At 71.1% G+C, this 220,029-nt stretch carries 224 protein-coding genes, 4 tRNA genes and 2 pseudogenes (1 of these 230 only partly in view); 94 read left to right on the top strand and 136 right to left on the bottom strand.

Translation table 11 applies throughout. The features are described 5' to 3' along the window. The first annotated feature begins 25 nt into the window (after positions 1 to 25). Positions 26 to 700 carry a BON domain-containing protein gene (locus I4Q55_RS00005; RefSeq protein WP_206783924.1) on the top strand — a complete coding sequence of 225 codons (675 nt, stop codon included), beginning with the start codon at positions 26 to 28 and terminating at the stop codon, positions 698 to 700. 86 nt (positions 701 to 786) lie between these two features. Here the strand turns inward: I4Q55_RS00005 and I4Q55_RS00010 are convergent, their stop codons facing one another. Next, positions 787 to 954: a hypothetical protein gene (locus tag I4Q55_RS00010; RefSeq protein ID WP_206783925.1), complete on the bottom strand. Its 168-nt coding sequence runs from the start codon at positions 952 to 954 to the stop codon at positions 787 to 789. 17 nt (positions 955 to 971) lie between these two features. Between I4Q55_RS00010 and I4Q55_RS00015 the strand changes: the two genes are divergently transcribed. After that, a complete protein-coding gene (locus I4Q55_RS00015; RefSeq protein WP_206783926.1) occupies positions 972 to 1,607 on the top strand; it encodes a hypothetical protein in 636 nt (211 codons plus the stop codon). Between the two features lie 22 nt (positions 1,608 to 1,629). Here the strand turns inward: I4Q55_RS00015 and I4Q55_RS00020 are convergent, their stop codons facing one another. The 4 genes from I4Q55_RS00020 to I4Q55_RS00035 all read right to left on the bottom strand — a co-directional run bounded on the left by I4Q55_RS00020 (position 1,630) and on the right by I4Q55_RS00035 (position 4,998). Continuing rightward, on the bottom strand, positions 1,630 to 2,286 hold the full coding sequence (locus tag I4Q55_RS00020) for a phosphoribosyltransferase (protein WP_206783927.1): 657 nt from the start codon (positions 2,284 to 2,286) through the stop codon (positions 1,630 to 1,632). Between the two features lie 132 nt (positions 2,287 to 2,418). Further along, positions 2,419 to 3,540 carry a GAF domain-containing protein gene (locus I4Q55_RS50885; RefSeq protein ID WP_374194432.1) on the bottom strand — a complete coding sequence of 374 codons (1,122 nt, stop codon included), beginning with the start codon at positions 3,538 to 3,540 and terminating at the stop codon, positions 2,419 to 2,421. Then, entirely contained in the window at positions 3,533 to 3,979 is a 447-nt protein-coding gene (locus tag I4Q55_RS00030; RefSeq protein WP_206783928.1) for a DUF5994 family protein, read from the bottom strand. The genes I4Q55_RS50885 and I4Q55_RS00030 overlap by 8 nt, the downstream gene beginning before the upstream one ends. Then, positions 3,976 to 4,998, bottom strand: coding sequence for an acyl-CoA desaturase (locus I4Q55_RS00035; RefSeq protein ID WP_206783929.1), 1,023 nt, complete (start codon positions 4,996 to 4,998; stop codon positions 3,976 to 3,978). The genes I4Q55_RS00030 and I4Q55_RS00035 overlap by 4 nt, the downstream gene beginning before the upstream one ends. Before the next feature lie 250 nt (positions 4,999 to 5,248). Between I4Q55_RS00035 and I4Q55_RS00040 the strand changes: the two are divergent. Next, positions 5,249 to 5,673: pseudogene (locus tag I4Q55_RS00040) on the top strand (DUF6292 family protein). A gap of 134 nt (positions 5,674 to 5,807) precedes the next feature. Here the strand turns inward: I4Q55_RS00040 and I4Q55_RS00045 are convergent. The 3 genes from I4Q55_RS00045 to I4Q55_RS00055 are packed head-to-tail and all read right to left on the bottom strand — an operon-like array spanning position 5,808 to position 7,616. After that, on the bottom strand, positions 5,808 to 6,206 hold the full coding sequence (locus I4Q55_RS00045; protein WP_206783930.1) for an arsenate reductase ArsC: 399 nt from the start codon (positions 6,204 to 6,206) through the stop codon (positions 5,808 to 5,810). Beyond that, positions 6,190 to 7,257, bottom strand: a complete 1,068-nt coding sequence (arsB, locus tag I4Q55_RS00050; RefSeq protein WP_206783931.1) for an ACR3 family arsenite efflux transporter — start codon at positions 7,255 to 7,257, stop codon at positions 6,190 to 6,192. The genes I4Q55_RS00045 and arsB overlap by 17 nt, the downstream gene beginning before the upstream one ends. After that, entirely contained in the window at positions 7,254 to 7,616 is a 363-nt protein-coding gene (locus tag I4Q55_RS00055) for a metalloregulator ArsR/SmtB family transcription factor (protein ID WP_206783932.1), read from the bottom strand. Before I4Q55_RS00055 ends, arsB begins: the two co-directional genes overlap by 4 nt. Before the next feature lie 80 nt (positions 7,617 to 7,696). Here I4Q55_RS00055 and I4Q55_RS00060 point away from each other — a divergent pair, with 80 nt between their 5' ends. Continuing rightward, on the top strand, positions 7,697 to 8,158 hold the full coding sequence (locus I4Q55_RS00060; RefSeq protein WP_206783933.1) for an ArsI/CadI family heavy metal resistance metalloenzyme: 462 nt from the start codon (positions 7,697 to 7,699) through the stop codon (positions 8,156 to 8,158). A 43-nt stretch (positions 8,159 to 8,201) separates the two neighbouring features. Here the strand turns inward: I4Q55_RS00060 and I4Q55_RS50480 are convergent, their stop codons facing one another. Beyond that, on the bottom strand, positions 8,202 to 9,413 hold the full coding sequence (locus tag I4Q55_RS50480) for a GNAT family N-acetyltransferase (RefSeq protein ID WP_307793085.1): 1,212 nt from the start codon (positions 9,411 to 9,413) through the stop codon (positions 8,202 to 8,204). Then, positions 9,410 to 9,742, bottom strand: a complete 333-nt coding sequence (locus tag I4Q55_RS00075) for a helix-turn-helix transcriptional regulator (protein WP_206783934.1) — start codon at positions 9,740 to 9,742, stop codon at positions 9,410 to 9,412. The genes I4Q55_RS50480 and I4Q55_RS00075 overlap by 4 nt, the downstream gene beginning before the upstream one ends. 694 nt (positions 9,743 to 10,436) lie before the next feature. Here I4Q55_RS00075 and I4Q55_RS00080 point away from each other — a divergent pair. After that, positions 10,437 to 11,477 carry a site-specific integrase gene (locus I4Q55_RS00080; RefSeq protein ID WP_206783935.1) on the top strand — a complete coding sequence of 347 codons (1,041 nt, stop codon included), beginning with the start codon at positions 10,437 to 10,439 and terminating at the stop codon, positions 11,475 to 11,477. Positions 11,478 to 11,772: 295 nt separating this feature from the next. Here I4Q55_RS00080 and I4Q55_RS00085 read toward each other — a convergent pair. Then, a tRNA-Lys gene (locus tag I4Q55_RS00085) sits at positions 11,773 to 11,848 on the bottom strand. A 111-nt stretch (positions 11,849 to 11,959) separates the two neighbouring features. Between I4Q55_RS00085 and I4Q55_RS00090 the strand changes: the two genes are divergently transcribed. Beyond that, on the top strand, positions 11,960 to 12,496 hold the full coding sequence (locus tag I4Q55_RS00090) for an AAA family ATPase (RefSeq protein WP_206783936.1): 537 nt from the start codon (positions 11,960 to 11,962) through the stop codon (positions 12,494 to 12,496). 63 nt (positions 12,497 to 12,559) lie between these two features. Here I4Q55_RS00090 and I4Q55_RS00095 read toward each other — a convergent pair whose 3' ends face one another. Further along, positions 12,560 to 13,408 carry a DUF11 domain-containing protein gene (locus I4Q55_RS00095; protein WP_206783937.1) on the bottom strand — a complete coding sequence of 283 codons (849 nt, stop codon included), beginning with the start codon at positions 13,406 to 13,408 and terminating at the stop codon, positions 12,560 to 12,562. Positions 13,409 to 13,619: 211 nt separating this feature from the next. Here I4Q55_RS00095 and I4Q55_RS00100 point away from each other — a divergent pair, with 211 nt between their 5' ends. The 3 genes from I4Q55_RS00100 to I4Q55_RS00110 all read left to right on the top strand — a co-directional run bounded on the left by I4Q55_RS00100 (position 13,620) and on the right by I4Q55_RS00110 (position 17,012). Next, positions 13,620 to 14,162: a DinB family protein gene (locus tag I4Q55_RS00100; RefSeq protein ID WP_206783938.1), complete on the top strand. Its 543-nt coding sequence runs from the start codon at positions 13,620 to 13,622 to the stop codon at positions 14,160 to 14,162. A 280-nt stretch (positions 14,163 to 14,442) separates the two neighbouring features. Continuing rightward, positions 14,443 to 15,891, top strand: coding sequence for an adenylosuccinate lyase family protein (locus tag I4Q55_RS00105; protein WP_206783939.1), 1,449 nt, complete (start codon positions 14,443 to 14,445; stop codon positions 15,889 to 15,891). Between the two features lie 101 nt (positions 15,892 to 15,992). Further along, entirely contained in the window at positions 15,993 to 17,012 is a 1,020-nt protein-coding gene (locus I4Q55_RS00110) for an SCO0930 family lipoprotein (protein ID WP_206783940.1), read from the top strand. 75 nt (positions 17,013 to 17,087) lie between these two features. Here I4Q55_RS00110 and I4Q55_RS00115 read toward each other — a convergent pair whose 3' ends face one another. After that, on the bottom strand, positions 17,088 to 17,675 hold the full coding sequence (locus tag I4Q55_RS00115) for a DUF4383 domain-containing protein (protein ID WP_242545083.1): 588 nt from the start codon (positions 17,673 to 17,675) through the stop codon (positions 17,088 to 17,090). 190 nt (positions 17,676 to 17,865) lie between these two features. Here I4Q55_RS00115 and I4Q55_RS00120 point away from each other — a divergent pair, with 190 nt between their 5' ends. After that, positions 17,866 to 18,747: a hypothetical protein gene (locus tag I4Q55_RS00120; protein ID WP_206783941.1), complete on the top strand. Its 882-nt coding sequence runs from the start codon at positions 17,866 to 17,868 to the stop codon at positions 18,745 to 18,747. A 5-nt stretch (positions 18,748 to 18,752) separates the two neighbouring features. Here the strand turns inward: I4Q55_RS00120 and I4Q55_RS00125 are convergent, their stop codons facing one another. Next, a complete protein-coding gene (locus I4Q55_RS00125; protein ID WP_206783942.1) occupies positions 18,753 to 19,961 on the bottom strand; it encodes an esterase family protein in 1,209 nt (402 codons plus the stop codon). A gap of 106 nt (positions 19,962 to 20,067) precedes the next feature. Continuing rightward, positions 20,068 to 21,063 (bottom strand): alpha/beta hydrolase, encoded by a 996-nt coding sequence (locus I4Q55_RS00130; protein WP_242545084.1) that lies wholly within the window; start codon positions 21,061 to 21,063, stop codon positions 20,068 to 20,070. A gap of 155 nt (positions 21,064 to 21,218) precedes the next feature. On the opposite strand from I4Q55_RS00130, the gene I4Q55_RS00135 reads away from it, so the two are divergent. Continuing rightward, complete coding sequence (locus I4Q55_RS00135; RefSeq protein ID WP_206783943.1) at positions 21,219 to 21,668, top strand: MarR family winged helix-turn-helix transcriptional regulator; 450 nt, start codon at positions 21,219 to 21,221, stop codon at positions 21,666 to 21,668. 37 nt (positions 21,669 to 21,705) lie between these two features. After that, the gene (locus I4Q55_RS00140) at positions 21,706 to 22,548 is read left to right on the top strand and encodes an SAM-dependent methyltransferase (protein ID WP_206783944.1); all 843 of its coding nucleotides are present in this window, start codon (positions 21,706 to 21,708) and stop codon (positions 22,546 to 22,548) included. Here I4Q55_RS00140 and I4Q55_RS00145 read toward each other — a convergent pair. Next, positions 22,545 to 23,483, bottom strand: a complete 939-nt coding sequence (locus tag I4Q55_RS00145) for a patatin family protein (RefSeq protein ID WP_242545085.1) — start codon at positions 23,481 to 23,483, stop codon at positions 22,545 to 22,547. The two genes, I4Q55_RS00140 and I4Q55_RS00145, sit on opposite strands and share 4 nt — an antisense overlap. A gap of 104 nt (positions 23,484 to 23,587) precedes the next feature. On the opposite strand from I4Q55_RS00145, the gene I4Q55_RS00150 reads away from it, so the two are divergent. The 3 genes from I4Q55_RS00150 to I4Q55_RS00160 are packed head-to-tail and all read left to right on the top strand — an operon-like array spanning position 23,588 to position 27,146. After that, positions 23,588 to 24,133 carry a PadR family transcriptional regulator gene (locus I4Q55_RS00150; RefSeq protein WP_206783946.1) on the top strand — a complete coding sequence of 182 codons (546 nt, stop codon included), beginning with the start codon at positions 23,588 to 23,590 and terminating at the stop codon, positions 24,131 to 24,133. Beyond that, complete coding sequence (locus I4Q55_RS00155) at positions 24,130 to 26,142, top strand: FAD-dependent oxidoreductase (protein WP_206783947.1); 2,013 nt, start codon at positions 24,130 to 24,132, stop codon at positions 26,140 to 26,142. Before I4Q55_RS00150 ends, I4Q55_RS00155 begins: the two co-directional genes overlap by 4 nt. Before the next feature lie 50 nt (positions 26,143 to 26,192). Beyond that, positions 26,193 to 27,146 (top strand): prephenate dehydrogenase, encoded by a 954-nt coding sequence (locus tag I4Q55_RS00160; protein WP_206784509.1) that lies wholly within the window; start codon positions 26,193 to 26,195, stop codon positions 27,144 to 27,146. Here the strand turns inward: I4Q55_RS00160 and I4Q55_RS00165 are convergent, their stop codons facing one another. Beyond that, positions 27,147 to 27,356, bottom strand: a complete 210-nt coding sequence (locus I4Q55_RS00165) for an antitoxin (RefSeq protein ID WP_206783948.1) — start codon at positions 27,354 to 27,356, stop codon at positions 27,147 to 27,149. A 23-nt stretch (positions 27,357 to 27,379) separates the two neighbouring features. Beyond that, positions 27,380 to 29,347, bottom strand: a complete 1,968-nt coding sequence (locus I4Q55_RS00170; protein ID WP_206783949.1) for an FUSC family protein — start codon at positions 29,345 to 29,347, stop codon at positions 27,380 to 27,382. Between the two features lie 68 nt (positions 29,348 to 29,415). On the opposite strand from I4Q55_RS00170, the gene I4Q55_RS00175 reads away from it, so the two are divergent. Together I4Q55_RS00175 and I4Q55_RS00180 are read left to right on the top strand one after the other, a co-directional pair. After that, a complete protein-coding gene (locus I4Q55_RS00175; protein ID WP_206783950.1) occupies positions 29,416 to 29,865 on the top strand; it encodes an SRPBCC family protein in 450 nt (149 codons plus the stop codon). 107 nt (positions 29,866 to 29,972) lie between these two features. Beyond that, positions 29,973 to 30,740, top strand: coding sequence for a polysaccharide deacetylase family protein (locus tag I4Q55_RS00180; RefSeq protein ID WP_206783951.1), 768 nt, complete (start codon positions 29,973 to 29,975; stop codon positions 30,738 to 30,740). Here I4Q55_RS00180 and I4Q55_RS00185 read toward each other — a convergent pair. From I4Q55_RS00185 to I4Q55_RS00200, 4 genes are all read right to left on the bottom strand, one after another. Then, positions 30,737 to 31,216: a carboxypeptidase regulatory-like domain-containing protein gene (locus tag I4Q55_RS00185; RefSeq protein ID WP_206783952.1), complete on the bottom strand. Its 480-nt coding sequence runs from the start codon at positions 31,214 to 31,216 to the stop codon at positions 30,737 to 30,739. The two genes, I4Q55_RS00180 and I4Q55_RS00185, sit on opposite strands and share 4 nt — an antisense overlap. After that, positions 31,213 to 31,818 carry an RNA polymerase sigma factor gene (locus I4Q55_RS00190; protein WP_206783953.1) on the bottom strand — a complete coding sequence of 202 codons (606 nt, stop codon included), beginning with the start codon at positions 31,816 to 31,818 and terminating at the stop codon, positions 31,213 to 31,215. The genes I4Q55_RS00185 and I4Q55_RS00190 overlap by 4 nt, the downstream gene beginning before the upstream one ends. A gap of 417 nt (positions 31,819 to 32,235) precedes the next feature. Continuing rightward, positions 32,236 to 32,901: an SGNH/GDSL hydrolase family protein gene (locus I4Q55_RS00195; RefSeq protein WP_206783954.1), complete on the bottom strand. Its 666-nt coding sequence runs from the start codon at positions 32,899 to 32,901 to the stop codon at positions 32,236 to 32,238. A gap of 63 nt (positions 32,902 to 32,964) precedes the next feature. Then, on the bottom strand, positions 32,965 to 33,576 hold the full coding sequence (locus tag I4Q55_RS00200; RefSeq protein ID WP_206783955.1) for an NAD(P)-dependent oxidoreductase: 612 nt from the start codon (positions 33,574 to 33,576) through the stop codon (positions 32,965 to 32,967). Between the two features lie 80 nt (positions 33,577 to 33,656). On the opposite strand from I4Q55_RS00200, the gene I4Q55_RS00205 reads away from it, so the two are divergent. After that, positions 33,657 to 34,220 (top strand): TetR/AcrR family transcriptional regulator, encoded by a 564-nt coding sequence (locus I4Q55_RS00205; RefSeq protein WP_206783956.1) that lies wholly within the window; start codon positions 33,657 to 33,659, stop codon positions 34,218 to 34,220. Here the strand turns inward: I4Q55_RS00205 and I4Q55_RS00210 are convergent. Continuing rightward, the gene (locus I4Q55_RS00210) at positions 34,217 to 34,705 is read right to left on the bottom strand and encodes a GbsR/MarR family transcriptional regulator (protein WP_206783957.1); all 489 of its coding nucleotides are present in this window, start codon (positions 34,703 to 34,705) and stop codon (positions 34,217 to 34,219) included. The two genes, I4Q55_RS00205 and I4Q55_RS00210, sit on opposite strands and share 4 nt — an antisense overlap. 93 nt (positions 34,706 to 34,798) lie before the next feature. On the opposite strand from I4Q55_RS00210, the gene I4Q55_RS00215 reads away from it, so the two are divergent. After that, positions 34,799 to 35,695: an ABC transporter ATP-binding protein gene (locus I4Q55_RS00215; protein ID WP_206783958.1), complete on the top strand. Its 897-nt coding sequence runs from the start codon at positions 34,799 to 34,801 to the stop codon at positions 35,693 to 35,695. Next, positions 35,692 to 37,329: an ABC transporter permease gene (locus tag I4Q55_RS00220; protein ID WP_206783959.1), complete on the top strand. Its 1,638-nt coding sequence runs from the start codon at positions 35,692 to 35,694 to the stop codon at positions 37,327 to 37,329. Before I4Q55_RS00215 ends, I4Q55_RS00220 begins: the two co-directional genes overlap by 4 nt. Here I4Q55_RS00220 and I4Q55_RS00225 read toward each other — a convergent pair. Next, positions 37,326 to 37,805: a hypothetical protein gene (locus I4Q55_RS00225; protein WP_206783960.1), complete on the bottom strand. Its 480-nt coding sequence runs from the start codon at positions 37,803 to 37,805 to the stop codon at positions 37,326 to 37,328. The two genes, I4Q55_RS00220 and I4Q55_RS00225, sit on opposite strands and share 4 nt — an antisense overlap. A gap of 58 nt (positions 37,806 to 37,863) precedes the next feature. On the opposite strand from I4Q55_RS00225, the gene I4Q55_RS00230 reads away from it, so the two are divergent. Together I4Q55_RS00230 and I4Q55_RS00235 are read left to right on the top strand one after the other, a co-directional pair. Further along, positions 37,864 to 38,208, top strand: coding sequence for a hypothetical protein (locus I4Q55_RS00230; RefSeq protein WP_307793086.1), 345 nt, complete (start codon positions 37,864 to 37,866; stop codon positions 38,206 to 38,208). A gap of 84 nt (positions 38,209 to 38,292) precedes the next feature. After that, complete coding sequence (locus tag I4Q55_RS00235) at positions 38,293 to 39,519, top strand: MFS transporter (protein WP_206783961.1); 1,227 nt, start codon at positions 38,293 to 38,295, stop codon at positions 39,517 to 39,519. Here I4Q55_RS00235 and I4Q55_RS00240 read toward each other — a convergent pair. From I4Q55_RS00240 to I4Q55_RS00255, 4 genes are all read right to left on the bottom strand, one after another. Next, positions 39,461 to 40,033 carry a TetR/AcrR family transcriptional regulator gene (locus I4Q55_RS00240; protein WP_206783962.1) on the bottom strand — a complete coding sequence of 191 codons (573 nt, stop codon included), beginning with the start codon at positions 40,031 to 40,033 and terminating at the stop codon, positions 39,461 to 39,463. The genes I4Q55_RS00235 and I4Q55_RS00240 overlap by 59 nt on opposite strands. A 158-nt stretch (positions 40,034 to 40,191) precedes the next feature. Beyond that, positions 40,192 to 40,980, bottom strand: coding sequence for a metal-dependent hydrolase (locus I4Q55_RS00245; protein WP_206783963.1), 789 nt, complete (start codon positions 40,978 to 40,980; stop codon positions 40,192 to 40,194). Positions 40,981 to 41,038: 58 nt separating this feature from the next. Next, positions 41,039 to 41,392: an STAS domain-containing protein gene (locus I4Q55_RS00250; protein ID WP_206783964.1), complete on the bottom strand. Its 354-nt coding sequence runs from the start codon at positions 41,390 to 41,392 to the stop codon at positions 41,039 to 41,041. Positions 41,393 to 41,610: 218 nt separating this feature from the next. Continuing rightward, on the bottom strand, positions 41,611 to 41,919 hold the full coding sequence (locus I4Q55_RS00255; protein WP_072475046.1) for a WhiB family transcriptional regulator: 309 nt from the start codon (positions 41,917 to 41,919) through the stop codon (positions 41,611 to 41,613). 165 nt (positions 41,920 to 42,084) lie between these two features. Between I4Q55_RS00255 and I4Q55_RS00260 the strand changes: the two genes are divergently transcribed. The 3 genes from I4Q55_RS00260 (at position 42,085) to I4Q55_RS00270 (ending at position 43,759) form a co-directional block, all read left to right on the top strand. Next, positions 42,085 to 42,501 carry an anti-sigma factor gene (locus tag I4Q55_RS00260; RefSeq protein ID WP_191312550.1) on the top strand — a complete coding sequence of 139 codons (417 nt, stop codon included), beginning with the start codon at positions 42,085 to 42,087 and terminating at the stop codon, positions 42,499 to 42,501. After that, entirely contained in the window at positions 42,498 to 43,277 is a 780-nt protein-coding gene (locus I4Q55_RS00265) for a SigB/SigF/SigG family RNA polymerase sigma factor (RefSeq protein ID WP_206783965.1), read from the top strand. The genes I4Q55_RS00260 and I4Q55_RS00265 overlap by 4 nt, the downstream gene beginning before the upstream one ends. A 62-nt stretch (positions 43,278 to 43,339) precedes the next feature. Continuing rightward, positions 43,340 to 43,759 carry an ATP-binding protein gene (locus I4Q55_RS00270; protein ID WP_206783966.1) on the top strand — a complete coding sequence of 140 codons (420 nt, stop codon included), beginning with the start codon at positions 43,340 to 43,342 and terminating at the stop codon, positions 43,757 to 43,759. Here the strand turns inward: I4Q55_RS00270 and I4Q55_RS00275 are convergent, their stop codons facing one another. Beyond that, positions 43,760 to 44,239 (bottom strand): MarR family winged helix-turn-helix transcriptional regulator, encoded by a 480-nt coding sequence (locus I4Q55_RS00275; protein WP_374194439.1) that lies wholly within the window; start codon positions 44,237 to 44,239, stop codon positions 43,760 to 43,762. It lies immediately after the preceding gene. A 48-nt stretch (positions 44,240 to 44,287) separates the two neighbouring features. On the opposite strand from I4Q55_RS00275, the gene I4Q55_RS00280 reads away from it, so the two are divergent. Together I4Q55_RS00280 and I4Q55_RS00285 are read left to right on the top strand one after the other, a co-directional pair. Then, complete coding sequence (locus tag I4Q55_RS00280) at positions 44,288 to 45,265, top strand: aldo/keto reductase (RefSeq protein WP_206783968.1); 978 nt, start codon at positions 44,288 to 44,290, stop codon at positions 45,263 to 45,265. A gap of 18 nt (positions 45,266 to 45,283) precedes the next feature. Beyond that, on the top strand, positions 45,284 to 45,922 hold the full coding sequence (locus I4Q55_RS00285) for a nitroreductase family protein (protein ID WP_206783969.1): 639 nt from the start codon (positions 45,284 to 45,286) through the stop codon (positions 45,920 to 45,922). 7 nt (positions 45,923 to 45,929) lie between these two features. Here I4Q55_RS00285 and I4Q55_RS00290 read toward each other — a convergent pair whose 3' ends face one another. Together I4Q55_RS00290 and I4Q55_RS00295 are read right to left on the bottom strand one after the other, a co-directional pair. Continuing rightward, positions 45,930 to 46,568 (bottom strand): alpha/beta fold hydrolase, encoded by a 639-nt coding sequence (locus I4Q55_RS00290; protein WP_206783970.1) that lies wholly within the window; start codon positions 46,566 to 46,568, stop codon positions 45,930 to 45,932. A 10-nt stretch (positions 46,569 to 46,578) separates the two neighbouring features. Further along, the gene (locus I4Q55_RS00295; RefSeq protein WP_206783971.1) at positions 46,579 to 47,253 is read right to left on the bottom strand and encodes an HNH endonuclease family protein; all 675 of its coding nucleotides are present in this window, start codon (positions 47,251 to 47,253) and stop codon (positions 46,579 to 46,581) included. A gap of 178 nt (positions 47,254 to 47,431) precedes the next feature. Here I4Q55_RS00295 and I4Q55_RS00300 point away from each other — a divergent pair, with 178 nt between their 5' ends. Beyond that, positions 47,432 to 48,466 (top strand): tetratricopeptide repeat protein, encoded by a 1,035-nt coding sequence (locus I4Q55_RS00300; RefSeq protein WP_206783972.1) that lies wholly within the window; start codon positions 47,432 to 47,434, stop codon positions 48,464 to 48,466. A gap of 99 nt (positions 48,467 to 48,565) precedes the next feature. Continuing rightward, positions 48,566 to 49,033 (top strand): hydrogenase maturation protease, encoded by a 468-nt coding sequence (locus I4Q55_RS00305; protein ID WP_206783973.1) that lies wholly within the window; start codon positions 48,566 to 48,568, stop codon positions 49,031 to 49,033. On the opposite strand, the gene I4Q55_RS00310 is transcribed toward I4Q55_RS00305, so the two are convergent. Further along, entirely contained in the window at positions 49,011 to 49,916 is a 906-nt protein-coding gene (locus tag I4Q55_RS00310; protein WP_206783974.1) for a LysR family transcriptional regulator, read from the bottom strand. The two genes, I4Q55_RS00305 and I4Q55_RS00310, sit on opposite strands and share 23 nt — an antisense overlap. A gap of 86 nt (positions 49,917 to 50,002) precedes the next feature. On the opposite strand from I4Q55_RS00310, the gene I4Q55_RS00315 reads away from it, so the two are divergent. Then, positions 50,003 to 51,304, top strand: a complete 1,302-nt coding sequence (locus I4Q55_RS00315; protein WP_206783975.1) for an aspartate aminotransferase family protein — start codon at positions 50,003 to 50,005, stop codon at positions 51,302 to 51,304. 108 nt (positions 51,305 to 51,412) lie between these two features. Here I4Q55_RS00315 and I4Q55_RS00320 read toward each other — a convergent pair whose 3' ends face one another. The 7 genes from I4Q55_RS00320 to I4Q55_RS00350 all read right to left on the bottom strand — a co-directional run bounded on the left by I4Q55_RS00320 (position 51,413) and on the right by I4Q55_RS00350 (position 59,511). After that, complete coding sequence (locus tag I4Q55_RS00320) at positions 51,413 to 52,762, bottom strand: cellulose binding domain-containing protein (protein ID WP_206783976.1); 1,350 nt, start codon at positions 52,760 to 52,762, stop codon at positions 51,413 to 51,415. After that, positions 52,759 to 54,372 (bottom strand): glycosyl hydrolase family 18 protein, encoded by a 1,614-nt coding sequence (locus I4Q55_RS00325; RefSeq protein WP_206783977.1) that lies wholly within the window; start codon positions 54,370 to 54,372, stop codon positions 52,759 to 52,761. The genes I4Q55_RS00320 and I4Q55_RS00325 overlap by 4 nt, the downstream gene beginning before the upstream one ends. 421 nt (positions 54,373 to 54,793) lie before the next feature. After that, positions 54,794 to 54,867 (bottom strand) — tRNA-Arg (locus tag I4Q55_RS00330). Between the two features lie 41 nt (positions 54,868 to 54,908). Continuing rightward, positions 54,909 to 54,998: transfer RNA gene (locus tag I4Q55_RS00335), tRNA-Ser, on the bottom strand. A 65-nt stretch (positions 54,999 to 55,063) separates the two neighbouring features. Next, positions 55,064 to 56,779, bottom strand: a complete 1,716-nt coding sequence (locus I4Q55_RS00340; protein WP_206783978.1) for a phosphatidylglycerol lysyltransferase domain-containing protein — start codon at positions 56,777 to 56,779, stop codon at positions 55,064 to 55,066. Positions 56,780 to 56,816: 37 nt separating this feature from the next. Further along, positions 56,817 to 58,796, bottom strand: coding sequence for an acetoacetate--CoA ligase (locus tag I4Q55_RS00345; protein ID WP_206783979.1), 1,980 nt, complete (start codon positions 58,794 to 58,796; stop codon positions 56,817 to 56,819). A gap of 85 nt (positions 58,797 to 58,881) precedes the next feature. Beyond that, positions 58,882 to 59,511, bottom strand: a complete 630-nt coding sequence (locus I4Q55_RS00350) for a dienelactone hydrolase family protein (RefSeq protein WP_206783980.1) — start codon at positions 59,509 to 59,511, stop codon at positions 58,882 to 58,884. Between the two features lie 146 nt (positions 59,512 to 59,657). Here I4Q55_RS00350 and hisC point away from each other — a divergent pair, with 146 nt between their 5' ends. Continuing rightward, positions 59,658 to 60,734 (top strand): histidinol-phosphate transaminase, encoded by a 1,077-nt coding sequence (gene hisC / locus I4Q55_RS00355; RefSeq protein ID WP_206783981.1) that lies wholly within the window; start codon positions 59,658 to 59,660, stop codon positions 60,732 to 60,734. Between the two features lie 70 nt (positions 60,735 to 60,804). Here the strand turns inward: hisC and I4Q55_RS00360 are convergent, their stop codons facing one another. After that, positions 60,805 to 61,578 carry a sulfite exporter TauE/SafE family protein gene (locus I4Q55_RS00360; protein ID WP_206783982.1) on the bottom strand — a complete coding sequence of 258 codons (774 nt, stop codon included), beginning with the start codon at positions 61,576 to 61,578 and terminating at the stop codon, positions 60,805 to 60,807. Positions 61,579 to 61,721: 143 nt separating this feature from the next. Here I4Q55_RS00360 and I4Q55_RS00365 point away from each other — a divergent pair, with 143 nt between their 5' ends. Next, complete coding sequence (locus I4Q55_RS00365) at positions 61,722 to 62,255, top strand: RNA polymerase sigma factor (protein WP_206783983.1); 534 nt, start codon at positions 61,722 to 61,724, stop codon at positions 62,253 to 62,255. Beyond that, entirely contained in the window at positions 62,255 to 63,055 is an 801-nt protein-coding gene (locus tag I4Q55_RS00370) for a hypothetical protein (RefSeq protein WP_206783984.1), read from the top strand. The genes I4Q55_RS00365 and I4Q55_RS00370 overlap by 1 nt, the downstream gene beginning before the upstream one ends. Positions 63,056 to 63,089: 34 nt before the next feature. On the opposite strand, the gene I4Q55_RS00375 is transcribed toward I4Q55_RS00370, so the two are convergent. Both I4Q55_RS00375 and I4Q55_RS00380 read right to left on the bottom strand, forming a co-directional pair. Continuing rightward, positions 63,090 to 63,443, bottom strand: coding sequence for a VOC family protein (locus I4Q55_RS00375; protein WP_206783985.1), 354 nt, complete (start codon positions 63,441 to 63,443; stop codon positions 63,090 to 63,092). Further along, a complete protein-coding gene (locus tag I4Q55_RS00380; RefSeq protein ID WP_206783986.1) occupies positions 63,440 to 64,063 on the bottom strand; it encodes a GNAT family N-acetyltransferase in 624 nt (207 codons plus the stop codon). The genes I4Q55_RS00375 and I4Q55_RS00380 overlap by 4 nt, the downstream gene beginning before the upstream one ends. A 43-nt stretch (positions 64,064 to 64,106) precedes the next feature. Here I4Q55_RS00380 and I4Q55_RS00385 point away from each other — a divergent pair, with 43 nt between their 5' ends. The 3 genes from I4Q55_RS00385 to I4Q55_RS00395 are packed head-to-tail and all read left to right on the top strand — an operon-like array spanning position 64,107 to position 67,193. Then, the gene (locus tag I4Q55_RS00385) at positions 64,107 to 64,796 is read left to right on the top strand and encodes a FadR/GntR family transcriptional regulator (protein ID WP_206783987.1); all 690 of its coding nucleotides are present in this window, start codon (positions 64,107 to 64,109) and stop codon (positions 64,794 to 64,796) included. A gap of 36 nt (positions 64,797 to 64,832) precedes the next feature. Continuing rightward, entirely contained in the window at positions 64,833 to 65,645 is an 813-nt protein-coding gene (locus tag I4Q55_RS00390; protein WP_206783988.1) for a class I SAM-dependent methyltransferase, read from the top strand. 54 nt (positions 65,646 to 65,699) lie between these two features. Continuing rightward, complete coding sequence (locus tag I4Q55_RS00395; RefSeq protein WP_206783989.1) at positions 65,700 to 67,193, top strand: adenylate/guanylate cyclase domain-containing protein; 1,494 nt, start codon at positions 65,700 to 65,702, stop codon at positions 67,191 to 67,193. On the opposite strand, the gene I4Q55_RS00400 is transcribed toward I4Q55_RS00395, so the two are convergent. Beyond that, the gene (locus I4Q55_RS00400) at positions 67,181 to 68,170 is read right to left on the bottom strand and encodes a beta-ketoacyl-ACP synthase III (RefSeq protein ID WP_206783990.1); all 990 of its coding nucleotides are present in this window, start codon (positions 68,168 to 68,170) and stop codon (positions 67,181 to 67,183) included. The two genes, I4Q55_RS00395 and I4Q55_RS00400, sit on opposite strands and share 13 nt — an antisense overlap. 201 nt (positions 68,171 to 68,371) lie before the next feature. On the opposite strand from I4Q55_RS00400, the gene I4Q55_RS00405 reads away from it, so the two are divergent. The 3 genes from I4Q55_RS00405 (at position 68,372) to I4Q55_RS00415 (ending at position 70,726) form a co-directional block, all read left to right on the top strand. Next, positions 68,372 to 68,845 (top strand): Lrp/AsnC family transcriptional regulator, encoded by a 474-nt coding sequence (locus I4Q55_RS00405; RefSeq protein WP_206783991.1) that lies wholly within the window; start codon positions 68,372 to 68,374, stop codon positions 68,843 to 68,845. A 20-nt stretch (positions 68,846 to 68,865) separates the two neighbouring features. Then, on the top strand, positions 68,866 to 70,167 hold the full coding sequence (locus I4Q55_RS00410; RefSeq protein ID WP_206783992.1) for an MFS transporter: 1,302 nt from the start codon (positions 68,866 to 68,868) through the stop codon (positions 70,165 to 70,167). Positions 70,168 to 70,321: 154 nt separating this feature from the next. After that, the gene (locus tag I4Q55_RS00415; RefSeq protein WP_086846218.1) at positions 70,322 to 70,726 is read left to right on the top strand and encodes an SsgA family sporulation/cell division regulator; all 405 of its coding nucleotides are present in this window, start codon (positions 70,322 to 70,324) and stop codon (positions 70,724 to 70,726) included. 107 nt (positions 70,727 to 70,833) lie between these two features. Here I4Q55_RS00415 and I4Q55_RS50890 read toward each other — a convergent pair. Then, a pseudogene (locus tag I4Q55_RS50890) lies at positions 70,834 to 71,925 on the bottom strand (S1 family peptidase); the annotation flags it as partial. A gap of 447 nt (positions 71,926 to 72,372) precedes the next feature. On the opposite strand from I4Q55_RS50890, the gene I4Q55_RS00425 reads away from it, so the two are divergent. Together I4Q55_RS00425 and I4Q55_RS00430 are read left to right on the top strand one after the other, a co-directional pair. Next, the gene (locus I4Q55_RS00425; protein WP_206783993.1) at positions 72,373 to 75,282 is read left to right on the top strand and encodes an AAA family ATPase; all 2,910 of its coding nucleotides are present in this window, start codon (positions 72,373 to 72,375) and stop codon (positions 75,280 to 75,282) included. A 197-nt stretch (positions 75,283 to 75,479) separates the two neighbouring features. Further along, positions 75,480 to 76,088 (top strand): DUF1345 domain-containing protein, encoded by a 609-nt coding sequence (locus I4Q55_RS00430; protein ID WP_206784511.1) that lies wholly within the window; start codon positions 75,480 to 75,482, stop codon positions 76,086 to 76,088. Position 76,089: 1 nt separating this feature from the next. Here the strand turns inward: I4Q55_RS00430 and I4Q55_RS00435 are convergent, their stop codons facing one another. The 4 genes from I4Q55_RS00435 to I4Q55_RS00450 all read right to left on the bottom strand — a co-directional run bounded on the left by I4Q55_RS00435 (position 76,090) and on the right by I4Q55_RS00450 (position 79,717). After that, positions 76,090 to 76,782, bottom strand: a complete 693-nt coding sequence (locus I4Q55_RS00435) for a G1 family glutamic endopeptidase (protein ID WP_206783994.1) — start codon at positions 76,780 to 76,782, stop codon at positions 76,090 to 76,092. A 194-nt stretch (positions 76,783 to 76,976) separates the two neighbouring features. Beyond that, on the bottom strand, positions 76,977 to 78,032 hold the full coding sequence (locus I4Q55_RS00440; protein ID WP_206783995.1) for an ABC transporter substrate-binding protein: 1,056 nt from the start codon (positions 78,030 to 78,032) through the stop codon (positions 76,977 to 76,979). 1 nt (position 78,033) lies between these two features. Further along, on the bottom strand, positions 78,034 to 78,921 hold the full coding sequence (locus tag I4Q55_RS00445) for an ABC transporter permease (protein ID WP_176173622.1): 888 nt from the start codon (positions 78,919 to 78,921) through the stop codon (positions 78,034 to 78,036). Further along, complete coding sequence (locus I4Q55_RS00450) at positions 78,911 to 79,717, bottom strand: ABC transporter ATP-binding protein (RefSeq protein WP_206783996.1); 807 nt, start codon at positions 79,715 to 79,717, stop codon at positions 78,911 to 78,913. The genes I4Q55_RS00445 and I4Q55_RS00450 overlap by 11 nt, the downstream gene beginning before the upstream one ends. 192 nt (positions 79,718 to 79,909) lie before the next feature. Between I4Q55_RS00450 and I4Q55_RS00455 the strand changes: the two genes are divergently transcribed. Together I4Q55_RS00455 and I4Q55_RS00460 are read left to right on the top strand one after the other, a co-directional pair. Further along, positions 79,910 to 81,493, top strand: coding sequence for a sensor histidine kinase (locus I4Q55_RS00455; RefSeq protein ID WP_206784512.1), 1,584 nt, complete (start codon positions 79,910 to 79,912; stop codon positions 81,491 to 81,493). Then, a complete protein-coding gene (locus I4Q55_RS00460; RefSeq protein WP_206783997.1) occupies positions 81,490 to 82,149 on the top strand; it encodes a response regulator in 660 nt (219 codons plus the stop codon). Before I4Q55_RS00455 ends, I4Q55_RS00460 begins: the two co-directional genes overlap by 4 nt. 1 nt (position 82,150) lies before the next feature. Here I4Q55_RS00460 and I4Q55_RS00465 read toward each other — a convergent pair whose 3' ends face one another. Beyond that, positions 82,151 to 82,777: a hypothetical protein gene (locus I4Q55_RS00465; protein ID WP_206783998.1), complete on the bottom strand. Its 627-nt coding sequence runs from the start codon at positions 82,775 to 82,777 to the stop codon at positions 82,151 to 82,153. Positions 82,778 to 82,896: 119 nt separating this feature from the next. Beyond that, positions 82,897 to 83,706, bottom strand: coding sequence for an SDR family oxidoreductase (locus I4Q55_RS00470; RefSeq protein WP_206783999.1), 810 nt, complete (start codon positions 83,704 to 83,706; stop codon positions 82,897 to 82,899). A 144-nt stretch (positions 83,707 to 83,850) separates the two neighbouring features. Between I4Q55_RS00470 and I4Q55_RS00475 the strand changes: the two genes are divergently transcribed. Together I4Q55_RS00475 and I4Q55_RS00480 are read left to right on the top strand one after the other, a co-directional pair. Beyond that, positions 83,851 to 84,651, top strand: a complete 801-nt coding sequence (locus tag I4Q55_RS00475; RefSeq protein WP_206784000.1) for a serine protease — start codon at positions 83,851 to 83,853, stop codon at positions 84,649 to 84,651. Positions 84,652 to 84,669: 18 nt separating this feature from the next. Next, complete coding sequence (locus I4Q55_RS00480) at positions 84,670 to 84,894, top strand: RNA-binding S4 domain-containing protein (protein WP_206784001.1); 225 nt, start codon at positions 84,670 to 84,672, stop codon at positions 84,892 to 84,894. A gap of 350 nt (positions 84,895 to 85,244) precedes the next feature. Here I4Q55_RS00480 and I4Q55_RS00485 read toward each other — a convergent pair whose 3' ends face one another. Continuing rightward, on the bottom strand, positions 85,245 to 86,186 hold the full coding sequence (locus tag I4Q55_RS00485) for an Ldh family oxidoreductase (protein ID WP_307793087.1): 942 nt from the start codon (positions 86,184 to 86,186) through the stop codon (positions 85,245 to 85,247). Positions 86,187 to 86,287: 101 nt separating this feature from the next. Between I4Q55_RS00485 and I4Q55_RS00490 the strand changes: the two genes are divergently transcribed. Continuing rightward, a complete protein-coding gene (locus I4Q55_RS00490) occupies positions 86,288 to 86,569 on the top strand; it encodes a DUF2277 domain-containing protein (RefSeq protein ID WP_206784003.1) in 282 nt (93 codons plus the stop codon). Between the two features lie 40 nt (positions 86,570 to 86,609). Further along, complete coding sequence (locus I4Q55_RS00495; RefSeq protein ID WP_206784004.1) at positions 86,610 to 87,449, top strand: patatin-like phospholipase family protein; 840 nt, start codon at positions 86,610 to 86,612, stop codon at positions 87,447 to 87,449. On the opposite strand, the gene I4Q55_RS00500 is transcribed toward I4Q55_RS00495, so the two are convergent. Next, a complete protein-coding gene (locus I4Q55_RS00500) occupies positions 87,430 to 87,915 on the bottom strand; it encodes a hypothetical protein (RefSeq protein ID WP_206784005.1) in 486 nt (161 codons plus the stop codon). The two genes, I4Q55_RS00495 and I4Q55_RS00500, sit on opposite strands and share 20 nt — an antisense overlap. 64 nt (positions 87,916 to 87,979) lie before the next feature. Between I4Q55_RS00500 and I4Q55_RS00505 the strand changes: the two genes are divergently transcribed. Then, positions 87,980 to 88,066 (top strand) — tRNA-Ser (locus I4Q55_RS00505). 33 nt (positions 88,067 to 88,099) lie between these two features. Here the strand turns inward: I4Q55_RS00505 and I4Q55_RS00510 are convergent. After that, positions 88,100 to 88,573, bottom strand: coding sequence for a MarR family winged helix-turn-helix transcriptional regulator (locus I4Q55_RS00510; RefSeq protein ID WP_206784006.1), 474 nt, complete (start codon positions 88,571 to 88,573; stop codon positions 88,100 to 88,102). A gap of 599 nt (positions 88,574 to 89,172) precedes the next feature. Between I4Q55_RS00510 and I4Q55_RS00515 the strand changes: the two genes are divergently transcribed. Continuing rightward, positions 89,173 to 90,102: a neutral zinc metallopeptidase gene (locus I4Q55_RS00515; RefSeq protein WP_206784007.1), complete on the top strand. Its 930-nt coding sequence runs from the start codon at positions 89,173 to 89,175 to the stop codon at positions 90,100 to 90,102. A 123-nt stretch (positions 90,103 to 90,225) separates the two neighbouring features. Here the strand turns inward: I4Q55_RS00515 and I4Q55_RS00520 are convergent, their stop codons facing one another. Beyond that, on the bottom strand, positions 90,226 to 91,761 hold the full coding sequence (locus I4Q55_RS00520; RefSeq protein WP_206784008.1) for a M28 family metallopeptidase: 1,536 nt from the start codon (positions 91,759 to 91,761) through the stop codon (positions 90,226 to 90,228). 81 nt (positions 91,762 to 91,842) lie between these two features. On the opposite strand from I4Q55_RS00520, the gene I4Q55_RS00525 reads away from it, so the two are divergent. Beyond that, entirely contained in the window at positions 91,843 to 92,820 is a 978-nt protein-coding gene (locus I4Q55_RS00525) for an NAD(P)H-quinone oxidoreductase (protein WP_206784009.1), read from the top strand. Here the strand turns inward: I4Q55_RS00525 and I4Q55_RS00530 are convergent. Next, positions 92,817 to 94,016, bottom strand: a complete 1,200-nt coding sequence (locus tag I4Q55_RS00530; RefSeq protein WP_206784010.1) for a cysteine desulfurase-like protein — start codon at positions 94,014 to 94,016, stop codon at positions 92,817 to 92,819. The two genes, I4Q55_RS00525 and I4Q55_RS00530, sit on opposite strands and share 4 nt — an antisense overlap. A gap of 134 nt (positions 94,017 to 94,150) precedes the next feature. On the opposite strand from I4Q55_RS00530, the gene I4Q55_RS00535 reads away from it, so the two are divergent. Next, complete coding sequence (locus I4Q55_RS00535) at positions 94,151 to 94,717, top strand: bacterial proteasome activator family protein (protein WP_206784011.1); 567 nt, start codon at positions 94,151 to 94,153, stop codon at positions 94,715 to 94,717. Between the two features lie 50 nt (positions 94,718 to 94,767). Here the strand turns inward: I4Q55_RS00535 and I4Q55_RS00540 are convergent, their stop codons facing one another. Genes I4Q55_RS00540 through I4Q55_RS00550 form a run of 3 tightly spaced genes read right to left on the bottom strand, consistent with a single transcriptional unit; the run spans position 94,768 to position 97,573 of the window. Next, the gene (locus I4Q55_RS00540) at positions 94,768 to 96,402 is read right to left on the bottom strand and encodes a hypothetical protein (protein WP_206784012.1); all 1,635 of its coding nucleotides are present in this window, start codon (positions 96,400 to 96,402) and stop codon (positions 94,768 to 94,770) included. 26 nt (positions 96,403 to 96,428) lie between these two features. Next, positions 96,429 to 96,884 (bottom strand): hypothetical protein, encoded by a 456-nt coding sequence (locus tag I4Q55_RS00545; protein WP_206784013.1) that lies wholly within the window; start codon positions 96,882 to 96,884, stop codon positions 96,429 to 96,431. Next, positions 96,881 to 97,573, bottom strand: coding sequence for a hypothetical protein (locus tag I4Q55_RS00550; protein WP_206784014.1), 693 nt, complete (start codon positions 97,571 to 97,573; stop codon positions 96,881 to 96,883). The genes I4Q55_RS00545 and I4Q55_RS00550 overlap by 4 nt, the downstream gene beginning before the upstream one ends. Before the next feature lie 101 nt (positions 97,574 to 97,674). Here I4Q55_RS00550 and I4Q55_RS00555 point away from each other — a divergent pair, with 101 nt between their 5' ends. Next, complete coding sequence (locus I4Q55_RS00555) at positions 97,675 to 98,349, top strand: cytidylyltransferase domain-containing protein (protein WP_206784015.1); 675 nt, start codon at positions 97,675 to 97,677, stop codon at positions 98,347 to 98,349. Here the strand turns inward: I4Q55_RS00555 and neuC are convergent. Both neuC and I4Q55_RS00565 read right to left on the bottom strand, forming a co-directional pair. Continuing rightward, positions 98,346 to 99,476, bottom strand: a complete 1,131-nt coding sequence (gene neuC, locus I4Q55_RS00560) for a UDP-N-acetylglucosamine 2-epimerase (protein WP_206784016.1) — start codon at positions 99,474 to 99,476, stop codon at positions 98,346 to 98,348. The genes I4Q55_RS00555 and neuC overlap by 4 nt on opposite strands. Then, positions 99,469 to 100,494, bottom strand: a complete 1,026-nt coding sequence (locus I4Q55_RS00565; protein ID WP_091305323.1) for an N-acetylneuraminate synthase family protein — start codon at positions 100,492 to 100,494, stop codon at positions 99,469 to 99,471. The genes neuC and I4Q55_RS00565 overlap by 8 nt, the downstream gene beginning before the upstream one ends. 121 nt (positions 100,495 to 100,615) lie before the next feature. On the opposite strand from I4Q55_RS00565, the gene I4Q55_RS00570 reads away from it, so the two are divergent. The 3 genes from I4Q55_RS00570 to I4Q55_RS00580 are packed head-to-tail and all read left to right on the top strand — an operon-like array spanning position 100,616 to position 103,299. Further along, complete coding sequence (locus tag I4Q55_RS00570; protein ID WP_206784017.1) at positions 100,616 to 101,569, top strand: ABC transporter permease; 954 nt, start codon at positions 100,616 to 100,618, stop codon at positions 101,567 to 101,569. A gap of 6 nt (positions 101,570 to 101,575) precedes the next feature. Beyond that, a complete protein-coding gene (locus I4Q55_RS00575) occupies positions 101,576 to 102,391 on the top strand; it encodes an ABC transporter ATP-binding protein (RefSeq protein ID WP_206784018.1) in 816 nt (271 codons plus the stop codon). Next, positions 102,391 to 103,299, top strand: a complete 909-nt coding sequence (locus I4Q55_RS00580; protein WP_206784019.1) for a glycosyltransferase — start codon at positions 102,391 to 102,393, stop codon at positions 103,297 to 103,299. Before I4Q55_RS00575 ends, I4Q55_RS00580 begins: the two co-directional genes overlap by 1 nt. 35 nt (positions 103,300 to 103,334) lie before the next feature. Here the strand turns inward: I4Q55_RS00580 and I4Q55_RS00585 are convergent, their stop codons facing one another. The 4 genes from I4Q55_RS00585 to I4Q55_RS00600 all read right to left on the bottom strand — a co-directional run bounded on the left by I4Q55_RS00585 (position 103,335) and on the right by I4Q55_RS00600 (position 106,729). Continuing rightward, complete coding sequence (locus I4Q55_RS00585; RefSeq protein WP_206784020.1) at positions 103,335 to 104,798, bottom strand: hypothetical protein; 1,464 nt, start codon at positions 104,796 to 104,798, stop codon at positions 103,335 to 103,337. Positions 104,799 to 104,812: 14 nt separating this feature from the next. Further along, complete coding sequence (locus I4Q55_RS00590; RefSeq protein WP_206784021.1) at positions 104,813 to 105,382, bottom strand: DUF3558 domain-containing protein; 570 nt, start codon at positions 105,380 to 105,382, stop codon at positions 104,813 to 104,815. Positions 105,383 to 105,388: 6 nt separating this feature from the next. Continuing rightward, positions 105,389 to 105,835 carry a hypothetical protein gene (locus I4Q55_RS00595; protein ID WP_206784022.1) on the bottom strand — a complete coding sequence of 149 codons (447 nt, stop codon included), beginning with the start codon at positions 105,833 to 105,835 and terminating at the stop codon, positions 105,389 to 105,391. 129 nt (positions 105,836 to 105,964) lie between these two features. Beyond that, positions 105,965 to 106,729 carry an ESX secretion-associated protein EspG gene (locus I4Q55_RS00600; RefSeq protein ID WP_206784023.1) on the bottom strand — a complete coding sequence of 255 codons (765 nt, stop codon included), beginning with the start codon at positions 106,727 to 106,729 and terminating at the stop codon, positions 105,965 to 105,967. 118 nt (positions 106,730 to 106,847) lie between these two features. On the opposite strand from I4Q55_RS00600, the gene I4Q55_RS00605 reads away from it, so the two are divergent. Further along, positions 106,848 to 107,093 carry a hypothetical protein gene (locus tag I4Q55_RS00605; protein WP_206784024.1) on the top strand — a complete coding sequence of 82 codons (246 nt, stop codon included), beginning with the start codon at positions 106,848 to 106,850 and terminating at the stop codon, positions 107,091 to 107,093. Positions 107,094 to 107,159: 66 nt separating this feature from the next. Here the strand turns inward: I4Q55_RS00605 and I4Q55_RS00610 are convergent, their stop codons facing one another. After that, positions 107,160 to 109,079: a glycosyltransferase gene (locus I4Q55_RS00610; RefSeq protein ID WP_206784025.1), complete on the bottom strand. Its 1,920-nt coding sequence runs from the start codon at positions 109,077 to 109,079 to the stop codon at positions 107,160 to 107,162. A gap of 7 nt (positions 109,080 to 109,086) precedes the next feature. Continuing rightward, entirely contained in the window at positions 109,087 to 109,554 is a 468-nt protein-coding gene (locus I4Q55_RS00615) for a GtrA family protein (RefSeq protein WP_206784026.1), read from the bottom strand. 161 nt (positions 109,555 to 109,715) lie between these two features. Here I4Q55_RS00615 and I4Q55_RS00620 point away from each other — a divergent pair, with 161 nt between their 5' ends. Together I4Q55_RS00620 and I4Q55_RS00625 are read left to right on the top strand one after the other, a co-directional pair. Further along, positions 109,716 to 111,050 carry an FAD-binding oxidoreductase gene (locus tag I4Q55_RS00620; RefSeq protein WP_206784027.1) on the top strand — a complete coding sequence of 445 codons (1,335 nt, stop codon included), beginning with the start codon at positions 109,716 to 109,718 and terminating at the stop codon, positions 111,048 to 111,050. Continuing rightward, complete coding sequence (locus I4Q55_RS00625) at positions 111,047 to 111,802, top strand: decaprenylphospho-beta-D-erythro-pentofuranosid-2-ulose 2-reductase (protein WP_206784028.1); 756 nt, start codon at positions 111,047 to 111,049, stop codon at positions 111,800 to 111,802. Before I4Q55_RS00620 ends, I4Q55_RS00625 begins: the two co-directional genes overlap by 4 nt. Before the next feature lie 10 nt (positions 111,803 to 111,812). On the opposite strand, the gene I4Q55_RS00630 is transcribed toward I4Q55_RS00625, so the two are convergent. The 5 genes from I4Q55_RS00630 to glf all read right to left on the bottom strand — a co-directional run bounded on the left by I4Q55_RS00630 (position 111,813) and on the right by glf (position 116,875). Next, positions 111,813 to 113,330 (bottom strand): hypothetical protein, encoded by a 1,518-nt coding sequence (locus tag I4Q55_RS00630; RefSeq protein ID WP_206784029.1) that lies wholly within the window; start codon positions 113,328 to 113,330, stop codon positions 111,813 to 111,815. Between the two features lie 75 nt (positions 113,331 to 113,405). Continuing rightward, entirely contained in the window at positions 113,406 to 114,077 is a 672-nt protein-coding gene (locus tag I4Q55_RS00635) for a hypothetical protein (RefSeq protein ID WP_206784030.1), read from the bottom strand. Positions 114,078 to 114,184: 107 nt separating this feature from the next. After that, positions 114,185 to 115,144 carry a decaprenyl-phosphate phosphoribosyltransferase gene (locus I4Q55_RS00640; protein ID WP_206784031.1) on the bottom strand — a complete coding sequence of 320 codons (960 nt, stop codon included), beginning with the start codon at positions 115,142 to 115,144 and terminating at the stop codon, positions 114,185 to 114,187. Continuing rightward, positions 115,141 to 115,659: a phosphatase PAP2 family protein gene (locus I4Q55_RS00645; RefSeq protein WP_206784032.1), complete on the bottom strand. Its 519-nt coding sequence runs from the start codon at positions 115,657 to 115,659 to the stop codon at positions 115,141 to 115,143. The genes I4Q55_RS00640 and I4Q55_RS00645 overlap by 4 nt, the downstream gene beginning before the upstream one ends. Beyond that, positions 115,652 to 116,875, bottom strand: coding sequence for a UDP-galactopyranose mutase (gene glf / locus I4Q55_RS00650; protein WP_206784033.1), 1,224 nt, complete (start codon positions 116,873 to 116,875; stop codon positions 115,652 to 115,654). Before glf ends, I4Q55_RS00645 begins: the two co-directional genes overlap by 8 nt. A gap of 79 nt (positions 116,876 to 116,954) precedes the next feature. On the opposite strand from glf, the gene I4Q55_RS00655 reads away from it, so the two are divergent. Then, complete coding sequence (locus tag I4Q55_RS00655; protein ID WP_206784034.1) at positions 116,955 to 118,961, top strand: DUF6541 family protein; 2,007 nt, start codon at positions 116,955 to 116,957, stop codon at positions 118,959 to 118,961. Positions 118,962 to 119,097: 136 nt separating this feature from the next. On the opposite strand, the gene I4Q55_RS00660 is transcribed toward I4Q55_RS00655, so the two are convergent. Then, positions 119,098 to 119,979, bottom strand: coding sequence for an LLM class flavin-dependent oxidoreductase (locus I4Q55_RS00660; protein WP_206784035.1), 882 nt, complete (start codon positions 119,977 to 119,979; stop codon positions 119,098 to 119,100). Between the two features lie 96 nt (positions 119,980 to 120,075). On the opposite strand from I4Q55_RS00660, the gene I4Q55_RS00665 reads away from it, so the two are divergent. Next, the gene (locus tag I4Q55_RS00665) at positions 120,076 to 120,876 is read left to right on the top strand and encodes an HAD family hydrolase (RefSeq protein WP_206784513.1); all 801 of its coding nucleotides are present in this window, start codon (positions 120,076 to 120,078) and stop codon (positions 120,874 to 120,876) included. Here the strand turns inward: I4Q55_RS00665 and I4Q55_RS00670 are convergent. The 5 genes from I4Q55_RS00670 to I4Q55_RS00690 all read right to left on the bottom strand — a co-directional run bounded on the left by I4Q55_RS00670 (position 120,873) and on the right by I4Q55_RS00690 (position 126,105). Continuing rightward, entirely contained in the window at positions 120,873 to 121,421 is a 549-nt protein-coding gene (locus I4Q55_RS00670; protein ID WP_206784036.1) for an SRPBCC domain-containing protein, read from the bottom strand. The two genes, I4Q55_RS00665 and I4Q55_RS00670, sit on opposite strands and share 4 nt — an antisense overlap. Continuing rightward, entirely contained in the window at positions 121,418 to 122,041 is a 624-nt protein-coding gene (locus tag I4Q55_RS00675; protein ID WP_206784037.1) for a TetR/AcrR family transcriptional regulator, read from the bottom strand. Before I4Q55_RS00675 ends, I4Q55_RS00670 begins: the two co-directional genes overlap by 4 nt. Positions 122,042 to 122,125: 84 nt before the next feature. Next, a complete protein-coding gene (locus I4Q55_RS00680; protein ID WP_206784038.1) occupies positions 122,126 to 122,854 on the bottom strand; it encodes a 1-acyl-sn-glycerol-3-phosphate acyltransferase in 729 nt (242 codons plus the stop codon). A gap of 9 nt (positions 122,855 to 122,863) precedes the next feature. Beyond that, positions 122,864 to 124,303, bottom strand: coding sequence for a hypothetical protein (locus I4Q55_RS00685; protein WP_206784039.1), 1,440 nt, complete (start codon positions 124,301 to 124,303; stop codon positions 122,864 to 122,866). Further along, positions 124,300 to 126,105, bottom strand: coding sequence for a hypothetical protein (locus I4Q55_RS00690; RefSeq protein ID WP_206784040.1), 1,806 nt, complete (start codon positions 126,103 to 126,105; stop codon positions 124,300 to 124,302). Before I4Q55_RS00690 ends, I4Q55_RS00685 begins: the two co-directional genes overlap by 4 nt. Before the next feature lie 269 nt (positions 126,106 to 126,374). Here I4Q55_RS00690 and I4Q55_RS00695 point away from each other — a divergent pair, with 269 nt between their 5' ends. Next, positions 126,375 to 128,261, top strand: coding sequence for a DUF6541 family protein (locus tag I4Q55_RS00695; RefSeq protein ID WP_206784041.1), 1,887 nt, complete (start codon positions 126,375 to 126,377; stop codon positions 128,259 to 128,261). Between the two features lie 55 nt (positions 128,262 to 128,316). Here I4Q55_RS00695 and I4Q55_RS00700 read toward each other — a convergent pair whose 3' ends face one another. From I4Q55_RS00700 to I4Q55_RS00730, 7 genes are read right to left on the bottom strand one after another with little or no spacing between them, the layout of a single operon-like run. Next, entirely contained in the window at positions 128,317 to 129,282 is a 966-nt protein-coding gene (locus I4Q55_RS00700; RefSeq protein WP_206784042.1) for a lysylphosphatidylglycerol synthase transmembrane domain-containing protein, read from the bottom strand. A gap of 12 nt (positions 129,283 to 129,294) precedes the next feature. Beyond that, entirely contained in the window at positions 129,295 to 130,539 is a 1,245-nt protein-coding gene (locus tag I4Q55_RS00705) for an acyl-CoA reductase (protein ID WP_206784043.1), read from the bottom strand. Next, positions 130,536 to 131,588, bottom strand: a complete 1,053-nt coding sequence (locus I4Q55_RS00710) for an acyl-protein synthetase (protein WP_206784044.1) — start codon at positions 131,586 to 131,588, stop codon at positions 130,536 to 130,538. The genes I4Q55_RS00705 and I4Q55_RS00710 overlap by 4 nt, the downstream gene beginning before the upstream one ends. After that, the gene (locus I4Q55_RS00715) at positions 131,585 to 132,979 is read right to left on the bottom strand and encodes an AMP-binding protein (RefSeq protein WP_206784045.1); all 1,395 of its coding nucleotides are present in this window, start codon (positions 132,977 to 132,979) and stop codon (positions 131,585 to 131,587) included. Before I4Q55_RS00715 ends, I4Q55_RS00710 begins: the two co-directional genes overlap by 4 nt. Next, entirely contained in the window at positions 132,976 to 133,704 is a 729-nt protein-coding gene (locus I4Q55_RS00720; protein ID WP_206784046.1) for an SDR family NAD(P)-dependent oxidoreductase, read from the bottom strand. The genes I4Q55_RS00715 and I4Q55_RS00720 overlap by 4 nt, the downstream gene beginning before the upstream one ends. Continuing rightward, a complete protein-coding gene (locus I4Q55_RS00725) occupies positions 133,697 to 133,942 on the bottom strand; it encodes an acyl carrier protein (protein WP_206784047.1) in 246 nt (81 codons plus the stop codon). The genes I4Q55_RS00720 and I4Q55_RS00725 overlap by 8 nt, the downstream gene beginning before the upstream one ends. Before the next feature lie 10 nt (positions 133,943 to 133,952). Then, positions 133,953 to 134,672 carry a UDP-N-acetylglucosamine acyltransferase gene (locus I4Q55_RS00730; protein WP_206784048.1) on the bottom strand — a complete coding sequence of 240 codons (720 nt, stop codon included), beginning with the start codon at positions 134,670 to 134,672 and terminating at the stop codon, positions 133,953 to 133,955. 149 nt (positions 134,673 to 134,821) lie between these two features. Between I4Q55_RS00730 and I4Q55_RS00735 the strand changes: the two genes are divergently transcribed. Both I4Q55_RS00735 and I4Q55_RS00740 read left to right on the top strand, forming a co-directional pair. Beyond that, a complete protein-coding gene (locus tag I4Q55_RS00735) occupies positions 134,822 to 135,928 on the top strand; it encodes a DegT/DnrJ/EryC1/StrS aminotransferase family protein (protein WP_206784049.1) in 1,107 nt (368 codons plus the stop codon). Next, positions 135,925 to 136,881: a Gfo/Idh/MocA family protein gene (locus I4Q55_RS00740; RefSeq protein ID WP_206784050.1), complete on the top strand. Its 957-nt coding sequence runs from the start codon at positions 135,925 to 135,927 to the stop codon at positions 136,879 to 136,881. The genes I4Q55_RS00735 and I4Q55_RS00740 overlap by 4 nt, the downstream gene beginning before the upstream one ends. Here I4Q55_RS00740 and I4Q55_RS00745 read toward each other — a convergent pair. From I4Q55_RS00745 to I4Q55_RS00755, 3 genes are read right to left on the bottom strand one after another with little or no spacing between them, the layout of a single operon-like run. Next, complete coding sequence (locus I4Q55_RS00745) at positions 136,878 to 138,269, bottom strand: M20/M25/M40 family metallo-hydrolase (RefSeq protein ID WP_206784051.1); 1,392 nt, start codon at positions 138,267 to 138,269, stop codon at positions 136,878 to 136,880. The two genes, I4Q55_RS00740 and I4Q55_RS00745, sit on opposite strands and share 4 nt — an antisense overlap. A 40-nt stretch (positions 138,270 to 138,309) precedes the next feature. After that, positions 138,310 to 139,014, bottom strand: coding sequence for a hypothetical protein (locus I4Q55_RS00750; RefSeq protein WP_206784052.1), 705 nt, complete (start codon positions 139,012 to 139,014; stop codon positions 138,310 to 138,312). Further along, positions 139,011 to 139,520, bottom strand: a complete 510-nt coding sequence (locus I4Q55_RS00755) for a SigE family RNA polymerase sigma factor (RefSeq protein ID WP_206784053.1) — start codon at positions 139,518 to 139,520, stop codon at positions 139,011 to 139,013. Before I4Q55_RS00755 ends, I4Q55_RS00750 begins: the two co-directional genes overlap by 4 nt. A 141-nt stretch (positions 139,521 to 139,661) precedes the next feature. Here I4Q55_RS00755 and I4Q55_RS00760 point away from each other — a divergent pair, with 141 nt between their 5' ends. Next, complete coding sequence (locus tag I4Q55_RS00760) at positions 139,662 to 140,207, top strand: hypothetical protein (protein WP_206784054.1); 546 nt, start codon at positions 139,662 to 139,664, stop codon at positions 140,205 to 140,207. 159 nt (positions 140,208 to 140,366) lie between these two features. Here the strand turns inward: I4Q55_RS00760 and I4Q55_RS00765 are convergent, their stop codons facing one another. The 4 genes from I4Q55_RS00765 to I4Q55_RS00780 are packed head-to-tail and all read right to left on the bottom strand — an operon-like array spanning position 140,367 to position 144,295. After that, positions 140,367 to 140,993 (bottom strand): DapH/DapD/GlmU-related protein, encoded by a 627-nt coding sequence (locus I4Q55_RS00765; protein WP_206784055.1) that lies wholly within the window; start codon positions 140,991 to 140,993, stop codon positions 140,367 to 140,369. Beyond that, the gene (locus tag I4Q55_RS00770; protein WP_206784514.1) at positions 140,980 to 142,176 is read right to left on the bottom strand and encodes a glycosyltransferase family 4 protein; all 1,197 of its coding nucleotides are present in this window, start codon (positions 142,174 to 142,176) and stop codon (positions 140,980 to 140,982) included. Before I4Q55_RS00770 ends, I4Q55_RS00765 begins: the two co-directional genes overlap by 14 nt. A gap of 32 nt (positions 142,177 to 142,208) precedes the next feature. Then, a complete protein-coding gene (locus I4Q55_RS00775) occupies positions 142,209 to 143,138 on the bottom strand; it encodes an NAD-dependent epimerase/dehydratase family protein (protein WP_206784056.1) in 930 nt (309 codons plus the stop codon). Between the two features lie 23 nt (positions 143,139 to 143,161). Continuing rightward, positions 143,162 to 144,295 carry a DegT/DnrJ/EryC1/StrS aminotransferase family protein gene (locus I4Q55_RS00780; RefSeq protein WP_206784057.1) on the bottom strand — a complete coding sequence of 378 codons (1,134 nt, stop codon included), beginning with the start codon at positions 144,293 to 144,295 and terminating at the stop codon, positions 143,162 to 143,164. Between the two features lie 126 nt (positions 144,296 to 144,421). Between I4Q55_RS00780 and I4Q55_RS00785 the strand changes: the two genes are divergently transcribed. Then, the gene (locus tag I4Q55_RS00785; RefSeq protein ID WP_206784058.1) at positions 144,422 to 147,508 is read left to right on the top strand and encodes a BTAD domain-containing putative transcriptional regulator; all 3,087 of its coding nucleotides are present in this window, start codon (positions 144,422 to 144,424) and stop codon (positions 147,506 to 147,508) included. On the opposite strand, the gene I4Q55_RS00790 is transcribed toward I4Q55_RS00785, so the two are convergent. Beyond that, positions 147,489 to 147,974, bottom strand: a complete 486-nt coding sequence (locus I4Q55_RS00790) for a nuclear transport factor 2 family protein (protein ID WP_206784059.1) — start codon at positions 147,972 to 147,974, stop codon at positions 147,489 to 147,491. The two genes, I4Q55_RS00785 and I4Q55_RS00790, sit on opposite strands and share 20 nt — an antisense overlap. After that, positions 147,971 to 148,579 carry a TetR/AcrR family transcriptional regulator gene (locus tag I4Q55_RS00795; protein ID WP_206784060.1) on the bottom strand — a complete coding sequence of 203 codons (609 nt, stop codon included), beginning with the start codon at positions 148,577 to 148,579 and terminating at the stop codon, positions 147,971 to 147,973. Before I4Q55_RS00795 ends, I4Q55_RS00790 begins: the two co-directional genes overlap by 4 nt. A 79-nt stretch (positions 148,580 to 148,658) precedes the next feature. On the opposite strand from I4Q55_RS00795, the gene lhgO reads away from it, so the two are divergent. Further along, on the top strand, positions 148,659 to 149,846 hold the full coding sequence (gene lhgO / locus I4Q55_RS00800; RefSeq protein ID WP_206784061.1) for an L-2-hydroxyglutarate oxidase: 1,188 nt from the start codon (positions 148,659 to 148,661) through the stop codon (positions 149,844 to 149,846). Here the strand turns inward: lhgO and I4Q55_RS00805 are convergent. Next, the gene (locus tag I4Q55_RS00805; RefSeq protein WP_206784062.1) at positions 149,843 to 150,844 is read right to left on the bottom strand and encodes a DUF3558 family protein; all 1,002 of its coding nucleotides are present in this window, start codon (positions 150,842 to 150,844) and stop codon (positions 149,843 to 149,845) included. The two genes, lhgO and I4Q55_RS00805, sit on opposite strands and share 4 nt — an antisense overlap. 66 nt (positions 150,845 to 150,910) lie before the next feature. After that, the gene (gene serS / locus I4Q55_RS00810; RefSeq protein WP_206784063.1) at positions 150,911 to 152,170 is read right to left on the bottom strand and encodes a serine--tRNA ligase; all 1,260 of its coding nucleotides are present in this window, start codon (positions 152,168 to 152,170) and stop codon (positions 150,911 to 150,913) included. Positions 152,171 to 152,288: 118 nt separating this feature from the next. Here serS and I4Q55_RS00815 point away from each other — a divergent pair, with 118 nt between their 5' ends. Next, positions 152,289 to 153,581, top strand: coding sequence for an aspartate aminotransferase family protein (locus tag I4Q55_RS00815; RefSeq protein WP_206784064.1), 1,293 nt, complete (start codon positions 152,289 to 152,291; stop codon positions 153,579 to 153,581). A 252-nt stretch (positions 153,582 to 153,833) separates the two neighbouring features. Here I4Q55_RS00815 and I4Q55_RS00820 read toward each other — a convergent pair whose 3' ends face one another. The 5 genes from I4Q55_RS00820 to I4Q55_RS00840 all read right to left on the bottom strand — a co-directional run bounded on the left by I4Q55_RS00820 (position 153,834) and on the right by I4Q55_RS00840 (position 157,588). After that, complete coding sequence (locus I4Q55_RS00820) at positions 153,834 to 154,292, bottom strand: DUF5980 family protein (RefSeq protein WP_242545156.1); 459 nt, start codon at positions 154,290 to 154,292, stop codon at positions 153,834 to 153,836. A gap of 110 nt (positions 154,293 to 154,402) precedes the next feature. Further along, a complete protein-coding gene (locus I4Q55_RS00825; protein ID WP_206784066.1) occupies positions 154,403 to 155,308 on the bottom strand; it encodes a haloalkane dehalogenase in 906 nt (301 codons plus the stop codon). A 23-nt stretch (positions 155,309 to 155,331) separates the two neighbouring features. Beyond that, positions 155,332 to 155,784: a DUF350 domain-containing protein gene (locus I4Q55_RS00830; protein WP_091305217.1), complete on the bottom strand. Its 453-nt coding sequence runs from the start codon at positions 155,782 to 155,784 to the stop codon at positions 155,332 to 155,334. A gap of 37 nt (positions 155,785 to 155,821) precedes the next feature. Then, a complete protein-coding gene (locus I4Q55_RS00835; RefSeq protein WP_206784067.1) occupies positions 155,822 to 156,988 on the bottom strand; it encodes a glutathionylspermidine synthase family protein in 1,167 nt (388 codons plus the stop codon). Beyond that, positions 156,989 to 157,588 (bottom strand): hypothetical protein, encoded by a 600-nt coding sequence (locus tag I4Q55_RS00840; protein WP_242545093.1) that lies wholly within the window; start codon positions 157,586 to 157,588, stop codon positions 156,989 to 156,991. It abuts the gene before it with no gap. A gap of 94 nt (positions 157,589 to 157,682) precedes the next feature. On the opposite strand from I4Q55_RS00840, the gene I4Q55_RS00845 reads away from it, so the two are divergent. The 4 genes from I4Q55_RS00845 to I4Q55_RS00860 all read left to right on the top strand — a co-directional run bounded on the left by I4Q55_RS00845 (position 157,683) and on the right by I4Q55_RS00860 (position 160,901). After that, on the top strand, positions 157,683 to 158,708 hold the full coding sequence (locus tag I4Q55_RS00845) for a septum formation family protein (RefSeq protein WP_206784068.1): 1,026 nt from the start codon (positions 157,683 to 157,685) through the stop codon (positions 158,706 to 158,708). Beyond that, a complete protein-coding gene (locus tag I4Q55_RS00850; RefSeq protein ID WP_020642760.1) occupies positions 158,708 to 159,058 on the top strand; it encodes a metallopeptidase family protein in 351 nt (116 codons plus the stop codon). Before I4Q55_RS00845 ends, I4Q55_RS00850 begins: the two co-directional genes overlap by 1 nt. Positions 159,059 to 159,137: 79 nt before the next feature. After that, positions 159,138 to 160,385: an MFS transporter gene (locus tag I4Q55_RS00855; RefSeq protein ID WP_206784069.1), complete on the top strand. Its 1,248-nt coding sequence runs from the start codon at positions 159,138 to 159,140 to the stop codon at positions 160,383 to 160,385. 39 nt (positions 160,386 to 160,424) lie between these two features. Then, on the top strand, positions 160,425 to 160,901 hold the full coding sequence (locus I4Q55_RS00860) for a hypothetical protein (RefSeq protein WP_206784070.1): 477 nt from the start codon (positions 160,425 to 160,427) through the stop codon (positions 160,899 to 160,901). On the opposite strand, the gene I4Q55_RS00865 is transcribed toward I4Q55_RS00860, so the two are convergent. The 3 genes from I4Q55_RS00865 to pheA all read right to left on the bottom strand — a co-directional run bounded on the left by I4Q55_RS00865 (position 160,898) and on the right by pheA (position 163,174). Beyond that, entirely contained in the window at positions 160,898 to 161,533 is a 636-nt protein-coding gene (locus I4Q55_RS00865; protein ID WP_206784516.1) for a DUF4232 domain-containing protein, read from the bottom strand. The two genes, I4Q55_RS00860 and I4Q55_RS00865, sit on opposite strands and share 4 nt — an antisense overlap. 118 nt (positions 161,534 to 161,651) lie before the next feature. Continuing rightward, on the bottom strand, positions 161,652 to 162,269 hold the full coding sequence (locus I4Q55_RS00870) for a histidine phosphatase family protein (protein ID WP_206784071.1): 618 nt from the start codon (positions 162,267 to 162,269) through the stop codon (positions 161,652 to 161,654). After that, the gene (pheA, locus tag I4Q55_RS00875; protein WP_206784072.1) at positions 162,266 to 163,174 is read right to left on the bottom strand and encodes a prephenate dehydratase; all 909 of its coding nucleotides are present in this window, start codon (positions 163,172 to 163,174) and stop codon (positions 162,266 to 162,268) included. The genes I4Q55_RS00870 and pheA overlap by 4 nt, the downstream gene beginning before the upstream one ends. 98 nt (positions 163,175 to 163,272) lie before the next feature. On the opposite strand from pheA, the gene I4Q55_RS00880 reads away from it, so the two are divergent. The 3 genes from I4Q55_RS00880 to I4Q55_RS00890 all read left to right on the top strand — a co-directional run bounded on the left by I4Q55_RS00880 (position 163,273) and on the right by I4Q55_RS00890 (position 165,315). Beyond that, a complete protein-coding gene (locus tag I4Q55_RS00880; RefSeq protein WP_206784073.1) occupies positions 163,273 to 163,893 on the top strand; it encodes a macro domain-containing protein in 621 nt (206 codons plus the stop codon). A 114-nt stretch (positions 163,894 to 164,007) separates the two neighbouring features. Then, positions 164,008 to 164,940 carry a type I pantothenate kinase gene (gene coaA / locus I4Q55_RS00885; protein ID WP_206784074.1) on the top strand — a complete coding sequence of 311 codons (933 nt, stop codon included), beginning with the start codon at positions 164,008 to 164,010 and terminating at the stop codon, positions 164,938 to 164,940. A gap of 219 nt (positions 164,941 to 165,159) precedes the next feature. Continuing rightward, the gene (locus tag I4Q55_RS00890) at positions 165,160 to 165,315 is read left to right on the top strand and encodes a hypothetical protein (RefSeq protein WP_206784075.1); all 156 of its coding nucleotides are present in this window, start codon (positions 165,160 to 165,162) and stop codon (positions 165,313 to 165,315) included. 3 nt (positions 165,316 to 165,318) lie between these two features. On the opposite strand, the gene I4Q55_RS00895 is transcribed toward I4Q55_RS00890, so the two are convergent. The 3 genes from I4Q55_RS00895 to I4Q55_RS00905 form a co-directional block, all read right to left on the bottom strand. Continuing rightward, positions 165,319 to 166,827, bottom strand: a complete 1,509-nt coding sequence (locus I4Q55_RS00895; protein WP_206784076.1) for a hypothetical protein — start codon at positions 166,825 to 166,827, stop codon at positions 165,319 to 165,321. Positions 166,828 to 166,992: 165 nt separating this feature from the next. Beyond that, positions 166,993 to 168,309 (bottom strand): hypothetical protein, encoded by a 1,317-nt coding sequence (locus I4Q55_RS00900; protein ID WP_374194433.1) that lies wholly within the window; start codon positions 168,307 to 168,309, stop codon positions 166,993 to 166,995. Between the two features lie 88 nt (positions 168,310 to 168,397). Then, positions 168,398 to 169,318, bottom strand: coding sequence for a nitrate- and nitrite sensing domain-containing protein (locus tag I4Q55_RS00905; protein WP_206784077.1), 921 nt, complete (start codon positions 169,316 to 169,318; stop codon positions 168,398 to 168,400). Between the two features lie 135 nt (positions 169,319 to 169,453). Here I4Q55_RS00905 and I4Q55_RS00910 point away from each other — a divergent pair, with 135 nt between their 5' ends. Beyond that, positions 169,454 to 169,771 carry a nucleotide pyrophosphohydrolase gene (locus tag I4Q55_RS00910; protein WP_206784078.1) on the top strand — a complete coding sequence of 106 codons (318 nt, stop codon included), beginning with the start codon at positions 169,454 to 169,456 and terminating at the stop codon, positions 169,769 to 169,771. Here I4Q55_RS00910 and I4Q55_RS00915 read toward each other — a convergent pair. The 3 genes from I4Q55_RS00915 to I4Q55_RS00925 are packed head-to-tail and all read right to left on the bottom strand — an operon-like array spanning position 169,768 to position 170,880. Further along, positions 169,768 to 170,103, bottom strand: a complete 336-nt coding sequence (locus I4Q55_RS00915; RefSeq protein ID WP_206784079.1) for a DUF3024 domain-containing protein — start codon at positions 170,101 to 170,103, stop codon at positions 169,768 to 169,770. The two genes, I4Q55_RS00910 and I4Q55_RS00915, sit on opposite strands and share 4 nt — an antisense overlap. A 22-nt stretch (positions 170,104 to 170,125) precedes the next feature. Then, positions 170,126 to 170,677 carry an AAA family ATPase gene (locus I4Q55_RS00920; protein WP_206784080.1) on the bottom strand — a complete coding sequence of 184 codons (552 nt, stop codon included), beginning with the start codon at positions 170,675 to 170,677 and terminating at the stop codon, positions 170,126 to 170,128. Then, a complete protein-coding gene (locus I4Q55_RS00925; RefSeq protein ID WP_206784081.1) occupies positions 170,665 to 170,880 on the bottom strand; it encodes a hypothetical protein in 216 nt (71 codons plus the stop codon). The genes I4Q55_RS00920 and I4Q55_RS00925 overlap by 13 nt, the downstream gene beginning before the upstream one ends. Before the next feature lie 6 nt (positions 170,881 to 170,886). On the opposite strand from I4Q55_RS00925, the gene I4Q55_RS00930 reads away from it, so the two are divergent. The 5 genes from I4Q55_RS00930 to I4Q55_RS00950 all read left to right on the top strand — a co-directional run bounded on the left by I4Q55_RS00930 (position 170,887) and on the right by I4Q55_RS00950 (position 177,552). Next, a complete protein-coding gene (locus I4Q55_RS00930; protein WP_206784082.1) occupies positions 170,887 to 171,453 on the top strand; it encodes a Crp/Fnr family transcriptional regulator in 567 nt (188 codons plus the stop codon). 102 nt (positions 171,454 to 171,555) lie between these two features. Then, positions 171,556 to 172,299, top strand: coding sequence for a hypothetical protein (locus tag I4Q55_RS00935; protein ID WP_206784083.1), 744 nt, complete (start codon positions 171,556 to 171,558; stop codon positions 172,297 to 172,299). Continuing rightward, a complete protein-coding gene (locus I4Q55_RS00940; protein ID WP_206784084.1) occupies positions 172,296 to 174,284 on the top strand; it encodes a hypothetical protein in 1,989 nt (662 codons plus the stop codon). Before I4Q55_RS00935 ends, I4Q55_RS00940 begins: the two co-directional genes overlap by 4 nt. Next, positions 174,277 to 175,242: a hypothetical protein gene (locus tag I4Q55_RS00945; protein WP_206784085.1), complete on the top strand. Its 966-nt coding sequence runs from the start codon at positions 174,277 to 174,279 to the stop codon at positions 175,240 to 175,242. Before I4Q55_RS00940 ends, I4Q55_RS00945 begins: the two co-directional genes overlap by 8 nt. Before the next feature lie 36 nt (positions 175,243 to 175,278). Then, a complete protein-coding gene (locus I4Q55_RS00950) occupies positions 175,279 to 177,552 on the top strand; it encodes a helicase-associated domain-containing protein (protein ID WP_206784086.1) in 2,274 nt (757 codons plus the stop codon). Here I4Q55_RS00950 and I4Q55_RS00955 read toward each other — a convergent pair. Next, positions 177,522 to 178,172: a class F sortase gene (locus I4Q55_RS00955; protein WP_206784087.1), complete on the bottom strand. Its 651-nt coding sequence runs from the start codon at positions 178,170 to 178,172 to the stop codon at positions 177,522 to 177,524. The two genes, I4Q55_RS00950 and I4Q55_RS00955, sit on opposite strands and share 31 nt — an antisense overlap. After that, positions 178,169 to 178,633: an excalibur calcium-binding domain-containing protein gene (locus I4Q55_RS00960; RefSeq protein WP_206784088.1), complete on the bottom strand. Its 465-nt coding sequence runs from the start codon at positions 178,631 to 178,633 to the stop codon at positions 178,169 to 178,171. The genes I4Q55_RS00955 and I4Q55_RS00960 overlap by 4 nt, the downstream gene beginning before the upstream one ends. Positions 178,634 to 178,918: 285 nt before the next feature. Between I4Q55_RS00960 and I4Q55_RS00965 the strand changes: the two genes are divergently transcribed. Next, positions 178,919 to 179,545 (top strand): response regulator transcription factor, encoded by a 627-nt coding sequence (locus I4Q55_RS00965; protein ID WP_043788689.1) that lies wholly within the window; start codon positions 178,919 to 178,921, stop codon positions 179,543 to 179,545. 189 nt (positions 179,546 to 179,734) lie between these two features. On the opposite strand, the gene I4Q55_RS00970 is transcribed toward I4Q55_RS00965, so the two are convergent. From I4Q55_RS00970 to I4Q55_RS00990, 5 genes are all read right to left on the bottom strand, one after another. Beyond that, positions 179,735 to 181,138 carry a histidine kinase gene (locus I4Q55_RS00970; RefSeq protein ID WP_206784089.1) on the bottom strand — a complete coding sequence of 468 codons (1,404 nt, stop codon included), beginning with the start codon at positions 181,136 to 181,138 and terminating at the stop codon, positions 179,735 to 179,737. A 59-nt stretch (positions 181,139 to 181,197) separates the two neighbouring features. After that, positions 181,198 to 184,413 carry a thiol reductant ABC exporter subunit CydD gene (cydD, locus tag I4Q55_RS00975; protein ID WP_242545095.1) on the bottom strand — a complete coding sequence of 1,072 codons (3,216 nt, stop codon included), beginning with the start codon at positions 184,411 to 184,413 and terminating at the stop codon, positions 181,198 to 181,200. Then, on the bottom strand, positions 184,410 to 185,417 hold the full coding sequence (gene cydB / locus I4Q55_RS00980) for a cytochrome d ubiquinol oxidase subunit II (protein ID WP_206784090.1): 1,008 nt from the start codon (positions 185,415 to 185,417) through the stop codon (positions 184,410 to 184,412). The genes cydD and cydB overlap by 4 nt, the downstream gene beginning before the upstream one ends. Positions 185,418 to 185,979: 562 nt before the next feature. Beyond that, positions 185,980 to 187,455: a cytochrome ubiquinol oxidase subunit I gene (locus I4Q55_RS00985; protein ID WP_206784091.1), complete on the bottom strand. Its 1,476-nt coding sequence runs from the start codon at positions 187,453 to 187,455 to the stop codon at positions 185,980 to 185,982. A 71-nt stretch (positions 187,456 to 187,526) separates the two neighbouring features. Then, positions 187,527 to 188,486, bottom strand: coding sequence for a S41 family peptidase (locus tag I4Q55_RS00990; RefSeq protein ID WP_206784092.1), 960 nt, complete (start codon positions 188,484 to 188,486; stop codon positions 187,527 to 187,529). 186 nt (positions 188,487 to 188,672) lie between these two features. Here I4Q55_RS00990 and I4Q55_RS00995 point away from each other — a divergent pair, with 186 nt between their 5' ends. Together I4Q55_RS00995 and I4Q55_RS01000 are read left to right on the top strand one after the other, a co-directional pair. Then, on the top strand, positions 188,673 to 189,260 hold the full coding sequence (locus tag I4Q55_RS00995) for a TMEM165/GDT1 family protein (RefSeq protein ID WP_206784519.1): 588 nt from the start codon (positions 188,673 to 188,675) through the stop codon (positions 189,258 to 189,260). Between the two features lie 56 nt (positions 189,261 to 189,316). Further along, positions 189,317 to 189,955, top strand: a complete 639-nt coding sequence (locus I4Q55_RS01000; RefSeq protein ID WP_206784093.1) for a DUF998 domain-containing protein — start codon at positions 189,317 to 189,319, stop codon at positions 189,953 to 189,955. Here the strand turns inward: I4Q55_RS01000 and I4Q55_RS01005 are convergent. Both I4Q55_RS01005 and I4Q55_RS01010 read right to left on the bottom strand, forming a co-directional pair. After that, positions 189,952 to 190,593 (bottom strand): IclR family transcriptional regulator, encoded by a 642-nt coding sequence (locus I4Q55_RS01005; RefSeq protein ID WP_206784094.1) that lies wholly within the window; start codon positions 190,591 to 190,593, stop codon positions 189,952 to 189,954. The two genes, I4Q55_RS01000 and I4Q55_RS01005, sit on opposite strands and share 4 nt — an antisense overlap. Next, positions 190,590 to 191,444, bottom strand: coding sequence for a hypothetical protein (locus tag I4Q55_RS01010; RefSeq protein WP_307793099.1), 855 nt, complete (start codon positions 191,442 to 191,444; stop codon positions 190,590 to 190,592). The genes I4Q55_RS01005 and I4Q55_RS01010 overlap by 4 nt, the downstream gene beginning before the upstream one ends. Positions 191,445 to 191,529: 85 nt before the next feature. Between I4Q55_RS01010 and I4Q55_RS01015 the strand changes: the two genes are divergently transcribed. Then, a complete protein-coding gene (locus I4Q55_RS01015) occupies positions 191,530 to 192,702 on the top strand; it encodes a homogentisate 1,2-dioxygenase (RefSeq protein ID WP_206784095.1) in 1,173 nt (390 codons plus the stop codon). A gap of 51 nt (positions 192,703 to 192,753) precedes the next feature. Here the strand turns inward: I4Q55_RS01015 and I4Q55_RS01020 are convergent, their stop codons facing one another. Next, a complete protein-coding gene (locus I4Q55_RS01020) occupies positions 192,754 to 193,116 on the bottom strand; it encodes a hypothetical protein (protein WP_206784096.1) in 363 nt (120 codons plus the stop codon). A 266-nt stretch (positions 193,117 to 193,382) separates the two neighbouring features. Between I4Q55_RS01020 and I4Q55_RS01025 the strand changes: the two genes are divergently transcribed. Genes I4Q55_RS01025 through I4Q55_RS01035 form a run of 3 tightly spaced genes read left to right on the top strand, consistent with a single transcriptional unit; the run spans position 193,383 to position 197,432 of the window. Continuing rightward, positions 193,383 to 194,855, top strand: a complete 1,473-nt coding sequence (locus I4Q55_RS01025; RefSeq protein ID WP_206784097.1) for an ATP-binding protein — start codon at positions 193,383 to 193,385, stop codon at positions 194,853 to 194,855. Between the two features lie 31 nt (positions 194,856 to 194,886). Then, positions 194,887 to 196,695 (top strand): substrate-binding and VWA domain-containing protein, encoded by a 1,809-nt coding sequence (locus I4Q55_RS01030; protein WP_206784098.1) that lies wholly within the window; start codon positions 194,887 to 194,889, stop codon positions 196,693 to 196,695. Next, on the top strand, positions 196,695 to 197,432 hold the full coding sequence (locus I4Q55_RS01035) for a hypothetical protein (protein ID WP_206784099.1): 738 nt from the start codon (positions 196,695 to 196,697) through the stop codon (positions 197,430 to 197,432). The genes I4Q55_RS01030 and I4Q55_RS01035 overlap by 1 nt, the downstream gene beginning before the upstream one ends. On the opposite strand, the gene I4Q55_RS01040 is transcribed toward I4Q55_RS01035, so the two are convergent. After that, positions 197,429 to 198,325, bottom strand: coding sequence for a LysR family transcriptional regulator (locus I4Q55_RS01040; protein WP_206784100.1), 897 nt, complete (start codon positions 198,323 to 198,325; stop codon positions 197,429 to 197,431). The two genes, I4Q55_RS01035 and I4Q55_RS01040, sit on opposite strands and share 4 nt — an antisense overlap. Positions 198,326 to 198,418: 93 nt before the next feature. Here I4Q55_RS01040 and I4Q55_RS01045 point away from each other — a divergent pair, with 93 nt between their 5' ends. Beyond that, the gene (locus I4Q55_RS01045) at positions 198,419 to 199,660 is read left to right on the top strand and encodes an MFS transporter (protein WP_206784101.1); all 1,242 of its coding nucleotides are present in this window, start codon (positions 198,419 to 198,421) and stop codon (positions 199,658 to 199,660) included. On the opposite strand, the gene I4Q55_RS01050 is transcribed toward I4Q55_RS01045, so the two are convergent. Continuing rightward, the gene (locus tag I4Q55_RS01050) at positions 199,627 to 200,652 is read right to left on the bottom strand and encodes a hypothetical protein (RefSeq protein ID WP_206784102.1); all 1,026 of its coding nucleotides are present in this window, start codon (positions 200,650 to 200,652) and stop codon (positions 199,627 to 199,629) included. The two genes, I4Q55_RS01045 and I4Q55_RS01050, sit on opposite strands and share 34 nt — an antisense overlap. A gap of 151 nt (positions 200,653 to 200,803) precedes the next feature. Between I4Q55_RS01050 and I4Q55_RS01055 the strand changes: the two genes are divergently transcribed. After that, complete coding sequence (locus I4Q55_RS01055) at positions 200,804 to 201,598, top strand: DUF2470 domain-containing protein (RefSeq protein WP_206784103.1); 795 nt, start codon at positions 200,804 to 200,806, stop codon at positions 201,596 to 201,598. On the opposite strand, the gene I4Q55_RS01060 is transcribed toward I4Q55_RS01055, so the two are convergent. Beyond that, positions 201,590 to 202,051 carry a PPOX class F420-dependent oxidoreductase gene (locus I4Q55_RS01060; RefSeq protein WP_091305184.1) on the bottom strand — a complete coding sequence of 154 codons (462 nt, stop codon included), beginning with the start codon at positions 202,049 to 202,051 and terminating at the stop codon, positions 201,590 to 201,592. The two genes, I4Q55_RS01055 and I4Q55_RS01060, sit on opposite strands and share 9 nt — an antisense overlap. Positions 202,052 to 202,073: 22 nt before the next feature. Between I4Q55_RS01060 and I4Q55_RS01065 the strand changes: the two genes are divergently transcribed. The 3 genes from I4Q55_RS01065 to I4Q55_RS01075 all read left to right on the top strand — a co-directional run bounded on the left by I4Q55_RS01065 (position 202,074) and on the right by I4Q55_RS01075 (position 204,816). Next, positions 202,074 to 202,886 carry a CPBP family intramembrane glutamic endopeptidase gene (locus I4Q55_RS01065; RefSeq protein ID WP_206784104.1) on the top strand — a complete coding sequence of 271 codons (813 nt, stop codon included), beginning with the start codon at positions 202,074 to 202,076 and terminating at the stop codon, positions 202,884 to 202,886. A 40-nt stretch (positions 202,887 to 202,926) separates the two neighbouring features. After that, a complete protein-coding gene (locus I4Q55_RS01070; protein WP_206784521.1) occupies positions 202,927 to 204,111 on the top strand; it encodes an arginine deiminase in 1,185 nt (394 codons plus the stop codon). A gap of 150 nt (positions 204,112 to 204,261) precedes the next feature. After that, positions 204,262 to 204,816 carry a ferritin gene (locus tag I4Q55_RS01075; RefSeq protein WP_206784105.1) on the top strand — a complete coding sequence of 185 codons (555 nt, stop codon included), beginning with the start codon at positions 204,262 to 204,264 and terminating at the stop codon, positions 204,814 to 204,816. A 66-nt stretch (positions 204,817 to 204,882) separates the two neighbouring features. Here I4Q55_RS01075 and I4Q55_RS01080 read toward each other — a convergent pair whose 3' ends face one another. The 4 genes from I4Q55_RS01080 to I4Q55_RS01095 form a co-directional block, all read right to left on the bottom strand. Beyond that, on the bottom strand, positions 204,883 to 205,704 hold the full coding sequence (locus I4Q55_RS01080) for a hypothetical protein (RefSeq protein ID WP_206784106.1): 822 nt from the start codon (positions 205,702 to 205,704) through the stop codon (positions 204,883 to 204,885). After that, the gene (locus I4Q55_RS01085) at positions 205,701 to 206,213 is read right to left on the bottom strand and encodes a SigE family RNA polymerase sigma factor (RefSeq protein WP_206784107.1); all 513 of its coding nucleotides are present in this window, start codon (positions 206,211 to 206,213) and stop codon (positions 205,701 to 205,703) included. The genes I4Q55_RS01080 and I4Q55_RS01085 overlap by 4 nt, the downstream gene beginning before the upstream one ends. 210 nt (positions 206,214 to 206,423) lie before the next feature. Then, the gene (locus I4Q55_RS01090; protein ID WP_206784108.1) at positions 206,424 to 206,777 is read right to left on the bottom strand and encodes a DUF952 domain-containing protein; all 354 of its coding nucleotides are present in this window, start codon (positions 206,775 to 206,777) and stop codon (positions 206,424 to 206,426) included. A gap of 126 nt (positions 206,778 to 206,903) precedes the next feature. Continuing rightward, positions 206,904 to 207,785 (bottom strand): DUF5926 family protein, encoded by an 882-nt coding sequence (locus I4Q55_RS01095; RefSeq protein ID WP_206784109.1) that lies wholly within the window; start codon positions 207,783 to 207,785, stop codon positions 206,904 to 206,906. Positions 207,786 to 207,838: 53 nt separating this feature from the next. On the opposite strand from I4Q55_RS01095, the gene I4Q55_RS01100 reads away from it, so the two are divergent. After that, positions 207,839 to 209,005, top strand: a complete 1,167-nt coding sequence (locus I4Q55_RS01100) for a cytochrome P450 (RefSeq protein ID WP_206784110.1) — start codon at positions 207,839 to 207,841, stop codon at positions 209,003 to 209,005. Positions 209,006 to 209,182: 177 nt separating this feature from the next. Here the strand turns inward: I4Q55_RS01100 and mca are convergent, their stop codons facing one another. Together mca and I4Q55_RS01110 are read right to left on the bottom strand one after the other, a co-directional pair. Beyond that, positions 209,183 to 210,022, bottom strand: a complete 840-nt coding sequence (gene mca, locus I4Q55_RS01105) for a mycothiol conjugate amidase Mca (RefSeq protein ID WP_206784111.1) — start codon at positions 210,020 to 210,022, stop codon at positions 209,183 to 209,185. After that, positions 210,019 to 211,368, bottom strand: a complete 1,350-nt coding sequence (locus tag I4Q55_RS01110) for a DHA2 family efflux MFS transporter permease subunit (protein ID WP_242545097.1) — start codon at positions 211,366 to 211,368, stop codon at positions 210,019 to 210,021. Before I4Q55_RS01110 ends, mca begins: the two co-directional genes overlap by 4 nt. A gap of 97 nt (positions 211,369 to 211,465) precedes the next feature. Here I4Q55_RS01110 and I4Q55_RS01115 point away from each other — a divergent pair, with 97 nt between their 5' ends. Then, positions 211,466 to 212,056: a TetR/AcrR family transcriptional regulator gene (locus tag I4Q55_RS01115; protein WP_206784113.1), complete on the top strand. Its 591-nt coding sequence runs from the start codon at positions 211,466 to 211,468 to the stop codon at positions 212,054 to 212,056. On the opposite strand, the gene I4Q55_RS01120 is transcribed toward I4Q55_RS01115, so the two are convergent. The 8 genes from I4Q55_RS01120 to I4Q55_RS01155 form a co-directional block, all read right to left on the bottom strand. Then, positions 212,053 to 213,090: a DUF4328 domain-containing protein gene (locus I4Q55_RS01120; RefSeq protein WP_206784114.1), complete on the bottom strand. Its 1,038-nt coding sequence runs from the start codon at positions 213,088 to 213,090 to the stop codon at positions 212,053 to 212,055. The two genes, I4Q55_RS01115 and I4Q55_RS01120, sit on opposite strands and share 4 nt — an antisense overlap. Before the next feature lie 2 nt (positions 213,091 to 213,092). Next, positions 213,093 to 213,452, bottom strand: a complete 360-nt coding sequence (locus I4Q55_RS01125) for a rhodanese-like domain-containing protein (protein WP_086847539.1) — start codon at positions 213,450 to 213,452, stop codon at positions 213,093 to 213,095. A gap of 144 nt (positions 213,453 to 213,596) precedes the next feature. Continuing rightward, on the bottom strand, positions 213,597 to 215,387 hold the full coding sequence (locus I4Q55_RS01130) for a cation acetate symporter (RefSeq protein WP_206784115.1): 1,791 nt from the start codon (positions 215,385 to 215,387) through the stop codon (positions 213,597 to 213,599). A gap of 30 nt (positions 215,388 to 215,417) precedes the next feature. Beyond that, positions 215,418 to 215,948, bottom strand: coding sequence for a hypothetical protein (locus I4Q55_RS01135; RefSeq protein WP_206784116.1), 531 nt, complete (start codon positions 215,946 to 215,948; stop codon positions 215,418 to 215,420). A gap of 13 nt (positions 215,949 to 215,961) precedes the next feature. Next, entirely contained in the window at positions 215,962 to 216,795 is an 834-nt protein-coding gene (locus tag I4Q55_RS01140) for a LytTR family DNA-binding domain-containing protein (protein ID WP_206784117.1), read from the bottom strand. 82 nt (positions 216,796 to 216,877) lie between these two features. Continuing rightward, positions 216,878 to 218,260, bottom strand: coding sequence for a glycoside hydrolase family 16 protein (locus I4Q55_RS01145; RefSeq protein WP_206784118.1), 1,383 nt, complete (start codon positions 218,258 to 218,260; stop codon positions 216,878 to 216,880). Between the two features lie 145 nt (positions 218,261 to 218,405). Beyond that, on the bottom strand, positions 218,406 to 219,251 hold the full coding sequence (locus tag I4Q55_RS01150) for a S49 family peptidase (protein ID WP_206784119.1): 846 nt from the start codon (positions 219,249 to 219,251) through the stop codon (positions 218,406 to 218,408). A gap of 80 nt (positions 219,252 to 219,331) precedes the next feature. Next, positions 219,332 to 220,029: the 3' portion of a histidine kinase gene (locus tag I4Q55_RS01155; protein WP_206784120.1), read on the bottom strand. 619 nt of this gene lie beyond the right edge of the window; only the last 698 of its 1,317 coding nucleotides appear in the window; the start codon falls outside the window, past its right edge; the stop codon is at positions 219,332 to 219,334.

Consider the following 220,029-nt stretch of genomic DNA (forward strand, 5'->3'; position numbering starts at 1 on the left):
GGCGCGGGCGGACCACCCTGGAGGAATGACACAGATCCAGCACCGGCCCGACCACCACCTCAAGACGGCCGTCACCGACGAACTCGCCTGGACTCCCAGTGTCAACGCCGAAGCAATCGCCGTGAGCATCGACGGCGGTGCCGCGACGCTCGCCGGGCACGTCGGCACCTACCCCGAGAAGGAAGCGGCCCTGCGCGCCGCGACCCGCGTCTACGGCGTGACCACGACCGTGGACCGGATCCTCGTCCGGCACGGCCACGCGGTTCCGGCCGACGTCGATCTCGCCCGGGAAGCCATGGCCGTGTTCGACCGCCGCACGGTTCTCGTGCCCAAGAACTCGGTGCAGGTCGACGTGCGCGACCAGGTGATCACGCTACGCGGCTCGGTGGACTGGCACCACGAGCGCGAAGCCGCCCGCCGGGCCGTTGCCGCGCTCCCCGGCGTCAGCGGCGTGCGGAACCTGATCACGCTGCGGCCCGCACCGGGGGTCACCGCGGCCGAGACCAAAGCGCAGATCCTCGCGGCTCTGGCCCGGCACGCGCCGGGGTTCGCGCAGCACGTCGAGGTCGCCGTCGACGACGGCCAGGTCACCCTGACCGGCGCCGTCCTCACCCCGGCCGAACGCCGTTCGGCCGAGCAGACCGCGTGGTTCGCCTCCGGCGTGACCGCGGTCGACAACCAGGTGAAGCTCTCCGGCTGAGCCCTCGCCCGCCGGCCGGCCCCCGGAACTCCGCAGTGTCCTGTGCGAAAAGGACAGGGCACTGTGGACCCGGTTGACGGGTAGGCTCAGTCCGTTTCACGCCCCGGTGGCATGGCGGCCAGGCGGGCGTGCAGGCGTTCCCGGACCTCGTCCGGCGTGTAGGCCCGCCGCCGTCGCTCCTGGCGCGCGATCACCACCCCGGTCGCGGCGACCCCAACAAGCCCGGCCAGTCCCAGTGTCTTCCACCAGCGCATGGGCCTAGGCTACTGCCGTGCCGGGGACCGAGCTCGATCTCGACGAAGCCGTGGCCGTGACGCGCACGGGCGACCTGTGGCTGTTCCGGGGCCGGTCCGCGGCCGACCGCACGATCCGCGTCGTCACGAACAGCCCGGTCAACCACGTCGGCATGGCCGTGGTGATCGAAGACCTCCCGCCGCTGATGTGGCACGCGGAGCTGGGCCGCTCGCTGCCGGACGTGTGGTCGGGTACCCACCACCGAGGCGCCCAGTTGCACGACCTGCGCCAAGCCGTGCTCGTCTGGGCCGAGCGGTACCACCAGCGGGTCTGGCTGCGCCAGCTCGACCACCCGATCACCGGTGAGATGGAGGACGCCGCCCTGCGCACGATCGCGCGGCTCGACGGCACACCGTTCCCCTCCACCGCACGCCTCGCGTCCCGCTGGCTCGGCGGACGGCTACCGTCCCGGAAACGGAACGCCCGGGACACCGGCCTCGAGTCCGGCTACTGCGCCGAGATCGTCGCGCTGACCTACGAAGCCATGGGCCTGCTGCCACCGGGCCGCCGACCGAACTGGTACGACCCGGGCCGCTTCTGGAGCGGCGACCACCTCGACCTGACCAATGGCGCCACCCTGGGTCACGAAATCGCCGTGCTCCTGCCGGGCTGAACTTGCTTGTCCACGGTGGACGTCAGCGCGGAACCTCGGTCGGCCGGCGGGGTTCGCGGTGCAGCAGTTCCAGCGCGTCGGTGTCGGCGACCGCCGGGAACTTCCGGTAGCTGTTGCCGACCGCGTGCAGCCAGGGCAGCGGGCGCAGGCAGACGAACTGGTCGACCTCGCGGGCGAGCCGGTCGAGGACGGGTGCCTGGGCGACCGGGACGGCCAGCACGATCCGGCGCACCTGGCGGGCGCGCAGGACGCGGATGGCTGTGTGCGCGGTCGTGCCGGTGGCGGCGCCGTCGTCGGCGAGCACGACCGTGCGGCCGGCGATCGGCACCGGCGCGACGTCTCGCCGGTAGACGGCGACCTGCCGGGCCAAGCCGCGCCGTGCTCCATCGGCGAGCCTGGTGAGCCCGTCCGCCGAGATGTCGAACCGGCGGATCGCGCCGTGGTCCCAGACGACCAGCCCGCCCTCACCGACGGCACCGAGCAGCACCGGCGGCGGTCCGGCGGCCTCGATCCGGGAGGTGAGCAGGATGTCCAGCGGCGCCCCGAGGACGTCGGCGATCTCGGCGGCGACCACGAGCCCGCCCTCGGACAGGCCGAGGACCACGGCGCGGTCGCCGCGCAGCTGGCGCAGGCGGAGGGCCAGTCGCTCGCCCGCCTCCCGGCGATCACGGAACCGCATGGGCACTCCTGGGAGTCGAAGCCGCTCGGCCGTCTCCCAGCATGACCGCACCACATCCGCGGGCGTGAGGGCCGTTGGTCACCACAAGCGGACCGTTCGGCACCTTTCGTGCGTCAGTCCACAAAGGATTGCTCAGTGCGGGTGGCGCACCGTCGACGAGGCCAGCACGCCCGCCGGGGTGAGGTTCCGGTCGGCCAGAGCGCGGGCCACGTCGCCGAGCCGGAGGTTGTTGCGGCGGGCGTAGGCGCGCAAGGCCGCGAACGCCGCGTCCATGCTCAACTGCCCGCTGACGGCCAGCATGAAGGCAGCCGACGATTCAGGAGAGGGTGGGCATGCCCGACCGTGAACGACAGGTGACCCGGGCCTTCGTGGCGCTGGCGGACACGCTGGTCGATGACTACGATGTCGCCGACCTGCTGCACACGCTGGTGGAGCAGTGCGTGCAACTGCTCGACGTCGCGGCGGCCGGGCTGACGCTGGCCGACGAGCGAGGCGGCCTGCAGGTGCTGGCGTCTTCCAGGGTGTCCCCTGCCGGAACTCCTCGTCCAATCGCAGCCGCCCGGCGACGATGTCGGCCGCGACGTCCAGCAGGGGACGTCCGTGACCGAACGCGTAGGCCCGCAGCCGGGCCAGCGCGGCCGGGGCGGGCAGGTTCAGGTGCGCGATCAGCATCCCGGTGGCCTGGTGCACCTCCCGGAACCGCATCGCCGTGCCCGCCATCCACCGCCCGTCGCCGTCGAGCCAGCGATCGCCCCCGTCCCGCAGCCCCGACAGGGCGAGCGCCGCGATGTCGGCCACCTGCAACGCCGTCGACAGTTCGGCGGCGCCGAGCGAGCCCGGCGTCGAGCGGTAGGTGTCGAGGGTCGCCACCCACACCGCCCCGATCTGGAGCGGGACGGTGAACAACGCGGCCACCGGCTGCGCCGTGGCCTCGGCAGCGAACACCGGCCACGACGGCGGCGGCCCGGCGGCCAGATCCGGCACCAGGACCGGCCCGCCCACGGCCGGGGCCTCGAAACACGGTCCTTCACCAAGGGAAACCTGCAGCTCCGCCAGCGCGGCGCTCACCGCGTCACTGGCGTAGACGATCTCGCGGAGCCCGGCGCCCGCCACCACCGACACCGCCGCGCCATCCACCGGCAGCAGGCGCACACACTCCCGGCACACCCGGCCCACGACGTCGACCCCGCTGCCGGTCCCGTCCTCGCCCAGCGCGGCCAGCACGCTCGCGCGCAGGACCTCGACCTCAGCCACCGCGGACGGAGCGGGATCCTCGCGGCGACCCGCTGCGCGCGGCGAGGATGTCCTCGGCACTGGCCGTGCCGTCGGGGTCCGCGGCCGTCCGCAGGGCGGCGGTGGCGGCGTCGCGCGCGGTGTCCGGCGCCACAACGAGCAGAATCAGGCGCCGCTGCTGCGTGCCGATGAGCGCGAGGGTGTCCGCCTGCATGGAGTGGAACCCTTCCAACCGGACGAGGCGGCCGTCCACCACGAGCTTGCGGTGGGCGATCTCCCAGCCGTCGCCCAGCGGGTAGCTGATCCGCTCGACCTCGCCCACCCGGTCACGCACCGCCGCGAAAACGTCGGGGAACTCGACGCCGGCGTCACGGGAGCGTGGCCACCACGCTCCGTCGACACACCCACCGCCGGCAGCCGGTTTCAGCTGCAGGCGGACCTCGTCACGTGCGGCGGTCATGACCGGCTCCCGTGCTGCCGGTCCGGGGTCTCGGTGAGCAGGCCGCGCTCCAGCTTGCCGAACCCGCGGGGTGCCGCGGAGTATCCCGGGTTGAGCTTGCGAGCCAGTCGTTCGGGCTTCGGCCAGCGGACGTCGGTGGCCCAGCCGAGCTTTTCGAACAGCCAGATCAGGCGCGCGGACATGTCGAGCTGGCCGCGGCGGACGCCGTGGCGGGCGCCGGTGGGGTCGGCGTGGTGGGAGTTGTGCCAGGACTCGCCCATGGAGGCGATGGCCAGCGGCCAGAAGTTCGCGGACTTGTCGCGAGCGGCGTAGGGCCGCTCACCGATCATGTGGCACAGCGAGTTCACCGACCAGGTGACGTGGTGCAGCACGGCCACCCGGACCAGGCTGGCCCAGAAGAACGCGGTCAGCGCGCCCCACCAGGACATCGTCACCAGCCCGCCGATCAGCGCGGGGCTGAGCAGGGTGACCACGGTCAGCGCGGGGAACCAGCGGTCGATCCGGGCGATGTCGCGGTCGGCGAGCAGGTCGGGAGCGAAGCGCTGCGCGTTGGTCTTCTCCCGGTCGAACAGCCAGCCCATGTGGGCGTGCCAGAACCCCTTGGCGAGCGCGGCGGCGGAAGTGCCGTAGCGCCACGGGGAGTGCGGGTCGCCGTCGCGGTCGGCGAAGGCGTGGTGGCGGCGGTGGTCGGCGACCCAGCCGATCACCGGGCCCTGCATGGCCATGCTGCCGGTGACGGCGAGCGCGATCCGCAGGCCACGGTGGGCCTTGAACGCGCCGTGAGTGAAGTAGCGGTGGAACCCGATGGTGACCCCGAGGCCGGTCAGGAAGTAGAACCCGACGGCCAGGCTGATGTCGGTCCAGCCGAGGCCCCAGCCCCACGCGAAGGGCACCGCGGCGGCCAGCGCCAGCAGCGGCACGACCGCGAACAGCTTGACGAGGAAGGTTTCGGTGCCCGATTTTTCGCCCGCCAGCATCGGTTCCGCGGCCTGGGGTGGACGTTGCAGTGTTTGTGTCATGTCGATCGCTCTTTCCGTGACGTACCTGTCCGCCAGGGTCTGGGGCGATCAAGTTCCGGGTACCCGCTGACGGCGGTCTGAACCCGGGGGATGGTGGAGGCTGCCGAGATGTCCTCGCCGCTGCTGGGCGGAAGAGAGCGTGCAACCACTTGTTACAACGAACGAGCCGTCGGAATGGTTCCCGTCCGGGTGACTCTTCGGCCGCCGACCCGTCCGACACGCCGCCGAGAGGTCCTCTAGCGTGGCGGACATGGAACACGCCGAACCCGACACCCGAACCCTCGAGCGCGCTCTCGGCGAGTACGTGCGGGCGGTGGCGGCCGCGGTCGGTGTCCCGCACGAGAGCACCACGGTCGAAGTCAGCGACACGGCCACCGCCTACCTCGGCCTGCCGCGGCGGGGCCCGGCCGGCCCGACCACGACGTCATGCTGGTGTGGAACGAACGGCGGGGGTGGTCGCTCGCGGTGGAAACCGATCCCACCGCGGCCCCGATCGTCCTCGCGCACCACGGCGACGACGTCGTGCCCGCCCCGGCCGCGGTGGCGCGGTTCGTCGCCGACACCGCGGCCGGGCGTCCCATGGGTCAGACGCCGGCCGGCCCGGCGACCACCGCGACGCGCAGGTCACTGGCCGAGCGGCTGAAGCCCTACCTCCGCGACACCCCGGGCGGCTGACCGAGTTCCGGACGTTCGGCTTCCGATGGCCAGGTACGCGAGCCCGCACGGCGGTATGTTCAGGAAGAAGAGGTAAGACAGCACGCCCCAGACGGTGCTTTCGGGTGGCGCATCAGATCGTAAGTACCGCGGGCTCAACGGAGTTCGGCGAGCAGTCCCCGCACCCGCCGATCGATCTCGTCCCTGATCGGCCGGACGTCCTCGACACCCTTGCCTGCGGGGTCCTCGAGCTGCCAATCCAGGTACCGCTTGCCCGGGAAGACCGGGCAAGCGTCGCCGCAGCCCATCGTGATCACGACGTCGGCGGCTTCCACCGCGTCGGTCGTCAGCTTTTTCGGGACCTCGCGGGACAGGTCGAGCCCGATCTCGGCCATCGCCTCACGCACGGCGGGGTTGATGCTGTCGGCGGGCGCGGAGCCTGCCGAGCGGACGTCGACCGCGCCGTCGGCGTGGTGGGCGAGCAGCGCGGCGGCCATCTGGGAGCGGCCGGCGTTGTGCACGCAGACGAAGAGGACTTCAGGTTTGCGAGTCACGGATACTCCTGGTGAAGCGGCGCCGCAGCGCGAGGGAGACGTACACGAGGGCGACGAGCACGGGAACTTCGATCAGCGGGCCGACGACACCCGCGAGCGCCTGCCCGCTCGCGGCTCCGAAGGTCGCGATGGCCACGGCGATGGCGAGTTCGAAGTTGTTGCCCGCGGCGGTGAACGCCAGCGTGGTCGTTCGCTCGTAGCTCAGCCCCACGGCTTTGCCGAGCGCGTAGGACCCGGCCCACATCAGTCCGAAGTAGACCAGCAGCGGAACCGCGATGCGCGCGACGTCCAGCGGACGGCCGGTGATCTGGTCGCCCTGCAAGGCGAAGAGGATCACGATGGTGAACAGCAGCCCGTACAGCGCGACGGGCCCGACCTTCGGCAGGAAACTCGTCTCGTACCAATCGCGGCCCTTCGCGCGTTCGCCGAAGCGACGGCTCAGGTAGCCGGCGACCAGCGGGACACCGAGGAAGATCAGCACGCTCTTGGCGATCTGCCACCCGGACACGGCGAGGTCGGCCTGCAGGAGACCGAGCCAGCCCGGCAGGACCGCGAGGTAGAACCAGCCGAGCAGCCCGAACGCGATCACCTGGAACACCGAGTTCAGCGCGACGAGCACGGCGGCGGCCTCCCGGTCGCCGCAGGCGAGGTCGTTCCAGATGATCACCATGGCGATGCAGCGGGCGAGGCCGACGATGATCAGCCCGGTCCGGTACTCCGGCAGGTCCGGCAGCAGCAGCCAGGCCAGCGCGAACATCAACGCCGGACCGATCAGCCAGTTCAGCACCAGCGACGGCCACAGCAGCCGCCGATCACGGGTGACCGTGCCGAGCCGGTCGTAGCGGACCTTCGCCAGCACCGGGTACATCATCACCAGCAGCCCGAGGGCGATCGGTAAGGAGATGCCGTCGATCTGCACCGCGGACAGCGCGGTGTTCAGGCCGGGCACCCAGCGCCCGGCCAGCAGCCCGGCAACCATCGCGGCCGCGATCCAGACCGGCAGGAACTTGTCCAGGGTGGACAGCCGTGGCGGCGTCTCGGTCGTGGTCACGCGGTGACCGCGTCGCCCGTGGTCGTGAGTACCGCTGACAGCCGCGCCAGCACCTCGGGGTGTACGCGGTAGTAGATCCAGGTGCCGCGCCGGTCGCCGGTGATCAGCCCGGATTCGCGCAGCACCTTCAGGTGGTGGGAGATGGTCGGGCCGGTCAGGTCGAAGGCGTCGGTCAGGTCGCAGACGCACGCCTCGCCCCCGGCGTGGGAGGCGATCAGCGAGAGCAACCGCAGCCGGACGGGGTCGGCCATCGCCTTGAACAACTTGGACAGCTCAACGGCCTGATCCTCGTCCAGCGGTTCGCGGGCGAGCGGGGAGCAGCACGCGTCCATCGCGACGACCGGCAGCTGTTTCGACATGCGTCTATCTTGACAGCCTCCTAAGCAGCGAGCAAGCTGAGGCTCACTGATTAGATGAACATCTATTCAAGGAGGATCCGATGTCACGGGTACAGCTGGCCCTGCGAGTCGGGGACCTGGCCGGGTCGATCGATTTCTACTCGAAGCTGTTCGGCGCCGAGCCGGCGAAGCTTCGGCCGGGCTATGCGAACTTCGCGATCGAGGAGCCCGCGCTGAAGCTGGTGCTCCTGGAGGGCGAGCCGGGCCAGGAGACGGTGATGGACCACCTCGGCGTCGAGGTCGAATCGACTGACCAGGTCAACGCGGCGACCCAGCGGCTGACCGGCGAGGGGCTCGAGACGCTGACCGAGGACGACACCACGTGCTGCTACGCGGTGCAGGACAAGGTGTGGGTGCACGGGCCCGGCAAGGAGCCGTGGGAGGTCTACACGGTGAAGGGCGATTCGGCGACATTCAGCGCGGCACCAGTCCCTCCGGCGGCGTGCTGCACACCGGACGCCGAGATCGACGCTACGGCAAAGCCGGAGGGCTGCTGCAGCTGACGGCGCGGAGCCGGTGCGCAATCGAGGGGTGCACCGGCTCCGCTCAGCTGCCGATCCGCGAGCTGCGGCGTTCGATCATGACGACGTCCCGCCAGACACCGTGGCGCCGGCCGACGCGTTCGCGGACGCCGATCTCCCGAAACCCGGCGCGGCGGTGCAGTTCCCGGCTGGCGGCGTTCTCGGGAAACACGCCACTCTGGATCGTCCAGATGCCCGCGTTCTCGGTCGAGGCGATCAGCGCGGCCAGCAGTGCCTGCCCAACCCCGCGGCCCTGCGCCTCCGGGTCCACGTAGACGCTGTGCTCGACGACCCCGGCGTACACGCACCGCGAGGACACTGCGGAGACCGCGGCCCAGCCGATGACCCGCCCGGTCGGGTCGAGGGCGACCAGCCGGTGTTCCGGAAGGTGGGCGGCGTCCCAGGCCTCCCAGGTGGGCGCGGTGGTCTCGAAGCTCGCCTGGCCGGTGTCCAACCCGGCCTGGTAGATCGCCAGCACCTGGTCCGCGTGCTCGGCCGTCATCGTGACGACCTCGACCGGCTTGGTGGCACGGATGATCGCGGAGTGGAGCTTGTCGCCAGCCTCGTGAGTGACCTGGACATCGACGCCGACGAGCCCCGCGTCGTGCAGGAGCGCCCGGTAGCGGTCGGCGGTGAGCGCGCCGCCGAGGCACTCGACCGCACCGGCACGGGCCGCGCGTTCGGCGTCGGTGAGGCTGTCGTCAGCGAGGATGTCGGCGACGCCGAGACGGCCGCCAGGCCGCAGGACACGGGCGATCTCGCCGAACACAGCCGGCTTGTCCAACGACAGGGCGATGACGCAGTTGGAGATGACGACGTCGACCGAGGCGTCCGGCAGCGGGATCTGTTCGATGGTGCCGTTGAGGAACTCGGCGTTGGTCACCCCGGCCTGCTCGGCGTGCCGACGGGCAAGGGTGAGCATGTCGTCGGTCATGTCCAGGCCGATCGCCCGCCCGTCCGGCCCGACGCGGCGGGCGGAGAGCAGGACGTCCAGCCCGCCACCGGAGCCGAGGTCGAGCACGGTCTCGCCGGGCTTGAGCTCGGCGACGGCGAGCGGGTTGCCGCAACCCAGGCTGGTCGCGGTCACCTCGACCGGAAGCTCCGCACCGACGTAATGCACGGCGCCCAGCCGCTCGGCATCCCCTTCGCCGGCCAGTAGACCTGTTCCCTCCCCGGCCAGGGCCCGCCGGGCGGCGTTGGCGTAGCGGTCGTGGACGGCGCCGCAGTCGGGGTTCATCGGGCCTCCTCGTCGATCGTCTCGGCGAACGACCGGACCCCGCGTCCCATGACGACGTCCGCAGCGCTAGGGAAGCAGGACACGCACTCTTCGTTGACCTGGTAGAGCCGGGCGGTCCCCCGCGGCTCGACCAGCACAAACCCGGTTTCGGCGAGGACCTTCAGGTGCGCGGAGACGGTCGACTGCCCGACGCTGACCTGCTCAACGATCTCCCCCACCGTCATCGGCGTACCGGTCTCGGCGAGCAGGTTAAGGATCTGCACCCGCGTCGGGTCCGCAAGCGTCCGGAACCAACCGGCGTAGGTCTGGGCAGTGTCCCGATCCAACACAGCCACTCCTTCCATCGTAAATCGACGATAGACGATGAATGGAGGCTGTGAAAGCGAAGGTTGGGCACTGCTTCGCGCAGCATCTCGAGGTGATCGGAGACGCCCGACTCCGAGACGGCGGCGAACGCCGCAAGGCGCGGTGGCGCGGCTCCGACGACCCTGTGTCACTTCGCCCGCGGAACAGGACGCTTCGAACAGTTCACTCGCCTTCACGCCGGCCTGAACCGCCGTTCCGGCCAGCTCCGCGATCTCGTCCGCCGTCGAACGCCGGCCGCCGAACTCAACCAGGGTCCCTCGAGCACGTGCATAAACGACAAGCCAGAGGCCATGATCCGTCGGGCCGCCATCGGCCTCTCGATTCGTCGCCACCCGGGGCCCCCGCTCCGTTCCTGTGCACGAGGATGGCCGAGCCGGGTTCTATTGATATTTCGAAAGGGTCGACGTGGATTCGTTGGCGGGCGTGTTCAAACGGTGCGGGTGCCGGAGCCGGGAAACCGGACGACCATTGGGCGCGGCATGTCCCGATGTGGCACAGGAAGGACATGGGACTTGGTATTACCGCCTCGAGGTGGCACCCTGGCCGGACGGTCGGCGACGGCAGCTACGGCGCGGCGGATTCGCCACCGCGGAAGCCGCACACAGCGAACGAGACCAGTTCGGCGCAACCGGTAGGCCCGGGCCAGCGGACGCGACGGTGACCACGGAACAATGGCTGCGCCTGTGGCTGGCAACCCTCGTCCACCTCAGGGGTACCACCTTGTGCTCCTACCGCGCCAATGTCGAAACCTATCTCATCCCATCGCTGGGCGGCGTCCTGGTGCGAGAGCTCACCGCGGGCCGGATCCAGGCGATGCTGGCCGACCTCATCCGCAACGGCGGCGTGTCCGGCCAACCACTACGGCCGGGCACGCTGCGGCACGTCCACGCGACATTGCGGGCGGCGCTGAACTCCGCTGTGCGGCACGGCCTCCTCCCTGCCAATCCAGCCTGGCGCGTCCACGTGCCCTCCGGCAGGCGCCCGCACGCAGTCGTCTGGACCACACCTCGGATCGCGCAATGGCAGGCCACCGGAAAACGACCACCGGTCGCAGTCTGGACCGCCGGCCAAACCCGCACATTCCTCGACCACATCCGCGACCACCCGCTCTACCCGCTGTTTCACCTCATCGCACTGTTCGGGCTCCGCCGCGGCGAAGCCGCCGGATTGAGATGGTGCGACATCGACCTCGAACACGGCCTGTTGACCATCTCCCGCCAAATCCGCCAATACGGCCGACACCTCGAAATCGGCAAACCGAAAAGCGAAGCCAGCAACCGCGTCATCAGTCTCGACGGCGCGACCATCGCCCTGCTCCGCCAATACCGGGAATACACCGCCGGAGACGTCGACCCCGCATCGGAAGAGTTCATCTTCACGACCCGGTCCGGTGGCCTGCTCACCCCGCAACATCTGACCCACCTATTTCGCGCCCTGAACGACGAATCCGGCCTGCCACCGATCCGGTTGCACGACCTACGGCACGGCGCCGGCAGCCTTTCCCTCGCCGCCGGAAACGACCTCAAAACCGTGCAAGCCATGCTGGGGCACTCCAGCATCGTCCTGACCGCCGACACCTACGTCAGCGTCCTACCCGACCTGGCCTGCCGCGCAGCCGAAGCCACCATCCACCACGTCCTCGCCGCCGCGAAAGTCACCGGCGCGCGGCTACGCGGCACCACCGCCGCAGCGGCTTAGTCCGCTGGTCACTGCCCACTACGCGGCTACCCGCCCACAACGACTCCACCCCGGGTAGTCCGCAGCAACCCGCGAAAGGACGGCCACCGCCTCGGCGAAGGACAGGTCAGCCGAGACCTGCCCTGGCTGCGACCTGCCCGAAAACCGATTCCCACCCCGCTGCAACACCACTTCAGCGCCGCCACAGCGGCCCCGAGCCCATCACGGGCTTACCGGGAGCCCACCCATGATCACAATCAAGGCTTGCAAGATCCACAAACAAGAACATCCCCGCTGGTCAGCGGGGATGTCGATGTGGTGGGCCGCCTGGGGCTCGAACCCAGAACCTACGGATTAAAAGTCCGCAGCTCTACCAATTGAGCTAACGGCCCGTGCCCCCAGTTTAGCCAGGTACCGGTCGGGCGCTTGCACACCGGGTCCGGCTGGCGCTCACGTGCTGGCCGAGACTGGCTTCCCGCAGGCAGGCTGGCCATGATGCTCCCATGCCAGGTTCACTGCTGATCCTCACCGGGCCGCCCGGCGCCGGGAAGTCCAGCGTTGCGCGGGTGATCGCCGAAGGTGCGTCGCGGCCGGCCGTGCACCTGCACACCGACAGCTTCTACGCCTGGATCCGGACCGGGCTCGTGCCGCCCTACCTGCCCGAGGCCGACCGGCAGAACAACGTCGTGCTCGGGGTGATCGCCGAGGCCGCCTGTGGCTATGCCCGCGGGGACTATGACGTCGTGCTCGACGGTGTTGTCGGTCCGTGGGCGCTCGAGCCGTTCCGGGACGCCGCGAAGCGGGACGGTCTGGACCTCTACTACGTCGTGCTCCGGCCGAGCCTCGACGTCACCCTCGCGCGGGGGACCGCCCGCGGCTCGGCGGAACTCACCGAGGTGGAACCGCTGAAGAACATGCACGCCGCGTTCGGGGAGCTCGGCGAACTGGAACGCCACGTCGTGGACACGACCGCCCAGTCCCTCGACGAGACCGCCGACGCGGTCCGGCGCCACGCGCGCTCGGCGGCGTTCGCGCTCTGATCCCTCTATGGACGAACGCGGACGAACGCGCGGGGCCCGGGCTGAGCCCCGCGCGTCATGCCGTCAGCACTGCACGAACAAGCCCGTGTAAGCAGTGCACTTCTTCGACGCCTTGTCGTTGGCCGCCTCGGGGTCGGCCGGTGTGCTCGCCGACCGCTGTGCCGTCGCCGTGAAGGCGCCCCAGGCGAAGAAGCCGCCTTCCGAGGTGAACTTCGCCGTGGCCGACGTGCCCGGGGCCAGGGTGCCGATCGCGCAGTTCAGGGTTGCGCCCGAGCGGGTGCAGCCCGTCGTCGAGACGATCGTGCGGCCCGAGCCCGCGTTGGCCGTCACGCGGATGCCCGTCGCGGTGGCCGGGCCGGTGTTCGACACCTTGATCACGTAGTCGACGCGGGCGACCAGGCCGGCGCGCGGGGTTGCGGTCAGCGCGACCTTGACGTCGGCCTCGTCCGGCGGGGCGATCGTCACGACCGGGCCGTCTTCGACGGCGAACGCGTAGTTGTCGCCGGCGAACTGGTGCTGGAGCGTGAACTGGCCGGGTGCGACGTCGTCCTTGACGCGCAGGGTGAACTTCACCGTCCGGCTCTCGCCCGCGCCCAGGTCGCCGACGCCGCCCCGGAAGCTGCTGAGGTACGGCGCGCACGGCGCGATCGCCCCGGTGCAGGAGACCAGGTCCACCACCTCGGCGATCGGCTTCTCCTTCACGTAGAGCGCCGCCTTCGCGCCCGTGACCGTGAAGTCCGTCGGGTTGGTCAGGTGCTCGGTGACCGTGAACGTCGTGCCCGCGCGCACGGTCGTCGCGCCGACGTCGATCGTGCTCGCCGGCGTGGCCGCGGACGCGACGGTGGGGGCTACGCACAGGGCCGCGGCCGTCAGCGCGGCCAGCACGGCGGTTCTTCGTCCGGTTCGCTGCATATTCGTGATCTCCTGGTTCGAACCGAGGGGTGCCGCTCCGACCGGTGAAACTGGGCGCGCGCAGCAGGGTGACGAAGATCAGATCGCCGTTCCCCCGGATTCGTTACCGGGTTCGCCAAACCGTGCCTGAACTGGGCTTTCACCCCAGTTGCCCGGTCACCGACCGCGGCATCGCCCCGAAATTGTCAGACCCCTGTGGCACGCTCCGCACATGACCGAACACACCCTCCAGGCGGCGCCTCCGCCCCGCCTGACCAGCCCCAGAACCGACCCGGCGCCGGTCGCCGGCGAGCACCAGGCGCTCACCGAAAGCCTCGACTACTACCGGCGCACCTTCGAGCTGAAGTGCGCCGGCCTGGACCCGGCACAGCTGTCCGAACGCTCGGTACCACCGTCCACATTGACCCTGCACGGACTGCTGCGGCACCTCACCGGCTGCGAACGCTGGTGGTTCCGGACGCAGTTCGCGGGCGAGGACGTCCCGATCCTCTACTACTCCGACGACGACCCGGAGCAGGACTTCACGGACCTGGACGGCGACGTCGACGAGGCGTTCTCGTTGTGGCGCGCGGAATGCGAGCGCGCACGCGAGATCATCGCGGCCGGCTCACTCGAGCGAACCGGGATCCGCCGCAGCACCGGCGAACCGTTCACCCTGCGCTGGCTGATGCTGCGGATGATCGGCGAGTACGCACGCCACATCGGCCACGCCGACCTGATCCGGGAGCGGATCGACGGCGCGACCGGCGAATGACCGCTCAGGCGGCTGCCGTGCGGCGGCGACCGCAGCGTCAGAGAAAGGAGACGTATTCGGACTGGTGATCACCGAGTGACCGCGGCAGTTCGGCGCTGGTGGCGCCCTCCGGCAGCGGCAGCGCGAGCAGCGCGATGGCGACGACGGCGTCCGGCCTGCGACCAGCTCGGCGGCGAACCGGCAGTGTCCTCGGCGGACGGGGCGCTGGTCGTGGCGGGTGAGCGTGGCGGACCCGGTCGTGCGGCCGTCGGCGAGGGCGGTCGCGTGCGATGCTGACGCCATGACCGTCGACCCCGATTCCGGACTCCTGTCCCCGGTGCGGGCCGGTACGCCGGCCGAAGCGTCGACCGGAGACGAGGCCTGGCTGCGCGCGATGCTCGACGCCGAGGCTGCGCTCGCGCGGGCGCAGGCGCGGCTCGGGACGGTGCCGCCGGAGGCCGCGGAGGCGATCACGGCAGCCGCCGGGAGTGCGCGGATCGACGTCGTCGAGCTGGCGCGCGGGGCGCGGGCGACCGCGAACCCGGTCGTCGGCCTGGTGAAGGCGCTGACGTCGGCCGTCGGCGAGCTCGCGCCCGGTGCCGCCGAGTACGTCCACCGCGGCTCGACCAGCCAGGACATCTTCGACACCGCGATGATGCTGGTCGCCGACCGGACGTTGCGGCCGCTCGCGGCCGACCTCGACGCGACGGCCGAGGCGCTGGCCGGGCTGGCCCGCGCGCACCGGGACACGACCATGGCCGGCCGGACGCTGACGGCGCACGCGGTGCCGACGACGTTCGGGCTCAAGGCCGCGGGCTGGCGGCAGCTGGTGCTGGACGCGGCCGTCCGCATCCGTGGGGTGCTCGACGGCGGGCTGCCGGTCTCGCTGGGCGGCGCGGCCGGGACGCTGGCTGCGTACCTCGAGTACGCGAGCCTGGCCGGCGAGGCGAGCGGGGGCGGGGGCGGGGGCGGGGGCGGGGGCGGGGGCGACTATGCCGAACGGCTGACCGCGGCGTTCGCCGAGGAGACCGGGCTGGCCGTGGCCGCGCTGCCGTGGCACTCGCTGCGGACGCCGGTCGCCGACCTCGCCGGCGCGCTGGCGTTCACCGCCGGGGCGCTGGGGAAGCTGGCCGTCGACGTCGCGACGCTCAGCCGGACCGAGCTGGGCGAGGTCGCCGAGCCCGCCGCCGATGGGCGGGGCGGTTCCTCGGCGATGCCGCACAAACGCAACCCGGTGCTGGCGACGCTGATCCGCTCGGCCGCGCTGCAGGTGCCGGTGCTGGCCGCGGGGGTCACGCAGTCGATGCTCGCCGAGGACGAACGGTCGGCGGGGGTCTGGCACGCCGAGTGGCAGCTGGTCCGCGAGTGCCTCCGGCTGACCGGCGGCGCCGCGCACACGGCCGCCGAGCTGGCGCGCGGGCTCACCGCGGAGCCCGGGCGGATGCGGGCGAACGCGGCGTCGACGCACGGGCTGATCGTCTCGGAACGGCTCTCCGCCGTGCTCGCGCCGCTGCTCGGCAAGGCGAAGGCGAAGGAGCTGCTGGGCGAGGCGTCCCGGCGGGCGGTGCGCGAGGACCGGCCGCTGCGGGACGTGCTGGCCGAGCTGCCGGCCGTCACCGGCGTGCTGACGCCGGCCGCGCTGGACGAGCTGCTCGACCCCGCCGGGTACACCGGTGCGGCGGGTGCGCTGGTCGACCGTGTCCTCGGTGGCGGCGGCGCGGGTGTGCGGGAGCCGAGGCGTTCGGAGTAGCGGAAAATTCTTTGAACCGCCTCCGCCGGGGGTCCGTGTAGTGGGTATCAGGCAGCCGCACCGAGCGGCGGGAAACCCCAACGGACACAAGGAGAACTTCCATGCTTCGCACGCGCATCGCCGTCTCCGTCGCCGCGGCGGCAGCCGGGCTGGCAGTGCTCACCGCTTGCTCGGGTGTCGAGACTGCCCAGCCCGTTGTCGCTCCTGCGGCGGCCGGCGGCACCGGGGGCGGCCAGGCCCTCAACGGCGCCAACAACGGCCAGGTCGGCAACGCCGCTCCGGCTTCGAACGAAACCAAACTGGTCGTCGCCGATGTGGCCGAGGTCGGGCAGGTGCTCACCGACCAGAACGGCATGACCCTCTACCGCTTCGACAAGGACACCGCGAAGCCGCCGAAGTCCAACTGCGACGGTGACTGCGCCAAGGCCTGGCCGCCGATGCTGGCCACCGGGGACGTCCAAGTTCAAGGCGTCGACAAGAGCATGGTCGGGAAGGTGACCCGCACCGACGGGACCGAGCAGGTCACCGTCGGCGGGTGGGCGCTCTACCGCTACGCCAAGGACACCAAGCCCGGCGACGCGACCGGCCAGGGCGTCGGTGGCGCCTGGTACGCGGCGAACGCCAACGGCGGGAAGGCCGGGCAGGCCGCCGCGGCGGGTGAGTCCGAAGCCGGTGCCGTCAAGCTCAGCGCCAGCAAGATCGACGGCCTCGGCGACGCGATCGTCGACCAGAACGGGATGACGCTCTACCTGTTCCAGAAGGACACCAAGAAGAAGACCTCCGCCTGCAACGGCGACTGCGCCAAGACCTGGCCGCCGGTGCTCTCCAACGGCAAGGTCGAACTGCAGGGCATCGACTCGAAGCTGCTCGGCAGCATCAAGCGCCAGGACGGCAGCGAGCAGGTCACCATCGGCGGCTGGCCCGTCTACACCTTCTCGAAGGACACCAAGCCGGGCGACGCGAACGGTCAGGGCGTGAACGGCACCTGGTTCGTCATCGAGCCCGCCGGCTGCAAGGTCGGCAGCAACCCGGCGACCGCCCTCGGCCAGCAGCAGCAGCAGGCTCCGGCCGGCAGCGGTGCGGCGTCCAACGATTCCGGTGCCGGTGGCACCACCTACTGAACACCCCGAACGTGCTGGTGGGCGAGGCCCGGCGGACGCTCTTCGCGAGCGGCCTCCGGGCCTCGCCCGTTGTGGTCACGACGCGGGAACGCCCCGCCCTTTGTGGTCACGGCGCAGGAACGACCGGCGGCGCGGTTCCTCGGTGACCCCGTCGGTGCGGTCGATGACCTCGGTGCGCTGCTCGGCGACGACCGGCTCTTCCTCGTCCTCGGGCAGCAGGATGGTGCGGCGGGCCGGCAGCACCGCGATCAGCAGGCCGAGCGCGGCGACGCCGAGGTGCAGCCACGTGTCGGCGGGCCCGAGGTCCATCGGGTTGCCGGCGGTGGCGAACGGGTTGGTGGCGATGAGGCCGTCGATCATCAGGCCCCACACGAACAGCAGGCCGTAGCCGATGAACAGCAGCCAGCCGAACGTCCGCGCGCGGCCCGAGCCGAACGCCAGCAGCAGGCCGACCACGCCGGTCACGACGCGGACCAGGCTCATGAGCGGGTTGGCGGAGAACCGCCAGAAGCCGGTCTCGTGGTGGCCGGCGAAGTTGCCGAAGCCCGTCCTTGAAAAACCGATGATGCCGACGACGAGGAACGCGATCCCGGCCAGTCCGGCCAGCACCTGCGCCGGCTGCAGGCCGCGTACCCGGATGCGGGCGCCTTTCGCGTGAACCATGACTCCAGTCCTTCCCAGCGGGTGGTGACGACCGTCACCGCGCTGGAGTACCCCGCGACCACGGGGAGCGAAACGAAGGCGCTTGCCCGCAGGGCCCCGGTGCGTTCCCGGATCGGGGCCGCTTCGAGACCTATCCCACAAACTGACCCGTTCGGGCGAACAGCGCGCGGCCTTCCCGGCAATCCGGAGCATGCGCAAGCTGAGCGGCATCTTCCTGGTGGGGCTGTGCCTGGGGGCGATCGGCGCGGTGGTGGTGACGGCGAGTCACGGCGACGCCGCGGCAACCCAGCCGATCGCGGTCACCGAGATCGCGACGACGACGTCCGCGACGCCGGCTCCGGCACCCAAGACCGAGCCGCCGGCGACGTCCGCCACGCCGACGCCGTCGGTCAAAGCGGAGCCGGTCGAGGTGGACGCCGGGAAGCTGGACGAGATCATGCGCGACGGCACCGCCAGTGCCGTCGTCTTCGACCGGGACAGCGGCAAGGCGACCGTCTCGGTGCGCGCGGACCGCGCCTACACCTCCGCGTCGATCGTGAAGCTGCTGATTGCGCTTTCCGCACTCGAACAGGGCGGTCCCGCGGCGGATGTGCAGCGGATGCTGTCCCGCAGCGACGACGACCTCGCGAGCCGGTTCTGGTCGTCCTACGGCGGGCCGGCGATCGTCACGCGCTGGGCCAGGAAGCTGGGCCTCACCGGCACCCGGCCGCCCGAGGACGCCGGCCGCTGGGGCGACACGCGCATCACCGCGGCGGACGTCGTGAAGATCTACCGGTACCTGCTGGACCGCAAGTCCACGACGATCCTGAACGCCCTTCGCGACGCGACCGAGCGCGGGTCCGACGGCTTCCGGCAGTACTTCGGCATCCCGGACGCCGCCAAGGGGCGGGAGTGGCTGGTGAAGCAGGGCTGGTCGTGCTGCCGGCCGACGCGGATGCTGCACACGTCGGGTGTGGTCGGCAGCACCATCGTGGTGGTGCTGTCCGAACACCCCGCCAAGGTGGATTACGCGACCGGGTCGAAGCGGGTCACGGAGATCGTCTCGACGCTGCTGGGCGAAGGCGGGCGCTGAGCCGGCTACTGGTCGGTGTCCGTCAGCCCGCCGACCGCGCCCGTCCGGGGCAGCGGCCACGGCTGCACCCCGCCGGTGGTGTCGACCTTCCGGCCCGCCGGGGCCGGCGGCGTCGTGTGGGCGCCGATCCAGGTGAGGATGTCGGGGATCTGGGACTTGAAGGTGTTCATGTTGTGGCCCGCGTCCGGGACCTGCCACGACTGGAACCGGACCGGCGACCGGACGCCGGCGCGGATCAGCTCGGCCGCCGCGCTCTCGAACTTCTCCTTCTCGCCCCAGATGGCCAGGATGTCCACCGGGGACGGGTGGAGGCGGACCGTGATGCCGACGTTGTTGGCGTCGTCGACGTCCTGGCGGCCCTTGTAGAGGTTCTCGGTTTCGGCGTCCATCTGCGCGCGGTCGTAGCCGCTGACGCTCACCGCCTGGCCGTACCACTGGGGGTGGCGGGTCACGAGGTTCATCGCGCAGTAGCCGCCGGACGACCAGCCGGCGAACGTCCAGGCCTTGCGGTCCGCCGACACGCCCAGCTTCTCCAGAGCCCACTCGCGCAGGTCCGCCGTCAGGTACGTGTCGTTCGCGGTGCCGTTGACCTCGTCGACGCACTCGGTGTCGTGGCCGATCTTCGGGACGCCCGTCGGGTCCGGCATGAGCACGACGACCGGGGGCAGCGCGTGCCTGGCGATCGCCGCGTCGAGCTGTTCGGGGAGCTTGTACCCGTCGGTGACGACCTCGGGCCCGGACGGGTAGTTCGGGATCCACTCGATCGCCGGGAACTTCAGGCCCTGGTAGCTCGCTTCGAAGTACTGCGGCGGGAGGTACACCGTCACGTCCCGGGTGAGCTTGGTGCGCCGGCCCGTCACCTTCATGTGGACGACGGTTCCCTTGCCCTCCTTGGCGCGCGCCACGCCGACGTCGCGGACGAGGTCGAGGTTCTCGCCGTTCCGGCTCGTCTCGGCGTCGATGGTGTCGGCCGCGTACACGCCGGTGCCGAGCAGCGAGCCGACCGTCGGGAAGAAGCCGCCGATCATGTTGCCGGTCAGGCCGGTGGTGACGACGATGCCGACGACCGCGCAGAGGATCGTGGCGGTGCGCCCCACGAGCTTGCGCTTCCACCGCTCCCAGAACAGCGGAACGGCGATGATCGCGAGCAGGGTCACCGCGATCACGATGATCATCGTGATCGGCGAGTCGAGCCGGATTCGGCTGAGGTGCATGGCAACGGTCCTTCCGGGCGGGCAGCGAATGCGCTCCCCGACCCCCCGGGACTCGCGTACTTATCACGTTTGACCCGGCTTGCACGTTGCGGACCTGTGAGTTGGCTCATAGGTCCGCAACGTGCGGCACACTCAGCGTTTTCTCAGCTATTTCGCGAGTGCCCGCGACAGCACCGTGACGGCCGGCGGCTTCGGCGGCGTGCGTCTCGCGGAGGGCGTTCACCATCACGAAGTCGTGGATGATCCCCTGGTACCGGACGGCGGTGACGGGAACGCCGGCCTGACGCAGTTTCGCCGCGTACGCCTCACCTTCGTCGCGGAGCACGTCGGCTTCGCCGGTGATCACCAGGGCCGGCGGCAGCCCGGCGAGCTCGTCGAGCGACGCGCGCAGCGGCGACGCCGTGATTTCCGCGCGCTGGGCGGGATCCGTCGTGTACTGGTCCCAGAACCACTTCATGCCTTCGCGGCCGAGGAAATAGCCCTCGGCGAACTTCAGGTACGACTCGGTGTCGAAGTTCGCGTCGGTCACCGGGTAGAAGAGCACCTGCTGCTTGAAGGTGACGTCGCCGCGCTGCTTGGCCAGGATGGTCAGCGCCGCGGTCATGTTCCCGCCGACGGAGTCACCGGCGATCGCGATGCGCGCGGTGTCGAGCCCCTTCTCGGCGCCGTGCTGGGCAACCCACTTCGCCACGGCGTAGTTCTCTTCGATGGCGATCGGGTAGCGCGCCTCGGGCGAACGGCTGTATTCGGGGAAGACGACGGCGGCGCCGACGCCGGCCGCCAGTTCGCGGACCAGCCGCTCGTGGGTGTGGAAGTCGCCGAACACCCAGCCGGCGCCGTGGATGTAGACGATCACCGGCAGCGGACCCTCGACACCGGCGGGGCGGACGATTCGCGTCTCGACGTCGCCGTTCGGGCCGCCCGGGACGGTCAGCACCTCGATCTCGGCCGGCGCCATGGCGACCTCGCCGTCCTGGACGCCGTCGACGGCCTTGCGCCCCTCCTCCGGCGGCAGCTGGAACAGGTACGGCGGCTGGTCGGTGGCCTCCGCGAACGCCTGCGCGGCCGGTTCGAGGGCCAGGTTGTGCGGGTTGGCGGTCATCTCGTCCTCCTCGGGGGTGGAAGCTGATGTCACGAAGGTAGCTCGCAATTCAGTTGTGCGCAACTAATTTGAGCCCAATGAGATGCAGGGCACTTAAGTTGCCGTCAAGCACGATGTCGAGGACGATCGACGGGTACGACAGAAGGAGGCCGCCCATGGCATCGCTGCGGCTGGACGACCAGCTCTGCTTCGGGCTGTACTCGGCGTCGCGCGCGGTGACGTCGCTGTACCGGGTCGTCCTGGAGGACCTCGACCTGACCTACCCCCAGTACCTCGTCATGCTGGCGCTCTGGGAGCGGGACCACCGCCTGGTCAAGGAGCTCGGCACCGAGCTGAACCTCGATTCGGGCACGCTCTCGCCGCTGCTCAAGCGGCTGCAGACCGCGGGCCTGGTGGTCCGGAACCGGCAGGCCGACGACGAGCGCTCGGTCCGCGTCAGCCTGAGCGAGAGCGGGAAGGCGCTGCACGAGAAGGCGCGAGACATCCCGGACGTGATCGGCGCGGCGATGAACCTGGACGAAGCCGGGCTCGCCCGGATGCGCGCCGAGCTGGACCGGTTGACGGAGTCGGTCAACCGCTATCGGGAGGCGTTGTCGCCGTCGTGATCGTGCCCGTGGCAGCATGGGCCGCGAAGGGATGGTCATGATCAACCACGACGACGCGCTGAAGGCCGTCGAAAGCAGCCTCGACCGGCCGTCGGCCGCGCGGATCTACGACTACTTCATCGGCGGCAACACCCACTACGCGATCGACCGCGACTTCGCCGAAAAGGTCCGCGCCCGGCTGCCGCTCATCGGCGAGTACTGCCTGACGAGCCGGCAGTTCCTCGGCCGCGCCATCCGGCAGTGCGTCCGCGAAGGCATCCGGCAGTTCGTCGACGTCGGCTCCGGTTTGCCCACGGCGGGCAACGTGCACGAGGTCGCCGACGAGGCCGGCCCCGAACTGGACACGCGAGTGCTCTACATCGACAACGAGCCGATCGCGCTGGCCCACTCGACGTTGCTGCTCGCCGACACCGCCGACCCCGAGCGCCACCACGCCATCGCCGCGGACTTCCTGCAGCCGGACGACCTCTGGGAGCGGGTGAAGGCGTCGGAGATCATCGACGTGCGCCAGCCGATCGCCCTGGTGATCAACGCGGTCATGCACTTCGTCAAGGACGAGCAGAACCCGGACCGGCTGCTCGAGTTCTACCGCTCCCGGCTCGCCCCCGGGTCGCTGCTGGTGCTGTCGCAGATGACCAACGAGAACCCGGTGAACGACGACGAGCGGCAGGCGCTGCTCGACCTGCTCGAGTACTACGAGACCACGACGAACCCGGGATTCCTGCGGACGATGGCCGAGTTCGAACGCTTCTTCGGCGGCTGGCCGATGCTGGAGCCGGGACTCGTCTACGCCCCGGCGTGGCACCCGGACGAGCACACCGTGTTCGCCGGCTCGCCGTCGGAGTCACGCGTGATCGGCGGCATCGCGCGCAAGCCCTAAGACGCTTCGCGCAGGCTGTCCAGCACGTCGAGGACAGCTCCTTTGCCCAGGTCGACGGCTTTGCGCAGCACGTCGGGGTCGCGCTCCAGCACGGCCACGTCCGGCGCGCCCGCCGGTGGGCGGATGCTCAGGATCCGCGGGTCGGCCGCCAGGGTTTCTTCGTCCTCGACGTCCCGGCGGTAGGTGTCCTGCCAGGCCGGGATCGCGCCGGGTGCCTGACGACGGAGGAACCGCGGCACGACGACGTCGTGCACGCGCGGCGGCGGCAGCGGCAGCTCGTCGGCGCGGCGGGTGCGCAGCACGAGGACGTCGGTCGCGCCCTGGGCCAGCGCGGTGCGGTACGGGATCGGCTCGGCCACGCCGGCGTCGACGAACCGGCGGCCGGCCATCGGGATCGGCGGGCCGGCCAGCACCGGCATGCAGGACGACGCCGCGAGCGCGACCTTGATCGCGTCGACGTCGCCGAGGAAGGGGTGCAGGTCGGTTGACTCGCCGGTGTCGGCGTCGGTGGCCAGCGGGTGGAAGGTGACCGGGTTGGCGAGGATCGCCGGGAAGTCCATCGGTTCCAGGACCGAGTAGACCTGGTGGACGAGGTATTCGAGGTCGATCACCGCGCGGCCGCGCAAGGTGTGCAGCGGGTTGATGATCCGGCGCATGACGACCGGGTTCCACCACGTGCGGACGCCGGTCGAGGAGCGGCCGCAGAGCAGCCAGGCGCCGTTCAGCGCGCCGGCCGACGAGCCGTAGACGGCGTCGAACGCTCGCGTGACGCCGAGTTCGTCGAGGGCCAGGACCATGCCGCTGGAGTAGGTGCCGCGGCTGCTGCCGCCCTCGATGGCGAGCGCGAGGCGACGGCCGTCGGTGCGTTCTCCCGGGACACTGCCCGCCGCCATCCGTTCGGAGATCAGTTCGAGTACCGGGTGCACTCCTCCCATCCTGGTCTTTTCCGGGGTGAAGTCGACCCGATTTATCCCACCCGGGCGGGTGAAGTGATGCGCGCCTCGTTGCACTGCAACTCGTTGCATAGGACCCTGCCAGCATGGCACTGGAGCACGCGATCCTCGTTTCGCTGTCCGAGCGCGCGGGTTCGGGCTACGAGCTCACGCGGCGCTTCGAGAAGTCGATCGGGCTCTTCTGGAGCGCCACCCACCAGCAGATCTACCGCGTGCTGAAGCGGATGGAAGAGGCCGGCTGGGTGGCCGTCGACGTCGTCGCGCAGTCGGGACGGCCGGACAAGAAGGTCTACACCGTCAGCGACACCGGCCACGCCGAGCTCGTGCGCTGGCTGGCCGAGCCCAATCAGGCCGCCGGGCCGGTCGAGCTGGCCGTCAAGATCCGGGGCGCCACCTTCGGCGACCCGGCGAAGGTCGCCGAGGAAATCGGCCGGCACCGCGCGAAGCACGCCGAACGCCTCGACGTCTACCGCCAGATCGAGAAGCGCGACTTCCCCGCGCCGGCCGCGCTGACCGGCCGGAACCTGCACCAGTACCTGGTCCTGCGCGGCGGCATCCGCGCCGAAGAGGGCCAGGTCGAGTGGTTCGACGAAGTCCTGGCCGCCCTCCCCCACCCGAAGGACGCCCGATGAGCCCGTACCCGCACCTGCTGTCGCCGCTCGACCTCGGCTTCACGACCCTGCGCAACCGCGTCCTGATGGGCTCGATGCACACCGGCCTCGAAGACAAGGCCGCGCACTTCCCCGCGCTGGCCGAGTACTACGCCGAGCGCGCCCGCGGCGGCGCCGGGCTGATCGTCACCGGCGGCTTCGCGCCGAACCGCACCGGCTGGCTGCTGCCGCTGGCCTCGAAGCTGACGACGTCCGCCGAAGCGAAGGCGCACCGGCAGCTCACCGCGCCGGTGCACGACGCCGGCGGCAAGATCGCGCTGCAGGTCCTGCACGCGGGCCGGTACGCCTACCACCCGCTCAGCGTGTCGGCGTCGGGCATCAAGGCGCCGATCAACCCGTTCCGGCCGCGCGCGCTGACCGGCTACGGCGTCCGCAAGCAGATCGACGCCTTCGCGAACTGCGCCGCTCTCGCGCGCGAAGCGGGTTACGACGGCGTCGAGATCATGGGCTCCGAGGGATACCTGATCAACCAGTTCCTCGCCGAGCGCACCAACAAGCGCACCGACGCCTGGGGCGGCACGCCGGAGAAGCGGCGCCGGTTCGCCGTCGAGATCGTCAAGCGCACCAGGGAAAAGGCCGGCGACGACTTCATCGTCATCTACCGGCTTTCGATGCTCGACCTCGTCCAGGGCGGCCAGCGCTGGGACGACGTCGTCGCGCTCGCCCAGGAGGTCGAGGCCGCCGGCGCCACGATCATCAACACCGGCATCGGCTGGCACGAGGCCCGGGTGCCGACGATCGTGACGTCGGTGCCGCGCGCCGCGTTCACCTGGGTCACCGGGAAGCTCAAGCCGCACGTGGGCATCCCGGTCGTCACCTCGAACCGGATCAACATGCCGCAGGTCGCCGAGGAGGCCCTGAGCAGCGGCGACGCCGACCTCGTGTCGATGGCGCGGCCGTTCCTCGCCGACCCCGAGTGGATCCGGAAGGCCGAGAGCGGCCGCGAGGACGAGATCAACACCTGCATCGCGTGCAACCAGGCCTGCCTGGACCACGCTTTCCAGCGCAAGCTCGTGTCCTGCATGGTCAACCCGCGCGCGGGCCACGAAACGACGTTGACGCTGGCGCCCACCCGGCGGGCCAAGCACATCGCGGTCGTCGGCGCCGGTCCCGCGGGCCTCGCCGCCGCGACCGCGCTGGCCGACCGCGGACACAGCGTCGAGCTGTTCGAAGCCGACGACGAGATCGGCGGCCAGTTCGGCATCGCGCGGAAGATCCCCGGCAAGGAGGAGTTCGCCGAGACCATCCGCTACTACCGGCGGCGGATCGAAGTGACCGGCGTGAAACTGCACCTCGGGAAGCGCGTGGCCGCGGCCGAACTGACCGGCTTCGACGAGGTCGTGCTGGCCACCGGCGTCGCGCCGCGCGTGCCGTCGCTGCCCGGGATCGGCCACCCGAAGGTGCTGTCCTATGTGGACGTCGTGAAGCACGGCAAGCCGGTCGGCGCGCGGGTCGCGGTGATCGGGGCCGGCGGCATCGGCGTCGACGTCAGCGAGTTCCTCACGCACACCACGTCCCCGGCGCTCGACCGCGAGACCTGGCTGGCCGAATGGGGTGTCACCGACCCCGAACAGGCCGCGGGCGGGCTCGGCACGCCGCGGCCGGAGCCGTCACCGCGGCAGGTGTTCCTGTTGCAGCGCAAGAAGTCCGGGATCGGCGCCGGGCTCGGGAAGACGTCCGGCTGGGTGCACCGGGCCGCGCTCAAGGCCAAGCGCGTCGAGCAGCTCCCCGGCGTCACCTACGAGCGGATCGACGACGCCGGCCTGCACATCACCGTCGACGGCGTGCCCCGGCTCCTCGACGTCGACACGGTCGTCGTCTGCGCGGGGCAGGAGCCGGTGCGGGACCTCGCCGACGACCTCCGGGCGGCCGGGCTGCCGGTGCACCTGATCGGCGGTGCCGACGTCGCCGCCGAGCTCGACGCGAAGCGCGCGATCGACCAGGGGACGCGGCTCGCGGCCGCGCTGTAGCCCGAAGCGGGCTCGGCACTGGCAGGATGGGCCCCGTGCGAGACGTATGCGTGATCGGGCTCGGGCTGATCGGCGGATCACTGCTGCGCGCGGCGGCCGCCAGCGGCCGCACCGCGTGGGGTGCCGCCGTTTCCGAAGTGGACGCCGACGCGGCGAGCAGAGCGGGCTTCGACGTCACGACGGACGTCGAAGCGGCCCTGCACCGGGCCGCGGCCGAGGACGCCATGGTCGTGCTCGCCGTGCCGCTCCCGGCCGTGGAAGACCTGCTGCGCCTGGTCAACCAGCACGCGTCGCACTGCCTGCTCACCGACGTGACCAGCGTGAAAGCGCCGGTACTGGACGCGGTCCGCCGCCGCGTGCCCTACACGCGGTACGTCGGCGGGCACCCGATGGCGGGGACGTCGAAGTCGGGCTGGCTGGCCGGGGACGCGTCGCTGTTCCAGGGCGCCGCGTGGGTGGTCGCCGTCGAGGAGGACACCGACCTCGAAGCCTGGGCCGAGGTGGCGAAGCTCGTGCTGGACATCGGGGCGCACGTCGTCCCGCTACCCGCGGAGTCGCACGACGAGGCCGTCGCCCGGATTTCGCACCTGCCGCACCTGCTGGCGGCGATCCTGGCCACCATCGGTGCCGAGGGCGGCCCGCTGGCGATGTCGCTGGCCGCCGGGTCCTACCGCGACGGGACGCGCGTCGCGGGCTCGAACCCGCAGCTCGTGCGCGCGATGACCGAAGGCAACCGGGACGCGCTGCTGCCGATCGTCGACGAGGCACTCGGCCGGCTCGGCGCCGCGCGCGGCTCGCTCGCGTCGACCGGCGGGCTCGCGGCCACCATCAACGCGGGCTACGAAGGCGCGCAAGCGCTGACGGCCAGCCTGGACGTCGAACGCGCCGGGGTGCGGATCAGCCTCACCGCGCCGGACGCGCGGCAAGGCCTGATCGCACTGGGCGAGCGCGGCGGCCGGATCACCGGCCTGGCGGACGGGATCGCGACCGGCGAAGTGCAGTGACTACTGCGCCGGCGGGTTGTCCGGCGTGGTGTCGAACTTGTTGAGGAAGTCCTTCGCCTTCTCGACGCCGCCGTCGATCTGGCTGTCGTGGCCCGCGAACTTCGACTTCGCGAAGTCGGCGGCCTTGTCGAGGCCTTCCTCGATCTTGTCGTTGTGCTCGCGCAGGGCCTCTTCGGCCTTGCCCTTCAACGCTTCGAAGTCGATTCCCATGGGTGCATTGAACCGCACGATCCTCACGTGCGCCTGTGGTAGGGCAGGAACCGCCGGACGAGCCGCAGGGGTGCGCGTTCCACCAGGTCAGGGCCGCGGACGGCGTCGAACGCCGACTCCAGCTGGTCGACCACGCCGGACAGCTGCTCCGCGTCCGGCAGCGGCATCGACCGCGGCTCCCGCTGCTCCCGGACGGCCGACGCGAGTTCGCCCAGCGCGGCCGTGAGCAGCTCGACGTCGGCCGGGTCCGGCGGCGGCACGCCCCGCCCGATCGTCACGCCGACCTCGGTGACGGCGTCCGCGACGCGCTCCTGCGCGGCGATCACCGGCCACCACGCCACCGCCTGGCGGCCGTTCGCGGACGGCTCGACGACGGCCTGCTGGAACGCCGTCCGCAGGTCGGCCAGGGCCCGGTACGCCCCGCGCCGTGCCCGCGAGCGCGCCAGCCGCGCCTCGCCCGACGTGGCCTCGACCAGCGCGTGGGAGACGTACTTCGCGACGGCGTCCAGCCCGTCGGCCAGCCGCCCGCCGACCTGCGGGCGCCGGCTGCCCGGCCACAGCAGGTAGCCGAAGACGAGCACGATCACGCAGCCCAGCACGGTGTCGACCAGCCGCGCCAGCACCACGCTCCAGTTCCCGGTGTGGGCCAGGCCCATCTGCAGGATGATCAACGGCGTCACGAAGGCGCTCTGGATGCCGTAGTTGCGCACTTTCCCCACCGCGATGCCGCCGGCGAAGACCGCGCTGAGCGCCACCAGCACCCACCCCTGAGCGCCGAGGCCGAGCACGGCGGCGCCGATCCCGACGCCGATGACCGTGCCGATGCCGCGCAGCACCGCGCGGCCGAACACGGACCCGAAGTCGGGCTTGAGCACGATCCCGACGGTCAGGGTGATCCAGTACGACCGCTCCAGCGGCACGAGCAGGCCGACGACCTCGGCGATCGCGACGCACAACGTCAGCCGCAGCGCGGCGATCCAGGTCAGCGGGCCGGACGCGAGCGAGCCCGCCCACTCCCGCAGGCGGCGGTACCACGGCGTCGGCTCCCGGCGCTTGCGGTCGTCGCCCTTGCCGATCCGGACGAGACCCGCGTAGAGCGCGGCGAGGACCGGGTCTGGGTCGCCCGGCGGCACCGGCGGCGGGGGCGGCAGCGGCTGGCCGGCCAGCACCGCCGCGGAGAGCGCGACGAAGTGGTCGATGACCTCCTGCGCCGGACGGCGGCCCGCGTTGACCATCGCCACCGACGCCTCGACGGCGGGCGTCGTCGCCGAGAGCAGGTTGAGCAGCTGCCGGTAGGCGGCGTCTCGGCCGGACAGCCACGAACGCGCGGTCAGCAGCTGGTCGTAGGCGGTGTTCATCGCCGTGGTCAGCCGGTGGCGGGCCACCCGCGAGACGGCTTCGTCGGTCGCCGAGAGCATCGCGGCCAGCTCGACGTAGACGTGCGCGACGGCGGTGCGTTCGGGGCTGGTCGCGCGGACGGTCCAGGTGACGAGCGCGACCAGGAAGCTCCAGGCGGCGCCGAGGCAGAAGTACCCGAACAGGACCTCGACGCGGACGCCGGTCGCGTGCTGCCCGGTGGCGAGCACGCCGAACACGAGCATCTGCAGCCCGGCGACCGAGGCGTTGCTGCCGGCCGCGCTGATCACCGCCGACACCGCGGCGATCAGGACGACCGCGGGCACGGACAGCGCCGGCGTGCCGCCGGTGAGCAGCCCGACGAGGTAGCCGGCGGTCGCGGCGAGCGTCGCCCCGCCGAGCCGCCGGGCGCGGTAGCTGTAGGGCCCGGCCGATTCGGACAGCACGGCGGGCAGCGCGCCGGTCGAGATGAGCGCGCCGACGGCGATGTCACCCGCCGCGTAGGCGATCGCGAGCGGCACGGCCAGCGCGACCACGGCCCGGGCGACCATGTTCCACGGCACCGGTACCGGCGAGCTGCGCAGGAGCTGCACCAGCCAGTGCGGCGCGGCGAGGTCGGGGCGCGGCGTGCTCACCCCCTCATCTTGACCTACGCCCCCGGACGCGATTAATTATCAGTCCGTCAACAACGCGGGAGGTTCGAGTGGGCCGCAAGTACTCGTACGAGGTCAACCGCACGAGCACCGCGCCGCCGGAGGTGCTGTTCGCGCTCGAAGCGGACGGCCCGCGCTGGGCGGAGTGGGGAAAGCCACTGATCGTCCAGGCCCGCTGGGCGCGCCGGGGCGCCACCGAGCCGGACGGCGTCGGCGCCGTCCGCGAGGTCGGCCTGTGGCCGGTGCTGATCCGCGAGGAGACGCTCGAGTACGAGCCCGGCCGCAAGCACGTCTACGGCTTCGCCACCGGCAAGCCGCTCAAGGACTACCGCGCCGAGGTGCTCTTCACGCCGGCTCCCGGTGGCGGCACGCACCTGCGATGGACGGGCACGTTCACCGAGCCGGTTCGCGGGAGCGGCCCGGCACTGGCCGCGACGCTCCGGGTCGTGATCCGGCTAATCTCCGGCATGCTGGTCAAGGCGGCCGAAACCGGGCGCTGACCTGCGTGCGCCGGGCCACAGAAGATCGTCCGGCGCAACTTCCCCCAACTCCTCGACGTCACTCTTTCGGGTGGTCTTCGTGATCACCGCGAGAGAGGGGACGCGGGATGAAGCGAGTGGTGGCGGGGTTGGCCGTGGCCGTGTTGGCGCTCACGGCCTGTTCGACGGGCGGACCGGACGAGCCCGGGCCCGGCACGAGCCAGCCGAACCCGGCACCCCAGGGCGGGAGTCCCGGCGTGAAGACGTCCGGGCCGTACCCGTTCGGCACGGTCCAGCAGAAGGCGCCGCCGATCGAGAACGGCCAGGTCCCGCTCATCCGCCGGATCACCACGGACAAGCCGTACGTGTTCCTCACCATGGACGACGGCGCGGTGCAGGACCCCGACGCGCTCAAGCTGATGCAGCAGAACGGCACCCACCCGGTGCTGTTCCTGAACCAGAAGTACGTGAAGGGCCACGAGGCCTACTTCAAGCAGATCCTCGACGCGACGGGCGCGACGCTCGGCGACCACACGGTGAACCACCCGAACCTCAAGGGCAAGCCGTACGAGTTCCAGCGCAAGGAGATCTGCGACGACGCCGACGACTTCCAGAAGAGCCTCGGCATCCGCCCGTCGCTGTTCCGGCCGCCGTTCGGCAACTACGACCAGAACACGTTGAAAGCGGCGGCCGCCTGCGGGATGCGCGCCTCGGTGCTGTGGACGGCCGCGGTCAACGACGGGCACGTCCAGTTCCAGGTGGGCGACAAGCTCCGGCCGGGCGACATCGTGCTGATGCACTTCCGGAAGACGTTCAAAGAGGACTACACGGCGTTCGTGGAGCAGGCCAAGAAGGACGGGCTGATTCCCGTCCCCCTGGCCGACTTCCTGGGTTAGAGCACGACCGTCGGCGTCACGACGGTCCGGCGGCACGACACGTCGCCGAGGTGCACGAGGATCTGCGTCGTCCCGCGCGGCACGTTGTCGAGCACGAACCGGCCGCCTTCGTCGGCCGTCGTCGACGACGTGCCGTGCTCGGCGACGCGGACCTCGACGCCGTACTGGCCCGCCGGGACCAGCCAGCCGTCGATGCGGTGCAGCTTGCCCATCTTGGTCAGGTTGATCATCACCGTCAGGTCGCTGACGGTGAACGTGATCGTGCCGGTGCCGCCGCCGCGGACGCCGGCGAGGTTGTCCACCCGCTCCCACCGGGCGACCTCGACGTCGAGGTCCTCGAGGGCGAGCGCGAACTGGACCCGCTGCACCAGGTCACCCGGTGGCGGATCCAGCTCGTCGAGGAAGCGGCCGATATCGGCCAGCAGCACGTCGTCACCGAAGGAGGCTTGGCCCCCCGGCGCCCCGAGGTCGTTCATCGGCTTCCCCCTTCACTGGCGAGGAGATCGCGCATCTGGTCGAGGCAGCGACCCCTGGTCGGGCCGACACTGCCGCGCGGCATGCGCAGCGCCTCGGCGACGAGCTGGTACTCCGCGCGACCGGCGAGCACGGTCAGCCGGAGCAGTTCCTGACAGCGGTGGGGCAGCCGGACGAAGGCGCGCCAGACCCGGCGGTCGCGGTCGGCGCGGACGGCTTCGTCTTCGGGTGCCGGTTGGGTGCTCGGCATGGCTTCGGCGACTTCGTCGCTCAGCGGCACCGGCTGCACGCGGCGGCCGAACGGGTGGGTGGCCTCGCGGCGGGTGGTGGTGATCAGCCAGGCGGCGAGGGCCTTGGGGTCGCGCAGCTTGCCGAGCTGGCTGAAGAGCGCGAGCCACACGGTCTGGACGACGTCTTCGGCGACCGCGCGGTCGAGGCCGTTGGCCCGGGCGACGTGCCAGACGAGCGGGGTCAGCTCTTCGACGAGGCGGGCCATCGCCCGGCGGTCGCCGTCTCTGGCGGCCTGCATGCACGCAGCGTGCAGCTCGGCGCCGGACAGGCCCTCCCAAGGCGGATCTACCTCTGTGGTTTGCACGTCGGTCACCGTATCTGCCCCTCTTCGGAAGAGTCTTCGAGTCGGCAATGGCAGTATCGCGGTTCCTTCGGGGGGAAGGAGCGTGCAGGTGGATCTCGGATACATCAGTCACTTACTTCGTCGGTCGTGCACTACCGGTCAAATGGTGGCTCAAGGGAGGTACCGGCCGGCGCGCGTGGCACGCACCGACCGGTACTCCCCTCCCTCAAGGACCCGCTCCCCAACGGGCCCTCGCCGGATGTCCCCTCCCCCGAAGGGCACCCGGCCGACGGTGTCCGGAAGCCCCCTCGGCTCCCGGCCACCGCGTTCACTCCGAACGCGACACCCCCTGTCGTGTTCCTCCGTGCTTGGCTGCTCCACAGGACGCAGTGAGGACACCGCCAGATACACGAATCCGCGAATTTTTTTGAGATCCACCCAGCGCGGCTAACTGATCACAGCGCGTGCCAGCGTCCCGGCCCACCGGGCGTAGCCGGCGGGCCCCGGGTGGAACCGGTCGCTCGCGAAGGCGCCGGGGTCGAGCAGGGCGGGGTCCATCGGGAGGTGCCGGACACCGGGCAGGCGGCCGAGGGTGGCGGCCGCCTTGTCGAGGGCGGTCGAGCGGGCCGAAAGGACGTCGCGCAGCGGGCGCGGCAGAGCGGGGAAGCGGGACATCGGCGGCACGCCGGCCAGGAGGACGTCGACCGGGCCCAGCCGACGGCGCAGGTCGAGCACCAGGTTCAGCAGGTCACGGCGGTAGCCGGCGGCCGTCCGCAGCTCGATGGTGTCGTTGACGCCGAGGGCGACCACGACCAGGTCGGCCGGCCGGACAAAGGGGACCAGCTCGGCACGGGCGACGCGGGCGTTGGCGCCGGTCCGGCCGACCGCCTGCCAGCGCACCGCCCGGCCGTCGCGGGCCAGCTCGCGGGCGAGGCAGCCGGCGAGCGCTTCCTCGTGGCTCGCCGCGCCGACGCCGTCCACCGTGGACTCGCCGAGCACGGCAAGCCGGAAGGGTTCGCCCGCGCCGGGGACGAGTCCTTCGGTGGGTCCCGCCGCGCCGGGGAGCCGCGGGGTCTTGCGCTTGACGTAGACAGCCTGAGCGAGGAGCACCATGCCGGAATTAGAACAGCGGCGCGAAGCGCCTCCGTTGAGGGCGGCGGCGGGGAGGAAGGCGGATTAGCCGTGTGCGATCGAAACCTTCCGCCTGATCAGCGTGGGGTCCGCCACGGCGTCGAGCAGGTACGCGGCGACGTCGGCACGCCGGATCGTGTAGCTGCCGCGGACATTGCCGTCGAGCCTGCTCCGCACCGCCCCGGTCCGCGGGCCGTTGAGGAGCATCGGCGGGCGGACGACGGTCCAGTCGACGGCGCTGGCCATGACGAGGTCCTCCATCGCGCGCATGTCCCGGTAGCCGTGCTTGAGGACCGCGTCGAGCAGCGGTTTCACGAGCGTGCGGGTGAAGAAGCCGTCGCCGTCGGTGTCCAGCCCGCTGGCGCTGACGACCAGCAGGCGCTTGGCGCCGGCCGCGAGCGCCGCCCGGGCGCCGTCGGCGCAGACCGTCGTCGGCTTGCGGTCGCGGGCACCCAGCGCGGAGATCACCGCGTCGCGCCCTTCGATGGCGGCCGCCAGCTTGTCGTGTTCCCGCAGCCCGGCGACCACGACCCGCGCCGGCAGCCGCAGCTTGGCCGGGTCGCGCACGACGGCCGTGACGTCCCAGCCGCGGTCCATGGCCTGCTTGACGACCTCGCCGCCGACGCCGCCGGTGGCGCCCAGAACGGTGATCCGCATGTCTCCTCCTCGGTTAGTGAACACTTACCAGTAAGGTGAGTGTTCACTAACCCGACTGAGAACGCACTCAGGGAGCCGCCATGGGAAGCCGCGAAGAGATCGTCGCCGCGGCGGCGAAGGTGATGCGCGAGCAGGGCTACGCCCACGCGACGACGAAGGTCATCGCGCAGACCGCGGGCTACTCGGAGGCGATGCTCTACAAGCACTTCCGCGACAAGACCGACCTGTTCCTCAGCGTCATGGGCGAGGAGTTGCCCGCGCTCGGCGCCACCCTGGCGGAGCTGACCGCCGACCCCGGCCGGGCGCCGCTGCGGGACAACCTGGTCCGCGTCGCCCGGCTCAGCCTGGCCTTCTACGTCGAAGGGTTCCCGATCGCGGTCTCGGTCTTCTCTTCGCGGGAGCTGCTGCGGTCCCACCGGGAGCGGCTGGGCGAGCACGGCCCCCGCCTGCTGCTGGACGGCGTCGCGGCGTACCTGCGCGCCGAGCGGCGACTGGGTCGCGTCAAGGCGGGCACCGACGTCGAAGCGGCCGCCGCCCTGCTCCTCGGCGCGTGCTTCCAGCAGGCCTTCCTGGCGACGTTCGAGGAGACCGAGCCGGCCGACCGCGCCGAGCGGCTCGCGGACGTCCTGCTCGCCGGCCTCTAGGCGTTCTTCTCCTCGCGGAGCTTGTGCCAGCGCTCGTACATGCCGTTGAGCTCCTCGAGCATGAACGACAGGAAGTCCCGCATCTCGGCCAGCCGCTTCCCGGCGGGGGAATCCTCGCCGAGCGCCTCGATGCCGTTCCCGGCCGCGTCGCGCCACATGATGATCATGCGGTCGCGCTTGAGGAACGTGGCGTACCAGAGGTCGTCGTAGAGGCGGTAGTGGTCGCGGCGCTCGCCGGGCTCGCGCTCCTTGGCAACCAGGCCGACCTGCTCGAGATAGCGCACCGCGCCCGAGACGGCGGCCGGGCTGACCGACAGCTGGGCGGCCAGGTCGGCGGCGGTCAGCCTGCCCTCGTCGGTGGTCATCAGCGCGGCGAACACCCGCGCGGGCATGCGCTGCATGCCGATCTGCGAAAGCACGAGCCCGAGGCTCTCGACGTACCGGCGGACGGCGTCTTCATCTCGTTTCGTGTCAGGCGTCGTCATCGGCCCATCCTTTCGTACCCGTCCCCCAAGATCACTCAATCTAGACATTTTCTTAACTTCACAACTTCATGAAGCGAGCGTAGCTTCCGAAGCATGGAAAACGCCATTTCGGTCATCGACCTGCACAAGTCGTTCGGCCGGACGAAGGCCCTCGACGGCCTCGACCTGCAGGTACCCGCTGGGGAGGTGCACGGCTTCCTCGGTCCGAACGGCGCGGGGAAGTCGACCACCGTCCGGGTGCTGCTCGGCCTGCTCCACGCTGACTCGGGGGACGTCCGGCTGCTCGGCGGCGACCCCTGGAAGGACGCCGCGAGCCTGCACCGCCGCCTGGCCTACGTGCCCGGCGACGTCAACCTCTGGCCCAACCTCTCCGGCGGCGAGGTCATCGACCTGCTCGGCCGCCTGCGCGGCGGGCTCGACGAGAAGCGCCGCAACGACCTGATCGAGCGGTTCGACCTCGACCCGAAGAAGAAGGGGCGGACGTACTCGAAGGGCAACCGGCAGAAGGTCGCCATCGTCGCCGCGCTCGCGTCGCGCGTCGACCTGCTGATCCTCGACGAGCCGACGTCCGGCCTCGACCCGCTGATGGAGGCGACGTTCCAGTACGCCATCCAGGAGGAGCGCGAGCAGGGCCGGACCGTGCTGCTCTCCAGCCACATCCTCGCCGAGGTCGAGGCGCTGTGCGACAAGGTCAGCATCATCCGCAACGGCCGCGCGGTCGAGTCCGGCACGCTGGCCGAGCTGCGCCACCTGACCCGGACGTCGATCACCGCCGAGCTCGCCGGGCCGCCGAACGGCCTCACGAAGCTGGCGAACGTCCACGACCTCAAGGTCGACGGCAACCGCGTCCGCTTCGACGTCGAGACGCGCTCGCTCGACGAAGCCCTGCGGCAGCTCACCGAGGTCGGCGTCCGCAGCCTGGTCAGCCAGCCGCCGACGCTGGAGGAGCTGTTCCTGCGCCACTACACGACCGAGGCGAGCGCGAAATGACCGCGACGCTCTCCCGCGCCGAAGCCGCGGTGGCGCCCGCCCACGAGCTGGCCGGCACCGGGCACCTGACCCGGCTCGCGCTGCGCCGCGACCGCGTCGTGCTGCCGATCTGGATCGTGCTGCTCAGCATCGTCCCGGCGAGCACGGTCAACACGTTCACGCAGTTCTACCCGACCCTCGCCGACCGGCTCGCCCTGCAGGCGGGCGCGAACGCCAACCCGTCGTACGCGCTGCTCTACGGGCCGCCGTTCGACCTGACCACGGCCGGCGGGTTCATCGCCTGGCGCATGTGCGGGTTCCTGGCGCTGCTCACCGGGCTGATGGCCGTCTTCACCGTCACCCGGCACACCCGCGCCGAAGAGGACACCGGACGCGCGGAACTGCTCGCGTCCGCCGTGGTCGGCCGATACGCGGCGCTGACGGCGTCGCTGCTGGTGGCCGGCGGCGCGAGCGTGCTGATCGGGCTGATCCAGGCGGTCACGCTGATCGGCGCCGGCCTGCCCACGGCGGGCTCGCTCGCCTTCGGCGCGGCGGAAGCGCTGGCCGGGCTGGTGTTCACCGCGGTCGCGGCGGTCGCCGTCCAGCTCGCCGAGTACTCCCGGACGGCCAACGGCATCGGCACCGCCGTGGTCGGCGCCGCCTTCCTGCTCCGCGGGGCCGGGGACTCCACTGTGGACGCTCGCTGGCTGTCGTGGCTGTCACCGATCGGCTGGGTGCAGCAGGTCAGGGCGTTCGCCGGCGAACGCTGGTGGGTGCTCCTGCTGCCGGTGGCGTTCGCGCTGGTCGTCGGGGGAATCGGCTACTGGCTGCTGCCCCGTCGCGACGTCGGCGTCGGCATCCTGCCCCCGCGCCCGGGCCCGGCGACGGCCGCGCCGAGCCTGCGGTCGCCGCTCGCGCTCGCCTGGCGGCTGCACCGCGGGCCCCTGCTCGGCTGGACGATCGGCACGGCCGTGGTCGGCGCGGTGTTCGGCTCGATCGCCAGCGGCATCGGCGACCTCGTCGGCTCGAGCCCGCAGGCGCAGCAGATCATGGAACGGCTGGGCGGCAGCCACGCGCTGACGCAGGCGTTCCTCGCCGCGATGGCCGGGATGTTCGCGATGGTGGCGTCGCTGTACGGCGTCCAGGCGGTGCTGCGGATGCGCGGCGAGGAGACCGCGGTCCGGCTCGAGCCGGTGCTGGCGACCAGCGTCGGCCGGCTGCGCTGGGCGGGCGGCCACCTGGTGTTCGCCTTCTTCGGCACGGCGGCGCTGCTGCTGTCCGGTGGGGTGTTCATGGGCCTGGCCAACGGGCTGCGCACCGGCGACGTCGGCGGCTCGCTCGCCGACACCCTCGCCGGGATGCTCGTCCAGCTGCCCGCGGCCTGGGTGGTGGTCGCACTGGCGGTGACGATCTTCGGGCTGCTGCCGGGCTTTTCCGCGGCGGCGTGGGCGGTCGGCGCGCTGGCACTCCTGCTGAGCCTGTTCGGCCCGGTCGTCGACCTGCCGCAGGCGGTGCTGGACGTCTCGCCGTTCCAGCACCCGCCGAAGATCCCGGGCCAGGAGTTCACCGCGACACCGCTGGTCTGGCTGGTGGCGGTCACCGCCGTGGCCCTGGTCGCCGGCCTGGCCGGCTGGCGGCGCCGGGACGTCGGCTAACGCACCCGCAGCTCGTGGTCGGGACCGGCCACGAGCTGCGCCTGCGGGCCGCCCGTCCCGCACCCGGGCCCGTTCGGCTCGCCGAAGGCCGGCGTCACCTCGATGGTGTGCGGTTTCCCGTCGTCGAACCGGACGGTGACCTTGACCGGTTCGGCGGGTAGGCCCGGGACGTCTGCGAAGCCCTGCAGGCCGCCGGTCGGCCGCATCGACGTCCCGCACGAGGCGTCCGGGCCGGTGCCGGTGCAGGTCGTCGCGCCCGCCGACGTCTCGGGATAGAGGCCGACGTCGCGCGTCACGCACTGGCCGCGCCAGCAGGCTTCGAGCGTCGCTTTCGAGACGCCGTTCGGCGACGGGATCGACAGGCTGATGCCGACCGGCATGCCGATCGCCGTGCAAGCCCGCTCCGGCCCGGCCCCAGCCCCGGCGCACCCGGTCGTCACGGCGGCGAGCATCGCGAATCCCACTACGTACCGCATGCCGTCCAGACGGAGCCGGCGGCCGCGGGGTTGCACCGGTCAGTCGCGCCATCCGCTGGTGAACGGCAACGAGGGGGTCTCCGAAGTGGGCGTGACCGACGTCGTCGGCTGGACGGTGACCTCGACGAAGCTGGTGGTGGTCGTCGGCGGCGACGTCTCGACGGACGTGACGGTGGACGGCGGCACGGACGAGGTGACGGTAACGGGCACCGCGGCCACGGTCCTGGTCGGCGGCGTGACGGTGTCGACGGTGCGCGGAGTGCTGCGCCCGGCGATGAGCAGCGCGGCCACGAGCAGCCCGGAGGCGAATCCCGCCAGCCCGGTGACCGCGGCGGAACCCCAGGTAGGACGACCATTCATCCGGGCACCCCCTCCCCACGCGCGGCGCGGGTTCGAGGACTGACTCGCGTTGATCTTACGTCGTGTTACGGACCGTGCCACTTGAGTCTTGTTGACTCAACTTTGTTGAGCGTGCCAGATTGAAGACATGGGGGCACTGGCGAACCGCGACTTCCGCCGGCTGTGGCTCGCCGATCTGGTGAGCCAGCTCGGCAGCCGGGTCGACGTGCTGGCCGTGCCGCTGCTCGCGGTCACCGCACTCGGCGCGTCGGTCTTCGAGGTGTCCCTCCTGCGGGCGGCGGAAAGCCTGCCGTACCTGGTGCTCGGCCTGCAGGTCGGCGCCTGGTGCGACCGGATGCGCCACCGCCCGGTGCTGATCGCCGCCGACCTCGGCCGCGCGGCGCTGATCGCGTCGATCCCGGTCGCCGCGCTGTTCGGCGCGCTCGAGCTGACGCACCTGCTGGTCGTCGTACTCGGGACCGGGCTGCTGGGCGTGTTCTTCGACATCGCGCACCAGACCTACGTCCCCCGGCTGGTCACGCGCGAGCAGCTGCCGGACGCGAACTCCCGGCTCCAGACCAACCTGTCGATGGCCGCGGTCGCGGGGCCCGGCCTGGCCGGGCTGGTCGTGCAGGCGTTCGGCACCGTCGCGGCGCTGGCCGCCGACGCCGTCAGCTACCTCTGGTCCGCGCTGTGGCTGCGCCGGATCGAAACGCCCGACGTGCGCCCCGAACCCCGGCCCCGCCGGCTGCTCCGGGAAATCGGCGACGGCCTCCGCGCGGTCCGCGACGACCGGATCCTGCTGGCCATCAGCCTGCACGGTGCCGTGTCGAGCTTCTTCCAGTCCGTGCACCTGGCCATCGTCGTCGTGTTCCTCGCCCGTGATGTCGGCCTCTCGCCGTGGGCGATCGGACTGCTCGGCACGGTGACGCTGACCGGCGCCCTCGCCGGCGGGCTCACCGCACGGTGGGTCGGCGCGCGGGTCGGCGGGGCGCGGGCACTGGTGGGCGCGGCGGTGCTGTACGGCCTCGCTTACCAGCTCTACCCGTTCACCGGCCCCGGCTGGGCGCTCACCTGCTACGTCGTCGCCGGGTTCTGCACGGCCTACGGCGTCATCGTGCTCAACGTGTTCGGCATGAGCTTTCAGCAGGCCGCCGCGCCGGCCGAGCTGCTGGGCCGGGTCAACTCGATCACCCACACGTTCATCTTCGGCGCCGTCCCGCTCGGCAGCCTGCTCGGTGGCGCGCTGGCGAGCGCCCTCGGGATGCGGGCGACGCTCCACATCGCGGCAGCCGGCGTGCTGGCCTCGGCGGCGATCATGGTGTGGTCGCCGCTGCGGAAGCTGCGGGACTTGACGCCCGCAGGCCGTCGATGACCACGCGGATCAGGTGCCCGCTCCCCGGCGCGTACCGCTCGACGGCGAGGCAGCCGGCGATGAGCGCCCGCAGGTCGTCGCCGTCGATGTCCGCGCGGACGGCGCCCTCGGCCTGGGCGCGGGCGAGCAGCTCGGCCAGCGCGGCCCGGAACTCCGCGCCCGCGCCGGCCTTGAAAGCGTGGCCGCTCGACTCGGCGAGGGCGTCGCAAATCGCCCGGTTGAGCGACGCCTGCCTGATGACGCGGACGAAGTAGTCGAAAAAGACCGCACCGGGATCCTCGGCGGCGGCGAGTGCGCGGGCCTCCTCGGCGAACTGCTGGATGCGTTCGAGCACGACGGCCTGGAAGAGCGCCTCCTTGCTGGGGAAGTGCCGGTAGACGGTCCCGGCCCCGACGCCGGCGAGCCGCGCGATGTCATCGAGCGGCACGGCCAGGCCGTCCAGCGCGAACGCCTCCTCGGCGGCGGCCAGCACCTTGGCCCGGTTGCGCCGCGCGTCGGCGCGCATCTTCTCCATCACGTTCTCCTCGTTGACAACCGGAACGCACGCTCCGTATCGTCCTAAGCGGGCCCGCCGTTCCGATTCAACGCCCAGTGTTCCAGGAGAATTCCGATTTGCGGAGCCGCCGTTTTGCAGGCCAGGGCCGATAGCCACCGCCGCGGCCGCGGACCGGCTCAGGGCGTGGTCGCCTGCTGGCTCGACGGCGGGATGAACAGCCGCTCGAACGTGCTCACCGTGTACTCCCACACCCCCGGCACCAGCAGCACCCCGAGCAGCGCGAACACCGGGAAGATCAGCCGCTTCTCGACCTTCTTGCCGGTGCGGAAGCGCAGCACCTTCGGCGGGCGGATCTCGTACCACGTCTCGCCCGCGATCGGGAGCGGGAAGAGGAACGGGCAGCCGGACTCGGTCAGGGCGTCGCCCAGGCAGTGGGTTACGCAGCCGACCGCGACCGCGATGCCGAGCCAGCCCGAGATGGCCGTCAGTTCACCCGCTCGATCGGGTGGCGCGGTGAAGAACCACCAGGCCACGGCCGCGCCGCTCACCGGCAGCAGCCAGTCGCCCAGTGCGCCTTCCGCCAGCATCAGCCCGAAGACGACCACGCCCACCACCGCCCACGGGCCGCCTTGGGCGGTGCCCCACGACGTCAGCAGGCCGAGGCCGGCCGCGAACAGGACCGTGTGGGACAGGTGGCGGTGCTTGCCCGAAACCTTCTCGTCGCGTGGCCCCTTCGTCAGGGCGTAGAACCCCGCCGAGACGCGCCGCAGCACCCAGGACAACGCGCCCGTCAGCCAGCCCAGCAGCCGGGACGCGCTCGCGCCGGGGTGGTCGAGGTCCGGCAGCAGGGCGAACCCCGCCGTGGTCGCCGCGAAGACGACCGCCTGGTGCACCGAACCCGCCCCCACCGCGGGCGCGATGGCCAAGCCCGCGCACCAGCCGGTCAGGGCATGCGTCCGCCCCATCATCGTGCCGCCCCCAGGTCCGCGCGGGAAAATCAGTCCGCGGAACCGTAGCGGGCGGTCAGGCTGTGGGGTCCTCCGACACGCTCAGGTGTTCGGCCACGCCGGTGAGCTCGATCACCCGGCTCACCGCGGGGCTCGGGACGACCGCGAGTTCGACGTCCTGCTCGCCGGCCTGGCGTTGTGCGCGGAGCACCACGTTCAGCGCGGAGGAATCGAAGAAGGTCACCCCGGTCAGATCGGCCACGACCCGCTGCGCGCGCTTGTCCGCGATCAGCCCCGCCAGGGCTTCTTGCAGCTGCGGGCTGGTCAGCAGATCGAGCTCGCCGGTGACCACCACCCGGGGTTCCGTCCCGTCGGTGTCCAGCGTGATGCCGAACCCGGGCGGGGTGGCGTTCTGGTCGGCTGCGGGCATGCAGTTTCTCCTCGTCAGGCGCTGCTCCTGCGCCGGGTACGCGCCTGCTGTCTCAAGCGGCAACCGTGTCACCGTGCCTTCCCAAAGCTCGCGCCGGGCACGGTCAAGGCAACTCCGGGGCCAACCCTAACCCAGGAAGCGACCGCGCCCGCCACGGCCGCCGCCCTTTCGCGTGTACTGCTCACCAGCGATCAAATCCTGCCTGCTCAGCGCGCTGTTCAGTGCGCACTCATCGCCTTCCGCGCCGCCCTGCGCTGGCGCAGGAAGAGCTGCCGCCGCTCGATCTCGCCGAGGCCGCCCCAGATGCCGTAGGGCTCCTGCACGGTCATCGCGTGCTTGCGGCACTGGGCCAGCACCGGGCAGGTCTGGCAGATGGCCTTGGCCCGCGACTCGCGCCGCTCCCGCGCCGAACCCCGCTCGTTGTCCGTGTGGAAGAAAAGGCTGCTGTCCGCACCCCGGCACGAACCGCGCAGCTGCCATTCCCACTCTTCAGCAACCACGTTGGGCAGCCGGCTCACGTCAGCCATGTCGTCCCTGCCTTTCCCCGGATCTCCCGTGTCGAGGAGCTACATGCCCGCCGGTGGAGCGGATCAAACCCGGGTTTGGTTTGCTCACACCACGGGCATCTCGCTGACCGGGCGTGGCAGACACCGCCGATCCCCGGCAGCGCGAGTGCGGAGAAAGGAACAAACGTGGAGGACAACGCCCCGCTCGTCCCGGAAGGCGCGCAGGTCATCGAGGTGCGGACGGCCGCGATCCCGCACGTCGTGCCCACGCTGCGGACCATCGTGGCCGACATCGCGATGCGCCAGGACTTCGACCTCGACGCCGTCGAGGACCTCCGGATGGCGGTGGACGAAGCGTGCTCGCTGCTGCTGCCCGCGAGCGCGGACGGCCGGCTGACGTGCGTCTTCTCCTGGAGCGGGCCGCGCATCGAGGTCTCCGTGTCGGTGCTGGCCGACAGCGCCGACCACGAGGACGACGCCGGCCTGTCGTGGCAGCTGCTGACCGCCCTCGCGACGACGGCCGAGCGCACCATCACCCCGGAGAACGGCCGCTACCTGTCCCGGGTGGACCTCGTCCGGGAGAGCCAGGCGGCGGACTCGTGACCGATCCCGCCGGGAGCAGCGGGGACGACCTCGACGTCGGCGCGCTGTTCGTGCAACTCGCCGCCCAGCCGGCGGACTCGCCGGAGCGGGAACGCATCCGCGACACCCTCGTGCGCGCGCACCTGGAGCTGGCGCGGAACCTGGCCCGGAAGTTCCGCAACCGCGACGAGGCGATGGAGGACCTGATCCAGATCGCCACGGTCGGGCTGATCCACGCCGTCGACCGGTTCGACCCCGAGCAGGGCACGGACTTCCTGGCCTTCGCCGTGCCCACCATCTCCGGGGAGCTGCGGCACCACTTCCGGGACAACAGCTGGTCGGTACGGGTGCCGCGGCGGCTCAAGGAGCTGAACGCGAACATCTCCGCCGCGCGCGAGGAACTCACCGTGCAGCTCTCGCGCGCCCCGAAGCCGAGTGAGATCGCCGCGCGGCTCGGGGTGCCCGTCGAGGACGTCTACGAAGGACTCCGCGCCGGCCAAGGCCGCTATGGTGCCTCGCTGGACCACTTGCTGGAGAACGCGGCGCACACCCGCTTCGGGGCGCCGGACGCCGAGCTGGGCCAGGCCGAGCTGCGCGAGGCGCTGCGCCCGATGCTGGAGAGCCTGCCGGAGCGGGAGCGCAAGATCGTCGCGCTGCGGTTCGGCTCGGGGATGAGCCAGTCGGACATCGCCCGCCGGGTCGGGGTGTCCCAGATGCAGGTGTCGCGGCTGCTGGCCGCGACGCTGAAGAAACTGCGGTCCGGGCTGGACGAATCCGAGCTGGCCGAAGGCACCTGATTAGCCGCACACCCGCTTGGGTACTTGGCGGGCGGGACCGAACTCACTGGGAGGGGGACCGGATGACGACGTCGAGAATGCCGCAGCGTCCGGCCGCGGCCGCCGCCCCGCTGCGGGTGCTCCTCCCGGCGGACGTCACGGCTCCGGCACTGGCCCGGCACGAGGTCCGGGCGGCGCTGCTGCGGTTCGGCGTCCGGGAGGGGCAGTTCGACGACGTCCTGCTGGCGACGTCGGAGCTGGTCACCAACGCCTTCGAGCACGGCGAGCGGCCCCAGCGGCTGGAACTGGAGTTCGACTGCGGGCAGCTGACGCTGCGGGTGCACGACACCGGCCGGATGCTGCCCGAGCTGCGGGCGCCGTCCCCGGCCGAGGCGCGCAGCCGCGGGCTGGTCCTGGTCCAGGCGCTGTCGCTGGACTGGGGCTTCGAACGCTGCCCCGGCGGCAAGTACGTCTGGGCGGTCTTCCGGCTGCCGGACGCCTGATCAGCTCAGCTCCCTGGCGGCGCCGGTCTCCCCGATCCGCTGCCGGAACGGCTTGCGCTCCAGCGCCTCCATGATCGCGTCGAGCAGGGCGCGCAGCGAGTACGGCAGCTCGGCTTCCAGCGCTTCCGTCGCTTCGGTCGTCGCCGTCCACTCCGCCTCGATCAGCGGCAGCAGGCCGCGTGTCTTTTCGGTGAGCGACACGATCCGCTGCCGGGCGTCGGCACCCGGCTCCAGGGTCACGAAGCCCGCCCGGTTCATCTGCGCGACGGTCTGGCTGGCCGCCGAGTGCGTCACGCGCATCTCTTCCGCGAGGTCGCGGATGGCGAGCGGGCCGCGCGCCAGCAGCGCCCGCACCACCGGCGAGTACCGCGGCCGGTAGTCGTCGAGGCCGATGTCGGCGAGGAACCGCGCGATGTCGCCGTCGAGGACCTCGAGGACGTGCCGCATCCGGGTCCCCAGGCCCTCCGGACCCGAAGTCATGGCCATGACCGCCGATCATAGGCGCCGGCCGTGTGCTTGGATCTCGACATGGAGAACCGGAAGATCGCCCGTCTGGGTCGTGAGGTGTCCGTCGTCGGGCTCGGCTGCTGGCAGCTCGGGGCGGACTGGGGCGAGGTCGACGAGAACGACGCGCTGGCCGTGCTGCACGCGGCAGCCGACAACGGTGTCACCTTCTTCGACACCGCGGACGTCTACGGCGACGGCCGCAGCGAGCGGCTGGTCGGCCGGTTCCTCGCCGAGCGCGGGGACGTCTTCGTGGCGACCAAGATGGGCCGCCGGGTCGAGCAGGTGCCGGAGAACTACGTCGCCGCGAACTTCCGCGAGTGGAACGACCGGTCCCGCCGCAACCTCGGCGTCGACACGCTCGACCTGGTCCAGCTGCACTGCCCGCCGACCCCGGTGTACTCCTCCGACGCGGTGTTCGACGCGCTCGACGCGATGGTCGAGGAAGGCCGCATCAAGGCGTACGGCGTGAGCGTCGAGACCTGCGAAGAGGCGCTGACGGCCCTGGCGCGGCCGCACGTGGCTTCCGTCCAGATCATCCTCAACTGCCTGCGGCTCAAGCCGCTGGAGCGCGTGCTGCCCGCGGCGGCGGAGGCGGGCGCCGGGATCATCGCGCGGGTGCCGCTGGCGTCCGGCCTGCTGTCCGGCCGCTACACCGCGCAGACGACGTTCGCGGAGAACGACCACCGCAACTACAACCGCCACGGCGACGCCTTCGACGTCGGCGAGACGTTCTCCGGCGTGCCGTACGAGGTCGGCCTGGAAGCCGTCGAGCGGCTGCGCGGGCTCGTGCCGTCCGGGCAGACCCTCGCCCAGTTCGCGCTGCGCTGGATCATCGACCAGCCGGGCGTCAGCACGGTGATCCCGGGCGCCCGCAACGCGGAGCAGGCTTCGGCGAACACGGCGGCGGCGGCGCTTCCGCCGTTGTCCGCCGAGGCGCTGGCGGCCGTCCGCGAAACCTACGACGAGCTCATCCGGCCGCTGGTGCACGACCGCTGGTGAGCCCGGCATGATGGGCCGATGATGACGCCCGAAGAGCTGCTGACCACGACCAGGACCGTCCGCAAGCGCCTCGACCTCGAGCGCCCGGTGCCACTCGACCTGGTCAAGCACTGCGTGCAGGTGGCGCTCCAGGCGCCGAGCGGGTCGAACACGCAGCGGTGGCAGTGGCTGGTCGTCACCGACGCGGCCCAGCGGGCGGCGCTCGGCGAGATCTACCGCCGGGCGTGCCACGAGTACCTGGCGTCCCCGAACGCGGCGGGCAAGCTGTTCGCGGACGACCCGGCGCGGGCCGCGGTCCAGCGGCGGGTCGGCGACAGCGTCGCCTACCTGGCCGACCGGATGGGTGACGTCCCGGTCCTGGTGGTCCCCTGCCTGGAGACGGCGTCCTCGGAACTCCCGGCCGGCAACCAGGCGGGGCTGTGGGCGTCGTTGCTGCCGGCGGTGTGGAACTACATGCTGGCGGCCCGGTCGGTGACGCTGGGCACGGCGTGGACGACGCTGCACCTGAAGTACGAGCAGGAGGCGGCGGAGGTGCTGGGCCTGCCGAAGAACGTGCACCAGGCGGCGTTGATCCCGACGGCGTTCTACACGGGCGACACGTTCAAGCCGGCGGCGCGGCAGCCCCTCGAGGAGGTCCTGCACCTCGACCGCTGGTGAACCCGGGCTACAGGTAGCCGACCAGCCGGTCGGCCACCTGGGCCGGGTGGCTGAGCGGCACGCAGTGCGGCCCGTCGATCTCGTCGGGCTCGACGCCGAGGCGCTCGCGTGCCACCCGGCGCTGGAAGTCCGGGACGAAGAACCGGTCGTCGCGGGCCAGGAGGACCCGGGTGGGGACGTCCGGGTGGGCCGGCAGCGGCCACGGCTCGTCCCACTCCTTGCTGACCTGCTCGCGCCCGTGCGCCTGGCACGCCTCGGCGAGCGCCGCCGGGACGCCGTTGAAGAACTGCTCGGTCTCGGTCAGCCCCTGCGGCGACTCGAAACCCGTGTTGCCCCACCACTGCCCCGGCTGCTCCCCCGGCGCCGGGACCATCCCGGCCAGGTACACCAGCAGCCGCGCCCGGACCTTCGCCGCGACCAGCGGCGCGGTGAACCCGCCGTACGAGTGGCCGACGACGGCGACGTCCGTACGGTCGCCCAGCGCCGCCAGCACCGTCTCGGTGAACTCCGCCAGCCCGGCCGCGGAGTCCGTGATCGGCAGGTCCGGGGCGACCGCGTCGTGCCCGCGTGCCTCGAGCTCCGGGACGAGCAGGTGGAAGTCCCAGCCGCTGCCGCCGCCCCCGTGGATCAGCGCGAAAGTCGTCACGCGGGCCAGCTCAGCAGCGGCGCAACATGTCCGTCAAGGCGGTTTTCTCGGCCTGCGTGATCGTCAGCCCGTAGTAGTGCTTCACGACGATCCAGTCCGTCGCGTAGGTGCACCAGAAGGACACCAGCGGCGGCTTCCACTGGTCGGGCGCCTTGTCGCTCTTCTGCTGGTTGACGTTGTCGGTGACGGCGAACAGCTGCGGCCGGGTGAGGTCGTTGGCGAACTGCTCGCGCTTCTCGGTCGTCCACGACTTCGCGCCGCTCGCCCACGCCTGGCCGAGCGGGACCATGTGGTCGATGTCGAGGTCGGTCGCCTTGGTCCACGTCTCGCCGTCGTAGACGCTGGTCCACGTCCCGGACGTGGCCTTGCAGTCCTTGTCGGTCTTGACGTCCTTGCCGTCGCGCTTGAGGACGACTTCGCGGGTGTCGCAACCGGACCCCTGGCTGTCCCAGTGCGGGAACTTCTCGCGCGAGTAGCCGTCCATGGACGTCCGGTCGGCGATGGTCAGCTCGCCGAGCTGCTTCTGCGCGTCGGCCGCGCCGACCGGGACCGGCGCACCCGAGGTGGGCGGGGCCGCGCCCGCGCCTCTGCTCGTCGCCCAGTACCCGAAGAGGGCGACCGCGAGGATCGCGACTACCAGCAGGATTCGCTGCGTCACGCTCAGCCGAAAGCTTCGGGCCGCCACGATTTTCTCCTCTCACCCGCGCCGTCGCGCGGCGTAGTCTCACCTCTGCCGACGCGGGACAACCGCGCCGACACGACGACCTGGCGCGAATGTGACGTCGCCCACCCACGGCGGAGCTGTCACACGGAGCCGATCTTCTGCGACTACCGGAGCAGGACCCATCCGGAGGGAGCAGCCGATGCCCGGCCGGCTCAAGAAAGTCGACGAGTTCTTCCAGCGCAAAGCCGCCGAGGGCGGCAACGTCGTCGCCATGGCCCGGATGGGTTCGGCGATGCGCGAACGCGGCGAGCCGGCCGAGGCCGAGTCGTGGTACCGCAAGGCCGCGCTGGGCGGCGACCGCGTTTCGATGACGGCGCTGGCCCACCTCCTCGCCGAACGCGGCGCGCACGAGGAGGCCGAGCGCTGGTACCACGAGGCGGCACTGGCCGGCGAGCCGCACGGGATGCAGTACCTGGCCAGGTCCTGCGAGCGGCGCGGCAAGCGCGACGACGCCCGGCGCTGGTACGGCGAGGCGGCCCGCGCCGGCGACCTGCCGTCGATGGCCGCGGTGGGCCGGCTGCTGCGCGAGGACGGCAAGAGCGAAGAGGCCGAGTCGTGGCTGCGCCAAGCCGCCGAAGCGGGCTTCACCGGCGCGATGATCGACCTCGGCATCGTGCTGCGCGACCGCGGCCAGGCCGCCGAGGCGGCCCGCTGGTGGCGGTCCGCCGTGCGGGCGGGCGACCTCGCGGCCACCTGCCAGCTCGGCAGGCAGGCCGAACGGCTGGGCCGGCCGTCCGACGCGGAGTCGTGGTACCGCGAGGGCGCGGCCGGCGGCCACGGCGAGGCGATCGTCCGGCTCGGACTGCTGCTGCACCGCCGCGGCGACCTCGAAGAAGCGGAGCGCTGGTACCTCGACGCCGCCGAGCAGGGCGACCCGGCCGCGATGACCAACCTCGGCGTGCTGGCCCGCAACCGCGGCGACGAGGGCGAAGCCGCCGCCTGGTACCGCAAGGCCGCCGAGCACGGCAGCGTCCCCGCGCTCACCAACCTCGGCCACCTCGCCGAGCACCGCGAGGACCTGGCGGCGGCCGAGCAGTGGTTTCGCCGCGCCGCCGAGGTCGGCGACGTCCAGGGCATGCTCAGCCTGGCCCGCATGCTGCGGGCGCGTGGGGCGGCCCACGAGGCGGAGCTGTGGCTCGCCCGGGCGGAGGCGGAACGCGAGCACCAGTTCTGACCGCTTGCGGGGGTCCGGGTGGCGGAGCCCCCGGCCGGGGCGAAGCCCCGAATGTCACTGACTATTGTGTGAGCCAATTCACAGTTCTAGCCTGGACGGATGAGGCCACGAGTCCTGGTCGCGGGCATCGGCAACATCTTCCTGAGCGATGACGGCTTCGGCGTCGAAGTGATCCGGGAGCTCGACCGGGCCGGCCTGCCACCGTGGGTGCAGATAGCGGACTACGACATCGCGACGGTCCACCTCGCGTACGACCTGATGGGTGGCTACGACACGACGATCCTCCTGGACGCCACCCCGCACGGCGTCACACCGGGCACGTTGTCCCTGACGTCGGCGGCGGACACCCACGACCTCCACGGCGACGCGGTCATCCGCCTCCTCCGCCTCCTGGGCGGCGACGCGGGCCGGGTGCTGGTCCTGACCTGCGAACCGGCGCGTGTGGACGGCGGCATCGGGCTGTCCGCGGCGGTCCGAGCCGCCGTCCCGGCCGCGGCGCGCGTGGTCACCGAGCTGGCGTGGGGCGCGAGCCCGGAGCTGCCGGTCAAGGAGAAGACCGAAGTGTGACCCACTCCGGCAGGTCCGGCGGCTGCCGCAGGGCGTCGAGGACGACGTTCACCCCGGCGCGCAACGGCGTTCCCCGCCGGACCACCGCCGCGATCGTGCGGGTCACCGGGGTCGCCAGTTCGCGGGTTGCCACGCGGTAGCGGCGGTCCACCGCCAGGCCCGGCAGCAGGGCGATCGACAAGCCGGCCTCGACGTGCTGCAGCGTCATCAGGTAGTTGCTGAAGCGGCACACCACCCGCGGCTCGAAGCCCGACTCGCGGCACAGGCGCAGCGTCAGGTTCGCCATGTACGACTGCGGCATGTCCAGCGCCCACGGCGCGTCCGCGTAGGCCGACAGCACCGCCGGGCCGCGGGGTGCCTCCGGCGGCGTCACCAGCACGATCGGGTCCGTCGCGAGCGGGACGATGTCGAGGTCGGGGCCCAGCGGGAGCTCGACGAAGTCGGTCGTGGTGATGATGACGTCGGCGTCGCCGCCGCGCAGGGCCGGGATGCTCTCGTGCGGCTCCAGCTCCAGCAGCTGCACCTCCAGGTGCGGGTGCGCCAGCCGCGTCACCGCCGGGACGGCCAGGGTGTGGATCGCGCTCTGGAACGCGCCGAGCCGGACCAGGCCGACCGGCTCCTCGCCGAGGCTGCGCAGCTCCGCCTCGACCGTGTCCATGTGGTCGAGGATCACCCGCGCGCGGCGGGCCAGCATCAGGCCCGCCGGGGTGAGCCGGACCCGGCGGCCGGTGCGTTCCAGCAGCTGGGTGCGGGTTTCCGCTTCGAGCACGGCGAGCTGCTGCGACACGCTGGACGCGCTCAGGTTGGCGTCCTGCGCCACCGCGCGGACCGTGCCCAGGGTGTCGAGCCTGCTCAGCAACCGCAGGCGCCACGGGTTCAGCATGCCGCCATTGTTGTTCGGCAAAACCGAACAAGGAAGCCGGAATCGTGAGATGGACGTGTCGCTCGCCGCGGACCTACCGTCGAGGCATGGCTGACACCTTCTGGGCTGACGTCGACCGGCACCTCGTGCGTTACGGCGGCGCCTTCACCCGCGAGATCATCGACCACGCCGAAGGCAGTTTCGTCTTCACCGAGGACGGCCGCCGGATCCTCGACTTCACGTCCGGTCAGATGAGCGCGATCCTCGGGCACGCGCACCCGGAGATCGCCGAGACCGTCCGGCGGCAGGTGGGCAAGCTCGACCACCTGTTCAGCGGCATGCTCAGCCGCCCGGTCGTCGACCTCGCGCGGCGGCTGGCCGAGACGCTGCCGGCACCGCTGGAGAAGGCGCTGCTGCTGACGACCGGCGCCGAGTCGAACGAGGCCGCCGTCCGGATGGCGAAGCTCGTCACCGGCAAGCACGAGATCGTCTCGTTCGCACGCTCGTGGCACGGCATGACGCAGGCGGCGGCGAGCGCGACGTACAGCGCGGGCCGCCGCGGCTACGGCCCGGCCGCGCCCGGCAACTTCGCCATCCCGGCGCCCAACGCGTACCGGCCCGACTTCACCAACACCGACGGTTCGTTGGATTGGCGTCGTCAGCTGGACTTCGGGTTCGAGATGATCGACGCGCAGTCGGTCGGCAGCCTGGCCGCGTGCCTGGTCGAGCCGATCTTGAGTTCCGGCGGCATCATCGAGCCGCCGCCCGGCTACTTCGCCGCGCTAGCCGGGAAGTGCCGCGAACGCGGGATGCTGCTGATCCTCGACGAAGCCCAGACGGGGTTGTGCCGCACCGGGAACTGGTACGCGTTCGAGCGCGACGGCGTCGTCCCCGACATCCTGACGCTGTCGAAGACGCTCGGTGCCGGGCTGCCGCTGGCCGCGGTGCTGACGAGCGCGGCCATCGAGCAGGAGGCGCACGACCGCGGGTTCCTGTTCTTCACGACGCACGTGTCGGACCCGCTCCCGGCCGCGGTCGGCAATACGGTGCTGGACGTGCTGACCCGCGACCGCCTCGACGCACGAGCGCTCGAGCTGGGCGCGGTGCTGCGCCGGGGTCTGGAGGAAATCGCTTCCCGCCACGACGTCGTCGGCGACATCCGCGGCCGCGGGCTGCTCGCGGGTGTCGAACTGGTGGTGGACCGGGAGACCAAGCGGAGTTCGGACGAGCTCGGCGCGCGGGTCACCCAGCGCTGCCTGGAACTGGGGCTGCACATGAACATCGTGCAGCTGCCCGGGATGGGCGGGGTGTTCCGGATCGCGCCGCCGCTGACGGCGTCCGAAGAGGAGATCTCGCTCGGTGTGTCCATTTTGGACCAGGCGATCGGTGACGCCGTCAAGATGCTGTGAAACGGCCTCCTCGCCGGCCCGTCAATCCAACACCGCGGCGCGAAGCGCCTCCGTTGAGGGCGGTGGTGGGGGCATGGATGGACGGCGAGGAGGCCGTTCAGGACAGCGTCAGAAGCCCGCTGTCACCTTGGTGAAGTCCCAGTCGTTCTGGGCGATGCCGCTGCACGCCGACTGGACGCCGCCGCCGGGACAGCCCCGGTCGCGGTTGACCGACCAGAACGCCAGGCGGGCGATCTTGTTCGACTTGGCCCAGTTCGTGATCTGGGTCCACGTCGACAGGTCGGTCAGCTCCTGCTGGTCGGACAGGCCGTTCATGCCCGAGATCCCGAGGTGGGCGTACGCCGCGGCGTCGTTCCACCCGAACGTCGACTTCAGCTTGTCGCGCAGGCCGTTCGCCGCGCTCACCGTGCTGTTGTACATGTTCGCGCCGCCGCCGAAGTCGAACGGCATGATCGTGAACACGTCCACGTTCGCGCCCAGGGCCTTCGACTGGTCGATGAGCCGGTTGCCGTAGTAGTTCGGGCCGGTCGTCGACGTGCCGAAGGTCAGGATCGTCTGGATCCCCGGGTTGTTCTGCTTGACGATCTTCAGCGCGTTCAGGATGCGGTCCTGCACGGCCTCGTTCTCGAACTCGTCGGAGTTCTCGATGTCGATGTCGATCGCCTTCAGCCCGTAGGCGTTGATCACCTGCTGATAGGCGCCGGCCAGCGCGGCGGGCGTCGAGCAGTTCGGGCCCAGCTTGTTGCCGCTCCAGCCGCCGAACGACGGCACGATCTGGCCACCCGCCGCCTTGATCTGCGCGATCGCGTTCGCGTCCGCGCTGCCGGTGAGCGGACGGCTGCTGTCCCACGCCGGGTTGCAGCCACCGGAGGCGTTGATGAACGCCATGGTGAACCACTTGATCCCGGTCGCGTTCATCACCGTCTGCGGGTTCGGCGGGCTGCCCCAGCCCATGTAGAGGTACGGCGCGCCACGGCCACCTGGCGGGGGCGGCGTGGTCGTCGTCGGCGGGGTCGTCGTCGTAGGAGGCGTCGTGGTCGTGGGGGGTGTGCCCCCGGCGTCGCAGGAACCCCCGTTCAGCTTGCAGTTCGACGGCGCGACGTACGAGCCGGAGTACGTCACGTTGAACCCGAAACTGGCGCTACCGCCGTTGCCGACGTTGCCGTTCCAGGTGTTCTTCACCGTGACGTGCTGGCCGGACGCGGTGTAGCTGCCGTCCCACAGCGACGAGATCTTCGCACCGGACGGCAGGTCGAACTCGACCGTCCAGCTCGCGAGCGTCGAGCCCGAACCGTTGCTGATCGTGTACTTGCCCTCGTACCCGGTGCCCCAGTCGGACCCCTTGGCGAAGGTCGCCGAGACGCCGCCCGCCGCGTTCGCGGGCGCGATCACGAGCATCGCGCCGATCGTGGCGGCCGCGGCCACCAGCCCGAGCGCGGGCCTCCACCGGCGCCTCATGACAGGCCGTTCTTCATCGCGGTGATGAGCTCGCCGCCGGTGGTGTCGCCGGTCAGCTCCCAGAAGAAGGCGCCGCCGAGCCCCTGCTGCTTGGCGTAGGACATCTTCCCGCCGATGGTCGCCGGGGTGTCGTAGCTCCACCAGTTGCTGCCGCACTTGGCGTACGCGGTGCCGGCGATGGTGCCGGTCGCCGGGCAGGTGTTCTTGAGGACCTTGTAGTCCTCGATGCCCGCCTCGTAGGTGCCCGGCGCGGCGCCGGTCGCGGTGCCACCGGGCGTGCTCTGCGTGACGCCGGTCCAGCCGCGGCCGTAGAAGCCGATGCCCAGCAGCAGCTTGCTCGCCGGGACACCCTTGCTCTTGAGCTTCTGGATGGCCGCGTCGGAGTAGAAGCCGGCGGTCGGGATGCCGGAGTACGACGTCAGCGGCGAGTGCGGAGCCGTCGGGCCCTGCGCCGCCCAGGCGCCGAAGTAGTCGTAGGTCATGACGTTGAACCAGTCGACGTACGGCGCGGCACCGGCGTAGTCGGCGACGTCGAGCTTGCCGCCGTTGCTGCCGTCGGCGGAGATGGCCGAGGTGACCAGGAAGGACGAACCGAACTTGGCCCGCAGCGCGGACATCAGGTTCTTGTAGGCCGCGGCACCGCTGGTGTCACAGGAAAGGCCGCACGCGTTGGGGTACTCCCAGTCGATGTCGATGCCGTCCCAGACGTCCGCCCAGCGCGGGTCCTTGAGCAGGTTGTAGCAGGACTGCGCGAACGCGGCCGCGTTCTGCGCGGCCTGGCCGAAGCCGCCCGAGTAGGTCCAGCCGCCGAACGACCAGATCACCTTGAGGCCCGGGTGCATCTTCTTCAGCTTGCGCAGCTGGTTGAAGTTGCCGGCGACGGGCTGGTCCCAGGTGTCGGCGACGCCGTCGACGCTGCTCGCGGCGTCGTAGGTCTTCTGGTAGTCGGCGTACGGGTCGTCGTTCGCCGTGCACTGGCCGTTCTTGACGTTGCCGAACGCGTAGTTGATGTGCGTCAGCTTGCTGGCCGAGCCCGACGTCTCGATGTTCTTGACGTGGTAGTTGCGGCCGTAGACGCCCCACTGCACGAAGTAGCCGACGTTCTTCATGCCGCCCGGCTGCGGCGGCGTGGTGGTCGTCGGCGGGGTCGTGGGGGTCGTCGGGGTGGTGGTCGGCGTCGTCGGCGTGGTGGTCGGGGTGCTGCCGCCGGGGTCGCAGGAGCCGCCGTTCAGCTTGCAGTTCGCCGGGGCCGAGTAGGTGCCGGAGTAGCTGACGTTGAAGCCGAAGCTCGCGGTCGAACCGTTGCCGACGTTGCCGTTCCAGGAGTTCTTGACGGTGACGTGCTGGCCGGACGCCGTGTAGCTGCCGTCCCACAGCGACGAGATCTTCGCGCCGGCCGGCAGGTCGAACTCGACGGTCCACGACGGCAGCGTCGAGCCCGAGCCGTTGCTGATCGTGTACTTGCCCTCGTACCCGGTGCCCCAGTCGGACCCCTTGCTGAAGGCGGCGCCGACACCACCGGCGGCGTTGGCCGGCACGGTGACGAGACCGACCGCGATCGCGCCGACGGCGGTGAAGAGACCGAGGAGGTGCCATCTCTTTCTGGACATCGCTCTCCCTTGAGCCAGGTTCAGGACGGCGGAAACCGGCACCGCCGGCGGGGACCAGGGCGGTGTTTTGCGCCGCTTGCGCAAACGGTACGTGGTCCAGACCAATAGGGGAAGCGTCACCACGGAGCGTGGCCAGTGGTCAAGTACCAGTCCTCGGTACGGCCACCGTACTGGTCCAGACCGGTTACGCAGCGCACCCGAAGAGCGGCGGCCGGTGGGCACCGGCCGCCGCTCCCGCTCGCTTCGGCCGCCGGCAGGTGCCCGTCCGGGAAGTAGGCAGCGTGCGGCACACGATCCTCGCCGACGCGCTCACGTACGCGCCGCCGCCAGGAGCCGAGGGACAACCTGCCCCCGGACGCAAGCAAGGCCTCGTTTCCCGGGGGAAACGAGGCCCTGCTTGTACTGCTGTCTCAACCAGACGTGCGCCCGAAGGGATTCGAACCCCTGACCTTCTGATCCGTAGTCAGATGCTCTATCCAGCTGAGCTACGGGCGCGTGTTCAGTTGTAACCTAGCACCCGGCGAACCGGGTACCAGCGGAGGCTCCGGGATTTGAACCCGGGAGGGGGGGTTACCCCCAACCGCATTAGCAGTGCGGCGCCATAGACCAGACTAGGCGAAGCCTCCTGGGCCCAACGACCACTGCTCAGATAGGTTACACACCCCTCGATCACCCCCGAACGGGGCCCCCCTTATGCCCGCTGCAGCAGCCTGAGCAGGCGCGGAGAGCGGCCGCCGAGTCCTTCGGCCTCGAACGTCGCGATGCCGACGCGCGGGAGTTCGCGCACTCCCGGATACACCAGGTACCGGGGCACCCAGCGCGGCTGGAACTTCGCGTTGAACCGGTACAGCGTCTCGATCTGGATCCAGCGCGAGAAGAAGTGCAGCGCCTTCGCCGACATCCGCGCGACCGGGCCCGCGCCTATCCGCTGCCCCTGCTCCATCAGGGCGCGGAACGCCGCGAAGTTCAGGGACACCTGCTCGACGCCGTGGCGGCGGGCCGCCAGCAGGAGCTCCGAGATCATCAGCTCGTTGACGCCGTTGTCGGCCGCGCGGTCGCGGCGCATGACGTCCAGTGACAGGCCCTTCGTGCCCCACGGCACGAACTGGAGCACCCCGCGGACGCGGCCGCCCTGCTCGGCCGTCACCAGTACCGATCCCGGGTCGCCCAGGCGGCCCAGTGCCATCGAGAAGCCGCGCTCGGTGTCCGTGCCGCGCCAGGTGGCCGCCAGGACCGCCAGCTCGGCCAGCTCGCCGGGGCGCAGGTCCTCGGCCCGGCGCACCAGCACCTTGTAGCCCGCGCGCTTCGTGCGGGCCGCCGCCTGGCGGACGCCGCGCATGATCCGGCCTTCCAGCGTGAAGCCGGCCGCGTCGACGACGGCTTCGTCGCCGATCTCCAGGACCTCCAGGCCGAACCGGGCCCAGACCGTCGCGCCGAGCTCCGAGACGCCCATCGCCGCCGGGACCCAGCCGCCGCGGCGGCAGACCTCCAGGTACTCCTCGATCGCGCCCGGCCAGGCCTCGTGGTCGCCCAGCGGGTCGGCCGAACAGAGCGCGACGCCGGCGATCACGCGGTAGGTCACCGCGGCCTTGCCGGTCTTCGAGAACACCGCGAACTTGTCCCGCCGCAGCGCGAAGTACCCCAGCGAGTCGCGCTCGCCGTGCTCGTCGAGCAGCCGGCGCAGGCGTGCGACCTCCTCGTCGGTCAGCCGGGGCGCCGGCTCGGCCGAGCGCAGCAGGAAGTACGCCGACACCAGCACCGCGGCCAGGCCGAACAGCAGGCCGACGGCGGCAACCAGGTCCTCCAGCCACATCTGGTGGAACACCGCGGGCCCGCTGACCCCGGCCAGCGCGAACGCGGACTCCGTGAGCCGGTCGCCGAAGCCCATCGGCTCCAGGGCCGCCCGCGGGGCCACCGACAGCAGGATGACGTTGATCACGAAACCGGCCAGCGCCAGCTGGACGAACACGCGCACCGCCCGCCAGTGCCCGACCACCGGGTCCGGCTTCGCCACGAAGTAGCGCCGGTTGGCGATCAGGCCCACCAGCAGCAGGACCGACACCAGGCCCGCGGCGAAGACGTGCTTGAGCCCGAGGTGCGACACCGTGAGCAGCACCGTCGCGCCGACCGCCAGCTGCCAGGCCCGGCGCTTGCGGCGGCGCAGCCCCGCGGCCAGCAGCACCAGCAGCACACCCATGACCAGCGCCACGGTCGCCGCGGCGACCGTGGCCTCCTGCGGCAGCTCCAGCCATTCGGCCAGGTGCCCGCGCAGGCTGCGCCGGCCCGCCGGGATCAGGATCGACCCCAGCGTCAGCAGCCCGGCGAGGCGGGTCACCCAGGTGATCACCCCCACGGTGGTGGCACCGGCCACCTTCCAGGTGATCTGCGCGCGAGTCCCCGTCACCACCCGTTCAACCCGCCGTGGCTGATCATGCTTCCCCCGTCTACCCCCCGGCGAGCTCCACGAACGGCGCCAGTGCCGCCGGGTTGGCCAGCGCGTCGCGGCTGACGGCCCGGTCGGGAGCCACACCGGCGAGGATCTTCTTCACCGGTACCTCACACTTCTTACCGTTCAAGGTACGAGGAATCTCGGAAACCACGACGAACCGATCGGGTACATGCCGCGGTGACAGCGCGCTACGAAGCTCCTTGCGGAGGCGCGGTTCGACGTCTTCGAGCGCGACACCGCCGCCGAGCACCACGAAACAGATGAGCTGGCCGTCCTCGTTCCCGGCCGCCGAGGTGTCCACGACCAGCGAGTCCGCGATTTCGTCGTAGCCCTCGACGACCCGGTAGAACTCCGCCGTGCCCATCCGGACGCCCCCGCGGTTGAGCGTCGAGTCGCTGCGGCCGTAGATCACCGCCGAGCCGCGGTTCGTGACGCGGATCCAGTCGCCGTGGCGCCACAGCCCCGGGTACATCTCGAAGTAGGCCTCGCGCAGCCGCGAGCCGTCGGGGTCGTTCCAGAAGAACACCGGCATCGACGGCATCGGCTTCGTGATGACCAGCTCGCCGACCTCCTCGACGACCGCGTTGCCCGCCTCGTCGAACGCGTTCACCGCGGCCCCGAGCGCCGGGCAGGACAGCTCGCCGAGCCAGACCGGCACGTCGGGCGCCGACGCGACGAACGCCGCGCACAGGTCGGTGCCGCCGGACACCGAGCAGATCTGAACCCGCGAACCGACCTCGTTCACGATCCACCGGAAGCCCTCGACGCTCAGCGGCGCGCCGGTGGAGCCCAGCGCGCGCAGCCCGGTCAGGTCGTAGCGCTCGGCGGGCTTGAGGCCGGCCTTGAGGCAGCTCTGGATGAACGGCGCCGACGTGCCGAAGTAGGTGACGCGGTGCTGCTCGGCCAGGTGCCAGAGCGCGTTCAGGTCCGGGTACCCCGGGCTGCCGTCGTAGAGCACGATCGTGGTGCCGACCAGCAGGCCGGAGACGAGGAAGTTCCACATCATCCAGCCGGTGGTGCTGAACCAGAAGAACCGGTCGCCGGGCCCGAGGTCGGTCTGCAGGGCCAGGGCCTTGAGGTGTTCGAGCGTGATGCCGCCGTGGCCGTGCACGATGCCCTTGGGCAGGCCGGTGGTGCCCGACGAGTAGAGCACCCACAGCGGGTGCGCGAACTCGACCGGCTCGAACAGCAGCGGCGCGCCCTCGTGCTTCGCGAGCAGCTCGGCCCAGTCGAGGGTGCCGTCCATCCGGCCTTCGCCGACGTACTCGACGAGCACGGTCGCGGCGAGCGACGGCAGCTGCGCCTGGAGGTCGGCGATCGTCGTCCGGATGTCGAACTGGCGGCCGTTGTACGCGTAGGCGTTGACCGCGAAGAGCACCTTCGGCTCGATCTGGACGAAGCGGTCCGCGACCGCGCGGACGCCGAAGTCCGGCGAGCACGACGACCAGATGGCCCCGATGCTCGCCGCGGCGAGGAACGCGACCAGCGTCTGCGGGCAGTTCGGCGCCAGCGCGACGACCCGGTCGCCCTTGCCGACGCCCAGTTCGAGGAACGCGGCCCGGGCCGCGGCGACCTGCGCGCGAAGCCGGCCGTACGTCAGGTGGCTCGCGAAGCCGTCTTCGCGGTGGAAGATCACCGCCGTCTCGTCGTCGGCCTTCGCCGCGCCCGCGACGCCGGGGGTGAGCGCGTGCTCGGCGTAGTTCAGCGTGCCGCCCTCGAACCAGACCGCGTCCGGCATCTCGCCCGAGAGGACCTCGCCGGGCCGGTCGTGCCAGCGGACGCCGAGGAAGTCCGCGACCGCCCCCCAGAAGTCCGGGCCGCGCTCGACGGAGAACTCCCACAGCGAGCGGTAGTCGTCCACCTCGACGCCGCGCTCGGCGCGCAGCCACCGGCGGAAGGCTTCGATCTTGGTGTCGGCAACGTGGCCCGGCTCGGGGCGCCAGAGCACTTCGGGGGCGTCGGCGGTGTGCGTCACACCCCGAGCCTAATCCTTCGGATCGGGAAGTCACCGTGGTCGGAACCGACACGGAAAACCGGTTCGCGGTGGTGCCCGCCCACACTCACCTCAGGTGTGCGTCAAACCAGTCGAGCGTGCGCTGCCAGGCTTCCGCGGCCGCGCCCGGGTCGGCGTCGAAGCGGTGGTTCGCGCCCGGGTAGTGCACGACGTTCGTGGCGACCTTCGCCGACGCGGCGGCGTCGCGCAGGCGCTCGACGTCGGCCCCGCCCGCCTCGTCGCCGGCGTCGCCGTACATGCCGAGCCACGGGCTGGTGAGCCGCCCGGCGATCTCGACCAGCGCGGGCAGCTCGGCGGCCCGCTGCCCGCCGACGCTGACGGCGGCGCCGAGCCTGCGGTGCGACGCGACGACGAGCGCCGCGGTGCCGCCGAGGTCGAAGCCCATCACGCCGAGCAGGTCGGCCTGCACGCCCCGCTCGACCAGCCAGGCCAGCGTCAAGTCGGTCGCGTCGAGCAGGTCCTGCTGGGTGAGCTCGTCGTTCTCCAGGTGCGGGGTGACGGTCAGCCAGCCCTCCGTGGCCAGGCCGGCGAGCAGCAGCTTCACGCCGTCGGTGACGCCGTCGGCCTCGTGCAGCACCACCAAGCCGCCGCGTAGCGCGCCTTCGGGTTCCGAAAAGGTCAGCCGCAGGGCATGGCCGTCGGTGCGCTGGTAATCCACGGTGGAGGTCGACGTCATTGCCTCACCCAACCACCTGGAGGTGAACGGGAGGAAGCCCGGTGACGCAGGTCGCCGCGGCAAGACCGCTTGAAGGGAGTCGCGGGGCGCCGGGCGGAAAAGATACGGTGAGCGGGTCGTCCCGTCGATTTCCAGGAGCGCCGAAGATGCCGTCCGTGTCCCCGCGTGCCGATCTCGAATCGTTGCCGAAATACGTCCCCGGCCGGACGATCGAAGGCGCGATCAAGCTGGCGAGCAACGAGGTGCCCGGCGGTGCGCTGCCGAGCGTCGCGCAGGCGATCGCCGAGGCCGCGGCCGGGGTCAACCGCTACCCGGACACCGGCTCGCAGGCGCTGCGCGAGCGGCTGGCGCGCGAGCTGGACGTGCCGGTGGAGCACGTCTCGATCGGCTGCGGCTCGGTGTCGCTGTGCCAGCAGACGATCCAGGCGGTGTGCGCGCCCGGCGACGAGGTCATCTTCGGCTGGCGCTCCTTCGAGGCGTACCCGATCGTCACGCAGGTCGCGAACGCCGTCTCGGTGAAGGTCCCGATCACCGAGGGCCAGGAGCTCGACCTCGACGCGATGCTCGCGGCGATCACCGACCGGACGCGCGTGGTCTTCGTCTGCAACCCGAACAACCCCACCGGGACGGCGGTGCGCCGCGCGGAGCTGGAGCGGTTCCTGGCCGCCGTGCCCGAGCGCGTGCTGGTCGTGCTCGACGAGGCGTACAAGGAGTTCGTCACCGACCCCGAGGTGCCCGACGGCGTCGAGTACACGCGCAGCCAGTCCAACGTCATGGTGCTTCGCACGTTCTCGAAGGCGTACGGCCTCGCGGGCCTGCGCGTCGGTTACGCGGTCGCGCCCGAGCCGATCGCGGACGCGCTTCGGCAGGTGTACGTGGCGTTCTCGGTGAACATGCTGGCCCAGGTGGCCGCGCTGGCCTCGCTCGACGCGGCCGACGAGCTGCTGGACCGCTGCAAGGACATCGTCGCCGAGCGCGGCCGCGTGCGCTCGGCGTTGCTGGAAGCGGGTTACCGGGTGCCGGAGACCCAGGCGAACTTCGTCTGGCTCCCGCTCGGTGACCAGACCGTCCCGTTCGCCGAGCACGCCCTGGACCGCAAGCTGGTGGTGCGCCCGTTCGCCGGCGAAGGCGTGCGCGTGACCATCGGGACCCGCGAGGAGAACGACCTCTTCCTGGCCGCGGCCCGCGAGTTCCTGATCCGGCCCGAAGCAGGCCGCCCCTGAAGCGGCACGTGACCTTTGCTCCGAAGCCGTCCGGCCGTGACTGAGGCCGGATCAGGAACCATCGGCACAGTCAGTCAGCGACCTGCTTGACGACCAGCTCGATGACGGCGGCGACGCCGATCACCACGATCACGCCCCGCAGCACCGCCGGCGACAGCTTCCGGCCGATCTTCGCGCCGAGGAAGCCGCCGGCGGTGCTGCCGACGGCGAGCCACAGCACGACGGCCCAGCTGACCGGCGCGACGAAGGCGTAGATCACCCCGGCGACGAGGTTGACGACGGCGGCGAGGACGTTCTTGACGCCGTTGAGCTTCTGCAGCGGCTCCGACAGCAGCATCCCCATGACGGCCATCAGCATCACGCCCTGCGCGGCGGTGAAGTACCCGCCGTAGATGCCGATGAGGAAGATGAAGAACATCAGCAGTGGCCCGGGCTTGTGCTCGGTGCCGTTCTGTTCGCGCCGCTCCGCGACCCACTTCGACACCTTCGGCTGGATGATCACCAGGACCACCGCCAGGGCGACGAGCGCGGGGACGATGGCTTCAAAGGCGTCTTTCGGCAGTGAGAGCAGCAGGACAGTGCCGCCGATGGCGCCGAGGAACGACGCGACGGCGAACTTGGCGGTCTGCGGCCAGTAGCCCTTGAGCTCGTGCCGGTAACCCCAGGCGCCGCTGAGCGTGCCGGGCGCGAGGCCGATCGCGTTGGACGTCGTCGCCGTCACCGGCGGGTACCCGAGGGCGACGAGGACGGGGAAGGTCACGAGCGTCCCCGACCCCACGACGGCGTTGATGGTCCCGGCCCAGATCCCGGCGACCACGACGATCAGCGCGTGCCACCACGTCATGAAGCATTCACGTGCGGAGCCTAAGCATCTCGGCCTGCGCCCGCGACGCAAATGGCGGCAGATGTGTCAGGTCAGACATTCGCGGTGCAGCGCCGCGGCCGGTCGGGTGCGTAAGCAGTGGTACGTGACATGAAGGAGGCCGGATGCGGGCAGCCGACGAAGATCGGTTTCGCGAGTTCGCCAGGGACAACGCCCTCGCCCTGCGGCGCTACGGCTACCTGCTGTGCGGTGACTGGCAACTGGCCGAGGACCTCGTCCAGGCCACGTTGTACAAGCTGTACGGCGCGTGGCCGCGCATTCGCGGAACCGATCGGCCGATGAGCTACGCGCGGCGGACGCTGACCCGGTGCTGGCTCGACGAACGACGGCGGCCGTGGCGGCGCTCCGAGCACCACACCGACGCGCTGCCCGAGGTCGCCGACGGGGCTGCGGACCCCGCCGTGCTCCGGCAACGCGCGGGCCTGAGCGCCGCATTGGCCGCGGCGCTGGCGGAGCTCGCGCCCCGGCAGCGCGCGGTGCTGGTGCTGCGGTACTTCTGCGACCTGCCGGTGGCCGAAACGGCCCGTGAGCTGCGCTGTTCCGAAAGCACGGTCCGCAGTCAGGCCACGAGGGCGCTGAAAACCCTCCGCGGCCGCTACCCCGTCGATTCCGGCTTCCTGGCAGAAAGCGAGCTGTGATGAACGAGCAGATCCTGGCCCACGAGTTCACCGCGGCCGTCCGCGCCGAACCGCCGCTGGGCTTCGACCCCGACGAGGCCGTCACCCGGGTGGCCCGGCGGCGCCGGAACCGGCGGAACGTCCTGCTGGCGGCAGCCGGTGTCGTCGTCGCGGCACTCGCCGCCGTCGCCGTCCCGGTCACCCGCACCGGGGCCGGCGTCCCGGTCCAGCCGGCGGCGCCGTCGATTTCGCCGTCCACCGGGGAGCGGTGGTGGCCGCCGGCCGGCGTCGAGGTCCCTCAGCCGACCGATGCCCAGCTCAGCGCCCGGGCACCCGAGATCGCCGACCACGTCGACGCGGCTCTGAAGAAGATGCTGCCCGCCGAGGAACTCCGTCGCACGTCCAACAGTTCCGGCCGGTTCGCGGGCCTCCTGCCGACCAGCCAGCTCGGGGTACACGCCATGGAGCACGGCGGGCCGGCGGGTGGCGGGTACTTCGTCACGGTCGAGGTGTCCGTGCCGACCGCACCGGTGACCCGGTTCCAGCCCTGGCAGCTGTGCGCCGAGCTGAAGAAACAGGTCACCCCGGCGACCACCTGCCGCTACGCCGATGTCGGCACCGGCGGGGTGCGGATGACGACGGAAGAGGACACCCTCGACCGGGCGAACACGAAGCAGCACCGCACCACGGTGATCGACTTCCGGGCGGACGGCAGCTTCGTCCTCGCCACGGTCGGGAACTCGCCCGGGGTCAGCGCCGCGCTGCCCCTGACCGCGGACCAGCTCACCGCCTTGGCCACTGATCCCGGGCTGACCCTGTAGCGCGCCGGGCCGGAGCCGCCGGCGGGTCGGCCGGTCACCGCGGCGTGAAGACGCAGAACTCGTTGCCCTCCGGGTCCGCCAGCTGGTCCCAGTCCACATCACCGCCCCGCTCGCGGATCAGGGTCGCGCCCAGGGCGAGCAGCTCGGCCGGATCGCCGAAGACGTCCAAGTGCATGCGGTTCTTGACCGTCTTCGGCTCCGGAACCGGGTTGAACCAGATCAGCGGGCCCGCCCCGGCCGGGTCGACGATCGGGACCGGCCAGTCGTCCGGCCGTGTGTCGCCCGTCAGAGAGTCGCGGCGGACGTAGCCGAGCGCGCGGCACCACCAGTCCGCCAGGGCCTGGTGGTCGTTCGCGTCCAGGGCGAGGTCCTTGAACCGTGCTGTCATGCCGCTCCTTCCGGGACGTGCGCCGGGACGACGTCGGACACGACGCGCCAGCCGAGCGAGGTGTACAGCCCGCGGCCGGCCGCCGAAGCCAGCAGCACGCCCGACCCGGCTCCGGCCGCGACGGCCAGCCGGTGCATCACCACCCGGCCGAGGCCGCGGCGGCGGTGCTCCGGCTCCGTCTCGATCTTGTCGAACACCGCGACCCCTCCGGCCACCGCGACCTGACCGCGGGCCGCGGGGGCGGGACCGGACGACACCAGTACCTCCCACACCGGCCCGTCGCCGGTCACCGTCACCGAGTACGGCTCCGGGACCGCGACCGGCGGCATGGGCCCGTCGGACGCCATCAGGTACTCGGTCTCCCCCGCCCGCCACGCCGGGGTGAGCGAAGCCAAGACCGAGGACCGCGAGCCGCACGCCTTCAGCCACGTGCCCGGCGCGGCCACCGTCCGGGCCCGCGCGGAAACCGCGGACGGCGAGCGCAGCAGGTAGCGCACCCGGTGCCCCGGCAGGCCGACGTCGACGCGGTAGCCGTCGACCTCGGCGACCGGTGCCGGTGCCGCCCGCGACACGGCCCAGCCGCGGACCCACGCCCCCAAGATGTCCATGCCGGTGATCATGGCAGGCACCCCCGACAATTCCGTGAGCTGAGAAGATGAGCGCGTGGACACCGAGCAGGTCTGGAGCGCGACCGTCGACCGGCTGCGGGCCCGGATCGACTCCGGCGACCTGCCGCCCGGCTCTCGGCTGCCCGCCGAACGCGTCCTGTGCGAAGAGCTCGGCATCAGCCGGGGTTCGCTGCGCCAGGCCCTGCGCGTCCTCGACTCCATCGGGTACGTCCAGATCCGCGCCGGCTCCGGCACCTACGTCCGCGAACAGCAGGAACAGCCGCTGCGGACGTGGTTCACCGAGCACGACCAGCTCGTCGAGAAGCTCTTCGACCTGCGGGCGACCGTCGAACCGACCCTCGCCGAACGGCTGGCCCGGCACGCGACCGCGAAGACCGTGAGCCGGCTCGAGGACAACGTCGCCGAGATGGCGCGGGCCGCCGAGGACGGCGACATGCTGCACGTCATCGCCGCCGACGCCGAGTTCCACCGGGTGATCGCCCAGAACGCGGGCAACGACGACGTCGCCGGGCTGCTGCGGTCGGTGCTCGCCCTGGTCGGCGAGGAGCGGCGGCTGGCGCTGCGGCTGCCCGGGCAGATCCGCAAGGCCGTCGCCGACCACCGCGCCATCCTCGACGCCATCCGCCGGTCCGACCCGGCCGCCGCCCGCGAGCTGACCCTCAAGCACCTGGTGGACGCCAAAAACTACGCGCACGACTACGCCGCCCACCCCGAAACGCGCTAGACTTTTCACAACGTTGTGAATCTTTTGGGGGGCGTGATGGAGAAGGTCCACTTCACTGAAGAGAAAGCCACCAACCTGGCCACGCTGTACGGCCGCGCGCTCGACTACCGCAGTGCCCACCCGATCCTCGGCGACAAGGCCGCGGACGAGGCCGTCCGCCGGATCGACTACGACTTCACGAAGATCGGCATCTCCCCCGACCGCGCGGTGTCGGTGGTCCTGCGGGCGAAGCCGATCGACGACTGGGCCGCCGAGTACCTGCGCGACCACCCGGACGCGATCGTGCTGCACCTCGGCTGCGGCATGGACACGCGGTTCCAGCGCCTCGCGCCGCCGGAGACCGTCCACTGGTACGACGTCGACTACCCCGAGGTCATCGAGCTGCGGGAGAAGCTCTACGACAAGGCGCCGAACCAGACGCACATCGGCTCGTCGGTGACCGACTTCGGGTGGCTCGACCAGGTGCCGTCGGACCGGCCGGCACTGATCGTCGCCGAAGGCCTCACGATGTACCTGAAGCCCGAGACCGGCACCGAACTGTTCCGCAGGCTGGCCGCGAAGTTTCCGTCCGGCGAGCTGATCTGCGACCTCTTCAACCGCACGGCCATCAAGATCCAGAAGCTCAACGCGCCGGTGCGCAAGGCGGGCGCGACGCTGTACTGGGGCGTCGACGACCCGCGCGACCTCGAGTCCTGCGGCCTCACGTTGGAGTCCGCACTGGACGCCGGACACTGGGCGACGCCGGACGTGCTGGCCAAGGTGGGGCCGTTCACCCGGTTCCAGCTGCGGATGCTGAAGGTCTTCCCACCCCTGGCCCGTACCGCGCACGTCGTGCGGTACCGCTTCTGACGGGACCCCGGCAGCAGCAAGTGGCCACGCATTTCCGGCCGTACGATCGACGCCGTGCGCAAGATCGCCGTGAAGAACGTCCGCGTGGTGTTGCGCACCAGCCTGGGCTTCGCCGGGCTGGGCCTCGGCTCGAGCGTCGCCGGCTCCGGTGTGGTCGCCCTGCTGCTGGTGCTGCAGGGCCTGCCGGGTGACGTCGGCGACCGCGGCTGGGTGCTCGGCCTGACCGCGGCCGGCATCGTCGCCGCGGCCCTGCTCGCCGGGACGCTCTGGACGGCGTGGCTGCAGCGCCGCACCGTGATCTGGTTCGTGCTCGGCCGTCCACCGTCGGAGAGCGAGGCGCGGCGTGCGCTGCGGCTGCCGGTCGACATGGCCGTGGTCAGCGGCACGCTCTGGCTGATCGGCACCATCGTCCTCACCGTGCTCGCCGGGGCGCTCGGCTCCGCCGACGACGCCGTCGGCATGGCCACGGTGATCGGGCTCGGCGGGCTCACCACGGTCGGCCTCACCTACCTGGCGGCCGAGTGGGTGGCGCGGCCGGTGATGACGATCGCGCTGGACGTCCTGCCGCCGCGCGGCTCGCTGCCGGTCACCGTGCTGACCCGGCTGGTCGTCACCTGGGCGCTGGCCGGCGGCGTCCCGCTGGTGGGTGTGCTGCTCATCGCCATGCCGCCGGAGCTGGGCTCGGGCGACCACACGGCGAGCCTGATCATGCTGTCGGTGATCGGCCTCGGCGTCGGCGCGATCAGCACGGCACTGCTGGCCAGAGCGGTCGCCGCGCCGCTGCACCGGCTGCGCGTGGCGCTCGACGAGATCGCGCGCGGCAACAACGACGTCACCGTGGACGTCGACGACTCCAGCGAGATCGGCAGGCTCCAGACGTCGGTGAACCTGCTCGCCGCGGGCCTGCGCGAGCAGGCGCGGATGCGGGACCTCTTCGGCAGGCACGTCGGCGCCGACGTCGCCCGGCACGCGCTGGAGTACGGCGCGTCGCTCTCCGGCGACGTCCGCGAGGTCACGGCGTTGTTCGTCGACGTCGTCGACTCGACCGCGCTGGCCTACCGCACCCCGCCGGAGGAGCTGGTCGGGAAGCTCAACCGGCTGTTCGCCGCGGTCGTCTCCGCGGTCAACGCGCGCGGCGGCCTGGTCAACAAGTTCCAGGGCGACGCCGCCCTGTGCATCTTCGGCGCGCCGACGCGGCTCTCGGACGCCCCGACGGCCGCCTTGGCCGCCGCCCGGGCGATCCGCGACGCGGTGCGCGAGACCGGCGAGCTCGACCTCGGCATCGGCGTCTCGAGCGGCCCGGTGTTCGCCGGGCAGCTCGGCTCCAGCAGCCGGCTGGAGTACACCGTGATCGGCGACGCGGTCAACGAGGCCGCGCGGCTCACCGAGCTCGCCAAGGCCGTGCCGTCACGGGTCCTCGCCAGCGACGCCGTCGTCTCCGCGGCGCTGCCGGGCGAGGCCGCGCACTGGGAGAAGCACGGCGAGCTGGAGCTGCGCGGCCGCCAGGAGGCCACGCCGACCTGGACGACGGCCCCTCAGGCGAGCTGATCCAGGTCAGGCCAGCGCAGCACCGTCGATCCCCAGGTCAGGCCGGCGCCGAACGCGCTGAGCAGGACGCGGTGGCCGGGGGCGAGGGTGCCATCGGCGCGGGCGTCGGCCAGCGCGAGCGGGATGGACGCGGCGCTGGTGTTGCCGACCCGGTCGATGTTGGCGACCACGGCGTCGGCGGGCATCCCGAGCTGCTTCGCCGTCGCCTGGAGGATCCGGATGTTCGCCTGGTGCCCGACGAAGCGGTCGACGTCGCCGACCATCCAGCCCGCGCGGTCCAGGACCGTGCGCGACGACTCCGCCATCCGCGCGCAGGCGTGCCGGAACACGGCCGTGCCCTGCATGGCGAGGAACCGGTCGCTCGGCTGGTCGGAGAGCCGCCGCCGGGCGCCACCGGCCTCGACCCACAGCAGCTCGGCGTGCTCGCCCTCGCTGTGCAGGTCGAACGGGCCGAACGCGCCGGGCTCGTCGGCGTCACCCGCCCGCAGGAGGACCGCGCCGGCGCCGTCGCCGAAGATCGGCACCGTGGTGCGGTCGCCGGGGTCGATGAGCGTGGTGAAGGTGTCGGCGCCGATCACGAGCACGCGCTCGGCCAGCCCGCCCGCGATGAACCCGGCCGCCGTGGCGAGCGCGTAGACGAAGCCGCTGCAGACGGCGTTGACGTCGAACGCCGCGGCCGTGCCGAGCCCGAGCCGGGCGGCGACCTGCGGCGCGCTGGCCGGGCAGGGCTGGTCGGGCGTGGAGGTGGCGAGGACGACGGCGTCGGCCTTGCCGCCCGCGAGCGCTTCGCGGCCGGCCCCGACGGCGAGGTCCACAGTGGACTCCTCAGGCCCGGCGACGCGGCGCTCGCGGATCCCGGTGCGGGTCCGGATCCACTCGTCCGAGGTGTCGAGCCGGGCGGCGATTTCGTGGTTGTCCAGGACTTTCGTCGGCAACCACGAACCGAGACCGGTCAGCACGGCGGCAGGTGCGGGCACGGGATAGCCTCCCCACGCCGGCGGGTTGGCGGAGCGACCGGCTGGTCTTCCACTTCTATGGGCTACCCCCTGGTAGACCGGTCAGTTGTGTTCCACCTCACTCAAAAAGTTGTTTCATCTTCGCCTCGGACGGAGTAGTGAGCGACGTCACGGAGGGGTGAAACGCGGCGAATTGTCGGGGGTGCCGGATAGCCTGCTGGGGTGCGGACACCCGACCTCGACCAGCTGGACATCGCCATCCTCGCCTGCCTCCAGGCGGACGCCCGCACGATCGCCGAGACGATCGGCGCCAAGGTCGGGCTCTCGGCCGCGGCGGTGCAGCGGCGGATCAAGCGGCTGCGCGAAGCGGGCGTGATCGAGCGCGAGGTGGCGGTGCTGTCGCCGGAGGCGCTCGGGCTGGACATGACGTTCGTGGTGACGGTCGAGATGGAGCGGGAGAACCTCGCGGTCCTCGACGCGTTCCGCCGTCAGGTGCTCGCCGAGGACGCCGTGCAGCAGTGCTACTACGTCACCGGCGCGGCGGACTTCGTGCTGATCGTCACGTGCCCGGACATGGCGGGCTTCGAGGCGTTCACCCGGCGCATGTTCTTCGACAACCCGAACGTCCGCCACTTCACGACGAGCGTGGCGATGGATCGCGTGAAGGTGGGGCTCACGCTGCCGCTCGACCCGTAAGCTGTCCCGCTGGGGGAAACATGCTTCGGATCTTTCTGGCCGCGACGCTGATCGACGCGCTCGGCAGCGGGCTGTGGGTCCCGTTCGCCCTGTTGTTCCTGGTGCACGGGCAGGGCATGGGCCTGGTCGACGCGGGTGCGTCGCTGACCACCGGCGCCCTGCTGGCGCTCGTGTCCGGTCCGGCGACCGGGGTGGCGATGGACCGCTTCGGGCCGCGAGCACTGCTCATCGCGGGCAACCTGGTGCGGCTCGCCGCCTTCGCGGCCTATCCGCTGGCGTACACGAGCTGGCAGGTGATCGCGGTGTCGGCGGTGGCCGGCTTCGGCGACCGGCTGTTCTGGACGTGCAACGCGCCGATGGTGACCCGGCTCACCTCCGGCGCGGACACGGACCGGGTCCTGGCGACCCAGACGGTGGGCCGGTTCGCGGGCGCGGGCATCGGAGCGGCGGCGATGGCGGTGCTGCCGACGATCACGAGCCCGTGGGCGTTCCACGCACTGGCGTACGTGAACGCGGCGAGCTTCGCGGTGGCGGCGGTCCTGATCCGGCTCCTCCCGCGGGAGGGCCGGGTGGGCGCGGCGGCGGTGCCGGTCTCGGCGGTGCCGGCGGAGGCGGTGCTCGCCGAAGCGGATGTCCGCGGCTCGGAGACGACCGCGGGCAGGCCCGCGGGAGCCGCCACCCCACCGCCGGCTCGCCGCGGGAGCTGGCGGGCCGTGCTCGGCGACCGGGCCTTCACCGGGTTCTGCGTCACGCACATGGCGTTCACCCTCGCCAGCGCCAGCAAGTTCTCCGTGCTGCCGCTCGTCGTCCGGGATCTGCTGCACGGTCCACAGTGGATCGCCGGGACCGCCATCACCGTCGGGACCGTGGTCGTCGTCACCGCGCAGCGGCCGATCGTCGGCCTGCTCGCCGGGCGGAGCCGGACCGCCGGGCTCATCGGGTCCGCCGTTCTCTTCACGATCTGCTTCGCGCTGCTGATCCCGCTGGAGGCCGTCCCGCTGTCCGTGGCCACCGTGCTGATCCTGCTCACCAGCCTCGGCTTCTCGATCGCCGAGGCCCTCTTCGGCCCGACCGCCACCGCGGCGGCCGCCGCGGCCGCACCATCCGGGGCCGAAGGGCGGGCCAGCTCGATCTTCCAGCTCTCCTGGGGCCTGCCCGTCGCGCTCGCGCCGGGGCTGCTGGCCGCCCTGCTCAGCGCGAGCAACGCGCTCACCTGGTCGATTCTGGCCCTGACCTGCGCATCCGCCGTCCCCGCGCTGCTCGTGCTGCGAAAGAAACTGCCGCACGCCCTGCGCGAACCGTCACCACCCGTGGCCGCGTGAGCGCAAGGCGTATGTGCCCGGTGTTACACCACAATGGACGGATGCAACCGATCAAGTGAACGTGAGACTTTCTCCGTCATGACCGTCGGCCCTGGTCATCTCCTTGCCGAACAGTTCGCGCCGCGCGAACCACCGCGAGACTCCAGGAGGGGCCGTGCACACCGACGCCGTACACCAGAGCCAGTTCGTGCTGCTGAACGAGAGCACCACGCCCGTCCTGTCGCGCCTGTCCTACCACGCCCACGAGCCCTTCGCGGTGACCGTGGCCTTCCGGACCGAGCGCGGCCGGTGGATCGAGTGGACCTTCGCGCGTGACCTCCTGGTCGCCGGTCTCGACGAGCCGGCCGGCCTCGGCGATGTCCGGATCCGCCCGGACCTCTCCGAAGACGAAGACTTCCTCACCCTGGAAATCGAGTCACCGGACGGCTATGCGTCGTTCGAGCTCGAAGTCGAAGACGTCCGGACCTTCCTGGACGCCTCCATCGAACTGGTGCCGCTCGGCGAAGAGAGCGCGCACTTCGACGTCGACGGGCTGATCGAGGAGATCAGCAACGTCTGACCCGCGAACCTCCCATTCCCGCGGCGAGGAACAAGGGCGGGTTTCGGGCGCGCTGGAGGCGCCCGAAACCCCCCCCGTGGCGGGTTTGCGCCGCCGAACCGGGGGGTCAGCCGGGGGCCGGTGCCCGAAAGCGCGGCACCGATCGGGTAGAAGTACGTCACCGACGAGTTGCCGCCGGACAGGATGCCCTGCGCGTTGTTGCCGGCGATGAAGCCGCCGCCCGAGTCACCGGGCTGAGAGCGGACGTTGCTCGCGGTCATGCCGGTGACCGTGCCCTCGGCGTAGCGGACGGTCTGGTTCTTGGCGCCGATGGTGCCGCAGGTCCAACCGGTGGTCGAGCCGGCCTTGCAGACCGACGTGCCGGTCGCGGCGTTCGACTGGCCGCGCACCGCGGTCCCGTTGTTCATCGAGGCGAGCGGGGTCCAGCCGCTGCTCGTGTTGACCCGCGCGTAGTCGGCGCCCGGGAACCGGTACGTGCCCCACGAACCCAGCGCGGCGCCGTTGGAGCCGGTGAGCCGGCCGCCGCCGGTGAGTGCGGCGCAGTGCCCGGCGGTCATGAAGCCGGTGGTCGTCGAGAACCCGACCGAGCAGCGGGACGAGCCGCCGATGTAGTAGGCGTCGCCACCGCGGATGTTGGCGTAGGTGGTCGGCGTCGACGCCGTCTCGCGGATCGTCACGACGGCTTTGTCCACACCGGACTTGACGACGAACGCCTCCGCGGCGGCGCGCTGGCCCTGCAGCACGTCCAGGGTGACGCGGTTGGTGGCGTCGTCGACGCCCCAGCCGGTGATCGCGGCGGGCGCAGCCTTGCCGGCCGCGTTCAGCGTGTCCACAGTGGAATTGAGCTGGCGGGCGCTGAACCGCACGACTTCCGCTTCGGCGCCGGCTTCGCGGATCTTGCCGGCCAGCGCGGCGTTCGTCGTGGTGACGCGTGCCTTGCCCGTGACGGCGTTGTAGGTCGCGCCGCCGAACGCGTCGCCGAGCGCCGCGGTGAGCGATTCGGTGACCTTGTTCGCGACGTCCTCGCTCTTGAGCCGCGCGAGCGCCTGGTCGTGGGTCAGGCCCAGGTCCCGCTGCATGGCGGGCACGATGTCCGGGTTCAGCAGGTCCTGGCCCGACGCGGGGACGGCGGTCGCGGCGAGCGCGCCCGTCGCCATGACCGCGGTGGCAGCGGCACCGAGAAGTCTCGCGATCTTCATGCTTCTCCCTAGGTGGTTACGCGCGGCTCCGCACCGGCCACGCAGTGGTACTCCCCCGGGTGAGCGTCCCCGGAGTGGGCGTTACGGTGCAATCCGGGCGCCCGGCGAATGGGTATACGCATTCACCGCGGACGAATCCCCTGCTCCAGCCGGGCCCAAGCGCCCGATGTCACCCGGTCGGACAGGTCCGTAAGTAGGGTTTCCGTGAACTACTTTGAGTAGCCACGGGCAGCACTCGAACGCGTGAAGCGACGTTCGAACGTGCGATCGTCCCAGGTTTCGCACGCACGGTGACCCGATCCCCCCGGTTCCCGCAGCAAACCGGTGACGGTGGGTAGGCGGACGTGTGACAACAGCACCTACCACGTATTCGGTGAAAGGTTTACGGACGGATCGAGGCTGCTTAGGCTCCGCGCACCAGTCTTCGGTGCGCGTCGAGGAGGTCAAATGTGGCTGACCACCCCCCGCCCCACCTCGGTTTCCGTCCGGTCCGGACCCGCCCGGCTGACCGGCCGCGACGCCGAGCTCGACGCCATCGTCGACGTGCTGAGAAAGCGCCCGGCCGCGGTCCTGATCGAGGGCGAGCCGGGGATGGGCCGCACCCGGCTGCTCGCGGAGATCGGCAAGCGCCGGGAGTTCGCCGGCGGCCGCGTGCTCACCGGCGCGTGCCAGCCGCTGCGGGAACCCTTCCCCTACGGGCCCGTCCTGGAAGCGCTTCGCGCCGTGGGCGACACCCCGCTCGGGCCGCTCAGCCCGGTCGCGGGCGTGCTGCGGCCATTGCTGCCGGAGCTCGCGGAAGCGCTTCCTCCGCGCCCCGAACCCCTCGCCGACCCGGTCGCCGAGCGCCACCGCGTGTTCCGCGCGGTGCGGGAGCTCCTCCAGGCCTGCGGCCCGACGCTCGTGCTGATCGACGACCTCCAGTGGGCGGACGAGGACACCCGCGACCTCATGCGGTTCCTCGCCGGCGCGATGCCGCCGGAGCTGGCGGTGGTCGCCACCTACCGGTCGGCCACCGACGTCCGCCCCGGCCCGCTCGGCAGCCCCTTTCGCACCGATCCGGCCGTGCACTCCGCCCGCGTCGCCCTCGGCGCGCTCGACGTCGCGGCCGTGCGCGGGCTGGCCGTCGAAATCCTCGAACTGCCCAGGGTCACCGACGAATTCGCGGCGAAGCTGCACGAGTGCACCGCCGGGATTCCGTTCGTGGCCGAAGAAACGCTGCGCGCGCTGAAGGAAGCGGCCGAACGGCTCCCGGTCGGCGAAGTCCTGTCCGACCGCCTGCTGGAGAACCTCGAAGTCCCCGTGCTGCTGCGCGAAGCCGTCACCGAACGGCTCGCCGCGCTGCCCGAGCACGCGGTCCGGCTCGCCGGCGCGGCCGCGGTGCTCGGCGTCGGCGCCGAAGCCGCCGTGCTCGGCGAGCTGGCCGGGCTCGCCGACGACGCCCTCCGCACGGCACTGCTCGCCGCCCTCTCCGGCGGGGTGCTCGGCGAAGCCGGCGACGGCAGGTACGGCTTCCGGCACCCGCTGGCCCGCAAGGCGGTCTACGACACGGTGAGCGGCCCCGAACGCGCGCTGCTGCACGCGCAGGCGATCCGCGTGCTCGCCGCGCAGCCGTCGCCGCCGCTCACCCTGCTGGCCCGGCACAGCCGCGCGGCCGGTCGCGTCGACCAGTGGCGGCACTACGCCGAAGCGGCCGCCGACGAGGCGATCACGCGCGGCGAGACGTCCCGCGCCATCGACCTCCTGCAGTCGGTGCTCGCCGAACCCGCTCCCGCGCAGGCCGACATCGGGCGCGTGGCGGGCAAGCTGAGCCAGGTCGCGCTGCGGGGGTTCCGCCCCGACGTCATCGGCACACTGGAGCGCGTCCTCGAAGAGGTGACGCTGCCGCCGTCGGTCCGCGGGTCGATCCGGCTGAGCCTCGGCATGCTGCTGGTCCGGACCATCGGCGGGCTCGGCCGCGGCCGCCTGGAGGTCGAGCGGGCGATCGGCGAGCTGACCGACCGGCCGGACCTCGCCGCCCGCGGGATCACCCTGCTCGCCCAGCCGATCGACGGGCTGACGCCGTTGTCGTGGCACGAATCGTGGCGCGCCCGCGCGGGCGAGGTGTACGAGCGGCTCGACGACCCCGAACTGCGGCTCGCGCTGACCGCCGACCGGATCGCGGCCGCCGCGCACGTCGGCGACGGCTCGGCGTGGACGGAGTTCGAAGCGCTTTCGGACACCGTCGGCACGGTCGCCGAGCGCGTCCAGCTGGCCCGGCTGTGGTGCAACCTGGCCGACGGCCAGTCGTGGGCCGGGCACCTCGACCGCGCGGAACGGCTGGTGACCGAGGGCGTCCGGCGCGCGACCGACGCGGGCGCGCTGTACGCGATCGGCCTGATCCAGGGCACCCGCGTCCGGCTGGACTGGGTGCGCGGGCGCTGGACCGGGCTCGCCGAGGCCGCCGAGCAGCTGCGGGACAGCTACCCGGAACTCGGCCCGATCGTCATGGAGTCCTCGCTGGTGCTCGGCGGGCTCGCGGCCGTGCGCGGCGAGTTCGCGGCCGCCCAGCGGCACCTGACCGCGGCGAGCGTGCACGCGCCGGACCGCGGCCCGATCCCGGTGGTGCTCTCGGCCGCCGGGGTGCTGATCTCGGTGCTCCTGGCGACCGACGACGTCGACGGCGCCTGCGCGGCGGCCGACACGGCGGTGGCCGCGGCCGGGCGCAAGGGCGTCTGGATCTGGGCGGCCGCGCTGGTCCCGGCGGCGGCGCAGGCGTACGCGCGGGCCGGGCGCTGGCCGGAGGCCGACAACGTGGTCGAGGCGTTCGCGCGCGGCATCGAGGGCCGCGACGCACCGGTGGCCGCGGCCGCGCTGGTGGCCGGCCGCGCGGTGCTGCTCGAAGCCCGCGGCAAGCACCTGGCCGCGGCGGCGTTGTTCGACGAAGCCGCGTCCGGCTACACAGCCCTCCCGATGCCCTACCCGGCGACGGCCATGCGCGAACGCGCGTCGATGTGCCGCCTGGCCGCGGGCAACCGTTCGGCCGTCGACGAGCTGACCTCGGCGGCCGAGGCGTACGAGCGGCTCGGCGCGACCCGGGACGCGGGACGCTGCCGTCATCAGCTGCGTGAGCACGGCGCCTGGGCGCCATCGCAACGCGGGCGGCGCGGGTACGGGAGCGAGCTGTCGCCGCGGGAGCGCGAGGTGGCGCGGATGCTCGCGGAGGGCCGGACGAACCGGGAGATCGCGGACGGGCTGTTCCTGTCGCCGCGAACGGTGGAACAGCACGTGGCGAAGGTGCTCCGAAAACTCGGGGCCCGCTCACGCACGGACGTGGCCCGCAAGCTCCCCGGCGAGGTGACCACGGCACCGGCCGGCTGACCCCGAGCGCCCCAATGTGGCCTTCGGTGCGTCCAAGCACCCAATGTGGCCTTCGTTGCGCCCAACGCACCCAATGTGGCCTTCGGTGCTTGGGCCGGGTGGCCGGGCGGGCGGTGGCGACCTAACGTGAGCCGGTGACAGAAGAGGCACTTCCCGCGTGGCGGCGGCGGACCTCCGGCGAGACCCGCTGGCCCGCGATGGGCGTCGTCGTCGCGACGCTCGTCCTGCAGGTCGCCCTGCCCGATGACATGGCGCTGCGCCCGTGGTGGCTGCTGCCCGCCGTCTCGGTGCTGCTCGTCGTCGCGCTGCTGCTGGTCAACCCGGGGCGGATGACGCAGTTCAGCGCCGTCGAGCGGGCCATCTCGCTGCTCATCGTCGGCCTCGTCACCGTGGTGAACGCCTGGTCGGCGGCGAGCCTGGTCTACGGCATCGCGGCCGGGACGACCGGCGACCGCGCCGGCGCCGTGCTGGTGACCGGCGGGATCGTCTACTGGACGAACATCGTCGCCTTCTCCCTCTGGTACTGGGAGTTCGACCGCGGCGGCCCGGGCCGCCGGGCCGCGGGCCGGGCCGAGTACCCCGACCTGCAGTTCCCGCAGATGGCCGACCCGGGCCTGGCACACCAGGACTGGGAGCCGTCCTATTTGGACTACCTGTACTTCTCGTTCACCAACGCGGCGGCCTTCAGCCCCACCGACGTCATGCCCCTGCGGATCTGGGCGAAGCTGACGATGATGCTGCAGGCCGCCGTGTCGCTGGTGCTGGCGGTGATGGTCGTCGCCTGGGCGATCAACAACCTGAAGTAGGTCAGTGGCGGGTCATCGTGAAGCTCTGGCCGTCCGAGCCGATCGCGCTCGGGCTCCAGGTGTAGCTGCCCTTGTCGTCGGCGTTCAGGCCGGACGGGCTCGTCGAGGCCAGGTTCGACCCGTTGAACTTGACGCCGGTGAACGTGATGCCGCCGGAGATCGACGGGTACGAATCCGTCGGGGACTCGATGATCGCCTCCGCCGAGGCGTGCTGCGAGGTCAGTGACTTGGTGATCGACTTCGACCAGCCCTTGGTCGTGTCGCTGATGTCGAGGCGATAGGTGTTCGTCGCCGTCCGGGTCACCGTGGCGGTGATGTGGTCGCCGGCGCTGACCGTGTTCGAGTAGTACACCGGTGCGGCTGGGTACATTTCGTACCAGGCCTGGTAAACCGGGCGGCCGCTGGAGCAGTCGGTGGCCACGCCGGTCTGCTCCACAGTGGACGATCCGTCGCCGTCGATGCCGACCCACGGCGCGAACAGGTCGTTGGTGGACGTGCAGGACACCGACGGCTCGGTCCAGCTCGCGGTGGCCGTGGTGAAACTGCCGAAGCTGACGTAACCGCCCCAGTTGCCGCCCGAGAACTGGTGCCCGTGGAAGTGGGCACCGAACACGGCCGCGTGAGCGGTACCCGAGAAAGCCAGCGAGGCCGCCGCGGCGGCGGCCACCGTGAGGACGCGGAGGGTTTTGGACATGCGAGGACTCCGTTCACCGAGGGGGACCGGGAAAGCTGTGTCCTCAAGTGTTGGATCCCCACCGAAAATAAAGTAGCTACTTTCGCATGGTCTTCCATTGCGCGAAAAGACCCGTAAAGGCCTCCGCGGGGGAAAGAGGCCTTTACGGGTCCATATCGCTCACCAACCGCCCGGTCAGGTGAGCGGGGTCACCATTACTGCTGCGCCTGCGCGTGCGCCGCGTCCACGAACTGTGTCGTGTATGTCTTCGACAGGTCGATTTTGTCCTTCTTCGGCTTCACGTTGCTCGACGACTCACCCAGCACCTTGAGCACGTTCTGGGCACCGGCCGGGTCCATCCGGCCGTCCTTGGTGAACATCGGCAGGCTGTCCTGGAGCGACTTGACGTACAGCGCCTTGTCCCCGCCGGCGAACGACGGCGGCATCATCGCGGCGACCTGTTCCGGTGTGTGCGTCGAAATCCACTTCAGGGTCTCGACGTACGCATTGGCCAGTTTCTGCACGATGTCCGGATAACGCTTCACGATTTCGCAGCCCATGTACAGCGAACTCGCCGGGTACAAACCGCCCAAAGCGGCTTTCGTGCCTTCGACCGTGCGCATGTCGTAAAGCACCTTCGCCTGGCCCGTGTTCGTCAGCTGCGCGATCGTCGGGTCGGTCGTCATGCCGGCGTCGATCGAGCCCTGGTTCATCGCCGAGATGAACGTCTGCCCGGCACCGACCTTGACCGGCGTGTACTCCTTCGACGTCACGCCGCCGCGCAGGGCCAGCGCCTTCGTGAGGAAGTCCGTCGACGAACCCAGCGACGTGACGCCGAGGTTGCGGCCCTTGAAGTCCGCGCCCGACCTGACCTCGCCCGCCTTGGCCGTCGCGACCATCTCGGCCTCGCCCGGCACGTTCGCGAACTGCACCACGCTTTCGATGCACTGTTCCTTGGCCTGCAGGTCGATCGTGTGGTCGTAGAACCCGACGACCGCCTGCACCTCACCGGCCAGCAGCGACGTCTCGGCGTTGGCGCCGGACGGCTGGTCGAAGAGCTCGACGTCCAGGCCCTGCCGCTGGTAGGCGCCGATCTGCTGGGCCAGCTGGCCGGGCAGGTAGATCACCTTCGACAGGCCGCCGACCATGATCTTGATGTGCGGCTTCCCGGTGGTGCCGAGGGCGATCTCCCGCGAGTCGCGGCAGGCGGTGAGCCCGGCCGCGGCGACCGCGACCGCGGCCACCACCCCGATTGTCCTCTTGAGACGCATGTCAGACCGCCTTGACCGCGGCTTCGGAGGCGGACGGCGGGCGCCACCGCAGCAGCCTGCCTTCAAGGGTGCTGATCCCCCACTCGGCCAGCAGCGCGACGACGGTGATGATCAGCATCCCGGCGTACACACCCGCCGTGTCGAACGTGCCCTGCGCATTGGCGATCAGGAAGCCCATGCCGGCCTTGGCGCCGGTGTACTCGCCGACCACCGCGCCGATCAGCGCGAAGCCGAACGCCACGTGCAGCGACGACAGGATCCACGACGTCGCGCTGGGCAGCACGATCGACTTGAGCACCTGGCCGCGGGTCGCGCCGAGGATGCGGGCGTTGTCGATCAGGTTGCGGTCCACCTCGCGGGCGCCGGTGAAGGCGTTGAAGAACACCGCGAAGAACACGAGCACGACGACGGTCGCGACCTTCGACGACAGCCCGAGCCCGAACCAGATGACGAACAGCGCGGCGAGCACGATGCGCGGCAACGCGTTGGCGGCCTTGATGAACGGCGCCAGCACCTGCGCGAGGTACGCGCTGCGGCCGAGGATCACGCCGAACACGACACCGGCGATCGCGCCGATGACGAAGCCGATCGCGGCCTCCTCGACGGTCACCAGGATCTGGTACCAGATCGAACCGAAGTCGGTCCCGGCGCTGAACCACTCGACCAGCCGTTCCCAGATCTTCGACGGCTTCGAGTAGAAGAACGGGTCGATCCAGTACGTGGCGGTCAGCTCCCAGCTGCCCAGCCAGACGACGACGATCGCCAGGCGCAGCAGCCAGATGTTGCGCTTGCGGCGCGCGGTGGCCTGCTTCGCGCGGGCCAGGATGTCCTGCTCGGTCTCGAGGACCGGGAGCGGCGCGGCCGGCGCCGCGGGGGTCTCAAGCGACATTGCTCGCTCCCTTCTCACGGGCCTTGTCGACCTCGCTGCGCAGTGATTCCCAGATGTCGGCGTAGAGCTTCCGGAAGTCCTCGGTGAGCCGCAGCTCCTCCACCTTCCGCGGCCGCTCGAGCGGGATCTCGAAGACGTCCTTCACGGTGGCCGGCCCGGTCGTCAGCACGACGACCTTGTCCGCCAGTGCGATGGCCTCGTCGAGGTCGTGGGTCACGAAGATCACCGCGGCGCCGGACCCGGACCACAGCCGCAGCAGCTCGTCCTGCATCAGCGCCCGCGTCTGGACGTCGAGCGCGGAGAACGGCTCGTCCATCAGCAGGATCTTCGGCCTGGTGACGAGCGTCTGGGCCAGCGCGACGCGCTTGCGCATGCCGCCGGAGAGCTGGTGCGGGTAGTACTTCTCGAACCCGGCGAGCCCGACGCGGGCGATCCAGTCGACGGCCTGCGCGCGGGCCTCGGCCTTCGGCACCCCGCGGAACCGCGGGCCGGAAGCGACGTTCTCCAGCACCGAGCGCCACGGCATCACCGCGTCGGTCTGGAACATGTAGCCGACACCGTCCGGAATGGACTTCACGTCCTCGCCGTTCACCCGCACCCGGCCGGCCGACGGCGGCTGCAGGCCGGAGACCAGCGAGAGCGTCGTCGACTTGCCGCAGCCGGTGGGGCCGACGACCGCGACGAACTCGCCGGGCTGGACGGTCATGGTCAGATCGCGGACGGCCGTGTGCACGGAACCGGACCCGCTCGGGAACCGCTTGGTGGCTCCGGTGAGTTCGATCAGTGGGGGAACCATGGTGGAGGTGACTCCTTCGTCACGTGGTGGGGCTCACGTTGGGAAGGGACGTTAAGTACGTGTGGCGCCCGCGTGAAGCTTGTCGACGTTCTGCGTGCGAGCTGTGCGTTCTGAATGTTTTGCTCATTTAGCGCACTGCCGTGACCTGGGGGTATGGTCCCCGCCATGCCAAAGTGGGCGCTCTTCCCGCGGATGCGGTTCAGCAGGCAGGTCCTGCTGCTGCAGATCGGCGTGGTCCTCCTCGTCGTCGGGATCGGCGTCGCGCTGGTCAGCGTCCTCCTCTCCCGCACGCTCAACGAGCAGTACAGCGAGCGTGCGCTGGCCATCGCGAAGTCGGTGGCGGTCGATCCCGTCGTCATGGCCGACACGGCCGCGAAGATCCCCGGTGGCGCGCTCCAGCAACGCGCGCTGGCCGTGCGAGAGCGAACCGACGCGTTGTTCGTCGTGATCACCGATGACAACAGCATCCGGCTGGCACACCCGACGCCCGGCGAGATCGGCAAGAAGGTCAGCACCCCCGCCGACCGGGCGCTCGCCGGGTTCGACGACGTCAACACCGTCGCGAGTGGCACGCTCGGGCTGTCGGTCCGCAGCAAGACGCCGATCTGGACACCGGACCACCGGCGGGTGGTCGGCGAAGTGAGCGTCGGCTTCGAAATAGCCGACCCGACCGGCGACTTCAACCACCTCCTGACGATCACGCTGCTGTTCGCCGGCGGCGCGCTGCTGCTCGGCGCGGGGGCGTCGGCCCTGCTGAACCGGCGGCTGCGGCGCGTCACGCACGGCCTCGAACCGCACGAACTCACCGAGCTGCTCTACGAACGCGAAGCCGTCCTGCACGGGATCGGCGAAGGCGTGCTCGCCGTCGACGAGGCGAACCGCGTCTCGGTGCGCAACGACGAGGCCGAACGCCTGCTCGGCACCGAACTCCCGCTCGGCGCGGCGATGTCCGAACTGCCGCTTTCCCCGCGGGTCCACAAGGCCGTCGAAGAGGGACGGCCGGTCGACAACCTGCTCGCCGTGGCCGGGAACCGCGTGCTGGTGATCAACTCGCGGGCCGTGCGCCTGGACGACCGGCCGATCGGCACCGTGCTCACCTTCCGCGACCGCACCGACCTCGACACGCTCACCCGCGAGCTCGACGGCATCCGCGCGTTGTCCGACGGCCTGCGTGCCCAGCGGCACGAGTTCGCCAACCGGCTGCACACGCTCTACGGGCTGCTCCAGCTCGGCCACCACACCGAGGCCGTCGAGTACCTGCAGACGCTGACGGACTCGTCGTCGGCGCGGCCGAGCGAGCTGGGCGACGCGGTCGCCGACCCGTACCTGCAGGCGCTGCTCGTCGCGAAAACCGAGCAGGCGCAGGAAAAGGGCCTCACGCTCAAGCTCGCCGAAGACACCTGGGTGCCCACGACGGTGACCGACCCGATCGCCGCGAACACCGTGATCGGCAACCTCGTCGACAACGCCCTGCACGCCGCCCGGATGGGCCCGCGGCGGCCGGCGACCGTGGAGATCAGCCTGCTCGCCGAGGGCACCACCCTGCACGTGTCCGTTGTGGACAGCGGGCCGGGCGTCCCCGCCGACCTGCGGCGGACGTTGTTCGACGAAGGCGTCTCGACGAAGATCGCGCCCGGGCACGGCCTCGGTCTCGCGCTTGCCCGGCAGGCCGCCCGCGCCCGCGGCGGCGACGTCTGGCTGGCCGACCCCGGTGAAGGCGAGACGGGTGCCCTGTTCGTCGCCAAACTGCCCGGAATGCTGACGGAGGACGGATGATCCGCACGCTGATCGTCGACGACGACTTCCGGGTCGCCGGGGTGCACGCCGGGTTCGTCGAGGAGGTCGAGGGCTTCGCGGTGGTCGGCACCGCGCACACCGCCGCCGAGGCGCGCGCCCGCGTCCGGGAGCTCACGCCGGACCTGGTCCTGCTCGACGTCTACCTGCCCGACGAGTCCGGTCTCGCGGTGCTCCCGGAGCTGCAGACCGACACGATCGTGCTGTCCGCGGCGACCGACAGCGCCTCGGTGGCCGCGGCGATCCGGGCCGGCGCGCTGAACTACCTGATCAAGCCGTTCACCACCCGCCAGCTCGCGGAACGGCTGACGTCGTACGCGCGGTTCCGCGGCCTGCTCGCCGAAGACCGGGCGCTCGCCCAGGACGACGTCGACCGCGCGTACCGCGTGCTGCACGACCAGGACCGCACGACCGCGCCGAAGGGCCAGTCGACGGCGACGTCCCGGCTGGTCTCGGAGCAGCTGCGGCGCGCCGGGCGGCCGCTGTCGGCCGCGGAGGTCGCGGGCGAGCTGGGCATGGCGCGGGCCACGGCGCAGCGGTACCTCACCGCGCTGGCCGAGTCGGGGACGGTCCAGATGCGATTGCGCTACGGCGCCACGGGCCGCCCCGAGCACGAATACCGCTGGTCAGGGACCTGACTCAGCGGCCGCCGTAGCGCTGCATCATGCTCTCGGCGACGTCGAACCACGCCTGGACCGGGTTGGGGGTCGACGGCGCGGGTGCCGACGGCGGCAGGTCGGCCCGCGCCTCGCCCGCCTCGTCCGGCACCGGCTTCTTCGGCTGCGGTTTGGCCTGCGCCTGCACCTGCTTCGGCGCCGGCTTCGCGGGCACCGGCACGTACACGGTCTTCGGCGCGGGCGTGACGACGACCGGCGCCTGCGGAGCCACCGGCTGCGGCTCCGGCGCGGGTGCCGCGGCCACCGCCGGGCGCGCGTCGAGCTGGGCGACGTCGCGTTCCGGCGCCGGGGCGAACAGGCCGCCGGTGAACAGCCCGCCGCCCAGCCAGCCGGCCCCGACGAGCAGCACCGCGGCGCCACCGCCGAGCCACGCGCGGGCCCGCCGCCGGATCACCACCGACTTCGGGCGCAGGTCCTGGTCGCACACCGGCGGCCGGGTGAAGATCGGCGGCTCCGCCCGGGCCGCTTCCTCGTCGGTGCGGCGGCGCCGGGGCAGGCTGGCCGCGACGATGCCGGTGCGGTCGAGCAGCTCCACCGCGGTGCGGTCGCTGGACGAACGGGTCGCACTGCGCGGGGCGGCGCGAAGCATCGGGGACCTCCGGGACGGGGCTGGCGGACCCCACGCATTCTGGACCATTTCGGACGGTGCTGTCCGAAACGCAACTCCATTGGGTGACAACGGGGTGTGAAACCGATTCGGCTTTCGCGTTACGACTTGAGCCCGAGCCGCGCGAGTGCCGCCAGCGGCCGTTGGTAAGCCGAGCCGAGCACCCGCGGAATGGCGTCGATGACGTAGGCGTCCGGCCCGATCAGGATCCGCGCCGACTTCCGCTCGATGCCGCGCAGGATCGTCTGCGCCGCCTTCTCCGGTGTCGTGCGGGCGATCCGCTCGAAGCCTTGCGCGGCTTTCTCCTGGTCGTCGGCGGCACTGCGGGAGTTGCGCACGATGTTCGTCTTGATCCCGCCGGGGTGCACGCAGCTCACCGCGACCGGGTGCCGCGCGATCAGCATTTCCTCGCGCAGTGCTTCGGTGAATCCGCGAACCGCGAACTTCGCCGCGTTGTAGGCGCTCTGCGTCGGCACGCCGACGAAGCCGAAGACGCTGGAAATGTTGACGACGTGCCCGTCGCCGGAAGCGATCAGGTGCGGGAGGAACGCCTTCGTGCCGTTCACGACACCGCCGAGGTTGATGCCCATCAGCCAGTCGTAGTCCTCGAACGTCATTTCCTCGACGGTCGCGCCGAGCGCCACGCCCGCGTTGTTCACGACGACGTTGACCGCGCCGAACTCGTCGGCCACCGCTCCGGCGTGCGCGAGCACGGCGCCGCGGTCGGCGACGTCCAAGGTGTACGCGCGGGCGTTGGCACCGGCCAGCTTCGCCGTCTCCTCCGCGTTCGCGGTGACGACGTCGGAGAGCGCGACCCGGGCCCCGCGCCGGGCGAACTCGCACGCGAGCGCGCGGCCGATGCCCGAGCCCGCTCCGGTGATCACCACGACCTTGTCCGCGAACTGCTTCATCGGTCCTCCCGACCGTGCGGTGCTACTCCCGAGTAGGGAATGTTAGCGGCTGTGAGCTTGCTGTGGGTGTGCTGATTGAGCCGGTGCGCCGCCCTATGGTGGTCTGGTCGGCAACATCAACACAGCGCGAGAGACGAGGAGGCGATGACCGTGCGGCGCCCGGCCGTCCTGCTCACCCTCGCCGCGATCGTGCTGCTCGGGGTGACCGTCGTCGCGGTCGTCAAGGCCCGGCAGCCGGAGCCCGCCGGCGCGGTGACACCGGAGCCCGCCACGGCCGAGGCCGCCCCGGTGGCCGCCCTGCCCGCCGTGTCGAGCCCCGCGGTCGGCCCGCTGTTCGCCGAAGGGGGCCACTTCTGCACGGCCAGCGTGGTGCACAGCGAGCGGGGTGACGTACTGCTGACCGCGGCCCACTGCATCCACAACGGCGAGGGCGGCGGCTACCTCACCGGTCTCACCTTCGCGCCCGGCTACCACGACGGGATCGCGCCCTTCGGCTACTGGACGGTGTCGGACGAGCTGGTCGCGCCGGGCTGGAGCGCGTCCTCGGACCCGGACCTCGACGTCGGCTTCGCCACCGCCCACCAGGCGGGCACCACGAAGTCCCTGGAGAGCCTGGTCGGCGCGAACCTGCTGGCCACCGGCACCGCGTTCGAGCAGCCCATCACGCTCACCGGCTACCCGGACGACTCCGAGGTCCCCGCGGTCTGCCAGAACACCACGACCAAGCAGGACACCTTCCAGCTGCGGGTGGACTGCGCGGGCTTCCCGACCGGCACCAGCGGCGGGCCCTGGGTCACCGAGCAGAACCCGCAGACCCGGCTCGGCACGGTCATCGGCGTCATCGGCGGCTTCGAGTTCGGCGGCGCCGACGCCGACACGTCGTACTCGAGCTACTTCGACACGGACGTCCTGGCGCTCTACCGGCAGACGACCGCCCGCACCTGAACCGGCATGATGCGGAGCATGAGCGAGCCCGTGGACGTCCCCATCACCGGAGAGCCGATCCGGCTCGGCCAGTTCCTCAAGCTGGCCGGCCTGGCCGAAGACGGCTCCCACGCCAAGGACCTGCTCGACGCGGAGGAGGTCAAGGTCAACGGCGAGATCGAGACCCGCCGAGGCCGCCAGCTGACCGACGGCGACATCGTGGCGGTGGGCCCCGACAGCGGCAAGGTCGTCCTGGTCCGCTGACCAACGCCGAGCAGCGCAGAGCGAACTGAGCAGCCCCCGACTTCCACGCTAGCGGAGGGCACCGACAGAACGGGCGGCCGGCGACGCAGTTGTCCACAGGCCACACGGCAGGTTCCCAAGGGCGACGTCGCAGACAGGCGGCCGGCAACGCAAGCCGGCCAACGACGTCACCAGACCTCCCCCGCCCCTCATCCCAGCCGCTTTCAAGTCGACGACCGGGTTTGTCAAGGCACGCTTTCCCGCCTTGACAAACCCGGTCGTCGACTGACAATCCGAACGGAGGGGCGGGGGAGGTCGGACCCGCTGCCCAGCCGCGGCAGAGCCCTCAGGAGCAGCAGAAAGTCCGGGAGTCACCCCACGCTGGTCAGCAACGGCAGCCCGAGCGACGCGGCAAGCGCGTCCAGCTCACGCCGCACCGGCCCGGCCAGCGGCACGCCCAGCGCCCGGCACTGCTCAAGATGCTGCGCCTCCCGCCACCCCGGATACCGGATCGGCGCACCACCCTCCCACCCGAGCATGCTCCCGAACAACGCACTCGCAGCGCGATAAAAGCCGTCAGCGCTGCGCAACGTCGTCGGCGCGATCGCCAGCACCAGCAGGCCGGTGTCGTGCTCGTGGTCGGCGACACCGGAAAGCACCCCGGCGAGCACCTCGACCAGCAGCGTCAGCCCGGCCGCCTCGGCGCCGGGGCGGTCCATGTCGAAGACGAACTCCGGGTACGCGCCACCAGGCGCCGCCATGCCCAGCGGGTTCATCGGCTGGCCGGGTTCGCCGCCCGCGGCCAGCACCAGCCCGATCATGGCGTGCGGCAGCGCCCGCGCGGCGTGGTGGCCGGCCCGGCCGAACGGCCCGACGCCGCGCAGCGAGACGAGCCCGACGCCGAACCGGCCGGCCCGCGCCACCGCCCTGTCCATCGCGTCGCCGACGGCCCAGAGCCCGGGCGCGCGGCGGTAGTCGATCAGCGCGGCGGCCCCGCGGTCGGCAATCATCAGCGGCTGGGCGTGCGGCACGACCAGCCCGTTCTTCAGCAGCGGCAGGTGCACGCGGGTCAGCTCGGCGACCCCGGTCTCCGGTGCGCCGGTGAGATCGCCGTGGCAGAGCGCTTCGGCGGCGGTGCGGGCGCGCGCTTCGGGGAGACCGTGCGCGGCGAAGACGTGTGCGACGAGGGTGACCAGTTCGTCGGCCCGCACGCGGGGCCAGGCCTGTTCCGGGATTGGGGTTTCCGGGACTTCCTCTTCGAGGATGCCGGGTTCGGGGCGGGCGGAGCGGAACGGGCGCGGTCTGAGGGGCACTTCCCCGACCTTGCCCAGCGCCGGTTCGGGCGTCAACGACGCCGGGCCGGGCCTACCCGACCGTGTGATCGGGGCCCGCGAAAAGCATTACCCTGAGCGGTATGTGCCGAAACATCACCACCCTGCGGGGGCTCCAGCCGGCCGCGACGGGCGAGGAGATCGAGGCCGCCGCCCGCCAGTACGTCCGCAAGGTCACCGGCGTGCAGTCGCTGTCGGACGCCACGCGCGAGCCGTTCGAGGCGGCGGTCGCCGAAATCACCGAGATCACCGCCCGGCTGCTGGCGCAGCTGCCGGAGCGCCGCCAGCCGCCGGCCACCGTGCCACCACTGCGCCGGCCCGAGGTGCGGGCACGGATCGCCGCGAAGGCGCTGCGCCAGCCCTGAGCCAGGGCGGCGGCGAACGAAACCTCGTTAGGCTGCCCGCATGGGCGGACAGGCTTTGGTTCTGGGTGGCGGCGGGGTCGCCGGGATCGCGTGGACGACGGGGCTGCTGGCGGGCTTGGCGTCCCACGGCCAGGACCTGACGGGCGCGGACCTGCTCGTCGGCACGTCGGCGGGCTCGGTCGTCGCGGCCCAGGTGACCAGCGGTCTTCCGCTCGACGAGCTGTTCGCGCGCCAGACCGATCCGGCGCGGCAGGCACCGGAGATCCCGGCCGACATCGACTTCGAGAAGTTCGCCGCCGACTTCGGCGGCGCGGTCACCGGCACGAGCGACCCGGCCGAGGTGCGGCGGGCCGTGGGGAAGCTGGCGCTGGCCGCCGAAACGGTGTCCGAGGCGGACAGGCGCGCGGTGATCTCCGCTCGGCTGCCGGTGCACGAGTGGCCCGGGCAGCGGCTGGTGATCGTGGCGGTCGACGCGGAGACCGGCGAGCCCCGCCGCTTCGACCGCGAGTCCGGCGTCTCCCTGGTCGACGCGGTGGCGGCGAGCTGCGCGGTCCCGGGCGTCTGGCCCGCGGTGACCATCGACGGCCGCCGGTACGTCGACGGCGGCGTCCGCTCGGCCGAGAACGCCGACTACGCGACCGGATTCAAGCGCGTGACAGTCGTCGCGCCGCTGGGCGTCGACGGCCCGCTGCCGATGGAGAAGCCGCTGCTGGAGGTGCTGGACGACCTGCGCGCGGCGGGCGCGGAAGTCACGCTGATCACCCCGGACGAGGCTTCGAAGGCGGCCATCGGCGAGAACCCGCTGGACCCGGCCACCCGCACGCCGGCCGCCGAAGCGGGTCGCGCCCAGGGCGCGGCCCTCACGCTGACCTGGGCCTGAGCGGGCGGCGGGCCTGCACCCGCAGCCCGGCGATCCCGAGCAGCAGTCCCACCGCCGGGACCGCGAAGATCCAGGCACCCGGCAGCCGGACTTCGCCGGCGGTATCGGTCGCCATCCGGGGCGTTCCGGGCCAGTAGCGCACCTCGATGCGGCGGCCCGGCACGTAGCCGGGACCGGACGTCTTGCGCGTGCGGCGGTCGTACTTGGTGTCGGTCCGCACGTCGATCGGCCGGCCGCCGCCGGGTTCGCCGACGCGCGCGACGAACCGGCCCACGCCGAGCGCGCGCTCCACGGTCGCCGGAACCACCACCGAGCCGGCCCGGTCCCGGAACGTGACCCCGAGGAAGATCAGGCCGCCGAAGGACACCAGCGCGACCGCCAGGCAGGCCATCGAGAACACCGTGACCCGCGGGCCCTGGCCGGCCGGTTGCCATCCAGGGCCGTCCGGGTCCCATCGCGTCTTCATGCCGGGAGCACGCCGGAGCCACGGCCCGGGTTGCCTCGGGCCGTCGGCTACGCTCGTGGAGCGAGGTAGCGTGTCCGAGCGGCCGAAGGAACATGTCTTGAAAACATGCGAGGGGGCAACTCCTCCGTGGGTTCGAATCCCACCGCTACCGCACTGAGAACCCGGGCGCGCCGAGCGCCCGGGTTCAGCTTTCCGCCGCCAGCAGGTGCGCCTGCACGCGTTCGAACGCCGCGGCGATCGTCGCCTGCTCTTGCGGGGTCAGCAGGTCGATGAGGTGCTCGCGCACGCCTTCGACGTGCGTCGGCGCGGCCTTCTCCAGCAGCGCCAGGCCCTCGTCGGTCAGCTCGGTGATGACGCCCCGCTTGTCCTCCGGGTCGCGGACCCGCCGGACCAGGCCCGCGTCCTCCAGCTTGGCCACCTGGTGCGAAAGGCGGCTCTTCGTCGAGCCCATCATGAACGCCAGCTCCGACATCCGCATCCGGCGGCCGGGCTGCGCCTGCAGGCAGACCAGCACCTCGTAGTCGGTCAGCGACACCTCGTGGCACTCGGTCAGCTCGCGGTGCAACCGCTGCCGCAGCAGGAGAGTCGCCACGATGTAGGAGCGCCACGCCGCCATCTCGGCATCGTTCAACCACCGCACAGCACGCTCCTCGGTCATAAGGCAGGTTAGAACGTTGATCAAAGGACCGCGCGATCCGAGTCCGATCCGTCGGCCGGTGAAAACCCCGTCGCAACATCGCCCGAAGGTGGGGTTACGAAAAGGTTGAGACTCGGCCGGGAAAGGCGCATTCTGCTTGTCGGCGGATGGTTGGCCAGGGTAGGTGGCGCGGCGACGGCGACGCGCCGGCCCGGCTCCTCGCCAGGAGAGGTCAGGTGGTTGTGTGGCGGGTGATTCTCGCGGTTGACCGCCAGCTGCGTCCCCGCGACCGGAACGGACTTCTACCGGGTCGGCCGCGATTGAGGGTTGTTCTGGTTAGGCCGGCGTGCCCCGCGCGCAAACGCGAGGCGACTTGGTAGCAGTGCGCCGGCCGACGGCAGAACAATCCTCACTGTGAACAGCCGAGAGCGGGCTTCCATGCGGTCACGCATACGGCGTCGGTCGGGCCTGGGTCCCGGCACGGTCTCGGAAGCCGTGCCGACAGCGCCTGAACGCCGGCCCCGGAAGCGGCCAACCGCTCGACCAATGACATACCTCGGTACAAGCCTGGGTGCGGCCGTCAGCGCGACGGCCGCACCCAGGCTCGTTAACATTTGCGGGTGAGATTCGACGACGACGCCGGCCTGGACGCCTCCGAAGTCCAGGACCTGCGCGGAAGCGGTGGAGGCGGCGGCGGGATCGGCGGCCGCGTGGCGCTCGGCGGCGGTGGGCTCGGTGTCGTCGGGGTGATCATCTACCTCGTGCTGTCCCAGCTGGGCGGGGTCAGCGTGCCGAGCGGCAGCGGCCTGGGCAGCGGGCTCGGCAGCGTCGGGTCGGGCCAGCAGGTCGACAACTCGAAGCTCGCCAGCGAGTGCAAGACCGGCGCGGACGCCAACAAGAACCACGACTGCGCCATCGTCGCGATCGTCAACTCCATCCAGGACTACTGGACGCAGCAGTTCGCGCGCTCCGGCTCGACGTATGAAAAGGCGCCCACCAAGTTCTTCAACGGCGGCGTGCGCACCGGCTGCGGCAGCGCGACCTCCGACACCGGCCCGTTCTACTGCCCGGCCGACTCCGACGTCTACATCGACCTCTCCTTCTTCGAAGAGCTGAAGACCCGCTTCGGCGCACAGGGCGGCCTCTTCACCGAGGCGTACGTGCTCGCCCACGAGTACGGCCACCACGTGCAGAACCTGCTCGGCACGTCCCGCAAGGGCACCGGCAGCGGCCCGACGTCCGGCTCGGTGCGCCTGGAGCTGCAGGCCGACTGCTACGCCGGCGTCTGGGCCAACCACGCCTCGACGACGCCGACCGAAAGCGGCAAGCCGCTGATCACCGACGTCACCCAGGACGACATCGCGTCGGCGCTGGACACCGCGGCCCGCATCGGCGACGACTACATCCAGGAGAAGCTCGGCGGCGGCCAGGTCGACCGCTCGCAGTTCACCCACGGCACGTCCGCGCAGCGCAAGAAGTGGTTCACCACCGGCTTCCAGACCGGCGAGCCCGCCCGCTGCGACACCTTCGGCACGAACAACCTGGGCTAGGCCTGGGCACTGACCAGCGCCCCAATGTGGCCTTGGTTGCGTTGAACGCACCGAAGGCCACATTGGGTGCGTTCAACGCACCCAATGTGGCCTTGGGGCGCTTGGGGCGCTTGGGTCAGGCGGTCAGTGGTCCTGCGGGTCACCGGCCGCGGCGTACGCCGTGAACGAGCGCTGGGCCGAGCGCTTCTGCGCCGTCAGCGACTTCGACGCGGCCTGGCCGGGCTTCACGCCGTTAATGCTCTCGGTGCTCGTCGCGTAGACGCCGAGGGCCCAGGCGACGCCGTCGGAGTTGCGCTCCAACGCGACCCGGTCGACGTTGCCGAGGTTGTCGCAGGACTGGTGGTAGCACGGGTCGTACGCGACGCCGGCCGTGCCGCCCCACTTCGCCGCCTGCGCCGGGGTCTTCAGGACCTCGGCCCCGGTGAACAGGCCACCGGCGGGGATGCCGACGGCGATGAACTCGCCGTAGTCCGAACGGCCGGTGAAGTCGGAACCTTCGAGCGGAACGCCCTTCGCGGCCTGCATGAAGTCGACGAAGGTCTTCTCGATCTGCGCCGAGCCGTACGGGCCGGCACCCGCGCCGACGCCGTCGGAGTTGTCGCCGTCGTAGGCGAAGTAGCCGGCGTTCGGCGAGCCGATCATGTCGAAGTTCAGGTAGAGCGCGATGTCGAGCTGCTGCTCGAAGCTCAGCTGGTCGACGTAGTAGGTCGAGCCGACCAGGCCGAACTCCTCCGCGCTCCAGAAGCCGAAGCGGACGCCGTTGTTGACCTTCGGGGTGCTCCCCAGCTGCAGCGCCGTCTCGAGCAGGGCGGCCGAGCCGGTGCCGTTGTCGTTGATGCCCGCGCCTTCCGTGACGCTGTCGAGGTGCGCCCCCAGCATCACGACGTTGTCCTTGCGGCCGGTCTTGGTCTCGGCGACGACGTTGTAGCTGGTCCGCGCTTCCTGGATGGTGCGCAGCTCCAGCGTCACGTTCTGCCCGCCGAGCGTGGCCAGCTGCGCCCCCGCGGCCGCCGTCACGCCCCCGGTCGGGATCTTCGCGTTCTCCGGGCCGCCCAGTGTCCCGTTCACGGGCCCGTCGGTGTTGTTGTAGATGACCGCGCCGACCGCGCCCGCCGCCGCGGCGGTCTGCTGCTTCTGCGCGAACGAGCAGCCGCCACGCTTGATCAGCGCGATCTTGCCCGCGACGTCCGCGGTGTAGTCGGTGGCCTCGCAACCGCTGGTGTCGTCCACGGCGATCACGGCGAGCGGCGCGGTGATGCCGCCGACCGGCGTCGACGTCGTGTACGACATGGCGATGATCGGGACGTCTGCGCCGCCCGCGGTCAGCCGCTCGGCGAGGGTCTCGGAGAAGGTGAAGGGGAACTCCTGGCGGGTGACCTGGAAGCCGGCCGCCTCGAGCTTGGTCGCGATGTACTCGGCGGACTTCGCGTGGCCCGCGGAGCTCGCCGCCCGGTTGCCGCCGTTGGCGTCGGCGATCCGCTGGAGGGCGATCAGGTGCCGGTTGACACCGTTGACGCCGACCTTGTTGACGAGCTGCTTGGCCAGGGCAGGACCGTCGGGGAGGGTGTTCGCGGCGGCGGCCGGGGTCAGGCCGAGCACCAGCGCCGCGCCGGCGGCGATAGCCACCGGCGGGAGAAATCTACTTCGGAAGAGTGACATGGTTGCTCACCTTTGTTCGATTTGCGAAGTCCGTCAATGCGCCTTTCGGCGGGACCTTTCGCGGCGGTATACAGTCGACACATGTACGCGATCACCATCCGTGAACCAGGTGACCCGGACGTTCTCGAGTGGGCGGAGGTCGCGGATCCGCGGCCCGGTCCCGGCGAGGTTCTGCTGGAGGTCGCGGCGAGCGCGGTGAACCGCGCGGACCTGTTGCAGCGCCAGGGCCACTACCCGCCGCCGCCCGGGGTGAGCGAAACGCTCGGCCTCGAGTGCTCCGGCACGATCACGGAACTCGGCGAAGGCGTGGAAGGCTGGCAGGTCGGCGACGAGGTGTGTGCGCTGCTGGCCGGCGGTGGCTACGCGGAGCAGGCCGTCGTCCCGGCGGGGCAGCTGCTGCCCGTGCCGGGCGAGATCGACCTGCTCACCGCGGCGGCGCTGCCCGAGGTGGCCTGCACGGTGTGGGCGAACGTCGTGATGCACGCGAAGCTGGCCGAGGGCGAGGTACTGCTGGTCCACGGCGGCGCCGGCGGCATCGGCACGCACGCCATCCAGGTCGGCAAGGCGCTCGGCGCCACCGTCGCCGTCACCGCGGGCTCGCCGGAGCGGCTCGAAAGCTGCCGCCAGCTCGGCGCCGACATCACGATCAACTACAAGGAGCAGGACTTCGTCGAGGTGCTCCGCGGGGAGACCGGCGGCGCGGACGTCATCCTCGACAACATGGGCGCGTCCTACCTGGGCCGCAACGTCGACGCGCTGAAGCAGGACGGCCGGCTGGTCATCATCGGCATGCAGGGCGGGGTCAAGGGCGAGTTGAACGTCGGCGCGCTGCTCGGCAAGCGGGCTTCGGTGTTCGCCGCGGGCCTGCGCTTCCGGCCGCTCGACCAGAAGGCGGCGATCGTCGCCGACGTCCGCGAGCAGCTGTGGCCGCTGGTCGCCGACGGCCTGGTCAAGCCGATCGTCGGCCAGGTCGTGCCGATGGCCGAAGCCGCGTCCGCGCACCGCGCCCTGGAAGAGGGCAGCGTGTTCGGCAAGGTCCTCCTGGCCGCGAAGTCTTAGCGGAGTTCTTCGAGGACCCGCACGAGCTGGTTGATCTCGAAGACGTTGGAGTAGTGGGCGAGGCCGATCCGCACGGCACCGCCCACTTCGCCGACGCCGAGTGACGCGAAGACGCCGCTCGTGCCGTCGTCGGCGAAGGCGCACAGCCCCTGCGTCGCCAGGTACTCCGCGACCTCGGGCGCCTTCTTGCCGGCGACGGCGAAGGCGAGCGCGGGGATCCGGCGCATGGCGTTGCCGATGACCATGATGTGCCGCAGCGACAGCAGTTCCGTGGACAGCTGCGCGAGCAGCCCGGCGTGGTAGGACTTCGCCGAGCCGAGCGAGGTGACCAGCCGCTCGCGGCGGGAGCCGGTGGCGGCGTCGTCGAGGCCGGAGAGGTAGTCGATCGACGCGATCAGCCCGGCGAGCAGCGGGTAGGCGTGCGGGCCGAGCTCCAGGCGGGCGGCGCCGCGGGCCATCGGGTCGAGCGAGGCCGACGGGATCCGCTCGATGAGCTCGGGGTCGCGGAAGACGAGGGCGCCCACCGAGGGACCGCCCCAGGCCTGCGCCGAGACGACCATGACGTCGGCGCCCAGCGCGTTGATGTCGAGCGGCAGGAAGGGCGCCGCGTAGGTGGCGTCGACGACGACGAGCGCGCCGACCCGCTTGGCGAACTCGATGATCGTGGGCACGTCCGGCCGGGTGCCGACGGACCCGGAGGCGAGCGTGACGGCGACGGCCTTGGTGCGCGCCGACACGAGCTGCTCGTACTGCCACGCGGGCAGCTCGCAGGTCTCGATGTCGATTTCGCCCCAGCGCACGACGGCGCCGACGCGCTTGGCGGCGCGCTGCCAGGGCGCCAGGTTCGCCTGCTCGTCGAGCCGGGACACGACGAGTTCGTCGCCGATGGTCCAGCGTTCGGCGAGCGCGTCGACGAGCCGGCGCAGCATGACCGGCGCGCTCGGCCCGAGCACGACGGCAGCCGGGTCGGCACCGACCAGGTCGGCCACGGCCCGGCGGGCCGCGGTCACGATGCTTTCCGCGCGCTGTGAGGCCGGAAACGCTCCACCCGGCCCGGACACCGGGGCGCGCATCGCCGTGGAAACGGCCGAAGCGACCTGTTCCGGGACCAGCATTCCGGCGGCGCCGTCGAAGTGAATCCAGCCGTCACCCAGCGCGGGAAAGAGCCCACGGATACGAGCGACGTCGAACGCCATGGGGACACCGTACGGACGTGCGGTTTCGCCGTGCGTCCGGGGTTGGGTGGAGAACCACCGGGAACCCGGTTTACGGCTACGCTCGGAGACGGACACCCCGTGGGTGTCGCGGAGCGTGTCGAAGGCAAGCCAGGATGGAGCACATGACCGAGCCGAACTTCACAGCGGGTGACCCGGCGCACGATTCTTCACCCCACGTGGTGGTCGTCGGACCGGACGGCACGCCGGTGGGCAGCGCCCCCGTCGACGGCGAACACCCGGAGTCGGTGGGCGACCTCGTCGAAGAGCCGGCGAAGGTGATGCGCATCGGCACGATGATCAAGCAGCTTCTGGAGGAGGTCCGCGCGGCCCCGCTGGACGACGCGTCGCGGACGAGGGTCCGCGAGATCCACCAGACGTCGATCCGCGAGCTGGAGAAGGCGCTGGCCCCGGAGCTGCAGGACGAGCTGGAGCGGCTGGTCCGCCCGTTCACCGACGACTCGACGCCGTCGGACGCGGAGCTGCGGATCGCGCAGGCCCAGCTGGTGGGCTGGCTGGAGGGCCTGTTCAGCGGAATCCAGACGGCACTGTTCGCCCAGCAGATGGCAGCCCGGGTCCAGCTGGAACAGATGCGGCGCGGGCTGCCGGCGGGCCCGTCGGGCGCGGCCGGCCACGGCCACGAGCACGGACCGGGCATTTCGGGCACAGGCCAGTACCTCTGACGGCGGTTGTCCACAGACCGGAGGGCCTGTGGACAACCCCTGTGGACAACTCAGCGCCGGGGACAGACAGTCAGCTGGCCCGCAGGCATGGCGCGTTCGCAGTCGAAGCGGCGGTGCACCCCGGCCGCGACCTCGGCCGGCAGGCGGTCCAGCGCCAGCCAGGACGGCTGCACCACGAGGTACCCGGCGTCCGCGTGCTCGAGGCAGTCGAGGTTCTCCCGGTAGCTCTCCAGCTCGCGCACGGCCGGGATGTACGTGCCGCGCTGCACGAACACCGGCGCCGGGTACCGGCAGTGGGCCGAGTTGCCGAAGAAGTACGCCATGTCGCCGAAGGCCAGGTACACCACGGGCGTGCCGGCACCGATGCGGGCGCGGACCGGCGCGATCAGGCGCTCGTCGAGATCGGCGGCCGCGACCCGCTCCGAGTTCGTGTAATCCGGGTGGATCCCGTCGAACGAGTAGGGCGCGCTCGGCCACACCGGGACCGCGAACACCGCCGACGCGGCGAGCACGGCCACCACCGGCCAGGTCCGGCCACGATCCCTGGCCGCGAGCAGCACACCCGCGACGACCAGCACCGTCAGCGCGGCGTACACGGGCGTCCCGTGCGCCAGGCGCCACTCCGTCGTCGCCGCCGAGACGATCGGCGCCCCGATGCCGAGCGCGATCGCCGCGAGCACCAGCGCCCGGGACGGCCCGCCGTGCTCGGCTGACCAGCGCGCCACGGCGAGTGCGCCGAGCGCGGCCGCGAACGGCACCAGGGCCGCCAGGTGGTACTGGAACCACTGTCCCTGCAGCACGACCGCCGCGAGCACGACGAGGACCGCGGCCGCGGGCAGGAGGAGCCACGCCAGGCGCGCACGCCGTCCCGCCGCCAGCCGCACCAGCACGGCGACGCTCACCGGCAGCAGCGCCACCGCCGGGACCACCATGGCCTCGTTCAGCATCGTCCCGGCGAGCGCCTGCGCGTCGCTCAGCGCCCAGCCGCGCCGGAGCGGGCTTCCGCCGTTGAGGGAGGACAGCTCGCCGAGCCACCGCCACTCCCGTGGCTCGATCAGCACCGTCAGCCCGAACAGCCCGAGGCAGATCGGCACGCCGAGCACACCGGTGAGCACCGCGCGCCGCCGGTCGAGCACCGCGACGACACCCAGCGCGACCAGCGCGGTCGGCGCCGTCGTGTACTTGACCAGCACGGCGAGGGCGAGGAACACCCCACCGGCCACCGTGGCCGGGACCAGCCGCGGGATCCGCAAGGCAGCACCCACACCGCCGGTCGCGAACACCGCGGCCAGCCACTCCGGCTGCAGGAAGTCCCAGTTCGGGGCCAGTGCCAGCGCGACACCCGTGGCCGCGGCGACGACCGTCGCCTCGCGGGCCGGGCGGTACCGCCGCAGGCCGGCACGCAGCAGCAGCGAAACCAGCAGGACGGCGACCAGCGCCAGGATCCGCACGACGGCTTCCCGGACGGGCAGCGGCAGCGCGCTCCCGGCGTCGCCGGCCGCCAGCACCAGCCGGTAGGCCATCGGCCGGTGGACGAAGACTTCGGACGGCGCCAGCCCGGCCCGGCCGGCCGTCTGGAGCGTGCCGAGGACGAACCGGACGTCGTGGTTGAGCCCGGTCCAGGCGATCGTCAGCGCCAGCGGGACCAGGAGCAGCAGCCATGCCCAGGAAGCCCGCCGGAACACGGCGGGTCTCGGGGCGTCGGCGAGGCTCAGCCGGCCACCTCGTGTCTGGCCGCGACGTCTGCTTCCAGGCGGGCCAGGCGCTCTTCGTACTTGGAGATCGCGGCCAGGCGCGCGCGGATGCGGGCGTGCTCGGCGCGGACCTCTTCGGCCTCGTCCGGGGCGTACTCGAGCCGCTCCGCGAGGCGAGCCACCGAGCCCGGCCGTTCGAAGGCGGCGATGCGCGTTTCCAGGGCGGCCAGGTGCGGCGCCAGCCGGCGCTGTTCGTCGTAGAGCCACTTCACGTGGCCGTCGAGTTCCTGCGTGGTCCGCTCGACATCCCGGCGCAGCTCGGCGATGCCCGCGTGCAGCCGGTCGAGCTCGGGCTGGATCCGGTCGGTCGCGATCTGCTCGATCCGCGGCCGCAGCCTCGCCATCACCGGTCGCCAGGCCATGCCGACGAGCGCTTTCGCCCGGGGAACCACCAGTCCGCGAATGTCACTCACTGTATGATCTCGATTCTTCCGGAGTCACGCCAAGTGCTCAGCAGCTTCGATTCCGCGTGCAGCCGGTGTTCCGCCGTCACCCCGACCTTGCTGCCCCAGGCGTGCTCGAAGTCGGTCTGGTCCGGCCGTTCGACGATCGACACCCCGGTGAGGCGCACCCGCGCCTTCGGGAACAGCTGCCGGCACAGGTACGTCACCAGGGTGCCGGTCGTGGCCCAGACGTTCTCGTCCGCCGAAAGCCCGAGGAGCTTGGACAGCGGCAGCACGAACTCCCGGTTCGAAATCGGCACGAACCCCAGGTCGGCGGGCCACCAGTCGGGCAGCGTCTCCGGTTCCCAGAACAGCCGGCCCGGCTCGGCGAGCAGGTAGAGGCGGGAGGTGTAGTCGGCGAACGTGTACGGCGAGACCATGACCCCGCGGTGGATCACCACGACGTCGGTGCGGCGGCCGTAGGTCGGCTCGGCATCCGGCTCGTCCAGCGCGAAGGTCGTCATGCGGAAGACGAGGTCGCTGCCGTCGATCAGCGCGGCACGCTCGGCGTCGGGGGCCATCGGCGCGTTCCCGACCACCGCGATCGTCTCGACCCGCTGACCGCGGGCGTAGGCGGTGAGGAGGTCACGGAGCATACGGCCGGTGTCACCTTCGTCGAGCTGCTCGGACGCTTCGCCCGCGAACTGAGTCCGATTCATCGCTCCCCCATGGCAACGGTGTCCGGGGCCGCCGTCAGGGGGCAGCCGAGCAGACGGACAATAGCCGACAGACCACTGTCGTCACCCGGAAGGGGTCCTCTGTGACCGCGCTGGCCATCGTCCCGGCGAGGGGCGGCTCCGTCGGGCTGCCGGGCAAGAACCTGGCGCTCTTCCGGGGCCGTCCGCTGGTCGCGCACACCGTGCACACCGCCGTCACGGCCGGGATCGCGGACGTCGTCGTCACCACCGACGACGCCGAAATCGCCGCCGCGGCCGAGGCCGAGGGCGCCCGAACCGTCGCCCGGCCCGCCCACCTCGCGGACGCGACGAGCCGGACCCTGCCCGCGGTCACGCACGCGATCGACACGCTCGGCGTCCCCGATTCGACGCTCGTCCTCCTGCTCCAGCCCACTTCGCCGTTGCGCACGGCCGGGGACATCGCCGAGTGCCTCGACATCCACGCGGACCGGCCCACCGGCTCGGTCGTGCAGATGTGCCGGTCGACCGACCACCACCCGCTGAAGGTATGCCTGGAAACGCCGGACGGCGGGATCGCCCCGGTCCGGGACTGGGCGGACCTCGAAGCCCCCCGGCAGACGCTGCCCGTCGTGCTGCGGCCCACCGGCGGCATCTACCTCGTCCGCGCCGGCGACCTGCGCCGGCACGAGCGGTTCTTCATCCCCGAGGTACGGCCCCAGTTCGTGCCGGCCGAGCGCGCGATCGACATCGATTCGGCCGCCGACCTCGTCCTCGCCGAGCAGCACGCGGCCGGCTAGCGGTCCACGAAGGCCTTGTACAGCGAGGGCCGCCAGATCTCCTCGCCTTCGAGGAGGTCGATGATCCGGCGGTGCGCGCCCGGCTCGCCGAACTCGGTGTGCGGCTCGCAGCGGCCCATGGCGCGGGCCTTGCCGATCCCGGCGGTGACGGCCTCGGCGGTGGGTTCGACCGACAGCACGCTGGGCGCCATCGCGCGGTTGCGCTGCCGGGTGCCGACGGTGACCGACGGCGTGCCCAGGACGGGTGCCTCCCGCACGCCGGCGCTCGAGTTGCCCAGCACGACGGCCGCGTTCTTCATCAAGGTGACGAAGTACTCGAACCGCATCGACGGCAGCCGCACGAACCGGGGGCCCGCGAGCCGGTCGAGCTCGCTCCTGATCTCGCGGCAGCCTTCGTCGTTGTTCGGATCGATGACCACCCAGTTGCCGTCGGTGAGCACCGCGTCGACGACGGCCGCCGCGTTGCGCCGGTTGAGGTCGCGTTCCGTGGTCACCGGGTGCAGGGCGAGCAGGCCGTAGTCGGTGAACGGGATCTCGTAGTGGCGCCGGACCTCGTCGAGGTCGGGCAGCCGCGCCGACGTCAGGACGTCCACCTCGGGACTGCCGACGACGAAGATCCGCTCCTCCTCCTCGCCGAGCTGCAGGAGACGGCGCCGGGCCGTCTCGTTGGCGACCAGGTGCACGTGGGCGTGCTTCGACAGCGAGTGCCGGATGACGTCGTCGATCGTGCCGCTGACCTCGCCGCCCTCGATGTGCACGACCCGCACGTTCGCCAGCGAGCCGACGATCGCGCCGGCGAGGGCCTCGACCCGGTCGCCGTGCACGACGATCGCGGCGGGCTGCTCCTCGTGCACCAGCCGGGCCAGCGCCTGCACGGTGTTGGCCAGCACGAGCGCCATCGGCTCGTCCTCGATCTGGTTCGGGATCAGGTGCAGCCGTTCGAGACCGGCCAGCTCGATCTCGCGCACCGTGTAGCCGTAGCTGCGCAGCATGTGCATGCCGGTGACGACGATGCGGGCGGACAGCACCGAGCTCTTCTGCACGGCGAGCATGACGTCCCGCAGCTTCCCGAAGTCGGCGCGGGTCCCGGTGAGGAAGAGGACCTCACGCCGCCCGGACTCAGCCAAGGTCCGCCCAGCTCACCTGCGTGTTCGCCGGCAGCGCCTTGCTGACGGTGCGGCCGAGCAGGCTGTCGTAGTCCTTCGCCTTGATCTCGCCGGTGCCCGGGCGCTTGACCCAGATGTTGTCCGTGGTCAGGGCCTCACCCTCGGCGACGTCCTTGGTGGTGACGACGCAGGCGTAGGCGAAGTCGATCGTCGGCTGTTCCTCGGCCAGGATCTGCTTCGACCCGCCACGAGAGGCGTGGATCAGCCGCGAGCCCTCGACGAGCTGCTTGAACTCGGCGGGCGTCGACGAGACCGGGATGTCCGGCCCCGGCCAGCTCATGTCCGACGTGAAGTGCCGCTCGAGCACCGACGCGCCCAGCGCGACCGCGCCCAGGCACGGGTAGATCGTGGTCGTGTGGTCGGAAAGCCCGAGTTCGGCGTCCGGGAAGGCGGCGTGCAGCTCCGCGATCGCGCCGAGCCGCACCTGCTCCGGCGGCGTCGGGTACAGCGACGTGCAGTGCAGCAGCGCGAAGCCGACACCCGCGGCCCGCAGGATCTCGACGGCCGGGGTGATGGACGCGATGTCGTTCATCCCGGTCGAAAGGATGACGGGCTTGCCGAACGAGGCCACGTGGCGGATCAGCGGGTAGTTGTTGCACTCCCCCGAGCCGATCTTGAAGCCTTCGACCCCCAGCTCGGCCAGCCTGTCGGCGGCGGCGCGCGAGAACGGCGTCGACAGGAAGACGAGCCCGCGCTCCTCGGCGTGCGCCTTGATCTCCCGCTCGTCCTCGGCGGTGAGCGCGACGCGGTTCATCATGTCCCAGATCGGCTCGTCGGCGTTGCCGGGCACGACGTCGTTCGGGATCATCTCGTCGTCGACCACGTGGGTCTGGATCTTGACGACCTGGACGCCGGCGTCCGCGGCGTCGTCGACCATCTTGTGCGCCTTCTTGGGGTCGCCTTCGTGGTTGATCCCGATCTCGGCGATCACGAGAGGGGGGTGGTCGGCACCGACCGGGTGCTCGCCGAGCATGAACATGGAGACCTCCGGGTCGCGTGGCTGCGGTCCGTCCCCGACCCTATCCCGTGGACCGCCGGGGCCGGTCCCGCCCCAGTGCCCTGTCAAGGACGCCGCGGATCCCATCGGTACCCTCGTCCACGTGCATGCCACCAGCACGGTTCAGGCCGCAGACTCACCCGTGGCGACGCCCGCTCCGCCGGCGTCGGACAGCAAGACGTTCTCGCGTGCCTTCGCCGACATCAAGGCCGGTTTCCGCGCCCGCGAGCTCTGGGGTCACCTCGGCTGGCAGGACATCAAGCAGCGGTACCGCCGCTCGGTGATCGGGCCCTTCTGGATCACCATCAGCCAGGCCGTCATCGCGCTCGGGCTCGGGCTGCTGTACTCGCAGCTGTTCAACGCGCCGATCGAGGTGTTCCTGCCCTACCTGTCCACCGGGTTCATCCTGTGGGGCTTCATCAGCGGCTGCCTCGCCGAGGGCATGGAGACGTTCATCTCCAACGAGGGGCTCATCAAGCAGCTCCCGGCGCCGCTGAGCGTGTACATGCTGCGCACGGTGTGGCGGCAGACGCTGCTGCTGGCGCACAACATGATCGTCTACGTCGTGATCCTCGTGATCTTCTTCTCGGCGCTGGACACCCCGTATTCGCTGGGCGCCCCGGACGGCCTGTGCCACCAGGGCCTGTACTGCCACCCCGGCCTGAGCTGGAACATCCTGCTGGCCATCCCGGGCTTCTTCCTGCTCGCGCTGAACGCGGGCTGGGTGACGCTGCTGCTGGGCATCATCTCGACCCGGTTCCGCGACATCCCGCAGGTCATCAACTCCCTCATCCAGCTGCTGTTCTACGGCACGCCGATCGTGTGGCCGGTCGACCAGCTGATGGGCGGTGGGGCGCGGGCGGGCATCTCCTGGGTGCTGCCGATCATCCAGGCGAACCCGCTGTACCACTTCATGCAGGTGGTCCGGGCGCCGCTGATCGGCCAGTCGTTCACCCCCGGCAACTGGATCGTGGTCGGCTCCATCACCGTCGTCGGCTGGGCGCTCGCGCTCGTCGCGATGCGCAACTACCGTGCCCGCGTCTCCTACTGGGTGTGACACAAAATGGTCAGCATTGACGTCCAGAACGCCTTCGTCGACTTCCCGATCTTCGACGCGAAGACCCGGTCGATGAAGAAGAAGGTCCTCGGCAAGGTCGGGGGCAAGATCGGCACCGACACCAAGGTGCCGATCATCGAGGCCCTGCACGACGTGACCCTGAACCTCCGCGAGGGCGACCGCGTCGGCCTGGTCGGGCACAACGGTGCCGGCAAGTCCACCCTGCTGCGGCTGCTCGCCGGGATCTACGAGCCGACCCGCGGGTCGGCTCGGATCCAGGGGAAGATCGCGCCGGTCTTCGACCTCGGCGTCGGCATGGACCCGGAGATCTCCGGCGAAGAGAACATCATCATCCGCGGCCTCTTCCTCGGCATGACCGCCAAGGAGATGGAGAAGCGGGTCGACGACATCGCGGAGTTCACCGAGCTCGGCGACTACCTGAAGATGCCGCTGCGGACGTACTCCACCGGTATGCGCGTGCGGCTGGCGCTGGGTGTCGTCACGTCGATCGACCCGGAGATCCTGATCCTCGACGAGGGCATCGGCGCGGTCGACGCGGCGTTCCTCAACAAGGCGCGCGACCGCCTCAAGGACCTCGTCAAGCGCTCCGGCATCCTGGTGTTCGCCAGCCACGCCGACGAGTTCCTCTTCGAGCTCTGCGACTCGGCGCTCTGGATGGACGAGGGGCACATCAAGCAGCAGGGCTCGCTGCGGGACGTCCTCACCGGATACAAGGGCCGCGACCCGTTCCAGGACATGAGCAAGGAAACGCTGCAGCGCCTGGGTATCGAGCCGGTAGCGACGACGAACGGCGGAGAATGATGGCCAGCGAGACCCGGCAGCTGCCCGACGGCGCGGTCGTCGGCGTGGTCGTCACGCGGCACCGGCGCGAGCTGCTCGCGGACTCACTGAAGATCATCGCGGCCCAGACCCGGCCGGTCGACCACCTGGTCGTGGTGGACAACGGGCCGGACGACTCCGCTCGCGAGGTCGTCGAGAACTACCCGCTGCCGCACACGTACCTGCCGTCGCACCGCAACCTGGGCGGCGCGGGCGGGTTCGCGCTGGGCATGCTGCACGCGCTGTCGCTCGGCGCGGACTGGATCTGGCTGGCCGACGACGACGGCCGCCCGGCCGACGAGAACGTGCTCGCCATCCTGCTGGAGGAAGCGGAAAAGCGGGACCTGGCGGAGATTTCGCCGGTGGTGTCCAACATCGACGCACCGGACAAGCTGGCGTTCCCGCTGCGCCGCGGCCTGACCTGGAAGCGGTCGCAGGCCGAGCTGGGCACGGACTTCCTGCCCGGCATCGCGTCCCTGATGAACGGCGCGTTGTTCCGCGCGTCCACTTTGGACGTCGTCGGCGTGCCGGACCTGCGCCTGTTCTTCCGCGGCGACGAGGTCGAGCTGCACCGGCGGCTGGCCCGCTCGGGGCTGCCGTTCGGCACGTCGCTGAAGACGAAGTACCTGCACCCGGACGGCTCGGACGAGTTCAAGCCGATGCTGGGCGGCAAGTTCCACGCGCAGGACCCGGAGAACGAGGTCAAGCGCTACTACACGTACCGCAACCGCGGGTACCTGCTGTCGCAGCCGGGGATGCGGAAGATCGGCGCGCTGGAGATCGTCCGGTTCGGACTGTACTTCGTGGGCGTGAAGCGCGATCCGAAGGCGTTCCTGCAGTGGCTGAAGCTGGTGCGGCAGGGTCGCGCCGAGAAGTTCTACCGCTACTGAAAAGGGGCCCCTTTGCCAGGGGCCCCTTTTTCGTGCTATTCGCCGATGACCGGCGGCGCGGTGCGCATGTCGGTACCGAAGACCTCGTCGGGGTCACCCTCGACCAGGTAGGTCGGCCGCGAGTGCTCGGTGTCCTCGTCACCCTCGCCCTTGGCGCCGCGCGCCAGGCCGCCACCGGGGCCCATGCCCCCGCGACCGGCGGCACCCGCGCCGAGACCACCCATCCCGCGTCCGGCGGCCGCTTCGGCGGCCCCGATCCCGCCCGGCCGGGCCGCACCCGACGCGGCGCCGGCGCCGGTCGCGTTGCCGGCACTGGAGCCACCGGGGCCGAACCCACCGCCGCCCCCGCGTCCGCTACCGCCGCCGACCTTGGAGTTGTAGGCCTCGTCGCCGCCGAAGTTCATCCCGCCCATCGGCATCGGGCTCATCGGCGGCATCCCGCCGAACTGCTGGTTCGGGTTCTGCGTCGAGGCCGCCGGCAGCGAGCTGGGCGTGAAGCCGGACGGCGTGGTGGAGCCCGCGGGCATGAACCCCGACCCGGTGGTCGAGCCGGGCCCGGAGAACTGCGGGGCCGGCCCACCGGTACCGGGAACGGCACCGGGCGCGAAGCCACTGGGCGTGTTCGAGCCGGGCATGTTCACGCCGGACGGGTTGTTGATGCCGTTCCTGTCCCCGCTGCCGTTGGGATCACCACTACCCCCGCCGGTGCTGAAGCTCGGCGGCGGGGCGAAGGCGGGCTGCTTGGAGGCGGCTTCGTAGAGGTTCTTGTCGTAGGTCGCCATGACGCCGGCGGCTTCGTCGTGCGCTGCCTGGCTGTCCTTCTGCTTCTGGATCGACTTGTCGACGTTGTCGGCCAGGTTGAAGGGGTTCGAGGTCGCCCAGCCCTTGAACTCGTCGGTCCAGCTGAACGGAATGGGAGCAGGCATGGAGTTCTTCGCCGTGGCGGCGGCCTGCCCCTGGTCGTAGATGGTTTCCGAGGCCAGTTTGGCGTTCTGGGAGTTGGCGTCGGACCACTTGCCGAGGCTGGTGAAGTACTGCTGCGCGTTCTCGGCGGCCGCGCCTTCCCAGGTGCCCTTGGACGCGTTGACGGCGGTGTTCATCGACTGCGCGAACTTGTCGAAGACCTTGTGCACTTCGTGGTACGCGGTCGAGACTTCCGACACCTGGTCGACGTTGAGGTTGCTGGCCAGGAACGCTTGGAGCTGCGTGTGGTCGGTGCCCTTGTAGTCGGCGTTGGGGGCGTTCAGCCCCTGGACGTACTCGACGTCGCGGCCTTTGGTGGCCTCCTCGACGTTCTTGTCGCCCATCTGCTGCGACTGGCTCTTGGCCTTGGCCTGGGCGATCCACTGCTGAACCGGCCCGAACAGCCAGCTGCTGGGGTCGACGCCCTCTTCGGCCTTCTGCTGGAGGTAGGCGTCCCGCTCGGCGGGCGCCATGTTCTGGACCTCTTGGGGCGTCTTGTCCTGGGTCTTCGGAGCTGGACCCTGTCGCGTGCTCATCTGAACTCCCCCCACTACGCCTTGGGCAGTTTCGGCTCGACGGCCTTCGTGGCCACGTCCTCGGCGATCTGACAGGCCTTCTCGACGGTTCTGACCGAGGTGACGTTCACGTCGACGCGCGCCTTGTCCCCCACGCCGAGGGCGACCGTGCAACCCAGCGGCGCGGTACTGGACGCTTCCTTGGCCTTGCGGCCGTTGATCTCGAGGTCCTTGACGCCGTTCCCGGTGTCGACGACCGAATCGAGCGGGGCGTCGTCGCGGATCGCGACGTTGATGCCCATGCTTTCTTCGCTGGCCGTGGTGGTCTTGTTCAAGTAGCCGCAGACCCGCGCCGTGCCGAGCTTCTGCTCCTTGGCGTCGCCGAACGTGCTGTAGGCGCTGATATCAGCGGCAGTGAGCAGGGTGCACGGTTCGAGCGATGTGGTCGTGGCGCTGCCCGGATCCGCCGAAGCCGAACTGCCGGACGTGGGCGCGGCCGGCTCCGAGTTGGCGGGCGATGCGGTTCCGGGCTGAGTGGTCGTGCAGCCGGCCAGCAGGAAGGCGCCGGCGGCGACGGGCAGAACAGCGCGTGCGAGGAGTTTCATCGTTCCCTACGGCTTGGACTTCATGGCGTCGAGAGCAGTGTTCTCGGATTCGTGGTAGAGGCCGGCGGCACGCGCAAGCGCCTCGTCGGCCTGCTGGGCCACCTCGCGGAGCTGTGCCAGCACGACGCCGGCGGAGCCTTCCGCCTGTGCCGCGCCCTTCTGGTCGTGGGCCGCGACGGTGTGGCCGTAGGGGTGGTTGCCCAGTTGCGGTGACTGGTTGAGCGTGTAGGTGGTCTGCTCCAGACCGCGAAGGTCGGTGACCAGCTCGTTCAGCGCGTCGCGGAGCGGCTTCACACCTTCCGGGGTGATCTTGAAGCCACCACCGGCGGCCGCGGCGACCAGCTTGTCCGTTTCAGCTTTGACGGCCAGGACCGCGGCACCCATGCTCGCCGATGAAAGCGGGTTGACGATGTCCGCGATCGAGCCTCCGCCACCACCGTCCGCAATCAACATCGCTGTTCCACCCCGAATCGCTTCGCCCGTGCGTGTGCACCCGGGAGTCTACTAGCCGGGCACCCTCCGCCACGGCCGTTCACCGATCTTCCCCTTCGACGCAGCCGCGCGGCCGGCGGTTCCGGAACGTCAGAACTGGCCTTCGAGCTGGGCGTACAGCTGCTGGGCCAAGCGGGCGTTGTCGGCCGGGGCGTACGTTATCCAGCGCTGGCCGTCGGCGGCTGAACGGGATGACATCAGCCAGCGGCCGCTCGGGGTGTCGAACCAGGCCAGTGGGGGGTGCGTTCCGGTGCGGGTCTGGGCCGTGAACTGGCCCACGCGCTTCTTCGGCTCCTGGAAGACGCGCTCGATCATGCGGACCTGGGGACCGCCGCTGCCGCTCTGCGACCGCGGGCCGCTGACGCCGGCGAACGGGTCGTACGCCTCGTCGCGGCGCTGGTGGCGGGGCTGCTGGACCGGCCTCGAAATCGTCACCGACTGGCCTGGTGCCGCCGGGGTCAGCGGCAGCAGGTCGACGATCGCCGGGACGATGCCCGTGGGGCGGACCTCCTCGAAGACGATGAGGTTCTCCTCCTGGCGGGCGAGCACCGCGAACTGGCCGTCGGACGCCACCCGCGCGAACAGGTGGCGGTCGCCCAGCTCGGCGGCCGCGTTGATCGTCACGCTGCCGCGGACGAACGTCGCCAGCGCCAGCTCGGCGTCCGCGTCCAGGCGGCCGCGGCTCCACAATCCACGGCCGGTCAGGTCGCGGACCACGGCGTCGCGGATCATCGCGCGCTGCTCGATGGTGGTGCCGACGTGCGGGACCTCGAACGGTGTCGGCGCGCGGCCGAAACCGAGCTGTTCGAGCAGGATGTCCACCGCTGCCAGTGACAGCGAGAACGAGTGCGGCATTCGCTTCCAACCCCCCGCGGATGAGTCCGGCCTTCGCCGAAAACGGTAGTCCACCCGCCTGCTCCGCCCTCAGCGAACCCACTTGCCGGGGCAAGATCGCCGCTGGTCCGATGGACGCATGGCTGACCCGAAACCCGCCCTCGTCCTGCACCTCGCCACCGGCGGCGAACCACTGCTGTTCGCGCTGACCACCGAAGAGTCCGGAAAGCTGGCGGGCAAGCTCGCCCAGCTCGTCAAGGACGGCGCCGTCGAGACGGTGACCACCAAGGACCACTCGCCGGTCGCGATCAACTTCGCCCACGTCGCCGCCGCGTACGTCGACGACCTCGCCCGGAAGAGCACCGTGTTCGGCATGCACAGCTGACAGCGCCGATCCAAAACATCCGAAGGCCGCCTCACGACGTACGTGAGACGGCCTTCGCGAAGCACGTCAGAGCTTGTACAGGCGCTTCCAGTTCTCGCGCGAGGTGAGCTCCGGCATGGCCCGCTTGTACTGCTCCTGCACCGCCGCGCCCTCCTTGCGGAGCCGCTGGATGACCCGCGCGCCCTGCTTGGCCAGCGCGAACATCTTCACCCGGTCGTAGGACCGGACGCGCACGCCTTCCTGGCTCGCGTCGGTGACGACGGCGGTGTCGAACAGCGCGATGTGCCACCAGTTGGCCTCGTCGATCGGCACCGCGCCGAGCCCGAAGCGGCTGCGGCCGAGCACCCGGTCGAGGACCCGCTTGATCAGCACCAGGCGCTGCATGCTGGGCCGCGGCGCGCTGTTGATGATGCCGATGTCGTTGGACGCGATGCCCGGGACGTCGGTCGCCTTGTGGCGCTTGGTCTCGGGGTAGTTGTCGCGGATGCGGCGGATCTCCTGCATCGCCTCGACGCCGCCGTCACGCAGGACCTCGGGACCCTTCAGGAAGTCCTCGACGGCCTTGATCAGCGTCGCCGACAGGCCGTACTGCATGCCGAGCAGGTAGCGGACCAGCTGGGCGATCAGCACCCGCGAGAGCAGGTTCAGGTTGAACGGCGAGTGCAGGGCCGCGGTGATGATCGAGTTGCGCAGGTTGAAGTACCGGTGCCACTCGTCCCAGTCCTTCATGTGGAAGTCCGCGTGCCACACGCCCGCCCCCGGCAGGGTGACGGTCGGGAAGCCGTGCGCGCGGGCCCGGTACGAGTACTCGGCGTCGTCCCACTGGAAGAAGAACGGCAGCGGGTAGCCGGTGGCCTGGACGACCTCGTAGGGGATCAGGCACGACCACCAGCCGTTGTAGCCGGCGTCGAGGCGGCGCTCCTGGCGGTTCGGCTTCAGCGTCTCCTCGTCCACGCCGAGCAGGTCGGCGGTGGAGAGCGAGTGCTCGACCGGCTGGCCCGGCTCGAGCGTGTTGAGCCGCGCGTACTCGGCGCCGACGTGCAGCTGGTTCGGGTGGAACAGGTTCAGCATCTGGCCGCCGACGATGATCGGGTTGGCGGCGCGGTTGGAGAACGCCGTCATCCGGATCACCAGGTCCGGCTCGAGCAGCACGTCGTCGTCCATGAACAGGACGTTCGCGTGCTCGGTCGCGGTGTGCCCGGCCACCTCGAACAGGCCGCGGGTGAAGCCGCCGGCGCCGCCGAGGTTCGGCTGCTTGATGTAGTGCAGCTTCTCGCCGAGGTCCTTGGCGACCTGCTCGAAGCCGTCGCGCGACTCGACGAGGTCGGTGCCCTGGTCGGCGACGTAGATCGCGTCCAGGGTGTCCAGCGAGGAGACGTCCGCGGCGAGGGCCTGCAGGTTCTTCAGGCAGTCGTCGGCGCGGTTCATCGTGCAGATGGTGACCGCGGTCGGGCGGATCTTCTCCGGGGCCTCGACCGTCCAGCGGACCTGCTCGACGCGCAGCGTCTGGCCCCCTTCGGTCTCGAGGTCGAGCCAGAGCGCGCCGCCGTCGTAGAACTTGTCGAGCTTGCCGGTCAGCGTCACCTTCGCCTGCTTGGCGTCCTTGACCTGCTCGGCGGCCACCACACGCGGCTCGCCCTCGACGTCGGAAGCGCCCATGGACAGCAGGCCGGTGCCGGTGACGACCGCCTCGACCGAGACCTCGGTCACCGTGGTCCAGCGCTGCCAGTAGCTGGCCGGGAACCGGCCGAAGTACGTGTTGCCCGACACCTTGGAGGCGGGCTCGAGGGTGATCGACGCACGTTCCCGCACGGCCGAACCCCACTCGAGCTCGGCGTACAGGTCCTTGCTGACGATCGGCGCGGGGCCGGCGTAGAGCCCGCGCTGCGCCGTCAGGCGGCCCTGTGGAGTGTGCTCGGTGAACCGCGTCTCGGCGGCCGCGCCGGCTTGGGTGCTCGGCGCCGGGGTTGCTGTTTTACCGGGCATGAAGTCCTCAGTTCTCCTTGGTCGACGGCTCGCGGAAAACGACCCACTTGAGCATCACGAAATTGATCACGGTGGCGGTGGCCTGCGACACGGCCCAGCACAGCGTGTGCTGCCACGCGGACTCCGGCAGCACCTGCAACATGAGCTGGTTCACCCCGACCGCGACGAAGAACGTCACGGTGTAGAGCAGGACGAACGAGCCGATCTGCGCCTTCCCGTCGCGGCGCCCGCCGGCGAAGGTGAACTTCCGGTTCAGGAAGAACGCCGTGGTCGTGCCCACGATGAAAGAGATAGCGCGGGCGATGTCGACCCACGGTGAGGTGGCCATCCCGGCCGCCTGGGTCAGCAGCGTGTAGGTGCCCAGGTCGACGAGGGCGCAGAAGCCCCCGATCAGGGCGAAGCGGATGAGCTGGCCCAGCAGTCCGGGAGAGGACTGCGCAGCCGCTATGTCGGCTTGCGGATCGGTCGCCACCACTGCATTACCTCGATACCTGAGTCACGGTCACCCGCGCGGGCGCTTGTGCCTTGATGCGCAAAGTGTAGAGATGAGCACTTCAGGGTCACGTCTCGGGCGGTATTCGGCGTGGCTACCCTGGTCGGGTGACCCAAGCACCCAATACACAGCGTCGCACGCTCATGGGCTGGGCGCGGACCGCACCGACCACCGCCGACGTCCTGAGCACGCCGGACGTCGAAACCATCGCGCGCGCCGTGGCCCAGGCCGGTGAACGCGGCGTCATCGCCCGCGGCCTCGGCCGGTCCTACGGCGACCCGGCGCAGAACGCCGGCGGCCTCGTCGTCGACATGACGGCGCTCAACCGGATCCACTCGATCGACCCCGACACCGCGCTCGTCGACCTCGACGCCGGCGTCAGCCTCGACCAGCTGATGCGCGAGGCGCTGCCGTACGGCCTGTGGGTCCCGGTGCTGCCGGGCACGCGCCAGGTGACGATCGGCGGCGCGATCGCCAACGACATCCACGGCAAGAACCACCACAGCGCGGGCAGCTTCGGCAACCACGTCGTGTCGATGGACCTCGTCACCGCCGACGGGCAGATCCGCACGCTGACGCCGGAGGGCCCGGACGCCGAGCTGTTCTGGGCGACCGTGGCCGGCATCGGCCTCACCGGCATCATCGTCCGGGCCAGGATCCGGATGACGAAGACCGAGACCGCGTACTTCCTCGCGGACAACGAGCGCACGAACAACCTCGACGAGACGCTCGAGCTGGTCAGCAACGGTTCCGACGACAACTACACGTACTCGTCGGCCTGGTTCGACACGATCTCCACCGGCTCGAAGCTGGGCCGCGCCGCCTTCGGCCGCGGCTCGCTGGCCAAGCTGGACGAACTCCCGCCGAAGCTGCGCGCGAACCCGCTCAAGTTCGACGCCCCGCAGCTGGCGACGCTGCCGGACGTCTTCCCGAACGGCCTGGCCAACAAGCTGACCTTCGGCGCCATCGGCGAGCTGTACTACCGCAAGACGCCGAAGGCCGCCCGCGGCGTCATCCAGAACCTGACGGCCTTCTACCACCCGCTCGACATGTTCGGCGAGTGGAACCGGGCCTACGGCTCGAAGGGTTTCCTGCAGTACCAGTTCTCGACGCCGCTGAACGCGCACGAGCCGCTGCGGAACATCGTCCGGAAGATCGCCGAGTCGGGGCACGTGTCCTTCCTCAACGTCTTCAAGCGCATGGGCGAGGGCAACGCGGCACCGCTGTCGTTCCCGCACCCCGGCTGGATGGTCTGCGTCGACTTCCCGATCAAGGACGGCCTGAGCCGGTTCTGCCAGGAGCTCGACGAAGACGTCCTGGAGCTGGGCGGGCGGCTGTACACCGCGAAGGACTCGCGCACCTCGCCCGAGACGTTCGCGAAGATGTACCCGCGCCTCGAAGAGTGGCGCAAGGTGCGCGCTTCCATCGACCCCGAAGGCGTTTTCGCCTCTGACATGAGCCGGAGGCTCGAACTGTGATCGACGCGGTGGGCAACCCCCAGTCCCTGCTCCTGCTCGGCGGCACGTCCGACATCGCGCTGGCGATCGCCGAGAAGTACCTGGCCGAGAAGCCGCTGCGCGTGGTGCTCGCGGCCCGGCCGTCGCCCCGTCTGGAGGCGGCCGCGCAGCGCCTGAAGGACCGCGGCGCCGAGGTGTCCACAGTGGACTTCGACGCCGCGGACACGGCCTCGCACCCGGCCGTGCTGGCGAAGGCGTTCGAGGGCGGCGACATCGACGTGGCGGTCGTGGCGTTCGGCCTGCTCGGCGACCCGGAAGAGGTCTGGCAGGACCACGCGAAGGCCGTCGAGCTGGCGACGGTGAACTACACGGCCGCGGTGTCGGTCGGGGTGGCGCTGTCGGAGAAGCTGAAGGCCCAGGGCCACGGCACGGTGATCGCGCTGTCGTCGGTGGCGGGCGAGCGGGTCCGGCGCTCCAACTTCGTGTACGGCTCGACGAAGGCCGGCTTCGACGGGTTCTACCTCGGCCTCGGCGAGGCTTTGGCGCCGCACGGCGTGAAGGTGACGGTCGTTCGGCCCGGGCACGTCAAGACGAAGATGACCGAGGGGCTCAAGGACGCTCCGCTGGCGCAGACGGCCGAGCAGGTCGCGGAGACCGCGGTCGGCGCGGCCCGCGCGGGCAAGGACCTCGTGTGGGCGCCGGCGCAGTTCCGGCTCGTGATGTCGGTCCTGCGGCACGTGCCGCGGCCGATCTTCCGCAAGCTGCCGATCTGACGCGCGGCGCTCAGCCGCCGACGGCGTGGGCGGGTACCAGGTAGAGGTTCTGGCTGCCCACCCAGGGTGAGTCGATGTGCCAGCTCGCCAGCGCGGCCGGCGGCGGGGCTCGGCGGGTGGTTGCCAGGACCAGGTCCGGGCTGATCGGGGCCACGCTGTGGTCGAAGTTGTGGAAGTTGGCCTCCAGCAGCGCCCGGCCGAGGTCGCCGCTGCGGCGCTTCGTCTCGGTGATGGCCGGGTCGACCGCGCCGCGGTCGGAGAACTCGTCGACCAGTTCGCAGTCGCACGCGTACGCCAGTGCGCCGACCTCGCCCGCCGTCTCGACCTTGCGGCCGTGGGCGATGGCCGCCAGCTCGTGGCCGATCTCGCGGTACTCCGTCGTCGACGCGTGGTTGCTCGTGATCGGGGCGAACTGGCGGGGCAGGCCCGGGAGCGCGTACACCACCGCGCTCGCCACGAGCGCCGCGCCGGCCGCCGTCCACGTTGCGCGGCGTACGCGCTCCGGGACCGCCGATGCGCAGGCGGCCAGGAAGATCGTCGCGCCGATGATGCTCGGCGCGTAGTACCAGTGGTAGGGCGGCACGCCGAGCCGGCTGTAGGCCAGGTAGTGCAGGGCGCCGGCGATGGCGAGCGCCGCGAACGGTGTCAGGCGGCGGGCCGTCTCGGAGCCGCGGCGGTACTGGATGATCCAGGCGGTTCCGGCGAGGCCCGCGAGCAGCAGCGGCAGGAACGACAACGCGGCCGCGGCCGGGAAGTTGCGCCAGTACAGCAGCGGGCCGTTGGTGAAGCTGAACGGTCCCCACGACTGCTGGCTGATCTTGATGACGAGCGTGTCCGGCACCGCCGAGCCGAGCACCACCCAGCTGAACCCGAACCAGGGCAGCGTCACCGCGAGCGCCGCGAAGGCCGTCCGCCAGATGCCGGTCCAGAACTCGCGGCGGGCGGCGAACAGCACCGCGGCGATCAGCAGCAGGTCGAGCCGGACGAGCGCGAGCAGCCCGATCACCACGCCCAGCCGGCCCGCGCGGCGCTCCCCCGCGTAGACCAGCGTCCACACGACGCCGGTCGCGCCGAGCGCCACCTCCAGGCCGATCGAGGACAGCAGCAGCGGGTTGAGCAGCAGCAACGCGAACGTCAGCGGCGCGAACGCCGCCGGCAGGCCGGTGCGCTCGCCCAGGCGGCGCAGGCCCAGCACGAGCAGCACCTGCGCAACGACGAACACGACGCCGGCGGCCAGCACGGCGTCGCGCACGACGAACGTCACCGCACCGAGGGCCAGGACGTTCAGCGGGGACGTCGCGGTGTTCGCCGTCCCCTGTTCGATCAGGCCCCAGTGGCCGTGGAAGGCGAGGTTCTTCGCGTAGGACAGCGTGATGTAGGTGTCATCGATGAGATGGCCGCTGACCAGGGCGAACACCAGCACGGAGGCAGCCGCGGCGCCCACCGGCAGGGCCCACGAACGGGCGACGGGGATGGCCGTCGGCAGCGCGCGGACGGCTTTGGGGAGTTCTGCGGAGGCGCTTCGCATCCCGGCCACCGTACCCCGCTCGTGATACTTCTGTGATCTGAGCGGGGTATGGGTGGCCGAGGCCACAGTCCGGGGTCAGATGCCGTCGCCGGACCCGGTGCCGGAGCCGGCGTCGCCCCGGCCGCCGAAGCCGGGACCGCGGCCGTCGAAGCCCTGGTCGGGGCCGTTGTACTGGCGGTGGATGCCGGGCCGGCCGTCACGGGGACCGTGGTGGCTCGCGGCGGCGGCGATCCCGCCGACGATGGCGCCGCCGACCAGCATGCCGAGCACGCCGACGCCGACGAGCTGGGTGGCGCGGTGGCCGACGAACCGCCGGAAGCCGCCGGATGGTCGCGGGGCGGCCGGGGGCGGGGCCCAGGCGCCGTACGGCTGACCGGGCGTGGGTGGCGGCTGCTGGCCGTGGGCCGCGGTTTGGGCGGCACCGGGGGCGGCGGACTCGGCCCCGCCTGCGGCGGGCGCGGTGCCGGCCGGGCTCGGCTCCGCGGGCTGCGCCGCGCCTGCGGCAGGCGCGGCGGCGGGGCTCGGCTCCACGGGCTGCGCCGCGCCTGCGGCAGGCGCGGTAGCGGGGCTCGGGTCCGCGGGCTCGGTCGCGCCTGCGGCAGGCGCGGTGGCGGCATCCCCCTGGCCGGAAGCGGCCGCGGCCGGGGTCTCGTGCACCGCCGTTGGGTGATCGGCCGCTGTGGGGTGCTCGACCGTCGGTTGCTCGGCCCCGGTCGGGGCCTTCTCCTCGCGCGGCTGGTCGTTCATGGTCGCTCCTGTGGTCACGGGGACGGGCGCAGTGCCCGCCCCCACCACCTCAGGGTGCGCCGCTCAGCTGTGCGTGACCTGTAGCGAACCTGTCGATCCGCAATGGGTCACAGGTAGAACGCCAGGAACAGCGTGATGACCCAGGTTCCGCCGAGCACCTGCAGGATGCGGTCCTTGAGCGCGATCTCCTCCGGCTCGCCCGCGTTGCCGCCGTCGACGTCGACCGCGTAGCGGAGCACCGCCACCACGAACGGGACCATCGAGATGACCGCCCACACCGAGTTGTGCTCGGTCTGGCGGATCTCGAACGCCCACAGGCAGTACGACATGATCAGGATCGCCGCCGACGTCGCCCAGACGAACCGCAGGTAGCTCGCCGAGTACTTCTTCAGCGACGAGCGGATCTTCGCGCCCGTTCGTTCGAACAGCATGATCTCCGCGTAGCGCTTGCCCGCCACCATGAACAGCGAGCCGAACGCCGTGACCAGCAGGAACCACTGCGAAAGCGCGATGCCACCCGCGACACCACCGGCGATCGAGCGCATCAGGAAGCCCGAGCCGACGATGGCCAGGTCGACCACCGGCTGGTGCTTCAAGCCGAAGCAGTAGCCCAGCTGCACGGCCTCGTAGACGCCCAGCACGACCGCGAGCTGCCAGCTCGCCGCGAACGACACGCCGAGGCCGGCCAGGAAGAACACGACCGCGGCCCCGTACGCGACGGGGACCGGCACGATCCCGGCCGCGATCGGCCGGTTGCGCTTGGTCGGGTGGGCGCGGTCGGCCTCGACGTCGATGGCGTCGTTGATGAGGTAGACCGAGCTCGCCACCAGCGAAAAGGCCACGAAGGCGATGATCGCGTCGATCAGGAGACCGGTGCGGTCGGTCGACTTCGAGAACGCGAAGAACGGGGCCGCGAAGACCAGGACGTTCTTCACCCACTGCCGGGGCCGTGCCGTCTTGATGACGCCGCCCACCAGGCCGAACGGCCCACGTGACGCAGTCGGCTCGACAGCCTCGGGAGTCACGGCAGTTTCATCGCTGTTGCGCTGCTCGGTCGTCTCGCTCATGCGTTTTTCTTCAGCTTCCGTCGAATCAGACCACCGACGAGCCCCCCGAGAGCTGCACCGGCCAAGACGTCTGTCGGATAGTGAACGCCGAGCACGAGCCTCGAGGCCAGCATCGGCGGTACCAGGGCGGGCACCAGGTTACGCCCGGTCAATCCGGAGTAGAGCACCGCCGCCGCCGTAGTGGACGTCGCGTGCGACGACGGGAAGCTCAGCTTGCTCGGCGTGCCGACCAGTACCTCGACGCTCGGGTGGTCCGGTCGGGGCCGCCTGACCACGCGTTTCACCGCGATCGAGGCGGCGTGCGCGCCGACGACACCCGCCGACGCGACCAGCCAGTCCTTGCGCCGCTTCTTGTCGACCGCGGCCCCGATCAGGCCGAGCGCGAACCACCCGGCACTGTGCTCGCCGAAGTGGGAAAGGCCGCGCGCGGCCTTCACCGAAGCTTCACTCTTCAGAAAGCCCTGGGCCTTGGCCAGGACCGCCACCTCACCGGTGGGCTGCCCCTTCTCAAGCATCGAGGGACCCGTCGAGCGGCGCGCCGTCGGTCAGGTGCGGGGCGATCTTGTTGTCGAACGCCGAGAGCGCCGAGCCGATGGCCATGTGCATGTCGAGGTACTTGTACGTGCCCAGCCGGCCGCCGAACAGGACGTTCTTCTCGCGCGCCTCGGCCTTGGCCAGTTCGCGGTAGGCCTCGAGTTTCTCGCGGTTCTCCGGCGTGTTGATCGGGTAGTACGGCTCGTCGTCCTCGCCCGCGAAGCGCGAGTACTCGCGGAAGATGACCGTCTTGTCCTTGGGGTAGTCCCGCTCCGGGTGGAAGTGCCGGAACTCGATGATCCGGGTGTAGGGGACTTCCTGGTCGTTGTAGTTGACGACCGACGTGCCCTGGAAGTCACCGGTCTGGGCGACCTCGGACTCGAAGTCGACGGTGCGCCAGGTGAACTTGCCCGCCGAGTACCCGAAGTAGCGGTCCAGCGGCCCGGTGTAGACGGTCGGGGTGCCCGCCGGGATGTGCTCGCGGACGTCGAAGTAGTCGACGTTCAGCCGGATCTCGATGTTCTCGTGCTCGGCCATCTTCTCGAGCCACGCGGTGTACCCGTTGACGGGCAGGCCCTCGTAGGTGTCGTTGAAGTACCGGTTGTCGAAGTTGTAGCGGACCGGCAGGCGCGTGATGATGTTCTCGCCCAGGTTCTTGGGGTCGTTCTCCCACTGCTTCGCCGTGTAGCCCTTGATGAACGCCTCGTAGAGCGGGCGGCCGATCAGCGAGATCGCCTTCTCCTCGAGGTTCTGCGCGGCGGAGGTCTCGAACTCGGACGCCTGCTTCGCGATCAGCTCGCGCGCTTCGTCCGGGGTGTGCGACTTGCCGAAGAACTGGTTGATCAGGGCCAGGTTCATCGGGAACGAGTAGACCTGGTCCTTGACCCGCGCGAAGACGCGGTGCTGGTAGTTCGTGAACTCGGTGAACCGGTTGACGTACTCCCAGACGCGCTTGTTCGAGGTGTGGAACAGGTGCGCCCCGTACTTGTGCACCTCGATGCCCGTCTCCGGGTCGGGCTCCGAGTACGCGTTGCCGCCGAGGTGGCTGCGTCGCTCGAGGACGAGGACCTTCTTGCCCAGCTCGGCCGCGGCCCGTTCGGCGACGGTCAGGCCGAAGAAACCGGACCCGACGACGACGAGGTCGTAACCTGCGAAATCGTCTTCAGTAATCTTGGCGGGGTTCGTGTGCGCGCTCACGGGCGTCGAGGGTACGGGGGTCGGTCACCCGGCCCGCACCCGACTATCACATTTCGGCCTACGACACACCTGGAAAGCAGTGCCTGCACCCGAGGACTTCTGGAGCTACTTCGGCGCGGTGGCCACCTACCTGGCCGTGCTGGCGGTCCCCGGCGGGGTCGTCGGGTGGGCCGCCGGCCTGCGCGGCTGGGCCCTGGCCGGCCTCGCGCCGCTGCTCAGCTACGCCGTGACCGGCCTCGCCGGGCCCTGGCTGGCCATCGCGCACATCCCGTACGGCTCGCTCAGCGTCGCCGCGGTCACCCTGCTGCTCGCCGCCGTGCTCTACGGCCTCCGCCGCTTCGCCATCGCGCGCGGCTGGCTGCGCCCGGGCGAGGAGCCCGGGCCGCCGTGGACGCGCCGGGCGCACCTGGCCGTCGCGGCCTGCGTCGCGATCGCCGTCGCGGTGTCGATCGCCGTGGTCGTCTCCGGCCGCGGCGGGACGACCGCGGTGTTCCAGCGCTGGGACACCGTGTTCCACGCGAACGGCATCCGCTACATCGCCGAGACCGGCGACGGCTCGCTGACCGGCATGGGCACCATCAACTGGTACCCGCAGGGCTCCTTCTACCCGAACGCCTACCACCTGGCCGGCGCCCTGGTCTACGAGCTGTCCGGGACGTCGATCCCGGTCACGCTCAACGCGATCACCATGCCGATCGCCGGGCTGTTCGCGCTGGCCATGGCCGCGCTGGTCCGCCAGCTCGGCGGCCGCGCGGTGTTCGCGGGCAGCGCCGCGCTGGTCGCGGGCGGCGCGACGACGGGGGCGTACGAGTCGGTGTCGAGCGGGCTGCTGCCGTTCGCGCTCGGCATCGTGCTGACGCCGCTGGCGGTGGTCGCGCTGCAGCGGTTCCTCGCGCGGCCGGGCGTGGACACCGGCGCGGTGCTCGCGCTGAGCGCGGCCGGTCTGCTCGCCGCGCACTCGAGCGCGCTGTTCGGGGCGATCCTGTTCGCGTTCCCGCTGGTGGTGCAGCGCTGGTACCGGGCGCTGCGCGGCCGCCGCGTCGACGGCGTTCCCGAGGGCAGGCCCGCCTGGCGGGTGGCCGGCGGCGACGTCCTGCGGATGCTGCCGGTGATGGTGGTGGCCGGGCTGCTGGCCGCGCCGATGATCCTCGGCGCGATCGGCTTCACGTCGGGCTCGTACCCGTACTACGCGTGGGGCTCGCACATGCCGGTGTGGAAGGCACTGGCCATGCTGGCGACGTTCAAGCAGGTGCTGCCGGTCCCGCAGATCTGGCTGACGGTGTTCCTGGCGATCGGCGTGCTGACGCTCGTCGCGCTGCGGCGGATGCGCTGGCTGGTGCTCTCGGCGCTCGGGCTTTCGGCGTTGTTCGTGGTCGTCGCCTGCTTCGGCGGCGAAGGCTGGGTCATCAGCCTGTCGCGGCCCTGGTGGAACGACCGGTTCCGGCTGATGGCGCTCGCGTCGATCCCGCTGTGCCTGCTCGCCGCGCACGGCATGAGCGAGGCCCAGCGGTGGCTGGCGAAGCTCGCGAGCGGACGCGCGTGGGTGCGCGCGCGGCCGTGGCTGACCGGCCGCGTCGGGCTGGCGACGGCGGTGCTGCTGGTCGTGGCCATGGGCGTGCTGACCGGCGGGTTCTACCGCGCGGCCAACGCCAAGACCGTGTCGCTGCTCTACTACAACGGCCTGCCCGGCGAGGTGGTCCCGCCGGTCAGCCGCGACGAGATCGACGCGATGGACCACCTCGGCACGCTCGGCATCCCCGCCGACCAGAAGGTGCTCAACGACCGGCTCGACGGCACGGCCTGGATGTACGCCCTGACCGGCGTGCACCCGGTCGCCGGCCACTACGACGCCGGCGTGGCCCCGCCGGACGCGCTCTACCTGGCCCAGCACTTCGCCGACTACGACAGCGACGCGCAAGTGCGGGCCGCCGTGCGGCGGCTGAACATCCACTACGTGCTGATCGGCAGCGGGACCATCCGCCGGGACACGCCCATCGCGCGGGGCCTGCAGCACCTCGACGGGCACGACTTCCTGCAGGTCGTGTACCGGAACCCGGGTGCGGTCATCTACCGGATCGTGAAGTAGAACGCCCTCGTGGCCACGGCTCCCCTCCGCGGCCACGAGGGCCCCCGCACCCCCGGGGTGATCCCGGTCGTCTGCATGTATCGACGCCCGGGGAGCGGCAATCGGTTTCCCGATTCCCCGATGTCACTCGTTCGGACTAGCGCAACTCCGGCAGGACGTCGCTCGCGACCTGTTCCAGGACGGCTTCCCGGCCCTCGTACGGCGACGACGACCGCGGCCAGTGCGAGATGACGTCGGTGAAGCCCAGCTCCCGCGCCCGGCCCACGGCGTCGCGGAACGCCTCCACGCTGCTCAGCGAAAACACCGGCGACGCGTCCAGGCTGAGGAACCGCTGGATGCTCGGCCGGTCGCGGCCCGCCGCGTCCAGCCGCCGGTCGAAGAGCTCGGTGAGCTGCTTGATGCCGGCCCACCACTCGTCGGCGGTCTCCCCACCCTTGCCCGTGGTGACCCAGCCCGCGCCGAAGCGCGCGGCGAGCGTCATCGTGCGCGGGCCGTTCGCCGCGACGACGAACGGCAGCCGCGGCCGCTGGACCGGGCCGGGCAGGTTGCGGGCCTCCCGGGCCCGGTAGTACTCGCCCTCGAAGTCGAACTTGTCGGTCATCAGCAGCCCGTCGAGCGCCTCGACGAACTCGGTGAAGCGGTCGGCGCGCTGCTTGGGCGTCAGCTCGGGGGCGTCGAGCACCGCGCCGTCGTAGCGGGTGTGGTCGACGCCCGCGCCGACGCCGAGGACGAACCGGCCGTCCGAAACGTCGTCGAGGGTGTTCAGCTCACGCATGAACGGCACGGGGTGCCGGGCGACCGGGGACGCCACGAACGTGCCCAGCCGGATGCGGGACGTCACCATCGCCGCCGCGGTCAGGGTCGGGACCGCGGAGAACCACGGTCCGTCGACCAGGTTTCTCCAGCCCAGGTGGTCGTACGTCCACGCGTGGTCGAAGCCGTACTCCTCGGCGGCGCGCCACTTCGGCTCGGCGGCCCACCAACGATCTTCCGGAAGAATGACGATGCCTGCTCGCACGAATCCGGACGCTATCGGTTACCACCGGCCGTCGCACGGACGGGGAAGCCTTCCCCCGAACGAGTCAGGGACAATGGCGGGGTGGAGAGACCCCAGTTGATCGCGTCCGACGTCGACGGCACCCTGCTCGGCCCCTCCGAATCCCTGACCGGCCGCACGATCGGCGCCGTCCGCCGGGCGATCGAGGCGGGCGTGCCGTTCGTGCTGGCCAGCGGGCGGCCGCCGCGGTGGATCGCCCCGATCGCGAAGCCGCTCGAGCTCACCGGCTACGCGGTGTGCGCGAACGGCGCGGTCCTGTACGACTGCGCCCGCGAAGAGGTCGTCGAGGTCCACGGCCTGCTCCAGCCGACGCTGCTGCACGACATCGCGCACGCGCTCGACAAGGCCCTGCCCGGCTGCCGGCTGGCCACCGAGCGCGTCGGCATCGGCGCGCCGGACCACGACATGCGCAACTTCGTGATCGAGCCGGACTACCACAACCCGTGGGGCGACGGCGAGGGCCGCACCGGGCCGCGCGCCGAGGTCCTCGGCCACCCGGCGATCAAGCTGCTGGTCAGCCACCGCGGCATGTCGTCCGAGGAGATGGCGGCGGCGGTCAACGCGCTGTTCGACCGGGACGTCGACGTGACGTACTCGTCGTCGGGCGGGCTCGTCGAGGTGTCCGCGCACGGAATCACCAAGGCGACCGGCCTGGCCGACGTCGCCGAGCGGCTGGACGTCGACCCCGGGCAGGTCATCGCGTTCGGCGACATGCCCAACGACGTCGAGATGCTCCGCTGGGCCGGCCACGGCGTCGCGATGCAGAACGGGCACCCGCGGCTGCTCGCGGTGGCCGACGAGGTCACCGGCCCGGCCGGCGAGGACGGTGTGGCGCAGGTCCTCGAGCGCTGGTTCTAGCGGCTGACCCGCTGGGCCAGTGCCTCGTTCATGGCGCGGAACTGGGGCAGCGTGTTGTCGTTCAGCTGTCCCCGGAAGAACGGCACCAGGACACCCGAGAAGCGTTCGGTCTGGGTGAGCCGGACCCGGCCGGGCCGCACCTGCTCGATCAGGAACGCGTGCTCGCCGTCGAACACCGCGCCCGGCCCGAGCTTGCCCAGCCAGCGCAGCTCACGGCCGGGCGTCACGGTCACCACGGTGGGCGTGAACGTGGTTTCCCCGGTGGCGTCGCGCATGGTGTTGGTCAGGGTGGCGCCGGCCGCGACGGTGCCGCTGGAGGAGACGATGAAGGGGTTCCATTCGTCGTAGGCGTCCAGGTCGGTCAGCACCGGCCACACCTCGTCCGGCGTGGCGTCGATCTCGATCGAGGCGCTGAGGGTGTACGGCACGGCGTTGCTCCAGACGGCGTACCCGGCGAGCGTGGCCAGCACCAGGGTCACCACCAGGAGCAAACGCTTGCGTCTCGGCTTCTTGCTTTCCCGGGTGAGGTGCTCGGTGCGGGTCATCTCTGCTCCTTTGTGGACATGGCGCCGTCGAGGGCGGCGCTGACGAGACGTTCGAGGTAGCTGTCGCTCACCGGCGCGCCGGTGATGAGCACGCGGTAGTAGAGGGCGCCGGCCAGCTGGTCGAGCAGCAGCACCGGGTCGGTGCCGGACCGCAGTTCGCCGCGCTCGGTGGCACGCTCGACGAGTTCGATGGCGAGCCGGATCCGCCGCTGGTACAGGCCGCGCATGACCTGCCCGACGTCGGCGTGCCGGGCCGCGGCCGCCACGAGTTCCGCGACGATGCCGGCGGACGGGTCGGTGTCGTGCGCCGGGCGCCCGGCGCGGCGCACGCTTTCGAGTGCGGCGGCGATCTGCTTGAGGTAGGCGCTCAGGTCGGCCCGCACGTCACCGGTGTCGGTGACCGGCACGTCGCGGTCGAGCATGTCGGCGTACACGGCGATGGCGAGGTGGTCCTTGGTCGGCCAGCGCCGGTAGAGCGTGGTCTTGGCCACCCCGGCGCGCTGGGCCACCTCGTCGATGGCCAGTCCGGCGTAACCGGCGGTGAGCAGTGCGTGCCGGGCGGCTTCCAGGATGCGCCGGTCCGCGTCGCTGTCGCGGGGCCGGCCGCGGGAGGTTTCCATGGGATCCCCTATATCCGATACTCAAGTTTCGTATATAGGTTAGCCCGCTGTCGCGGATTTACGCAACACGAGTTTCGAAAGTGGCTAGCGGCGGTCGAGTTCGGCCGCTTCGGCCGGCGTCGGTGCCGTGCCGCCCAGGTGCGCGGGCAGCCACCAGCGTTCCTCGTCGGACGCGGGCTGCTCGGGGTACTCGGCCTGGGCGCGGTCGAGCAGCGCGCTCATCCGGGTGCGCAGCTCCTTCGTGACGACGTCCCAGTCGTCGCCCTTGGCCGGGTGCATCGGCTCGCCGATGAGGATCGAGATCGGCACGTGGCGGCGGGTCAGGTCCTTCGGACGGCCCTTCGTCCAGAGCCGCTGGGTGCCCCACAGCGCCATCGGCACGACCGGGACCTCGGCGGCCGCGGCCATCCGGACCGCACCCGACTTGATCTCCTTGACGGTGAACGACCGGCTGATCGTGGCCTCGGGGAAGACACCGACGACCTCGCCGCCCTGCAGCTTCTCGAGCGCCTCACGGTAGGAGGCCAGACCGGCGGACCGGTCGACGGAGATGTGGTGCATCCCGCGCATCAGCGGCCCGGCGATCTTATTGTCGAAGATCTCCTTCTTCGCCATGAACCGCGTCAGCCGCTTGGCCGGGCGCGCGCCGAGCCCGCAGAAGATGAAGTCCAGGTAGCTGATGTGGTTGCACGCGATGACCGCGCCACCGCGGCGCGGGATGTGCTCCGCGCCCTCCACCCGGATGCGGTTGTCGAGTACCCGGAACATCGTCCGGGCCGCCGCGATCACGGGCGGGTAAACCAGGTCGGCCATCCGGCAAGGTTACGCGACCGTAGGTTGCCGGCCGCGGTTCAGCGGGGAAGAACACAGTACGAGCGCGATCAGGAGCGCGAACAGGGCGACGGACTGGTGCTTGATGCCCTCGATGCCGTCGCCGAGCGCCGCGGTGCCGAACTGCGTCACCGAGACGGCGAGCAGAAAGGCCGTCGTGACGCCGAGCGCGGTGCGCCGGTGCGACCAGGCCCGGACCGCCGCGAGCAGCCAGATCGGCACCAGGGCGAACAGCCCGAGCGGGGCGATCAGGCCGGTCAGCCACGACACCACCGGCACCCGGTACTCCTGCGCGTGCGGCGGGAACCCGGCTTCCTGGTCGAAGCTGCCGAGGTAGTCCGGGCGCGCGGTGAGCTGGTCGGTGGCGGCCCGGTCGAGCACTTCGAGGGTCCGGCCGGGGTGGATCGCGAAGTACGTCACGACGTTCCGGCGGCTGATCTGGTCGCGGTACCGCGGGTACAGCGGATCCATCGTCGCCGGGTGCGGGTGCCACCAGCCGTTGCCCGCGTACTGCGCGAACGACGCCGGCAGCCCGAGCGCGGCCAGGTCGGCCCGGGTGTCGTGCTTCCCGTCGACGATGTTCAGGAAGATCGAGTTGAAGACGTTGATCTCGCGCGAGTCGTCGCCCGGGAACTCGGTGTACGTGCCGTCGGGCGCTCGCGCCGGCTCGACGCTCTGCTGCGCGGCGAGCGTGACAGCACCGATCGCGCCGATGACCAGCACCGCCGGCGCCCACCGCTTGGCCCCGCGCAGCCCACCCGGCCGGACCAGCAGGATCGCCAGCGCGAGGATCGGCAGCACGGTCAGCGTCTGGACCTTGGCGTTGACCGCCAGGACGCCACCCGCGAACGTCACGGCCATGCCCGCGTAGCTCCACCAGCCCTCGCGCGCGGTCAGCAGCAGGCCGCCGGCGGCGAGCAGCAGGCCGAGGAAGGCCGCGCCTTCGCCGAGGATCGCGGCGAAGTAGCCGAAGAACGCCGAGTCCGCGACGACCAGCAGGAGCCCGGCCGTCACGAACAGCCGAGTCCGGCGCGGGTGCGGCAGGCCGAGCACGATCGCGGTGACCGCGGCCGCGGCGATGAGGCTGCTGAGCAGGCCCAGGATGACGAGGCTCAGCGTGCCGTGGAGGCCGATCAGCCGGCCGATCCGGACGGCCAGCTCGGCAAGCCAGCTCTGCGTGAGCAGGTACGTCGGCCGGCACGGCGGCGCGCCCGGCGCGGGGGTGTAGGCGAGGTGGACGAACGGCTCGGGCAGGCCCTTCCAGGTGATCCCGGCACCGCACAGCACGCGGCCGCCGTCGCCGTTGTTGGACATCGCGATCGGGCGCGGCACCAGGAACCGCACCACGAACAGCGCGAGCGACGTCCCGAACACCCCGAGCCCGAGCCGCGCTTCGGCGCCCAGCTGCCGGTCCGGGGCCTCGAGCTTCACGAAGGACAGGGTACGTAGCGGAAGTCCGGGCCCTTGTCGAGGTCGGCGACCAGGGACTTCGCCTGTTCCGCCCGCGGGTACACCGAGACCCAGTACGGCGTGCCGACGCGGCGGAAGGTCGCGACCTCGTACTTGCCCGCGTAGACCGGGTCGATCGCGCAGTGCTGGCGGTCGTCGTAGCCACCGTCGGCGGGCACGGCGAGGGTCGGGCGGCGGCCGTTGACCACGTAGTCGTAGTCGATCGCGACGCCGTCGACGTGCCGTCCCTCGCGGGCGATGTGGTCGTCGGTGCGGCCGAGGACGTCGATGATGAGCAGCTGGCCACCGTGGGCGGCGAGCGCGCCGGGCGCGGCCCCGCTGACCACCGACCCGGGCGGCAGGTAGTCGCCCAGCCAGCCGCCGATCTCGGCGAGCTCGGTGCCGTGCGCGTGCCAGTTGCGCACGCGGTCGAGCATTTCCGGGCTGAACACCGACACGAAGACCGCGATGCCGGCCAGCCCGCAGGCGGCCACCGGAACCAGCCGCGGCGCGACCGGCTTCGGCGTCGGCGACGGTTTGTCGACGACACCCGCGGTCAGCACGCCGTAGACCCCAACGGCGGCGACGGCCAGCAGCGGCGGGACCGGGGCCAGCAGCCGCCACGACGGGCCCGAGTCGCCGCCGACGAGCACCGCGGCCGCGGCCAGCCCGGCGGCGATCGCGAACAGCAGCCAGAGCAGGGCCCTGGCTTCGATGGCTGTGCCGACCGAGGTTTCGCCCTGCCCCGAAAGGCGGGTTGTGCCGGGGGTCTCGCCCCGAGCGCCCGCGAGGCGGGCTGTGCCAACCGGCGGCTCGGCCACCCCCAACCCCCGAGCCGCGGCTGTCACATCCGGGGCCTCTGCCAAGCGGGCCGTGGGGCGGCGCAGCAGCAGCGCGACCGCGGCGACCAGGCCGAGCAGCAGGAAACCCTGGTGCGCCAGCGCGAACCCGGACAGGTACGGCCAGCCGTCGGCGAGGTGCCCGCCGAGCGGCCCGCCGAGCTTCGCGGCCAGCGGGGCGGGGAGGAAGTGCTGGTAGAACGTCGCGCGCCAGGCCAGCCGCGGGACGAGGAAGACGAGCGCGCCCAGCGCGTACGCGACCGGGGCCCACCAGCTGTGCTTCTCCTTGACCGCGGCGCCGACCAGCCACAGACCGGCCAGCACGGCGACCACCAGGCCTTCCGGGCTGGTCATCACGGCGAAGGCGACGAGCACCCCGGCGACCACCGGGCGGCGCGCGGCGAGCGCGTAACCGACAGCCAGCACGAGCAGCACGAACAGCGGGACCTCGGAACCCGACGCCCCGTAGACGGCGAGGCCGCCGGCGCTCGCGGTGAGCACCGCGGCGGCCACCCCGATCGCGGGCCGCGGCTCGGCGCCCTCCGGCCTGGCCGCGGCGACGATCCGGTTGACCAGGAAGCAGGACAGGAGCACGCAGGCCAGCGCGGCGAGGACGCTCAAGACGACGGCCGTGGTGCGGATGTCGGCGCCGAACGCGGCGCGCGGCAGGGCGATCAGCACCAGCCAGAGGAAGTTCGTGTACCCCTCGACGCGTTCGCCGGGGTTGAAGACCGGGCCGTTGCCGTCGGCGATGTTCTGCGCGTAGCGGAAGGTGACGAGCGCGTCCTCGGTGACGGTCGCGAACAGCAGCTGGTGCAGCAGCGAAAGGCCGAGCGTCAGGATGAGGACGAAGGCGCGCCGGCCGCGGTCGGCGTCGAGGCTGTGCCAGGTCAGCACCACGACCGCGGCGACGACCAGCCACGCCACCACGACCGCGTAGACCACCCGGCCCCCTCCAGCTCTTCGCCGCGCCCACTCGGCCGGCTTCTCGGGCAGGTTATCGATCGTCGGCGGCGAGGCGTTTCCCGTGGACCGGCCACTCGGCCCTAATGGGGGTTGATCACTTCGCCGGCGACAGTCAAGCAGGGAAATTCACCTGCCAGAATAACCCGATCGGGTGTTGCCGCTGCGGGTTGAAGTGACGTCTTGAAAAAACGCCGATCGGGGTACCGGCCCGCCGCGTCGCACCGGTCATTTCCGGCTTAGTCTCCAGCGTGCTCTCCGCCAGCATCGCCATTGTCGTCATCGCCGCGCCCGGCCTCGCCATCGGTGCCGCCGCGGGTTTGCGCGGCTGGGTCCTGGCCGGGATGGCGCCGTTGCTGAGCTACGCCGCCGGCGGGCTGACCGGCCCGTGGGCCGCGGCGGCCGGGCTGCCGTTCACGCCGCTGATCTACGCCGCCGCGACCGTCGTGTTCGCCGCGACCGCCTTCGGTGTCCGGAGGTTCACGGTGCGCCGACGGTCACCCGAGCCCGAACCGGCACTGTGGGCGAGACGCGGGAATCTCGCCGTACTGGCCTGCCTCCTCGCGGCGGCGCTGATCGGCGGCTGGGCGACGCTGCTCGGGCTGGGCCGCATCGGCGCGTTGCCCCAGGGGTTCGACGCGGTCTACCACGGCAACGCCGTCCGCTACATCGCCGACACCGGCGACGGCAGCCTGTTCGGCACGGGCCACGTGAACTGGTACGGCGACGCGGCGCCGGTGTTCTACCCCAACGCCTACCACCTGCTGGCGTCGGTGACGTACCGGCTCGGCGGCGCGTCGATCCCCGAGACACTGGACGCGAACACCCTGCTGCTGCCGGGGCTGCTGGCGTTGTCGCTGGTGACGCTGGTGCGGGAGTTCCGCGGCCGGGCGGTGCTGGCGGGCGCGGTGGCGCTGACGGCCGTGGCGGCGGTGACGGGGGTCTACGAGTCGATGGGCCGCGGGCCGCTGCTGCCGTTCGCGCTGGGCGTGGCGCTGACGCCGCCGGCCGCGGTGGCGCTGCGGCGGTACCTGGAGCGGTCCGCGCCGGACACCGCGCTGGTCCTGGTGCTGGCCGCGGTGGGGTTGCTGTGCATCCACTCGTCGACGTTGTTCGGCGGGATCCTGTTCGCCGGGCCCCTGCTGGTCCAGCGCCGGCTCGCGGGGTGGCGCCGGCTCGGCCGCGATCTGCTGGCGCTGCTGCCGATCGCGGCGGTGTCGCTGCTGGTGGCGTGGCTGCAGCTGTTCGGCGCGCTGGGGCTGGCAACGGGCTCGCTGCCGTACTACGGCTGGCCGAGCGAGTACCGCGCGTCGACGGCGTTGGGTGCCCTGCTGGGGTTCCAGCACTTCGAGCCGCACCCGCAGGTGTGGCTGTCGGTGGCGTTGTTCCTGGGGATCGTGTTCTTCGCGCGGGCCGGCGAGCTGCGCTGGATCGGCCTGACGGCGTTGGTCACGGGCCTGGCCTACGTGGCGGTGGCGTCGTCGAACACGCCGATCGTGATGGCGCTGTCCCGGCCGTGGTGGGACGACCCGTACCGGTTCTTCTCGATGGCGGCGGTCCCGCTGTCGGTGCTGGCGGCCCACGGCCTGGCCTCGACACAGGCGTGGCTGCGTGACCGGCTGCCGTCCCGGGTGCCGCCGGTGGCTCTCGCGGCGGTGGTGCTGGGCGGGTTCGTGCTGCTTTCGAACGGGCTGTACGTCCGGTCCAACGGGGCCTGGGTGTACCAGGGCTACCAGGCGGCGGACCCGTCCGCTTTGCGGGTGACACCCGGCGAGCAGACCGCGATGGAGCGCCTCGGCTCGCTGGCCGCGCCGGGCGAGTGGGCGATGAACGACCGGTTCGACGGAACCGCGTGGACTTACGCCTTGACGGGAATTCGAACGGTCGCCGCGCATTTCGACGAAACTTCACCGCCGCGGGACGCGGTGTTGCTGGCGGATCGCTTTCGAAACTATTCGACGGACCCGGCGGTGCGGGCGGCGGTCCGGCGGTTGAACATTCATTGGGTGATTCTGGGAAAGCCGTCGACCGAACCGGGCAAGCCCTATCAGTCGGGGCTGGCCGGTTTGGCGGGCGAGCCGTTCCTGACGGAGGTCTACCGCAACCCGGACGCGGTGATCTACCGGCTGACGCCCTGAGCCGAGGGTTGTCCACATGTGCGTAAGGGCTGTGGACAACCGGTGGACAACCGGCTCAGGCGGTGACCACCGGGCGGGCCGAGCGGGCGGCGACCGCCGCGAAGCCGGCCGTCAGGAGGTCGGCCACCGTGAACATCACCCGGGAGGCCACCGCGAACGCCGTGGCCTGGCCGACCGTGAGGCCGCTGGCCGTCAGGACCGCGACCTGGGCCACCTCGCGGACACCGACGCCGCTGGGGAGGATGAACGCGAACGTGCCCACCGTCATCGCCACGGCCATCGCGCCCACGCACAGCACGAAGCCGCCGAGGCCCGGGGTGCCCACCGAGTTGGCCAGCAGCCACAGGTGGACGCCCTGCAGGCACCAGGCCGCCGTCGAGGCGCCGAAGACCTTGCCGATCACCGCCCAGCCCAGTGGGTGGGCCAGCGGCGGGCGGCGGAGGATCCGCAGGACGAGCGAGGTGCCCCAGGTGAGGATCTTCGGGTGCAACATCGCCAGGCCGAGCGGGATGAGCACGAACAGCCACAGCGCCCGCGGGCTGTTGCTGAACACCGCCGGCGCCGCCAGCAGCGACACCACCAGCGCCGACACCACGCCCACGCCGAGCTGGATCAGGGAGCCGGTGAAGATGCGGGCGCGGGCGAGGCCCGCCTTGCGGCCCAGCTCCATCTGCAGCAGGTACGCCCAGACCGAGCCCGGCACGTACTTGCCGAGCGAGCCGACCAGGCAGATCTGGGCGCCGCGGGCGTAGCCGATGGGCGCGCCGAGGTCGTCGACCATCACCTGCCAGCCCCAGGTCGACACCAGGATCGCCGCGACCAGGGCGACCAGGCTCAGCAGGGACGACTCCCAGGCGACGTCCCGCAGGGTGTGCCAGAACTCGCCCCAGTTGGCCGCCAGCTGCTTCGCCGCGAAGCCGAGGACCAGCAGGATCGCCACCCAGCGGACGACGTCGAGGATCTTCGCCCTGGTGGACTTCGGCTGCTTTCCCGCAGCCGGCAGGTCCTCAACTGTCGTCATCGACGGCTCTCCTCAGGCCTGGACCGTGACCAGGCGGCTGAACTCGGAGAGCAGATCGTAGCCGTCCCACACCGCGGAGAAGGTCAGGGCGGAGCCGAAGGGCACGATCCGGTCGACGCCGCGGCCCGCGAGCTCGTGCGCGAACGCCGTCAGCTCCTCGGCCGTGAAGCCGAACTGGCTGACCGTCTGGTCCTTGCGGAGGACGATCGGCACCAGATCGGACAAAGAGGACACCCGCGCGTTCGCGAACGTGCCGGCGCCGAGCCACTCGCGCGGCAGCACCGCCGGGTCGGCCAGCTCCAGCGTCGCCAGGCCGTTGCCCTGGAACTCGATCTCCTTGACCAGGCCGTCGACCGCCGCGCCGTACGCCGAGACGCGCTTCTGGACCGCCATCGCGGGCTCGGTGACGTGCTGCTTCGTCTCCAGCACCGCGGCCAGCAGCGTCCGGAATTCCTGGCCCGCGGCTTGCGCACCGGCCTCGTCGCCGACCCAGAACACCGCGCGCGGGGACGAGCAGGCGGCCTGGTCGAACCAGTACGAGTCGTTGTAGAAGCCCTCGGCGGCCGCGCGACGCTCTTCCGCGGACGCGCGCTGCCAGCCCGCCACCGAGGCGACGGCGAAGGACGAGCGGTCCGGGAACGTCAGGTCACGCGCGTGCGGCGCGAGCGGGTACTTCCGCAGCGCGGCGACCGAGCCGTCGCCGCCCCAGATGACGCGCAGGTCGGCGGCCAGCGACAGGGCGCCGCTCACCTCGTCGCTGCGGTCGTACGTCACCATGCGCTGGGTCGCCCGGATGGCGTCCGCCACCGAGGAGTCCACTTCGGACAGTGCCGCGTTCAGCGCCTCCAGCACCGCCTCGGCGGCCCCGGCCGAGCGCGACGAGACCCGCACGACGTTGTGGTTGCCGGCCAGCGCGGACAGCGCCCACGAGTAGACGAAGATCGTGTCGACGTTCGCCGGCGGCACGTGGAACACCAGCCCGCGCGGGAACCGCAGCGCATTGCCCGAAGCGTCCAGAGTGGACAGCGCCTTGGCGATTTCGCCCTTGCGCAGGAAGAAGCCGAGCGACGCCAGCTCCGGGAACCGGCGCGCGGTGGCCGGGGCCAGCAGCTTGCGGGCGAACTTCGTGACGAACTCGACGACGCGCGGGTCGCCCACGCGCAGCCGGCCGCCCGGTGGCTCGGCGCGCAGCTCCTCGACCAGGGAAGCGACCGGAACCGAATCCCCCAAGGGGAAACGCTGAGTCAGAGAGGTCACGCCGCCGCTCCCGAGAACGTGTCGGAGCACCCGCGGGCCTCCGCCTTCGGCAGCCGCCCGAGCACGGAGAAGTGCTTGCCCGGCCAGTCGCCGTCGTCGATGCCGTTGTAGACGCCCAGGTCTTCGGTCAGCAGCACGTGCCCCGGGTAGGACCGCGGCAGCGTCGAGACGACCTCGATCACGCCCGGCTCCCCGACCGGCTGCTCTTCCCACGTCTCCGGGTTCCGGATGACGACGTCGGCGAAGTCCGGGCAGTACAGCGAGTTGCCGGACGGGCCCTCGAGGAACACCGTGCCGATCTGCTCGATCATCCCGTAGTAGTTGTGGACCCGGGTGAGCCCGGTGTCCTCTTTGAAGCGCCGCCGGAACTCGGTGTTGTCGACCGCGCGGTCGATCAGCTTCTTCCAGCCACCGCTGTGGATGAGAATCCCGTTCGACAGGTCGAGCCCGTGGTCGCGCGCGACCTCGTACAGGTACAGCCACACCATGAACGTGAAGCCGAAGATCAGGAAGGGCTTGTCGCCGTACTCGGCGAGGAACTTCTTGACCGCTTCGACGTCCGGCTGGTCGTTTTCGTCGAGCACGTACGTGTGCTTGCGGCCGAAGTTCGCCATGCCCAGCACACCCGCGCCGCGGGCGGAGAACGACCGGCGGTTCTTGATGATGCCGATCGTGTCGACCATCAGCATCGGCAGCCGCTCGCCGCCGAGGACCTCCTGCAGGGTCGCGCCCAGCTGCTTGGTCTGCGCGCCCGCCGCCTCCTTGTCGAGGTAGATCCGGGACGCGCCGGCGCCGGTGGTGCCCGACGACGTCAGCGTCTTGAAGACCTCGCTGTCCGGGACGGACTTGAGGTCGTGCGTCTTGAACATCCGCACCGGCAGCCACGGCAGGTCGGCGATCGAGCCGAACGACGCGGAAGGCTCGATCCCCAGCGACGACAGAATCCGTTCGTAGCCTTCGGAATTCGCCCGGTGGTGAGCGGTGAGCGAAGCCAGCTCGGGCAGCAGCAAGGCTTCCCGGTCGGCCTGCGACCGCGTGAACACACTCATACCTGCCCCTCCAAAGTCCGGTAGTCGATCTTGCCGCTGGCCAGCAGCGGCACGGTGTCGATCGGGCGGACGTCGAACCCGCTGGCGTGCAGGTGCAGCCGCTCGGACAGCGCCCGGGACGCGTCCTTGCAGATGTCTTTGTCCGCTCCTTCGGCGAACAGCACGACCTTGTCGCCGGCCGCGACCGCGGCCACCACGTCGATCCCGACCGCCGCCGTGCGGACGGCCTGCTCGAGATCGTCGAGGCTGACGCGGTTGCCGAAGACTTTGCCGATGCGCTTGAGCCGCCCGGTGATGAACAGGTAGCCCTCTTCGTCGAGGTACCCGAGGTCACCGGTGGCCAGCACGCCGCCGTATTCGTCGCCCTTGGCCAGTCCGGACTCGTCGTCCGCATAGCCCATCATCACGTTGGGCCCACGGTAGACGACCTCACCGACAATTTTCGGGTGCGTGGTCTCCGAACCGTCGTCGCGACGGACGGCGAACTTCCCGCCCGGCAGCGCCGGCCCGGCGGAACCGAGCTTTTCGGCCAGTTTTTCGGCGGGCACCGTCGTCATCCGCGGCGCCGCCTCGGTCTGGCCGTACATGACGTACATCCGGCCGCCGACGGCCAGCATCTTCTCGTTGAACTCGGCGACCAGGTCGTCGCGCAGCTTCCCGCCGGCCTGCGTCAACGTGCGCAGCGTCGGGTACTTCGCGGGGTCGAACTTGAGCCGCCGCAGCATTTCGTAGTGGTACGGGACACCCGAAAGCGAAGTGACGCCGTAGGTGTTCACCGCGTCCCAGAAGCCGCGGCCGAGCACGCCGGACGGCTCGATCACGACGGTCGCGTCCCGCACCAGGTGCGAGTTCAGCACCGACAGGCCGTAGCTGTAGTGCAGCGGCAGGCAAGTGGGTGCGACCTCGTCGGCGTCGATGTGCAGCACCTGCGCGATGGCGTCGGCGTTGGCCAGGATCGCCTGCCGCGAGAGCCGGACGAGCTTGGGGTTGCCGGTCGAGCCGCTGGTCGGCAGCAGGACGGCCAGGTCGGGGTGCGGGATGACGCCGTCGGCCGAGTCGCGGACCCAGTCGGCGCCGCGCACGGAGTAACCGGATGGCGCGTCACCCGAAGCCGAGAGCACAGCCGCGGGGCGGAAGCGCGAGACCAGCCCGGCCAGCACGTCGGCGTCCAGAGCCGGGTCGATCAGCGCGATCGCCCGCCGGGATTCGAACGCGCCCAGGTAGGTCAGCACGCTGTCGAGGTCGATCGACATCCGCGCGAACACGACGCCGGTGGGCAGCGCCGCCAGCTTCTCCATCGCGCGGCCGACCTCGGCCGACAGTTCCGCGCCCGCCAGCGTGCGGCCCCCGGCCACATCCACCAGCCGAGCCCCCGCACCCAGCAACGTCACAGCACCAAGCCTCCGTCGATCCCCAGCACCTGGCCGGTGATGAACGACGCCTCGTCGCTCACCAGGAACCGGATCGCCTTCGCCACTTCTTCGGGCCGGCCCAGCCGTCCGAGCGGCGTCTTGCCGGCGTTCTCGGCCTTCGCGTCTTCGCTCAGGCCCGCCGTGAGATCGGTCTCGATGACGCCCGGCGCGACCGCGTTGACGCGGATGCCGGACCGGCCGAGCTCCTTGGCCGCCGACCGCGCGATGTTCGCCACCGCCGCCTTCGACGCCGCGTACACCGTCTGACCGGCGCTTCCGTGCTCCCCGACGATCGAGGCGAGCACGACGATCGCGCCGGACTTCTTCCGCATCATCGCCCGGGCCGCGGCCTGGACGGTGTGCAGCGTGCCGGCCACGTTCGTGCTCAGCGTCGTGTCGACCAGGTCCTCCTTGATCATGCCGAGGAGCGCGTCCTCCATGATCCCGGCGTTCGCGACGACGATGTCGAGCTTGCCGTGCTCCTTGGCGACACCCCTGACCAGCGAGGACACCGCCTTGGCGTCGGTGACGTCCAGCGCGAGCCCGGAGGCGCCCACGGAGGCCGCCGCTTCCTTGGCGCGAGCCTCGTCACGTCCGGTGAGCACGACCGTCGCGCCCGCCTCGACGAGCGCGCGGGCGGTGGCCAGGCCGATCCCCCGCGTCCCGCCCGTGACAAGCGCGACGCGACCGGACAAATCAGTCATTCTTCGACTGCAGCTCGGTCACCATGTCCACGGCGACCTTGAAGCTCGACATGTCGATGACCTGGTCGGTGTCGAACTCGACGTCGAACTCGTCCTCGATGGCCGCGACCAGCGCCATGTGGCCGACCGAGTCCCACGCCTCGATGTCGCGGTACTTCAGGTTCTCGACGTCCACGGCGCCGTCGAGGTCGAGCGCCTCGACGAAAACCTCGCGCAGCTTGGGGGCGACTTCGGACATGCGTTGACTCCTAGTGCTCGTCGCGCGGGCGAGCGTCCCACGCCTTTACCAAGGTAGAGAGGTCGCCGGGCAGCGTGACGTCCGGGAGACCTTCCTTGCCCTTCAGCCACGGCCCGAGGGCCTCGATCGTCTCCTCGTCGAGACCGCGGCGGGACAGGCCCACCACGTTGACGCCGGTGACGCGGGCCGGGTTGCCGACGGCGATGGTGAACGCGCCGATCTCGCGCCGCACCGCCGAGCCCATCCCGATCATCGCGCCGGGCCCGATCACGACCTTCTGGTGCAGGATCGCGCCCATGCCGAGGTTCGCGCCGTCCCAGATGTGGCAGTGGCCACCGGTGACGGCGTTCGAGGCGATCGTGACGCCGTCGCCGACCAGGCAGTCGTGCGCGATGTGGGAGTTGCGGAGGAAGTAGCTGTCGCTGCCGACGGTCGTTGTCCGCCAGGTCCCTTGGTGGACACTCACGTACTCGCGGATCCGGTTGCGGCTGCCGATGACGACGCCGTGCCCGTCGTGATCCGGGTCACCGGTCGGCGCCTCTTCCCAGGCAGCGGGATGCGGACGGCTACGGTCCTCGCCGGGCGTGCCGATCGTCACGTGCGGGCCGATCCAGTTGCCGTCCCCGATGCGAGCCGGTCCGGCGATCACCGCGAACGGCCCGATGACGTTGTCCTCGCCGAGCTCGACGCCTTCGCCGATGACGGCGGTCGGGTGGATGCGGTTGGCCACGGGTGGTCGTCCGTTCGTCGGCGGCTGGGTACTGGGCGCGCGGCCGCGCCCGGTAACGTGTGGCCCGCGTTGCTGCAGGGCGGCCGGGCGCAGAACCGGCGGCTCACTGTACCGGACGCACCGAAATCGCCTGCCGAGAGAGACTGCCCATGATCCCCATCACTGTGGTCGACGTGCGCGACGCGGAGGACCTCGTCGTCGAGGTGCTGCGCTCCGGCGCCATCGCACAGGGACCGATGGTCAAGCGCTTCGAAGACGCCTTCGCGGCGGTCTCCGGGACGAAGCACGCGATCGCGGTCAACAACGGGACCACCGCGCTGGTCGCCGCGCTGCAGGTGCTGGACCTGCAGCCGGGTGACGAGGTCATCACCTCGCCGTTCACCTTCGTGGCGACGCTGAACGCGATCCTCGAGGCCGGCGCGACCGTCCGTTTCGCCGACATCCGGCGCGACGACTTCGCGATCGACCCGGACGCCGTCGCGGCCGCCGTCACCGATCGCACCAAGGTCCTCATGCCGGTGCACCTCTACGGCCAGACGGCGGACATGGGCAAGCTCGCGCCCCTGGCCGCCGAGCGCGGCCTGCAGGTGATCGAGGACTCGGCGCAGGCCGTCGGCGCGTCGTTCGAGGGCAAGCAGGCCGGTTCGTTCGGTATCGGCTGCTTCTCGCTGTACGCGACGAAGAACATCACCACCGCCGAGGGCGGCGTCATCACGACGGACGACGACGCGCTGGCCGACAAGCTGCGCGTGCTGCGCAACCAGGGCATGCGCGCCCGGTACCAGTACGAGGTCGCCGGCCACAACTACCGGATGACCGACCTGCACGCGGCCGTGGGCATTCCGCAGCTGGCGAAGCTCGACCAGCTGACCGCCGCCCGCCAGGCGAACGCGAAGCGGCTGTCGGAGGGCCTCGCCGGCACGCCGGGCCTCGACGTCCCGCAGGTGCTGCCGGGCCGCGAGCACGTATGGCACCAGTACACGGTGCTGGTCGGGCCGCACGCGTTCCTCTCGCGCGACGAGCTGGCCGCGGCGCTCACCGAACGCGGCATCGGCAACGGCATCTACTACCCCAAGATCGTCTTCGACTACGACTGCTACGCGGGTCACGACCTGATCCCGGGCGCGCGCGTCGAGGACTTCCCGGTCGCGAAGTCGGTCGCCGAGCAGGCGCTTTCGCTGCCGGTGCACCCGCACCTGACCGAGTCCGACCTGGACACCATCATCGAAACCGTTCGCGAGGTACTGGGCGCATGACGCATCGGATCGCTCTTGTCGGTACCGGGAACATGGGTTCCCTCCACGCCCGCGTGCTCGCCGGCAACGAGCGCGTCGACCTGGTCCGCGTGATCGATCCGCGCGAAGAAGCGGGCAAGGCCGTCGCCGAGCGGTACGAGACACAGTGGACGCCGGAGATCGGCGATCTGTCCGATGTGGACGCCGTGGTGCTGGCCTCGGCCACCGAGGCGCACTACAACCTGGCGCAGGAGATCCTCGGCCAGGGCAAGCCGATGCTGGTCGAAAAGCCGGTGTGCAACAGCTTCGAGAAGTCGCAGGAAATCGTTTCGCTGTCGGCGAAGAACGACATCCCGCTGATGTGCGGGCTGCTGGAGCGCTACAACCCGGCGGTGATGACCGCGCGGGCGCTGGTGCAGGAGCCGATCCACCTGATGGCCCGCCGCCACGGCCCGTACGCGCCGCGCATCAAGACCGGCGTGGCGTGGGACCTGCTGGTGCACGACGTCGACCTGGCGATCCAGTTCTTCGGCGGCGCGACGCCGGCGCGCGTGACGTCCGGCGCGGGCTACTTCCACCCGCAGTCGGTCGAGGGCGCCGAGGACACCATCGAGACGGTGCTGTCGTTCCCGACCGGCCTGGCCACGGTGTCGGCGTCCCGGCTGGGCCAGAAGAAGGTCCGCTCGCTGGTGGTGTCCGAGCTCGACCGGCTGATCGAGATCGACCTGCTGCGCCGCGACGTCACGATCTACCGGCACGTCTCGCACGACTCGGTCACCCCGGACGGCCTCGGCTACCGGCAGCAGACGGTCATCGAGATCCCGGAGCTGGTCACGGCCCGCGAGCCGCTCGCGACGCAGCTGGACCGGTTCTGCGACCTCCTCGAGGGCAAGATCGACGCCGACACCGAGCGCGACCTGATCCTGCCGTCGCACCACGTGGTCGAGCAGGTCCTGACGCAGGCCGCGGCCTAGCTCACCGGCGCCGGGAACGCGGCCGGGCTCCGGCGTCCGCCGGGGCCCACCGCGCGGACGCCGAAGAAGACGTTGTCCTTGGACAGGTCGATCTTCGCCGTCAGCGCCGGGCCGACGTCGATCGCGTGCGTCCAGTCGGGGGCGGTCGTTTCGCGCCAGACGACTTCGTAGCTCGACGCGCCCGGCGTGGCCGTCCAGAGCAGTTCGGAGTCGTTCGTCAGCGCCGCCGTGCGGATCTTGACGCCCTTCGGCGTACCCGGCGCTGTCGCGAGCGACCACAGCGCGGCGCCGTTCACCCTGGCGACCCGCGCGATGAACGGGAAGTCGCAGAACTCCGGCAGATCGCCGTACTGGACGCCGTTTTCGACGCGGACGTCCTGGTGCTGGTGGGCGAAGTCCTCGTTCGGCTCGGTGAACCGCGCCGCCGGGTAGCCCTGCTCCAGGAAGCCGATGTGGTCGCCGCCGCGCAGGTAGCGGTCGCGGCGGTAGACCACCCGGACAGTCATGCCGGTCGCGTCGTTCTCCGCCACCGACTTCACGAACCTCGCCAGCTGCCGCGGCGGGGAGTCGTTCTCGCCGCCGATGCTGCGCCGCAGGCTCGCCTCGGCCGGGGTTTCCGCGGTCGGGACGCCTTCGGCGAAGAGGCGGATCGTGACGGGGTCGCGCGTCCCGTCGTCGGCGCGGCTCGAGCCGACGATGTCGTCGGTGAACATCGCCTGGACGTCGGTGGCCGCCGCCTTGAACTGCTGCGCCATGTACCGCGAGCCGTACAGGCCCTGCTCTTCGCCCGCGACGGCCGCGAAGACGATCGTCGCGGCCGGCTGCCGGGTCGAGAGCACCCGGGCCAGCTCCAGGGCGACCGCGACACCCGAAGCGTCGTCGTCCGCCCCCGGCGCGTCGCCGGTGAAGTCCATGACGTCGCTGCGGCGCGAGTCGTAGTGCCCCGAAACGACGTACACGCGGCCGGGGTCGGTGGACCCACGCAGCGTCGCGACGACGTTGGTGATCGTCGTCGGCACCGGGATCCGGTCGGCGGGCGGCTGGACGTACGACTGCAGCTCGGCACTCAGCCGTCCGCCGGAAGCCGCCGCGACCTGCCGGAACTGCGCGAAGAGCCAGTCGCGTGCGGCGCCGATGCCGCGGGCGGGGTCGTCTTGGGCGGACAGCGTGTGCCGGGTGCCGAACGCGGCCAGCCGTCGCACGGTCGCTTCGATCCGCCGTTCGTCGACCTGGCGGAGCAGGGCCCGCAGTTCCGCGTCGGGACGCTGGGGCCGGACCGGAACGCCAGGCCCGCGGTCGCCGAGTTCGGCGGCGTCGGCCGGGGTACCGACGGCCGTTGCCACGCCGAGCGCGGCCGATGCGGTGAGGAACGCTCGTCGTGAGGTCACGATTCACGTCTTACGCCCGCTTCGGGTGGGCGGGTACCGCCTACTTGGTGAGCCGCTTGCCGTCGGCGTCGTAGGCGGTCAGCGGGCTCAGGACGGCGGAGTTGGGGACGACGTCCGGGTGGAACCAGAAGATGACCACGTTCGGGTCCGCGGTCCACCGGGCCAGCTGCGCCTCGACGGTCCGGCCGTGGACCGTGGACGTGATCCTCGCCGCCGGGCCCGCGAAGTAGCCGAAGACCGGGATGACCTGGTTTTGGACCACCTCGCCGCCGTCGGTGGCGTGGAAGCCGAACGAGCGGTCGGAGCCGCGGTACTCGTTCGTCGCCAGGACCGGCCGCAGCGACGTCCCGGACCGGAAGCCGGCCACCAGGCCGAAGCTGACCCCCGGCACCTCCGGCACGTCGACGGCCCGCGCGTAGATCACGACCTCCCCGGCGGGATTCCGGATCCCGGTGCCGACGACGTCGCCGATCGGCTGCTCGGTGGCCGGCGCCGGGGACGTCGTGGAGAGCACCGGTGACGGCGGCTGCGCGACCGGCGCCGGCGCGGGCTGCCGCAGCTGGACGGCGAACACCACGACGAGCACGACGGCGGCCGCGGCGGCGACCCCGGCGGTGCCGGTCAGCACGCGGCGGCGACGGCGCAGGCGCGCGCCACCGGCCATGATCTTGGCCAGGTCGGGTTCGGCGAAGGGCTCGTCCGGCGGCTGCCGGAGCGCGGCGCGGAAGTCTTCGAGATCGTTCACCGCCCGCTCCTCCCGATCAGCGTGTCTTCCGGGTCCGCCTCGACCCGCAGCTTGGCCAGCGCCCGCGAGTTCGTGCTCTTCACGGTACCCAGTGAAACGCCGAGCTCACGGGCCACGTCGGCTTCCGGCAGGTCGAAGAAGTGGCGCAGCACGACGACGGCGCGTTCGCGGTCGGTCAGCGTCTTCAGCACCGCCGTGAGCCAGGCCCGCTGGGTGACGGCCTTGTCGACGTCGAGGCGGTCCTGCTGCTCGGGCATGGTTTCGGTGGCGTACTCGCGGATGGGGCGTCGCCAGCCGTCGATGACGTGGTTCATCAGGACCGTGCGGGCGTAGCCGTAGGCGTCCTTGTGCCGGACCCGCGACCAGGCGGCGTAGGTGCGCGTGAAGGCGGTCTGGGCGGCGTCCTCGGCCTGGTGGCGGTCGCCGGTGAGCAGGAACGCGGCGTGCGTGAGCCGGCCCGAAGACGCGCGGACGAACTCCGCGAATTCCTCGTCGCCGCGCGCCATGCGTCACCTCGTTTCGTCGTTCCCAGCGACGGCCGAAAGCCCGGAAGGTTGCTTCTCAACCTTTTCGAGGTTACGCGCGTACTGGGGAATGGACGATCTTGCTCCCCGGCCACGCCGGGGAGCCGACTGAGGGAGAAAGCCATGAGCAAGCGCATTCTGGCGGCGGCCACGGCGGCCGCCGCGATGCTGCTGACCGCCGTCCCGGCCACGGCCGTCGCGGCCCCGGTGTCCGCCGTCGCCACGTCCCCGGTGCTGGGCGACGTCATCCCGTCGGGCTTCGGCGACGTGGTGTTCTACGGCGTGCCGGTGCGGATCCCGCAGCTCCCGGAGACGACGTTCGGCATCATGGCCGGCGCCCGCGACGCGGCGGGCGGCCTGACGAATTTGGTGGCGACGAACGAGACGTCGGGCTCGGACAAGGCCCCGGGCTTCCACGCGGTGTCCGGCGGCATGACCGTCAACGGCCACGAGGTCCCGTCGTTCGGTTACTACTACGGCCCGGCGGCGAAGATCACCGGCCGCATCTGGGGCACGACGGGCGTGGCGCACCAGGCTCGCTGGAGCGAGGACCCGAACGTGGTGGTGTTCTGGTTCGACCCGGGCGTGGCGGACCCGGAGAACCTCCAGGCCTTCGACGCGGCGGGCACGGAGCTGCCGGCGGGCGACACGGGTGTCGGGCACGGCTGAAACGTTGCGTAACCGATATCTCGCGCTGGGTCACTGAGTACTAGATTGTGTGCTGCGCGCGGATCGTGCGGTTCCGTGCGGAGGACTTCGCCGCCGGGAGGACCGGGCGGTTTCACGACGGCGGCGCCGGCGTTCGGCGCCGGTGCCGCCGTCATCCACTTACTCGGAGAAGTCGCCCGACGGCGCGCCCCAGCCCGAGGCATCTCCGCCGCGTTCCTCCGCGATCTCCCGCCGGCGCGCGTTCTCCGCCCGCACCCGGTCCACTTCGGACTGGATGTACTCCTCGTCGTACCGCTGGAACACCCGGGCCGGGTTACCCGCCACCAGCGTCCGCGGTGGGACGTCCTTCGCCACCACCGAGTTCGGCTGGACCGTGGCGAAGTCGCCGATCGTCACGCCGGCCATGATCACCACCAGGCCGCCGATGAAGCAGCCCTTGCCGATCTTCACCGGCTTGCGCTCGATCAGGTCGCTGCCCGAGTGGTTCTGCAGCGTCATGTTCGCCAGCCAGCTCGAATGCGTGAAGATCAGCGTGTTCAAGCCGATGCTGGTGTGCTCGCCGATCTCCAGGCCGCCGCTGGCGTCCAGGGCCGCTCCTTCGCCCACCCAGCAGTGGTCGCCCATCTTCAGGTTCTCGGGGCTGATGATCTTCACGCGCTCGCGCACGCGGCACGTCGAGGGCAAGCCGTAAAAAGCAGCTCGCTCGGCGTCGTTCATGTACTGCGAGACCAGCTCGGTCAGGATCTGCGGGCGCAGCCGGTGGCTGCGCTCGTCATCGAAGAACATCGGCTTCCGACACCAGCTTCTCGAAGGTCCTGAGGTGCTCTTCCGCGACGACGTCGAGGCCGAAGTTCGACCGCACCAGCTCGCTTTCGCGCTGGGCGATCAGCGCACGCCGCGACGGGTCGTCGAGCAGCTCGATCACCGTGCGGGCCACGGCTTCCGCGTCGTCCGGCCGCACCAGCAGCACGTTCTCGCCGTTGCGCAGCTCGATGCCCGGGTAGTTGTCCTCGGTCACCGAGGCGATCGTCGCCGTGCCCGACAGCATCGCCTCGAGGGACGCCGTGCCGCAGCCGCCGTTGAGGTCGTGCGTGACGATGTCCGCTGCCGCGAAGTACGCCGGGACATCCTCCTTCGGCACCGCGCCCGTGACGATCAGCGCGTCCGACACCCCCAGCTCGGCAGCCCGCTTCAGGAACGCGTCGTGGTACACGCGGCCGACGACGACCACGCGCACGCCGGGGTGCTTGTCCAAAATGGACGGCAGGGCCTCGATCAGCGGCAGCCGGTTGCGCAGCGGGATGACGTGGCCCAGCGACACGATCAGCGGTGCGTCGCCGATCCCGTGCTCCGCGCGGACGTCCTTCGTCACCGGCTTCGCGAAGTGCCCGGTGTCGACGGCGATCGGGAAGTACTCCGAGTTCGCGTCGCTCGTGCCGTAGCGGTCGACGCAGTAGTCGACGCCGAGCTTGTCGAGGATGACGTACCGCGGCTTCAGGTACGCCAGGATCGGCCGCACCAGCACCGCGTCGAGCAGCCGGAACACGCCGCCGTACAGCTTGTTGTCGCTGATCAGCAGGGTGTGGATGGTCAGCAGCGTCGGGACGCCGTGCCGCCGCGCCCAGATCCCGGCCAGCCAGGACAGGTCGAAGAACTGGCCGTGCAGATGAATCGCGTCCGGCTTGAACTCGTCCAGCAGCTTCCACAGCCGCCGCCAGTTGCCCGGCCGCAGCGACGCGAAGCTCATGTCGAAGTCGATCGACAGGCCGATCTGCGGCATCTTCACCGCCGGGAGCCGCACGACGCAGTAGCCGTCGCGCTCCTCCTCGGCCGGGGCGTCGGCGTACGCGGCCGTGATCGCGAGGACCTCGTGCCCGGCCGCGGCGAACTGACCCGCCAGCGACGCCGCCATGTGCGCGCTGCCGCCCACGCGGGGCGGAAAGAAGTTGTTCACCACCGCGATGCGCAGCGCACGTCCTTGGGCGGGCCCGGCGGTGGTACTCACTCGGTTTCCTTGACCAGATCCCGCATGCCGTCTTCGACGGTGATCCGCGGCTCCCAGCCCAGCACGTCCCGCGCCCGGCTGATGTCGGCGGCGCGCCGCGAGACCAGCACGTCACGCTCGTTGAACAGCGGCTCGACGTCGACGCCGACGGCCTCGATGAGGATCTTCGCCAGCGCCGCGATCGACGTGTCGATGCCGGTGCCGATGTTGATCGGCACGTTCGCCTTCTCCGACTCCAGCGCCGCGACGACGGCGTGCGCCAGGTCGGTGACGTGCACGAAGTCCATCGACTGGTCGCCGCGGCCGTCGATGATCGGCGGCTGGCCGTTGCGCAGGCGCTGGATGAAGTGGTTGATCACCGAGGTGTAGTACGCCTCGATCTTCTGGCCCGGGCCGTACACGTTGAAGAACCGCAGCGCGTTCCAGGACAGGCCCTTCTGGCGCTCGTAGAAGCCGAGCAGGTCCTCACCGGCGCGCTTCGAGATGCAGTACGGCGTGAGCGGGCGCAGCTCGTCGTCCTCGTGCATCGGCAGCCGCTTCGGGTCGCCGTAGACCGACGCCGTCGAGGCGAACACCAGCCGCTCGACGCCCTCGTCCGCGGCCGCCGCGAAGACGTTGTGGTTGCCGATCATGTTGATGTCGATCGACTCGTGCGGGTCGGCGATCGACTTGTTGATCGACACCGTGGCGAAGTGGATGACGTGCGTGCAGCCGCGCATCGCCTCGCGCACCGCGCCGCCGTACCGGACGTCCTTCTCGACCAGCTCGACCTTGCCGGTGGCCACGAACTCGTTGACGCGGGCGCGGTCGCCGCGGGTCATGTTGTCGAAGATCCGGACCGTGTAGCCGCCCTCGATGAGGAGCGGGATGACGTGCGCGGCGATGAAGCCACCGCCCCCGGTGAAGAGCACCTTCTTGTCGGACACCAATTTCTCCTCGGTCGGCGGCTTCAGGACAGGGACTGCACGGCTTCGCGCACGACCTCGGCGACGCGCGTGACCTCGGCGTCGGTGAGGTTGGCGTGCATCGGGACGGCGAGCTGACGCGCGAACGCGTCGGCCGAGACGGGCAGCGGGGCCTGAGGCCCGTAGATCGGCTGCAGGTGCGACGCGTAGGTGCCGAAGTTGCACTGGACGCCCTGGGCGCGGATGCGCAGGGCGAGCGTGTCGCGGCTGACCTCGGGCGCGACCGTGAGCAGGTAGGCCTGCCACGGGTGCTCGCGGTCGGGCAGCTCCACCGGCACGGTCAGCGCGTCGACGTCGGCGAACGCCTCGTGGTAGCGCTTCGCGACCGAGCGGCGGGCGGCGAGGAGGTCGGGCAGGCGGTCGAGCTGGACGTTCATGATCGCAGCCTGGACGTCCGACAGCCGGAAGTTGTAGCCGAGCTCGTGGAACTCCGGGATGGGCAGCGTGTCCGAGCCTTCGCGGCTGATGGCCGGCTCGATGCCGTAGGTGTGCAGCTTGCGGGCGCGGGCGATGAGGTCTTCGCGGTCGGAGACCAGCGCGCCGCCTTCGCCCGCGGTGATGCCCTTGCGGCCGTGGAAGGAGAACGCGGCGAGGTCGGCGAGGCTGCCGGCCGGGCGCGTCTTGTACGTCGCGCCCGCGGCGCAGGCGGCGTCCTCGAAGAGCCAGAGGCCGTGCTTGTCGGCGATCGCGCGGTACTCGTCGAAGTCACCGGGCTGGCCGGCGACGTCGACGGCGAGGATGCCGACCGTCTTCGGCGTGATCAGGGCTTCGACGTGCGCCGGGTCCGCACTGAAGACGTCCGGGCGGATGTCGGCGAACACCGGCTTCGCGCCGGCCTGCACGACGGCGTGGCCGGTCGCCGGAAACGTGTAGTCGCCGACGATCACCTCGTCGCCCGGCCGGACGCCGAGGACCTTGAGGCCGAGGAAGAGCGCCGAGCCGCAGTTCGCGGTCGTCAGCGCGTGCGCCGTGCCGGTGACCTGGGCGAACCGTTCCTCGAAGCGACGGCACGCCGGCCCCGCCCCGGCCAGCCAGCCGGACCGGAACACTTCGGCGACGGCCGCGAGCTCCTCTTCGCCGACGGTCGGCTGACCGAGGGCAATGCTGTCGGACGACATACCTCTCCCATTGCGTGGGGACCCGGCGAAGTGTATAGACGCACGCTCAGCTGATTCACAGGACCACGCCGAACTCCCCTGTGGAATGACACTTCACCCAGGTCGGGGACGTCTTAGGCTGGGCCCATGCGATTCGGGGTGCTGGGGGCCGTTGCCGCGTGGCGCCCCGACGGCACGCAGGTGGCGGTGGGCGGCCCGCGGTCGCGGACGTTGCTGGCGCTGCTCGCGCTCGAAGCGGGGCGGTTCGTGCCCGCCGAACGGCTGATCGACGGCATGTACGGCGAGTACCCGCCGGCCGGCGCCGCGAACGCCCTCCAGTCGCAGGTGTCCCGGTTGCGGACCGCGCTGAAGGACCTCGCCCCGGTCGAATTCACCGCGGCCGGGTACCGGCTGGCCGTCCCACCGGACGAAGTGGACGTCCACAGCTTCGGACGGCTCACCCGCGAAGGCCGCACACTGCTGAAGGACGGCGAGCACGCGCGGGCCGCGGAAGTGCTGGGCGACGCGCTGGCGTTGTGGCGCGGGCCCGCGTTCACCGACCTGGCGGACGCGCCGTTCGCCGCCGCGCAGGTCACGCGGCTCGACGAGCTGCGCGCGGCCGCCGTGGCCGACCACGTCGAGGCCCGGCTGGCACTCGGGCAGGCCGAAGACGTCCTCGCCGGCCTGCGGGAGACCGTCGCCGCGCAGCCGCTGCGCGAACGGCCGCGCGCGCAGCTGGTCCGGGCGCTGGCCGCCGCGGGACGGCCGGCCGACGCGCTCGCCGCGTTCGAGGACGCCCGCCGCACGCTGGCCGGCGAGCTGGGCGCCGACCCCGGCCCGGAACTCGCCGAAGCCCACCTCGCGGTGCTTCGCGGCGAAACCGAGAAGCCGGTGCTCCCGGCGTTGCCCGCGCAGCTGACGAGCTTCGTCGGCCGGGACGCCGAGCTGCGGCAGGTCGCGGAGCTGCTCACGCGCGCCCGGCTCGTGACGCTGACCGGGCCGGGCGGCACCGGCAAGACCCGGCTGGCCGTCGAGGTCGCCGCGGCCCAGCCCGGGCCGGTCGCGTTCGCCGAGCTCGCCCCGCACGGCGGCGCCGACGTCGCGAGTGCGGTGCTGGCCGCGCTCGGCCTGCGCGAAAGCTCCCGCGGCGGCCCGCAGGACCCGGTCGAGCGGCTGGTCTCGGCGTTACGCGACCGCCCGGTGCTGCTGGTGCTCGACAACTGCGAGCACGTCGTCGACGTGACGGCCCGGCTGGCCGCGCGCCTGCTCGCCGCGTGCCCGGGGCTGCGGGTGCTGGCCACCAGCCGCGAGCCGCTCGGCATCACCGGCGAGCAGCTGGCGCCGGTGCCGCGGCTGGCCGTCCCGCCGCCGGGGACCTCCGCCGCGCAGGCTCACGAGTTCGCGGCGGTCCGGCTGTTCGCCGAACGCGCGGCCGCGAGTTTTCCGGCGTTCGCGCTCGACGAGTCGACGATCGGCGACGTCCAGCACGTCTGCGCGGCCCTCGACGGGCTGCCGCTGGCCCTGGAGCTGGCCGCGGCCCGCGTCCGGACCCTGCGGCTCGGCGAGATCGCGGCCCGGCTCGACGACCGGTTCCGGCTGCTGGCCCGCGGCAGCCGGACGGCCGAGGCCCGGCACCGCTCGCTGCGCGGGGTCGTCGAGTGGAGCTGGGACCTGCTGACCGGCGAAGAGCGTTCGCTGGCCAGACGACTCGCGGTGTTCTCCGGTGGCGCGACCGCGGCGGCCGCCGCCGAGGTGTGCGGCGCGGACGTCGACCTGCTGCCGGACCTGGCCGACAAGTCCCTGGTCGAGGCCGTCGGCGGCCGGTTCCGGATGCTGGAGACGATCCGCGCGTTCGGCGGCGAGAAGCTCACCGAGGCGGGTGAGGCGGAGCGGGTCCACCGCGCGCACGCCGAGTACTTCCTGCGGTTCGCGGCGGAAGCGGACCCGATGCTGCGGACCGCCGAGCAGCTCGACTGGCTGGCGCGGCTCGACGCCGACTACGACAACATCCTGGCGGCCCTGCGCTGGTCGACCGAGCACGACGTCACGCTCGCCCTGCGGCTGGTGCCGCTGCTGGCGATGTACTGGTGGATGCGCGGGCGGCGGTTCGAGGGCGCCGGGTTGTCGCTGGCCGTGGTCTCGCGGTGCTCGCCGGAGGTGCGCGAGGAGTACGTCGAGGAGTTCCTGGTGTGCGTGCTCGGCGCGCTGGCCGGGCCGCCGCACGAGTCGCTGGAGCAGTACCTGCCGCTGGTCCGCCGGTACGCGACGACGGAGGACTGGACGCCCCGGAACCCGATGCTGGTGATGCTGCTCGGGGTGGTGGCCGGTCCCCCCGGCGACGACGCCGAGCTGCTCGGCCGCGGCCTCCTGGCGGCCGGCGACGCGTGGGGCTGGGCGCTGCTGCCGATGGGCATGGGCCTGCGGGCGATGATGTCGGGCGACCTGGCGAGCGCGGAGGAAGGGCTTCGCGAGGGTGCGGCCCAGTTCCGCGCGCTGGGCGAGCGGTGGGGCCTGTCGACGGCGCTGGACCACCTGTCCCAACTGCTGACCTGGCGCGGCGAGTACGCGGCCGCGTTGCCGGTGATGGACGAGGCGCTGGGCCTGATGCACGAGATCGGCGCCACCGACGACGAGGCCGACCTGATCTGCCGCCGCGCGTGGACGCACCTGCTGGCGGGAGACCACGCGCGGGCGCGCGCGGACTACGAGCTGGCCGCGGCCACGGCGGGCCGGTCGGGGATGCCCGAATCCCGCGCGGCGGCGTACGTCGGGTTGGCGAACCTGGCCCGGCTGTCGGGGGATCTGGCGGCGGCCCGATCGCTGTGCGAGCGCGCGCTGGCGGAGTGCGCGGGCGGCTCGTTCGCGGCGGAGTCGGTCCGCGCGACGGCGTCGATCTCGCTGGGCCGGCTGGCATTGGCGGAGGGCGACCGGTCCTCGGCCGTCTCGTTGCACCGCTCGGCGTTGCTGATCGGACGGCAGTGGAACGCGGGCGACGTGGTGGCGTTCGCCCTGGAGGGCTTGGCAGGCGCGGCCGAGCCACCGCACGCGGCGGTGCTCCTGGGTGCCGCGGCGGCGGTGCGCGGGACGGCGATCAGCGGAGATCCGGACGTCGCCGCGGTGCGGAGGCGGCTGGTGGAGTCGCTCGGGGTGGCCGGGTTCGAGCAGGCCTACCGGACAGGGCTGGGAACGAGTGCGCAGAAGGCACTGGAGGACCTCACCCAGCTCGCCCGCTGACGAGCGGGACCGCTCGCCGGTCGCCGGACCGCACCATCGCCAGCAGCGGCTTCACCAGCACGCTCAGCACCCGCGCCACCACCGGCCGGCCGTTCTCGCGTGCGATGTCCGGGCCGAAGCTGTCCATCAACGCCACCAACCCCGGCAACGTCCGCACGAACAGCGTCGCCTCCTCGATCAGGCCGTCGTCGTTCAGCCGCAGCAGCGCCGCCTCCTCGATCGGCTCGCCGCCGATCCGCGCGGTGTGGACCACGACGCGGGTCCGCGCGTCGCCGGTGTCCGTGTGGAAGCCGAGGTCCGTCAGGTGCCGGAACGCCACCTCGATCAACGGCCGCAGCTCGGCGTGGCCGGTGAAGCGCACCCGGGACGTCAGCGGCGAATACAGCACCGCGTCCGGCGCGAACGCCGTCATCGCCAGCTCGACGTCGCGCGTTTCCATGGCCCGGCGGTAGGTTTCCGTGCTCATCGTGCCCCCTTGATCAGCGTGGCGAGCCCACGCCACAGCAGGTCGACCGTCAGCGCCACCACCTCGTCGCGAGGGATTTCGCGGTGGGCCCACCACCACGTCGCGATCGAGTTGAGGGCGCTCTTGCACGCCTCCGCCAGCACTTCGTCGGCCAGCGGACGCGGGATGCCGGACGTCAGGCCGAGCGGCACCCCGTGGAACAGCGACGTCAGGTTGGCCGTCGCGCGGGCCTGGCCGCGGCGGTGCACGGCCGCGACCGCCGGGTCCGACGGGGCCTCGGCGAAGATCATCCGCCAGCCGCGCTCGTGCGCTTCGATCCACGCGAAGATCGCCGACACACGGCTGCGGAGCAGCACTTCCGGATCGTCCGACGCCGGCAGCGCCGCCCAGCCGGCCAGCAGTCCGTCCACTTCGGACTCCAGCAGGGCCGCGTACAGCTGCGCCTTGGCCGGGAAGTGGTCGTACAGCACCGGTGTGCTGATCCCGGCGGCCGCCGCGACCTCGCGCATCCCGGCCGCGTCGTAGCCCGCCGACGCGAACACCTCGCCGGCCGCCGCGAGGATTCGCTCGCGGCGCGCTTCCCGTGTCAACCGCTTACCTGACATCGGTTAGGTACCGTACCTGACAGGCGTTAGGTAACGCCAGGGAACATCACCTGCGAAGACTCGCGTAGCCTGATCGACCGTGCGCAACGTCGTAGTCGTCGGGGGCGGGATCGTCGGTCTGGCCGTGGCCTGGGAGCTGACCAGGCGCGGGCTGGACGTCACCGTCCTGGAGAAGGAATCCCGCTGGGCGGCACACCAGACGGGGCACAACTCCAACGTCGTGCACGCCGGGCTCTACTACAAGCCCGGCTCCTTCAAGGCGCGGATGTCCGTCGCCGGCAATCGGTCCATCGTGGACTTCGCGCGGCAGTACGGCGTGCCCGTCGAGGTGTGCGGGAAGCTCGTCGTCGCCACCCGGGAGAGTGAAATTCCCGCCCTCGACACGCTCGCCGAACGCGCCGAGGCCAACGGCGTCCCGGCCAAGCGGATCTCGCCCGCCGAAGCACGCGAGTACGAGCCCGAAGTCGCCTGCGTGGCCGCCTTGCGCGTCGAATCCACCGGGGTCATCGACTTCCCCGCCGTCTGCCACACGCTCGTCCGGCTGCTCGACGAAGCCGGCGTCGACCTTCGCCTGGACTCGCCCGCGCTGGCCATCCGGGCCGGCCGCACCGGCGGGGTCGAGGTCGCGACCGGCGACGACGTCGTCCAGGCCGACGCCCTCGTGAACTGCGCCGGTCTGCACTCCGACCGCGTCGCGCGGCTGGCGGGGCTGACGCCGTCGGCGAAGATCGTGCCGTTCCGCGGCGAGTACTACGAGCTGAAGCCGGACCGGCGGCACCTGGTCAAGGGCCTGATCTACCCGGTGCCGGACCCGACGCTGCCGTTCCTCGGCGTGCACCTCACGCGCATGCTCGACGGCAGCGTCCACGCCGGCCCGAACGCCGTGCTCGCGCTGCGCCGCGAGGGCTACCGCTGGCGCGACTTCTCCCCGAAGGACGTCGCCGAGGTCGCGGCCTTCCCCGGCGCCTGGCGGCTCGCGAAGAAGTACGCGTTCCCGACCGGGCTCGACGAGGTCCGCCGCTCGTTCTCGAAGAAGCGGTTCGCCGCGAGCCTCGCGCGGCTCGTGCCCGCCGTGACCGAGGACGACATCGTCCGCCACGGCTCCGGCGTGCGCGCCCAGGCCATGCGCCGCGACGGCTCGCTCGTCGACGACTTCCTCATCGAGACCACACGCGACCAGGTGCACGTCCTGAACGCGCCGTCGCCGGCCGCGACGAGCGCGCTGGAGATCGCGCGCCACATCGCCGACCAGGTCTCCGAGGGCTAGCCCGGCAGGTTCGCGGTCACCAGCGGCAGCCCCTGCTTCACGACGTCGCAGGTCTTCGTGTCGTCGCCGATGAAGCCGCTGACCACCCGAACCGACGACGTCTCGGTGATCGCCAGGGTCGCGCCGCAGGTCACCCGCAGGCCGCTCATGTTCGGGAACAGGCCCCACTTCTTGCCGCCGACGTCGACGGTTTCGGTCGGCGTGACGTCCTTCACCCCCGGCCACTCCCCGACCGGCGTGCTCGGACCGAGCCAGACCTCGAACGCCTTCTGGCCCTCGTCGCCGTCGGTGTCGTCCCACAGGCAGTAGGACGCGTTCGGCACCGTGGACGAGTTGTCCTTCTTCCCGTCCGGCGAGATGTTCGTCAGCTGCGCCACCTGGTCCGGCTTCAGCATCGCGCACGGGTCGGCCGACAGCAGCGGGCCGCCCGGCTCGGGCTTCGCCGAGGTCGACGGCGTGACCGGCGGGGCGTCCTGCCCGCCCGGCAGGTGGGCCGCGACCTGCGGGATCGCCAGCTTCGCCAGGTCACAGGACTTGTCGAGCTTGCTGGTCGAGACGCTGACGAAGGCGAAGGACTTGGAGCCGAGCAGGGCGTAGAACGCGCAGTCGTCGGGCAGGATGGAGGCGTACTGCGTCCAGTTCAGCCCGCTGATCGGCTGCGGCTCGCCCTTCTTGACGGCGCCGGAGATGTACTCGTTGAAGTCCATGTCCGAGGCGATGCCGACGTTGAGGACCGCCGACGGCTCGACGTCCGGCTTCGAGGTCCACAGGCACATCGGCGGCTGGAGCCGGTCCTTGTTCTCCTTGACCGAGCGGCCCGGCGTCTCGTAGCCGAGGGCGTCGACCTGGGCCTGGTCGAGCAGGGTGCAGGCGTCGACGGCCGTGACGACCGGCCCCTGCCCGGGCACCGGCGACGCCGAGCCGCCGACCGTCACCGTGCAGCCGGTCACCACGGTCACGGCCGCCAGCGCGGCCGCGACCTGCCACTTGTTGCGCATGCGAGTCCTCCCGTTCGGCCCGGACCTTACTGGGACGAACGGAGCAGCACCGCGGATCCGCCCGATTCAGCGAGGCGTGAGGACTTCCTTGCCGCCGACGAACGGGCGCAGCGCCTCCGGCACGCGGACCGAGCCGTCCTCCTGCTGGTGGTTCTCGACGATCGCGACGATCCACCGGGTGGTGGCCAGGGTGCCGTTGAGCGTCGCGGCGATCTGCGGCTTGCCGTTCTCGTCGCGGTAGCGGATCGCCAGGCGGCGGGCCTGGAACGTCGTGCAGTTCGACGTCGAGGTCAGCTCGCGGTAGGTCTCCTGGGTCGGGATCCACGCCTCGCAGTCGAACTTGCGGTGCGCGGACGTGCCGAGGTCGCCGGTCGCGGTGTCGATGACCCGGTAGGGCACCTCGATCTTGGCGAGCATCTGCTCTTCCCACCCGAGCAGCCGCTCGTGCTCGGCCTCGGCGTCCTCCGGCTTGGCGTAGACGAACATCTCCACCTTGTCGAACTGGTGGACGCGGATGATGCCGCGGGTGTCCTTGCCGTACGAGCCGGCCTCGCGGCGGTAGCAGGACGACCAGCCCGCGTAGCGCTTCGCTTCGGTGAGGTCGAGGATCTCGTCGGAGTGGAAGCCGGCCAGCGGTACCTCCGACGTGCCGACGAGGTAGAGGTCGTCGTCTTCGAGGTGGTAGATCTCGCTCGAGTGCTGCCCGAGGAAGCCGGTGCCGGCCATGATCTCCGGGCGCACCAGCGACGGCGTGATCATCGGCGTGAAGCCGTTCTCGAGCGCCTGCGCGATCGCCATGTTCAGCAGGCCGAGCTGCAGCTGCGCGCCGACGCCGGTGAGGAAGTAGAACCGCGAGCCCGAGACCTTCGCGCCGCGTTCCATGTCGACGCCGCCGAGGGCTTCGAGCAGCTCGAGGTGGTCCTTCGGGGTGAAGCCGAGCTTGGTGGGCTCGCCGACGTGCTTGACGACGGTGTAGTCGTCCTCGCCGCCGACCGGCGCGCTCGGGTGGACGAGGTTCGGCACGGTCCGGAAGAGCGTGTCGAACTCCTCGGAGGCGATGTTCTGCTCCACCTCGGCCGCCTTGACCTGCGCGGCGAGCTCCTTGGCGGTGGCCAGCAGCTGCTGTTTTTCCTCCGGCGGCGCCTTCGGGATCTGCTTGCCCAGGAGCTTCTGCTCGTTGCGCAGCTTGTCGGCGGCCGCGATCGAAGACCGGCGCCGGGTGTCGAGGGAGAGCAGCTTGTCGACCACGCCCTCGTCTTCACCACGGGCGCGCTGCGACGCGCGCACGGCTTCCGGGTCTTCGCGCAGAGTCCTGGGGTCAATCACGGGTCAGAGGGTAGTCCGTACAGACTGTGCGTCCCTACTGGGTTATCCCGACAGTCTGATCGTTGAAGCGCAGTTCACGGCCTCCTCATACTCGCTTGAGACCCCGAGGAGGCGTTCGATGACCGATGAGCTGCTCGCCCGGCACCGCGCAGTCATGCCGTCCTGGATGTCGTTGTTGTACGAGGAGCCGATCGAGATCGTCCACGCGCACGACCGCAGGATGACGGATTCCCAGGGTCGCACGTACCTGGACTTCTTCGCGGGGGTGCTGACCAACTCGATGGGCTACGACGTCGCCGAGATCGGCGACGCGGTCCGCAAGCAGCTCGACACGGGCATCCTCCACACGTCGACGTTGTACTTGATCCGGTCCCAGGTCGAGCTGGCCGAGCGGATCGCGGCGTTGTCCGGCATCCCCGACGCCAAGGTGTTCTTCACGAACTCGGGCAGCGAGGCCAACGACACGGCGTTGATGCTGGCAACGCAGTACCGCCGCAGCAACCAGGTACTGGCGATGCGCAACTCCTACCACGGCCGCTCGTTCGGAACGGTGGCGATCACGGGCAACCGAGGCTGGTCGGCATCAGCGTTGAGCCCGGTGAAGGTCAACTACGTCCACGGCGGCTACCGGTATCGAAGCCCGTTCCGCGCCATGTCGGACGCGGACTACATCAACGCCTGCGTGGCGGACCTGGTGGACGTCCTGAACACGGCAACAGCGGGCGACGTGGCATGCCTGATAGCCGAGCCGATCCAGGGAGTGGGCGGCTTCAGCCTCCCCCCGGACGGCCTGTTCCGGGCGATGAAGGAGGTGCTGGACGAGTACGGGGTGCTCTTCATCTCGGACGAGGTCCAGACGGGCTGGGGCCGCACGGGCGAGCACTTCTGGGGCATCGAGGCCCACGGCGTGACCCCGGACATGATGACGTTCGCCAAGGGCCTCGGCAACGGCCTGGCGGTGGGCGGCGTGGTGGCGCGAGGGGACGTACTGGACTGCTTCCAGGCCCAGTCGTTCTCGACGTTCGGCGGCAACCCGGTATCGATGGCGGGAGCAACGGCGGTCCTGGACTACATCAAGGACCACGACCTGCAGGCGAACTGCGCGGCCCGAGGCGAGCAGCTGCTGTCCGGCTTGCGTGCTTTTGACAGCCCGCTGGTGGCGGAGGTCCGCGGCAAGGGCCTGATGATCGGCGTGGAGCTGATCAAGCCGGGAACAACGGAGCCCAACGTCCCGGCGGCAGCCCGGATGCTGGAGGAGACGAAGAAGCGCGGGTTGCTGATCGGCAAGGGCGGCTTGCACGGCAACGTGCTCCGGCTCGGCCCGCCGATGACCCTCACCGCCGACGAAGCCCAGGAAGGCCTGGACATCCTGGTGGATTCCCTGGCGGCAACGCACGCGGCGCTCCAGTAAAGGAGCGGAGTGGTCATCCCGTCGCCTGAGGCCGTCAAATCACTTTGAGCCGGGCTCGCAACCCACAGCGCAACGCGAGGGGACGACGCAAGCTTGCGGGCCCGGCTCAAAGTGATAGGCCTCGTTCAGGCGACGGGATGACCACCCAGCGGCCCACCTCACAAACGTGAGACGGCAGCGATAAAGGGTGGCCATCCCGGAGCCTGCCCGTCCCGGCGAGGACAATCTTTTCTGCCGCGACAGAAAGAGGATTCACCTCCGATTCATGCAGTCCACCCAGGAATCGGTGGAAACAACGATATCGGTCGGCAAGGTCTCGGTCACCGTCCCGTCCGACACCCAGATGTGTGCGTGGTACGTCGCCATCGGCACCGACGCGGGTCCTCGCACGTCGACGAACCCGTTGACTCTGATCGAGCCGTCAGGGTTGCGGAAGTTGGAGCCCGGCGGGAAGTGGTACTCGCCGGCGGTCCAGCCGGGAGGCAGGTCGCGCATCCCGAACTTGAGGTCGGTGGTCCACGCCCCGCTCACCACGAAGATGAAGTAAGAGCCATGGGTACTCCCGTCGGGACCGTGCAGAACACACATCCGGCTGGTCCGGTCGAACTGCTCCAGATGCCACGTCTGCGCAGACGCGACGGCGGATGTACCGACCAGGGACAACAGGAGCACCGAGGCGAGGACGAGCACCGATCTGCCGATCCGAAACATCACTCTCACAGAATCCCTCCTGAAACCGGCGCGAATACGTAGCGGTTCACGCTAACGACCGGATCTCAGAGCTCTCTGAGAGTCGTCGGAGTCGGTACGGCGTGCTCAGCTCAGCCTCGCACGAACCTGGCCACGTGGTCGGCCAGCTCCTCGCCCTTGTCCTCTTGCAGAAAATGCCCTGCCCCGGCGATCACCGGGTGCTCCAGCCCCTGCGCGCCCTTCATCGAGCTCTGCAGCACCGGGGCCATTCCACCCGTGATCGGGTCGCCGTCCGAAAACGCCACCAGGAACGGGATCTCCAGCTCCGTCAGCGTCTGCCACGCCGCCCGGTTCGCCTCCGATGCCGGGTCGTCCGGGCGGTACGGCACCAGTCCCGGCATCGCCCGGGGCCCCGCCTTGTACATCTCGTTCGGGAACGGCGCGTCATATGCCGCCCGGACCTCGGGAGTCAACGCGGACCGGCACCCCGCCTGGACAGACCGCCCGACGTCGAGCACCTGAGCCTTCTGGATCGCTTCCCGGAACGAATGCCACACCGCCGGCATGTCGACGTCGCCCGTCGGCAGGCCCGTGTTCGAAGCCACCACCCGCGAAAAACGCGACGGCTCCGCGGCCACCAGCCGCAGCCCGATCAAGCCGCCCCAGTCCTGGCCGACCAGCGTCACGTTCCGCAGATCCAGCGCGTCGAACGCGAAGCCGCGCATCCACTCGACGTGCCGGGCATACGAGTGGTCGGCCACGGTGCCCGGCTTGTCGGATCGGCCGAAGCCCACGAGGTCCGGTGCGATCGCGCGCAGTCCGGCGGCCGCCAGCACCGGCAGCATCTTGCGGTACAGGAACGACCAGCTCGGCTCGCCGTGCAGCAGGAGCACCACCGGGCCGTCGGCCGGGCCTGCCTCGACGTACCCCACTCTGATCCGGCCGCCGTGGGGGTCCGCCAGCTCGACGTACCGAGGGTCGTAGGAGAAGTCGGGCAGGTCCGTGAACCGGTCGTCCGGTGTCCTCAGCAGGCGCACGTCACCCACGCTAATGGGGAACGTCAGGAAATGCCGACCGCCACCACGAGACCCAGGCCGAGGTGCGCCGCCGCGACGACGATGCTCACCGGGGCGAACTTCTCGCTCTCGATGGTCGAGGCCACGTCGATGCGCGTTGCCCACTCCAGGAGCCGGACCGCGATCACCTGGACGACGATCCCGAGCAGGCCGTAGACCAGCGACGTGATCAGGCCTTCCGTGAGGTCGCTCGCCGAGTTGAAGATCGCCACCACGACGATGAACGCCATCGAGAGCATCCCGGACGCCGTCACGATCACGGCGTTCGGCAGGCCCTGCGTCACCAGCTTCGACAGCTTGCCGGGCGTGGTCCAGTCGATCGCGTAGAACCCGGCGAACATCAGCAGCAGGCCGACGACGCCGTACAGCAGGATCGCGCCGATCCCCCGCACGAGGTCGGAGCCGAACGTGTCGGACAGCGCAAGCGTCGAGGTCACGAGTTTTCTCCCAAGAGGTCAGCGATGGGGTGTTTTATCACGGCTCGACGATGCGGTGTGGGACGAATGCCGCACCGTCGTCGGTGACCAGGCCGCCGGTTTCGCGGATGCCCAGCCCGGCGGAGCTGTCGCCGACGATCCACGCGCCGAGTGCCGGCCGGTAGCCGTCGAACTCGGGCAATGGGTCGAACGCCTGGTAGACGAAGCCTTCGGCGCCGTACACGCCGTCGGTCTGGGTCTCGTAGCCCGTGGCCACGATCTGGACGTTCGCGCCCTCGCGGCCCAGCTTCGGCTTGCGGACGTACTCGGTGAGGATGCCGGGGTCGTCGGCGAACGCGGGCAGCAGGTTCGGGTGGCCCGGGTAGTTCTCCCACAGGATCGCCAGCAGCGTCTTGTTGGAGAGGATCATCTTCCACAGCGGCTCGATCCACAGCGTCCGCGGCAGCGACTCGACGGCGTGGCGGCCGAACTCCTCGTCGACCACCCACTCCCACGGGTACAGCTTCAGCACGGTCGCCATCTGCGCCTCTTCGAGGTCGACGAACCTCTTGAGCACCGGGTCCCAGCCGATCTCCTCGATCGCCAGGCCCACCGTGTCGAGGCCGGCCTCGGCCGCGGTCTCCTGCAGGTACGCCGTGGTGACGTTGTCCTCGCCGCTCGGATCGGCCGCCGACCAGGTGAAGTGCAGCTCGTTCGACGGCAGCTTGTCCTGCAGGAACGACCATCGCTCGACGAGCTTCTCGTGGATCGAGTTCCACTGGTCGTCGTCCGGGAAGACGTCGGTCTTCCAGTGCCACTGCAGCAGCGACGCCTCCAGCAGCGTGGTCGGCGTGTCCGCGTTGTACTCCAGCAGCTTCGCCGGCGACTTGCCGTCGTAGCGCAGGTCGAAGCGGCCGTAGACGTGCGGGTCCTGCCGCTTCCACGACTCGGCGATGTGCGGCCAGACCCACTCGGGGATGCCGAACCGCTGGTAGCCCTCGGTCGTCACGACGTTGTCGACGGCCTCCAGGCACATCGAGTGCAGCAGCTCGACGTCGGCCTCCAGGGAAAGGACCTCGTCCATGTCGAAGACGTAGTGCACGGACTCGTCCCAGTACGGCCGCATCCGGCCGCTGCTGTCGCGGGCCGGCGTGCCGTAGACGAGTCCCTGCTCTTCGACGATCCGCTGCCAGTCGCGCCGCGGCTCACGCCGGTCCCGATACACCTACGATCCCCCGCTCTTGCCGCTGCCGCCGGTGCTGCCGCTCTTGCCGCTGATGCCGAACCCGCCGCGCTGGACGGACTTGCCGGTCTTCGTCGTGACGTTGGCGCGGGCCGACGGCGCGTCGTACGAACCACCGGAGACGCGCTGGCCGATCACGCCGGTGCCGCCGTAGTTGTAGCGGTAACTGTTGTAGCCGCCGCCCGGGATCGGCAGGAACAGGAAGCCGCCGCTGTGGTAGCCGCCGTGGCTGGTGACGTAGCTGTCGTCGCAGTAGTCGTCGTTCTGGACGACGCCGTTCGAGTCCGTGCAGACCGCGGTGACGTTCTCGGTCTTCGCGACCGTGTAGAACGTCGCGACCAGGCCGACGAGCCCGACCGTGACACCGCTGCCGATCAGGATCTTGCGCCGGGTCGCCGCCTTGGCGTCGGCCTGGCGGGCCAGCTCCTCGTTGCGCTCCTCCTGGGCGAGCGCCTGCTGACGGGCCCGCTGCTCGGCCAGCGAAGGCTGACGAGGCTGGGTGTTCGAGTCCTGGAACCTCATCGAACCGCGCTTCGGCGGCTCGGGGGGCGGCTGGTCCCCAGTATTGTTGTCCTGCGTCATGTGCGCTCCGTAATCACCGGCCACCGCGAAACCGTGACCACCCTAACCACCCGGACCGCGCACGTCATGCGCGGCGCGGGCATCATGGACTGCGATGTCTCCCAGCGCCGATCGGTACCCCACCGCCACGCAGACGCTGCGCACGCGCGTCGTGATGGGCGGGATCTTCGCGGGCGCGCTCATCGCGCTCGCGCTCAGCGTCGTGTTCTCGTGGAGCGACGGCGTCACCGGCGGGTCCGGCGGCGGCGCGGGCAAGCTGTCCCCGGCCGCCCAGGAGGCCTTCCACTCCCCGCCCGGCAGCTGCCTGTACTGGGACAACCCGGACGCGAGCGACGCGCGCAAGGTGGCCTGCACCCAGCCGCACCTGTTCGAGGTGACCGCGCTCGTGGACATCGGCGCCCAGTACCCGGAGGGCGCGCCCGTCCCGTCGCTGGACCAGTGGCAGCAGATCGCGCAGCAGAAGTGCACCTCGGACGTGAAGCCGTACCTCGGGCACAATCTCGACCCGTACGGCAAGCTCACGACGAACCTGCTCCGCCCGACGCCTTCGCAGTGGGAAGACGGCGACCGCCAGCTGCGGTGCGGCCTGCAGTGGGCGGGCCCCGGCGGCAAGCTGCTGCCGACGACCGGGCCGGCGAAGGACCAGGACCAGTCGCTGGTCTTCGAGCCGGGCACCTGCCTGGCGCTGCTCGGCAAGGGCGTCGGCGATCCGATCGACTGCACGAAGCCGCACTCGTACGAGATCGTCGCCACCCTCGACCTCAAGTCGAAGTTCAAGGACACCTACCCGTCGCAAGACGACCAGAAGGCCTGGCTCGACACCGAGTGCAACAAGGCGGCGGCCGACTACACCGGCGGCGCCGACCTCGACGCGAAGAAGCTGATCCTGACCTGGGACCTGCGGGAGCAGGAGAGCTGGGACGCCGGCTCGACCAAGGTCAACTGCAAGGTGGCGGCGGCACTGCCCGACAAGAGCGGCCTGCAGGCGGTGACCGGCAGTATCAAGGTCGCCCCGGCCGGTCCGGACGGCGGCCAGCCCCAGGACGGCGGCCCGCCGTCGGACGGCGGCGGTGGCCCGGCCACGACGAGCCCGGCCCCGACGACGAAGCAGGGCGGCTGATGCCCGTCGAGATGAGCCGGGAGCGGTTCGAAGAGCTGGTCTCCGAAGCCCTGGACGAGGTGCCGCCCGAGTTCGCGCGCGCAATGGACAACGTCGTCGTGCTCGTCGAGGAGTTCAACGACGAGGCACCGGACATCCTCGGGCTCTACCACGGCATCGCGCTGACCGAGCGGACGTCGTCGTACGGCGGGGTGCTGCCGGACCGGATCTCGATCTACCGGCAGCCGATCCTGGCCATGTGCGAGGACGAGGACGAAGTCGTCGAGGAGGTCCTGATCACCGTCGTGCACGAGCTGGGCCACCACTTCGGCATCGACGACGCCCGGCTGCACGAGCTCGGCTGGGGCTGACCGCGCACCGGCCGGTTGACACGCCTCTATCCTGTTACCCGAAGTCATTGGGTGAGTGCGATATGTGCCGGGGGCCCCGATGGGCGACGCGCGAAGACTCGGGTGGCTGCTGACGTCGAGCGCCGCGGCCAACCTGGGGGACGGCATCGGCAAGGTGGCGCTGCCCCTGCTGGCCACGACGCTGACCCGCGATCCGGTGCTCATCGCCGGGCTGTCCGCCACCCAGTTCCTGCCCTGGCTGCTGTTCGCCGCGGTCGCCGGCGCGCTGGTCGACCGGATCGACCGGCGGCGCGCGATGATCGTCGCGAACACCGCCCGTGCCGCGGCCGTCGGCGCGCTGGCCGCGCTCGTCGCGACCGGCGGCATGACGATCTGGCTGCTCTACCTCACCGCGCTGATCATCGGGACGGCCGAGACGATCGCGGACAGCGCGGCGAACGCGCTGATCCCGGCGGTCGTCGGCAACGGCTCGCTCGACGCGGCCAACAGCAAGCTGCAGGCGTGCGAGATCGTCGGCCAGACGTTCCTCGGCGGCCCGATCGGCAGCTTGACGTTCGCGCTTTTCGCCGCCTTCCCGTTCATCCTCAACTCCGCGGGCTTCGCGATCGCGGCCGCGGTGCTGCTCGGCCTCGCGGGCACCTACCGGGCGAAGACCGAGACGCCGGTCCGGCCGGCGAAGCTGCGTACCGAGCTCGCCGACGGCCTGCGCTGGCTGCGCGGCCACCCGCTGCTGCTGCGGCTGGTCGTCGTCGCCGGGCTGCTCAGCCTGGTCAGCGAACTGGCCCAGGCGCAGCTGGTGCTGTACGCGCTCGAAGACCTCCACCTCTCCGACGCGACCTTCGGGTTCTTCGCGTTCGTCGGCGGGATCGGCGGGCTGCTCGGCGCGGGTGTCGCCCCGCGGCTGGTGCGGGCGACCGGACGGCTCCCGGTCGTCGTCGGCGGGATCGTCTGCTGTGGCCTGGGGTTCGGCGGCATGGGCCTGGTGCGCTCGCCGATCGCGGGCGCGGCGCTGTTCGGCCTGTTCGCGGCCGCGGTGGTGGCGGTGAACGTCGTGCTCGCGACAGCCCGGCACACGCTCGTGCCCGGCGAGCTGCTCGGCCGGGTGCTCGGGGTGTGGCGCACGGTCGTCTGGGGCGCGATCCCGGTGGGTGCGCTGCTGGGCGGAGTGCTGACCGACCGGCTCGGTTCGGCCGCGCGGACGTTCGCCGTGTCCGGCGTGGTGATGCTGGTGGTCGCCGCGTTCGCGTTCGGTGCGCTGCGCCGGTTCTCCCTCGGTGACAAATCGGACTCAGCCGCGGCGCTGACGCACCACGATCCGGGATTGTGAGCTGAAATAGCTCCTCACCCAGGCGGTGAGGAGGCAGTCATGCGCACCGTGGACCCGGGGACCGGCACCGACGCCGATCCCGACTTCGACGAGTCTCCGGAAGAGACCGAGTCCACCTCACCCCCGCCGTCGCGCCGGTTGCTCGTGCTGAGCGCGGTGGCCGGGTTCGTGCTGGGCGGCAGCGTGCTCGGGCTCCTGTGGGGACTGTCCGGGGTGCACGCCGGCGCGCTCGAAGACGCCGTCGCGGCGTGCCAGGCGCTCGACCGCGTGGGTGACCTGCCGGACACGAGCCGCGACGCGCAGCCGGCGCTGACCCCCGGGCTCAGCCCGGAGCGGCTGCGCCGGATGGTGGCGGCGCGCGAGCTGTCCGCGGCGGCCGCCCAGGTGAACGCGAACTACCAGCCGCTGGCCGACCACATCGACAGCGTCAGCCGGATGGTGCTGAGCCTGCACTTCAGCGACGCCTCGGGCCAGCGGCACCTCGTCGAAGCCAAGGAAATCTGTGGCCGGATTTAAGCCGGGTGGACCGTCTTCACCGCGAGCTGGTTGCCCGGGATCTTCGTGCCCGCGCACCCCGTGCCGTCGCTCGGCACGAAGTTCGACGCGGTCTCCTGCGGCAGGTAGATGCGCAGGCCCTTGACCGGCGTCGGCTGGCACATGGCCGGGTCGAAGTTCCGCACGTTGACGAACTGGATGTCGGCGGCCGCGGTCTGGCCCGGGTTCAGCTTGACGGCGTTGCCCTTGGTGCCTTCGCGGAAGGCGTCCTTGCCGACCTGGTGCCCGTCCTCGCCGGCCACGTAGGACACGCCGGGGAACCCCTGGATGGTGCAGGGCTTCGCACTGGAGTTGGTGATGAGCAGCGGCCGATAGACCGAGCCGGCGCCCGCGTCGCCCTGGCCGAGCGCGAGCTTGACGTCGCCGGCCTTGCAGAGCCCGTTGTCGGCGGGCTGGGCGACCGGCGGCGCGGCCGGGGTCGAGGCAGGGCTCGGCGTGGCGGTGGTGACCGTGGTGGTGGCGGTGGGCGACGAGCTCGACGGCGTCGAGCTGCTCGCCGCGTTCGTGGTACCGCCACCGCCGCAGGCGGAGAGCACGAGGACGCCCGCCGAAGCCGCGACGACCGGGAACAACCGTGAAAGCTTCATGTCAATCGCCTCCCTGGTGTGGTGCTACTGGCGTAGACGTACCGGGTCGCGAGCGGGTTGGCTGCTTTCGTAAATTCCCCACCGAACGTGTTCTAAACGTGACAGGATCACACTTTCGTGACCTTCAGAGCGGAGTGTCGACCCAGGTCAGGCAGTGCCACTGGCCGTCCGGCCGGGCGACCAGCTCCACCAGCCCCGTGTTCGGGATCAGCGCCGCGTTGGCGACGTCCGCGTGGACGTTCGGCGCCAGCCACTCCCCGGTCAGCCGGATCGCGCCGCCGTGGCTGACCAGGGCGACCACGCCGTCCGGGTCGGCCTGCTCGTGCTTGGCGCGCAGCCGGCCGACCGCGTCCAGCATCCGGGTGCGCACGCTCGTGCCGCTCTCGCCGCCGGGCAAGGCCGGGGCCAGCTCGCCGAGCGTCCAGCGGCGGACCGTCTCCATGTACGTCCGGATCGACGCGTGGTCGGTCGCGCCCTCCAGGTCGCCCGCGCCGACCTCGTGCACCCCGTCGACGACCTGCACGTCCAGGGAGAACCGCGCGGCCAGCGGCGCCGCCGTCTGCTGGGCACGCGTCGCCTGGGACGCGTACACCGCGACCAGCGGTTCCTCCGCCAGCCGCGCCGCGAGGGAATCGGCCTGCCGACGGCCGAGGTCGGTCAGCGGCGGGCCGGGCAGGGCGGTGTCCAGCGCGCCGCGGACGTTCCCTTCGGTCTGCCCGTGCCGGATGAGCAGCAACCTCACGCCAGGTCTCCCTTGCGGACCGCGTCGGCCCACACGGACGCTTCGACGAAGTCGTCGTTGCCGAAGCCGGGTTCGATCGTGGTGCGGGTGCCGTCGGCTCGCGGGTGCGAGCCGAGGAACCGCAGGTTGCGGCAGTGCCGGCGCAACGCCGTCAGCGCGTCGAGGACCCGCGGCTCGGCCACGTGCCCCTCGAAGTCGATGAAGAAGCGGTATTCGCCGAAGTTGCTGCGCGTCGGCCGGGCGTCGAGCCGGGTCAGGTTGATGCCGCGGCTGGCCAGCTCGGTGAGCAGCTCGGCGAGCGTGCCGGTGCGGTTCGCGGCCGCGGCCACCACCGACGTCCGGTCGGCGCCGGTCGGCTCCGGCAGGTCGCCCGGCGGGCGGACCAGCAGGAACCGCGTTGCGGCGTCGTCGACGTCGGCGACCTCGGTGGCCAGCACGTCGAGGGCGTAGTGCTCGGCCGCGACCGGGGCGCAGACCGCCGCGTCGAAGTCGCCGTCCAGCACGCCGACCGCGGCGGCGGACGTCGAGGAAGACGCCACCGCGTGCGCCTCCGGCAGGTTCGCCTCGAGCCACTCCCGGACCTGGGCCAGCGCGTGCGGGTGACTGGCGACGGTCCGGATCTCGCCGCCACCGGGGCGGGTCAGCACGCTGAAGTGGATGGGCAGGATGGTCTCGGCGACGGCGACCAGCGGGGTCGCCTCGCTGAGCGCGTCGAGCGTGGCGGGCACCACGCCCTCGACCGAGTTCTCGATGGGGACGCACGCCGCGTCCGCCTCGCCCTCGCGGACGGCCGTCATCGCCAGCCGGACGGTCTCGACCGGAATCAGCTCTTGGCCGGCGGCGAGCACCCGCGCGGCCTGTTCGGTGAAGGTCCCTCGGGGGCCGAAGTATGCGATCCGTGACACAGCACCCAGGCTACGGGGCCCGGCCGTGGCGACATTCACTCGGACAGCCGGTACGGGAACCGGTTACGCCGGGTGGCATTTTTTGCGATGCTGAGGGCGTGACCGCCGAATCGGGCACGCACACCGGACGTGAGGGCGCCAAGCCGCCGGTCGCCCCTCGCGCGCCGGAGCTGGTGCTGTGCGCCGTCGATGAACCTCTCGCCCACGCCTGGACCGCCGCCGCGGAAAAACTGGCCGGCCGGGTCCGGGTGCATCGCGGCTCGGTGCTCGACGTCGTCGCCCAGGCCGTGGTCAGCCCGGCCAACTCCTACGGCTGGATGCGCGGCGGGATCGACGCCGTGTACGCGCAGGCGTTCCCGGGCGTGGAGCAGAGCGTCCGCAGCGCTGTCCTGGCCTTCCACGGCGGGGAGCTGCCGATCGGCGACGCCGTGGTGGTGCCGACCGGCGAAGCCCAGCCGGCCTGGCTGATCAGCGCGCCGACGATGCGCGAGCCCGGTGAACTGCTGCCCGCCGACACCGTCCACCCGTACCTGGCCGCCCGCGCGGTGTTCCTGACCTGGCGCGACGGCCGGCTCGACCACGGCCCGGTGCGGGAGTTCGTCGACACGATCGCGATGCCGGGGCTCGGCACCGGCGTCGGCGGAGTCGCGCCCGCCACCTGCGCCCGGCAGGTCGCCGCGGCGTGGGACGAAGTCTTCGGGAATCGTCACGCTCAGTGATCAACCCCTGGTCGGGGGTGGACTACATCACAGCGCTTTAACTCGCCGCAACCCCTACCGTTAATCACGCAGGTGAACGTCCGCCAGTGCAGGCGACGGCCGGAGGAGTGTGCGATGACCCGGGTCCGCGAACTCAGCCCGTATGTCGAGCTGCACCGGGAACAATGGAAAGAACTGCGAAGTTCGACGCCGTTGCCGCTGACGGCGGCGGAGCTGCTGCGGCTGCGCGGCCTCGGCGAGCAGGTCGACCTGGCCGAGGTGGCCGACGTCTACCTGCCGCTGTCCCGCCTGATCAACCTGCAGGTCGCCGCGCGCCAGCGGCTCTACGAAGCGACGACGACGTTCCTCGGTGACGACTCCCGCGGCACGAAGGTCCCGTTCGTGATCGGCATCGCCGGGAGCGTGGCGGTCGGCAAGTCGACCACCGCCCGCATCCTGCGCACGCTGCTCGCCCGCTGGCCGGACCACCCCCGCGTCGACCTGGTCACCACCGACGGCTTCCTGTACCCGCGCGCCGAGCTGATGCGCCGCGGGATCATGCACCGCAAAGGCTTCCCGGAGAGCTACGACCGCCGCGCGCTGCTGCGGTTCGTCACCGAGGTCAAGTCGGGCGCCGAGCGCGTCGCCGCGCCGGTGTACTCGCACCTGGCCTACGACATCCTGCCCGGCCAGGAGCAGGTGGTGCAGCAGCCGGACATCCTCATCCTCGAGGGCCTGAACGTGCTGCAGCCGGGCCCGCGGCTGATGGTGTCCGACCTGTTCGACTTCTCGATCTACGTCGACGCGCACACCGACGACATCCAGCGCTGGTACATCGAGCGGTTCCTGGAGCTGCGGCACACGGCGTTCGCGGACCCGGCGTCGCACTTCCACCACTTCGCCGGCCTGCCCGACGACGAGGCCCGCGCCGAGGCGCGGCACCTGTGGCACTCGATCAACGAGCCGAACCTGATGGAGAACATCAAGCCGACCCGGCCGCGGGCGACGCTGGTGCTGCGCAAGGACTGCGACCACACCATCAACCGGGTCCGGCTGCGCAAACTCTGACCCGTTACGCACCTCGTCACCCACATGCCGCGCATTCGCACGCTGAGCGAATGCGCGGCCACCGTTCGTCGTGGGAACGCCACTCTCCGCGCCGGAAACCGGCCGTTCGGCCGAGGCGGGCCGTTCAGCCGTAACCGGTTGGCCGATACCGGGCAGCTGCGGTGAAAGCGACCCTGAAGGAGTCAGGAAAACGGCTCTGAGCAGGGGAGGAGGCCCACGATGTTCGCGATGATCCTCACGTGGGTCGGTGCGGTGCTCGGTCTGGCCTTGCTGATCGCGATGGCCGCCGGAACCTTTGTGGTCGACTTCGACGACCGGCTGCAGGAACGCCGCCGCAAGGCGAAGCCCGCTGAGCCGGCGGGCCCCCTCCCGTAGCGCTCAGAGTTCGGCGAGCGCCTCGACGTAGGCGTCGGCGTCGTACTCGAGGTTTTCGCCTTCCAGCAGGCTGTTTTCCAGCGCGTCGATCAGCTGCTCGAAGATCTCGTCGCGGTCGAGTTCGCCCTCTTGCAGCCGCTCGGCGGCCTGCCAGACCTCGGCGGGTTCGTTGTCCCACAGCTGGTCGACGATCGTCGCGCGCAGGATCAGCCGCTGCTCGTCCTCGTCTTCGTCGGCCTCGGCGATGACGAGCGCCCGGCGCTGGTCGGGGTCGGTCGGGTCGAGGTCGACCTCTTCCTCGTCGATCTCCGTGGTCAGCGACGGCACGGCGAACATCCGGCGCTCCAGCGCGTCGGCCAGCTCGGTCGGCGACAGCGCGTCGGTGTCGGCGAAGTAGCGCTCCAGCGGGGAGTCGTCCTCGTCGGCGTACTCGCTGAGGTAGTCCGTGACGGCTTCGTCGAGGGCCGCGATCGCGGTCTCGGTCAGGTGCGCCCGCTCACCGGTCCACTGCACCCAGGCGAGCACGACCGGCTCGACGGCGTCCTCGTAGTCGGCGTCGAGCTCGTACTCCTCGCCGAGCAGACCCTCGAGGAACCGCGCGATCTTCTCGGGCCCGACGCGCAGCGGGTTGCCCGGGTCGGTGCGCAGGCCGTGCTCCAGCAGCAGGGTGCCGAGCGCGCGGGCGGCATCGGCGTCCTCACCGCTCGCCGCGACGAACTGCTCGACGACGGCGGCGCGCTCGGCGTCGGACCACTCGGCCACCTCGGGCACGAGCGCGGGCTCCGGCAGCGCGCGGCACCAGGTGAGCGCGACCGCGTGGAAGCGGGCGTAGTCCTCGCTGACGTCGGCTTCGTCGAGGTGGTCGGTGGCGGCCAGGCCGTCGGCGATCAGGCGGTGCGCCTCGGCGGGGTCGACGGCCTCGAAGACGACCAGCTCCGGGTCGGCGTCGGACTGCTCCCGCATCTCGGCGAGCACGTCAGCGGGCTGGTCGATCACGACGAGGTCCCGCACCCGGCCGCCCTCGGTGAAGTCGAGCAGCGCGAGCAGGCCGTACGCCTGGTCGCCGTGGGTGAAGACGCAGAGCAGGGACGACTCGTCGCCGTAGACGTCCCCGGTGCGCCAGCACTCGCCGGCGGTGACCCGGCCGAGCCCGGCGGCGAAGGCGGGCTCGGGGATGCCGCGGCCGAGGACGACCTGCAGCCCGGCGTCGGCGGCCTTGCGCTCGACGTCGGTCTCGGCGACGACCTTCAGCGCGGCCAGCAGCGCGGCGGCGCCCGGCGTGATCTTGCGCTGGGCGAAGCCGATGAGCTCCAGGCCGAGCGACTCCTCGCCGTCCTCGACGGGCAGGTCGCGGAACTGGCCGAGCACCTCGGAGGCGAGCAGCTCGACGTCGACCGGCGCGGGGTCGGCGCCCAGCGCCGAGAAGTCGTTCAGGACGTCCTTGAACAGGCCGGTCACGCTGTGCGTGACGGGCTGCGGCTGCCTCTTGCGGGCGCGACTGACCGGGCTCATGAGCTCATGCTTTCACTTCACCGCGAGCGGGTCGCGGTGGCCCTGGCGCGGGTCCCGCCGCCTGCTCGACGGGGAGGCGCCGAGGCGGACGACGGAACTGGGCCACCGCGACGCCTTGGCGCGCTCACGATGTCCCGGTGCACGTGTATCACCGGTTCTCCCGGGTCAACGAGGGGTGCGCGGGGAGGTTACGGCTTTGGGAATGGCAATGCGGGCGGCCCGGATTTCCGTGATCAGCCGGGTTTTCCGCCGGTGGTTTTCCACCAGCGCGGCCAGGTAGGCGGTGAATTCGCCGGGCGTCTCGGCACGCTTGTGCAAGGTGCGCAACAGCTTCAGCCGGCGGGCGGCTTCCTGGTAGGCCTGCGGGTCCTTGCGCTCGATGAGTTCGTCGACGTGTTCGCGGAAGACGGGGATCGTCTCGGCGGGGTGCTCGGCGGCCCGCTGTTCGGCCAGCTCCAGCTTGAACTCCGCGGATGCACCAAAACGGACACCGGCCCGCCAGGCTTCGTCCGGACGGCCGTCTTCGAGGAGGACGCGGACGAGCTCGTCGGCCTGCTCGGCACCCTCGGCCGCCCGTTCGCGCAGGCGAGCGAGCGCTTCCCGGCGCTGGACCGTCCACTTCCCGTCCTTGGTCGCGGCCTCGCGCAGGGCGGCGTACGTCTCAGGCCCCGGCTTGGCGTCGAAGTCCTTGCGTCGCCGCGAAGTTTCGTCTTCGGGCTGCGGTTGCTTGTCGTGGGTGAGCGCGCGGGCGGCGTGCGCGATGGCCTCGCTGTGCCGCCCCGCGGCCCGCAGCACCCGGACGATCTTGAGGCTGACGTCCACCCGCGGCGGCTTGGCCGACAGGATCGCCACCAGCTCGTCGACGTCGCCGAGCACCTCGGCCAGCTGCTCCCGCAGCCGTTCGGCCACGTCACGGCGGTGGCCGGGCCCGTTCGCCGCGAGGATGTCATCCACAGTGGACTTGATCCGCTTGAGCCCCGGCTCGCCCAGCGCCGTCGCGAACTCGGCGAGGTCGATCACCGGGCGGCCGGGGCCGTCGAACTCGACCTCGAGGATCCAGTCGGCCAGCTTCTCCGGGTCCGGTGGCCGGGCGGCGCACGCGCGGGCGTACAGCTCCACGGCCCGGTCGAGCCGGTCGGCCAGGTCGCCGGCGTGGTCGCCGGACTGCTCCAGCACCTCGCTGATGTCGTCGACCGTGCGCCGGGCGAGCGGCGCCAGGTCCGCGCGGCTGCCGGCGTCGAGCATCCGCTGCAGCGTGTCGAGGACGGCGCCGATCTTCGCGGTGTACTCGACGTTCCCGTCGGTGACCGCGGTGTCCAGCAGCCGGTGCGCCTCGCTGACGTCACCGGACTGGGTGGCGGCGCGCAGTTCGAGCGAGTGCCGCAGCTCGGGGTCGCGCTCGGCTTGGGCGTGCAGCAGGTCCGCCAGCGTCTCCGCGTCCAAAGTGCGCAGGTAGGGGCGAAGATCCGAGTGGGGACTCACGCGCACCAGTCTGCCCGACGGCCGCGAACACGAGTGTGGGCCAACCGCGTGCTCTTTTCGGAGTAATCAGTGACTTTGCGTGAGCAGCTCAGCGACGTCGCAAGTCGTCGAGCACGGCTTTCAGCGGCCAGGGTTCCGGGAGCCGCGGACGCGGTGACCGTACGTGGCGGGGCCGCGGGATGGCGGCCCGGACGGTCGGCACCATGATCGGGACGACCGGCACCGGCACCCGGGCCACCAGCCGCCGCACGACCACCATCAGCAGCCCGGCGAACAGCAGGAGCGCGGTGCCCGCCGCGAGGGCGCCGGCGAGCGTGCGGCGGCCGTCGTCGAGCGTCAGCTGCACGGCGTACTGGTTCTGCTGCGTGTACAACGCGCCCAGCTGCGCGGAAACGGCGTAGGCGGCGTTGCGCCACGTGTGCTCGGGCAGCGGCAGCGGTTCGGCCGCGGTGAAAGCGTTCTCGGCGGCGGCCAGCCTGCTCCATTCGGCGCTGCGCGCTAGCGATTCGTACGCCATCCGGCCACTCTCGGTGAGCTGCGGGACGACCCGGGCGAGATCGGCCCGGTAGGAGGCGACGGCGGAGGTGAACGACCCCCGCGTCATGTCGTCGAGCCCGGCCAGGGCGAGGGAATCGGAGCGATCCATGCCTTCGGCGACGGAAAGCAGCTCGACGGCGGTCGTCTGCTGGTAGGCGGACTCGGCGTCCGGGGCGTAGCGGGCGTAGTCGCGCAGCCCGGCGATCGCGGATTCGATCCGCTGGGTGTACGTCGCGTACGCGGCGCTTCGCTGCTCGGGCGCGGCCATCGCCGCGCTCCGCTCGGCCTGCAGCGCGACCACCGAGCGGGCCGTCCGGTCGGCGGCCGCGGCCGTCTCCACGGCCATGTCCCGCGTCCGAACCGCTTGGTGGATCAGGAGAATCGCGATCACGACAGCCACGGCGACGAGCGCGCCGCCGGGGATGAACGCGATGCCCAGCATGCGGCCGCGGACGGATCGCAGGTACTTCAAGACGTTCCCTTCCCAGCCTTGATCCCCGCAAAGCATCCCGACGAAGTTCAACCTATTGAGTGAGAGATTTACCGGTCAACGCGAATCCGCCATACGGCCGTTAGCGCACGGTGACTACCGGGCACAATCGCGCCCGTGACCTTCGACGACGTGACCCAGCGGCTGCGCGGCTTCGCGGCGGCCAGAGCCTGGGAGCCGTACCACACCCCGAAGAACCTCGTGATGGCACTTTCCGGCGAGGTCGGCGAGCTGACCTCGCTGTTCCAGTGGCTGACGCCCGAGGAATCCGACGCCTGGCGCGAGGATCCGGCGCTGGAGGCGAAGGTGCTGGACGAGATCGCGGACGTCACGCTGTACCTGCTGCAGCTGGCCGACCGCCTCGGCGTCGACCTCCCCGCGGCGGCCCACGCGAAGATCGACCGCAACGAGATCCGCTTCCCGCCGCCGGCCTAGCCCCAGAACACCCCGCCGGGGTTGCGGTCGATCTCGGCGAGCAGGGCGGGCGGCGTGCTGGCGACCGGCGCGTCCGGGTAGCTCAGCCACCGCCCGTTCCGGTCGGCCCACCACACCGACCAGATGCCGAACTCGTCGAACCGCAGCTGCGCGATCTTCTGTTCGCTCCAGTCAGGCCCGGCCTGCGGCGACCACGGCGCACGGCGTTCCACGATGGTGACCGCCCGGCCCCGCGTCCGGCACTCGACCCGGATCCGGTCCTGGAGGTGCTCGGGGACGCGCTGCGCGCACCACCGTTCGATCTGCCGCAGCGCGAGCTCCGGAATTGCCATGAGCCCAGTGAACCGGACCGCGTCAGCCCGCGCGCAGGTGGGCGAGCACGGCGTCGTAGGTTTCCCCGGGCGCGCGCCCGTCGGTGGGCACGACGAGGCAGCGGGGCCGCTGCGGCATGTAGGCGGCGAGCTGGTCGTGGATCCGTTCGACCACGGCGGTCCCCCCGCGTTCCCGCAGCACGTCGTCGACGCCCTTGGTGGCGGCGTCCCCGTTGGCGGCCCGTTCGGCGAACCGCCCGCAGGCCACGGATTTTTCGGCGGTGAGCAGGATTTCCCGGTATTCGGCCTGACAGTTGTCCGCGGCGAGCTCGAACGGCCGGACATCGACAACCCGGGTGGCGAGCTGCGGCATGACGACGTCGTGCCCGGTCCGCAGGTGCGTCTCGGCCATGGCGACCGCCAGCAGCTGCGCGGCCTTGAAGGTCTGGAAGAAGGTGTCCCGCCAGCCCCCGATCAGGCAGACGACGCGATCGGTGTCGAGGTTGAGCACACCGGGATGCTGTTCGACGTAGGCCTGCGCGATCGTGGACTTCCCGATCCCGGATGGCCCGTTCAAGTGGATCAGTCGTGGCACCGCACCGAAGGTACCAGCACCGAGGCAGCCGCCAGCGAGAGTGGAACCACCCGTTCGGCGCCGTTGATCCACGCCGAGCGGGTGATGAAACTGGACAGATGGACAGGGGAAATCCGGATTCGTTCGGCGGCCAGATCGGACGACATGCGTTGAGCGAGCTGCGCAGCAGAGGAATCACTCGCAAATTCCACGAAAACGATCAACTATTCATGGAACACGAGGCCCCCGGCAGTGTGTTCCTCATCGAATCCGGCTTGGTCAAGGTGTACGTGACGGCCGGTAACGGCAAGGAACTGATCTTGGGCATCTACGGGCGAGGCGAGCTGCTCTGCGAGCTCAGCGCGATGGATCGCACCCCTCGGTCCGCGAGCGGCAAGGGCCGCACGAACGGGACGATCACGGAAATTCCCGGCGTCGAGTTCCGGGCCTTCATCGGGCGTCATCCCGCAGCAATGCAACACGTACTTCGGACTGTGCAGAAACGTTTGCACCGCGCGGATCAGGCACGCCTGTCCTACCTTTCCGACGGAGTCCGGGTGCGGGTCATCCGCACCTTGCTCGACTGGGCCGATCACTACGGCCGGAAAAGCATTACCGGAATCGAGATCTCCGGTTTCTCCCGACGTGATCTGGCCCAAAGCATCGCAGCCTCGGAGAAGACGGTCGACGACGTGCTCACGGCGCTGACGACGGAAGGCACCCTGGCCACTGACAAGAAGTGGTTCCTGCTGCGGGACATCGACGGGCTGAGGAAGTCGACGGGGGTCGACTCGTGAGCACATGACCGCACGCGTGTCTCCCGGATTTCCGGTAGTGACCCGCGGTGGTCGTCCCCAAGATTGCCTCCATCGACGAGGAGAGGCGGCCGGATGAGTGAGATGCCCACGACGAAGGCGTTGTTCGGGTTCGACGTGATCGGGTCGTCGAGCAACCCCGACGACCAGCTGGAAGAGGTCAGGCAGGCCGCGACCGAGCTGGTGAGCGAAGCGTTCGAGCACACCGGTGTCGACGTGGCTGCCCGGGTCAACTACTCGGCCACCGGTGACGGCTACCTGGCGGCGTTTCCCGAAGAGAGCTTGCCGGCTCTGATCGACGCAGCTCACTTCCTCCACGGCCAGATCTACCTGCGCAACCGTCGCCTGCTTCCGCCGATCGGCCTACGGCTCGCCGTGCACGCCGCACCGGTCAAGGTGGTGGACGGCGACAGCTTCCAGCGACCGATGATCGAGCTCGCTCGCCTTCTGGACGCCGGCGTTGTAAAGGACGCGGTGCGTCGCCTCGCCGACCGGCACCCGGTCACCGTCTCCACGACTCTCTCCGACCAGGCATACCGAACGGCCGTCCTGGCCGGCCACACGCGCCGGCTGCACCCACACGAATTCAGCCGGATCCAGATCTCCAACAAAGAGTTCGAAGAGACGGCATGGGCCTGGATCCCCGGCGCGGCCGCCGGCGACTTGACCTCCGCCACCGCGCCCGCCCATCGACCACATCCCGAGCCGGTCACGCTCCCTCCGGCAGAGCACAGCCAGGTGATCAACGGCGGAGTGCAAGGAACCGGGTTCATTGGAACGAACTCCGGCCCGATCGTCCACAACCACCTCGGCCGGCACAGTTCATGACCGCGGCAGCCGAGATGGACCCTCCCGTTGCGGCACCGGAGGAGCAGGCCACCCCTGACGCCGTCACGCCGGAACCGGACAAACCGACGATCCTGACGAACAACGGCATCTACGCCAACGCGATCTACACCACCACGGAAGACCCGGATGAGGTAAAGGAGGTGAAGACCGGTCTGGTGTACGGACCGATATCGGACTCGTTGGTCAATCAGGCGGTGACCGCCTTCTGCGTGCCAGTCGGCTATGGCCAAGCCCGCCGGATCCTGGCCGAACACCGGTTGGTCCTCCTGTGCGGCCGGTCGAGCGGTCGCAGTCTGGCCGGGGTCCGGCTGTTGATCGACGCGAACCTGCGCGACCTGAAACGGCTGGATCCGACCCGGGGTGCTCGGGAGCTCCTCGATCTGCGGCGGACCGATTACCCGGGCGGGTACCTCTGGGACGACGTCGACGCCGAAGCGTGGTGTGGCGAACTCGACACCCACGTCCTCGGGCAGCTGGCCCACTCACTCGTCGAACTCGACTCCTACCTGGTCGTCACATTCGCCAACGAGGACATCGATCTCGATCGCGCTCGTCCGTACGTCGCCGAACTGGCGCCGGCCGAGCCTGCCGACATGGTCCGGGCTCACCTCCGCGCCGCGGGGTACGACGCTGCTTTGCTGAAGACGCTGGATCAGGCTGAAGACCTCAAGGATTGTTCTCCATGGAGAGCATCCGAGATCGCGCGCCTGCTGGGTGCGATGCACGACGGACGCTTCTCGGAAGACGACGTAAAGGCGAACATCCGCGGACGCGGGGACGAAGACGTCGCCGCGTGGTTTGCCGACAACGACGACATCCCGGCCCGGGCCTTGGCGATCACCGTGGCCCTGATGGAAGGAAGCGGTTACAACCTCGTCGCCGCAGCGGCGAAGAAGCTCGAGGACCTGCTCAGCAACCCCGAGAACGATGAGCTGTGGCCCTACCTGCCCCCCGACCTCTTCGAGGAGACTCGCGCCGAACGGCTGCGTCGGATACGAGCGCGGCTCGAGCCGCCGGAAAGCTGGCAGCAGACCGATCCCGAACTGGTCAGATTCTCCAGACCGAGGTGGGGAGAAAGGCTGCTCGCCTACGTCTGGAAGGAGTACGAACGCATCCGGCCGATACTCCAGACGTGGATGGGCGATCTGGACGACGAGCTTCCTTGGATAGGCGTCCGGCACGACGCCGCCATGAGCCGCTTCGGCCGGATGCTCGCAAAAGCGGCCGAGCCAGATCCATTTGATTGGTTGTACCCCTGGGTGAGGGGATCCAGGTTCCAGCAGTCGGCAGCAGCGCTGATCATGAGCGCACTGTGCGAAAACAGTGATTACGTCCGGGGTGTCAAGAACCGGGTGTACTCGTGGTCACGCCACCGGACAGGCGAAAAACTCAGGTTCACGGCCGCTTTGATCTGCCGCAACACATTCGGTCAATCGCACCCTGAGTTTGCCCTGAGTCAGCTGAGAAAGCTGACCAGGAACTGCGACATGTATTTGCAAGAAGAAATCGTTCGCTCACTAAAATCGATGCTGACCGAACCCAGCAATCGTAGCCTTGTGCTCAGCACCCTGCCGGTCTGGCTCCTGCACGGCGGTGCCACCCAGCGGGAAATTGCCACGACGTGCACCGTATACGCTCTCTCACTGCAAACCAGCCGCCCCCTCCGGTTCGACGACAAGGAATCCGAGGCCGTCCGGATCTTGTTCGCCGTTCTCCTTGAAGATCCAAGCCGTCGACAGCTGGTCCTGGCCGGCCTCACTTCATGGGCGATCCGCTCGGCAGCCCGCATCGACCTCGAGCGTGACATTATCCGGGTTCTCAAGCTGCTATTGAACGCGCCGGACGAAATCATGACTCGTCGTTTTTCTTTCTTTCTTCGAAGGAAAATCGACAAAGAACCCAAGGCCACCGCACGACTCGCCAAGCTGACGGCCCAAGTCCTGAAGGAGTTGTCCGATGCATGAAGAAGCCGAAACGGCCATGTGGCGCGGCGTACGGCGCTGCCCTCGTCCGACACGGAGCATCCTGCGACACCAGTTGCGGAAGCGACGAGGAACCGTCCTCGTCGCCGAATGCGACGATGGACGGTGGGCTTCGAGCGACCTTCACCTCGGCGCGACGACGCAGGTCCAGAAGCTCGGCGTAAGCTTGGCGAAGAGCATTCGCCGGCTGTACGAAGTCGACATCTCCGACAGCACTTCGACTTTCCGCAGCGTGTTCGAAACCGACAAGGAAGGTGCGATCGTCGAGGGGATCATCACCGTGCGTTGGCGGATCACGGACCCGGTTGCCCTGATCAAACAGCCGAAAGCGGATCACGTCGACGTGATCCGGGCCGACATGGAGAACATCCTGCGTCCCCTCGTGCGCAAGACCACCCTCGACGAGGTCGAAAAGCTGGCGGTCGCGGTCGACGAGAAGTTGAAGGCCATGCGCCTGTTGCCAGGAGGGACGATCTCGTGGGGCCAAGTCGACTCGCTCTTCCGGCTGACCGGTGAAGGCGCACTGCACCGGTACTCCCTGGAGGAGATACGGCGTGCTCGCATTGTCGACCGGGAACGACGTGACATGGACAGGGAACGGATCAACTTCTACGCCGAGGTGATCGATTCGGGCAAGGTCAGCCTTCTCGCGATGATGCTCAGCAACGACACCACAGCCGTGCGTGACGTGCTCAGCCAGATCCACACCTACGACATCCCCGTCGGTCGCTCTATGCTCGACGTCAATGACCCGTTCCGCAATGCCGTCGGACGGATGATGAGCGAAGCGGACGACTTCGACCTCCACGAGATGCGCCTCGCCTGGCTGTCCAGCCTTACTGGCCGAGGCCGCGAAAGCGAACTCGACCGGTTGCGCGACTCACTTGACAAAACGTTGGTTACCGACACCAAAGGCAAGAACAACGGTCGGACACCCTAAGGACCAGTCCGGTGGGCCGGCATCTAGCCTGGGCCGATGACGACCGCCGACGAACTGCTCGGCCGGCTGGCGGGCATGGACAAGGACGCCCTCGCGAAAGTGCTGGCCCACCGGCCGGACGTGCTCGAAGAGCCGTGGCCGCGGCGGCTCGACGTCGTCGCCGCGCGCCTGTTGTCGGCCGAGTCCCTCGACGCCGCGCTGCTCGCCTTGCCGTTGCCGCTCGTGCAGGTCCTGCGAGCCGTCCAGCTGTGTCACGCGCTCGGGCGGCGGCCGGCGCCCGTCGCGGAGGTCGCCCGGCTGCTCGGCGCCGCCGACGTGGAGTCCTCTGTGGACGAACTCGCCGACCGGGCCCTGCTGTGGCGGGACACCGGCGGCCTCGCGCTGCCGGAACCGCTGCACCGCACCAGCTTTGCTGCCGAAGGACTCGGCCAGCCGGTCGCGAACCTGCTCGGGGAGCTCGGCACGAGCCGGCTGGCGAAGCTGTCGCGGGCCCTCGGATTGCCCGACACCGAACGGAAGCCGCAGCTCCTGCTCGGGCTCGTCCGGTTCTTCCGCGACGGCGACCGCGTCCGCGCACTCTTCGACGACGCGCCCGAGGAGACGCGGAAACTGCTGCTGGACATGGCCGACGGCGTTCCCGAGGTCGAAGGACTCGCCCCGGCGGGCTGGGCGTTCGACCACGGCTTCCTGTTCGGGACCTACTTCGGCACCGTCGCCATGCCGATGGAGGTGTCACTCGCGCTGCGCGGGCCGGACCACCAGCTGCCGTTCACGCCCGAGGAACCGCCGTTCCCCGTCACCCACGCCGGGGCCGAAGCGGCCGAAGCCGCGTCGTCGGCTGCCGCGCTGCGGTTGCTCGACCGGGTGTCGGCGATTCTCGACCTGGCCGCCGCCGAACCGTTGCCGCTGCTCAAGGACGGCACGATCGGGGCGCGGCTGGTCAAGAAGGTCGCCAAGGACACCGGGGGCACCCCGGCGGAGATCGAGCTGGCCATCGACCTCGCCGCGCAGGCCGGGCTGCTGGTGGCCGACGAACCACCGCCGCCGGGTCGCGGCCGGAAGGCACCCGCGCCGACACTCGCGCCCGATCCGGACCTCGCGCGCCCCGCGCCGGCATTGCTGTACCGCCTCCTGCTCACCACCTGGTGGGACCCGGCCCCGCCGGAGTTCGAGGTCGACGTCGAAGCGCTCGTGCGGCGGCTGGTCGTGCGGCTGCTGGCACGGCTCGATCCCGGCGACGCCGTCACCGACGTCGACGCGCTGACGCGGCTGGCGGCGTGGCACGCGCCGATGCTGCCCACCGACGACCTCGCCGCGCGTGTCCGGGACGCGCTCGGCGAAGGCGAACTGCTCGGCGTCGTCGCGCACGGCGCCGTGACCGCGGCCGGGCGCGCCCTGCTCGCGCCGGAGCGGTTCGCCGACGTCACCGACGAGCTGGTCTCCCGGGCGCGGACGACGGCGTTGTTCGGCACCGACCTCACCGCCATCGTGCCCGGCTCGCCCGACGCCCGCCTCGCCGCGCTGCTGGACCGCGTCGCCGACCGCGAAGCCCAGGGCACCGCGACCAGCTGGCGGTTCTCCCCCGCGTCCGTCCGGCGGGCGTTCGACCAGGGCACGACGACCGCCGAGCTGCTCGACGACCTGCGGGCCGTCGCCGCGGGCGACCTGCCGCAACCGCTGGTGTACCTGGTGAACGACGTCGCACGGCGGCACGGCGAGGCGCAGGTCATCGACGTCGCCAGCGTCGTCGTCGGTGAACCCGCAGTGCTGGCCGAGCTCGCCGCGCACCGGAAGCTCGCCAAGCTCGGCCTGCGCGCGGTGGCCCCGACCGTGTTGACGTCCACTGTGGACGCGTCCGGCACGCTGGCGGCGTTGCGCGAAGCGGGTTACGCGCCGACTCGGCACGCCGCGGACGGCAGCATCGTGCTGCCCGCCCGTGACCAGGCCGCGCCGACGGTCGCCGTCCGCGATCCCGAACCCGGTGAGCTGCCGCCCGACCCGGCAGCGCACGCCGAGCGGCTGCTGACCGCTCCGGCCAGCGGTCCGGTCCTGCTGCGCGGCCAGCTCGCGCGGGCGATGAGCGACCGCTACGCGGGCCGGCTCACACCGAAGCAGCAGCAGCTCTGCTGGCAGCTCGAAGCCGGGCTCCCGGTGGACATCGCGTACGACGGCGAGCACCTCGTCATCGCCTACCCCGAGCTCGACGGCGACGTCCTGGACGTCTGGTCCCTCGAGGAGCGCACCTACCGGCGGCTCGAACTGGCGCGGATCGACCTGGCTCAGGCCTCGACGCCGGTGAGCCTCGCGTAGGCGACGACGTTGTCGAGGTAGTTGCCGCTCGCCCGGTCGAACGCCCCGCCGCAGGTGATGAGCCGCAGTTCGGGGTCGGGTGTGTCGCCGTAGACCTGGTCGGTCGGGAACGCGGCCTTGGGGTAGCGCTCGACGCGGTAGACGGTGAACACGGCGATCCGGCCGTCCGCGCGGCCGACTCTGGCCTGCTCGCCGGGACGAAGTTCCTTCAGGCGGGCGAAAGCGCCCGGCACGTGCTTGTAGTCGACGTGCGCGGCCAGCACGGCCGGGCCGGTCTCCCCGGGCGACGGCGCGCCGGTGAACCAGCCGACCGTCGTGGCGTCGCCCGGGACTTCCAGCGCGCCGTCCGGCGCCAGCCCGAGGTCCGTGATCCCCTCGGCCCGCACGCCGATCGCCGGGATGGTCAGGGACGCCGGTTTCGCCGCGGGGAGGCCGTCGGCGGCCGTTGCCGCGGTGTGCGTGAGGCTCGAGGTGCCCACCGGGTCCGTGGTGGCCGGGCTCGGCGGGGCGATCTCCTGCGGCGCCTTCGGCGACAGGACCAGGACGAGGGCCACGGCCAGGACCACGCCGAGCGCGGCGGCGACCGCCGTGACCGCGGGCCACAGGCGCGGGTGCCTCAACTCGGGCGCCGGCGCAGGTAGAGCACCATGCCGCCGGACACCGTCGCGGCGAGCAGGGTGCCGCTCAGCACCAGGAAACCGGGGACTTCGCTGTCGGGCTCACCGCCGCCGGTCGCGACGCCGCCGACCGGCTTGACCTTCACCTGGTTGCCGGTGGCGGGCTTCTTGGTGCTCGTCTTCGGCGCGGGCTTTTTCGCCGTGGACGTCGTGGCGCTCGGCTGTTTCGGCCGGGACGGAAGTGCTTCGCAGGCGATTCCGTCTTTGTCGTCGTCGAGGTGATGGGGGTCGCCCGGCGTTGCGTCGAGGACAGCCTGGGCTTCCTCCTGGTACTGGAAGTCCGAGCAGTCTTTGTCGCCGGTGAGGGGCGTCGCGAGCTGCGCGGAGGCGAAGGGAACAGGGCCGAGGAGAGCGAGCCCGGTGACGGCGGCGGCCGTCGTCAGGGCACGGCGAAACAGGGACAACGGAATTCCTTCCGGACGGAATCTGGGGCGATTGCGTGGTTACTATCGCCGCCTCGGCGACGCCGTTACGGACCATTCCGGAATTCCGGAAATGCCAGCGCCCCACGAACAGCAGCCCGGCTGGTGATTCTCTGCCATTTACGCTTCGACCTGCGGATTTGCCACCCAGAAATGCGTGCCGGCCGGAATGTTACGGGCTTCGCGGTCACACCTTTGAGGTAATTCACGTGTGACGGTGCCGACCGGCCGCCACCGCGGCGTCCGCGCACCCCGTAACCTCGGGGTATGCCGATCCAGGTACTGCTCGTCGACGACCACGAACTGGTCCGCCGCGGGCTCCGCGACCTCCTCGGCGACGAGCCCGACATCGAGGTCGTCGCCGAGGCGAGCAGCGTCGAAGAGGCGTTGGCGGTGGCGATGCACGTCGAGCCGGAGGTCGCGGTGGTCGACGTCCGCCTCGGCGACGGCGACGGCATCACGCTCTGCCGTGAGCTGCGGTCGAAGCCGAACCCACCGGCCTGCCTGATGCTCACCGCGTTCGACGACGAAGAGGCGATGGTCGGCGCGATCATGGCCGGCGCGGCGGGCTACCTGCTGAAGCAGGTGCGGGGACAGGACGTCGTCAACGCGGTGCGCGAGGTGGCGGCCGGGCGGTCGCTGCTGGACCCGGTGAGCACGGCGCGGGTGCTGGACAAGATGCGGCACCCGCCGACGGACGAGCTGGCGACGCTCACCGAGCGCGAACGCGACGTGCTGGAGCTGATCGGCCAGGGCCTGTCGAACCGCGAAATCGCCGAGCGGTTGTTCCTCGCGGAGAAGACGGTCAAGAACTACGTCACGTCGGTGCTGGCGAAGCTCGGCATGCAGCGCCGGACACAGGCGGCCGCTTGGATCGCGCGTCGCGAGAAGTAGTCACCCTCGTCCGCAATCCGCCGTTCGCTGAGACCTTTTCCGCGTCCTGTCACGGTCTGCCATGTCGATCAGGCATTTTCTGCCAGAGATTCACTCGAACGTGAGTCGAATATATGTTCGACGCTTCGGTAAGATCATTGGCGAGGGCGTGGAAGGGAGGCAGGATGACCCGAGAAGGGTGAGCACGAGTCAGTCGAGCGGAAGATCGAAGGCGACGAGCGTGCCGAGGCTGGGTGAGGAGTTCAGGAAGAACTTCCCGCCCGCGGCGTCCGCGCGTTCGGCGAGATGGCGCAGACCGCGGGTGGCGACGCCTTGGGGCACGCCGGAACCGTTGTCGCGCACGCGGAGTTTCACTCCGCCGGAGTCCCTGGTCAGTGTCACGCGGGTTTCGCTGGCGCCGGAGTGCCTGACCACATTGGACAGTGCCTCGCGCAGCGCGGCCCGGATGTGGTCGGCGCGTTCCGCGGGGATGTCGGCGAATTCCCCGGACAGCTCCAGGGTCGGCGGATAGCCGAGCAGCTCGCCGGCGATGCGGACCTCGCCGCGCGCCGATTCGGCGAGATCGGTGGGCGTGCCGGTGTCGTGGCGAGGTTCCGGTGACCGCAGCGCGCGCACAGTGCCGCGGATTTCCTCGATGGTCTGGTCGAGCTGGTCGATGGCGTCGGACAGCCGGGCCCCGTCGGCCTGGGCGAAGCGCTTGCGCATGTTGCGCCGGACGCGGTCGAGCTGCATCCCGGCGCCGTAGAGCCGCTGGACGATGACGTCGTGGAGTTCGCGGGCGATGCGCTCGCGCTCCTCGTAGAGGGCGACCCGGTGACGGGCGTTGGCGCCTTCGGCGAGCGCGAGGACAACGCCGGCTTGCGCGGCGAAGGCCACGAGCATCTCGACCGTCCCGGCGGAGAAGGGCTCACGCCCCCGCTTCCGGTAGACGGTGAGCGACCCGAGAACCCGTCCACCCGACCCGAACGGCGCGGCGGCGAAGGGACCATAGCCGTGGAGTTCGGCGGGCACGTAGGGCGCGGTCCGCGGGTCGACGGTGAAGTCTTCGCTGGAGACGGGTTCGCCGCCACGGGCCACCCGCCCGGCCGCGGAGTCGGCGGGGAGGGTGAGGCCACGCAGAGACTCGGCCGCGCTCGCGGCGAGCGCGCCCGGCGAGGTGCTGGGGGCGGGGGTCGCGCCGGCCGGCGTGCTGGGCGCCGGGCCGGCCTGCGCGGCGCGGTCCGGGCTGCCGGCTGCCTGCGTCGAGCCGGACTGCGCAACAGCCGCCGGCTCGCCGGGGGCCGCACCAGGCTGCGCACCGACGCCGGGACCGTCGACCGGCTGAGCCGAGCCGCCGCCGAGGCGAGCGTCAGCCGCCGGCTCACCCGCGCTCGCGTCGTCCGCCGCCGGGTGGGCTGTGGCGTAGTGCGCCGCCTCGACCACCACCCGGCCGTCGTCGGTGCTCACCATTGCGAGGCCCAGGTCGGCGTCGGCCAGCTCGGCCGCTCGGGCTACGACCGTGTCCAGCACCGCTCCCGGGTCGTCGCCGGACAGGGCGGTGCTCGTGATCTCGGTGGCCGCGGACAGTGCCCGCGCTGCAAGCGTTGGGTCCATGAGTTCCGTCATTATCGCGCGGCGCGGTGGCGGCACGGCAAGGACGCCGGGGGAATCGATCACGTCACCGGTACCCGCGTCACGACCCGGCCGTCGCGGACCTCGAGGACCACGTCGGCTCCCGCTGCCTCCTCGGCGACGTGCGTCACGTGCACCACCGTCCGGCCCGCCAGCGCGTCCCGCAGGTGCGCGCGCACCGCCTGGGCCGTCACCTCGTCCAGGTGCGCCGTCGGCTCGTCCAGCAGCACCAGCCCCGCCGTCGGTGCTCCCAGCAGCGCCCGCGCCAGCGCCACCCGGTGGGCCTGACCGCCGGACAGTCCGGTGCCGCCGCTGCCGAGCAGCGTCTCCAGGGGGACGTCGGTCAGCGCCGCGCCGTGCAATGCCGCGCGCAGCTCCTCCTCCGTCGCCATCGGGCGGGCCAGCCGCAGGTTCTCGGCGATCGTCGTCGCCGCGAGCATCGGCTCCTGCGGCGCCCAGGCCACCGTCTCCGGGACGGTCACCACCCCACGGCGAGGCTCGAGGAACCCCAGCAGCGCCGCGACGAGCGTCGACTTGCCCGCCCCGCTCGGGCCGACCACCGCGGCGTACGTACCCGGTGCCAGCTCGAGGTCGACGTCGTGCAGCACGACCGGGCCGCCCGGCCAGCCAAGATCCGCTCCCCGCAGCGCAACCGTCGTCCCCGGGGCCGGCGGGAGCACCGCCGGCACGTCGGCGAGACGACGGCGAGCGCGCTGCAGCGTGTCCCAGTGCTGTGCCGCCGGGGGCAGCAGTGCGAGGACCTCGGCCAGCGCGAGCGGCACCAGCGCCGGCAGCGGCGCCAGGACGGGGTCGAGCTGCCCGGCCGCGACGGCCTGCGCCGCGAACGCCGTGCTGACCACCGCGGCCGCTCCGCAGACCAGCGTCACCAGCGCTTCGGCCGCGCCCGCGCCGAACGCCTGCCGGCGCGCTTGCGTCACCAGCCGCGTGTCCGCGTCCGCGAGGGCGCGGCGGTGGTCGCCCGCCTTTCCGAACGCGAGCAGCTCGGCCGCCGCTTCGAAGATCACCAAGACCCGGCCGGCCACCGCGCGGCGGCCGGCCGCCAGGGCGGACGTCGCCCGGCGCTCGGCGCGCAGGGCCACCCACGGCGCGCACAGCCCGAGCGCGACCGCCGCGGCCAGCGTCACGCCGGCCGCGGGCAGCACCCACGTCTGCACGGCGATCGCCCCGGCCGCGACCAGTGCCACCACCAGCGGCGGCGACACCACCCGCGGCAGCAGGTCGCGCACGGTGTCGACGTCGCCGGCCAGCCGGCGCTGCCCCTCCCCGGCCCACAGGCTCCGCGCGGGCCCGAGCCGGACGAGCGAATTCCACAGCCGCACGCGGACGCGGCCGGCGATGCGGAACGCGGCGTCGTGCGTGACCAGCCGCTCGACGTACCGCAGCCCCGCGCGGCCGAGCCCGAACGCGCGGACGCCGACGACCGCGACCGTCAACGTCAGGATCGGCGGCTGCTGGGACGCCTTGGCGATGAGCCAGCCGGACGTCGCCGTCAGCGCCACGCCGGCCAGCAGCGCGAGCGCGCCCAGCGCGGCACCGCCGAAGAGCCGTCCGTCGAGGAGCGCGCGCCACCCCAGCGGCGTGGCCTTGATGTCCACAGTGGACGTGTCGGCGGCGGGCGCGACGTCGGACGGCAGGTCGACCGCCGCGGTGCGCTCGTGGGCCGCGATGATCGCCGCGGCACCGTTGTCGACCGCGCGCTGCACCGCGTCGAGCACCAGGCGCGCGTTCGCCTCGTCGAGGTGGGCGGTCGGTTCGTCGAGCAGGAGCAGCCAAGCACCGTTGCGAATGCGATGCAGCGCCCGGGCGACGGCGACGCGCTGCCGCTGGCCCAGTGACAGCTGGGCAACCGGCCGGTCCTCGAGCCCGGCCAGTCCCAGCTCGGCGAGAACTGCGTCGGAGCCGGCTTCTTCGCGGACCGTGCCGCCGGCGAACACCGGCGACTGCGGCACCCACGCGACCTGCTCGCGCCAGCGCGCGAGGTCGGCGTCGGCGAGGTTCGTCGAGCCGATCGTGATGGTGCCGTCGTGCGCCGGGACGAAGCCGAGCAGGGCCGAGAGCGTCGTCGACTTGCCGCCGCCGCTCGGGGCGCGGAGCCAGACCGTCTCGCCGGGGCGGACCGCCAGCGACTCGCCGTCCGGCGCGAAGCCGCCGCGGCGCGCGACGCGCAGGGAAGACACGCGCAGCTCGCCCGGCGACGGGATCGCTGTCCCTTCGGAACGCACCGGGATGGCCAGCAGGCCGGCGACGCGCCGGACCGCTTCGACGCCGTCCTCGCTGGCGTGGAAGGCGGCGCCGACCGCGCGCAGCGGCTGGTAGCACTCGGGCGCGAGGATCAGCACGCCGAGCCCGATGGCCAGCGGCAGGCTGCCGCCGGCGAGCCGGACGCCGATGACGACGGCGACGAGCGCCACCGACAGCGTCGCGATCAGTTCGAGCACGAACGCCGAGGAAAAGGCGACCTTCAACGTCTTGAGCGTCGCGCGGCGGTGGCGTTCGGACAGCCGCCGGACGGTCTCGCCCTGCGCCGTGGCGCGGCGGAACGCGGTCAGCACGGGCAGGACGCGGACCAGCTCCAGGAGCCGTTCCGACATCCGGTGCGTGGCGTCGGTCGCGCCGGCGACGCGGTCGGCGGTGTACTTCCCGACGAGGATGGCGAACATCGGCAGCAGCGGCACGGTCAGCGCGACGATCACGCCGGACGGCCAGTCGGCGAACAGGATCGCCGCCCCGGCGCCGAGGGGCACGACGGCCGCCGTCACCAGGGCGGGGAGGTATTCGCGGAAGTAGGCGTCGAGCGCGTCGAGGCCGCGGGTGGTGAGCGCGGTGAGCTCGCCGTGGCCACGCTGGGCGATCCACTCGGGACCCAGGCGCAGCGCGTGGTCGACGGCCTTGGCACGCAGCTCGCGTTGCGCGGTCGCGGCGGCGCGGGCCGAAACCGTGCGCACCGCCCAGCCGGTCAACGCGCGCGTCGCGACGAGCGCGAGCAGCGCGGCCAGCTGGGCGGTGCGTCCCCCGGAACCTGCTCCGACGATCGCCGCGAGGACGTCGGCGAGCAGGAATGCCTGTGCCACCAGCGCGGCGGCGTTGACGAACGACAGGAAGCCCACCAGGGCCAGCGCCCGGCGCACGGCCGGCACGAGAGCCGGCAGCGCGCCGAGCGGGCCCTTTCCCGGCCGCGCCGAGTCCACTGTGGACTCCGAGGCGGAAAGGGTTGCGCGCCCGGGAAGCTCGCTCATGGCGCGTGGACCGCCGGGATGTGCTGGGTGCCGATGCGCTTGCGAAACACCCAGTAGGTCCAGCCTTGGTAGATCAGCACGGCCGGGGCGCCGAAGACGGCGACCCAGGTCATGACGGTCAGCGTGTACGGGCTCGACGCGGCACCTTCGATGGTCAGCGTGTTGGCCGCGTCGAGGGTCGAGGGCAGGACGTTCGGGAAGAGCGAGCCGAACATGACCACCGCGGCCCCGGCGATGACGACGCCGAGCGCGGCGAAGGCCTGCCCGTCGCGGTCGGCGCGCAGCCGCAGCCAGGCGACGACCGCAGCGAGAGCACTGATCACAAACGAGAGCAGTGTCCACAACGTGCCGGAGCGCCACTGCACGACCGAGAGGAACGCGACCATCGGCACCATGGCGATCGGCAGCAGCCGCAACGCCAGGGTGCGCGCCCGTTCCCGCAGGTCACCACTGGTTTTGAGGGCCAGGAACGCGGCACCGTGGGCAATCGAGAAGGCAGCGATGGCGGCCGCGCCGAGCAGGGTGTCCCAGCGAACGGCGGCGAACGCGGAGCCGACGCGGTTGCCCTCGGCGTCGAGGGGCAGGCCCAGGACGGTGGTGGCGAGGATGAGGCCGACACCCAGCGGCGGAACCCAGGAGCCGAGCACGATGACGCGGTCCCAGCTGCGGCGCCAGCGGTCGGAGTCGACCTTGCCGCGGTACTCGAAGGCGACACCGCGGCCGATGAGGGCGAGCAGCACGAGCAGCAGCGGCAGATAGGCGGCCGAGAAGAGCCCGGCGTACCAGGCGGGAAAGGCGGCGAACATGGCCCCACCGGCAACGATGAGCCAGACCTCGTTGCCATCCCAGACGGGCCCGATGGTGTTGACCATGACGCGGCGCTCGGTGTTGTCCTTGGCGAGCACGGGCAGCAGCATGCCGACGCCGAAGTCGAAGCCTTCGAGGAAGAGGTAGCCGAGCCAAAAGAAGGCAATGGCGACGAACCAGACGATTTCGAGCGTCACCGGGCACCTCCGGTCGGCTGGTCGCGGTGAGTTATCCACAACGGGTCGAGTTGTCCACAGATTTGCTGTGGGTAACCCTGGAGAGTGACCGAGCCGATACACTGGGTTCGGGGACGCCCCCCGGGAAGGGCGGGGGCTGCCTTTGCTGCGGGAGGGACCGCTGCAAAGCCGTCCGAGCAGGCAGGCTCAGCCGGGAGCAGCCGCGGGTTCGTACGTCGCGAATGACTCATTCGGGACGTCGGAAGTCCCCAATGAGTCATTCGCGGCGCCGGCGAAAGCTTCTTGGTCACTCGGTGAAGGGGCCCAGCGATCGACTTTGCCGGAACTCTGCCGGGAAGGGCGGGGGCCGCCTTTGCCGCGGGAAGGACCGCTCCAAAGCCGATCGCTCGGGTAGCCCATCGTGAGTGACCGAGGGGCGTTGGAGCCGGCGTCAGTGCAGTGAACGGCTCGTTCATGCCTGCTGCCGCGGCCGGCTGGTCCCGGCAGCACGACTGCTCGAGCGACTTTGCCGCAACCCTGCCGGGACCGGCGGGGGCTGTCTTGGAGTCCATTGCCTGGCTCCTCAGTAGGCGAAGGCGAGGGTGTCCTCGCCCGGTTTGTCGGAGTCCTTCGGCTTCTGCGGGGGCATCACCGCGTCCACGCCGCCGCGGATGTACTTGCGCATCAGGTACACCTCCACCACTCCGAGGGCCGCGTACACCGTTGTCAGGGCGATCAGGGACGTCCAGACCTCGCCCGTCGTCAGCCTTGACACCGCTTGGGCGGTGAACATCCAGACGCCGTCCACGCCCGTCGGGTTGGGGACCACCACGAAGGGCTGACGGCCCATCTCGGTGAAGACCCAGCCCGCGCTGTTGCCCAGGAACGGCGTTGCGATGCCGCCGAGGACCAGCCAGGGGAACCAGCGGCCGCGGGGGATGCGGCCGCGACGGGTCAGCCACAGGGCCAGTACTCCGATGCCCGCCGAGATCGCGCCGAAGCCGATCATCATGCGGAAGCCCCAGTACGTCACCGGGAGGTTCGGCACGTAGTCGATCGGCTTGCCCGCCAGCGCACCCAGGGCCGGGTCGTCCGGGTAGTTCGTGCCGTACTTGGCCTGGTACTCCGAAACCAGGTTCTCCACGCCCTTGACCTCGGTCGTGAAGTCGTTGTGCGCCAGGAACGACAGCAGCGCCGGCACGTTGAACGTCTTCACGTCCTCGCAGTTCGCGCCCGAGACGTCGCCGATCGCGATGATCGAGAAGCTCGCCGGCTTTTCCGTGTGGCACAACGCTTCCGCCGAGGCCATCTTCATCGGCTGCTGCTCGAACATCAGCTTGCCCTGGGCGTCACCCGTGATCGCCAAGACGGCGAACGCGGCAACGCCGACCCAGCCGCCCAGGCGCAGCGACGACTGCCAGACGTCGGCATGATCGCCGCGTCGCCACAGGTGCCAGCCGGCCACGCCGACCAGGAACGCCGCCGCCACCGAGAACGCGCCGGCCAGGGTGTGCGGGATCGCGGCCAGAGCCGTGTTGTTCGTCAGCACCGCCCAGATCGAGTTCATGGTCGGCTTGCCGTTCTCGAACGTCACGCCCACCGGGTGCTGCATCCACGAGTTCGCGGCCAGGATGAAGTACGCCGACGCCATCGTGGCCAGCGAAAACGCCCACGCGCACGCCAGGTGGACCTTCTTCGGCAGCCGGTCCCAGCCGAAGATCCACAGGCCGAGGAACGTCGACTCGACGAAGAACGCGACCAGCCCTTCCATCGCGAGCGGCGCGCCGAAGACGTCGCCGACGAAGCGGGAGTACGCGCTCCAGTTCATCCCGAACTGGAACTCCTGCACGATCCCGGTCACCACGCCCATCGCGAAGTTGACCAGCAGCAGCTTGCCCCAGAACTTCGTCATCTTCAGGTGCCGCGGCTCACCGGTGCGGACCCACAAGGTCTGCATCGCCGCGACCAGGATCGACAGCCCGATGGTCAGCGGGACCATCAGGAAGTGGTAGACGGTGGTGATGCCGAACTGCCACCGCGCTAGCTCAAGGACCTCCACGTGGTCCAGCCTGCTCCGGGGTGGCCGGACCGGCCAGATCAACTGGTCCCGTTCGTGGCGGGACCAACGTCCTACAGCTGGTCGAGCGCCTTCCGCGCCTCCTCGGCCACGACCCGCCGCGGCCCTTCCTCGCCCAGCTCCAGGACGTGCCGCAGGGCCAGCGCGTACGCGGTGTCGAAGGCCTTGTCCGCGGCGACCGGGATGTTCGGCGACACACCGACACCCTCCCAGTTCTCCCCCGACTTCGGGTCGTACGACCGGGCGACCGGCACCGTCACGTCCAAGTAGGTGTCCACTTTGTACTGCTCACGCGGGTGCGCGCCGCCGTGCGTCGGCTCGCCGACGGTCTTCGCGCGCTCTTGCCGCTGCAGTGAGAAGGCGAGGTCCTCGCCGCCGGAGAACGTCGACGGCCCGGTCAGCACCCAGATCGGCTTGGTGCCGCCGAACTTCGGGCCCGGGACGTACGGCAGCGTCCACATCTGGGTGACGCGGTCGCCGTCGCGCTCGTAGATGTCGAGGTAGTGGGTCCGCTCGTCGACGAGGTAGCTCTGCAGGAACGCGCTGGTCTCCGGGGCGCCGCCGCTGTTGTGCCGCACGTCGATCAGTAACGCGTCGGCCGGCGCGACCAGCGTCATCGCCGCCGAGACGGCCGCGGCCGCGAAGTCGAGCGGGTAGAGCATGGTCGTGTCGAGGTAGCCGACGTTGCCGGGCAGCCGCCGGACCGCCGCGATGCCGAAGTTCTCCAGCTCGGCCGTCTGCCGGAATTCGTCCGAGGCGAGCTCCGCGTCGCCGTCTTCGGCCACCGGGTCGAGGTGGTGGCGCAGCCGCAGGTGCTTGTCGTCGTTCACCGACTGCAGGTCCGCTGTGACGGCCGTCGCGAATTCCGCGTCGTCGAGGTCGACGTACGCGCCTTCGCCGAGACGCGCGCGAAGCACTTCGACCAGCTTCGCGGCGACGTCCGGGAAGACGTAGTGGGCTTCCAGCCGGCGGATGACCTCTTCGACCTGCGCAGCACGCGCCTCTGACCCCATGCCGGAGAACCTACCGCAGGCCACAACCAAAAATTCGGCGCACCGAAAAAAATTGTGTGACACCCCTGGATGTCAAATTCATGGCCGCCGATCCGGCAATTTCGCGGAAGCCATCTGCTTGCAGTTTTCCTGACGTCCCCTTTATCGTTGCAGTGAAAGGGGCGAAAAATACTCATGACTGCCGCTATGGTGGCGCTGATCAGCGCGTTCGGCCTGGTCCTCGCCGTGGAGCTGCCGGACAAGACGCTCGTCGCGACCCTGGTGCTGACCACCCGTTTCCGCGGCTGGCCGGTATTTGCCGGGGTGTGCGCCGCGTTCGCCGTGCAATGCGTCATAGCGGTCGCCTTCGGCAGCGTGTTGACGCTACTGCCGGACGTCATCCTTTCGCTGGTCGTCGCCGCGATGTTCGGCCTCGGCGCCTTCATGCTCCTTCGCGAGGGCTTCAGCGAAGCCGACGAAGCGGGCGAAGACGCTTCGCGCTCCGGCCCCTCGGCGCTGTCCTTCACGCGCTCCGCGATGACGTCGTTCGGCGTGCTCTTCGCCGCCGAGTGGGGCGACGCCTCCCAGCTCGCCACGGCGAGCCTCACGGCCAGGATCGGCAACCCCTTCGCCGTCGGCGTCGGCGCCTTCAGCGCCCTCGTCGTCGTAGCCGGGCTCGCGGTGTTCATCGGCGCGAAGCTCCGCAGCCGGATCCGGCCGAAGCTGATCCAGCGCTGCGCCGGGTTCGCGTTCGCCGGATTCGCGGCGTTCGCGCTGCTCCAGCTCGCTTTCTGACCGATCCCTCACAGGTTCGCCGGGTAACCTTTCGGAAACGAAAGGGAGAGCACCAGGTGAACTCGCCGAAGACACACGCGGTCTCGCCGCTGCACGGCCGGATCGCACTCGGCGGCATCGGCCTCGCCGTGACGATCTCGATCGACCTGCACCTGCGCCTGTCCGGCCAGGTCAGCCCGATCTGGCAGACGCTGTCGGAGTACGTCTACGGCAAGCTCGGCACGGCCTCGGCCGCTCCCCTGTTCAGCGTCATGTGCCTGGCGCTGTCCCTCGGCTCGGTGGCACTGCTCGCCGGCATCGCGAAGGCCCACCGGCCGGGCACCACCGCCGTCTGCGTGCTGCTCGGCGTCTGGTCGGCCGGGCTGTTCGTGTGCGGCCTCGTGCCCGTCGACCCGGACGGCCAGGCGCGTTCGCTCGCCGGGCAGGTCCACAACATCGCCGCGCTGACGGCGTTCGTCGCGCTCCCCGCCGCCGCGTTCGTGCTCACGAAAAAGGGCCGCGAGCGCTGTCCGTGGGAGCCGCGGCGGACGACGATCCGGCGCCTGGCCGCGGCGAGCTTCGTCAGCGTCGGCGTGGTGCTCGGCGGGTTCGTCTTCACGCTGACCCTCGGCCTGTTCGAGCGCCTGCTGTTCACCGTCGACGTCGCGCTGCTGCTGACGATGGTCCGGCCGCTGGTGGCGGTTTCGCGGCGCTAGCCCTCAGCCTTCAGGATCTCGGCGAGCCGGGTGGCGGCCGCGACGACCTGCGGGCCCACTTCGGCCGCCTTCAGCGGCTCCATCGAGACGACGCCGACGCTCGCCCGCAGCCCCGGCACGCCGCGGACGGGCGCCGCGACACCGGACGCTCCCGCCTGGAGCTCGCCCGTCGACGTCACCCAGCCGTCGCCGCCCGGGCGCAGGGTCATCGCCTTGCCGGCCGCGCCGGCGGTCAGCGCATGCCTGCTGCCGACGCGGTACGCGACGTGGAAACTCGTCCAGGACGGCTCGACGACGGCCACCGCAAGCGCTTGCGGTCCCTGCGCGACCGACAGGTGCGCGGTCGCGCCGACCTTCTCGGCCAGCTCGCGCAGCACCGGGCCGGCCGCGTCCCGCAGCTGCGGGAGGACCTGCCCGGCCAGCCGGAGCAGCCCGACGCCGAGCCTGACCTTGGTGCCGTCGCGCCAGACCAGCCCGCGCTCCGACAGCGGCACGAGCAGCCGGTAGACGGCCGCGCGGCTGGCCCCGATGGCCACGGCCAGCTCGGAGATGGTCGCCGCGTCGCCGCCGGCGTCGGCGACCGCCTGCAGCAGCGCCAAGCCCCGGTCGAGCGTCAGCGACCCCTCCCGGCTGGTCACAGCAAGCCGAGTTCGCCCAGGTCGGCGACCGGCTCCTCGAACGACGCCGCCGCGTAGGACGCGAAGAGCGCCCGGACGGCCTTCGCGGCCGGCTCGGACAGCGCACGGGCCTCGTCGGCCAGCGCCTGGGCATCGGTCGACTCCAGGGCGCCCCGGACGTCGCCGCCCGCGAGGCTGCGCGCGGAGGCCACGAGCAGGTTCAGGAAGCCGTGGTGCACGAACCCGGTGTCCGGGTCGGTGTGCCGGACCGCGCGGTGCAGGCTGTTCGTCGCCTTGAACGACGCCCCGGTGGACCCGCTGACGACGGCCAGGAAGTCGGCCACCTCGTCGACGCTCGGGAAGTTCTCGCCCGCCTGCCCGCCGCAGCGGATCTTCGGCCAGCTGCCGTGCTCGATCACCTTCCGGACGCCGTCGAGCCAGCCGACACCGCGCCGCGGCTCGACCACCCGGATGACGTCCTCGGGCACGAACTCCGAGACGCGCTCGAGCCACACCTCGTCGACGTCCGACGGCGCGGGCATCTCGACCATCCGGAGCGCGAGCAGCTCACTGCGCGACTCGACGATCGAGATGGCCTTCGGGACGCCGCCGAGACCGGTGTCGATGATCAGCGAAAGCGGCAGCGGCTGCTTCGGCTTGATCTTGATCAGCTCGGTGATGAGCTCGGGCAGCCGCGACGCCTGGCAGAGGAAAACCCCCAGCACACCGGCGTGTTCGGAGCCTCGGCTCGCGAAGTGCGCACGCAGCGCTTCGGGCATGGCCGCGTCGCCCGGAGGGAAGAGCGCCGAGTCGTCGACGAGCCTCGCGAACAGGGGAGGAATTCCACGGGGGCCGGGGGGCGTGAGTTCCACAGCGCTTGACACGACTGACACGCTAGTAGCGTACGACATCAGGACAAAATCGTTCGCACAACGAACACGTCAGAAGGGGACGTCGATGCCTTACTACCGGCGAGTAGGCGAGATTCCGCACAAGCGGCACACCGCGTTCCGGAAGCCGGACGGCGGCCTCTACGCCGAGGAGCTGATGGGCGTCGAAGGCTTCTCCGCCGACTCCGCGCTGCTCTACCACCGCGGCCTGCCGACGGCGATCGTCGACGCCGTCGCGGTCGCGGAAGACCGCGGGTCGCTCACCCCGAACCACCCGCTCAAGCCGCGGGCGTTCAAGACGCAGGACCTCAAGTTCGGCGGCGCGGCCGACGCGGTGACCGACCGCCGCCGGCTGTTCGGCAACAACGACGTCACCATCGGGTTCGTCACGGCGACCGCGCCCAGCCCGCTGTACCGCAACGCGGCCGGCGACGAGCTGTTCTACGTCCACGGCGGCTCGGCGACCTTCGAAACCATCTACGGCCGCCTCGAGGTCGGCGACGGCGACTACGTCGTGATCCCGACGTCGTGCACCTACCGGGTCGTCCCCCACGGCGAGGTCAACCTCTTCACGCTGGAGGCGCGCGGCCACATCGGGCCGCCGAAGCGCTACCTGTCGGCGAAGGGCCAGTTCCTGGAGCACTCGCCGTACTGCGAGCGCGACATCCGCGGGCCGTCCGAGCCGCTGCTGGAAGACGGTGAGGACGTCGAGGTGCTCGTGCGGCACCGCGCCGGGCTGACCCGCTACACCTACGCGACGCACCCCTTCGACGTCGTCGGCTGGGACGGCTGCCTCTACCCGTGGGTGTTCAACATCGACGACTTCGAGCCGATCACCGGCCGCGTGCACCAGCCGCCGCCCGTGCACCAGACGTTCGAGGGCCCGAACTTCGTCGTCTGCTCCTTCTGCCCGCGGAAGGTCGACTACCACGAGGGCGCGATCCCGGTGCCGTACAACCACGCGAACGTCGACTCCGACGAGCTGATGTTCTACGTGCGCGGCAACTACGAGGCCCGGAAGGGCTCGGGCATCGGGATCGGCTCGCTCTCGCTGCACCCGTCCGGCTTCACGCACGGTCCGCAGCCGGGCGCGGCGGAGGCGTCGATCGGCGCGGAGTTCTTCGACGAGACGGCGGTCATGGTCGACACGTTCGCGCCGCTGGAGCTCGGCGAGGCCGCCGACGCGTCCGAGGACCCCGGCTACGCGTGGACGTGGTCGCGCCGCGGCCCGAAGAACTGACGCGGAACGGGCCCTTCCCCGCGGGGAAGGGCCCGTTCGTTCGTGCGTGGATCAGCCGTCGTACCAGCCGTAGGTGCGGATCGTGCCGTTGCCGTAGCAGTTGCCGGCGAAGATCCAGTACCCCGGACCCTGCAGCGGGCCGTGCTTCTCGGTGCCGTCCGAGCACACCGTCCAGGCACCGCTGCGGCCGTAGTCGACCCGGACGTTCGCCCGCCAGTCGTCGCTGTCGTAGTGGGTGGTCACCCACGTCTGGACGTGGTCGGTCAGCGCCTCGCCCGACCCGATCACGTGGTAGGTGGCGCCCTTGGGCACCTCGTCGGCCGCCGCCGGGGTGGCCCCGGCCAGCGCGAAGGTGCCGGCCAGCGCGGCGGCGCCCAGCACCGCGGCCCCGGCCCGCTTCATCGTGGTTTTCATGATCCCTCCAGTGTCGTGCTGCATTGACCACTTCCCGGTCTAGTGCGTTGGGGTTGTTCTGTCCGGTTCGGTGGACACCGAACGACAACCTCCGAACAATGGATTACGCCTAGGGGGGTGGCGTAATGCCGCGTGGGGAACGTCCGCTCGATACGGACGATGAGGTTTTGTCACAGTTCGCCGGGGATTTGCGACGATTGCGGGAGAAGGCGGGCCGGCCGCCATATCGGCAACTGGGAAAACGAGCGCATTACTCGGCGGGGACATTGTCCGATGCCGCGAGCGGCCGGAAACTGCCGACGCGCGCGGTCGCCTTGGCTTATGTCCGCGCCTGCGACGGGCCGGTCGCCGAGTGGGACCGGCGGTGGCACGAAGCCGCCGCGGAATTGAGCAGACGGAGACGGGCGGCGCCCGGTTCCGCCGCGGAACCGCCGTACCCGGGCCTGGCCGCGTTCGGCGCCGGGGACGCGGGCCGGTTCTTCGGCCGGGAAGACGTCGTGGACCTGGTGCTGAGCCGGCTGGCCGAAGCGCGGTTCGTGGTCGTCTCCGGCCCGTCCGGCAGCGGCGTGACGTCGGTGCTGCGGGCGGGGCTCGTGCCCCGGGTCCGGCAGCCCGTGGTGTTCCTGCGCCCGGGACGGCGGCCCTTGGCGGAGTGCGCGACCCGGCTGACGGCGTTCACCGACAACCCGCCGGACGCCGGGTTCCTGCTGGTCGTCGACCAGTTCGAAGAGGTCTTCACCGCCGACGCGGACGAACGGGCGTGCTTCTTCGCCGCGCTGCTGCGCGCGGAGCAGGCCTCGGCGCGCGTGGTCCTCGGCGCGCGCGCGGACTTCGCGGACGCCTGCGTGCGGCATCCCGCGCTGGCCGAGGCGACGCGGAACGCGCTGGTCCCACTGGAGCCGCTGACGGCCGGGCAGGTCCGCGCCGCGCTGGTCCGGCCCGCCGCGGACGACGGCCGCGGACTGGAGAACGCGCTGGTCGCCACGCTGATGGCCGAGGTCGCGCGGCAGCCGGGAGCGCTGCCGTTCGCCACGGAGGCCCTGCGCCGGACCTGGCAGGCCACCCAGGGCGTCACGCTCACGCTCGCCGCGTACGAGGCCACCGGCGGCATCACCGCGGCCATGGCCGGCGCGGCCGAAGCGGTCTACGGCAGGCTCGCACCGCCGGAGCAGGCCGAGGCGCGGAGCCTGTTCCTGCGCTTGGCCGGCCTCGGGGACGGCACCCCCGACACCCGGCGGCTCGTCCCGCACGCCGAACTCGATCCGACGCCGGTGCCGGCGCGGTTCGTCCGGGCCCGGCTGGTCACCGCCGGCCGGACCGGGCTGGAACTCGCGCACGACACGCTGCTCGACGGCTGGCCCCGGCTGCGGAGCTGGCTGGCCGCGGACCGGGACGCCCTGCGCGTCCACCGGCGGCTCACCGAGGCGGCCGCGCTGTGGGAAGCCTCGCACCGGGAGCCGGCCGTGCTGTACCGGGGCCGCCAGCTCGACGAAGCGCTGAACTGGGCGGATCGGGCCGACGCGCGGCCGAACACGCCGGAACGCCGGTTCCTCCGGGCGAGCGCCGAACTCCGGGCCGCCGAAGAAATGGCGACCCGGCGGCGGCGACGGCTTTCCGCGGCGACCGCGTTGCTCGCCGCGGTTTCCACGGCCACGGCGATTCGGCGCCACTGGCACGGCCGGTTTCCGGCGGCAACGGTTCGGCAACGCACCTCCGGTCACCCGTTCCCCGCCGGATAATGACCGCAGACGCGGAGACGGGGAGGGTTCGATGATCAATTCCCAACCAGCGCGGCGGCGGAGAAAAATTCTCCCATTCTTGGCCGCCATCGTGGTTGCCATCGCCTTGATCATCGGAATCCGAGCCTGGACCAGCGGCTCGAGCGACGACGCCGACGCGCCGAAATGCTCCGGCGCGGACGCCGTCGCGCTCACCATCGCGTCGTCACCGGAAAAGGTGGGAATAGTCCAAGAAGCCGCAAAGGCCTACTCCGGACGGTCGGTCGCGGGGCATTGCGTCGACGTCGTCGTGAAATCGAAGTCCTCGGGTGTGGCGATGCAGGCGCTGGCGAACGGCTGGAACGAAGCCACCGACGGGCCGCGCCCGGACGTCTGGACACCGGCCGCGAGCGGCTGGGTCAACCTGCTGCGCGTCAACGCGAAGGGCGACACCGGCTCGGTCGTGCCGGACGGCGATCCGCAGTCGATCGCGAACGCGCCGCTGGTCGTCGCGATGCCGAAGCCGATGGCCGAGGCGCTCGGCTGGCCGGGCAAGGCCATCGGCTGGACGGACCTCGCCGCGCTGGCCACCGACCCGGCGGGCTGGGCGAAGTACGGCCACCCGGAGTGGGGCAAGTTCCGGCTCGGCAAGACGAACCCGAACATCTCGACGTCGGGGCTGAACGCCACCATCGGCGCCTACTACGCCGCCACCGGCACGTCGTCCGACCTCACCGAGGCCGCCCTCGGGAAGCCGGAGGCGAAGCAGTTCGTCACGAACATCGAGCAGGCGATCGTGCACTACGGCGACACCACGCTCACCTTCCTGACCAACCTGCAGAAGGCCGACGACAACGGCGCGGCGCTGTCGTACATCTCGGCCGTCACGGTCGAGGAGAACTCGCTGATCGGCTACAACCAGGGCAACCCGACGAACGACCCGGCCAAGGTCGGGCAGCACGGGCCGCCGAAGGTGCCGCTGGTGGCGATCTACCCGGGTGACGGGACGCTGAACTCCGACCACCCGTTCGTCACGCTGAACTGGGCGGACCCGACGCGCAAGCAGATCGCCGCCGACTTCCTGGGGTACCTGCGCCAGGACGAGACGCAGGCGAAGTTCGCCGCGCTCGGCTTCCGGTCGTTCGACGGCAAGCCGGGCCCGCAGGCGACGCCCGCCAACGGTGTCCAGCCGGACGCGAAGATCAGCTTCCTGCGCCCGCCGGCGCCCACCGTGCTGTCGAAGCTGCTGGCCTCGTGGACCGACCTGCGCAAGAAGGCGAACGTGCTGCTCGTCGTGGACGTCTCCGGCTCGATGGGCGCGGAGGCGAAGGGCACCGGCAAGAGCAAGATCGACCTGGCGAAGCAGGCCGCGATCGACTCACTCGGCCAGTTCGTGCCGCGGGACCAGGTCGGGCTGTGGCAGTTCTCGACCAAGCTCGACGGCGACAAGGACTACCAGGAACTGCTCCCGGTCCAGGCCCTCGGCACCAGTGGCAAGGAGGCGCTCGCGACGCGGCTGAGCGGGCTGACCCCGCATTCGGGCACCGGGCTGTACGACTCGTCGCTGGCGGCGTACGAGTACATGAAGGCCCACCTCGACCCGTCGGCGATCAACGCGGTCGTGGTGCTCACCGACGGCCGCAACGAGGACTCCGGCAGCATCGACCTCCAGCACCTGGTGGCGCAGCTGCGACCGGAGGGCAACGCGGAGACGGTGCGGCTGTTCACCATCGCCTACGGCGCGGACGCCGACCAGGACGTGCTGAAGCAGATCGCGGAAGCGACCGGCGGATCGGAGTACGATTCGTCCAAACCGGACTCGATCAACCAGGTGTTCACCTCCGTGATCTCCAATTTCTGATGAAGTTCGCCCGTGAGCTCGCCGAACCGTGGGGGCTGCTGCTCGCCGCCACTTCGGCGGGCATGGCGTGGGCCGTGCAGCTGCCGGTCGTCGCCGCCGTCGGCGTCGGGGTGGCGGTGCTCGCCGCGCGGGCGGGCGTGGCCGTGTTGAGCGCGGAGAAGGAGCCGCCACCGCGGGAAGCACGGGTGCTCGACGTCGCGCCCGGGTCGCCCGAGGCGAACTGGCTGCGCCGGGCCGAGGCCGCGGCCGACGGGTTCGTCTCGCTCAGCGACTCGCTCGCCACCGGCCCGCTCGCCGAGCGCGTCGCGGACATGGAGCCGGTGGTCCGGGAGACGCTGGCGACGCTCGAACGCCTGGCGGGGCGCGCTTCGGCGACCGGCCAGGCCCTGTCCCGCGTCGACCTCGACGCGGTCACGCGCGAGCAGCGCCGGCTGGAGCAGTCGCTGGCGTCGGCCCGCGAAGAGGTCCGCGGCGACCTCGAGCAGGCGCTGACGGCGGTGCGAGCCCAGGCGGACGTGCACGCCCGGCTGTCCGGCGCTCGCGACAAGCTGCTGGCCCAGCTGCAGTCCGGCGCGCTCGGCCTGGACAGCCTGGTGGCGCGGGTAGCCGAGCTGACGGCCACGACCACGGACATCGCCGTCGACACCGGCGCGGTGCGCGAGCTGAGCGACCAGCTGGAGGGCATCCGGCAGGGCGTGCTGGAGACCGAGCAGGCGACCCGGCGGTCACTGGGTTAGGCGGCCCAGCTCGGCCGCCACGCGCCGGCGACGCGCTCACTCTTCGCGAGGTGACGCCGAAGCGCCGTGAGCCCGGGGTGCGCGTTGCCCCGCCGCCACACCAGCGAATGCGGGTACACCGGCACGGGCGCTTCGATCGGCACGCGCCGCAGGTCGTGCCCCGGCGGCCACAGCACCCGGCTTCCCGCACCGAGCAACGTCGCCACCTCCGCCGAGTCGGCGAGCGTGTCCAGCACCACCTCGATGCCGAAGTTGGGCCCGGTGGCGTCGATCCACAGGCCGAACGCGGCCGCGAACTCGGCGTAGTAGGCGCCCCACTCGGTCCCGGACACCACGCCGGGCAGCCGGATCCGGTGCCCGGCCAGCTCGGCCGGAGTCACCGAAGCCGCGTCCGCCAGCGGGTGCGCGGGGCCGCACAGCAGCTGGATCGGCTCGTCGAGCACCCACTGGGCGTCGAGGTCCTCGGGCAGCGTGACGACCGCGCGGAACGACGCGTCGATCGCACCGTCCCGGATCGCCGTGATCGCGGTGTCGAAGAGCGTCGCGACCTCGAGCGCGACCCGCGGGTGTGCCTCGTGGAACTCGCGCAGCAACGTGGCCGGGCACAGCCGCCGTCCGATGACGTCGACCCGCAGCGGCCCGGTGCGCACCGACGCCAGCGCGCGCAGCTCGGCGGCCAGCAGTTCGCGGGCGTGCGGCAGGAAGGCCGTCCCGTCGCCGGTGAGCACAGCGCCTCGGGCGGTGCGCGTGAACAGCCGTACCCCGAGCGACTTCTCCAGCGCGGCAATGCGTTTCGAGACGGCTTGCTGCGTGATCGTCAGGTCGGCGGCGGCGTCCTGGAACCGGCCCGCCTCCACCACGGCGAGGAAGGTGCGCACGGCGTCGAGGTCCACGACGTCCGACTCTAGATTCACAACGCGGCGTTGTGGCTCGCCGCCACGTCGGTTGTTTGCCGCGCGCGGCCGTTCCCGGCTTTGATCTCCGACGTGATGCGCGGGCGGTCGCTGGGACCGCGGTTCAGGTGGCTCTGGTCGGCTTACGCCGTGAGCGCGTTCGGGACGTGGCTCGGCTTCGGGGCCTTCCCCATGCTCGCGATCCTGGTGCTGGACGCCGGGCCCACGGCCGTCTCGGTGCTGGCCGCGGTCGGGCCGGCGGTCGGCGCGCTCGTGGCCGTCCCGCTGGGCCCGTGGGTCGACCACCGCCGGAAGCGGCCGGTCATGGTCGCCATGGACCTCGTGCGGTTCGGCGCGCTGATCAGCGTGCCGGCCACCTACGCCCTCGGGGTGCTGAGCTTCGCCCAGCTGCTGGCCGTGTCGGTGGTCGTCGCCGCGGCGGACATCACCTTCACCGCCGCGAGCGGCGCCTTCCTCAAGGGACTCGTGCCACCCGAAGACCTGCTCGTGGCGAACGGCCGGTTCGAGTCGACGAACTGGACCGCCACCGCGCTCGGCCCGCCGCTCGGCGGAGCGGCGTTCGTGCTGTTCGGGCCGGTGACGTCGGTGGTCGCCAACGCCGTCAGCTTCCTGCTCTCCGCGCTCGGGATCCGCGCGATCGGCGGCGGCGAGCCGCGCCCGCGCACCGCCACGCGGCCGCGCCTGCGCGAGCTGGCCGACGGCTGGCGCTTCCTGCTGGCGCACCGGGGACTGCGGCCGCTGCTCTTCAACGCGATGGTGTTCAACGGCCTGGTCATGGGCACCGAGCCGCTGCTCGCCGTGCTGATGCTCAACCACCTCGGGTTCACGCCGTGGCAGTACGGGCTCGCGTTCGCCGTCCCGTGCCTCGGCGGCCTCGCCGGCTCACGGCTGACCCCACGGCTGGTCGGGAGGTTCGGCCGGCACCCGGTCCTGGTGACGGCCGGCGCGGTCCGGGCCTGCTGGCTGCTCGCCTTGGCCTTCGTCCCGGCGGCCGGCGCCGGCGGGCTGCCGTACGTCATGGTCGTCGAACTCGGCCTGATCGTCAGCTGCAGCGTCTTCAACCCGGTCCTGGCGACCTACCGGCTCGAGCAGCTGCCGGCGGACCGCATCGCGCGGACGCTGTCGGCGTGGTCGGTCAGCACGAAGGCGTCGATCGCCACGCTGACCGCGTTCTGGGGCGTGCTGGCCGGCCTCTCCGGCCCGCGCTGGGCGATCGGGATCGCCGGGGTCCTGGTGCTGGCGACGCCGTTGCTGCTGCCTCGCCGTGACCGGACGCCCGCTCAGCCGAGCCAGACCGTGCCCAGCACCGGGTAGCCCGGCAAGCCCGTCTTGGCCGCGCCCGGGCGGGGGACGCCCGCGATCCACAGCCGGCCGGTGGCCGCGATGTTCGCCGCCATCGAGGGGTCCGCCTTCGGGAGGCGGAACGGGACGACCCGGCCGTCGGCCAGCATGGTCAGGCCGCTCAGGCGGGCCGTGCCGTGGCGGCGCAGGCGGACCGGGCCGTCGAGGACCGCGCGCAGCTCCGTCCAGTGGTCGGCCGGGAGGGGACGGTCGTGGGCGACCGACCGCAGCACGGCCGCGAGCGCGCCCAGCAGCGCGCCGGCCCCGAACGTCCACGCGACCCAGCGCACCACCGGGACGTCGAGCCCGACCCAGACCGCGAACCCGGAAAGCAGCAGCAGGAACGCCGCCGTCGCGCGCAGGTCGCGGGCCAGCTGGCGGCGGTGCGCGGTCAGCACGGGGTCGAGCCGCGGCGAACCGGATCCGGCCGGGCGCGGCACCGGCACCGCGCCCGGCGGAGGTGTGTCGTGGATCCCGGCGCGGCGGACCCGCACCACGCCGGCGAAGCCGACGAACACCTTCGGGCCGCGGCCCAGCAGCCAGACCCGCCGGTGCCCGGCCACCAGCAACCGGTGTGCTTCGTCGAGCCGGACGCGCAGCCACCGGCCGTCCGGCAGCCGCACGCCGACCGTCCGGCCGGCCGCGACCAGGCCGCCGGCGGCGATGTCCACCTGCCGGAACGCTTCCCGCTTCAGCCGCGTCTCCGGCACCCGGACGTGGGCGCGGTAGAGCCACCGCGCCTCGATCGCCCCGGCCAGCGCGAACGTGCCGACCGGCAGCGCCACCCCGGCGCCGGCCAGGAACTGGGCGACGCCGAACACCACGAAGAAGCCGGCCACCAGCCACCGGTTCGCCGTGTCGCCGAGGCGGTCGAGGTACTCGCCGAAGATCGGCAGGGCTCCGGACGGCATGGCGGGGTCCAGCTCGAAAGCGCGGACGCGCTCGGGGACCGGGACGATCGGCACGCGGAACCCCCATGGGGTCGGGATGTCACCCGCTTTTCGGAAAAGTGGGCACCGGCGTTACCGGATGTGCCGCTCAGCGGGTGGGACGTGATCGCCACGACTACCCAGACCGTCGAATTCAGGTTAGGCTCACCTAAGTAGGAGGTGAGCCGTGACCGAGGCACCCACATCCGTCCGCCGCCCGCCGGCGCCGAACCCCGCCGAGCGCGCCAAGACGATCGCGACCCGCAACGGCCCGGCGTCGTTGCTGCCCACCTGCGATCGCACGGACCTCGACGGCCAGCGCGTCGTGCCGCTCCTGCACCACGTGCACCACAGCGGCAGCGTCAGCGTGCTGCTGGCCGACGACCACCCGATGGTCCGCGCGGCGAAGCAGACCCAGCGCGGGGAGCTGGCCGTGATGGTCGAGCTCGCCGACCAGGCCCCGGTCGACCTGCGGGAGCCGATCCGCGGGCTGCTGTGGATCACCGGCTGGCTGCGGCCGCTCTCGCCGGTTTCGGCCCGCGCGCGGGCGGTGGCGATCGCCGAGACGCGCCCGGACGAACGGCTCCTCGACGTCGGCCACGGCGTCACGCTGCTGCGGCTCACCCCGGCGTCGCTCGTCCTCGCCGACGCCGAAGGCACGCATTCGCTGCGCCCGCACATGTTCAGCGCGGCGCCGCCCGACCCGTTCCACGACTACGAGGCGCCGTGGCTGCGGCACCTGGAGAGCGACCACTCCGACGTCGTCGAGCAGCTGGCGAAGCACCTGCCGGCGACGCTGCGCGGCGGCCGGATCCGCCCGCTCGGGCTCGACCGGTTCGGGCTGCGGCTGCGCGTCGAGTCCGACACCGGCGACCACGACGTGCGGCTGGCGTTCTCGAAGTCCGTCGACAGCCCGGCGCAGCTCGCGTCGGAGCTGCGCCGGCTCGTCGGCTGCCCGTTCCTGCGCGGGCGGTCAGGCTAGTTCGGCGGGGAAGCCGCCCTTCGCGATCGGGCCCCAGCTCTCGATCGTGACGCGGATGATGCTCTTGCCCTGCTTGACCATGGCCTCGCGGTATTCGGCCCAGTCCGGGTGTTCGCCCGAAATGGCGCGGAAGTACTCGACGAGCGGCTCGACCGAATCCGGGATGTCCAGCACCTCGGCGGTGCCGTTCAGCTGCACCCACTGGTCGTTCCACTCGTCGGACAGGATGCAGGCGGACACCTTCGGGTTGCGCTTGATGTTGACGACCTTCGCGCGCTTCGGGTAGGTCGAGACGACCAGCCTGCCCTCGGCGTCGACGCCGCAGGTGACCGGCGACAGCTGCGGACCGCCGTCGGCCTTCGTGGTCAGCAGGATGGCGCGGTGGCGGGTCGACAGGAACTCGACCAGCGCGGCGCGGTCGACGGTTTCGTTGGTGGCGATGCTCCTCGGCATACCCCGAAGGTAGCGTGCGTCCATGACGTTCACCGCGCGATCGTGGCTGGCCCCGGCCCGCCCCGAGTTCCCCGGGACGATCGAGGATCCGGCCGAGCGCCGCGCGATCAAGCTCGAGCTGCTGATCGTCTTCGGGATCACGCTGGGCCTGTCCGGCGTGCGCAGCCTGCTGTCCCTTGTGGACTCGCTGCTGCAGCCGGTGCCGCTGGCCCAGCAGCAGACCCAGCTGAACGTGCCGCAGGCCGCGGCGAGCCTGATCGACCTGCTCAAGCAGCTGCTGTCGGCCGCTCAGCTCGTCGGCTGGGGCGCGCTCGGGCTGTACCTGCTGTGGCGCGCGGGCGTCAAGGTCGCGCAGATCGGCCTGGACCGCCGGTCGCCCGGCCGGGACACGCTGCTGACGCTCGGGCTCGCGGCGCTGATCGGCATCCCCGGCCTCGGGCTGTACTTCCTCTCCTACCACCTCGGGTTCAGCCTGGCGGTGCAACCGTCCACTTTGGGCGATACGTGGTGGCGGCCGATCTCGCTCACGCTCTCGGCGTTCGGCAACGCCTTCGCCGAGGAGGTTCTGGTCATCGGCTACCTGCTGACGCGGCTGCGGCAGCTCGGCGTCCGGGAGAACACCGCGCTGTTCGGCGCCGCCGTGCTGCGCGGGTCGTACCACCTGTACCAGGGCTTCGGCGGGTTCGTCGGGAACCTCGTCATGGGGCTGGTGTTCGGGCGGCTGTGGCAGAAGACCAACCGGCTGTGGCCGCTGGTCGCCGCGCACACGCTGTTCGACTTCGTGTCGTTCGTCGGATATTCGCTGCTCAAGGGTCACGTTTCGTGGTTGCCCTGAGTAGGCTCGGCGGGTGATCGACGAAACGACACCTCCCCGGGTGGACAGCGAAGTCGGACCCCTGCGCGCGGTGCTGCTGCACCGGCCCGGCAACGAGCTCAAAAGGCTGACGCCCCGCAACAACGACCAGCTCCTGTTCGACTCGATCCCGTGGGTCGACCGGGCGCAGGACGAGCACGACGCGTTCGCCGAGGTGCTGCGCGGCCGCGGCGTCGACGTCCTGCTGCTGGCCGACGCGCTCCGGACGGCACTGGAGGACGACCGCGCCCACGCGGCGGGCGTGCACGCGGCGGTCGACGACCGGCGGCTCGGCGGCGACCTGGCCGACTCGCTGCGTTCGCACCTCTCGGGTGTCGACGCAGCCGGCCTCGCCGAAGTGCTGATGGCCGGGATGACGTTCGAGGAGCTGCCATCGGCGGAGGGCGCGTCGCTGGTGCGGATGATGAACCACCCGCACGACTTCGCCGTCGACCCGCTGCCGAACCTGCTGTTCACCCGCGACTCGTCGGTGTGGATCGCCGACCGGGTGGCGATTTCGTCGCTGAACATGCCCGCGCGCCGCCGCGAAACCGCGGTGCTCGACCTGATCTACGCCTACCACCCGCAGTTCCGCCACGCGGCCCGCGCGTACGGCGCGCATTCCGCGCCGATCGAAGGCGGCGACGTGATGCTGCTGGCGCCGGGCGTGCTCGCCATCGGCGTCGGCGAGCGCACGACGGCGGCCGGCGCGGAGTCCCTGGCGCGGTCGGTGTTCGCCGACGGCATCGCGCACACCGTGCTGGCGGTGCCGATCGAGCAGTCCCGCGCGACCATGCACCTGGACACGGTGTGCACGATGGTCGACGCGGACGCGGTGGTGATGTACCCGCTGGCGCGCGACTCGCTGACGGCGTTCACCCTGCGCCCGACCGGCGACGGCGGGGTCAAGGTGGCCGGCCCGGCGCCGTTCCTGGTGGCAGCGGCCGAGGCGATGGAGATCGACCGGCTGCGCGTCATCGACACCGGCCTCGACCCGGTGACGGCCGAGCGCGAGCAGTGGGACGACGGCAACAACACGCTGGCCCTGGCGCCCGGCGTGGTCGTCGGCTACGAGCGGAACGTCGAGACGAACGAGCGCCTGGAGGCGGCCGGCATCGAGGTGCTGCCGATCGCGGGCTCGGAGCTGGGATCGGGCCGGGGCGGGCCGCGGTGCATGTCCTGCCCGGTCCGCCGCGATCCTCTGTGAAATGAAGTAAGCCTTCCCTAAATGCGTTCAACAATTTAGGGAAGGCTTACTTAAATAAGGTTCATCTTCTTTAGGAATGGTAACCCTAATAGGGTGGAGATCACCAGTCCCGAGTGGCATTCGCGCCAATCTTGAACTATTCTGGTCTCCATGGCCCTCACCAAGAAGAAAGAACCGCGCTCCAAGTTCTACGAACTGCTGCAGGCGCAGATCCACAACGAGTTCAACGCGTCCCAGCAGTACATCGCGCTCGCGGTGTGGTTCGACGCCGAGGACCTCCCGCAGCTGGCGAAGCACTTCTACAAGCAGTCCGTCGAAGAGCGCAACCACGCGATGGCGCTCGTGCAGTACATGCTCGACCGCGACCACCACGTCGAGATCCCCGGCACCGGGGAGGTGCGCAACGAATTCTCCGGCGTCACCGAGCTCATCGAGCTCGCGCTCGAGCAGGAGAAGGAGGTCGCCGCCGACATCTCCGCGATAGCGAAGGCCGCGCGTGCCGAAGAGGACTACATCGGCGAGCAGTTCACGCAGTGGTTCCTCAAGGAGCAGGTCGAAGAGATCTCGCAGATGAACACGCTGCTGAACGTCGTCAAGCGCGCGAACGGCAACCTGTTCGAGGTCGAGAACCACCTGTACCGCGAGTCCGTCGGCGACGGCGGCGCCGACTCGCAGATGCCCCCGGTGGCCGGCGGCAAGCTCTGACGTTCTTTGCCGGAAACCCGGGCTCTCCCCCTGTGGACAGCCCGGGTTTCCGCATGCGCCCGGCGCTCAGCCGGCGCAGTCCTGGGTGAGGCTCGCCAGGCTCGTCTGCTCGACCCCGGCCTCGCCGAGCCGGAAGCGGTATTCGGCAGCGCTACCGGCCGGGGCGACCAGGCCGCCGGGCCCCTCCTTGGCCGCCGGGTAGGCGGCGAGGACCTGGTCCTTCGTGGCCCCGGCGCCGATGCCTTCGGCGGTGTGCGTGGCGACATCCGGCGTGACGACGACGACCCCGGCCGCCTTCGAAATGACGACGCTCGCGGACGCGGGGACCCCGTCACCCTGTGCCTTGTAGGTGGTGCAGCTCGCTCCGGCCTGCGCGTCGCTGAGCGTGACGGCCTGCGCGGTCACCTCGGACTCGGACATGCCGAGCTTGAGCCTGCCGAAGCCGTCGGCCGCGAGCAGCGGCCCGCTGGTCACCCCGGCGAGCGAGGACGGCGGCGGGGCGGACGGCGGCCGCGGCGAGGCCGGCGTCGACGTGCCCGGCGGTGCGGAAGCCTGGATGCTCTGGGTGCTGGTCGGCCCGGGTGTCGACGGCTCCGGTGGCCGCCCCGGCGTGAGGTTCTCGGGCGGTGCGCTGGTCGCGCTCCCGTCGGCGGACATCACCGCGGTGCCGTTCTCGGTGTGGAGCCGGATCATGGTCAGCCCGCCGGCCACGGCGACCACGGCGGCCGCGACCCCCGCCACGGCCTGCACGGTGTGCCGGCGACGGCGACGACGTCGCGCACCGGCGACGATGGCCGTGCCGGCATCGGGTGGCGGAGGCAAGTCCAGCCGCTCGTCGGCGAACAGGGCGCGCAGGCGCTGCTCCAGTTCGTCCTCGGAGATGTTCAACCCGCGCCACTCCCTTCGCTTTCGCCGTCGGCCGACTTCAGTCTCGTCCGCAGTGACGCGATCGCCTTGCTGGCCTGGCTCTTGACGGTGCCCTGCGTGATCCCGAGGGCACCGGCGATCTCCGCTTCCGAGAGACCTTCGTAGTAACGCAGCACCATGACGGCCCGTTGTCTCGGCGGCAGTGTTCGTAACGCACGCCACAGCGGCTCGTGCTCGAACGGGTCGGCCGGCACGTGCGGGCTGGTGTCCGGCAGGTCGGCGACGAGGTTCTCCCGCCGCGTCCGCCGCCAGCGGCTCACGTGCGCGTTCGCCATCGACCGGCGGACGTAGGCCAGCGGGTCGCCCGTCTTTTCGTGGACGTACGACCAGCGCGAACCCATCTTCTCCAGCACGGTCTGCACCAGGTCCGCCGCGTCGTGCGGGTTGCCGGTGAGCGCGTGGCCGTAGCGCAGCAGCCCCGGCAGGGTGGCCTGCACGAACTCGCCGAAGTCGACGAAATCGCCAGGCAACGTCGCGGCCCTCCCTCGGCCTGCGCTGGTCACCCACGTATCTCCCCCGGTGAAGACGGGTGCCGCAGCGGTCACCGTATCGCCTCCCTTCGGGGTCGGGTAGCCGGAAGCCGAGTCGCTTTCCTCCCCAACACGCATCACAGCCCCCTCAGGTTGCCCGCGTTCCCGGCCGAATTCGCGACGGTCCGGCCGGGTGATGGTCTGCCCACGTCAGCGGTGGACGAGCGAGTCGGGCAGGCGGAAACCGCCGCCCTCGGACTCAGGGAAATCGTGCACGCCGACGACCGCCGCCCGCGGTATCGGGCCGTAGACGTGCGGGAACAGCAGCCCAGCCGGGTGCGGCGGCACGCCGTCCTCCCAGCGGACCGGTGCCCCGGCCTTCGCCGGATCGATTTCGAGCAGCACGACGTCGGTGCGCCCCCGGTAGTGAATGTCGGCCGCCAGGTGCACCGTGCCGAAGTCGGAACAGTGGACGAACCCGACTTCCCCCAGTGAAGGCGGCCGGTACTCGCCGCCTTCGCCCACTTCGGCCCACTCGGCCGCCCCGCAGATGTGGAGTATCACGCCGAGAATCGTCCCACCGGCGCGATCCGCCGGAGGTGTCTCTTGCGCCACATAATGCCTGGTTGAACGCTCATTGAGTGGTGGAGGACCGCCGGTTCATACCGACGGTCCGCCACCCGCCGACGGTCAGCGCAGGGTCAGCTGCCGGCCGATGAGGCCGTCGCGCGCCCGGCGCTCGGTCGCGTTCAGCGGCTCGTCGTCGAGCGACTTCAACGCCGTCTCGAGCCGGGCGCCGAGGGCGTCTTTCGCGTCCGCCCACTCGCGAGCGTGCGCTTCGGGGTCGAGGTCCCAGACCGGGACGAGCAGGCCGTGCGCCCGGAACGAGCCCGCGTAGCGCGACCCCTCGCCGAGGCCGAGCTCGCTGGCCGCGGACAGCCGCGCCAGAGCCTGGAGCAGCAGGTTCTCCGGCTCCGGCCGGACCCAGCGCAGGTGCGCCTTCTCGCCGGCGAGGACCCAGTAGGCACCCGAGCCGAGCCGTTCGGTGGGCATGATCGCGGCGTTCGCCCGCTCGAGGGAGACGGCGACGTCACCGGTCGCGTCGGCGTCCTCGGGCAGCCACCAGCCGAAGTCCGTGTGCAGCGTGACGTCGAGTTCGGCGCCGGGGGTCAGCAGGTCCTGGAGCCGCGCGTGCTCGTCGGCGGACGGCGGCGTGGTGGTGTCCGGCACGCCGAGGACGTCGCCCTCCTTGGCGTCCAGCAGCCACTTCAGCGACCGGCCGAGGTCACGGCTGATGTCGGACGAGCGCGTCTGCACCTGCAGGCCGAGGTAGCGCCGGCCGTCGGAGCGGACGAACGCGGCCGCCGCCATCGGCAGCACGGTCCCGAGGGTGACGTCACCGCCGTCGGCGAGGGTGAGCCGAGCCGTCGCGGACGGCACGAACTCGCGCAGCGCGATCAGCTCGGGCTCCGCCACCAGCCCTTCGAACGGCTGGCCGACGAAGACGTCGCGCACCTTCGGCTTGCGGTCCGACGCCTGCTTGGGACCCTTCTTGCGCGCGCCCTTGCCCACTGCTGCCTCCTCTGGCTCGGGTTCAGACGCTATCGAAGGGTTAGTCTCGCGACGTGTTCGACCCCCGCGATCCTGTGTTCCTGGAAGACCCGTACCCGGCGTTCGCCGCCCTGCGTTCACGAGGCGATGTCCATTTCCACGAAGGGCTCGGCATCGCCGTCGCGGTGTCGCACGCCGCGTCGTCGGCGGTGCTGCGACACCGCGGCCTGGGCCGGATCTGGCAGGACGCCCAGCCGCTCGAGCGGTTCGCCTCGTTCAACCTGCTGCACCGCAACTCGCTCCTGGAGAACGAGCCGCCGGCCCACACGCGGCTCAGGCGCCTGATCGCGGGCGCCTTCGGCCGCGGCCACGTGCAACGGCTGCGCCCGATGGTCGCGACACTCGCCGCCCGCATGGTCGACGACCTGGCGGCCGCGATCGCCGCCGACGGCAGCGCCGACCTGCTCGAACACCTCGCCCAGCCGCTGCCGGTCGCGGTGATCGCCGAGCTGCTGGGCGTCCCCGCCACCGACGGGCCGCGGATGGTCCAGCTGTCGAACGCGATCGTGAAGATGTACGAGTACGGCGTTTCTGCCGAGGGGCGCGACGCGGCCGAGCGGGCGTCCGCCGAGTTCGTCTCGTACGTCCGCTCGGTGGCCGCGGCCCGCGCCGAGGCACCGGGCGACGACATCATCAGCGACCTGTTGCGCAGCGAGCTGACGCCCGACGAGCTGGTGGCCACCGCGGTGCTGCTGCTGATGGCTGGCCACGAAGCGACGGTCAACGTGCTCGGCAACGGCATCACGGCCCTGCTCACGCACCGGGATCAGTGGGAGCGCCTGCTGGCCTCACCTGCCCTTCTGGATTCGTGTGTCGAGGAGCTGATCCGGTTCGACGCGCCCCTGCAGCTGTTCGAGCGGACGGCGACCGAGGACGTGTCGATCTGCGGATATGTCGTCCCGCGTGGCGAGAAGATCGGCGCGCTGCTGGGCGCCGCGGCGCGCGACCCGGAGGTGTTCGACGAGCCGGACCGCCTGGACATCGGGCGGACGCCGAACGCCCATCTCGGGTTCGGGCTCGGGATTCACTACTGCGTGGGTGCTCCTCTCGCTCGGGTGGAGATCGCCGCCGCGTTGAGTGCGCTGACGGAGAAGCTGCCGGGGTTGCGGTTGGTGGGTGCGCCGCCGAGGCGGCCGGAGTTCGTGATCCGGGGGTTGCGGGAGCTACGGGTCACCGCCTGACCGGAGTGCCGCCGGGACTCGCGTGATTCCGGGCGAGTCCCGCGTGATTGGAGATGGGACTCGCGTGATTCCGGGCGGATCTCGTGTGATTGGGCGGGCATCTCGTGTGTCTGGAGGGGCATCTCGCGTGATTGGGGAGGCATCACGCGTGATTGGAGGGGCGACACGGGGTTTGGGTCATGGGGTTACTCCGGTGAAGAGGTCTTGCTCCGGGGTTGGCGGGGTGGGGTGGGCCAGGTGGTAGTCCTCGTGGGGCCAGACCTGGCGCTCGATTTCGCGGGAATGGGCGAAAAACGGGTGGGCCGGGTCTACCTGGGTGGCGTGGGCCAGGAGGGCTCGGTCGCGGGTTGCGAAGTAGGCGTCGCACCGGACTCTGGTGGTGATCGGGAGCTTGTCGGGTGGGAGTTCGTCGAGGACTTCGGTCATCGACGACTCCAGGCCGGCCGCCAGGGTGGCCTTGTGCAGGGCTTCGAACCAGGCGCGGCTCAGGGTGGCCTGGTAGTACAGCTTTTGGGGGCGCCACGGCGAGCCGCAGCCCGGGTAGCGGGCCGGGTCGGGTGCCGCGGCGAACGCTTCGAGCGTCACCTCGTGGGTGCGGATGTGGTCCGGGTGCGGGTAGCCGCCCGTTTCGTCGTACGTGATCACCACGTGCGGGCGGAACTCGCGGACCAGGGCCACCAGCGGGGCAGCCGCCTCGGACAGTGGCAGGGCCGCGAAGCAGCCTTCAGGCAACGGCTCGCCGGGGCCGGGGATACCGGAGTCGACGAGGCCGAGGAAGCGCTGGCGGACGCCCAGGATCTCGGCCGCCGCCGCCATCTCGCGGCGGCGGATTGCCGGGAGGTCGGCCCAGGTCTCGGCCGTGTCGAGGGCCGGGTTCAGGATGTCGCCGCGTTCGCCGCCGGTGCAGGTGGCCACCAGGACGTCGACGCCTTCGGCCGCGTAGCGGGCCAGGGTGGCCGCGCCCTTGCTGGACTCGTCGTCGGGGTGGGCGTGGACGCTCAACAGGCGGAAAGTCACCGTGTGCTCCTCGAGGGGAAGAAAAGTGCGGGGATGAAGGTCAGCGCCGACAGCGCCAGTGCCCAGGCGAACGTGGTGCCGAACGCCGCCGCCGGGGCCGCCGTGGCCGTGAGCTCGCTGTGGAGGATCGCGGCCAGCAGGGCGGTGCCCAGCGCGCCGCCGATGCGGTTGACCACGTTGAACGCGCTCGCCGCGCGGGGAATGCGGGACCGCTCCAGCGAGCCATACAGGGTGGTCATGCCCGGGGCCGTCGCCGCGCCCAGGCCGGCGCCGCGGACCAGGAGGGACAGGCTCAGCAGAACGCCGCCGGGTGCCGAACCGAGCTGGGTGAACGCGATCGTGCCCACGAGGGAAAGCGCGATGCCGGCCAGCAGCATCCGGCGTGGCCCGAAGCGGGCCAGGAGCGGGCCGCTCGCCAGCATGACCGCCGCCGAGCCGAGCGCCTGGGGTGCCAGCAGCAGGCCCGCCCGCAACGCGCTCGCCTGCTCCACCTGCTGGTAGTACAGCGGAAGCAGCAGCATCGAGCTGTACAGCGAGGCCCCCAGCAGGAACGTGCTCGCGCTCGCGACCGCGAACCCCCTGGTGCGGAACAACCCCAGGTCGAGCACCGGCGACGGCACACGTGCCGCGTGGACGCCGTACGTCAGCAGCAGCACGGCCCCGGCCACCCAGACGACGACCACGCCCTCGGCCAGGCCGTAGACGAGGGCAGCGAGCCCGGGTGAGAGCAAGGCGATGCCGCGGACGTCCAAGGGATCGTGGACGCCGGACGGCGGTGGCGCCGGGAGGAGCCGGCGCGCGAAGAGGAACGTCGCCACGCCCAGCGGGACGATCCCGAAGAACATCCAGCGCCACCCCAGGTCGGCCACCAGCGCGCCGCCGAGCATCGGGCCCAGCACCGGGGCCACCGTGGCCGGCAGGGTGATCACCCCGATCATCCGGCCCAGCGCCGGGCCCGCCGCCTGCGCGAACACCGCCTGCCCGACCGGCTGCATCAGCCCGCCGCCCAGCCCGTGCAGCACCCGGAAGGCCACCAGGGAAGGCGCGGACCAGGCGAAGCCGCACAGCAGCGTGCCCGCGGTGAAGATCGCCACCGCCGTCAGCCAGACCGCGCGGCCGCCGAACCGGTCGGTCAGCCAGCCCGACAGCGGGATGGCGGCCGAGGCCGCGAGCAGGTACGCGCTCGCCACCCACTGCACCGTGGTCAGCGGACTGCCCAGGTCATCGGCGATCGCATCGATCCCGACGGTGACGATCGTCGCGTCGAGGATCGACAGGACCGCGCCCATGATCAGCACCCCGCCGAGCCGCCACAGCGCCGCATCGGGCCGGACCGCCGTTGTCATGCTCACCTCCCGGTTGATTAGGTCGAACCTCAGATTAGGTCGGACCCACTCACTGGGTCAAGCACAAACTTGGGTTCGACCCAGTAGAGTGACGCGCATGAGTGAGGGACTCCGGGACCGGAAGAAGCACGAGACCAGGAAGACCATCTCCGACGTCGCCACGCGGCTGTTCATCCGCAACGGCTTCGAGGACGTGACGATCGCCGAGATCGCCGCCGAGGCGCGAGTCGCCAAGATGACCGTGACGAACCACTTCCCGCGCAAGGAGGACCTGGTCTTCGACATCCGCGAAGACTTCGTGTCCTGGCCCACCGCCCTCATCCGCGACAGCGTCTTCCACGACACGCGCGAGCTGTACTTCGAAGCGCTCGGCGCCGAGCACGCACTGGTCGGCTTCTCCGGCCCCGGCTTCGTGCGGATGATCAAGGAAAGCCCGGTCCTGACGAACGCGCTGCACGAGCTGCACCGCGAGCGCGAGTCGGCGCTCACCGACCTCCTGGTCCGCCGCCACCCCCAAGAAGACCTGGCCCCGACGCTCGCCGCCGCCCACCTCTCGACGGTCCTGCGGGTGCTCTTCCAGGAGGTCTTCGACCGGACCCTGGAGGACGAAAAAGCGATCGTCGAGGAGCTGTGGCCCCTCGCGGAACAGGCCTTCGACCAGCTCGAACCGGTCTACGGCCGCTACTAGCGCGCGGCGCCGGCCGGCCGCGAAGCCCGCAGTTCCGGCTCGGGCGCGCCCCGCACCTTCAGGACGCGCATCTCGCGCACGTCCAGGGCGTCCGACGGCGCCAGCAACGCGGTGAACCGCCGCACCACCAGGGCCGTCAACACGGCCAGCGTGGCCGCGGAAAGGTCGGTCAGCGCGACCAGCACGACGCTGTCGGCCATCGACTGCACGTCGTCGCGGAAGCGCCAGATGATCGACACGCCGAGCAGGATCCAGTTCAGCAGCCAGGCGCCCCACCACACGAGCACCTGGCGCGAAGGCTGCGGCCGGGCGGCACGCGAGCGGCGGAGCACGGCGTGCTCCAGCTCGCCGACGACCGACAGCGCCAACGGCAGGTTCGCCACCGGCACGAGGACGCCGACGAGGACCTGCCACACCGGCCGCGGCGGGTCGTCACCCGACATGTCCGCCGCCGCCTGGCGCGCGACCAGCAGCCACCAGAGCGACAGCCCGGCGGGCAGCAGCGCGAGGATCGCCGCAAGCAGGCCAGCGGCGAGCACGAAACCGTCGGAGAACGCCACCACCGAACGGGACAGCGCGGAATCGCGACCCTGGACGAGCAGGACGTACCGCCAGATCTCCGCGCCGGCGGCGGTGACGGCGAGCACGGCGAAGCCGAAGAGGACGGCGACCACGCTGCGGCCGAGCACCGGCACCCGGTCGATCGGGCGGATCTCGTCGGACGCCGTGCCCGGCACCGACGTCGGACGCCGCCAGACCAGGTTCGGGAAGCCCCAGCGCGGGGGCACCGGGTACGACGGCGGGCCGAGGTACGGCTCGGGCGGCACGACGCGGCGGCGTGGCCACGCACCGGGCGGCGGGGTCGCCACCCAGCGCAGCCTCGGCCGGTGCGCCGGGCGCCGGTGGTAGGGGTACGGCTCCGGCTGGGCGGCCAGCGTCCGGCCCTGCAGCTGCTGCGCTGTCGGGGGCGGCGCCTGACGCGGCCAGTACCCGGGCGGGTTCGGCTGCCCGGCAGGAGGCTGACCCGGGTGCAAGGCTAGATCACTTCGGGTTCGATGCCGGGGTGCTCGCCGACCATCGGACGGCCTTCGCGCTGCCACGCGCCCATGCCGCCGGCCACGTTCACCGCGTCCCAGCCGCTCTGGTTGAGCCACGCCGCCGCGCGGGCGGACCGGCCGCCACTGCGGCAGATCACGTGGATCGGCTGGTCGTCGGGCAGGTCGGCCAGCTCGCCGACGCGGGCGGGCAGCTCCCCCATCGGGATGTGCACCGCGCCGGGCGCGTGCCCGGCGGCCCACTCGTCGTCTTCGCGGACGTCGAGCAGCACGAGGCCGTCCTTGGGCAGATCGCGGACCTCGGCGGTCGGCAGTTCAGCAGGGCTCACCACGATTCCCATGCTGCCATGCGGAGGCGTTGCCCGCGCGTGAGGTCGAGGTGTGCACACCGGAACCGGCGGGCGGATTCGGGCATCACGCGTGATTGGGGAGGCCTCACGCGTGATTGGCGGGGCATCACGCGTGATTGGCGGGGCATCACGCGTTCACTTGCGGTGGCGGCCGCGGCCGGGGACGCGGGTCTTCTCCTCGGCCTGGCCGAACCGCGCGACGGCCCTGTCCCGCATGAAGCCGAGCGGGTCGGGGGCGTGCAGCCTCAGCATGATGTCGTGGACGTGCTCCGGGCGGCCGTAGCCGGTCACGCGGCTGACGAGGTACGTCGTCACGAAGGCGACCGGGACGGTGATCAGCGCGGGCTGGTTGACGAACCAGGGCGCCCAGCCGCCGGTGTAACCGCTCACGACGTTGACCACCAGCGCGGCCAGCACCAGGCCGCCGCCGACGAACATCCCGGCCAGCGCGCCCGGCCAGGACAGCTTGCGCCACCAGATGCCCAGTACCAGCAGCGGGCTGAACGTCGACGCGGCGAGCGCGAACGTCAGCCCGATCGACAGCGAGATGTCCTCCGGCCGCAGCGCGACCGCCAGCGCGATCGGGAACAGCGCGACCAGCCCGGCCGCCACGCGGAAGTCACGCACCCGGCCGGGCAGCACGTCGGTCGACACCACCCCGGCGACGCTGACGAGCAGCCCGGACGTGCTGGACAGGAACGCGGAGAACGCGCCTGCCGCGGTCACCGCGCCGAGGATCTGGCCGCCGATCCCGGGCAGCATCGCCGAGGGCAGCTGCAGGATCGCCGCGTCCGCCTTCCCGGTCACCAGCAGCTCGGGGACGTACATCCGGGACAGCGCGCCCAGCAGCGTCGGGAAGAGGTAGAAGAGGCCGAGCAGGAGCAGGACGTGCACGGTCGTGCGGCGCGCGGCCTTGCCGTCGGGGTTGGTGTAGAAGCGGACCAGCACGTGGGGCAGGCCCATCGTGCCGAGGAACGTCGCGAACATCAGCGAGTACGTCTGGAGCAGGTCGGTGAGGCTGCCCGAGCCCGGGTGCAGCCAGTCCGCGTTGTCCGCGACCGAGTCGCTGACCACCGGGACCGGCGTGCCGGCCATGAACTTCAGCTTGGTGCCTTCGGAAACCGTGTGGGGCGCCAGCGGCGTCCAGTGCGTCGGGCCGGCCGCCGGGCCGTTGTCGGTGCGGCCGTAGGCGTAGAGGTAGGTGTCCGTGGTGACGTGCAGCGTGACGTCGGTCTGCACGTCCACCGTGGTGTCGCTGACGAACACCGGCGGTGCGGGCGACCCGAGCGGCCGGAACCCGTCCGGGCTGCCGCCGGCGAAGAACACCATGCACAGCAGGAACGCGGGCACCGCGATCGCGAACAGCTTGAGCCAATACTGGAACGCCTGGACCACGGTGATCGCGCGCATCCCGCCGGAGATCACGTTGAAGGCGACCACGATCATCACCGCGACCGCGCCGATCCACGCCGGCACGGGCAGGATCGTCGCCAGGGCCAGGCCGGCGCCCTGCAGCTGCGGGACCATGTACAGGATCCCGATGAACACGACGAACGCGGTGGAGAACCGGCGCAGCCCCTGCGAGCCGAGCCGCATCTCGACGAAGTCCGGCAGCGTGTACGCCCCGGACCGGCGCAGCGGCGCCGCCACGAACAGCATCAGCGCGAGGTAGCCCGCGGTGAAGCCGATCGGGAACCACAGCGCGTCGGCGCCGTCCTTCAGCACGATCCCGGCGATGCCGAGGAACGACGCGGCCGAAAGGTACTCACCGGAGATCGCGGCGGCGTTGCGGCGGGACCGCACGGTGCGCCGCGCGACCAGGAAGTCGTGCGTGCTCGTCGCCGACCGCGAGGAGCGGTGACCGAGGTAGGGCGTCACCACGGCGACCAGCACGATGCCGGTCAAGGCCCACGGGTTCAGCTGCACGGGAGGAATCCTCGCACGAGTGGTGCGAAACTAGTTTTCGATCATGTCCACGAACGCTCGTTCGTTGCGTTCGGCCAGCCGGTTGTACCAGATTCCGATACCGAACAGGAACGGGAACGGCAGCACCCCGAGGATCAGCCACGCCACCGGGATGCCCAGCAGGCTCGCCCGGGAGAACCCGGGGAGCAGGTAGAACAGCACCGGCAGCGAACCGAACACGACGACGACGAGCAGCGCGAGCAGTACCGCCGTCCGCAGCTGCACCTTCACCAGGTGGTCGCGGACGAGCAGCTTCCCCCAGCTGGTCTGTTCCTCCAGCTCGACCCGGGCGCGCAGGGTGCCGGCGCCGCGGCGGGGATCGTTGAGGATCACCCGCTCCCGCTTGGGTTTCGCGTGGTGCTCCGGCTTCGGCGGCGGTTCGTTCTCCGGCGCGGGCGGCAGGGATTCGACGACGGCCCGGTCGGTCGGCTGCGGCAACGGCCGCTGCCGGCCGCGCCTGCCGAGGGTCGGATCCGGTTCGCGGACGCCGTTCGCGCGGCGCTCGTAGAAGTCGTCGGTCATGGCCGGTCCCGGTTCAGCCGTTCCGGCCCGAACCGACCAGCCGGTCCTTCAGCGCGCGGGTGTGCCGCCTGCTCACCGGCAGCACCTTCTCCTCGTTGCCGATGACGACCTGGTAGCCGCCCTGGCCCATGCGCAGCTCGGTGATGAGCGGCAGGGCGACCAGGAACGACCGGTGGATCCGGACGAACCCCGCCTTCTCCCAGCGCTCTTCGAGCTGGGCCAGCGGGATGCGGACCAGGTGGCTGCCTTCGGTGGTGAACAGCCGCGCGTAGTCGCCCTGCGCCTCGACCCAGCGGACCGAGGAGCGCGGGATGAGCTTGGTGGTGCCGGCCAGCTCGACCGGGATGACCTCGTCGTCGTTCTTCACCGGCTCGCCGCCCAGCGCGCCGGGCGGGGGCGCCGCGGCGGCGGCCAGCTTGTCCATCACGCGCGAGATCGCGCGGTCGAGGCGGTCCTGCTGGTACGGCTTGAGCACGTAGTCGAGGGCGCCGAGGTCGAAGGCGTTGACCGCCTCCTCGGCGTGGCCGGTGACGAACACCAGGCACGGCGAGGGCCGCAGCGCGGCGAACACCCGCGACATCTCCATCCCGGACAGGCCGGGCATGTCGATGTCCGCGAAGACGGCGTCGACGATCGGCAGGCCGCGGTCCTTGCGCTCGCGCAGCCTCGGGTCGTCGGTGGACAGCAACCGCAGCGCCTCGGAGGCGTCGATCGCCGGGAACACCTTCGCCACGTGCGGGCTGTTGCGCAGGCAGTGGACGAGTTCGTCAAGACCGTTCGGCTCGTCGTCCACGGCCAGGACCACGAGCTTCCGGGTGTCATCGTGAGCACTCACAGTGAAACGCATCCTGCCCATTGCCGAGTGCAATGTCCAGCCCCCGTCCGCCTGATGTGGGGAAACCCGCGACCGGAGCCGCGGGCCCCTCGTCTCAGTGCACGAAGGTGAACCAGTTGAGGTTCACGAAATCGGCAGGCTGGCCGCTCGTGAACGTCAGGTACACGTTGTGGACGCCGGTCACGGCGCTGATGTTCGCCGGGACGGTCCGCCAGCTCTGCCAGCCGCCGGTGTTGCCCACCGCGAAGCTGCCGATGGGCGCGTTGGACCGGCTGTCGAGCCGGACTTCGACGAGCCCGCTGACGCCGGCCGCCGCCCCGGACGCCACGCGGGCCTGGAAGTTCGTCGCCGCGCTGCTGCCGAAGTCGACGTTCGGGTAGAGGGCCCAGTCGCCGTTGGCGACCGCGCCGACGTTCCGGCCGCCGCCGGTGTCGGACGTCGCCTCGGTGATCAGGCCGGACTGCTGGCTGAACGACTCCGCCTGGATGGTGCTGTAGGCGCTGCCGCCACCGGTCGGCGGCGTGGTCGTGGTCGGCGGCGTCGTCGTGCCACCGCCGCCGCGGGTGGACACCGTGACGTAGTCGACGACCATCGGGTGCCCCGGCACGATCCCCGGCCCCGGCGTCGTGGTGCCGGAGTTGTTGTTGGGGAAGGCGCCGCCGATCGCGACGTTCAGCAGCACGAAGTAGCCGGCGTGGCTGGTCATGTTGGCCCACGTCGTCGCGTCGAGCTGGTTCTGGCTCACCGAGTGGAACTGCTGCCCGTCGACGAACCAGCGGAAGACCTGCGGGCTGGTGCTCGCGTCCCACTCGAAGCGGTAGGTGTGGAAGGCCGACTGGCAGCTGCTGCCGGGGCACGCGCGGTTGTTCGGCAGGCCGGTGGTCTCGTTGCACGGGCCGCCCGGGTTGACGCCGCAGTGCAGGACGCCCCAGACGGAGTTGATCCCGTTGACGTTCTCCATGATGTCGAACTCGCCGATGGCGGGCCAGTTCCAGTAGTTGCCGCGGTAGGGGCCGCCGAGGGCCCAGAAGGCCGGCCAGTAGCCGAGCGCGGCCGCGCCGGTGACGTTCGGCATCTGGAGCCGGCTTTCGATCCGCATGACACCGCCCGCCGGGGGCTTGAAGTCGGTGCGCTGGGTTTCGATCCGCGCCGACGTCCAGTTGCCCGCGCCGTCGCGCAACGGCGTGATGCGGAGGTTGCCGGCGCCGTCCTGGGCGAGGTTGGCCGTGCTCGCGGTGTAGTTCTGGATCTCGCCGGTGCCCCAGTTGGCGGGGCCGCCGGGGTAGCCGTGGCCGGTGTCGATGATCCAGTTCCCACTGTTCGGCAGGGTTCCGGAGCCGCCGGTGAAATCGTCGGCGAAGACCGTGGTCCAGCCCGCTTCGGGCGGCGGGATGGAGGCGGCGGCGGGGAGCGTCAGGGGGACGGCGATGAGCGTGGCGCCGAGCACGGCGCCGATGGTGAACCGGAGTCGGGGCATCGGGGACGACCTCCTTGTCGACCGGATTTGTTGCCGTTCACAACAAAGCCCGTCGACAAGGAGACCCGAGGTGGTGGCGCGATTCCAGAGGCGTTACCGGGGTTGGGTGATCCGGGTCACAAACTCTGCCCGGAAGGCCACTGGCTCAGAGGCCGAAGCGGGACCACGCCGCCTTCTGGGTCACCGCCTCCAGGACCGCCGAGGCCGCCGCCGGGGCGCCGATGCCCAGGCGGGCCAGCAGGGGCTTCTTGGGCTCCGCCACCGAGATCTCCGCCTCCGGGTAGCGCTCGGTGATGACCTGCCTGAGGGTGCCCAGGCCGTCGACCAGGCCCAGCTCGACCGCCTTCGCGCCGAGCCAGACGTCGCCGGTGAACAGGTCCTCCGTGTCCGTCAGGCGGTCGCCTCGGCGCTCCTTCACCCAGTTCACGAACAGCTCGTGGAGCTGGGTGTGCATCTTCTTCAGCCACTCGACGTCTTCGGGCTTCTCCGGCGAGAACGGGTCGAGCCGCGACTTGTTCGCGCCCGCCGTGTGCAGGCGGCGCTCGATGCCGAAGCGCTCCAGCAGGCCCGTGAAGCCGAAGCCGCCGCTGATCACGCCGATCGAGCCGACCATCGAGGTGCGGTGCGCGTAGATCTCGTCCGCCGCGCAGGCCAGCCAGTAGCCGCCCGAGGCCGCGACGTCCTCGCAGAACGCCAGCACCGGGACGTTCTTCTCGTCGGCCAGCTGGCGGATCCGCTCGGCGACCAGGCCCGACTGCGTCGGCGCGCCGCCCGGGGAGTTCACCAGCAGCGCGACCGCCTTCAGGCGCTCGTGGCCGAACGCCCTGGTCAGCGCCGACTCCACCGCGGCGAGGTTGATCGCGCCCCGCGCCAGCGGTGACGGCGACGGCGTGATCACGCCGTGCAGCTTCACCACCGCCACGACGTCCTTGCGCTCGACGCGGTCGGCGAGTACCGGGATTCGCGAAGCCAGTTTGTCCGTAACGCTCATGAAGTCAGGCTAGCCGGATTTTTCGGGGGTCCGGGTGGCGAAGCCCCCGGCCCGGGGCGAAGCCCCGGATGTCACAGCATTCAGCCCATGGGGAGGATGCCCGACCGCGTGCCGTTGACGCCGTTCACCTCGGCGCCGTTCAGCTGGGCGGGGCCGCCCTGGGCCGGGACCTCGGCCTCGGCGTCCGAGCTGTAGTCCGGCATGTTCGGCCGGACACCCGGGACGAACTTGGGCACCCGCAGCGTCACCTTCATGCCGGCGCCGGGCGCCGTCTCGACCATCACCGCGTAGTCGCTGCCGAAGACCTGCTGCATGCGCTGGTTGATGTTGCCCAGCCCGACGTGCGCGCCGGTGCGGTGGGCGCTCTTGAGGTCGTTGAGCCGCCGCGGGTCCATGCCGATGCCGTCGTCCTCGACGCTGATCAGCGCCTCGGCGCCGTAGTCCTGCGCGATCACCGTGACGCAGCCGCCGCTGGGCTTGCTCGCCAGGCCGTGCTTGACGGCGTTCTCCACCAGCGGCTGGATGATCAGGAACGGCACGACGACGCTGAGCACCTCGGGCGCGATCTTCATCCGCACCTCGAGCCGGCCTCCGAAGCGGGCGTTCTCGATCGTCAGGTAGCGGTCGATGTTGCGCAGCTCCTCGGCCAGCGACGTGAACATGCCCGACGTCCGGAACGAGTAGCGCGTGAAGTCGGCGAAGTCCTGAAGCAGCTCTCGCGCCTCTTCGGGGTCCGTGCGGATCAGCGCGGAGATCGTGTTGAGCGCGTTGTAGACGA

It is taken from the genome of Amycolatopsis sp. MtRt-6 (assembly GCF_017308975.1).
Lineage (GTDB): Bacteria > Actinomycetota > Actinomycetes > Mycobacteriales > Pseudonocardiaceae > Amycolatopsis.

Bases quoted from the DNA above. Each gene is read 5' to 3' on its own strand.
- I4Q55_RS00005 (WP_206783924.1), top strand. From the start codon at position 26: ATGACACAGATCCAGCACCGGCCCGACCACCACCTCAAGACGGCCGTC.
- I4Q55_RS00010 (WP_206783925.1), bottom strand. From the start codon at position 954: ATGCGCTGGTGGAAGACACTGGGACTGGCCGGGCTTGTTGGGGTCGCC.
- I4Q55_RS00020 (WP_206783927.1), bottom strand. From the start codon at position 2,286: ATGCGGTTCCGTGATCGCCGGGAGGCGGGCGAGCGACTGGCCCTCCGC.
- I4Q55_RS00030 (WP_206783928.1), bottom strand. From the start codon at position 3,979: ATGACCGCCGCACGTGACGAGGTCCGCCTGCAGCTGAAACCGGCTGCC.
- I4Q55_RS00035 (WP_206783929.1), bottom strand. From the start codon at position 4,998: ATGACACAAACACTGCAACGTCCACCCCAGGCCGCGGAACCGATGCTG.
- I4Q55_RS00055 (WP_206783932.1), bottom strand. From the start codon at position 7,616: ATGTCGAAACAGCTGCCGGTCGTCGCGATGGACGCGTGCTGCTCCCCG.
- I4Q55_RS00060 (WP_206783933.1), top strand. From the start codon at position 7,697: ATGTCACGGGTACAGCTGGCCCTGCGAGTCGGGGACCTGGCCGGGTCG.
- I4Q55_RS50480 (WP_307793085.1), bottom strand. From the start codon at position 9,413: ATGAACCCCGACTGCGGCGCCGTCCACGACCGCTACGCCAACGCCGCC.
- I4Q55_RS00090 (WP_206783936.1), top strand. From the start codon at position 11,960: ATGCCAGGTTCACTGCTGATCCTCACCGGGCCGCCCGGCGCCGGGAAG.
- I4Q55_RS00095 (WP_206783937.1), bottom strand. From the start codon at position 13,408: ATGCAGCGAACCGGACGAAGAACCGCCGTGCTGGCCGCGCTGACGGCC.
- I4Q55_RS00100 (WP_206783938.1), top strand. From the start codon at position 13,620: ATGACCGAACACACCCTCCAGGCGGCGCCTCCGCCCCGCCTGACCAGC.
- I4Q55_RS00105 (WP_206783939.1), top strand. From the start codon at position 14,443: ATGACCGTCGACCCCGATTCCGGACTCCTGTCCCCGGTGCGGGCCGGT.
- I4Q55_RS00110 (WP_206783940.1), top strand. From the start codon at position 15,993: ATGCTTCGCACGCGCATCGCCGTCTCCGTCGCCGCGGCGGCAGCCGGG.
- I4Q55_RS00115 (WP_242545083.1), bottom strand. From the start codon at position 17,675: ATGGTTCACGCGAAAGGCGCCCGCATCCGGGTACGCGGCCTGCAGCCG.
- I4Q55_RS00120 (WP_206783941.1), top strand. From the start codon at position 17,866: ATGCGCAAGCTGAGCGGCATCTTCCTGGTGGGGCTGTGCCTGGGGGCG.
- I4Q55_RS00125 (WP_206783942.1), bottom strand. From the start codon at position 19,961: ATGCACCTCAGCCGAATCCGGCTCGACTCGCCGATCACGATGATCATC.
- I4Q55_RS00130 (WP_242545084.1), bottom strand. From the start codon at position 21,063: ATGACCGCCAACCCGCACAACCTGGCCCTCGAACCGGCCGCGCAGGCG.
- I4Q55_RS00135 (WP_206783943.1), top strand. From the start codon at position 21,219: ATGGCATCGCTGCGGCTGGACGACCAGCTCTGCTTCGGGCTGTACTCG.
- I4Q55_RS00140 (WP_206783944.1), top strand. From the start codon at position 21,706: ATGATCAACCACGACGACGCGCTGAAGGCCGTCGAAAGCAGCCTCGAC.
- I4Q55_RS00145 (WP_242545085.1), bottom strand. From the start codon at position 23,483: ATGGGAGGAGTGCACCCGGTACTCGAACTGATCTCCGAACGGATGGCG.
- I4Q55_RS00150 (WP_206783946.1), top strand. From the start codon at position 23,588: ATGGCACTGGAGCACGCGATCCTCGTTTCGCTGTCCGAGCGCGCGGGT.
- I4Q55_RS00155 (WP_206783947.1), top strand. From the start codon at position 24,130: ATGAGCCCGTACCCGCACCTGCTGTCGCCGCTCGACCTCGGCTTCACG.
- I4Q55_RS00165 (WP_206783948.1), bottom strand. From the start codon at position 27,356: ATGGGAATCGACTTCGAAGCGTTGAAGGGCAAGGCCGAAGAGGCCCTG.
- I4Q55_RS00180 (WP_206783951.1), top strand. From the start codon at position 29,973: ATGAAGCGAGTGGTGGCGGGGTTGGCCGTGGCCGTGTTGGCGCTCACG.
- I4Q55_RS00185 (WP_206783952.1), bottom strand. From the start codon at position 31,216: ATGAACGACCTCGGGGCGCCGGGGGGCCAAGCCTCCTTCGGTGACGAC.
- I4Q55_RS00195 (WP_206783954.1), bottom strand. From the start codon at position 32,901: ATGGTGCTCCTCGCTCAGGCTGTCTACGTCAAGCGCAAGACCCCGCGG.
- I4Q55_RS00200 (WP_206783955.1), bottom strand. From the start codon at position 33,576: ATGCGGATCACCGTTCTGGGCGCCACCGGCGGCGTCGGCGGCGAGGTC.
- I4Q55_RS00205 (WP_206783956.1), top strand. From the start codon at position 33,657: ATGGGAAGCCGCGAAGAGATCGTCGCCGCGGCGGCGAAGGTGATGCGC.
- I4Q55_RS00210 (WP_206783957.1), bottom strand. From the start codon at position 34,705: ATGACGACGCCTGACACGAAACGAGATGAAGACGCCGTCCGCCGGTAC.
- I4Q55_RS00215 (WP_206783958.1), top strand. From the start codon at position 34,799: ATGGAAAACGCCATTTCGGTCATCGACCTGCACAAGTCGTTCGGCCGG.
- I4Q55_RS00220 (WP_206783959.1), top strand. From the start codon at position 35,692: ATGACCGCGACGCTCTCCCGCGCCGAAGCCGCGGTGGCGCCCGCCCAC.
- I4Q55_RS00225 (WP_206783960.1), bottom strand. From the start codon at position 37,805: ATGCGGTACGTAGTGGGATTCGCGATGCTCGCCGCCGTGACGACCGGG.
- I4Q55_RS00235 (WP_206783961.1), top strand. From the start codon at position 38,293: ATGGGGGCACTGGCGAACCGCGACTTCCGCCGGCTGTGGCTCGCCGAT.
- I4Q55_RS00240 (WP_206783962.1), bottom strand. From the start codon at position 40,033: ATGGAGAAGATGCGCGCCGACGCGCGGCGCAACCGGGCCAAGGTGCTG.
- I4Q55_RS00245 (WP_206783963.1), bottom strand. From the start codon at position 40,980: ATGGGGCGGACGCATGCCCTGACCGGCTGGTGCGCGGGCTTGGCCATC.
- I4Q55_RS00250 (WP_206783964.1), bottom strand. From the start codon at position 41,392: ATGCCCGCAGCCGACCAGAACGCCACCCCGCCCGGGTTCGGCATCACG.
- I4Q55_RS00255 (WP_072475046.1), bottom strand. From the start codon at position 41,919: ATGGCTGACGTGAGCCGGCTGCCCAACGTGGTTGCTGAAGAGTGGGAA.
- I4Q55_RS00270 (WP_206783966.1), top strand. From the start codon at position 43,340: ATGACGACGTCGAGAATGCCGCAGCGTCCGGCCGCGGCCGCCGCCCCG.
- I4Q55_RS00275 (WP_374194439.1), bottom strand. From the start codon at position 44,239: ATGACTTCGGGTCCGGAGGGCCTGGGGACCCGGATGCGGCACGTCCTC.
- I4Q55_RS00280 (WP_206783968.1), top strand. From the start codon at position 44,288: ATGGAGAACCGGAAGATCGCCCGTCTGGGTCGTGAGGTGTCCGTCGTC.
- I4Q55_RS00285 (WP_206783969.1), top strand. From the start codon at position 45,284: ATGATGACGCCCGAAGAGCTGCTGACCACGACCAGGACCGTCCGCAAG.
- I4Q55_RS00300 (WP_206783972.1), top strand. From the start codon at position 47,432: ATGCCCGGCCGGCTCAAGAAAGTCGACGAGTTCTTCCAGCGCAAAGCC.
- I4Q55_RS00305 (WP_206783973.1), top strand. From the start codon at position 48,566: ATGAGGCCACGAGTCCTGGTCGCGGGCATCGGCAACATCTTCCTGAGC.
- I4Q55_RS00310 (WP_206783974.1), bottom strand. From the start codon at position 49,916: ATGCTGAACCCGTGGCGCCTGCGGTTGCTGAGCAGGCTCGACACCCTG.
- I4Q55_RS00315 (WP_206783975.1), top strand. From the start codon at position 50,003: ATGGCTGACACCTTCTGGGCTGACGTCGACCGGCACCTCGTGCGTTAC.
- I4Q55_RS00320 (WP_206783976.1), bottom strand. From the start codon at position 52,762: ATGAGGCGCCGGTGGAGGCCCGCGCTCGGGCTGGTGGCCGCGGCCGCC.
- I4Q55_RS00325 (WP_206783977.1), bottom strand. From the start codon at position 54,372: ATGTCCAGAAAGAGATGGCACCTCCTCGGTCTCTTCACCGCCGTCGGC.
- I4Q55_RS00350 (WP_206783980.1), bottom strand. From the start codon at position 59,511: ATGACGTCGACCTCCACCGTGGATTACCAGCGCACCGACGGCCATGCC.
- hisC (WP_206783981.1), top strand. From the start codon at position 59,658: ATGCCGTCCGTGTCCCCGCGTGCCGATCTCGAATCGTTGCCGAAATAC.
- I4Q55_RS00360 (WP_206783982.1), bottom strand. From the start codon at position 61,578: ATGACGTGGTGGCACGCGCTGATCGTCGTGGTCGCCGGGATCTGGGCC.
- I4Q55_RS00365 (WP_206783983.1), top strand. From the start codon at position 61,722: ATGCGGGCAGCCGACGAAGATCGGTTTCGCGAGTTCGCCAGGGACAAC.
- I4Q55_RS00370 (WP_206783984.1), top strand. From the start codon at position 62,255: ATGAACGAGCAGATCCTGGCCCACGAGTTCACCGCGGCCGTCCGCGCC.
- I4Q55_RS00375 (WP_206783985.1), bottom strand. From the start codon at position 63,443: ATGACAGCACGGTTCAAGGACCTCGCCCTGGACGCGAACGACCACCAG.
- I4Q55_RS00380 (WP_206783986.1), bottom strand. From the start codon at position 64,063: ATGATCACCGGCATGGACATCTTGGGGGCGTGGGTCCGCGGCTGGGCC.
- I4Q55_RS00390 (WP_206783988.1), top strand. From the start codon at position 64,833: ATGGAGAAGGTCCACTTCACTGAAGAGAAAGCCACCAACCTGGCCACG.
- I4Q55_RS00410 (WP_206783992.1), top strand. From the start codon at position 68,866: ATGCTTCGGATCTTTCTGGCCGCGACGCTGATCGACGCGCTCGGCAGC.
- I4Q55_RS00425 (WP_206783993.1), top strand. From the start codon at position 72,373: ATGTGGCTGACCACCCCCCGCCCCACCTCGGTTTCCGTCCGGTCCGGA.
- I4Q55_RS00430 (WP_206784511.1), top strand. From the start codon at position 75,480: ATGGGCGTCGTCGTCGCGACGCTCGTCCTGCAGGTCGCCCTGCCCGAT.
- I4Q55_RS00435 (WP_206783994.1), bottom strand. From the start codon at position 76,782: ATGTCCAAAACCCTCCGCGTCCTCACGGTGGCCGCCGCCGCGGCGGCC.
- I4Q55_RS00440 (WP_206783995.1), bottom strand. From the start codon at position 78,032: ATGCGTCTCAAGAGGACAATCGGGGTGGTGGCCGCGGTCGCGGTCGCC.
- I4Q55_RS00445 (WP_176173622.1), bottom strand. From the start codon at position 78,921: ATGTCGCTTGAGACCCCCGCGGCGCCGGCCGCGCCGCTCCCGGTCCTC.
- I4Q55_RS00450 (WP_206783996.1), bottom strand. From the start codon at position 79,717: ATGGTTCCCCCACTGATCGAACTCACCGGAGCCACCAAGCGGTTCCCG.
- I4Q55_RS00455 (WP_206784512.1), top strand. From the start codon at position 79,910: ATGCGGTTCAGCAGGCAGGTCCTGCTGCTGCAGATCGGCGTGGTCCTC.
- I4Q55_RS00460 (WP_206783997.1), top strand. From the start codon at position 81,490: ATGATCCGCACGCTGATCGTCGACGACGACTTCCGGGTCGCCGGGGTG.
- I4Q55_RS00465 (WP_206783998.1), bottom strand. From the start codon at position 82,777: ATGCTTCGCGCCGCCCCGCGCAGTGCGACCCGTTCGTCCAGCGACCGC.
- I4Q55_RS00470 (WP_206783999.1), bottom strand. From the start codon at position 83,706: ATGAAGCAGTTCGCGGACAAGGTCGTGGTGATCACCGGAGCGGGCTCG.
- I4Q55_RS00475 (WP_206784000.1), top strand. From the start codon at position 83,851: ATGACCGTGCGGCGCCCGGCCGTCCTGCTCACCCTCGCCGCGATCGTG.
- I4Q55_RS00480 (WP_206784001.1), top strand. From the start codon at position 84,670: ATGAGCGAGCCCGTGGACGTCCCCATCACCGGAGAGCCGATCCGGCTC.
- I4Q55_RS00490 (WP_206784003.1), top strand. From the start codon at position 86,288: ATGTGCCGAAACATCACCACCCTGCGGGGGCTCCAGCCGGCCGCGACG.
- I4Q55_RS00495 (WP_206784004.1), top strand. From the start codon at position 86,610: ATGGGCGGACAGGCTTTGGTTCTGGGTGGCGGCGGGGTCGCCGGGATC.
- I4Q55_RS00500 (WP_206784005.1), bottom strand. From the start codon at position 87,915: ATGAAGACGCGATGGGACCCGGACGGCCCTGGATGGCAACCGGCCGGC.
- I4Q55_RS00510 (WP_206784006.1), bottom strand. From the start codon at position 88,573: ATGACCGAGGAGCGTGCTGTGCGGTGGTTGAACGATGCCGAGATGGCG.
- I4Q55_RS00520 (WP_206784008.1), bottom strand. From the start codon at position 91,761: ATGTCACTCTTCCGAAGTAGATTTCTCCCGCCGGTGGCTATCGCCGCC.
- I4Q55_RS00525 (WP_206784009.1), top strand. From the start codon at position 91,843: ATGTACGCGATCACCATCCGTGAACCAGGTGACCCGGACGTTCTCGAG.
- I4Q55_RS00530 (WP_206784010.1), bottom strand. From the start codon at position 94,016: ATGGCGTTCGACGTCGCTCGTATCCGTGGGCTCTTTCCCGCGCTGGGT.
- I4Q55_RS00535 (WP_206784011.1), top strand. From the start codon at position 94,151: ATGGAGCACATGACCGAGCCGAACTTCACAGCGGGTGACCCGGCGCAC.
- I4Q55_RS00550 (WP_206784014.1), bottom strand. From the start codon at position 97,573: ATGAATCGGACTCAGTTCGCGGGCGAAGCGTCCGAGCAGCTCGACGAA.
- I4Q55_RS00565 (WP_091305323.1), bottom strand. From the start codon at position 100,494: ATGTTCATGCTCGGCGAGCACCCGGTCGGTGCCGACCACCCCCCTCTC.
- I4Q55_RS00575 (WP_206784018.1), top strand. From the start codon at position 101,576: ATGGTCAGCATTGACGTCCAGAACGCCTTCGTCGACTTCCCGATCTTC.
- I4Q55_RS00580 (WP_206784019.1), top strand. From the start codon at position 102,391: ATGGCCAGCGAGACCCGGCAGCTGCCCGACGGCGCGGTCGTCGGCGTG.
- I4Q55_RS00585 (WP_206784020.1), bottom strand. From the start codon at position 104,798: ATGAGCACGCGACAGGGTCCAGCTCCGAAGACCCAGGACAAGACGCCC.
- I4Q55_RS00590 (WP_206784021.1), bottom strand. From the start codon at position 105,382: ATGAAACTCCTCGCACGCGCTGTTCTGCCCGTCGCCGCCGGCGCCTTC.
- I4Q55_RS00595 (WP_206784022.1), bottom strand. From the start codon at position 105,835: ATGTTGATTGCGGACGGTGGTGGCGGAGGCTCGATCGCGGACATCGTC.
- I4Q55_RS00600 (WP_206784023.1), bottom strand. From the start codon at position 106,729: ATGCCGCACTCGTTCTCGCTGTCACTGGCAGCGGTGGACATCCTGCTC.
- I4Q55_RS00605 (WP_206784024.1), top strand. From the start codon at position 106,848: ATGGCTGACCCGAAACCCGCCCTCGTCCTGCACCTCGCCACCGGCGGC.
- I4Q55_RS00610 (WP_206784025.1), bottom strand. From the start codon at position 109,079: ATGCCCGGTAAAACAGCAACCCCGGCGCCGAGCACCCAAGCCGGCGCG.
- I4Q55_RS00620 (WP_206784027.1), top strand. From the start codon at position 109,716: ATGGGCTGGGCGCGGACCGCACCGACCACCGCCGACGTCCTGAGCACG.
- I4Q55_RS00630 (WP_206784029.1), bottom strand. From the start codon at position 113,330: ATGCGAAGCGCCTCCGCAGAACTCCCCAAAGCCGTCCGCGCGCTGCCG.
- I4Q55_RS00635 (WP_206784030.1), bottom strand. From the start codon at position 114,077: ATGAACGACCAGCCGCGCGAGGAGAAGGCCCCGACCGGGGCCGAGCAA.
- I4Q55_RS00640 (WP_206784031.1), bottom strand. From the start codon at position 115,144: ATGAGCGAGACGACCGAGCAGCGCAACAGCGATGAAACTGCCGTGACT.
- I4Q55_RS00645 (WP_206784032.1), bottom strand. From the start codon at position 115,659: ATGCTTGAGAAGGGGCAGCCCACCGGTGAGGTGGCGGTCCTGGCCAAG.
- I4Q55_RS00670 (WP_206784036.1), bottom strand. From the start codon at position 121,421: ATGACCCGCACCGAGCACCTCACCCGGGAAAGCAAGAAGCCGAGACGC.
- I4Q55_RS00675 (WP_206784037.1), bottom strand. From the start codon at position 122,041: ATGGAAACCTCCCGCGGCCGGCCCCGCGACAGCGACGCGGACCGGCGC.
- I4Q55_RS00680 (WP_206784038.1), bottom strand. From the start codon at position 122,854: ATGGCCGACCTGGTTTACCCGCCCGTGATCGCGGCGGCCCGGACGATG.
- I4Q55_RS00700 (WP_206784042.1), bottom strand. From the start codon at position 129,282: ATGACGACAGTTGAGGACCTGCCGGCTGCGGGAAAGCAGCCGAAGTCC.
- I4Q55_RS00710 (WP_206784044.1), bottom strand. From the start codon at position 131,588: ATGAGTGTGTTCACGCGGTCGCAGGCCGACCGGGAAGCCTTGCTGCTG.
- I4Q55_RS00720 (WP_206784046.1), bottom strand. From the start codon at position 133,704: ATGACTGATTTGTCCGGTCGCGTCGCGCTTGTCACGGGCGGGACGCGG.
- I4Q55_RS00725 (WP_206784047.1), bottom strand. From the start codon at position 133,942: ATGTCCGAAGTCGCCCCCAAGCTGCGCGAGGTTTTCGTCGAGGCGCTC.
- I4Q55_RS00735 (WP_206784049.1), top strand. From the start codon at position 134,822: ATGATCCCCATCACTGTGGTCGACGTGCGCGACGCGGAGGACCTCGTC.
- I4Q55_RS00740 (WP_206784050.1), top strand. From the start codon at position 135,925: ATGACGCATCGGATCGCTCTTGTCGGTACCGGGAACATGGGTTCCCTC.
- I4Q55_RS00755 (WP_206784053.1), bottom strand. From the start codon at position 139,520: ATGGCGCGCGGCGACGAGGAATTCGCGGAGTTCGTCCGCGCGTCTTCG.
- I4Q55_RS00760 (WP_206784054.1), top strand. From the start codon at position 139,662: ATGAGCAAGCGCATTCTGGCGGCGGCCACGGCGGCCGCCGCGATGCTG.
- I4Q55_RS00765 (WP_206784055.1), bottom strand. From the start codon at position 140,993: ATGTTCTTCGATGACGAGCGCAGCCACCGGCTGCGCCCGCAGATCCTG.
- I4Q55_RS00780 (WP_206784057.1), bottom strand. From the start codon at position 144,295: ATGTCGTCCGACAGCATTGCCCTCGGTCAGCCGACCGTCGGCGAAGAG.
- I4Q55_RS00785 (WP_206784058.1), top strand. From the start codon at position 144,422: ATGCGATTCGGGGTGCTGGGGGCCGTTGCCGCGTGGCGCCCCGACGGC.
- I4Q55_RS00790 (WP_206784059.1), bottom strand. From the start codon at position 147,974: ATGAGCACGGAAACCTACCGCCGGGCCATGGAAACGCGCGACGTCGAG.
- I4Q55_RS00795 (WP_206784060.1), bottom strand. From the start codon at position 148,579: ATGTCAGGTAAGCGGTTGACACGGGAAGCGCGCCGCGAGCGAATCCTC.
- I4Q55_RS00805 (WP_206784062.1), bottom strand. From the start codon at position 150,844: ATGCGCAACAAGTGGCAGGTCGCGGCCGCGCTGGCGGCCGTGACCGTG.
- I4Q55_RS00815 (WP_206784064.1), top strand. From the start codon at position 152,289: ATGACCGATGAGCTGCTCGCCCGGCACCGCGCAGTCATGCCGTCCTGG.
- I4Q55_RS00820 (WP_242545156.1), bottom strand. From the start codon at position 154,292: ATGTTTCGGATCGGCAGATCGGTGCTCGTCCTCGCCTCGGTGCTCCTG.
- I4Q55_RS00840 (WP_242545093.1), bottom strand. From the start codon at position 157,588: ATGACGCAGGACAACAATACTGGGGACCAGCCGCCCCCCGAGCCGCCG.
- I4Q55_RS00845 (WP_206784068.1), top strand. From the start codon at position 157,683: ATGTCTCCCAGCGCCGATCGGTACCCCACCGCCACGCAGACGCTGCGC.
- I4Q55_RS00850 (WP_020642760.1), top strand. From the start codon at position 158,708: ATGCCCGTCGAGATGAGCCGGGAGCGGTTCGAAGAGCTGGTCTCCGAA.
- I4Q55_RS00855 (WP_206784069.1), top strand. From the start codon at position 159,138: ATGGGCGACGCGCGAAGACTCGGGTGGCTGCTGACGTCGAGCGCCGCG.
- I4Q55_RS00860 (WP_206784070.1), top strand. From the start codon at position 160,425: ATGCGCACCGTGGACCCGGGGACCGGCACCGACGCCGATCCCGACTTC.
- coaA (WP_206784074.1), top strand. From the start codon at position 164,008: ATGACCCGGGTCCGCGAACTCAGCCCGTATGTCGAGCTGCACCGGGAA.
- I4Q55_RS00890 (WP_206784075.1), top strand. From the start codon at position 165,160: ATGTTCGCGATGATCCTCACGTGGGTCGGTGCGGTGCTCGGTCTGGCC.
- I4Q55_RS00895 (WP_206784076.1), bottom strand. From the start codon at position 166,827: ATGAGCCCGGTCAGTCGCGCCCGCAAGAGGCAGCCGCAGCCCGTCACG.
- I4Q55_RS00915 (WP_206784079.1), bottom strand. From the start codon at position 170,103: ATGGCAATTCCGGAGCTCGCGCTGCGGCAGATCGAACGGTGGTGCGCG.
- I4Q55_RS00930 (WP_206784082.1), top strand. From the start codon at position 170,887: ATGGAACACGAGGCCCCCGGCAGTGTGTTCCTCATCGAATCCGGCTTG.
- I4Q55_RS00935 (WP_206784083.1), top strand. From the start codon at position 171,556: ATGCCCACGACGAAGGCGTTGTTCGGGTTCGACGTGATCGGGTCGTCG.
- I4Q55_RS00940 (WP_206784084.1), top strand. From the start codon at position 172,296: ATGACCGCGGCAGCCGAGATGGACCCTCCCGTTGCGGCACCGGAGGAG.
- I4Q55_RS00945 (WP_206784085.1), top strand. From the start codon at position 174,277: ATGCATGAAGAAGCCGAAACGGCCATGTGGCGCGGCGTACGGCGCTGC.
- I4Q55_RS00950 (WP_206784086.1), top strand. From the start codon at position 175,279: ATGACGACCGCCGACGAACTGCTCGGCCGGCTGGCGGGCATGGACAAG.
- I4Q55_RS00965 (WP_043788689.1), top strand. From the start codon at position 178,919: ATGCCGATCCAGGTACTGCTCGTCGACGACCACGAACTGGTCCGCCGC.
- I4Q55_RS00970 (WP_206784089.1), bottom strand. From the start codon at position 181,138: ATGGACCCAACGCTTGCAGCGCGGGCACTGTCCGCGGCCACCGAGATC.
- cydD (WP_242545095.1), bottom strand. From the start codon at position 184,413: ATGAGCGAGCTTCCCGGGCGCGCAACCCTTTCCGCCTCGGAGTCCACA.
- I4Q55_RS00990 (WP_206784092.1), bottom strand. From the start codon at position 188,486: ATGGGGTCAGAGGCGCGTGCTGCGCAGGTCGAAGAGGTCATCCGCCGG.
- I4Q55_RS00995 (WP_206784519.1), top strand. From the start codon at position 188,673: ATGGTGGCGCTGATCAGCGCGTTCGGCCTGGTCCTCGCCGTGGAGCTG.
- I4Q55_RS01015 (WP_206784095.1), top strand. From the start codon at position 191,530: ATGCCTTACTACCGGCGAGTAGGCGAGATTCCGCACAAGCGGCACACC.
- I4Q55_RS01020 (WP_206784096.1), bottom strand. From the start codon at position 193,116: ATGAAAACCACGATGAAGCGGGCCGGGGCCGCGGTGCTGGGCGCCGCC.
- I4Q55_RS01030 (WP_206784098.1), top strand. From the start codon at position 194,887: ATGATCAATTCCCAACCAGCGCGGCGGCGGAGAAAAATTCTCCCATTC.
- I4Q55_RS01035 (WP_206784099.1), top strand. From the start codon at position 196,695: ATGAAGTTCGCCCGTGAGCTCGCCGAACCGTGGGGGCTGCTGCTCGCC.
- I4Q55_RS01060 (WP_091305184.1), bottom strand. From the start codon at position 202,051: ATGCCGAGGAGCATCGCCACCAACGAAACCGTCGACCGCGCCGCGCTG.
- I4Q55_RS01065 (WP_206784104.1), top strand. From the start codon at position 202,074: ATGACGTTCACCGCGCGATCGTGGCTGGCCCCGGCCCGCCCCGAGTTC.
- I4Q55_RS01075 (WP_206784105.1), top strand. From the start codon at position 204,262: ATGGCCCTCACCAAGAAGAAAGAACCGCGCTCCAAGTTCTACGAACTG.
- I4Q55_RS01110 (WP_242545097.1), bottom strand. From the start codon at position 211,368: ATGACAACGGCGGTCCGGCCCGATGCGGCGCTGTGGCGGCTCGGCGGG.
- I4Q55_RS01115 (WP_206784113.1), top strand. From the start codon at position 211,466: ATGAGTGAGGGACTCCGGGACCGGAAGAAGCACGAGACCAGGAAGACC.
- I4Q55_RS01125 (WP_086847539.1), bottom strand. From the start codon at position 213,452: ATGGGAATCGTGGTGAGCCCTGCTGAACTGCCGACCGCCGAGGTCCGC.
- I4Q55_RS01135 (WP_206784116.1), bottom strand. From the start codon at position 215,948: ATGACCGACGACTTCTACGAGCGCCGCGCGAACGGCGTCCGCGAACCG.
- I4Q55_RS01140 (WP_206784117.1), bottom strand. From the start codon at position 216,795: ATGCGTTTCACTGTGAGTGCTCACGATGACACCCGGAAGCTCGTGGTC.
- I4Q55_RS01145 (WP_206784118.1), bottom strand. From the start codon at position 218,260: ATGCCCCGACTCCGGTTCACCATCGGCGCCGTGCTCGGCGCCACGCTC.
- I4Q55_RS01150 (WP_206784119.1), bottom strand. From the start codon at position 219,251: ATGAGCGTTACGGACAAACTGGCTTCGCGAATCCCGGTACTCGCCGAC.